The following is a 227403-nucleotide window of genomic DNA, read 5'->3' on the forward strand; positions in this document are numbered from 1 at the left end:
TCGGCACCTTGAACGTCTGCGAAGCGATGCGTCAGGCGGGGGTCAAGCGCGTGCTGTTCGCTTCAAGCGCAGCGGTATACGGCAATAACGGTGAAGGCGAGTCGATCGACGAAGAGACCGCCAAGGCACCGCTCACGCCGTACGCTTCGGACAAGCTGGCGGGCGAATATTACTTCGATTTCTACCGTCGTCAGCATGGTCTGGAACCAGCGATTTTCCGTTTCTTCAACATCTTCGGCCCGCGCCAGGATCCGTCATCGCCGTACTCCGGGGTGATCAGCATTTTCAGCGAGCGTGCGCAGAAAGGCCTGCCAATCACCGTGTTCGGTGACGGCGAGCAGACCCGCGATTTCGTTTACGTCGAAGACCTGGTCGACCTGCTGGTGCAAGCCATCGAAGTGCCGGCGCTTGAAGTGGGCGCGGTCAATGTCGGCTGGAACCAGGCGACGACCCTCAAGCAAATGCTCCAGGCTTTGGGCGAGGTAGTGGGTGAGTTGCCACCAATTACCTACGCCCCGGCACGCTCCGGCGATATTCGCCATTCACGGGCAAACAACCAGCGTCTGTTGCAGCGCTTCACCTTTCCCGAGCAGACACCGATGAGTGTCGGACTGGCGCGGCTGTTGGGGCGCTGAGTTTTTCGCAGCCATGAAAACCTGGCTAAACCCATGTGGGAGCGAGCTTGCTCGCGATGGCGGTGTGTCAGTCAACATCGATGTTGAATGTCACTCCGTCATCGTCGGAACGCCGCCCGGAGCAAGCTCGCTCCCACAGGTTCTGGTATTGGCCTCAAGAAGCCTTTCGCGTGTACTCAGGTTTAGAACTTGTAACCCAGACCCACCATGTACACGAACGGGTCCACATCCACGTTGACCCTGGCCCGAGTGCCCGGCGCCACGGCGTCGTTTTCCACGGTCGCACGGGTGTTGATGTCGATGTAGCGCATCTGGGCGTTGAGCATGATGTTGTCGGTGATCATGTAGTCGGCACCGACCTGAAATGCCATGCCCCAGGAGTTTTTCGCCTTGAAGTTGCTGAAGCCGTTGGCTTGCGCTTCGTTACTGAGCTTTTCGTCGTAGATCCAGGTGTAGTTGATACCGGCGCCAACGTAGGGTTGGAAGGCTGACTTGTGATCAAGCGGGTAGTAAACCACGCTCAGAGTCGGCGGCAGGTGTTTGAGGGTGCCGAGCTTGCCGTTGGCCGCGCCCAAGGAGGTACCTTTGAGGTTCACGTCATGCTCGAACGGTGAGGCGGCGAGCAACTCGATACCGATATTGTTGCTGAGCATGTATGCGAAGTTCAGGCCCAACTGCGTGTTGCTGTTCATGGTGGCCTTGCCACCCAGGTTGGTGCCGGCCAATGGGCCTTGATCGACCTTGACGCTGGAGCTGTCGGCTTTCGGGTTGACGGTGATCGCACCGGCCCGAACGATGATGTCACCGGCTTCATGGGCCTGGGCGAACGGGGCTGCAAGCGCGAATGCAATGAGGGAAGCGCTAAGCAATGACTTGTGCATGGGGGCTCCAAAGGACGATTCAAATTCTCTATGTCCAATGGTACGAAGCGTCAGTAACGGCGCTTTTGACTCAGCTCAATGAAAGGGTGATGGCCCTGATTTTGTTGGCGACTTCGAGGGCCTCATCGCGAGCAAGCTCGCTCCCACGGTGGATTGTGTTGATGCGCAAATCAAATGTGGGAGCGAGCCTGCTCGCGATGGCTATCTACCAGATTACACATGACAACCGGATTCACTCCGGCAATTCGTACACGTAGATCTTGTCCGCATCCATCTGATAACCGGCATCCGCCAATTCGCTGGTCGACGCTTTGACCTGCAATGCACCTTCGATCCAGTACGGCTGATACAGCTCGTCGAGCTTCACCCCAACCGCGCTTTTGACGTGGACGATCTGGTTCGACGGCGGTGGTGGAACGTGGATGCATGCGCCGAAATACGGCACCAGCAGAAAGTCGGTGGTGCGACCTTCCTCGCTGACTTCCAGCGGCACGATGTAACCCGGCAAGCGAATATTCTTGCCGTCGAGGCTCTTCACCACCGGCGCATTGGGCATGTCTTGCTTGGCCGCCGGAGCAGACTCGGCGGACAGCGCGCTGCTCATCTGCGACAGGTCGTGCAGCGGTTTCATGTTCGGCACTTCTGCCGGAGCGTCCGGCGGGATCATCTCCGACCAGGTCAGGTCTTTCGGCGCGGCCGCCCACAGGGGCAGGGCGACCAGCATCAACAGCGCAGGCAGAGCGCGGAGCATCTTCAATGTCCTCATAAACGGATCGACAGACCATCGGCCAACGATTGGCGATAGGCGCGCCAGGCCGGCACGCTGCCCATCAGCAGCGCGGCGATCAGGATGCCACCGAGCAGCGTCCATTCATACTCGCTTGGCCAGGCCAGCGGCAGGTACAAGCCGTAGGACGATTGCACGTACCCCTGGGCCGCGGCGATGCAGACATACAGCAGCGCCACGCCCGCAATCACCCCGGACAGCGCCAACGCAAAGGCTTCCAGCACCAGCAGCGTTGCGATGTGCCACGGCCTTGCGCCGACCGAACGCAGGATCGCCATCTCGCGGCGGCGTTCGTTGAGGCTGGTGAGAATCGCCGTGAGCATGCCGATCAACCCCGTCAGCACGACGAACAGCGAGACCACGAACAAGGCTTTTTCAGCAGTGCCCATCAGGCTCCAGAGTTCCTGCAAGGCCACGCCCGGCAGGATCGCCAGCATCGGCTCGCCACGGAATTCATTGATCTCGCGTTGCACGGCGAAGGTCGAAATCTTGTTGTTGAGACCGAGCATGAACGCGGTGATGGCTTGCGGCGTGAGGTCCATGTTGCGCGCCTGATCGGCACTGATCCGGCCGCTGCCCTGAGCCGGCACACCGTTGTGCCAGTCGATGTGAATCGCTTCCATGCCGCCGAGGCTGATGTGCAACGTGCGGTCGACCGGGGTGCCGGTGCGTTTCAGGATGCCGACCACGGTGAACGGTTTGTCGTCGTGCTTGACCAGGCTGATCACCGCTACGCCGTGAGCCAGCACCAGTTTGTCGCCGAGTTTGTAATGCAGTGCATCGGCCACTTCGGCACCCAGCACCACTTCGAACGGGTCGGTAGCAAACGCCCGGCCGCTGGCCAGTTGCAGGCTTTGCTGATGACCGTATTGGTAATGCTGGAAGTAGGCATCGGTGGTGCCCATGACCCGATAACCGCGATGAGAGTCGCCGAGGGAAATCGGGATCGCCCATTTCACTTTCGGGTTGTTGGCGAAATGCTCGAAGCTGTCCCAGCGGATGTTGTTGGTGGCGTTGCCGATGCGAAACACCGAGTACAGCAGCAGGTTCACCGAGCCGGAGCGTGCGCCGACGATCAGGTCGGTGCCGCTGATAGTGCTGGCGAAACTGCTCTTGGCTTCGGTGCGCACGCGCTCCACCGCCAGCAACAGGCAGACCGACAGGGCGATGGCGAACGCGGTGAGGATCGCGGTGAAACGGCGGTTAGCCAGGCTGGCCATGGCTAGACGAAACAAATACATTTCAGACCTCGAGCGGCGTGGCGGCGCGATTGAGTTCGGCCAGCGACAGGTGACGATCGAACAGCGGCGCCAGGCTCTGGTCGTGACTGACGAACAGCAGGCTGGAACCGGCTTCGCGACACTCGGCGAACAGCAAACGGATAAACGCCTCACGGGCGTCGTAGTCGAGCGCCGAGGTCGGTTCGTCGGCGATCACCAACTCTGGCTGACCGATCAGCGCGCGGGCGGCGGCGACCCGTTGCTGTTGGCCGATGGACAGCGAGTCGGCGCGGCGGCTCAGCATGTTTTCATCCGTGAGCCCCAGGTGCGCGAGTAAGGTCGCGGCGGCTTGATCGACACTGCCGTGGCGCTGAATCGCGCGGCTGGCGCGCAGTTTGGAGAAGTGACACGGCAGTTCGACGTTCTCGCGAACCGAGAGAAACGGCAGCAGGTTGAACTGCTGGAAAATGTAGCCGGTGTGGTCGACCCGAAAGCGATCGCGGGCGCCGGCCGAGAGCTCGGTCAACTCCTGGCCGAGCAGCCGAATGCTCCCGCGATTGGGTTTCTGCACACCACCGAGCAGGCCGAGCAGGGTGGTCTTGCCACTGCCGCTGGGGCCTTTGAGAAACAGCGTTTCACCGGGTTCCAGGCGAAACGCCGGGATATCCAGTAATGGCGGATGACCGGGCCAGTTGAAGCCCAGGTCTGACAGTTCGATGAGTGCTTGGGTCATGTGAAACCGGTCGGATTGATGGTGAACCCTGTGGGAGCGAGCTTGCTCGCGATAGCGGTCTTACAATCACATCAATGTTGAATGTGCTGGCCTCATCGCGAGCAAGCTCGCTCCCACATTGGATTTGGGTTGGATCAAAATTTCAGCGCAGGCGCTTTGGAGGTCACTTCAACCCCTTGCTGGCCGCTTGGGCTGATGAGTTGTACCTGAATTTTCTGAGTGGCGGGGAAGGTTGTGAACACCTGCGACAAATCCAGGGTTTTCAACGCGCCAGGGGCGGCGCAGGTGAATTGGTAGTGCGCGTGGATTTCACTGTGATCGTGATGATGCTCTTCGGCGGCGGCGCCTTTCCCGTCGGTGGCATGGTCGTCATCGTCGTCATGATCATCGGCGTCCGGTTTGTCACCAAACAGCGGGCTGTTCAGTTCTTGCTGGCTGACTACGCAGTTGGCCGCTTTTGGCAGGCTGAACAGCACCAGCGGTTTCTCCAGCTGCGCACGGGCGGCGGCAACTTTGGCCTTGTCTGCATCGCTGCTGGCAACGTGTTCAAAGCCCACCAGATTCATCGCCGGGCTTTCCAGTTCCAACTCCAGCGTCTGACCATCGAGCGCCGCGTTCAAACGCCCGACGCCGTGTTCGTGGGCGCCCAGGCTGCCGTGTTCATGCTCGTGATCATGAACTTCCGCGGCTTGAGCGATAGCCAGCGGCAACAGGGCAAACGGCAAAGCGAGAAGCAGACGGCGCATTGGAGAGTCTCCGGGGAGGAACATGAAAAGTTTGTTATGTAATCTTATAACAGGAGTGGTGAGAGTTTGACTGTCCGCTTGGCGTTGCGCAAGACGCGTGGGAGCATGTTCGTCATAAACCTGAGGAAACCCCAATGTTGCGCATTCGTGGAAGCATCGGCGACTGGCCGGTGGATTTGACCCTTGAACTGGACGATGGGGATTGGGCGCGGCTCGGCGCGCAGTTGCAGGTAAGCCAATCAGAAAACAGCGCAGCGGTGGCCGATCCGGTGGTCAAACCGGTGAATCAGGATGAAATGCTGTGGCAGCTTGCCAAGGATCTGCTGCGCCAGTCGGGGCAACTGACAGGGCCGGATTTGCTGGAGCGGCTGGAGGGTTTGACCGGCAACACTGTCGCCGGCAAACGCTTGCTGGTGCGCTTGCGCCACAGCGCCGAGGTCAAGGTCGTGAGCGGCGGGGATACGCCGCTCTACAGCTGGCGCGAGCAGGCGTAAACATCAAAATGAAAAGATCGCAGGCTGCGCCAGCTCCTACAAAGGCTCGGCGTACAACACCCTGTAGGAGCTGCCGAAGGCTGCGATCTTTTGATCTTCTAATACAACGCAGCAAACAGCTTGCGGCGATAAACGGTCACCAACGGGTGATCGTTGCCCAACAGTTCGAACACTTGCAGCAGGGTCTTGTGCGGCAACCCTTCGCTGTAACTGCGATTGCGGATGAACAGCTTGAGCAGGGAGTCCAGCGCCGGCTCGTACTGCTGGCGGGCCAGTTGCTGGATCGCCAGTTGATAGACCGCTTCATCGTCCTGCGGGTTTTGCGCCAGGCGCGATTTCAGGTCGGCGACATCCGGCAAGTCAGCGGCTTGACCGAGAAACTTGATCTGCGCCTTGGCGCCCGCCAGTGCCGCTTTGTGCTCATCGCTTTTCACCGCATCGAGCACGATCTGGGCTTCACCCAGTTCGCCGCGTTCGGTCAGGCAGCGGGCATAGAGGATCAGCGCACGAGCGTTGGTGTTGTCCTCACCCAGCAGCACTTTCAGCGTGGCCTCGGCGTCAGCGAATCGGCCTTCGTCGAACAGCGCCTGAGCCTGCTCGAACGGGTCGGCAGCGGCCGGCGGTGGCATCTGCACATGCGGCTCAAGCAGCGCGCGGACGGCAGACTCAGGCTGCGCGCCGGCAAAACCGTCCACCGGCTGACCGTCCTTGAACAGCACCACGGTCGGCAGGCTGCGAATACCGAAACGCGAAACGATGTCCGGCTCGGCGTCGCAGTTGACCTTGGCCAGCAGCAGTTCGCCCTGATAGCTCTCGGCGATGGTTTGCAGCATCGGCATCAGCGCCTTGCACGGCGCACACCATTCAGCCCAAAAATCCACCAGCACCGGCTTGTGGAACGAGTTCTCGATCACCGACTGGTCGAAATCGGCAGTAGTGGCGTCGAAGATATACGGCGTGTCTTGACTCATGGGGCATCTCGAAGAAACGTGAATGGGGCAACTATAAGGCTTGGTGGGGGCGGCAGTAAGTCCTCAGGTGTCTGATACGCCGCCATCGCGAGCAAGCTCGCTCCCACAGGGATCAATGCCTGCCACAAAATCTGTGTGCAATACAAAACCACTGTGGGAGCGAGCTTGCTCGCGATGCTTTTCAGCCGCGTCGCGCGTGGTACAGGCTCACATGCCGAAACTCTTCCGGCTCCGCCAGGTCCGGCAGTGTCATCGCCTCAAGCATTTCCAGCCGCTGATACAACGGATGACGGAAATCCCGAACTCGCGAATCTGCCACCAACGCCTCGCGGCCACGGCTGAGAAATTCATCGAGAAGCGGCAGGTTGGCCCGGTCGTACAACACGTCGGCCACCAGAATCAGATCAAAGCGATCGGCTTCGGCAAAAAAGTCCGTTGAGTAGCTGAGTTCGACGTCATTGAGTTCGGCATTCGCCCGGCAGGCCGCAATTGCCAACGGATCGAGATCACAGGCCACCACTTCCAGCGCCCCGGCCTTGACCGCCGCAATCCCCGCCACCCCGGAACCGGCGCCGAAGTCCAGCACTCGCTTGCCGGCAACCCACTGCGGATGCTCCGCCAGGTAACGCGCCATCGCCAGGCCGCTGGCCCAGCAAAAGCTCCAGTACGGCGGCTCGTGCAGAATGCGTCGGGTTTCTTCCGGGCTGAAGGCACGGTCCATGTTGTCGCCATCGATCAGCCAGAGTTTCAGTGCGGTCTCGGGCAGCGGGCAGGGCACAAGCTGTGCGTCGCCGAGCAGTTCACTTAACGCCTGTTGCAGGTCGAGCGGTGCATTCATGGCGCTTTGAGGAACTGCAACTGGCCCAGGGCCTGGGTCTTCGGCTCAAAGATGCGTTGCGCCGGCAGGTGCAGGATCAACTGCCCGGACTGGCTGGCGCGACCCCGCAGTTCGACGCGTGCACCGACCGGGAACGAGTCGGGATTGAACCGCAGATGGAATGGCAGAGCCTTGTTGTTGCCGATCAGGTTGGCGCTGGCGAGCAACTGTTGCGGCCGCGAGCGTTCGTCGATCACCAGCAGCGCCAATTCAACCTCGGCGCCGGCCGGTACGCCCTGCAAGGTGCCGCTCAATTCCCGTTGATACGCCGGCAGCGGGCCGAGGGTGGCCGAGGCCTGGGCTTTCTTCTGAGCCATCTCGGGCGCAGGGCCTGGGGTCGGTGCCGCCGGTTTGGGATGACTGCTACACGCGACCAACAGGCCGACGAGACTGAGTAAAACAAGCGGTCGTAGCGGCATTTGCGGCTCCAGCAAAGTGAAATCCATGGATCAGGCAGTGTAGCCCGTCTGTATACCGTAAACCCTATGGCTTGTCTTGCCAGTGGGATGCGCTACCATGGCCCTCCCTTTTTTTGTTGCCTGCCACCATGCACTGTCCCTTCTGCGGTGCCAACGACACCAAGGTCATCGACTCGCGTCTGGTCGCCGAGGGCGAACAGGTGCGCCGTCGGCGCGAATGCCTGGCCTGCGGCGAACGTTTCACCACGTTCGAAACCGCCGAACTGGTGTTGCCGCGCCTGATCAAAACCGACGGCAGCCGTCAGCCGTTCGACGAAGAAAAACTTCGCGCCGGCATGCAGCGTGCGCTGGAAAAGCGCCCGGTGAGCGTCGAGCGCCTGGAATCGTCGCTGGTACACATCAAACACAAACTGCGCGCCACCGGCGAGCGCGAGGTCAAATCCCTCGTGGTCGGTGAACTGGTGATGGCCGAGCTGCAAAAGCTCGATGAAGTCGCCTACATTCGTTTCGCTTCGGTGTATCGCCGCTTCCAGGACCTCAACGAGTTCCGCGAAGAGATCGATCGCCTGGCCCGTGAGCCGGTAAAAGAATGAGCCTCTCCCCGGAACAACAGGTCCTCGACGCCCATTACATGGCGCGTGCGCTGGAGCTGGCGCGCAAAGGTCACTACACCACCCATCCCAACCCTCGGGTGGGCTGCGTGATTGTGCGTGACGGGCAGATTGTCGGCGAAGGCTGGCATGTGCGTACCGGCGAACCGCATGCTGAAGTTCACGCCCTGCGCGCCGCCGGTGAAAACGCCCGGGGCGCCACCGCCTACGTGACCCTCGAACCGTGCAGCCATCACGGCCGCACGCCGCCGTGCGCCGATGCGCTGGTGAATGCCGGCCTGGCGCGAGTCGTTGCGGCGATGCAGGACCCGAATCCGGAAGTTGCCGGTCGCGGTCTGCAGCGTCTGGAGCAGGCGGGCATCGAGACCCGCAGCGGCGTGCTCGAAGGTGAGGCGCGCAAGCTCAATGAAGGTTTTCTCAAGCGCATGGAGCAGGGCTTGCCGTTCGTGCGGGTGAAGTTGGCGATGAGCCTCGACGGTCGTACCGCCATGGCCAGCGGCGAAAGCCAATGGATCACCGGTCCCGCCGCCCGCTCGGCGGTGCAGCGTCTGCGGGCTCAGGCCAGCGTCGTGTTGACCGGTGCCGACACGGTGCTGGCCGATGACGCGCGCTTGACCGTGCGCGCCGATGAGTTGGGGCTGGATGCCGAGCAAACCGCGCTCGCCATGAGCCGTCCGCCACTTCGCGTGCTGATCGACGGCCGCCTGCGGGTGCCGCTTGATGCGCCGTTCTTCAAGGCTGGCCCGGCGTTGGTTGCCACCTGTGTCGCGGTGGAAGAGCAATACGCCAACGGTCCCGAGTGCCTGATCGTGCCCGGCGCCGATGGCCAGGTCGACCTGCGCAAGCTGTTGGTCGAACTGGCTGCCCGTGGTGTCAATGAAGTGCTGGTGGAAGCCGGCCCGCGTCTGGCCGGGGCTTTTGCCCAGCAAGGGCTGGTGGACGAGTTCCAGATCTTCATCGCGGGCAAGTTCCTCGGCTCCACGGCACGGCCGTTGCTGGACTGGCCACTCGCGCAAATGAAGGATGCGCCGGAGCTCAAAATCACAGAAATTCGCGCGGTGGGCGATGATTGGCGAGTCACCGCCATCCCTATGCCCCAGCCTGTGTGAGAACTACTGCGCTCGGCAATACTGCGTTAAAAACAGGCTCGGAATGCTCATTTACAACCCGTAAACTCCGCTTCCTCGCCTGTTTTTGCCTTGTCTTGCCTTCGCTCGTTACGTTCTCACACAGGCTGATCGGCAAGCGTATAATTCTCGGCCATCGCTACAGCGCTGGCCCTGTTCTCGAGGAGGACTCCATGTTTACCGGCATCATCGAATCCATCGGCAGCATCCGTGCATTAACCCCCAAAGGTGGTGATGTGCGGGTTCACGTAGAAACCGGCAAGCTCGACCTGAGCGACGTCAAACTCGGCGACAGCATCGCGGTCAACGGCGTCTGCCTGACGGCGGTTGAACTGCCGGGTAATGGCTTTGCGGCGGACGTCAGTCGCGAAACCCTCGACTGCACCGCCATGAATGACCTGAAAAGCGGCAGCCCGGTCAATCTGGAAAAAGCCCTGACCCCGACCACCCGCCTTGGCGGACATTTGGTCAGCGGTCATGTCGACGGTGTCGGCGAAGTGGTTGCCCGGACCGAAAATGCCCGCGCCGTGGAATTCCGCATTCGTGCGCCGAAAGACCTGGCCAAGTACATCGCCCATAAAGGCTCGATCACCGTCGACGGCACCAGCCTGACGGTGAACGCGGTCGATGGCGCCGAGTTCTTGCTGACGATCATTCCGCACACCCTGAGCGAAACCATCATGGCGTCTTACCAGCCAGGTCGCCGGGTGAACCTTGAGGTGGACTTGCTGGCCCGTTACCTGGAGCGTCTGTTGCTGGGTGACAAGGCCGCAGAATCCTCGAAGGGCAACATTACCGAAAGCTTTCTGGCCGAGAACGGCTACCTCAATTCCTGAAACTCAATTTTTGAAAGAAGGGGGGTGCCGCGTGGCGCTCAATAGCATCGAAGAACTGGTTGAAGACATCCGCCAAGGCAAGATGGTCATCCTCATGGATGACGAAGACCGCGAGAACGAAGGCGACCTGATCATGGCCGCCGAGTGCTGCCAGCCTGAACACATCAACTTCATGGCCAAGCACGCCCGTGGCCTGATCTGCATGCCGATGAGCCGCGAGCGCTGCGAGCTGCTCAAGCTGCCCTTGATGGCGCCGCGTAACGGTTCCGGTTTCGGCACCAAGTTCACCGTGTCCATCGAAGCCGCCGTCGGTGTCACCACCGGTATTTCCGCGGCCGACCGTGCGCGCACCGTGCAAGCGGCTGCAGCCAAAGACGCCAAGGCCGAAGACATCGTCAGCCCCGGCCACATCTTCCCGCTGATGGCCCAGGCCGGCGGCACCCTGGCCCGCGCCGGCCACACCGAAGCGGCTTGCGACCTGGCGCGCATGGCCGGTTTCGAGCCGAGCGGGGTGATCTGCGAAGTGATGAACGACGACGGCACCATGTCCCGTCGCGCCGAGCTGGAAACTTTCGCCGCTGAACACAACATCAAGATCGGCACCATCGCCGACCTGATTCACTACCGGATGATCCACGAACGTACCGTTCAGCGGATTGCCGAGCAGCCGCTGGACAGCGAACTGGGCCAGTTCAATCTGGTGACCTATCGTGATTCAGTCGAAGGCGACGTGCACATGGCACTGACCCTGGGCACCATTTGCGCCGAAGAACCGACCCTGGTTCGCGTGCACAACATGGACCCGCTGCGCGACCTGTTGATGGTCAAGCAGCCCGGCCGCTGGAGCCTGCGAGCCGCCATGGCCGCGGTTGCCGAGGCTGGCAGTGGCGTGGTGCTGTTGCTCGGTCACCCGCTCGATGGCGACGTGTTGCTGGCGCATATCCGCGAAACCGCCGATCACGCACAGCCGAAAAAACCGACCACCTACAGCATTGTCGGTGCCGGTTCGCAGATCCTGCGTGACCTGGGTGTACGCAAAATGCGCCTGATGAGTGCGCCAATGAAATTTAATGCGATATCCGGTTTCGATCTGGAAGTTGTAGAATACGTGCCCTCCAAATAAAGGCCGGTGTTTTTCACCCCTTTGTTTGCGGTTCAAATATCACTGAGGGACGCGTACTGAACGCGTCCCGGCTCTTTAAGAGATTTGTCGAATGACCCTGAAGACCATCGAAGGTACCTTCATCGCCCCCAAAGGCCGCTACGCTTTGGTTGTTGGCCGTTTCAACAGCTTCGTTGTCGAAAGCCTGGTAAGCGGTGCTGTTGATGCCCTGGTTCGCCATGGCGTGAGCGAAAGCGACATCACCATCATCCGTGCCCCTGGCGCCTTCGAAATCCCGCTGGTTGCGCAGAAAGTCGCTCAGAAGGGCGAGTTCGCGGCAATCATCGCGCTGGGCGCGGTCATTCGTGGCGGTACTCCGCACTTCGAATACGTGGCTGGCGAGTGCACCAAGGGTCTGGCCCAGGTGTCCATGGAGTTCGGCGTTCCAGTTGCTTTCGGCGTACTGACTGTCGACTCGATCGAGCAAGCCATCGAACGTTCCGGCACCAAGGCCGGCAACAAAGGTGCTGAAGCTGCCTTGTCCGCTCTGGAAATGGTCAGCCTGCTGGCGCAGTTGGAGGCCAAGTGATTAGCGACGAAAGCGATCGTTTCAACCCGCGCGATCCGAAACCTGCGGACGCTGGCAAGCCATCCAAGAGCGTCAAGCGTCGCGAAGCCCGTCAGCTCGCGACTCAGGCTCTGTACCAATGGCACATGGCCAAAACTTCGCTGAACGAGATTGAAGCGCAGTTCCGGGTCGATAACGATTTCAGCGATGTCGATGCCGCCTACTTCCACGACATCCTGCACGGTGTGCCGGCGCACAAGACCGAGATCGACTCTGCGCTCGCTCCGTGCCTGGACATCACCATTGATGAGCTCGATCCGGTTGAACTGGCGGTTCTGCGCCTGTCGACCTGGGAACTGATCAAACGCGTCGACGTGCCGTACCGTGTGGTGATCAACGAAGGCATCGAACTGGCCAAGGTCTACGGCTCCACCGACGGTCACAAGTTCGTCAACGGTGTACTCGACAAGCTGGCCCCGCGTTTGCGTGAAGCTGAAGTGAAGGCGTTCAAGCGCTGATTGCGGCTATGGGCGAGTTTGAGCTGATCCGCAATTACTTCGCCGCCGCGCCTTGTGCGCAGGGCGGTGAAGGCGTTGCCTTGGGCATCGGCGACGACTGCGCCTTGCTCGCTGTTCCCGCAGGGGAGCAGCTGGCGATTTCCACCGACACGCTCGTGGCCGGTGTGCATTTCGCAGACCCTTGCGACCCGTTTCTGCTCGGTCAGCGTTCGCTGGCTGTAGCGGTCAGCGACCTGGCTGCGATGGGCGCCACCCCGATTGCTTTTACCCTTGCCCTGACTCTGCCGACGGTAACCGACGATTGGCTGGACGCCTTCGCCCGTGGTTTGAATGCGATGGCGCAACACTGCGGTGTACGGCTGGTGGGTGGCGACACTACACGCGGCCCGCTGAGCCTGACCATGACCGTGTTCGGCCGCGTCCCGGCGGGCCTTGCCCTGACACGCAGCGGTGCGCAACCCGGTGACCTGGTGTGTGTGGGCGGTGAATTGGGCAATGCGGCTGGCGCGCTGTCGTTGGTGCTGGGTGAGCGCGTCGCGCCAGCCGATGTTGCCGGGCCGTTGTTGGCGCATTATTGGTCACCGCAGCCGCAGCTTGATCTGGGGATGGCGTTGCGTGGCAAGGCCACCTCGGCACTGGATATCTCCGACGGTTTGCTCGCCGATTGCGGGCATATCGCCAAGGCTTCAGCTGTCGGCTTGCTGATCGAAAGCGAAAAACTGCCACTGTCGACGGCACTGGTGAGCTTTCTCGGTGAGAATGCGGCCCGCATGGCGGCCTTGAGTGGTGGCGACGACTACGTGCTGGCCTTCACTTTGCCGCCCGCGCAATTGCCGGCATTGCTCGCCGACGGCTGGCCGATCCATGTTATCGGCCAGGTCGTGGCCGGGCAGGGCGTGACGCTGCTGGACGCGAACGGGCAGGACATCACCCCGCAAACCCGGGGCTATCAACATTTTCGGGAGACACCGTGACAGATCATCCCAAACAGGTCCCGGCAGAACACGTGCCGCCATCGGTCTGGCGTAATCCCTGGCATTTCCTGGCCTTCGGCTTCGGCTCGGGTACCTTGCCCAAAGCGCCGGGCACGTGGGGCTCGCTGGTTGCGCTACCCTTTATCCCGTTATGGCAGATGTTGCCCGACTGGGGTTACTGGCTGATGCTCGGCATCACGATGCTGTTCGGCTTCTGGCTGTGCGGCAAGGTCGCCGACGATCTGCGGGTACACGACCACGAAGGTATCGTCTGGGACGAAATGGTCGGGATGTGGATCACCTTGTGGTTGGTGCCGGCGGGTTGGTACTGGTTGTTGGCGGGATTCCTGCTGTTCCGCTTCTTCGACATTCTCAAGCCATGGCCGATTCGCTGGATCGACCGGCATGTGCATGGCGGTGTCGGGATCATGCTCGATGACGTGCTCGCCGGGGTGTTTGCCTGGTTGGTGCTGCAGGGACTGGTCCGGTATTTCGCCTGATGGGCAGATTGAGAGGCTTAGGGATGGTGGGGCGCTGGTTGTGGGTTCTGGTTTTTGCCGTGTTCTGTTCGGTCGCCCGTGCGGCGGATGTGCCGACGACACCGGCGGTGATTCATCTGGCCAGCGAGGACTGGGATGACTACACCGCCGCCGATGGTCATGGGCTGGCCTGGGACATTTTGCGCGCAGTATTCGAGCCGGCCGGGGTGAAGCTGGATATTCGCACCGTGCCTTACACCCGTTCGGTGGGGCTGGTGCAGCGTCGTGAAGTGGATGCGTTGGTCGGTTCCTATGCCAACGAGATCGATCAGGTGCTGTACCCCCACTGGAATTTCGATACCGATCATATTTATGCCCTGGGCCTTGCGAGCGACCCGGAACCGACGCTGACGACGCTGGGCAAGTATCGACTGGTTTGGGTCCGTGGCTACCGCTACGAGAGTTACCTGCCGAACATTCACCGCTATAACCAGATCGAGCGCCGCACCGGGATCTTGCCGATGCTCAAGCAGGCTCGGGCGGATTTCTACATTGACGCGCAGACGGAAATCAATGAGGTGCTCGCAGAAGCCGAGGATCCGTCCCAGTACCGGCGAACTCACTTGACCGAACTGCCGTTGTTCCTCGGTTTCGCCGATACACCACAGGCCCGCGCCTTGATGGCGCTGTACGACAAACGCATGGAGTTGCTGGTGAAAAGCGGCCAGTTGAAACCGATTTTCGAGCATTGGAAACAACCCTACCCATTCGACACCCCGTAGCAGCTGGCGCAGCCTGCGTTCGGTGCGGGCCGCGTTCGGACGGAGCCGTCGCAAAACCATGCTCTGCGGTGCATCATGCTGATCGAGTCGTCAGGATTTACGTGCGCTGCGCACACGAACGCAGGCTGCGCCAGCTGCTACGGGGCCGCGTGTTTGCTTGGTCTCGTAGGGCAGTGATCAAACTTTTTGATCGTTATGGCCGATAATTCAGCCTAAGCGTCTGTAGGAACCTGCTGTTACAATGCCGCCTCTGCGAATCTCCAGTACATACAGATCAGGAGCACACCGGTGCCTGTCGTTTTTGTCGCCGCTTCCAAGCTGCCAACGCCTTTTGCGCAATTCACCATGCACGGCTTTCTCGATGAGGCCACTGGTCGCGAGCACGTCGTACTGAGTCTGGGTGATGTTGCCGACGGTGCCCCGGTACTCGGCCGGTTGCACTCCGAATGCCTGACCGGCGATGCCTTGTTCAGCCAGCGTTGCGACTGCGGTTCGCAACTCGAGGCGGCGTTGCAGGCGATCGCCCGCGAAGGTCGTGGCGTGTTGCTTTACCTGCGTCAGGAAGGCCGTGGCATTGGCCTGCTGAACAAGATCCGCGCCTATGAACTGCAAGACGGCGGTGCCGACACCGTTGAAGCCAACGAGCGTCTGGGCTTTGCCGCGGACCAGCGCGACTACGCCATGTGCCTGCCGATGCTTGAGCACCTGGGCGTGAAATCCCTGCGCCTGATGACCAACAACCCACGCAAGGTCAACGCCTTGACCGACATGGGCATCGTGGTCGCCGAGCGCGTGCCGCTGCACACTGGCCATAATCCGCACAACAAACTCTACCTGGCGACCAAGGCCAGCAAGCTCGACCACATGATGGGCAACGAGCATCAGGGCGAGGCAGACCGGGCGTGACTCGCGGCCAGGTCCGGCGGCGACTGTCCGTCAACTGGTGGCAATACCTGGCGTTGGCCTTGCTGCCGCTGCTGGTGATTAACGGGGTGTTCGGTCAGAGCGAGGCGTTTTTGCCGGTGCTGGCGATGCCGTTTTTCATTGCCGGCGTGGCCTCGATGTTTGTCAGTTTGCGATTTTTCGGCGGCTTCAAACACGCCTTGATCGCCACCCAGAAAGCCCTCGACACCCCGCAAGAGCCCGCAGCCTGGGTTGCCCTGGCGGCTAAGCGCCGTATGGCATTCCTCGTCGCGGCCCTGCCGGCCTGGATCGGCGCACTGGCGGTATTCGTCGGCCTTGAAGCGGTGCCTTTGGTGCTGCTGGCGCTGTCGACCACGGTGCTGTTCTACCTCTACCGTATTCCGCGTCAACTCGGCTGATGCGCCGCTGGCTGGCGGTTCTGCTGCTGGCCATCAGTGGCTCGGCGGCAGCGGTCGAACGAGTCATCAGCCTCGCACCCTCACTCTCGGAAATCGTCGTTGAGCTGGGCTCGGCCGACTTGTTGGTGGGCGTGCTCGATGCTGGCGAGCGTCCTGCAGAACTCAAGTCCATCCCTTCCGTTGGCCGTTACGGTCAGCTGGATATGGAGCGCCTGCTCAGTCTCAAACCGGATTTGCTGTTGCTCTGGCCCGGCAGCATCGGCCCGGCGCAGCGTGAGCAACTAAGTCGATTGGGAATCCCGACCTACGTCGCCGAACCGCATAACCTCAAACAACTGACCCGCCAAATCGAAGCGATAGCCAAGCAGCTAGGCCGGCCGGAGCGTGGGCGCACACTTGCGGCTGATCTACGCAAACAACTCGACGATTTACGCCAACGCTATCAACGAGCAGAACCGCTTCGGGTGTTTTATCAGGTCTGGGATCAACCGCTCTACACCGTGGGCGGCGGGCAGATCATCAGCGATGCGCTTGAGGTGTGCGGTGCGCGCAACGTGTTTGCCGACATGACCTTGCCGGCGCCGCAGGTCAGTGTGGAGTCAGTGCTTTCGCGTAATCCCCAGGCGATTCTGGCCAGCAGCCAAGCACAGCTCGACGCCTGGAAAGCCTGGCCGCAGGTGACGGCGGTAGCCCAGGGGCAATTGCTGTTGGTGACGGATAAAGGCCTGGAGCGGCCGAGTGGGCAGATGATCGCGGCGACCGCCAAGTTGTGTCGGTTAATCGCGCCGGACCACTGAGACCGAGGCGTGACCATCGCGAGCAAGCTCGCTCCCACAGGAGATCTATGTGCGACATAGATCCAGTGTGGGAGCGAGCTTGCTCGCGATGGGGTCAGTCCAAACACCGCCAATCTCAGGTTAGATCTGAGGCATCCACGTCACCCCAAACATCAACGCCCGGCCTTCTTCGCGATACCCGTACTGGCTACCGTCATGCTCGTAAAGTGCGCGGCTGTAATCCTTGTTCAGCAGGTTATCGACTTTCATCTCCAGTGTGACCTGGTGATTCAGCGCCCAACTGCTGCGTAACCCGAGCAGGGCGTAACCACCCAGCGGCTGACGGTTGTCCTTGTCGTCATAGCTGCTGCTCACCGCCTGCCAACTGGCGCCGAGCCCAAGCCGATCAAACTGACGGTCCAGATCCAGGCTCAAGGTCCGTCGTGCGCGGCGGGCCAGGGTGTGGCCGCTGTCGCGATCTCGCGGGTCGATGATCGCAACACCGAGGTTGCTCTGCCAGCCGAACAACTCCTGCTTGAGGGCTGCTTCGAAACCATTGATCCGCGCCGACGCGATGTTTTCCGGACGTGAGTGGCTGCCAAAGATGATCGCGTCTTCAAGGTCGGTGCGGTACAGCGAGGCTTCCAGACGACTGGTTTCGCTTAGCTGACTGCGCCACTGCACTTCGTAGCTTTTCGAGGTTTCGGGTTTCAGGTTCGGGTTGCTGAAATCCGGGTAGTAGAGGTCGTTGAAGGTCGGTGCGCGGAAGCCTTCGCTGTAGCTCAGCAACACGTTGTTGTCCGGGTTCAGCGGCAGGGTGAAGGTACCGCTCCAGCTGTTCTGGCCGCCGAACTGCTGATTCTGGTCACGACGCAGACCCAGTTCGGTGGAGAAGCTTTCAGCCTGGAAACGATGCTGGATAAACACCGCACGGTTCCATCGGCTGTCTTCATTGAATGGCGTGCTGCTGTTGACCCGATCTTCATACCAGTCGCCGCCAAGAATCAGGCTGTTCTGCGGGTTCAGCGTCAGGTCGTTCTGCCAGTTCAGCGAGTTGCGGTAAGTGTTGAACACACTGTGATCGTCGCTGAGCTTGTCGAAGGTTTCTTCGCGGTTTTCGCTATGGCCCAGCTCTACGCGGGATTTCCACGCATCGTTGATGCGTGCGTCGACATAGCTGCTGACGCTGCTTACGGTGAAGTTGTTGTAGGGCTTTTGCTGGACGCTGTTGCCGGTGCTCATGTCGTAGCGGCCGAACGGGTTGTCGAACTCATTTTTGCCACGGTTATCGAGGATGTTCAGGCCGGCCTCGATATCGTCATTGAACGCGTGGCTCAGGCTCAGGCTGACGGAGTTGTTGCGATAGGCATCGTGGTCGTCATCGCTGGGGTATGACTGGTGAGTGCGATTGATCCCTGCCGTGTCATCGAGGCTGGCACCGAGGTTGAAACGGGTTTGCGCATCACCCCCGGACAAGCCCAGGCTGCGTTCCCAGGTCTGGTTGCTGCCAAACCCCATGTGCAAGCGTGGTTGCAAACCTGACTCGGCGCCGCGACGGGTAAAGATCTGAATCACTCCGCCAATCGCGTCGCTGCCGTAAATCACCGAGCGCGAACCACGCAGCACTTCCACGCGCTCGATCTGCTGGATATTCAGGTGTTGCAGGTTGCTGTCGCCGGACGTCGAGTTGCCGATGCGCTGACCGTCCACCAACACCAGAGTCTGCGCTGAGTGGGTGCCGCGAATGTAAATCCCCGGCAGGCTGCCGCGTCCGCCGCTTTGCGCAACCTGTACACCCGGCACCCGGCTCAGCAGGTCTGTCACGCTGCTCGGTTGCAGGCGGTCGATGTCTTCACGGGTGAACACGGTGTTGGCGGCGCTGCTGTCGTTGCGTGCTTCGACCTGGCGGTTGGCGCTGATCAGCACGTCGGGCAGTTTCAGGGCTTGCTCGCGTTCGAAGGTGTCGGCCAAAAGCTGTCCAGCAGGCAAAAGGCTCAACGTCAGGGCGAGGCGAGGGAGCTTCATGGGCAGTCCATTGGCATTTTGGGCGAACACAAATCAAATGTGGGAGCGAGCTTGCTCGCGATGACGGTGTGTCAGGCAACATCCAAGTTGACTGACAGTCCGCTATCGCGAGCAAGCTCGCTCCCACAGGGGGTTGTGCAGGTTTGGAGTTTAGAGGTTCAGCAGTTGCAGGCGCTTACGTACGGCCGCTTCGATACCTGCTTCGTCCAGGCCGCATTCGGCGAGCATTTGCGCCGGTTTGGCGTGCTCGACGTAAACGTCCGGGAGGCCTAGATGCAGCATCGACTTGAGGATGTTCTCGCGGGCGAGGAACTCGCTGACCGCACCACCGGCACCGCCCATAATGGCGTTTTCTTCGATGGTCACCAGCAACTCGTGGCTGCCAGCAATCTCGCGTACCAATGCTTCATCCAGCGGTTTGACGAAGCGCATATCGACCACGGTCGCATCGATTTTTTCCGCGACTTTCAGTGCTTCGGCCAATTGCACGCCGAACACCAGCAGGGCGACTGTGCTGCCCTGACGACGAATCACGCCTTTGCCGATTTCAATCGGTTCGAGGTTTTTCTCGATGGTCGCGTTCGGCCCCGTACCCCGTGGGTAACGCACTGCCGCCGGGCCGTTGTACAGATGGCCGGTGCTGAGCATTTTACGCAGCTCGTTTTCGTCGCTCGGGGTCATCACCACCATGCCGGGGATGCACCGCAGGAACGACAGGTCGAAACTGCCTGCGTGGGTCGGGCCGTCTTCGCCCACCAGACCAGCACGGTCGATGGCGAACAGCACGTCGAGGTTCTGTACTGCCACATCGTGAACCAGCTGGTCGTAGCCGCGCTGCAGGAACGTCGAATAGATCGCCACCACCGGTTTGGCGCCTTCGCAGGCCATGCCGGCCGCGAGGGTGACGGCGTGTTGCTCGGCAATCGCCACGTCGAAATAGCGCAGCGGGAAACGCTCGCTGAAGGCCACCAGGTCGGAGCCTTCTTTCATCGCCGGGGTGATGCCGACCAGACGCGGGTCGGCGGCGGCCATGTCGCACAGCCACTCGCCAAACACGCCGGAGTACTTCGGCCCGCCGGCTTTTTTCGGCGCGGCGGCCGGAGCATCCAGCGGCTCGAGCTTGGTGATCGCGTGGTAACCGATCGGGTCGACTTCCGCCGGGGCGAAGCCTTTGCCTTTTTTGGTCACGACGTGCAGGAACTGCGGGCCCTTGAGGTCACGCATGTTGCGCAGGGTGGCGATCAGGGTGGGCAGGTCATGGCCGTCGATCGGGCCGATGTAGTTCCAGCCCAGCTCTTCGAACAGGGTGCCGGGAACCAGCATGCCTTTGGCGTACTCTTCGGTACGACGGGCGATTTCCCAGGCGCCGGGAAGGCGCGACAGGACCTTTTTGCTGCCTTCACGCATGCTCGCGTAAGTGCGGCTGGAAAGGATCTTCGCCAGATAATTCGACAGCCCGCCAACGTTGCGCGAGATCGACATGTCGTTGTCGTTGAGGATCACCAGCATGTTGGCGTCGACTTCCGGCGCGTGGTTCAGCGCTTCGAACGCCATGCCCGCGGTCAGTGCGCCGTCGCCGATTACTGCGATCGCCTTGCGATCACTGTTTTGCAGGCGGGCGGCAATCGCCATGCCCAGCGCTGCGCTGATCGAGGTGCTGGAGTGGCCGACACCAAAGGTGTCGTACTCGCTCTCGGAACGACGCGGGAAAGCCGCAAGGCCGTCCTTCTGGCGCAGGGTGCCCATGCGCTCGCGGCGACCGGTGAGGATCTTGTGCGGATAGGCCTGATGACCTACGTCCCACACCAGCCGGTCGTCCGGGGTGTCGAAAACGTAATGCAACGCGATAGTCAGCTCGATAACACCCAGGCCGGCACCGAAATGCCCACCGGTCTGACCGACCGTATAGAGCAATTCCAGGCGCAACTCATTCGCCAGGGTTTCCAGCTCGGCTTCGCCTAACCGGCGCAGGCCGTCCGGCGTGTTGGCACGGTCGAGCAGGGGCGTGGTCGGGCGCTTGCGGGGAATCTCATGAAACGTCGTGGGCATCAGGCGAATCGTTATAGGTATAAAAGAGGCGGCAGTTTACCTGATGCATCGCACGCTGCCCACGCAGAGCTCGGAACTTGGCCGAAATGCGGTGGGCAGCGAGCCTGCGATCAGCTGCGGCGTTCGACGATATAGCGCGCCAGGTCACGCAACGGCTCGGCCGACGCGTCAAACGGTCGCAGCGCGTGCAGGGCCTGATCGCGCAGTTCCAGGGCATAGGCCTTGGCCGCATCGAGGCCGAGCAGCGCCGGGTAAGTCGGTTTATCCCGGGCAATATCGGCGCCCTGGCGCTTGCCGAGGGTTTCGGTATCGCTTTCGACGTCGAGAATGTCGTCTTGCACCTGAAACGCCAGGCCGATGGCCTGTGCATACGTCTGCAAGGATTTGAGTTGGTCTTTCTCGGCACGACCACTGGCCAAGGCACCGAGCTTGACGCTGGCTTCGATCAACGCGCCGGTCTTGTGCCGGTGCATGTATTCGAGGGCTTTTTGATCGAGCTTCAAACCGACCGAACCCAAGTCGATGGCTTGACCGCCGACCATCCCGGCCGGGCCCGCCGCCAACGCCAGGGCGCTGACCATTTGCAGGCGAATCTCGGCGTCGGCGCCATTCAGGCGTGGGTCGAGCAGGGCGCTGAACGCCAGGCTTTGCAGACCGTCACCGGCGAGAATCGCGCAGGCTTCGTCGAATTTTTTATGCGTGGTCGGCTGGCCGCGACGCAGATCGTCATCGTCCATCGCCGGCAAGTCGTCGTGCACCAACGAGTACGCATGGATCAACTCCACCGCACAGGCCGCGCCGTTGGCTTGCTCGGCATCACCGCCCAGCGCTTCACACGCAGCGTAAGCCAGCAACGGACGAACGCGTTTGCCGCCATTCATCACGCTGTAGCGCATGGCTTCATATAAGCGTGCGAGTTCAGGACTCGGCGCGTTGAACAGGGTTTCGAGTGCCGCGTTGACCCGGGCCTGACTGCTGGCCGAATACGCCGCGATCATTCTGGCTGTTCCGCGTCAAAGGGAGCCTCGGTCAGCTCGCCATCACGCTCAAGCAGCACCTGAACCTTCTGCTCGGCCTGCGCCAGCGCAGCCTGGCAATCACGGGTCAGCCCGATGCCTTGCTCGAAAGCGGTCAACGAGTCTTCCAGCGACAGCTCGCCGTTCTCCAGGCGCTCGACCAGCGTTTGCAGGTCAGCGAGGGATTGTTCGAAATCCAGTGCAGCTTTTTTGCGGGCCATGGCGGCGATTTCCGGTAGACGTTAAACCGGCGCGACACTAGCAGATAGGGGGGAGAGGGGCAAATGGAGGGGGGCTGTTCCCGTCGCGTCAGGCCCCGGTGCTGTCCGAATAATTGACCTGATATCGGGTGCTGCGGCCTGCTCCGGGCAGACTGGGGTTATTCGGCTCATCTTGTGAGCCGATTGTGTGAGCTATTCGGCTCACCGTCCAGTAGCTCGTCAGCGCGCCTGGCGATTCAGAAGAAACGGTCGGCCATCGATCAGTCACTCTGATCCGCTGTGGACAGCACGTCATTAATTTTCCAGCAGCCATTGTTCTTGACCAGCAGCACATCAACGATTTGCGTCGTATCGGGCGTATTGCCCAACGTGACCTGCTCCCTGGCTGAGGCTCCCTGCACGTTTGGTTCACCTACCTTGATTTGGGTGAGCCATTCTTCCATGTAGTCTTGAGCCTTGATGAAATAGTCCTCTTCCAGCCCGTCCGGGCTGGCTATCTGCTTTTTGATCTTGTCGATCAGCTCGTCCGAAACGTACTGCTTCATCTGCGCAATATCATCGGTCAGCGGGTCTTTTCCAGCGCTGAAACTTTGCAGGTACCCGTTATAGAAAGCTTCGGTCACGGGCTTGGGGGAGCTGGCGCAGTCGGCGAAGGCAGCGGGGGGATGAAAAACCGCGGCGGCGAACAGCAGGGAAAGCCACTTTCTCATGGTTGTGCCCTTACAGAGGCGATGGGATTGGGAAAGGCGTGGGGTATTCGCCGAGCCCGTTCAGGCGCGGGATAGGTTGAGCGCTTTGGGGATGGGCAGTCAATGGACCGTATATGGGCTGATGGGGTGGAGTTCGGCTTCATTTCCGGCGGCGGAGGACCCGAAAATGCCATAGCGTACCGGCGTGACCAGAAGGTTAATCACCCCGAGAGCGCTCACATGCACGATAATCAGCGTTCTTTCATTCGCACAGCCTAGGGATGCGAATAGCCCCATGAGTCGCTACCAGCCCCCGTTGACCCTGACACCCTCCATGCTCGCTTTGGTTGCCGAGATCAGCGAGCAGGTTGGACGACTGTCGGCACGGCATGAGGCGACACTGACGCCACAGTTGCGTCGGGGCAATCGCATTCGCACTATCCAGGCCTCGCTGGCCATTGAGAACAACACCCTGAGTGTCGAACAGGTCACTGCGGTGCTGGACGGCAGACGGGTATTAGGTCTGCCGCGTGAGATTCAGGAAGTGCGTAATGCTTTTGCGGCCTATGAGGCGATGCCCGGTTGGCAGCCTGCGTCCCGGGAGCATCTGCTGGAAGCCCATGACCTGCTGATGCACGGATTGATTGACGACGCCGGGCAGTTCCGCCGTGGTGGGGTAGGCATCTACCGGGGGGAGACGCTGGTGCATATGGCTCCGCCGCCCAGTCGTGTGCCAACGCTGGTGGATGATCTGCTCGGCTGGCTGTCCGGTACCAACCTGCATCCACTGATTGCCAGCTGTGTATTCCACTATGAATTCGAGTTCATCCATCCGTTCGCCGATGGCAATGGGCGCATGGGGCGCTTATGGCAAACGTTGATACTCAGCCAATGGCGTCCCGTACTGGCCTGGCTACCGGTGGAGACAGTGATTCGCGAGCAACAGGACACCTATTACGCCGCCCTGGCCGCAGCCGATCAACAGGCCGAGGCCTCGCCATTTGTGGAGTTTATGTTGCAGGCGTTGCAACAGGCCTTGCTGGATACATCGCAGGCCGACCCGGCAAGCGATCAAGTAAGCGATCAAGCTAGCGACCAAGTAGTCCGACTGCTTCAAGTCTTGAGCGGTAGCGTTGCCCTCAAAGCCGGGGAGCTGATGCAGCGTTTGCGCCTGGCGCATCGCCCTACCTTCCGCAACAACTACCTGAACCCCGCACTGGCCGCCGGACTGATCGAAATGACTCATCCCGACTCTCCGCGCAGTCCGGCACAGAAGTACCGATTGACTGCACGAGGTACGCAGTGGGTGGCCAAGGAAAACAAGTAGACGCCCCCGAGCGATAAGACCGAGTGAAATGCTTGATTGGGCGGCCATCTCCCATTTTCGAGCGGGTCTATGCAAACCGTCTGCAAGCCCAAACCCTAACCCACCTCCGCGACACCCTGCTCCCCCGCCTGATCTCTGGCCAAATCCGCCTACCCGAAGCCGAGGAACTGGTCGAGGAGGCGTGTGCATGACCAAAATCTCGCCCCCCGCACTACCCGAGGGCTATGCCGTTTGGCTAGCCCAACTGAAAGGTGACATCACCCATGCCCGGCAACGGGCAGCACTGGAGGTCAATGCCGAGCTGGTTCAGCTCTATCACCGCATCGGGGGCGAGATTCGGCAGCGGCAGGAGTCCCAAGGTTGGGGCGCTAAAGTCATCGAGCGCCTGGCCTGCGATCTAACGGATGCTTTCCCTGAGGTTCGTGGCTTCTCCAGTCGTAACCTCAAGTACATGGCCTTCTTCGCCCAGCATTGCCCGGATGGTCAATTTGGGCAGCAGCCTGCTGCCCAATTGCCCTGGTTCCATGTAGTGAAACACCTCTAATGGCTACTTTCCTGCAGACATTAAAAAGCCGGCTTGTGGCCGGCTACTCGGGGACTGGCTTGGTTTATTTTTGGTAAACCGTACCAGCCTTCAAAACGTACACCCGGATCTTGCGTCCGGCTGTGGGACTTGGCGAGAAAGTCATCTGCCTCGTCGGTGCGATCGGACCGGCGTTGGCGGGTCGATACAAATGTGGGGCGCAGCATACTGATTTTTTTGGGGAATTCCCAGCTTGAAGTGCTATCCAGAGCGATTACGGGGCTGATCGGTGAATGGGGAGCGATCAGTTTTCTTCATTACCCAAGTACTCTGTTGGGCAGAGATAGCCAGGATCGCAGCCTTCGTCAGCTCCTACGATTGATCAGGTGTGCGCCGGATCTGTAGGAGCTGCCGAAGGCTGCGATCTTTTCGGGCTTGTCCGGTGGTCAACAGAACGGCACCGGTGGCCGTCGCTTGTTCAGCGTGGACCACCAGAAGACCCAGCCGAGGATTTCGATGTTCTGTGCTTCGATCTCTTTGGCGCTGAAGATCTCGTCGGGGTAGCCGCTGCTGTTGTGGCTGCGCAGTCGCAGGGCGCCGGAGGGGAGGCGGTGCAGGTATTTGATGCGTAGCATGCCGGCGTGTTCGAGGGCGTAGATCTGGCCGTCGACGACCTGGGTCAGGCTGCGGTCGATGGCCAGGGTTGAGCCGTCTTCGATTTTCTCCGACATGCTGTCGCCGACCATCGGCACGCAGATGGCTTGGGCCGGTTCGACTTCCAGGCTTTCGAGGTAGTGTCGCGGCAGGCGGATGGATTCGCCGGGTATTTCGGCGACCTGGGTGTCGCTGGCGCCGGGGGCGGTGGGGACTTCTTTATACAGCGGGATTTCTATATCGGCCGAGTCGATGTTCACGATGTACACGCCGCGTGTTTCTTGTGCGTCGAAAACATTGCCGGTCTGATCGGCAAGTTGGTTCTGACCCGGGTGCATGGGGCCTTCGCCGTTGAGCAACCATAGGCTGTTGACGCTCAACAGGCGGGCGATTTCGTCCATCCTCGGGTAGGGAACGCCGCGGATGTACCAGTTGTTTACGTGCTGGGGCTCGACGTTGCAGAAAGCCGCGAATGCCGTCGGGGTGATGTTCACCGCTTTCAGGAGCGCTTTGAAGCGTGGGCCGCATTTGTGCTTTTTCATAAACGGAGTTTACGGGCCGGAGGCACGGGATTAAATAAACAACCGGATCAATCTTCGCGGGAATATTCTGCTGTAGTGCAGGATATTGTTAGTTCATATTAAACATGTATAAACGTTAGACTTTGTTTCATTAAACGCTCTGTTTATCCTGGTGTTTTAACACTCATAAAAAAACCCCGGATAACCGGGGTTTCTCTTGAAGCTTGCCGCTAGAAGCTTACCGCTGCTTCTCAGCCTTTATAGGCAGCAACCGACTTCATGATCGCGGCGCGAGCGGCATCTGCGCCGTCCCAGCCTTCGATCTTCACCCATTTGCCTTTTTCGAGATCTTTGTAGTTCGCAAAGAAGTGCTCGATCTGCTGAATCAGCAGCGGTGGCAGGTCGGTGTATTCCTTCACGTCGACGTACAGCTGGGACAGTTTGTCGTGTGGAACTGCGATGACTTTAGCGTCGCCGCCGCCGTCGTCGGTCATGTTCAGGATGCCGACTGGACGCGCGCGGATCACCGAACCTGGAGCAACCGGGTAAGGGGTCACGACCAGCACGTCGAGGGGATCACCGTCGTCCGCCAGGGTGTTCGGGATGTAACCGTAGTTGGCCGGGTAGAACATTGGGGTGGCCATGAAACGGTCAACGAACAGGCAATCGCTGTCTTTGTCGATTTCGTATTTGATCGGCGCGTGGTTGGCCGGAATCTCGATCGCGACGTAGATGTCGTTCGGCAGGTCTTTGCCAGCCGGAATCTTGCTGTAGCTCATTGGGCGGTGCCCCCGTAAGTGGCCAAATGACTTGGCCGGATTGACCAAAAAGTGGCGGCGATTATAGGCATATTCCGCCGCCAGTGCCACGTATCGGCGGTCGCCTAGACCTTAGTCGTGTGCCTGATAGCCCGGATGTGTGGCTTGCAGTTGCTGAAGCCTCGCCAGTGGGTCCTGGCGGTAAAACAGCTGCAGTTGCTGATAGACCTGTGGATAAGTCTGGTGCAGTAAATCCGGGGCGCTGAAGAAATATTCGCTGGTGACGGCGAAGAATTCGGCCGGATTTTCCGCTGCGTAAGGGTCGATCGAAGTGTCGGCGTGCGGGTGGCGATCCAGTTGGCGATTGAGGTCGTCGTAGGCATGTTGCATGACCTTCGCCCAGTCGCTGACGCGCATGTCACTGTGCAGCGGCGGCAAACCGTTGGCGTTGCCGTTGAGCATGTCGAGTTTGTGCGCCAGTTCGTGGATCACCAGGTTGTAGCCTTCCCAGCCACCGCTGGCCATCACGCCCGGCCAGGCCAGAATGATCGGGCCCTGTTGCCAGGCTTCGCCGCTGTGCTCGCCGTTCCACTCATGCTCGACGCCGCTGGCATCGCGATGGCGCTGCGGGCTGAGAAAGTCGTCGGGGTAGAGCACGATTTCGTGGAAACCCTGATACCAGTTCAGGTCGCCCAGGTGCAACAGCGGCAACTGCGCCTGCGCGGCAAGCAGCAGGCGTTGTTCCTGGTGCAGTTCAACGCCGGGCAGGCAGGTCAGGTGTTTGTCTTGCAGGAAGAGCACGGCGGCCTCGCGCAGCCACTGATCTTCGGCCTCGCTGAGGCCGTCGAGAAAACTCAGGTGTTGGCGCACCCGCTGCCAGGTTTCATCGGCAACGGGGTGTTTGGCCAGCGTGCGCTGGCGGCGCCAGGCATTCAGGAACCACATGGACGCTCAGCGCGACTCGGCTTTGGAGCTCGCGTTGGCCAGGCGATTGCGGATCAGGCTAATGATCATCGGCAGCAGCGACAGCAGGATGATGCCCACCACCAGCAGCGACAGGTTCTTCTTGATGAACGGCACGTTACCGAAGAAATAACCCAGGGTAACCAGGCCACCGACCCAGAGGATGGTGCCGAACACGCTGAAGGCGAAGAAGCGCGGGTAAGGCATTTTGCCGACGCCGGCGACGAACGGTGCGAAGGTCCGGATGATCGGCAGGAAACGCGCCAGGGTCACGGTCTTGCCGCCATGCTTGTCATAGAAGTCATGGGTTTGTTGCAGGTAGTCGCGACGGAAGATCTTCGAGTTCGGATTGCTGAACAACTTTTCGCCGGCTGTTCGCCCGACGAGGTAGTTGGTACTGTCACCGAGAATCGCCGCCAGCATCAGCAAACCGCCCAGCAGCACCGGGTCCATGCCGCCACCGGCCGCTACTGCGCCTGCGATGAAGAGCAACGAATCACCCGGCAGGAAAGGCATTACTACCAGGCCGGTTTCGCAGAAAATCACCATGAACAGGATGGCGTAAATCCATGGCCCGTAGTTGTTCACCAGCATGTCGAGGTAAACGTCGAGATGCAGGATTAGGTCGATCGGGTTGAAATCCATGGTGGGCACCTGTGGTAACGGCCCGACTCAGCAGGCCTGTGCGAATGTTTTCGAAAATTAGGCTACAGGACCGTGGAGCTATTCTTACAGCCTGTGAGGCTCCGGATTATACGGACTGAAAGGTGAAAAGCGTGTCGAGTTTGTAGCGAGGGATTTCCAAGGGACGGGAGAAGCCCCCGTAGGAGCTGCCGCAGGCTGCGATCTTTTGATTTTTAGCGAATGTCGGGACGCTAAAGATCAAAAGAAAGATCAAAAGATCGCAGCCTGCGGCAGCTCCTACGAGCTTACAGCCCTTCGCTGATCGGCAAAATGTAGTTCTTGAACTCGGTGTCTTCGCGAAAACCGATGGACTCGTAGGTTTTTTGCGCTATTTCGTTGTCGCTGCTGGTGGACACGCGCATGCGGACCGCCTGGGTTTCCTTGGCCATTTTCTTTGCGGTGCGCATCAGGTTGTCGGCGACCAATTGGCGGCGGGCGTCTTCGGCGACGTAGATATCGTTGAGGATCCACACGCGCTTGAGCGACAGGGATGAAAAGCTTGGGTACAGCTGACAAAAACCCAGCAATTTGCTGTCGTCATCATCGGGCAGGGCCAGATAGATCACCGACTCCTTGCGCCGCAGGCGTTTTTCCAGAAAGGCCCGGGACGAGTCCGGGTAAGGCAGCGAGCCATAAAACTCGCGGTACTTGACGAACAAGGGCGTCAGAAGGTCCAGGTGCTCGAGGGTTGCTTGAGTAATCCGCATGCTAGGCCTCAACTTCAAGTAGATAGGGCGGCAGTTTCCAGTGGATACGACGGCAATCGGTTCACTACTCGGGCGGCCGTTCGTCGATGCTGCCTGAAAACAGAGCAAAAACGCAATGCGAATACAGGTCAGGCATCCGGCAGGCTGAGTAGGAAATTTCCTTTCATATCAGCGTCATCTTTCGACCCAATAGTCTGGACCTGGGCTTCGTCCTTCAGGTTGACCCCTGACAGCTGCCGTCGACAGGCTTCGCGCATCAAGTACAGCAAACGGTGTGCCGCCATGCCATAGCTCAGACCTTCGAGCCGGACATTGGAAATACAGTTGCGATAGGCGTCCGTCAGGCCGACCTTTGGATTATAGGTGAAATACAAGCCGAGACTGTCTGGCGAGCTTAGGCCAGGGCGTTCGCCGATCAGGATCACGACCATTTTAGCGCCGAGCAATTCGCCGATTTCGTCGGCCACGGCGACGCGCCCCTGTTCCACCAGAATCACTGGCGACAACGACCAGCCTTCGGCGTGGGTCTGTTCTTCCATGCGCGCCAGAAACGGCAAGGTGTGCCGATGCACCGCCAGCGCCGACAGGCCGTCGGCCACGACTATCGCCAAATCAACGCCACCCGGGTTGGCCAACGCGTGTTCGCGCAGTTTTTGCGCGGACGGGTCACTCAGCTTGCGACCCAGGTCTGGCCGTTGCAGATAGCTGTGTCGATCGCTGGCGGCGCTGTGCAGCAGCAGACTGTCGCGCCCGCGTTCGGCCAGTTGCTGGCTGAGCCCGGCATGGTCGAAGGGCAGGTGCACGGCATCGCGGGCCTCGGCGTGGGCGTACTGGAAATCCAGTTGCGCGCCGGTCGGCATACTGGTGCCGGTACGACCCAGCGCGATGCGTGCCGGGGTCAGGCGGCGCAGTCCCAGCCAGGGGTTTTGCGGGTCGACGGTTGGTTTATCCATCAGCAGATTACTCATCCCAGTTGCGCCATGGCCTGGCGAAAGGCCGGCGGCAGGTTGTTGCCGAAGTGAATCTTGCCGTCACCTTGGGTGAAGATACCCATTTTCGCCAGCCACCTCTCGAACTCCGGCGCCGGCTTCAGGCCCAGGGTCTGGCGCGCGTAGAGTGCGTCGTGGAACGACGTGGTCTGGTAATTGAGCATGATGTCGTCGGAACCCGGAATACCCATGATGAAGTTGATCCCGGCCACGCCCAGCAGCGTCAGCAGGGTGTCCATGTCGTCCTGGTCGGCTTCGGCGTGGTTGGTGTAGCAGATGTCGCAGCCCATCGGCACGCCGAGCAACTTGCCGCAGAAGTGGTCTTCGAGGCCGGCGCGGATGATTTGTTTGCCGTTGTAGAGGTATTCCGGGCCGATGAAGCCGACCACGGTGTTCACCAAAAACGGCTTGAAGTGCCGCGCCACCGCATAGGCGCGGGTTTCGCAGGTTTGTTGGTCGATACCGTGATGGGCGTTGGCCGACAGCGCGCTACCCTGGCCGGTTTCGAAGTACATCAGGTTTTGCCCCAGCGTGCCGCGATTGAGGCTCAAACCGGCTTCATAACCTTCCTGCAGCACGCTCAGGCTGATACCGAAACTGGCGTTGGCCGCTTCGGTTCCGGCGATCGACTGGAACACCAGGTCCAACGGCACGCCACGGTTGATCGCCTCGATTGAGGTGGTGACGTGGGTCAGTACGCAGGCCTGGGTCGGGATTTCGTAGCGCTGGATCACTGCGTCGAGCATTTCCAGCATGGCGCAGATCGAGGCGATGCTGTCGGTGGCCGGGTTGATACCAATCATCGCGTCGCCGTTACCGTAGAGCAGACCGTCGAGGATGCTCGCGGCGATGCCGGCTGGTTCGTCGGTAGGGTGGTTGGGTTGCAGACGGGTCGACAGGCGACCGCGCAGGCCCATGGTGCCGCGAAATTGGGTCACCACGCGGATTTTCTGTGCCACCAGCACCAGGTCCTGCACGCGCATGATCTTCGACACGGCAGCGGCCATTTCCGGGGTCAGGCCGGGGGCGAGGGCGCGCAGGCTGTGCTCGTCGGCCGCATCGCTGAGCAGCCAGTCGCGAAAACCGCCGACGGTCAGGTGGCTGACGGCCGCAAAGGCGCTGGCGTCGTGGGTGTCGATGATCAGTCGGGTGACTTCGTCGGATTCGTAAGGGATCAGCACTTCTTGCAGGAAATGCTTGAGCGGGATGTCAGCCAGGGTCATTTGCGCGGCAACCCGTTCGCCATCGTTCAGGGCGGCGACGCCGGCCAGAAAATCCCCGGAGCGCGCGGGGCTGGCCTTGGCCATGACTTCCTTGAGACCGTCGAAACGGTAGGTCCGGGCGCCGACGGTATGGGCAAATGCAGCCATGAGCGGTGTCCTCTTGATTCTATAAGTGACTCAAATACACCGCTGACCCCCTGTGGGAGCGAGCTTGCTCGCGATAGCGGTGTGTCATTCAGCACATATGCCGGATGTCAGACCGCTATCGCGAGCAAGCTCGCTCCCACACTGGATCTCAGTGCACTTCAATAATGCATGCGCCGGGAAAACGGCCCGGCGCAGGTGCACGTTATATACCGGTGAGCATCGCATCCGCTGGTGCGTCGAAGCGCTGTTTGGCGGTCAACTGGAAGTAGATGAAGCCTGCCACCATGAAGCCGAGGAAAATCATCCCGATCAAGGTATTGAACCAGGCCATCGCCACCAGGCAGACCACCGCCAGGAACAGCGCAATGCCTGGCACGATCGGATAGCCCGGGGCGCGGAAGGTGCGTTCCAGCAGCGGCTCGGTTTTGCGCAGTTTGAACAGGCTGAGCATGCTGATGATGTACATCACGATAGCGCCAAACACCGACATGGTGATCATTGCAGCAGTCAGGGTCATGCCTTGCAGGTTGACCAGACCATCGCTGTAGATCGCCGCGATGCCGATCACGCCGCCGGCCAGAATCGCCCGGTGCGGGGTCTGGAAGCGCGAGAGCTTGGCCAGGCCACGAGGCAGGTAACCGGCGCGAGCCAGGGCGAAGAACTGGCGCGAGTAGCCGAGGATGATCCCGTGGAAGCTGGCCACCAGACCGAACAGACCGATCCACACCAGCATGTGCATCCAGCTGGAGTTGTTGCCCACTACGGCTTTCATCGCCTGTGGCAGCGGGTCGTTGATGTTCGCCAGGGTCCGCCAGTCACCCACGCCGCCAGCCATGACCATCACGCCAATCGCCAGGAACACCAGGGTCAGAATGCCGCTGACGTAAGCCTTGGGAATCGTCCGTTTCGGGTCCTTGGCTTCTTCGGCAGCCATGGCCGCGCCTTCGATCGCGAGGAAGAACCAGATAGCAAACGGTATCGCCGCAAACATCCCGGGGATCGAGGCGACGGTGAATTCATTGGAGCCGGACCAGCCGTTGAGCACGAAGTTGCTGAAGCTGAAGCCCGGTGCAACCACGCCCATGAACACCAGCAATTCGGCCACCGCCAGCACAGTCACCACCAGTTCAAAGGTCGCGGCAATGCTGACGCCAAGGATGTTCAGGCCCATGAACACGAAATAGGCGCCGACTGCGGCGATTTTCGGGTCCAGATCCGGGTATTGCACGTTCAGGTAGGCGCCGATGGCCATCGCAATGGCCGGTGGTGCAAAGACGAACTCGATCAGCGTGGCGATCCCGGCGATCAAACCGCCTTTTTCACCAAAGGCCCGTCGGCTGTAGGCAAAAGGCCCGCCAGCGTGGGGAATGGCGGTGGTCAGTTCGGTAAAACTGAAGATGAAGCAGGTGTACATCGTCGCCACCATCAATGCGGTGACGAGAAAACCCAGAGTGCCTGCGGTGCCCCAGCCGTAACTCCAGCCGAAGTATTCGCCGGAAATCACCAGGCCGACGGCAATGCCCCACAGGTGCAGGGTACCGAGTGTGGGTTTGAGCGTTGTTGAAGAAGTCATAAGTCCTCTCTGTCTTTTTTATTGTTTGATCTGTTGGACTTTCGGGTACAGCGGTTTGAGTGGATAGACGCTGTTCACGCAGCGGTTAATCTGTCGAGCGGGCACGCAAAGCCCGTGCCAGAGCGGCAGGGCGATGTTCGGTGTGTCAGTTAGGACGCCATCGCGAGCAAGCTCGCTCCCACAGTGGTTCCCCAGAGTTCACAGAACCAATGTGGGAGCGAGCTTGCTCGCGATAGCCATTTGAAGGGCGACGCCGAAACATCAGCGTCGCCCCCGGTTTCTAGAAGAAGCCCAGTGGATTGATGTCGTAGCTCACCAGCAGGTTTTTGGTTTGCTGGTAGTGGTCGAGCATCATTTTGTGGGTTTCACGACCGACGCCGGACTTCTTGTAGCCACCGAACGCGGCGTGAGCCGGGTACAGGTGGTAGCAGTTGGTCCAGACGCGACCGGCCTTGATCGCGCGGCCCATGCGGTAGGCGCGGTTGATGTCGCGGGTCCAGAGGCCGGCGCCGAGGCCGAACTCGGTGTCGTTGGCAATCGCCAGGGCTTCGGCTTCGTCCTTGAAGGTGGTGATGCTCACCACCGGGCCAAAGATTTCTTCCTGGAATACACGCATTTTGTTGGTGCCCTTGAGCAGGGTCGGCTGGATGTAATAGCCGGTCGCCAGGTTGCCCTCGAGTTTTTCCACCTTGCCGCCAGTCAGCAGCTCCGCGCCTTCGCCTTTGGCGATTTCCAGGTAGGAGAGGATCTTGTCGAATTGCTGCTCGGACGCCTGGGCGCCGACCATGGTCTCGGTGTCCAGCGGGTCGCCACGTTTGATTTGCAGGACTTTCTTCATCACCACTTTCATGAAGTCGTCGTAGATCGATTCTTGCACCAGTGCGCGGGATGGGCAGGTGCAGACTTCGCCCTGGTTGAAGAACGCCAGCACCAGGCCTTCGGCGGCTTTCTCGATGAAGGTCGGTTCGGCTTGCATGATGTCGGCGAAGAAGATGTTCGGCGATTTGCCGCCCAGTTCCACGGTGGACGGGATGATGTTTTCGGCAGCGCATTTCATGATGTGCGAGCCGACCGGAGTCGAGCCGGTAAAGGCGATTTTGGCGATGCGTTTGCTGGTGGCCAGGGCTTCACCGGCTTCTTTGCCGAAACCTTGCACCACGTTCAGTACGCCGGGCGGCAGCAGGTCGCCGATCAGTTCAAGCAGCACGGTAATGCCCAGCGGGGTTTGCTCGGCGGGTTTGAGCACCACGCAGTTACCGGCGGCCAGGGCTGGAGCGAGTTTCCAGGCAGCCATCAGGATCGGGAAGTTCCACGGGATGATCTGCCCGACCACGCCCAGTGGTTCGTGAATGTGATAAGCCACAGTGTTGCCGTCGATTTCCGCGGCGCTGCCTTCCTGGGCGCGCAGGCAGCCAGCGAAGTAGCGGAAATGGTCAGCGGCCAGCGGAATATCGGCGTTGAGGGTTTCACGCACGGCTTTGCCGTTGTCCCAGCTTTCGGTGATCGCCAGGACTTCGAGGTTTTGTTCGATGCGGTCGGCTATTTTCAGCAGCACCAGCGAGCGTGCCTGAGCAGACGTGCTGCCCCAGGCATCGGCGGCTGCATGAGCAGCGTCCAGGGCTTTTTCGATGTCTTCGGCCGTGGAACGGGGGAATTCGGCAATCGGTTGGCCGTTGACCGGTGAGGTGTTGGTGAAGTACTGACCTTTGACAGGCGCGACGAACTCGCCGCCGATGTAGTTGCCGTATTTACTCTTGAACGAAACGATAGCGCCTTCAGTACCAGGGTGAGCGTAACGCATGGTGAGTATCTCCTTGGCTTTTGTGCTTATAAGGGAGTACGCGCTTTGAGCGCTTGATAAGCGTAGAGCAAAGGTCGGGCCAGTGCTTTGCAGGTCAGGTAAATCAAGGGCTTACGGTTTTTTTGAGTGTGACCGGAACAGGGCGTGTGACAGATGCGGTACAGGCCATGTGACAGTTTGTACCGCTTGTGGCACAGCCTGTGACCTGGTGGTCAGGCCAGCATTGCAATACTCGCGGAGCTGGAGGATGCTCGGCCTCACGCGATTGCTTTGCTTCGCTTTTGTAGCAGCTGCCGAAGGATGCGTTCGAGGGCGAAGCGCTCGCAATCTGGTTGGTCGCGGTTGTTCAGTGAGAGGCGGGATTCAGATTTACGACCGCTTCGCGGCCGGACGCAGCCTGCGGCAGCTGCTACGGGAACGAGCCAGGCCCTACGGGGAGAATAATAAGAAATGCACAGCAACCATTTGAGTCGCCATGCCCAGCAAGTCTTGACCGTGACCCAAGGCAAATCCCATTTGCAGGGGCCGGGCAGCGATCCGTCCATCGCCCGTTCCTGGCTGCGTTGTCTTGAGGACTATCACCTCGATCCGGCCCTGACCATGGCGCCGACGGTGCTTGAGCACGGTCGTGTGCTGGAGAGTCGCGAACGCTTGCAGCAAGTCCTGCAAATTGCCGGCGGTGAAATGACCAGCCTGCATCAACAACTCTCCGGTGCCGGCCACGCGGTGCTGTTGACTGACGCCCGTGGGGTGATCCTCAACTGTGTCACCGCGCCTGCCGAGCGGAAGATTTTCGAGCGCGCGGGTCTCTGGCTCGGTGCCGACTGGAGTGAAGCCTGCGAAGGCACCAACGGCATCGGCACCTGCCTGGTGGAGCGGCAGTCGCTGACCATCCACCAGGATGAGCATTTTCGGGGCCGTCATACCGGGCTGACCTGTTCGGCGAGCCCGGTGTTCGATCCGCACGGCGAGCTGCTGGCGGTGCTCGACGTCTCGTCAGCGCGCCACGATGTCTCGCGTCAGAGTCAGTTTCACACCATGGCGCTGGTCAATCTCTCGGCGAAGATGATCGAGAGCTGCTACTTCCTGCGTTACTTCGACAATCAATGGCTGCTGCGCTTTCACTTGCAGGCCGAGTCGGTCGGGCTGTTCAGCGAAGGGCTGTTGGCGTTCGACGGAGAAGGGCGCATCAGTGCGGTCAATCAGAGTGCGTTGAACCTGCTGGGGCATATTCGCGGCGGGTTGCTGGGCAAACCGGTCGAGGCGTTTTTCGATTGCTCGCTGGACGAACTGCTGGGGCGGGCGAGCGTCAATGCCAGCGCCAGTTGGCCACTGCGCACCCGTGACGGGCGGGTGTTGTTTGCGTTGTTGCGCGGCCAGCCGCGCAGCGTGCCAACCCCGGTGCTGCAAAAGCCGGTCATTGCCGAGCGCCCGGCTCTTTCAGGCATTTGTCTTGGGGATGAAGGGCTGCAGAATGACTTCCGCAAAGCCTTGCGGGTCTTCGAACGCGATGTGCCGCTGCTGATCAACGGTGAAACCGGCTCGGGTAAAGAGGCTTTCGCCAAAGCTGTGCATCAGGCCAGTCAGCGTGCAGAAAAAGCCTTCGTTGCGCTCAATTGCGCGGCGATCCCGGAAAGCCTGATCGAGAGTGAACTGTTCGGTTATCGCGGTGGCAGTTTCACCGGTGCGCGCAAAGAGGGCATGCGCGGCAAGTTGCAGCAGGCTGATGGCGGTACGCTGTTCCTCGACGAAATCGGTGACATGCCGTTGGCGTTGCAAACCCGACTATTAAGAGTGCTGGAAGATCGGCAGGTGGTACCCATCGGTGGCGAGCCGCTGTCGGTCAATGTAAGGATCATCAGCGCCACTCACCGTAATTTGCTTGAGCGGGTGCAGGACGGCAGCTTCCGCGAGGATTTGTACTACCGCCTCAATGGTCTGGAAATCGCCTTGCCGGCGTTGCGCGAACGCAGCGACAAATCCCAGTTGCTCGACTTTTTACTGGCTGAAGAGGCGGGCGGGGAGGCGGTGCTGATTGATGCTGCGGCTAGGCAGGCGCTGCTCGACTTCGCTTGGCCGGGCAACGTGCGGCAGTTGCGCAACGTGTTGCGGACTTTGGCGGCGTTGTGTGAAGACGGGCGGATCGGGGTTGAGGATTTGCCGGTGATGATTCGCCAGGGGCGGCCGGTACTTGCGCTGGTGCAGGCGGACGAGGTGTCAGAGTATCCGCTGGACGATGCCGAACGCCTGGCCTTGCTCAATGCCCTGGAGCAACAGCGTTGGCACATGACCCATACCGCTGAGCAGTTGGGTGTCAGCCGTAATACGCTTTATAGAAAGCTGCGCAAACACGGCATCGCCCGCTAAACCGCGTCGTGGCCAATCGCGAGCAAGCTCGCTCCCACATTTGATCAGGTGTGTTCACATATTTTGTGTACACAGACGAGCCGGTGTGGGAGCGAGCTTGCTCGCGATGGCGTTTGCAAGTCCGAAACACAAGGTGCGATTTTTCCCACCCTACGCTAACCTGCCTCGATGTTTTACGAGGTTGACTATGCACATTCATATTCTGGGTATTTGCGGCACTTTCATGGGTTCGATGGCGGTTCTGGCCAAAGAGCTGGGCCATCACGTGACCGGCTCCGATGCCAACGTCTACCCGCCGATGAGTACGCAGTTACAGGCGCAGGGCATCGAGTTGACGCAAGGCTATGATCCAGCCCAACTCGATCCAGCCCCGGATCTGGTGGTGATCGGCAATGCCATGTCGCGCGGCAACCCGGCGGTCGAATACGTATTGAACAAAGGCCTGCCGTACGTCTCCGGCCCGCAATGGCTGGCCGACCACGTGTTGCAAGGTCGCTGGGTGTTGGCGGTTGCCGGCACCCATGGCAAAACCACCACCAGCAGCATGCTCGCCTGGGTGCTGGAGCACGCGGGCATGAGCCCGGGCTTTTTGATTGGTGGTGTGCCGCAGAACTTCTCGGTGTCGGCGCGTCTGGGCGACACGCCGTTCTTCGTGATCGAAGCCGATGAATATGACAGCGCCTTCTTCGACAAGCGTTCGAAATTCGTTCACTACCGTCCGCGTACCGCGATCCTCAATAACCTTGAGTTCGATCACGCCGACATCTTCCCCGATCTGCCGGCCATCGAGCGACAGTTCCACCACTTGGTGCGGACCATCCCGAGTGAAGGCCTGGTGATCCACCCGACTACCGAACCGGCATTGCAGCGCGTTATCGACATGGGCTGCTGGACCCCGGTGCAAACCACCGGTGCGGGCGGGCAGTGGCAGGTCAAGTTGCTCAGCGAAGACGGCTCGAAGTTCGAAGTGATGTTCGAAGGCGTCGCCCAAGGTGTGGTCGAGTGGGACATGACCGGCCAGCATAACGTCGCCAACGCCTTGGCCACTCTGGCGGCCGCGCGTCATGTGGGCGTGGTTCCGAGTATGGGCATCGCTGCGTTAAGCGCGTTCAAGAGCGTCAAGCGGCGCATGGAAAAAGTCGCTGAAGTTCACGGCGTCACGATCTATGACGACTTCGCTCACCACCCGACCGCCATCGCGACCACCCTCGACGGTCTGCGCAAACGCATCGGCGACGCACCGTTGATCGCGATTATCGAGCCGCGTTCCAACTCGATGAAGCTCGGCGCGCACCGTGACGGTTTGCCACAAAGCGTGGTCGATGCCGATCAGGTTGTCTGGTATGCACCGGCCAACCTCGGCTGGGACTTGCCCGCCGTTGCTGCGCTGTGCACCGTGCCGTCGATGGTCTGCGACTCGCTGGACGGCATTATCGAGCACGTGAAGCACCAGGCCAAACCGGGCACCCACGTGGTGATCATGAGCAACGGTGGCTTCGGCGGCCTGCACGGCAAATTGGCCGAGGCGCTTAAATGAGCAACGGTCCGGATCGCATCACGCTGGCCATGACCGGCGCTTCCGGCGCCCAGTACGGTTTGCGCCTGCTCGATTGTCTGGTGCGCGAAGACCGCGAGGTGCACTTCCTGATTTCCAAGGCAGCGCAGTTGGTGATGGCCACCGAGACCGACGTCACGCTGCCGTCGAAGCCGCAGACGATGCAGGCCTTTCTCACCGAATACACCGGCGCGGCTGCCGGGCAGATTCGGGTGTATGGCAAGGAAGACTGGATGTCGCCAGTGGCCTCGGGCTCCGGCTCGCCGGCCGCGATGGTGGTGGTGCCGTGCTCGACCGGGACCTTGTCGGCAATCGCCACAGGCGCCTGCAACAACTTGATCGAACGCGCCGCCGACGTGACGTTGAAAGAGCGTCGGCAATTGATCCTGGTGCCACGCGAGGCGCCCTATTCAAGCATTCACCTGGAAAACATGCTCAAGCTGTCGAACATGGGCGTGACGATTCTGCCGGCCTCGCCGGGCTTCTATCACCAGCCGCAGACCATCGATGATCTGGTGGATTTTGTCGTGGCGCGGATTCTCAATCTGTTGAACATCCCGCAAGACATGCTGCCGCGTTGGGGCGAGCACCATTTGAGCAGCGATGAATAAGTTATTGAGTCTGCTGCTCGCCCTGCAATTGGGCGGCTGTGCCACCGCACGCACATTGGATGCGGCCAAACCCGGTGCACCGGTGGTGTACTCGGGCATGCGTCTTGATCTGTATGCGCTGGACGGTGGTTGCTGTGCCAAGGACCGCTTTGGCGCCGAAGCACCGAGTTACCCCGGTGTCGACCTGCCGGCCAGCGCACTGCTCGACACGCTGCTGTTGCCGCTGTCGGTGTTGACGGTGCTGGGGGTAGGTTTTCAGGCAACGGGCGGGTTGTAGCAGAGCGCTGCCGCGCTCTATCGCGAGCAAGCTCGCTCCCACACTGGATCGGCGACGTTCACATAATTTGCATTCGCTGAAGATCTAATGTGGGAGCGAGCTTGCTCGCGATGACGGACGACCTGTCACCGCCGATCTATTTGCCCAGCTTGCGCAACTCGTCGGACTCGACAATCCGCAAGCCATCCTGTTCTTCCAGCGCCAGGCGCCACATGGCGCGGGCCAGTTGGCAGGCTTCGATACCACGGTATTTGCCGGGAATCAGTTTGGACAGTGGTCCGGCCAGTTGTTCGGCGAGTCGCGGCTCAAGCCGATCGCCCAGCAGCAGGGAAGGCCGGCAAATGGTCAGTTGCGGCCAGTTCTGTGCGCGCAACGCGTATTCCATCTCGCCCTTCACCCGGTTGTAGAAAATCGAGGATCTCCGATCGGCCCCCAGGGCGCTGATCACGATCAAGTGCCGTGCGCCCATTTCCCGTGCACGTTTGGCGAACGCCACGACCATGTCCAGATCGACTGCGCGAAAGGCTTGTTCGGAGCCGGCCTGTTTGATCGTCGTGCCCAGGCAGCAGTAGGCAATGTCGACGCGGCCGCTGAGTTGTGGGATAAACACCGCCGGATCGCCGACCGGGTTTTCCAGATGCGGATGTTCAGCCAGTGGTCGGCGTGACGGTGCCAGTACGCGGCTGATGGTCGGCTCGTTGAGCAGCCGATCGAGTAAGTGTTCACCGGTCAGGCCGGTGGCTCCAGCGAGCAATACATGCTGAGGCGTCAAGTACATAATGTTTCCCCCTTGATACTGTTCAGCTTAGTTGCTCTTTGCTTCCTTGCTGTTTAAAGCAGCACTTTGTAGTGCTTTGCGTGCTTGCTGCTTGCGCAGTAATTGCCAGTGCGCCAAAACCCCTTTTGGCGCCCAGATCTGTGGCTCCGAGGCCTCGAAGTTGTCCGCCAGTTCGCGCTCGGCAACCGTGGCCTTAGCCAGTTTGAACGCCTGCTCCAGATCGTCGGTCTGATTTAGTGCCTGGACGAACAACGCGTCGCCGAAATAGGTGAAGTCGGCCTCTTCCGAGCAACCGAACGACACTCGGTCGGCGCGCGAGGCGGTCATGATCAGCGTGCGTTCGTCTTTGAGTGCCGGGATGAAGCCGCCGGAGTAACACGCGGAAATCACGATGATCTTGTCGCGGTTTTTCAGCGGTGCGAGCACTGCGGCCAATTCGTCGGCCGGCAAGTCGGCCAGCTCCAGACGCGGTTGGTCGAGCACCAGTTCATGTTCGTGAGTGCCGTGGCTGGTCAGGTAGATGAACACCAGATCTTCCGGCCCACTGCGTTCGGCCAGAGTCAGCGCGGCGCGGCGCAGGTTCTCGCGGGTGGCCATTGGCCGGTCGCCGAGATGATCGCGATGGTTGACCAGGCGGATCTGGCCATAAGCGCCGAAGCGGCTGGCGAGCATGTTGCTGACGTAGTCGGATTCGCGCAGAAACACACTCTGCTTGCCGTCGCCGCCCAGGGTCAGGGTGTACAGCTCGATTGCCGGGGTCGAGGCGGGCACATTGGCCAGCGCTTCTTCGAGCAGGCGCCCTTGCGCCAGCAAACCCAATTCGAGGGTGTCCGGCAGCAACTTGCCATTGGCATCGCGCACGCGTTGGCCGTTGATCCAGTCGCCGCTTTGCACCGTGCCATCAGTCAGCACCAGCGTGCCGTGACCCTGATAGCTGTCGCTGTCGAACTCACCGATGTAAAAGCTGCCGTCAGCCAGGTTCAAACGGCCCTGACCGGTGAAACGCCAATCACTGAATTGGCCGATGTAGTGGCTGTTATCGGCACCAATCAATTCGCCCTTACCGTTCAGCGCGCCTTCCTTGAACTGGCCGACCCACACGTCGCCGTCGGCGTTCTCGTAGCGGCCTTTACCGTTCAGCTGATTCTGTTTGAAACCACCGACGTAGCTGTCGCCCTCGGCACTGCTGAAAGTGCCGTTGCCTTCCAGCTGGCCGTCGACGAAATTACCGGTGAACTGATTGCCGCTGGCATCGCCGCGCTGTCCTTCACCGTTGGGTTTGCCATTGGCAAACTGGCCCTGATACTGGCTGCCGTCCTCAAGTTCGAGACGACCGAGGCCAGAATATTGATCGGCCTTGAACTCGCCGCGGTAGGTCATGCCGTCTTCTTTGAGGGTGCCTTCACCGTCGCGCCGACCGAGTTTGAAACCGCCGGTGTAACTGCTGCCGCTGGTCGTCAGCGTGCCCTGGCCATGGAACAGCCCCTGCTGGAACTCTCCACGGTAGACCTCGCCGTTGCTGCCGTGCCATTCGCCCTGACCGTGCCACTGGCCCTTGTCGAACTGACCGGCGTACCAACTGCCGTTGGGGTAGTCGATCCGGCCCTGGCCTTGCAGCAACCCGTTGACCAGATCTCCCCGATAGCGGCCACCATCCGGCAGGCGTGCGTCAGGCGGCAACAGCGATTCGCCATCACCACACGCGGTGAGCAACAGGGTCAGAGCAAGGGGTACAAGTGAGCGCATAGCGGGATCCGGGCAATTAGGCGAGGGAGTATGCCGCAGCTATGTGTCTGATATATAGAGCTGTGCGAAACAGCAGATAGCTGTTTCGCATCGAGCGAGGGGTTACACGAACGCTAGCGACAGCGGTTCAGCGATGTACGCCGGTTTTTCCTGACCTTCGATTTCCAGGGTGGCGGTGGCCTTGAGCAGCCATTGGCCGGGTTTTTTCTCGGTGACTTCAGACAGTTCGACCTTGAGCCGGACTCTGGAGTCGACCTTCACCGGTTGAATGAAACGCACACTGTCCAGGCCGTAGTTGACCACCATCTTCAAACCCTGCGGCATGACCAGGATGTCCTCCATCAGTTTCGGGATCAGCGACAGCGACAGGAAACCGTGGGCGATCGTGCTGCCAAACGGGGTTTGTGCGGCTTTTACCGGGTCAACGTGGATGAACTGATAATCGCCTGTGGCTTCAGCGAACAGGTTGATGCGGTCCTGATCGATCGTGAGCCACTCGGAACGTCCAAGTTCCTTGCCGACATAATCTTTGAGCTCTGCAACGGGAACATAGGGCATTGAGACTCTCCTTGGGTTCATCGGTTTTTTAGTTTTTTAGGCTGGGAATTTGGTCCCTGAACAACCACCTTAGATCATCATGGTGATTTGTTCCGGTCAAGCATCCATACCTTTGGCGAATACCCATGCATAGCAAGTGCCATGCTTATAATGTCCGGCCCGCTTGTGGGGGGACGAGTTTTGCTGGAGATCACGGATGTTGTTACGCGGCCTGACCTGGCTGGTGCTGTTTCAATTGCTTGGCACGGCCCTCAACCATTTGTTTTTGCCGGTGCTGCCGGGACCGATTATCGGCCTGCTGTTGCTGCTGGGATTTTTGGTCGTTCGCGGCGAAGTGGCTGAGCCACTGAACCTGGCCGCAGGCAGCCTGCTGCGTTATTTGCCGTTGCTGCTGGTGCCGCCGGCGGTGGGCGTGATGGTTTACGCCGCCGATATTGCCGCGGACTTCTGGGCCATCGTGGGTGCACTGGTGTTGTCGCTGCTGTTGTCCATGGCCTTCGCCGGCGTGCTGATGCAACGGCTGATCAAGCGCCACGCTGCTCGCTCGGAGGAATCGTAATGGTCTTCGATTGGCACGGCGCTTTGACGGCAGTGATTCACCACCCGCTATTCGGTATCGGTATTACTTTGGGCGCGTATCAATTGGTACTGGCAGCGTTCGAGAAAACCCGCTGGATCTTCCTGCAACCGGTACTGGTGTCGATGCTATTGGTGATTGGTGTGTTGCTCGCGTGTGGGCTGACGTACGCCGAGTACCGCAAAAGCACCGAGATCCTCAGTATCCTGCTGGGACCGGCAACCGTTGCGCTGGCGGTGCCGCTGTACCTGAACTTGCGACGGATTCGGCAGCTGTTCTGGCCGATTTTTACTACGCTGGTGATAGGGGGAGTGGTTGCCACCGGCATGGGCGTGTTGCTGGGTTGGTGGTTTGGCGCCGAGCACATGATTCTGATGACCATGGCACCCAAATCGGTGACCTCGCCGATTGCCATGCTGGTGGCCGAACAGATCGGCGGAGTGGCGGCGCTGGCGGCGGTGTTCGTGTTGATCACCGGGGTGATTGGAGCGATTTTCGGCCCGAGTCTTTTGACGCGCCTGGGGGTCCATAGTCCTGAAGCTCGGGGCATGGCGCTAGGCATGACGGCTCACGCCGTCGGCACGGCGGTGGCGATGCAGGAAAATGAAGAGTGCGGTGCATTTGCCGCGTTGGCGATGAGCTTGATGGGTGTGGCCACGGCGGTATTCCTGCCGTTGGCGGTGTCGATGGTGGTTTAAGGAAATCTCTATGAGCCTGGCGCTTTTCCCGCTGAACACAGTGTTGTTTCCCGGTTGCATCCTCGATTTGCAGATCTTCGAGGCGCGCTACCTGGACATGATCGGCCGCTGCATGAAACAGGGCGCAGGCTTTGGCGTGGTGTGCATTCTGGATGGCGATGAAGTGGGTGTCGCGCCCGAGGGGTATGCACTGGTCGGCTGCGAAGCATTGATCACCGATTTCAAACAGCAGGACAACGGCCTGCTGGGCATTCGGGTTCAGGGTGGGCGACGCTTTCATGTGCTGCGCACCGAGGTCCAGCGCGACCAGCTGACCGTCGCCGATGTCGAGTGGCTGGATGATCTGCCTGAGCAACCCTTGCAGGATGACGACGCCGACCTGATTGCCTTGCTCAAGGCGCTGGCCGAACACCCGATGGTCGAGGCACTGAACATGGGCACCGAAGCCACGGGCCAGCAATCGCTGGCGAATCAGTTGGCGTATCTGCTGCCATTTTCCGAGTTGGACAAGATTGATCTGCTGCAACTCGACGACCCGCAACAACGCCTGGATGCGATTCAGGCGTTGCTGGATGAGTTGCAGGGTGAGTTGTTTGCCTAGGGTCTGTCGACAGTGATCAGGCGGTTGTTGGCGTTGTTAAGTCAGGCGTAAAGACAACGTCGTTGGAGAACACCTCTTTGCCGGCGGGAAAGTTAAGCACCGGTTTATTTGCAGCCGCGACCTGATCAATCAGGGCGTCGTAGTTCCTCATGTTGTTTGCGCCTGCCCACGTCATCTCTTCGATAACGTCGGCATCGCTACTGGTTGAGTGTCCGGCGTGATCATAGGATTGTGAGTAGATGTCATTGACCCGCGCGGCACGGGTAAAGGTCGAGTTCACCAGCCAGATCCGGTCGGCGCTGAAGCCGCGACTGGACACTGAAATATGCCCTTCCAGATCATCATCGGGAAACCAGGTTTTGTCGCCGGGTTGTCTCGAATCGAGTGCATGCCTGTTGAAGTGATAGTTTTCACGAGCCGGGACAATCTCGATGTTCCGGGTGTCGAACAGGTAACAAAACGCAATGTTCTGGTTCTGTCTTTTCGGGTAATAGTCCTTCTCCTTCATTCGCCCCGATTCATTGTCCGAGCCACTGCCACTGCCACTGCCACCGTCGTCGGAGTCGCCGTCAATGTCTGAAGCACTGTCACCGTCACTTGAATCCATATCGCGCGATGGGGTTTGGTTCAAGTCGCCGGGGTACTTGTGGTACTGAGTGTTATACAAAAGCTCTTCAATCCCGGATTGTTTGCCGAAATGGCTGATGTACTTTTTTGCGTCGTGCAGGCTGAAGGTTGCGCTCACAGCCTTTTGTGTCGTTGATCCCTCACCGAGATCCTTGCGCGGGAGCATGTGGCCGTCCCGGGCAAATTCGAAAGGCGTGCGGTCATCGCCCCTGAACATGGCGGGAATATCTGTTCGGTACAAACAGTTGTGTTTATTGCGTTTGTACCCGGCGTAGGTCAGTAAGCCATCGAGATAGGGCCGGGTGTAATTGGCGTTGAAATCCGTAAAGCCCTGCCCGTTGTTTCGCAGGCTCAGAATTTCAGGCAGCAACTCTTCGTAGGTGTCGTCGAACCGGTTCAGGTTTGTCTCATCCATGGACGAAAGTTTATGGTTCTGCGCCCACTGCGGGACGCTGCCATTGGCCGGTATCTCAGTGAGCATTTGCGTGAGCTGCCGGTTTGACAAATTGTAAGGCTTCATCGCAGTCGCCACCTCTGCCAGGGTTTTGTGGGCACCGCGTGAGTTCATCCGGACTTGAAGTTGCTCAAGAAGCTGCTCCCTCAGTAGTGCATTCTGACGAGACATCTCGACGTAGAGAGGCGCTATCCCTGTTTCGTCGGTCGGCTGCGTATCCGTCTGGCGCGGACGTTTCGCCGAGGCGCTTGGCCCTGGTTGTTCATCGATCAACGGGCGCTTCGGCGCGCGCACCGATTGGAGATGGGATGGCTTGAGCTGCACATTGTCGAGCATCACCGACAATTGCTCGTACGAATGCGGGGCCATCAGCCTGGCAAATTCATCCTGAGTTTTTTCGGGTGAAATCCAGCGTCGAAGTTCGTTGATCAGATAATGTTTGCGGCGTCGGTTTGTTTGAGGTAAAGCCCATTGCGGTTTTGTGCCGGTACTGGCGACTTCGGCGCGGAATCGGTCGACTTGTGCACCGTGCAGGCCGTAAAAATCCCAGATGTCGCGGTCCGTCCAGGCGGGTATTTGCTGTGCTGGCTGATTAATCGGAGCGCCTGGCGGATCGACACTGACAAACAGTCCGTTGGTATCTATAAACGCATATTGAATCTCGGGGCCGGCGAGCGGATCCACACCCTGTTTTCTATGCATCACCACATACCCATGAAAATTGGTTGCCTGTTGGTCCCAGGTGTAGTGGGCAATGTTGGTGTAGCGAATTGGCTGGGTGCTTTGCACTGGCTCTGGTTGAGGTTGAGGTTGAGGTTGAGGTTGTGATTCCGGTGGCTTCACCGAGGAGCCACCGGGCAGCGGCTCGGCACTCGTGGTGACTCTCGATGATGCCAGGCGCCAGGTCTTGCGGTCGGCATTGAGCTGCAGCGCCGGCCCTGAGGCTGTCAGTTCGGTACGCAGTTTCGCGCGGTACAGCCCCGCCGTGGCGTCGAACTCCACAAGAACTGTTTCGCCCGACTGAATGTCGGCGTATTGGCGTTGCGCCTGGACTCTGAGCCCGTCAGCACCGGGTGCAGGCAGGAGCCTGGAAGAGAATCTGGACAGGCGGAATATGTACAGTGGATCAGCCCTTGTAGCAGGTGCTGGCGGCCGGGCCGTGGCAATGTCCTGAACGTTTAACGTGGGCAATGCCGAGGGTGCCGGTTGAACATGGGACGGACCTGCTCCCGGTAACAGGGGGGCGGGTGTCGTAGAGTCCGTTGACATGTCACCCGGTACGCCGGGGCGAACGATGGCTGCTTGTCCAGCGGTATGCAGTGGCGGCAAATTCAATGCGGGCAGTTCAGGCAGGTTTATTTTGGGTATCGAAGATACTGGTGGTTTTGGTGTCATGCTGGATTCCTTTCCAATGGTTGACTGAAAGTTGACCGGCCTCCCCTGAAATCGAAAGGCTGGTCTTGTTCGATGGTGCTCGGTAGAGACCTTACGGAAACACGATATCGTTGGAATAAATGCTCTTGTCCGGGAAGTCGATGACAGGCTTGTTGGCGTTCGCCACCTGATCTATCAAGTTATCGTATTCATATCTATTTTCATTGCCCGTCCATGTTCTTTGTTCGATCGGTCGTCCCGCACCAGGTTTGTATCGATCCCCGGAGGATCCAGGCCGAAGCAAATACATCGAACAGATGTCATTGACCTTCGCTGCACGGGTCCAATCCGAGTTGATCAGCCAGATCCTGTCCGCACTTAGACCTCGTGGAGACATTGAAATATGTCCTTCAAATGAATCGTCTGGAAACTTGACATTTTCTCCGGGTTTTTTCTCGGTTTGTGCGTAGGCATTGAAGACAAGGTTTTCTTCGCCTGGAACGACTTCAATACCCCGGGTGTCGAGCAAATAATCAAATCCGATGTTCTGATTTTGTCTTCTTGCAATGTAGTTTTTTTCATGATCCCAAAACAACGAGTTGTCAGAGCGGTTATCGGAATCACTAGGGGAGTGGCTGTCGCTATCCTCGGCACTGCTTGATGAACTCTCGCTACTTTCATCGCTTTCGCGATTTGAAAAGATATTGACCTTCTTTCCCGGGTGTCGGTGATATTGCGTGTCATACAAAAGCGCTTCCACCTCCGATGTCACTCGTGTGTGAGTGCCTGCCTCTGAGAGCCTAAAGCTTGCACTCACGGCTTTTTGCGTTGTGGAGCCAGTGCCGTGGTCCTGGCGAGGACGCATGTGTCCGTTGAAAAACTCGAAGGGACTGCGGTCGTCACCCCTGAACATGGCGGGAATATCGGTTCGGTACAAACAGTTGTATTTGTTGCGTTGGTAGCCGGCTTTAATGAGCAGGGCATTGAGGAAGGGGCGGGTGAAGTGGGTGGAAAAGTCGATGTGATGAGTCGTATGGTTTCGGATATTCATGATTTCTGGCAGTAACTCCTCATACACTTCATCGAAACGCTGAAGGTTCGTTTCGTCCATCGATGAGTGTTTGAGATTCTCGGCCCATTGCGGGAAACGTCCGTCGGCCTGTAAGTCGCTGATCAGAAGTGAGAGCTGTCGCGTCGACAGGTTGTAGGGTTGAATCTGGCGGGCAATCTCCTCCGGCGATTTCCGGGTTGTGCCTGTGCTCATCCGGTATTGAAGAAGTTCGATCAGCTGCTTTCTCTGCGTTCCGTTCTCGAGAGACTTTGTAACGTAGCCGGGTACTGCGGGAGTCTCCGCTGTGGAGGACTGTTCATCCGCCAGACGTGGGCGTTTTGGCTCGGCGCTGGTTTGCGCCTGGAGGGTGTCCAGCCTGCGCGTGTTGACTTCAAGCTGGCGCCTGGCGACCGAGTCGATACTGACGTTGTCGAGTTGCGCCGCCCATTGCTCGACCGAGTAGTTCAGTGGCGCCATACGCCGGTGAAATTCATCCCGACTCATCTGTGGTGCCAGCCAGCGTCGAAGTTCATTGAGCAGATACGGTTTTTGAAGCCTCTCCTGGCGAATGGCGGCCCATTGCGGCTTCATGCCGGTGGCCGTGACTTCGTTGCGAAAACGCGTGATGTCATTGCCATACAGGCCATAAAAGTCCCACAGATCACGGTCTGTCCACGCTGACAACTTATTCGCGGGCTGGTCGAGCGCGCTTGAGCCCGGTTCGACTTTGACAAACGAGCCGTCATCGTCCTGAAAGGCCAGGTGCGTCTCGGGGCCAAAGCCTTCATCCAGGCCTTTTTTTCGGTGCAGTACGACGTAGCCGTGGTGGTTTCTCGCGTCCGGGTTCCAGACATAGTGGGTGGTGTCGATGGTAACGCGCGGCGCGGTGGCGCTCGTTCCGGGTTGCGCGGTGGTCGAAAGCACCATGCTCCAGGTTTTCCCGTCATCGTTCAGGCGCAGTACCGGTCCGCTGGGCGTCAGTTCGTTGCGACGTTTCGCCCGGTACGCCCTCGCAACTTCGTCATAGCCCACCGGCACCGTACCGTTATCACGGAGGTCGGCGTATCTGCGATTCGCGTGGATTCGCAAGCCGCTGCTGTCGGCTGCCGGCAGGGTGTTTGCCGAATGGGCGGACACTCGATAGCCGTCCAATGGATCGTTACTCATCGGGCGTGTCGATGGCATGGGCACAGTGGGGTCCTGCGCCCGTATCGGCGATATGGCGTCGGGTAATAGGTCTCGTATTGCACCCATCTCGAGAGCCGGGCCGTGCGGTAACCCGGCGAGGGGCTGCGATGAGTCTTGCGCCATGTGCGGGCGGGTGCCCGATGGGTATCCATCGGGCGGCAATCGCGATGGCGTGATCGTTGGCAATTCAGGCAGATTGATTTTCGGTGGCGAATTCACCGGTGGTTTTGGCGCCATGCTGGATTCCTTTCCAGTGACGAAGCGAGGGTGCCGCTTGGGGCCGTCGCTTCAAGATTTGAATGATAAGAAGGCCCGGGTATTGATCAGTGATCAACCGCGGCCTCGACAACGGGAGTCGGTGCGATAGACATGTCTTCGTTGTGCAACTTGCGCGACCAGTCACCTTCGAGGGTCCAGTCCTGGGCGACACTGTCGTAATAAACGGTTTTTGTTGTGTCGGCACTGAAGTGCAAGTGCCGGATGAGCACCAGTTCGGCCATCGGCTGATTGCCTTGGTGATGCTGCCTGATGTCCTCCTCGATGGCTTCGACACTGGCATAGGCCTGAGCATTGAGCTGCGCCAGATGCACCAGCGCAAATTCCTGCTCGACGTCGTAGCGGTGGCCGGAGGACGTGAAGACGCGCACCGTTTCCATCGGGGCGTCAGCGGCTTCATCATTATTGGGCAGCAGAATGATGATGTGGCCGATCCATAGCTGCGTGTCGCTCAGCCTGATGTGCTCGCGGCCGATCGGATCACTCAAGTGTTGCGTATGGATGTTCCAGGTAGAGGTTCCCTGTGAGTTGGCAATCGCTGCGGACGTGGTCAGCCTGAGAATCGTGTCTGCGGCAGGATAGAGCTCGTAGGCCGCCGCTTGACCCTCCAGCACATGCACACCGGACTGAATCACGGGGTCGATGTCCACCCGCTGCGCTTGCGGTTTGAGCACGATGGCGGGGTGAGAGGACGGTTGTTTCATCAGGTAGCGACCCGAACGGTAAACCAGCGACCGGCTCGACTGCACCGTTTTACGACCCGGGTTACGGTGATCGTCGATATATGAATACTGCGGTGGCTGGACCCGGCAGGAAATTCCGTCACGCATAACCAGGACAAAGTTATGCCTGAGCATGAGTCCCGACGCGATCAGGCTTGCGCCGACATTGCTTCCGACGGTCGGGCGATTTCGGGCCATGTTTTTCAAGGTCAGGCACTTTTGGTCCGTGAAGCGCAGCGTCAGGTCGATATCCTTGTAACGCAGGTAGTCGAAATTTCCGGTTCGCGTCGAACTGACCGTGTAGGAGGCTTCGATGGCTTCTATTTGCTGGCTGTCGTAGTCCAGATAAAGTGTGCTGACTGTTGAGTCGTTTTCATGCTGGACGTCCAATACGCTTGAAGCCAAATGCCGATAGACGAAGTAACCGGAGTGCGGTTCGCTGGATACCGCGTAGTCCCCACCTTTCAGCAGTTGTGGTGACGCCGTGCGCTGGCCCACCGCCAGGATGATTGCGTTGACGGTGATAGTGTCGTGACCATCGAGCTGTTGCGGCAAGTCAGGTTTGAGCGAGTAAAGGTCTTTGGTGCGAAACACCAGTTTGTCGTTCTGCACGTAGCGTTTGTCGGCTGTCTGTCGATAGACGCCGATGACGGTGACAGTGGTTTCCGGCAGTTCGCCATCGATGCCACGCAATGTCTCCAGCACCAGTGAGGTCCCTTCGATCCGCCAGCTCTGAATACGTTCGAACGCCCAATCCAGGTCTATCAGACTTGGGTCCTGGCCATCTTCGATCAGCGTGGTCGCGCCGGTCTCGTCGGCAATGATGTAGTGATCTTCGCCGGGGCCACCATCGACCCGGCAATTGAAACCCCGTATCGCAATCGTGTCGGCGCCCGCGGCTGCGTCGGCACTGTCTGCGCTCCCGCGCAGCACGATCCGGTCCGACTGCGAGCTGCCTGTGACCAGGTTCGCGGTGCCGGCCAGGGTTTCGACCGTCTCGATGGACTCAAGTAGCAGTGGAGCACTGTCGGGACTGGCGCGCAGGCTCAACTGTCCTGTTTGCAGATCGATGCGCGCACCTTGATGGGGCTTGTCGCGAGAGACGTTTCCTTCCAGTTGCAATGTGTCATTGCCGTCGCCACCGCGCAGAAGGCTGCCCGACAGATCGGTTGGCTGGAGAGTGTCGGCGGTTATCCGAAAGCTGAAGTGATCGTCCTTGTCGCCTCCCGTGAGGTTTTTTTTGCCTGCGCCGTAGCTGAACTGGTTGGGCTTGTCCCTGACCCCCACAACCGTGTCATCGCCGCCTCCCAGTTGCCAGAGAATGGCCTTGTTCTCACCCGAGTTCCCGAGGATGACCCCTGGAATACGGCTGATGCCTTCACTCGCGTCGAACGCGTCGTCGGTTTCTCTGATCCCGGGTTCTTTTGCCTCGGTGTAGGGGCTTTCGCCAGCGGCAGTGTCCCACTGATGTTTCCAGTGCTTAGCCGGTTGCAACTCAATACGATAGTTGCCCAAAACGACCGCTTCGACGCTGTCCTTGAGTTCGTTGTCCAGCCAGCCGCGGGCGGTCTTTTTCAGTAGCTCGCCATAATGGGTGTCGGTTTTGGCGACCAGGAAGCGGTCGAGGATGTCTTGATCCAGTGCTTGCCCGGTGAAAGCGAACCAGCCTGAACGCCAGCGTTCGTGGGTGCTCAGGGTGATGTAATCGTCGATGTCATCGACCTGACGGGCGGCGCTGTAGATTCTTGCGCCGAGTATTAACACCGCGGCGGCTGCGATGCCGATTGGGCCGGCGGCGCTGAAGCCGGCCAGCGCCGCTACTCCCAGGGCCAGGCTCAGTCCCGCGCTGGTCAGGCTTAGCCCAGCGCTGAAGTAGTGATCCTGAGCTTGTTTCCCTGTTGCGTTGGCAGCATCCGTGAACGATTTGATGGCAGTGTAGATATCAAACGGAAGCGTGAGGACGCTGGCAAGCAGCCCGGCACCTCGTGCCAGCAGCTTGCCGGCGCTGGTCGCGCTGAAACCCGCAAACACCTTGCCGCCATTGAGAATCATGTTTCTGCCGATACTCTCCAGACCTTTCTCGGCGAACAGTGAGGTCACTTCGGCACCGATACCGCCCACATTGATGGCGGCCTCAGCCAGATCTCCCTTCTTCAGGGCCTCGGCGGTTCCCATGATGCCGCTGTAGATACCATAGCCTTGCAGCCCGACGCCCATGCTGGTCATGCCCCGACTTTTTATTCTGTCGACCCAGCTCGGCAAATTGTCAGGCAGAGGGTTGGCGCTCAGTGACAGCTGTTGGGCGGAGTCCAGCAGTTTGCCAAGGCTTTGCATGGAAACCGACAGGTCGGATGACGATGCGGTGAGCAAGGATTGGGCGCTGGCCGAGCGCAGCACGCCCAGTTCAAACAGTAACCCTGCGCAGGCGTCGCTATGTTGAGGGGATTGCAGCCGGCCCTCGACCTTGGCCGGATCAAATTGCAGGGCGTCTACGAATGTCTGGTCGGGCGCAAGTGTGATTGGGTCGCCGGCACTGATTACCCTGCCATTGAGCCGGGCCCCCATTTCATACAAGTCCTGACGACTGATGGTGAATTCGCCAATGCGCACCGGGCCATGTTGTTGATCCTGGACCGTCAGTCTTGACTGACGCCGCGAACCTTCGGTGTTGGATAAGTCCGGTTGTGTAGAGGGAGAGGGGGCGATGTCAGTGAGACGGATGTTTTTCAGCGGTGTTATAGGTTGTCGGGTGGATGTGAACGGTGTGGGCATGATTTAAAGATCTCTTTCTCAATGTATATGTGAATCGGTTTTTTGGTTGTCATGTTGGCGTTCAATGAGTGTTATTGAGAGGGCTGCCGGGGCAGAGGTATATATGTATGGTTTTCGTTATTTCATGTGTTCGGTCGGGCTTTTTCTTGGGGTTGATATGTGTAAGTTGGTAGGGCCGAGGTCAGGCTTTTATGAAGTATCATTGTTTGTCTAGTACGTTGGACAATGCCATGTATCACCCCGTCGTGATCGTAGGTCTTGATTGTTTTTGTTGGCGTTGTAGTCACTGGGCGAGCTCTTCGCCATCAGTACGAGTAACGCAACATGGCGTGAGGTAAATGCCACAAAGCAAAGAACCCGAACAACGCCACCACCGTCGGTAGTACCAGCCACCAGACTTTGGGTGGCATTGCGTTCAAGGGTACCTGGCGCTGACTTACCCACAGGCTGGCCGCACACACGCAGGCGGCCAGCATGGCGCCGGCCAGTACATCGGTTGGCCAGTGCGCGCCGAGATAAACCCGCGACATGGCGATGGACGCAGCCGGCAAGCAACCGAGCAATAGCCAGGTCAGGCGCATGCGCGTTGGCTGGCCTCGGCCGGCCAGTACCGCCAGGGTCAGGAACAACACAAACGAACCTGACGAATGACCACTGGGCATGCTGTAGCTGGTCAGTGGGTCGGTCAGTACTTCCGGGCGCATCCGGGCGAACAGGTTCTTGGTTCCGGTGTTCGCCAGCGCGGTGATCAGCAGCGTGCTGCCGGCGAAGATCATGTGCCGCCATTGCCGCGTGACCAGCAGCAGGATCGTCAGCGCGGCGCTGATCACCAACATGTTTTTGAACTCGCCGACCAGGGTGAACATCACCGCGACTTCATCCAGCAGCGGGCTGCGGTGCTCCTGTACCAGCGTCATTAAGCCCTGATCGAAGGCGTTCAGATGTGGGTAGCCAATAAACAGCCCACCGAGTATCACCAGGCTAAGGCCGGCGATCAGTGCGGTGGCCTGGCGATGAGCGCGCACGCTGCTGTTGATGCTCAGGCCTACCAGCACCGCAATGCTACCGACCACCAGCCCGGCCTGTGGCCAGAATCCTTCGGGCAGCGGCAAGCGAATCGCCGCCCCCGTGGCCCAGCCCGGCAGCAGATAGGCCACCGACCAGCCGGCACCCGCCAGCAAGCTGACGGCAAAGAAACGTGGGAACGGCATGTCGAACATCCCGGCCACCATCGGCAACATCGGGCGCAACGGGCCGATAAAGCGCCCGACCAGCAAGCTCGCGATGCCATAGCGCTGGAAATAGCTTTCGGCGCCGTTGATCCATTCCGGATGGTGGCGCAGCCCCGGCAACCGCCGAATGTTCTGGTGGAAGTGTCGGCCCAGGAAATACGACAGCAAATCGCCGAACACGCCGCCGAGGAAGCCCAGCAGCAGCGTTTCACCCAGCGACAGCGCGCCGCTGCCGGCCAACGCGGTGATGGCAAACAGCAACACTATGCCGGGCACGATCAACCCGACAATTGCCAGGCATTCAACGCAGGCCACTATGAATATCGCCACCGCCAGCCATTGCGGATTTGCCGTCAACCAGACGGTCAGACTATCGAGCCATGGGCCCATACATACAACTCCATCAGATCATCAAATGAACTGTGGGAGCGAGCTTGCTCGCGATGACGGATTAACATTCAGCGTTGATGCTGGCTGTTACACCGCTATCGCGAGCAAGCTCGCTCCCACAGTGGGTGTTTTTACTGCTGGCCGCAGCGCCATTCAGGGAAGCAGAAAATAGTCGCGGTCTTCGACCTGGCCGCGTCGCAGAGGGTTCCGGGTGCAGTAGGGCGCGTAGGCGCTGTCGACGAAGCGGTACATCAGGTGTCCGTCGCGGCCGTGGGGAATGCCCAGGCGTGTGGTCTGGATGACATGCGCGGGTGGTGTGCCAACGTCTTCGACAAGCAGCACTTCATGATCGAAGCGCTTGGCATCCCAGGTCGGCACTTTCAGCCCCAGCGCCTTGCACAGCAAGGTCTGTCCAGCGCAGAGCTTCTGCGAGGGGCGCGGTCGACCGCTGGCGTCGGGATTGTTCAGCAGCATCTGCGCCAGGCTCGCCGGGCCGGAGATTTCATCGACCCAGGGGTAGGCCGATTTGATCAGCACCGCATTACCCGGCCCATGGGCACTGAAGTTCAGCGAATCACCGCCGCGGGCGTAATACATATAGATGTGGCCGCCATCCAGAAACAAAGCCTTACGTTTTTCTGTGTAGCCGAGGGAGGCGTGGCTGCCTTTTTCTTCGCAGTAATAGGCTTCGGTCTCGATAATCCGCGCCGAAAGCCACAGATCACCGACCCGATGGCGGATCACTTTGCCCAGCAATTCACACGCAAGCAGCTGAGCATCACGGTTGAAAAAGCTGTCGGGCAGGGCTTTTGGCAGTTTCGCTGCGGTCAAAATAGACATGGCGGCCGAAGAGATCAGGTAAATATGACGGAATGATAACAACTGCGGACTTAATCGAGGCTGAACACTGCCCATTTCGACCATCCGCCCGTCACTGCTGTTAGTAGGAGCGCGCGACAGCTATAATCTGCCGCTTTCCTCTTTGCCAAGACCACAGAGACCATGACTGAGTCCGTTCTTGACTACATGACCCGTTTGGGTCGCGCTGCCCGCGACGCTTCCCGCGTGATCGGCCGTGCCAGTACCGGGCAGAAAAACCGCGCCCTGCTGGCTGCCGCCAACGCTTTGGATAACGCTCGCGCCGAGTTGACCGCCGCCAATGAACTTGACCTGGCCGCTGGCCGGGCCAATGGGCTTGAGCCGGCCATGCTCGAACGTCTGGCCCTGACCCCCGCACGCATCGACGGCATGATCGTCGGTTTGCGTCAGGTAGCAGCGCTGCCCGACCCGGTCGGCGCGATCCGCGACATGAGTTACCGGCCGTCGGGTATTCAGGTCGGCAAGATGCGCGTGCCTCTGGGCGTGGTCGGGATCATCTATGAGTCGCGGCCGAACGTGACCATCGATGCCGCGAGCCTGTGCCTGAAGTCGGGCAACGCAACCATCCTGCGCGGTGGTTCCGAGGCCATTCATTCCAACCGTGCCATTGCCGCCTGCATTCAGCGCGGCCTGGCTGAAGCCGGTTTGCCGGCTGCGGTGGTGCAAGTGGTCGAAACCACCGACCGCGCCGCTGTTGGCGCACTGATCACCATGCCCGAGTACGTCGACGTGATCGTACCGCGCGGTGGCAAGGGCCTGATCGAACGGGTCAGCCGCGACGCTCGCGTGCCGGTGATCAAACACCTGGACGGCATCTGCCACGTCTATGTCAGTGCCCACGCCGAGTTGCCGAAAGCCCAGCGCATTGCGTTCAACGCCAAGACTTACCGTTACGGCATCTGCGGCGCCATGGAAACCCTGTTGGTCGATCAAGCGGTCGCCAGGGAATTCCTGCCGGCGATGGCTGAACAGTTCCGCGAAAAAGGCGTCGAACTGCGCGGTTGCGAACGCACCCAGGCGATCATCGACGTCGTGGCCGCGACTGAAGAAGACTGGAGCACCGAATACCTGGCGCCGATTCTGTCGATCCTGGTGGTCGACGGCCTGGACCAGGCGATCGAGCACATCAACCATTACGGCTCGCACCACACTGACTCGATCGTCAGCGAACACCAGGGTGAAACCCGGCGTTTCGTGGCTGAAGTCGATTCGGCTTCGGTGATGATCAACACGCCGACGTGCTTCGCCGATGGCTTCGAATACGGATTGGGTGCCGAGATTGGCATTTCTACTGATAAGCTGCACGCCCGCGGCCCGGTGGGCCTCGAAGGTCTGACCTGCGAGAAGTACATCGTGGTTGGTGATGGCCAGTTGCGCGGCCAGGAGCCGGTCTGACTTGGGCGATCTCGGCCAGAGCGCCGCAGTGACTGCCAGCGAACCCGGCCCTCGGCGCATTGGCGTCCTGGGCGGGACCTTCGATCCGGTGCACGTCGGCCATTTGCGCGGCGCACTGGAAGTGGCTGAGGAACTGACCCTCGACGAGTTGCGCCTGACGCCTAGCGCCAGGCCGCCGCATCGGGACACGCCGCAGGTCTCGGCGCAGGACCGTCTGGCGATGGTCGAATGCGCGGTGGCCGGTGTGGCCCCATTGGTGGTGGACGACCGCGAGCTCAAGCGCGACAAGCCGTCCTACACCATCGATACCCTGGAGCTGATGCGCGCGGAACTCGCCGCTGACGACCAGTTGTTTCTACTTTTGGGCTGGGACGCATTTTGCGGCCTGCCCACTTGGCACCGCTGGGAAGAGTTGCTCCAGCATTGCCACATCCTGGTGCTGCAACGCCCGGATGCCGACAGCGAACCGCCGGATGCCTTGCGCAACCTGCTGGCAGCGCGCTCGGTGAGCGACCCGTTGGCCCTCAAAGGGCCGAGCGGACAGATTGCATTCGTCTGGCAGACGCCGCTCGCGGTATCCGCCACCCAGATCCGTCAACTGCTGGCCAGCGGTAAGTCGGTACGTTTCCTGGTGCCCGACGCGGTCCTGGCCTACATCGATGCGCACGGACTTTACCGTGCGTCGAACTGAAAAAGGCGCGCTTCAAAGCACGTGAACGCGTGTACCGAAGCGCCCGAACATACGAGCAAAACGAGTTTTATATGACGAACAAAGACGTAACTAAAGTAAAGCGCAAAGGCACATTCAAAAGCGCCCCGCTGCCAGAAACGGCTGTAACCGGCTTGCCTCTCCTTGGCGAAGAGCTGGTCAAGGTCGCCGTAGCGGCCCTGGAAGACGTCAAGGCCCAGGACATTCTGGTGATCGACGTTCGTGAAAAGCAGAGCATCACTGACTTCATGATCATCGCGACAGGTACTTCCAACCGCCAGATCGGCGCGATGCTGGATAAGGTCCGCGAGGCGGTCAAGGCCCAAGGCGTCAAGCCACTGGGTGAAGAAGGCAAGGGCGACAGTGACTGGGTGCTGCTGGACATGGACGATGTCATCGTACACATGATGACCGCCTCGGCCCGCCAGTTCTACGACCTGGAGCGTCTGTGGGAAGGTGCCGAACTGAGCCGTGCCACCGATGGCAAGCACCACAGCCCTGAAGTCGGTCACGAGCATTTCACCAAGCTCAACAAAGACCAGCAATAAGGGTTCGCTGTGCGACTGCGTCTGATCGCCGTCGGTTCACGCATGCCCAAATGGGTGGAAGAAGGCTGGCATGAATATGCCAAGCGTCTTCCTTCCGAGCTGGCGCTGGAACTGGTGGAAATACCGCTCAACACCCGTGGCAAGAACGCTGACGTGGCGCGCTTCATCCGCCAGGAAGGCGAAGCCATGCTGGCCAAGGTCGGCCCGAACGAGCGCATCGTTACCCTCGAAGTTCATGGCAAGCCCTGGAGCACCGAGCAACTGGCGGTCGAACTGGATCGCTGGCGACTGGACTCGCGCACGGTGAATTTCATGGTCGGCGGCCCCGAAGGGCTGGCGCCGGAAGTCTGTGCACGGGCTGATCAGCGCTGGTCGCTGTCGCCACTGACCTTGCCGCACCCGCTGGTGCGGATTCTGATTGGTGAACAGCTGTATCGCGCCTGGACAGTGCTGTCCGGGCACCCTTACCACAAGTAGTTCAGCGCCCTCATGTCTCAGCCGATCCGCATCAAGGACCACGAGAAAGACGCCCGTCTGGTGCGCGGCCGGGTCGTGTTCGGGGCAATTGCGGTGGTCACGCTGATCGGCGTGCTGATCGCGCGGTTGTATTTCCTGCAAGTGATTCAGTACGAGTACCACTCGACGCTGTCGGAAAACAACCGGGTCCATGTTCAGCCGATTCCGCCGACTCGCGGCTTGATCTACGACCGTAATGGTGTGGTGGTGGCCGATAACCGGCCCAGCTTCAGCCTGAGCATGACCCGCGAGCGTTCGGGTGACTGGAAGCAAGTGCTCGATGTGATCGTTGAAGTGCTGCAACTGACGCCTGAAGACCGGGCGGTCTTCGAAAAGCGCATGAAGCAGGGGCGCCGACCGTTTGAGCCAGTGCCGATCCTGTTCGAGCTGACGGAAGAGCAGATCGCCCGGATCGCGGTGAATCAGTTCCGCCTGCCGGGCGTCGAAGTGGTTGCGCAACTGGTGCGTCACTATCCGCAGGGCGCGCATTTTGCGCACTCGGTCGGTTATATGGGGCGGATCAACGAAAAAGAGCTCAAGAGTCTGGATCCGGTGGCTTACAGCGGCACCCATCAAATTGGCAAAACCGGCATCGAGCGCTTCTACGAGCCTGAATTGCACGGTCAGGTCGGTTACGAAGAAGTCGAGACCAACGCCCGTGGCCGCGTGCTGCGGGTGCTCAAGCGTACCGATCCGATTCCTGGCAAGGACATCGTCCTGAGCCTGGACATCAAATTGCAGGAAGCCGCCGAAACCGCATTGGGCGGGCGCCGAGGGGCGGTGGTGGCGCTGGACCCGAACACCGGCGAAGTGCTGGCGATGGTCAGTCAGCCGAGTTTCGACCCTAACCTGTTCGTGACCGGCATCAGCTTCAAGGCCTATGCCGAATTGCGTGACTCGATCGACCGGCCACTGTTCAACCGCGTGCTGCGCGGTCTGTATCCACCGGGTTCGACCATCAAGCCGGCCGTGGCGATTGCCGGGCTGGACTCTGGCGTGGTGACCGCTTCGACCCGGGTTTTCGACCCCGGTTACTACATGCTGCCCAACTACGATCACAAATACCGTAACTGGAACCGCACCGGCGACGGCTATGTGGATCTGGACACGGCGATCATGCGTTCCAACGACACCTACTTCTATGACCTGGCGCACAAGCTGGGGATTGATCGGTTGTCGGCGTACATGGGCAAGTTCGGCATCGGCCAGAAGGTCTCGCTGGACATGTTCGAAGAATCGCCGGGACTGATGCCGTCCCGCGAGTGGAAACGCGCAACCCGTCGTCAGGCTTGGTTCCCGGGTGAAACGCTGATTCTGGGGATTGGCCAGGGCTACATGCAGTCCACCCCGTTGCAGTTGGCCCAGGCCACCGCGCTGGTCGCCAACAAGGGCAAGTGGAACCGTCCGCACCTGGCGAAAACCATCGAAGGCGAGAAACCGTTGGACCCGAACCCGATGCCAGACATCGTTCTGCGTGATGCGTCGGACTGGACCAAGGTCAACCACGGCATGCAGCAAGTGATGCACGGTGCCCGCGGCACCGCGCGTAAGGCGGCGATCGGCTCGCAATACCGGATTGCCGGTAAGTCGGGTACCGCCCAGGTGGTCGCGATCAAGCAGGGCGAGAAGTACGACCGCTCCAAGGTTCAGGAGCGCCACCGCGACCACGCCTTGTTCGTCGGCTTTGCGCCGGCCGACAACCCGAAAATCACCGTGGCGGTGATGGTCGAGAACGGTGAGTCCGGTTCCGGTGTCGCGGCGCCAGTGGTGCGGCAAGTCATGGATGCCTGGCTCCTGGGCCCGGACGGCCGACTCAAGGCCGAGTTCGACAGCCCTATCAGCGCGGAGGCTACGGCCCGTGAAGAGTAATTTTGATCGCATCCTCTCCAGTGAGGATGTGATGCGTCGCCGCGCGACGCTGTTGCAACGCATGCACATCGACGGTCCCTTGCTGATCCTGCTGCTGATCCTCGCGGCCGGCAGCCTGTTCGTGCTGTATTCGGCCAGTGGCAAGAGCTGGGACCTGCTGGCCAAACAAGCGACGTCGTTCGGTATCGGCCTGGTGTCGATGATCGTCATCGCCCAGTTCGAGCCGCGTTTCATGGCGCGTTGGGTGCCGCTGGGTTATGTGCTCGGGGTGATCTTGCTGGTGGTGGTGGACGTGATGGGCCACAACGCCATGGGCGCCACGCGCTGGATCAACATTCCCGGGGTGATTCGCTTCCAGCCCTCGGAATTCATGAAGATCCTGATGCCGGCAACCATTGCCTGGTACCTGTCCAAGCGCACGTTGCCGCCGCAACTCAAGCACGTCGGGGTCAGTCTGTTCCTGATTGGGTTGCCGTTCATATTGATCGTCCGTCAGCCGGACCTCGGCACTTCGCTGCTGATTCTGGCCGGCGGTGCGTTCGTGCTGTTCATGGGTGGCCTGCGCTGGCGCTGGATCCTCAGCGTGGTCGCTGCGGCCGTGCCGGTGGCCGTCGCCATGTGGTTCTTCATCATGCATGACTACCAGAAGCAGCGGATCCTGACCTTCCTCGACCCGGAGAGCGATCCGCTTGGCACTGGCTGGAACATCATTCAGTCCAAGGCCGCCATCGGTTCCGGCGGCGTATTTGGCAAGGGCTGGTTGCTGGGCACCCAGTCGCACCTGGACTTCCTGCCGGAAAGCCACACCGACTTCATCATTGCGGTGATGGGCGAAGAGTTCGGTCTGGTGGGCATTTGCGCCTTGCTGCTGATCTACCTGCTGTTGATTGGCCGTGGGCTGGTGATTACCGCTCAGGCGCAGACATTGTTCGGCAAATTGCTGGCCGGCAGCCTGACCATGACGTTTTTTGTTTACGTTTTCGTCAACATCGGTATGGTCAGTGGCCTGTTGCCGGTGGTGGGGGTGCCGTTGCCGTTCATTAGCTACGGCGGAACTTCGCTGGTGACGCTGCTGTCAGCGTTTGGGGTTTTGATGTCGATCCATACCCATCGTAAGTGGATCGCACAGGTTTGAATAAGGTGAAGATTTCAATGCAAGTAATGCGTGGCTGGGCGACTCGATACGCTCCGTGGGTCAGCCTGGTAAGCATCCTTGGTGCAGCGCAGGAAGCGCTGGCCGGCGATTATGAAGGCTCGCCCCAAGTGGCTGAATTCGTCGGTGAAATGACCCGCGACTATGGTTTCGCTGGCGAACAGCTGATGGGCGTGTTCCGCGAAGCCGAGCGCAAACAATCGATTCTCGACGCGATCTCCAAACCTGCCGAGCGGGTCAAGCAATGGAAGGAATATCGCCCGATGTTCCTGACCGATGCGCGGATCGCCCGGGGCGTGGACTTCTGGCGTCAACACGAAGCGGCGCTGGCCCGCGCCGAGCAGGAGTACGGTGTTCCGGCTCAGGTAATCGTCTCGATCATCGGCGTTGAAACCTTTTTCGGCCGAAATACCGGCAATTATCGGGTGATCGACGCCTTGTCGACCCTCAGTTTCGACTACCCTCCACGTGCTGAGTTTTTCCGTAAGGAATTGCGCGAGTTCCTGCTGCTGGCCCGCGAAGAGCAGCTCGACCCGCTGACGCTCAAGGGCTCGTACGCCGGCGCGATGGGCTTGCCGCAGTTCATGCCGAGCAGTTTTCGTGCCTATGCGGTGGATTTCGACGGTAATGGCCACATCAACATCTGGACCAATCCGGACGATGCCATCGGCAGCGTTGCCAGCTATTTCAAGCGTCACGGCTGGGAGGCCGGTCAACCGGTGGTCAGCCGGGCCGATGTGCGCGGCGATCAGGTCGACGACGGTTTGACCACCGGTATCGAGCCGACGAAAACCGTCGGGGAGTTGCGGGCGTTGGGCTGGTCGAGTCATGATGCGCTGCGCGATGATATGCCGGTCACCGCTTTCCGCCTGGAAGGTGACAATGGTCCAGAATACTGGATGGGTCTGAAGAATTTTTACGCGATTACGCGTTATAACCGCAGCGTGATGTACGCCATGGCGGTACATCAGTTGTCTGAAATGCTGGTCCAAGCACGGGGCGTCAAGTAATGCTGGCATCGCCAATCCGCAAACCCCTGAAGCTGCTGGCTTTCGCCGCTTTGACGTTGCTCGTGGTCAGTTGTTCGACCAGCCGTGCGCCGCAACAGAAATACACGACCGCGGTACGCGCTACGCCGGGCCTGGATATCAACCGTGCCCATAAAGACGGTGCGCCGTGGTGGGATGTGGACATCTCGCGCATTCCCGACGCCACGCCGACCCTGCACACCGGCCCGTACAAGGCCAACCCGTATACCGTGCTGGGCAAGACCTACTTTCCGCTGGCCGAATCCAAGCGCTATGTCGCTTCGGGCACGGCGTCCTGGTACGGCACCAAGTTTCATGGTCAGAACACCGCCAACGGTGAAGTGTATGACCTGTACGGCATGAGTGCCGCACACAAGACCCTGCCGTTACCGAGTTACGTTCGGGTGACCAACCTGGACAACAACAAGAGCGTGATCCTGCGGGTCAACGACCGTGGGCCGTTCTATTCGGATCGCATCATCGACTTGTCCTATGCGGCAGCCAAGAAACTCGGCTATGCCGAGATTGGTACTGCACGGGTCAAGGTTGAAGGCATCGACCCGCAAGAGTGGTGGGCGGCAAAAGGCCGGCCAGCACCGTTGATGCTCAACGAGCCACAAGTCGCGCAAAATAGCGCACCGGTGATTACGGCTTCGGCCGGCACCGTCGAGCAATGGACGCCACCGCCGCAGCAACACGCCGCGGCCGTTGTGCCGGTGCAGATTGATACAAAAAAAAACGCTTCTGTACCAGCCTCTGGCCAGTATCTGCAGGTGGGCGCGTTCGCCAACCCGGACGCTGCAGAACTCCTGAGATCGAAGCTGAGCGGGATGGTGAGCGCTCCGGTGTTCATCAGCTCGATCGTGCGCAATCAACAGACGCTGCATCGGGTTCGCCTGGGACCAATCGGTTCGCAGGGTGAAATCACCCAAGTGCAAAACAGCGTGCGTCTGGCCAATCTCGGTTCGCCGAGCCTGGTGACTGCCGAATAAGTAATTCCTGATTCAAGGTTCGCTTGCGGTTTGGGGGGCGAACCTGAGTTGTTGGCTCGTCGAACAACAAAAGCCCGGCAAGGGTTAGAGAGTGAACAACTGAACACGCGACAATCGTCAGGTTCTGCCTGAATGATTGTCTGATTAGTTTTGCCCTCAGGGCAGTTTCCATTAGCGATTTCGAGAGACGGATGAACATCACCACCTTTGCCAAACGCCTGTGCCTGCTAGTCCCGCTGCTCCTCTCGCCCGCCGCTTTTGCGGCCGAGATGATGCCGTCGCCACCGCAACTGGCCGCTAAAGCCTACGTGCTCATGGACGCCAGCAGCGGCAACGTGCTGGTCGAGAACAACGGTGACCAGCGTCTGCCACCCGCCAGCCTGACCAAGCTGATGACGGCGTACATTGCGACCCTGGAAATCCGTCGCGGCCAGATCGGTGAAAACGATCCGGTGACCGTCAGCGAAAACGCCTGGCGTACCGGCGGTTCGCGGATGTTCATCAAGGTGGGTTCGCAGGTAACGGTCAGCGACCTGCTGCACGGCATCATCATCCAGTCGGGCAACGACGCCAGTGTCGCGCTCTCCGAGCACATCGCCGGCAGCGAAGACGCGTTCGCCGATCTCATGAACAAGACCGTTGCCGATCTGGGCATGGCCAATAGTCACTTCATGAACCCGACCGGTCTGCCAAACCCTGAGCACTATTCCACGGCTCACGACATGGCCGTTCTGGCGCGCGCGATCATCCACGAAGACCCGGCTCACTATGCGATCTACTCGCAGAAAGAGTTCTTCTGGAACGGCATCAAGCAACCGAACCGCAACCTGCTGCTGTGGCGTGACAAGACCGTTGACGGTCTGAAAACCGGTCACACCGAAGAAGCCGGCTACTGCATGGTGTCCTCGGCGGTACGTGACGGCATGCGCCTGATCGCCGTGGTGTTCGGCACCAACAGCGAAAGCGCTCGCGCCGCTGAAACCCAGAAGCTGCTGACCTACGGTTTCCGCTTCTTCGAAACCCAGACCTTCTATCAGAAAGGCGCCGAGCTGGCTCAGGCTCCAGTCTGGAAGGGCACCACCCATCAGGTCAAAGCCGGTCTGGCTGAAGACCTGACCATGACCTTGCCAAAAGGCCAGCTGAAAAAGCTCGCTGCCAGCATGACCATGAACCCGCAACTGGTCGCACCGATCGCCAAGGGCGACGTGATTGGTAAAGTCGAAGTGAAGCTGGACGACAAGGTGGTGCACAGCGCCAATCTGATCGCTCTGGACGCGGTCGACGAAGGTGGTATCTTCCGCCGCATGTGGGATAGCATCCGTCTATTCTTCTACGGCTTGTTCAACTGAATTTAGTGTGGACCTGCATGGCCCCGTCCCGATCCGGAGCGGGGCCATGTCCGTTGCCACGGCTTACGAGGCCGTTACGCCATGACAGACACAGAAGTAAAGGCGCCAAAGATCGAATTCCCCTGCGCGGATTACCCGATCAAGGTAATTGGCGACACCGGTGTGGGCTTCAAGGACAAGATCATCGCGATCCTTGAGAAGCACGCCACCGTAGACCACAAGACCCTGGCCGAGCGCCAGAGTACCAATGGCAAGTACACGACCATCCAGTTGCACATCATCGCTACCGGTCAAGAACAGCTGTACGACATCAACAGCGAGTTGCGGGCTACCGGTTTCGTGCACATGGTGTTGTGATGTCCGAACCGCTTGGCTTTCGCGAGCTCGGCCAGCTGGCTTACGAGCCGGTCTGGCATGCCATGCAACGGTTCACCAACGAGCGTGGCAGCGACCGCGCCGATGAGATCTGGCTGGTCGAGCACCCGCCGGTTTTCACCCAGGGCCAGGCCGGCAAGGCTGAGCATCTACTGCTTCCCGGCGATATTCCGGTGGTGCAGGTCGACCGTGGTGGTCAAGTGACTTACCACGGCCCGGGTCAGTTGGTGGCTTATCTGCTGCTGGACGTGCGCAAGCTGGGTTTCGGCGTGCGCGACCTGGTCAGCCGGATGGAGCAGTGCCTGATCGAGCTGCTGGCCAGCTACGGCGTCACCGCTGTGGCCAAGCCCGATGCGCCGGGCGTCTACGTCAACGGTGCAAAAATCGCTTCACTGGGTCTGCGGATCCGCCACGGTTGCTCCTTTCACGGCCTGGCCTTGAACGTGGATATGGACCTGGAGCCGTTTCGCCGGATTAACCCCTGTGGATACGCCGGGCTGGCCATGACCCAGCTGCGCGATCACACCGGGCCGATTGAATTTGCCGAGGTAAGTGCCCGGCTGCGTGCGCAGCTCGTCAAACACCTCGACTATGCTGAGCAGACGACCCTAACGGGCGGAATCGACTGATATGACTACTGCGCAAGACGCTGTGCAAACCATGATCCCGACGCTGGATGTTACCGAGCGCCCGGCCCCGCGTGCCAAAGTGGAAGCTGGCGTAAAGCTGCGCGGCGCCGAAAAGGTTGCGCGTATCCCGGTGAAGATCATTCCGACCACCGAATTGCCGAAAAAGCCTGACTGGATCCGCGTGCGCATCCCGGTTTCCCCGGAAGTCGACCGCATCAAGGCCCTGCTGCGCAAACACAAGCTGCACAGCGTCTGCGAAGAAGCCTCCTGCCCGAACCTGGGCGAATGCTTCTCCGGTGGCACCGCGACCTTCATGATCATGGGCGACATCTGCACCCGTCGCTGCCCGTTCTGCGACGTTGGCCACGGTCGTCCGAAGCCACTGGACGTCAACGAGCCGGAAAGCCTGGCCATCGCCATTGCCGACCTGAAACTGAAGTACGTGGTGATCACCTCGGTAGACCGCGATGACCTGCGTGACGGCGGTGCCCAGCACTTCGCTGACTGCATCCGCGAAATCCGCAAGCTGTCGCCGAACGTGCAACTCGAGACCCTGGTCCCGGACTACCGTGGCCGGATGGATGTGGCGCTGGCCATCACCGCCGCCGAGCCGCCGGATGTGTTCAACCACAACCTGGAAACCGTGCCGCGCCTGTACAAGGCTGCGCGTCCGGGTTCGGACTACCAGTGGTCGCTGACCCTGCTGCAGAAATTCAAGCAGATGATGCCGCACATTCCGACCAAGTCCGGTTTGATGCTGGGGCTGGGCGAAACCGACGAAGAAGTCATCGAAGTCATGAAGCGCATGCGCGAACACGACATCGACATGCTGACCCTGGGCCAGTACCTGCAACCGTCCCGCAGTCACTTGCCGGTGCAGCGTTTCGTGCACCCGGACACCTTCGCCTGGTTCGCCGAGGAAGGTTACAAGATGGGCTTCAAGAACGTCGCCTCCGGCCCGCTGGTACGTTCCTCGTATCACGCCGACGAGCAGGCGAAACTGGTCAAGGCCGAGTTGATGTCGTCCTGACCCACAATGCCCGCAAGGCTTACGCCTTGCGGGCATTTTAGTTTCCAGGCGTTGGCCACAGTGCCACGTCACGTTCAGTTTTTTCCTGCACTCTGCGGGGCAACTGATCCTCTTCTGTTTATCCCCGTTCCTGACTACTGTGTGTTGAAGCATTCACACAGGGAGAATCACGGATGACCACTCGCTCGACCCCTCTTGTTTCTGAACACGCTCAGGTTCCGGCATTACCCGCCGAAGGGCTGATCGGCGTGATTGCGCCGGCAGGACCGGCGGCACTGGATACCGAAAAGGCTTTTCAATGGATGCGTTCGCGGGGGTATTCACTGCGGATCTTCCCGGGCGTCCTTGAGAGCGACGGCTACCTTGCCGGCAGTGATGACGTTCGCCTGGCGGATCTGCATGATGCGTTTAGCGATCCGGCCATCGATGCAATTCTCTGCCTGCGCGGCGGTTACGGCAGCCCGCGCTTGCTGGACCGGATCGACTTCGAACTGCTGCGGCGCAATGCCAAGCCGTTTGTCGGCTACAGCGATATTACTGCACTGCACCTGGCCATCAGCCGTTATGCGGGGTTCGTGACCTTTCACGGGCCGATGCTCAACGCTGACCTGCTGGGGAACAAGCAACAACCTACCGAGTCTTCGTTGTTCGGCCTGCTCAGGGGCCAGTTGAGCGCTGGAAGCCTGTTGGCGCACCCGGTGGCGTACCCTTTGGTCACGATCGAGCCAGGCATCGCTCATGGGCGTTTGCTGGGCGGTAATCTGTCGATGATTGCCGCGACCCTGGGCACGCCTTTCGAAATCGATGCCGACGGGATCATTCTGTTCATCGAGGATATCAACGAGCCGTTGTATCGCATCGACCGGTTGCTGACCCATCTGCGCCTGGCCGGCAAGCTGAACATGCTGCGTGGGGTTCTGGTGGGGGATGTGGCGGGAGTGGACAGCGATGCATTGGCGACGTTGCTCAAGCAAACCTTCGAGCCGTTGCGCATTCCTGTGCTCGCTGGCTGGCGCAGTGGTCATTGCGACCCGAACCTGACGCTGCCCATGGGGGCGTTGGTAAGGCTGGATGCGGGGAGCAAGGAGTTGGTGCTGGAGCAGGATGTGGTGTTCAGGCATTAGATCCTGGTTGCCTGATAGTCAGTCTTCGCGAGCAAGCTCGCTCCCACAGGTGACCGAGTTCCTTCATGGAAATACGGTCGAGTGTGGGAGCGAGCTTGCTCGCGAAGGCGGCATCCGCCATACGGCTGACTAGCGGTTACGCAAACCTTCCAGCAACTTGTGCGTCGGGTAGCCATCTGCTGGCCAGCCAAACGACTGCTGGGCGCTGCGAATAGCCTTGCGGGTGTTGGCACCGATGATCCCGTCGGCATTACCTGCGTCGTAGTTGTTGGTACTCAGCAAACTCTGTAGTTCGATTCGCTCGGAACGGCTCAACGGAAGGTCATCCTTTGGCCATTCGCCGCTGATCAGACCCGCTCCGGTGAAGCGCTCGGACAACAGATTTACCGCCAATGCATAGGACGACGAATTGTTGTACTTGAGGACCGCGCGGAAGTTGTCGAAGATCAGAAAGGCCGGGCCGCGATAACCGGCTGGCAGCAGCAGGGCGGCTGACAGTTGCTCTGAGCCGGGCGCAACCCTGGCGCCGTTCGGCAGCTTCAAGCCCAATTGCATCCACTCGGAAACACTTTTGCGAATCGAGCCGTCAGCCAGCGAGTAGTCGAAACCGCTCGCCAGTTGCACTTCGAAGCCCCAGGGCTGGCCTTTTTGCCAGCCGGAGCTTTGCAGGTAATGGGCGGTGGAGGCCAATGCGTCAGTCGGGCTGCCCCAGATATCGCGGCGACCGTCGCCGTCAAAATCTACCGCGTGGGTGAGGTAAGTGGTCGGAATGAACTGGGTCTGGCCCATGGCGCCGGCCCAGGAACCGAGCATCTTCTCGGGCGTGATATCACCCTGTTGCAGAATTTGCAGCGCGGCCAGCAGTTGCGCTTGGGCAAAGCCCGGGCGCCGGCCTTCGTAGGCCAGGGTCGCCAACGAGCGGATCACCGATTTGTCACCCTGGAAACTACCGAAGTTACTCTCCATGCCCCAGACCGCAACGAGTGCCTGGCGATCAACGCCATAGCGCTGCTCGATGGCAGTCAAGGTGTCGGCGTATTGGCTCAGCAGCGCCTGACCCTTGCGAACGCGCGCGGCAGAGAGGGCGCCGTCGAGGTATTCCCATACCGGACGGGTGAATTCCGGCTGGCTACGGTCGGCGCGGATGACGCTCATGTCTGGTGTTACGCCGGCAAAGGTGCGGTCGAACAACGCTGGGCTGATGCCTGCGGCGAGGGCGTCTTTACGGAAACCGGCTTCCCATTCTTCAAAGGTCTGGGTCGGCTGAATATCGAGGTTGTCGCCGTCGGGCACTACCGGAGGCGTGATGGCCGGGGCGATTGCTACGGGGGCGGTCTGAAGCGGTTGCGCGTCGGCAGCGGTGGGTTTTTCCGCGCAGGCGACAAGCAGAACAAGGCTGGAAGCAGCAATCAGTTGGCGCAGGTGCCAACGACGGGAAAGACAAAGGGGCATGCACAGGTCCAGAGAATACAAATCAGGTGCAGACCTTATCATGCCAAGGGGGAGCGGGGTTATGTTGAAGCTTTATGCCGCCAGAAAGTAAGAAGCCTCCCAGCTTTTAGACTGGAAGGCTTCGCGGCGGTAGCTGCCTTTGCCCTTGCCGGGTTGTTCCTGACGGCTGCGGAACAGTGGCTGGGCGACGATGGATTTGGCCTTGTTGGGCCGCTTGTGTTTGCTCATGGGCGGTTTTCTCGTTGAGTGGTTTATGCGGGGGCAAATCATCGGCCGAAGTCGGGATTCTGTCCAGCCCCCGCGATGTGTAGGACCTTTCAGCCGTCATCGCGAGCAAGCTCGCTCCCACAGGAATAGCGTCAACTTTGTGGGAGCGAGCTTACTCGCGATGGCCGTTATGCGGCCCGAAGACTTACTCGGCAGGCAAGGCCAGGCGCTGGCCAGCCATCAACAGCGACAAGCGGCTCAGGCTCATCCACGGCGAACCTGCGGCCTGACCCTTGATTTGTGCGTCGATCCGCTGGGCATCGAGCAGCAATTGCGCCCAGCGCTGCGCCGAGTGGCGTTGCAGGGCTTTGCTCATCAGGGGTTTGCGCTTGTCCCAGACGGGCGGTCGGGCCTGGCTGAAGGCCTTGTCCAGCGGCACGCCCTGGCTGTATTGCAGCGACAGGTTGGCCAGCAGCCGAAGCTCCCGGGCCAGTGCCCAAAGAATCACCGGTGGTTCGACGCCTTCGCCGCGCAAGCCTTCGAGCATGCGCAAGGCGTGGGCGGCTTCGCCGTTAAGAATGGCATCGGTCAGCCCGAAAACATCGAAGCGCGCACTGTCGGCGACCGCCGCTTGTACGGTTTCGACCGTTATTTGGCCACCTTCGGCCATCAGCTTGAGCTTTTCGATTTCCTGGGCGGCCGCCAGCAGGTTGCCTTCCACGCGTGCGGCGATCAGTTCGACGGCGTCCTGGCTGGCGGCGAGGCCGGCCTGGGACAGACGCTGACGAATCCATTGCGGCAGCTGGTTGGCATCCACCGGCCAGATTTGCACGAACTGGGTCTGAGGGCCTTCGACCAGCGCCTTGCCCCACTTGGTTTTTTGCGCGCTGCCGTCAAGCTTTGGCAGGCTGATCAGCAGCAAGGTGTCTTCGGCCGGACGCGAGCAATACTCCATCAGCGCAGCAGCGCCCTTGTCGCCGGGTTTACCGGATGGCAAACGCAACTCCAGCACGCGTTTTTCAGCGAACAACGACATGCTGGCGCCGGCTTGCAGCAGCGTACCCCAGTCGAAACTGGCATCTGCGCTGAACACCTGACGCTCGTCAAAACCTTGCTGGCGGGCAGCAGAGCGGATGGCGTCGGCAGCTTCCTGACACAACAGCGGGTCATCGCCACTGATGATGTAAACGGGCGCGAGGGCGCCTTGCAGGTGTTTGCCGAGCTGGGCGGGGGCTAGTTTCATAAGGCGGGGCGAACGGGGCACCGGAGCGCCCCGTACGACTTACTCGGTCGGCACTTGCATTGGTGACTGACGCGGAGTGTTCGCTTCAGCCTTGCGTGCTGCTTCCAGCGCGTCGGCTTCCGCTTTGGCACGGGCATCAGCAGTCTGTTGCAACTGATCAAGCTGAGCCGGGGAAAGCTGCTGCAGACGCAGCATCATGCGTTGCACCAGGTCACGACGCATGTCTTTGCGCACTTCGACGGCTTCCTGGTCGGAGCCAGTGATGTTGCTACCGTCGTGCATGTAGACCTTCTGCACCTGCAGTTTGTCTTCGAGCAGGGACAGGTTGTTGTGGCCAACGATTTGATAGTTCAGCACGCTGGTCAGCTCATACTCGGCCGAATGGCCGCCGCCGGAGTAGCTGAGGCTGCGCTGGTTGTCCTGTTCGTCAGTAAATACCAGCTTGTAAGGTGCACCGGCATAGACTTTGACGCCGCTGCTTTCCAGCACCTGGCGCATCAACGTCACGGTTTCGCCGTAGGCGTTACGTGCGCTCAGGTCGAGTTCCTTGATCGCCAGTTCGGCGGTACCGGTACCGCGCAGCTGGAAGCCGCAGGCGCTCAACAGTACAGCGAGGCCCATCACCAGCAAATTGCGTTTGATCATCTTGTTGTTCCCCTTGAAACCATGTGGGCCGACGGTGCGACCCGAAAGGTTCTATTCGGCGCCAGGTATGCGACCTGGCGCCTGATCCAATTAGCTAGCGACGATATTGACCAGTTTTCCGGGCACTACGATCACTTTACGAATAGTCAGGCCGTCGACGAAGCGCAGCACGTTTTCATTGGCCCGTGCGGCGGCTTCAACTTCTTCACGGCTGGCACTGGCCGGCATTTCGATCTGGCCACGCAGCTTGCCGTTGACCTGAATAACCAGTTGCAGGCTGTCCTGAACCAGAGCGCTGTCGTCCAGAACCGGCCAGCCGGCATCGATCACCGGATCGGTGTGACCCAGTTGATGCCACAGTTCATGGCTGATGTGCGGCGTAATGGGCGCCAGCAACAGGGTAATGGTTTCCAGGCCTTCGTGAATCAGCGCGCGATCCTGTTCGGTGCCTTGCGGGGCTTTTTCCAGCACGTTCATCAGCGTCATCACCTGGGCGATGGCGGTGTTGAATTTGTGGTACTGGCCGACGTCCTGGCTGGCTTGCTTGATCGCCAGGTGAATCGAGCGACGAATGGTTTTCTGCTCATCGTTCAGTGTGCCGATGTCCAGCTTGCCCGGCAGGCCCTGACCAACGTGGGCCTGAGCCAGGCGCCAGACGCGCTTGAGGAAACGGTGCGAACCTTCGACGCCGGAGTCGGACCATTCCAGGCTCATATCCGGTGGCGAGGCAAACATCATGAACAGGCGGCAGGTGTCGGCACCGTACTGGTCGATCATCGACTGCGGGTCAACGCCGTTGTTCTTCGACTTGGCCATCTTCTCGGTGCCGCCGATTTCGACGGGCAGGCCATCGCTGATCAGCTTGGCGCCAATGATCTTGGCCTTGCTGTCGCGCTCCAGTTCAACGTCCGCCGGGTTGTACCAGGTGAAGCCGCCATTGGCTTCGCGACGGTAGTAAGTCTCGGCGATCACCATGCCCTGGGTCAGGAGGTTCTTGAACGGCTCGTTGGAGCTGACCAGACCTTCGTCGCGCATCAGTTTGTGGAAGAAGCGCGCATAAAGCAGGTGCAGGATCGCGTGTTCGATACCGCCGATGTACTGATCGACCGGCAACCAGTGGTTGGCCGCGGCCGGGTCTACCAGGCCGCCTTCGTAATGCGGCGAGGCATAACGGGCGTAATACCAGGAGGACTCGACAAAGGTGTCCATGGTGTCGGTTTCACGCTTGGCAGGCGCACCGCATTTCGGGCAGCTGCATTCGTAGAACTCGGGCATGCGCGCCAATGGCGAACCGGCGCCATCGGGCACGACGTCTTCCGGCAGCACGACAGGCAGTTGATCTTCCGGCACCGGCACGTCACCGCAGGTATCGCAGTGGATGATCGGGATCGGGCAGCCCCAGTAGCGCTGACGGCTGATACCCCAGTCGCGCAGGCGGAACTGGGTGCGCGAGGCGCCGAGATTCTTCTTGATCAGGGCGACTTCCATGGCGTCGAACGCGCCAGCGAAGTCCAGACCGTCGAATTCACCGGAATTGATCAGCGTGCCGTATTCGCCGTAGGCGTCTTGCCACGGGGCCGGGTTCTCGTCGCCTGCGCTGGTGCGTACCACGGACTTGATCGGCAGGCCGTACTTGGTGGCGAACTCGAAATCACGCTCGTCGTGCGCCGGTACCGCCATGACCGCGCCATCGCCGTAGTGCATCAGCACGTAGTTGGCGACCCATACCGGCAATTTTTCGCCGGTCAGCGGGTGCTCGACGAACAGCGAGGTCGGCAGGCCTTTTTTCTCCTGGGTGGCAACGTCGGCTTCGGCCACGCTGCCGCCTTTGCATTGCGCGATAAACGCTTGCAGCTCAGGGTTGTTCTGAGCTGCCAGGGTCGCCAGATGGTGCTCGGCCGCGACGGCAACGTAGGTCGCGCCCATCAGGGTATCCGGACGGGTAGTGAAGACTTTCAGTGTGCCCGCTTCGCCGATCGAGTCGACGTTGTACGGGAACTGCACTTCCATGCCGCGGGATTTGCCAATCCAGTTGCGCTGCATGGTTTTGACTTGCTCTGGCCAGCCCGGCAGGTCGTCGAGACTCTCCAGCAGTTCATCCGCGTAGGCGGTGATCTTGAAGTAGTACATCGGGATTTCGCGTTTTTCGATCAGCGCGCCGGAGCGCCAGCCGCGACCGTCGATCACCTGCTCGTTGGCCAGGACGGTCTGGTCGACCGGGTCCCAGTTCACGGTGCCGTTTTTACGGTAGATCACGCCTTTTTCGAACAGGCGAGTGAACAGCCATTGTTCCCAGCGGTAGTAATCAGGCTTGCAGGTGGTGACTTCGCGCGACCAGTCGACCGCCAGACCCAGGCTGCGCAGCTGGGTTTTCATGTAGGCGATGTTTTCGTAGGTCCATTTGGCCGGCGCGACGTTGTTCTTCATCGCGGCGTTTTCCGCTGGCATGCCGAAAGCGTCCCAACCCATGGGTTGCAGGACGTTTTTGCCTTGCATGCGCTGATAGCGGGAGATCACGTCGCCGATGGTGTAGTTGCGCACGTGCCCCATGTGTAGCTTGCCGCTGGGGTAAGGGAACATCGACAGGCAGTAGAAAGTCTCCTTGCCTGGCTGTTCACTGACTTCAAAGGACTTTTGCTCGTCCCAGAACGACTGGGCGGCGGCTTCGATTTCACGGGGCTGATATTGTTCGTGCATGGCTACTTTTGAACTGAATAGGGGTGGCCTAATCCTCTTCAATGCAACGCTGGACGCTGATGACGCCAGAAGTGGCGTTTTCGATGCCCAGCCGAGCTGGAAGTGGAGTTACAGGAAGCGCCGTAGCATACATGACCGCGCTCTACCGAGGGAAACCCTGATTGCGCGCACAGGGTCTGTTGACGTTGGGTGGCGGTCGCGACGGATGCCCGCGTGGCGCAAGGCCACGCCGCTCGCCACCCAATGTCAACAGGCCCGAGGGCCGTTGGTCGCGGCACCAGAACGGTTTGCACAGCGAAGCTAAGCTCTAGTTGGGGAGTGAGTCTTATCTTCAATGAGGTGAGGGATGGTTGAGTCACAACGAAAAGTAACTAAGCCAGAGTTGTACGAGAAGCTGATAGAGCGCCTGGGGCTAGCCCTGGATGCCGTAAAGACAGCGGGCCGGTTGCGCGATGAGCGTCCGGTTGAGCTGGAACTTCGCGGATTGAGCCGTGCAGAGTTCGAACTGATCAAGGCTTATCTGGACCGTAGTGAATGCGAGGCGCAAGGATGCTTGTCAGAAGCAGTGAAGCACAAGGACGCCCCTCGTTCGGCCAAAATTATCTGGTTGAAAGACAAGCTACCCGGCAGAGACGCGGTAAAGGTCCGGTCCCTGCGGGTCAAGTAAGTGATCAGGCAAGTGTTTGTTGCCCTGTGCGGGCGCATGAAGTCACCGATGATGGCTTTTTGAATAAAAGGTCTTCCATCTTAGTTGTCGCTTTGCTTCAACCCACTTAGGCTTCGGGCATCTTTGGAGATGCCCGATGCCTTTTCGTTATTTCGTTAAACAACTTCTGCTGCCGCCTGGCATTTTCTTGCTGTTGCTTGCGCTCGCCTGGTGGTTGCGCCGCTCAAGACCGCGCCTTGCAGGGCTGTGTTTTGCCTTGGGTCTGGGTGGATTCTGGTTGATGAGTTTGCCGGTCGTCGTTCAGTGGGGCGCCAAGGCTCTTGAACGTGAACCAGCGTTGGTCCGTAGCGAATGGGCGACCCTGGCCGAGCGCGCGGATGTGATCGTGGTGCTGGGGGCGGGACGCGAACGTGGTGACCTTGCCTGGGGCGCCGATCAACCGACCGGCGTGGCGCTGGAGCGTGAGCGTTATGCGGCACGGCTGGCCAAGGCGTCGGGTTTGCCCGTGCTGACCAGCGGTGGTCTGCATTACGGCACGCCACCGACCGAAGCAAAGATGATGGCCGATTCGTTGCAGGATGATTTTGGTGTCACGGTTCGTTGGCAGGAAGGGCGCAGTCTCACCACGTGGGAAAACGCCCAATTCACCGCCGAAATGCTGGAGCCTTTGGGGTTGAAGCGGGTCGTGGTGGTGACGCAAGCCTGGCATATGCCGCGCAGCGTCTGGAGTTTCGAGCGGTCGGGTTTCACCGTGGTGCCGGCACCGGTGGGCTTTTTAGGCACCGATAATGCCGAACCGTTGGGCGGCTGGATGCCGACGTTCAAATCGATCTGGCGATCGGGTCAGTTGCTGAACGAGGCGGTGGGGCAGATCGGGTATTCGATCTTTTACCGCTGAGAGTCAAAAGATCGCAGCTCCAGGGTAATTGCAATCCACCGTAGGAGCTGCCGCAGGCTGCGATCTTTTAACAGACGGTGCTTAAACCGTCTTGGCGATCCGGCTTGCCAGCAATGCCCAGCCAAACAGCAGCAGGCAAAGGATGACCAGCGGCCACGAACGCCATTGCAGGTAGGGCGTCAGGTTGTGCATCGGCACCACTTCGCCGTAGAGAATGCCGCGTTCGAATTGCGGGATCTGCACGGTGATCTTGCCGAAGGGGTCGATCAACCCGGTGACGCCGTTGTTGGTCGCGCGAATCATCCAGCGACCGGCCTCCAGCGCGCGCATCTGTGCCATCTGCAAGTGTTGCAACGGGCCGATGGAGGTGCCGAACCAGGTGTCGTTGCTGATGGTCAGCAGCAAATCGCTGCGTGCCGAAAGGCCGGCGGCAAATTCCGGGTAAACCACTTCGTAGCAGATGAAGGGAGCAATCTGGTAACCCTTGGCTTGCAGCAGCGTTTGATCGGACGAGCCGCGAGCGAAGTCCGACATCGGCAGGTCAAAGAACGCGATCAGCCCTCGCAGCAGATCTTGCAGCGGCACGTATTCGCCAAATGGCACCAGTTTTTGCTTGAGGTAGGTGCCTTCGCCTTGGCCTACCACCGTGATGCCGTTATAGAAACGCTTCTCGTGATGCACTTCCTCACGAATAGGCACCCCGGTAATCAGCGCCGAATTACGTTCGGCGGCAAAGCTGCCCATCATGTTCAGGTAGCCCTCGGCGGACTCCTTGAGCACCGGGACCGCGGTTTCCGGCCAGATCAGCAGGTCGACGCGCCTGGAACTGAAGCTCATGTCACGGTACAACGCCAGCTGCGCATTGAGCTGCGCCGGGTCCCACTTCATGCTTTGTTCGACATTGCCCTGAATCGCCGCCACGCTGAGTGGATTACCGGATGGGCTGGTCCAGGCGTGGCCCTTGAGCGACAGGCCGATGACCCACGGCGCGGCCAGCAACAGCAGGCCTGCGACGATAAAGGCTTTGCGTCCGGTCTTGATCAGGCGCGGCAGGTTGTACAGCAGCGCGGCGGTAAGGGCGAGCGAGAAGGAAATCAGCCACATGCCGCCCAATGGCGCCAATCCGGCGAGCGGGCCGTCGAGCTGGCTGTAACCGGAATAGAGCCATGGGAAACCCGTGAGGAACCAGCCTCGGAAGGCTTCCTGCGCCAGCCATAACGCGGCGAAAGCCAAGGCGTCGGCCAATGGCGCTTCGTTACGGCGCAACCAGCGCGCCCAGAGCCAGGCCGGCAGGGCGAAGAACCAGGCAATCGCAGCGGTGAACGCCAGCATCAGCAACCCGGCCAGCAGCACCGAAGCACCGCCAAAGTTGTGAATGCTGTAGTAGATCCAGCTGGTGCCGGCGCCAAACAGACCGAAACCGAAGCACCAGCCACGGCCCAAGGCCTGACGAGGCGTCAGTTCGCGAAGACCTGCGTAGAAAAAACCGACCGCGAGCAATGCCAGCGGCCAGATATCGAACGGCGCCAGCGCCAGGGTCGTGAGTGCACCGGCCGCCACGGCCAGCAGGTTACCGGGCCAGCCGGGGCGGGTGATCCAACGCATGTCAGTCCTTAACGGGCTATAGGGGTCAAGCGCAGCAAGTGAATGCGCCGGCTGTCGGCGTTCAGAATGCGGAAGCGATAGGCGCCGATTTCAGTGATTTCGTTGCGTTTTGGCAAGTGTCCGAACGCGCTCATCACCAGACCGCCAACGGTGTCGAACTCATCGTCGGAGAACTCGCTGTCGAAGAACTCGTTGAAGTTCTCGATCGGCGTCAGGGCCTTGATCAGGAAGTCGCCGCTGGGCAGTGGCTTGATGTAGCTGTCTTCTTCGACGTCGTGCTCGTCTTCGATGTCGCCGACGATTTGTTCCAGCACGTCTTCGATGGTGACCAGACCCGCCACACCGCCGTATTCGTCGATGACGATGGCCATGTGGTTATGGTTGGCGCGGAACTCGCGCAGCAACACGTTCAGGCGCTTGGATTCGGGCACGAAAGTGGCCGGACGCAGCAGATCCTTGATGTTGAAGCTGTCGCCGTTCTCCCTGAGGATCAGCGGCAGCAAGTCCTTGGCCAGCAACACGCCCATGACGTCGTCGTGGCTCTCGCCGATCACCGGATAACGCGAGTGCGCGGAATCAACGACGGCCGGGAGGAACTCGCGGGGTGTCTGGGTCGCCTTGATGCTGACCATTTGCGAGCGCGGGACCATGATGTCGCGTACTTGCAGGTCAGCCACCTGGATGGCGCCTTCGACGATGGCCAGCGCTTCGCTGTCCAGCAATTTGTTTTGATGGGCATCACGCAGAAGCTCCAGCAGCTCCTGACGGTTTTTCGGCTCGTGGGCAAAAGCCTGGGTGAGTTTACCCAGCCAGGACTTTTGCCCGTTGCTCGATCGATCTTCGCTCATAGCGATTACTCTGAATCCTTTGTTGTAACGATAGGGGATGTTTCGGTTTCGTCGTCCGCATAAGGGTCAGGATGACCCAACTCTGCAAGCAACGTTCGTTCCAGTGCTTCCATTTCTTCGGCTTCGTCGTCATCTATATGGTCGTAACCAAGCAGATGCAAGCAGCCGTGAATGACCAGATGCGCCCAATGGGCCTTCAATTCCTTGCCTTGTTCGGCAGCCTCGCGCTCGACCACGGCCACGCAAATCACCAGATCGCCCAGTAAAGGGATGTCCAGCAATTCATCGGGCACGTCGGCAGGGAACGACAGGACGTTAGTCGCGTAATCCTTTTGACGCCAAGTGTAGTTCAGCTCGCGAGCTTCTTCCTCGTCGACCAGGCGAATGGTCAATTCGGAGTCGGCAGTGCGCTGGCGCAGGGCCAGTTCGCACCATTGACGGAATTCGGCTTCACAGGGAGCAGGCGCTTCGGTCGCCAGTTGCAGATCAAGCTCAAGCATCGTGGCGGTTGCCCTTTTCAGCGGAAAGCGTCGCAGGTTCGTCGATCAGGCGATTTTCGAAGCGCTCGTAGGCTTCGACAATGCGCTGTACCAGCGGGTGGCGCACGACGTCTTTGGGCTTGAAGTGGGTAAAACTGATGCCCGGTACTTCCTTGAGCACGTCGATCACATGAATCAACCCGGACTTGGTGCCCTTCGGCAGGTCGATCTGGGTGATGTCACCGGTAATGACTGCCGTCGAGCCGAAACCAATCCGCGTCAGGAACATTTTCATCTGTTCAACGGTGGTGTTCTGGCTTTCGTCGAGGATGATGAAGCTGTTGTTCAGCGTACGGCCGCGCATGTAGGCCAGTGGCGCGACTTCGATGACCTGACGCTCGATCAGCTTGGCGACGTGTTCAAAGCCGAGCATTTCGTACAGCGCGTCATACAGCGGGCGCAGGTACGGGTCGATTTTTTGAGACAGATCACCGGGCAGGAAGCCGAGTTTCTCGCCGGCCTCGACCGCTGGACGCACCAGCAGGATGCGGCGGATCTGCTCGCGCTCCAGCGCATCGACTGCGCAGGCAACGGCCAGATAGGTCTTGCCGGTACCGGCCGGGCCAATGCCGAAATTGATGTCGTTGGCCAGTATTTCCTTCACGTAGCGCAGCTGATTCAAGCCGCGAGGGCGAATCATGCCTTTTTTGGTGCGCAGGGCGACGGAGTGTTCGGCGGGCGAATGGTTGTCCATTTCTTCCACGGCCGATTCCTGCAGGAACAGGTGGACCGTGTCTGGCGACAGCTCGTTACCCTTGGTTTCGCGGTAGAGGCGGCGCAGAAGGTTTTCCGCGGAGGTGGTGTGCTTGGGTTCGCCGATCAATTCGAACTGATTGCCGCGATTGCGGATCACGATCGCCAGGCGCTGTTCGATCAAGCGCAAATGCTCGTCGAATTGCCCGCACAGATTGGCGAAGCGGTGAGCCTCAAAGGGCTCGAGGATGAAGCGATGTGGTTCTATGGGTGCGTTCAAGGTTGTTTTTAGCCGCCCTGGGGCAATGAAGATAAATCAAGGATAACGCCAGAGGCCTGGGTGCGAAAGCTCTTAAACAGGCCAATCTTTTTCGTGCGCCTGACGCGGTCTCTGTGGGAGCGAGCTTGCTCGCGATGGGGGCATGCCAGGCCACGCATATGTTGAATGCCGGATCGCAATCGCGAGCAAGCTCGCTCCCACAGGTTCTCGTTGCTCCGCGCAGGTGTTATTGAATCAACGAGCCACGCAGCGAGTGCGGCTGTGCGGCGTCGATGTGCACGTCTGCGAACTGGCCGATCAAGGTTGGATTGTCGCAGCGGAAGTTTACGATTCGATTATTCTCGGTCCGGCCTTGCAGTTCGCCCGGGTCTTTTTTCGAGTAATCGGTCACCAGGATCCGCTGGGTCGAACCGACCATTTGTCGGCTGATCTCGAAACCCTGCTGATTGAGGCGATGTTGCAGGGCGTTCAGGCGCTCTTTTTTCAGCTCTTCCGGGGTTTCGTCGGCCAGGTCGGCAGCCGGGGTGCCCGGGCGCTGGCTGTAGACGAACGAGTAGGAGAAGTCGAAACCGACGTCTTCAATCAGCTTCATGGTTTGTTCGAAGTCTTTTTCGGTCTCGCCGGGGAAGCCGACGATGAAGTCCGAGCTGATGCAGATACCCGGCACGGCAGCCCGCAGCTTGCGCAGCTTCGACTTGTACTCAAGCGCCGTGTGGTTGCGCTTCATGGCTGCAAGAATTCGGTCAGAGCCCGACTGCACCGGCAAATGCAGGTGTTTGACCAGTTCCGGCACATCGGCGTGGGCCTGAATCAGGCTGTCGGAGAACTCCAGCGGGTGCGATGTGGTGTAGCGAATACGGTCGATGCCATCGACGGCCGCCACCACGCGGATCAGCTCGGCCAGATCGGCCAGGCGCCCATCGTGGGTCAGGCCACGGTAGCCGTTGACGTTCTGCCCCAGCAGGGTGACCTCACGCACGCCGTTCTCGGCCAGGTGAATGATCTCGGCGATCACGTCGTCGAACGGTCGGCTGACTTCTTCACCGCGGGTATACGGCACTACGCAGAACGTGCAGTACTTGCTGCAACCTTCCATCACCGACACATAGGCGCTTGGACCGTCGACGCGCGGTTCGGGCAGGTGGTCGAATTTTTCGATTTCCGGGAACGAGACGTCGACTTGCGGCAGCTTGGTCAGGCGCGCGGCGTCGATCATTTCCGGCAAGCGGTGCAGGGTCTGCGGGCCGAAAACCACGTCGACATACGGGGCCCGGTCGCGAATTGCCGCGCCTTCCTGGCTGGCCACGCAACCGCCGACGGCGATGACCATGTCCGGGTTGGCGAGTTTTAGTTCGCGCCAGCGGCCAAGCTGGGAGTACACCCGGTCCTGGGCGCGTTCGCGAATCGAGCAGGTGTTGAGCAGGATGACATCCGCATCTTCGGCGCGCGCCGTCACTTCCAGGGCCTGATGTTCGCCCAGCAGATCGACCATGCGCGAGCTGTCGTACTCGTTCATCTGGCAACCGTGGGTTTCGATGTAAAGCTTCTTGGCCATGGACGGGATCATCACGTGATTCAAAGAACCGCGCATTATAGGGAACAAGTCCCCCGGTTCCTACCATCGTGCGTCCAGCGGCTATGCTATAGTTCGCGCCCTCATTTTTATCCCTCGACGTGTTACCCGCCCACCATGACCAAACGTGAAGCTCCAATCTACAAGGTGATTTTCCTCAACCAGGGCCAGGTGTTCGAAATGTACGCCAAGCAGATCTATCAAAGCGATCTGTGGGGCTTTCTGGAAGTGGAAGAGTTCGTCTTTGGCGAGCGCACACAAGTGGTCGTCGATCCGAGCGAAGAGAAGCTAAAGGCTCAGTTCGAAGGCGTGGTGCGCAGTTTTGTACCGATGCATTCGATTGTGCGCATCGACGAAGTCGAGCGCATGGGCACCCCGAAAATCAGCGAAGCCCGTGGCGCGGTCGGCAATGTCATGCCGTTTCCGATGCCGATGCCTGAGAAGTAAGCTCTAGACCGAGTTGTCCCCATCGCGAGCAAGCTCGCTCCCACAGTAGACCGAGTCTCTAAACAAGAACGCGTTCAATTGTGGGAGCGAGCTTGCTCGCGATGGGGCCAGTCAAGTCAGTGCAGAACTTAGGGTAATGGCGAAAACGGCGTACGCCCGTCCGCGCTTTGCAGTTCCATCAGGTATTTACGGAAAATTTGCCCCAGTACCTGGGTGGCGACTTCCAGTTCATCGCGTTGCATGTGCTCGGCGACTTCGTCGGCGGTGTCCAGCGCATCTTCTGCGCCGTTGACCGCGGCCATTTTCAGCACGATATACGCCTGAACGTTATTGGCCGGCACGCCTTCGCCGTGGAAGAACATGGTGCCAAGTTTGAATTGCGCCTGAGCGTGGCCTTGCAGAGAGGCTTTTTCGAAGTAGCTCAGGGCTTGTTTGAGGTCGCGCGGCGTGTTTTTGCCCTCGTAGTAGAACTCGCCCAACTCGTATTGCGCTTCCGCATCCCCGGCGTCCGACGCTTTCTGGCAGGCGGCGAGCGCCTCCTTCAGGTCTTCAGGCTGGGTATTGAGGGTGCAACGACCCATCGCTGGGATCAACAACGAGTTGCCGCCTGCTTGTGCATGCGCGAGCAGGGGCTGAAGGAGCAACAGGCAGCCCAGTGCAAGGGCGCGGCCGGTGCGGTTCATGGGAATCGACTTACCTCTGAAGGGCGCGCGGACCCGTCGAGGGATCCAATAAGCGCGCATTATGAAATAAGCAGGACCCACCTTACAAAGTCTTTACTCGTTTTTCTGCCGCGCGGGGATTATATCTGCCGCTTTTGGAAGGATTTACCGGTGTCGCGTAAGAAATAAGGCAGGCATGTGGGATAAAGCTGACGTCGACAATCGTCGACGTCAGCGTCTATCGCGGCTTACTTCAATGCGGCGAACGCGTGTTCAGCGGCGTCCAGCGTCAGTTTCAGCTCGGCTTCGCCGTGAGCGATCGAGGTAAAACCGGCTTCGAAGGCACTCGGTGCCAGATATACGCCACCTTCGAGCATCAGGTGGAAGAAGCGCTTGAACAGGTTGGCATCACTGGCCATCACGTCATCGAAGGTCACGATGTCGTCGGCGCCGCTGAAGTACAGGCCAAACATGCCGCCGGCCTGGGTGGTCACGAACGGGATGCCGGCAGCGTCGGCGCGTTGTTGCAGGCCATTGAGCAGGCGGCTGGTGTACTCGCTGAGTTCGGCGTGGAAGCCTGGGCGGCTGATCAGGCGCAGGGTGGTCAGGCCGGCGGCCATGGCCAGCGGGTTACCCGACAGAGTGCCAGCCTGGTAAACCGGGCCCAGCGGTGCGATGTGCGACATGATTTCGCGTTTGCCGCCGAAGCAGCCGACGGGCATGCCGCCACCGATGATCTTGCCGAAGGTGCTCAGGTCCGGGGTCACGCCGTAGTACGCCTGGGCGCCACCGAGGGCAACACGGAAACCGGTCATCACTTCGTCGAAAATCAGCACCACGCCGTGTTTGTCACACAGGGTGCGCAGGCCTTCGAGGAAACCTGGCGCCGGTGGCACGCAGTTCATGTTGCCTGCCACTGGCTCGACGATGATGCACGCCACTTCCTGGCCAACTTCGGCGAGCATTTTTTCAACGGCGTCGATGTCGTTGAAGGGCAGCGTCAGCGTGTGTTTGGCGAAGGCGGCAGGAACCCCGGCGGAGCTCGGCACGCCTTGGGTCAGCAGGCCGGAACCGGCTTTCACCAGCAGGCTGTCGGAGTGACCGTGGTAGCAACCTTCGAACTTGATGATGCTGTCGCGGCCGGTGAAGCCACGGGCCAGACGAATCGCGCTCATGGTCGCTTCGGTGCCGGAGCTGACCATACGGACCATTTCCATCGACGGCACGATCGAGCAGACCAGGTCGGCCATCTCGGTTTCCATCGCGGTCGGCGCGCCGTAGGACAGGCCGTGTTCAAGCTGCTTGCGCACCGCGTCCAGCACGTCCGGGTGGCTGTGGCCGAGAATCATCGGGCCCCAGGAACCGACGTAGTCGACATAACGCTTGTCGTCTTCGTCCGTGACATAGGCGCCTTCGGCGTGCTTGAAGAACAACGGCGTGCCGCCGACGCTCTTGAAGGCACGTACAGGCGAGTTCACGCCGCCGGGAATGTGTTTCTGGGCATTGGCAAACAGGGTTTCGGAACGAGACATGATCGGGCTCTTTAAGAAGTCAGAAATTGAACAGGTCATTGAAGGCGCGAGCACGGCGCGTCACTTCTTGAGTGTTTTCGGCACTAAATAGCCCGTGAACCACGGCCAGCAGATCGACCCCGTGGGCCACCAGCGGGGCGGCGTTGTCCAGGGTAATGCCACCGATCGCGCAAATCGGCAGCTGCAGTTTGCTGCGGGCCTGGTCGAGCAGTTCGAGACTGCATGCAGGTGCGCCGGGCTTGGTGTTGGAGTTGAAGAAGCGGCCGAAGGCGACGTAGCTGGCGCCTTCTTTTGCCGCTTGTTCGGCGAGTTCGAGTTGCGCGTGGCAGGTCGAACCGATGATCGCCTGGCGACCCAGCAGCGCGCGGGCCGGGGTCAACGGGCCATCGGTCTGCCCCAGGTGTACGCCGACGCCCAGGCGCGCAGCCAGTTCGGCGTCGTCATTGATGATCAGCTGGGTCTTGTAGCGTCCGCACAGGTCATGCAGGGCCTCGGCCTCACGCAGTCGGCGGGCCTCGTCGCTGCTTTTGTCGCGGTACTGCAGCAGCGTGACGCCGCCATCCAGCGCGGCCTCCACGTAAGGCAGGAACTTGCCGGCCAGCAGCTGGCTGTCGGTAATGGCGTACAGGCCACGTAATTTCATCGGGCAAGCCTCATGGCGTTACGAGCAAAAGTCCAGCGGCAGACGGCGCGGCACGAACTGGCCTTTGCCCAGTTGTTCGGCGTCTCGCAGGGTGCGCCAAGTGTAATTGAGCGCCGACTGCACCGCGCTGGCGAGGTGTTCGCCCTGGGCCAGACGTCCGGCCAGAGCGCTGGCCAAGGTGCAGCCTGAACCGTGATAACTGCCGGGCAGACGCTGGCAAGTGTAGGTCTGGCGGCTACCGTCGCGGCTGTACAGGCGATTATGGACTTCGTGTTCGTCGCCATGACCGCCGGTGATCAGCAGGTGTTTGACGTAAGGCAGGAGCTTTTCTGCGCATTCATCGGCCGTGCCTTCGGGCAGTTCGGCGAGGATGCGCGCTTCAGGGAGGTTAGGGGTGGCGATGATCGCCAGTGGCAGCAGGCGCTCGCGCATGGCGTAGCCCACTTCATCCTTGCCCAGACGTCCGCCACCGCCGGCGCGCAGCACCGGGTCACAGACCACCGGTAAATGCGGGTGCGCCTGAAGCAGTTCGACCACGGTGTCGACCATTTCCAGTGAGCCGAGCATGCCCAGCTTGACCGCCGCGACCGTCGAGTCGTTGAGCACGGCATTGGCTTGTGCCAACACCCACTCACGGTCGAGAACGCGGAAGTCGCTGACGTTGACCGTGTCTTGCACGGTCAGCGCGGTAACTGCAGGGGCTGCATGACAACCCTGAGCGAGCAGGGCTTCGATATCTGCCTGCAAGCCGGCGCCACCACTTGGGTCGTGGCCGGAGAGACAGAGGACAACGGGGCGAGAGCTGTAGATATTCATGGTGCGCGAGCTTACCACCAAACATCTTTTTTCGGTTGTCGACCATCGAGTCATGACTCGGTCCGTGTAGCAGCTGCCGAAGGCTGCGTTCGGCTGCGCAGCAGTCGTGAAATCAGGCACTGCGGTGTATCAGGTAAATCGTGGACGCAGGTTTACGACCGCTTCGCGGCCGAACGCAGCCTTCGGCAGCTGCTACGGGGAGCGGGGCATTGTCACAATCTGACCGACTCAATGGATCTGGTTCTGCGAACTGCGCTGAAATGCCCGTTCTAGAGCCTTTAGACTAAATTTTTCAATGGTGTTCAATGGCCATCAGCGGCTATGCTAGAGTGGATCCAAACCAATAACAGGTAATGCCGGTTTTACGTCTACTCAAAGGGAATGGGGGGCTTCCTGACACAACCGGACTGGCCACGCTGGGGCTTTATGCGCTATTTGCTGATGTTGCTGTTGAGCTTGCCGATGTTGGCGGCCGCAGCCGATTTTGATGAGCTCACCCAAAGCCTCCCCTTGGGACGAGCCATGCAGGTGTACGAAGATGTCGCCGGCACTGCATCCATCGCCGATGTCCGCGCGCAAGCCGCGGCCGGTCACTTCAAGACCCACGACAAAGACACGCTGAACGCCGGTTATTCGCATTCGGCGTTCTGGCTGAAAGTCGATCTGCACTACCGCCCGAGCAATCCCGATGCTCAACGCACCTGGCTGCTGGAGTTGGCCTATCCGCCCATGGATCATATCGATCTCTATCTGCCGGACAGTGCCGGCGGTTATCGATTGGCCATTCGTACCGGCGATACCTTGCCCTTCGCCAGTCGGCAGATCCGGCAAAACAACTACCTGTTCAATCTGGATTTCGCGCCGAATGAGCAGAAGACTGTCTACCTGCGGCTGCAAAGTCAGGGCTCGATCCAGGCCCCGCTGACACTCTGGTCGAGTACCGCTTATCTGGAAGACCAGCCCTTGCGCCTCTACGTGCTCGGTCTGATTTACGGCGTACTGCTGGGGATGGTGGTCTACAACCTGTTCATCTACCTGAGTGTGCGTGACACCAGTTACCTCTATTACATCGTTTATATCGCCTCGTTCGGTCTCTATCAGTTGTCGGTCAACGGTGCCGCGGACGAGTACTTCTGGCCGAACAGTCCGTGGTGGGCCAACGCCGCGACACCATTTTTCATCGGTTTGGCGGCGCTGTTTGGCAGCCAGTTCGCCCGCAGCTTCCTGCAAACCGCCAGCCACACGCGCTGGCTCGATCGTTTGCTGTTGGTGCTGATTGCTTGCAGCGCGGTGGTGGTCGGCCTGTCGTTGATGACCAGCTATGCTCTGGCCTTGCGCCTGGCAACGGCATTGGCACTGGTCTTTATCGTGGTGATTTTCGCCGCCGGGATCTTCGCCTGGTGGCGTGGCCTGCGTGTGGCGCGCTACTTCATCATTGCCTGGACGGCTTTTTTGTTGGGCGGCATCGTCAACACGCTGATGGTGCTCGGCTATCTGCCCAACGTGTTCCTGACCATGTACGCCAGTCAGATCGGTTCGGCGATTGAAGTCGCGTTGCTGTCGCTGGCCCTGGCCGACCGGATCAACGCCATGCGCGAGCATCAGGCGCAGACGCTGTTCGACGCCGGGCAGAAGCTCGAAGTGTTGAACCAGCAACTGGCCCGCAGTAACCGGCTCAAGGATGAATTCCTCGCGACGCTGACCCACGAACTGCGTACGCCGATGAATGGCGTGATCGGTTCGCTGGAGTTGATGCAGACCGTCGAACTCGACCCGGAGCTTGAGCAGTATCAACAGACTGCCGCCGGTTCGGCGCGGGACATGATGCGCATGGTCAACGGCATTCTGACCCTGACCGAATTGCAGGCCGGTCGACTCAAGGTGTATCCCGAGGCATTCAGCTTGCGCTCGGTGGTCGAAACCTTGCAGCAGCAGTTCACCGCCAATGCCGCGAGCAAGGCGCTGGACTTCAAGGTTGATCTGGCACCCGGGCTACCTGACCGTCTGTACGGTGACAGCGCCAAGCTGGCGCAAAGTCTGGAGTGCTTGCTGGATAACGCGATCAAGTTCACCCGGGTTGGCGGGTTGGCCTTTCGGGTGAGTGGCAAGTTTGCCGAAGAGGGGCGTCTGGCGCTGTCTTTCGCGGTGATCGACACCGGCATCGGTTTCACTGATTTGGGTGAAGCCACGCTGTATCAACGCTTCTTCCAGCTCGACGGTTCGATGACTCGCGAATACGGCGGGTTGGGTGTCGGCCTGGCGATTTGTCGGCAATTGGTCGAGCTGCTTGGCGGGCGTTTGACCCATCGTTCCGAGCCCGGACGCGGCAGCCGTTTTCAGCTCGATGTCGAGTTCGACGTGGTGAATGTGCAACCGGTCGCCAGCCAATCGCAGCAGGCTGACGCTAGCGTCCGCTTGCGCGCGCCGCAGGACTGCACAGTGCTGCTGGTCGACGACAACAGCATCAATCAGTTGGTGGTGCGTGGCATGTTGCTCAAACTCGGTTACCGGGTTCGCAGCGCCGACAGCGGTCAGGCGGCGCTGGAGTTTCTGCGTCGTGAGCCGTTCGATGCGGTGTTGATCGACTGTCCGTTGCCGCTGCTCGACGGACTGTCGGTCGACAGCCAGATCCGCGCACTGCCAGGTTATGCCGGGTTGCCGGTGCTGGCTGCGATGGTCTCGGCACAGGGCCTGAATCTTGAGCAGGGATTGACCGATTACCTCAGTAAACCGGTGAAATTCGAAGAGTTGCAAGCAGCGCTTTATCGTCGGGTGCTTTGCCCTAAACAAGGTGAAAGCGCCGATATTTAGGCGGATATGCCACTTTGTTCGCTGGGGAGGCGGTGCTTAACTGGAGGTCTTAGCTGACCCGAGGAGGCCCCGTCATGAACCTGCACCAGTTCGCCGAAACCCACGAAGTCACCAATCAGCCGCCGTCGCTGGACGGGACCAACCTCTATCGCATCGACCTGCCGTTGCAAGAGTGGGCGCGGCGTTTCGGGGCGGGTTGGGCTGATGCGCGGATCGACGCGTATGGCGCTTTGGCCGGTGGTCCGTTGATGGAAGCCGGGTTCCTGGCCAACCAGAACAAGCCGGTGTTCGCCAGCCATGATCGCTACGGTCACCGCATCGATCTGGTGGAATTTCACCCGGCCTACCATGAACTGATGCGCACGGCGGTCGAGCATGGTTTGACCTCTTTGCCCTGGACCGATCCGCAGTCCGGCGCCCATGTTGCCCGCGCGGCCATGAGCTACCTGCACAGCCAGGCCGAAGCCGGCAGTGGTTGCCCGCTGACCATGACCTTCGCCAGCGTCCCGGCATTGCGCCTGCAACCGGACATCGCCAAGCAGTGGCTGCCGAAAATCCTTGCTACCGACTATGACCCGCGCAATGTCGGCATGGCCCATAAGGCAGGTGTCACCATCGGCATGGCGATGACCGAGAAACAGGGCGGCACCGACGTTCGGGCCAACACCACCAAGGCTTACCCGGTTGGCGCTGCGGGGCCGGGCCAGGCGTATGAACTGGTGGGGCACAAATGGTTCTGCTCGGCGCCGATGTGCGACGCCTTCCTGACCCTGGCGCAAACCGACAAGGGCCTGACCTGTTTCCTGCTGCCGCGCCATCGTCCGGATGACACGCGCAATCAGTTCTACATTCAGCGGCTGAAAGACAAACTCGGCAATTGCTCCAATGCGTCCAGCGAAGTCGAGTTCCGTGGCGCGTTGGCGTGGATGATCGGCGAAGAGGGGCGCGGAGTACCGACCATTATCGAGATGGTGGCCATGACCCGTTTTGATTGCATGGTCGGCTCCAGCGCCCTGATGCGTCAGGCATTGACCCAGGCCAGCCATCACTGTGCCCACCGGATGGTTGGCGGCAAATTGCTCAGTGAACAACCGTTGATGCAAAACGTGCTCGCCGACCTGGCGCTTGAAAGCGAAGCCGCGCTGGCGTTGAGCCTGCGCATGGGCCGGGCGCTGGATCACCTTGATGACACTCAGGAAGCCAAATTCGCCCGACTGGTGACGGCGGTGGGCAAATACTGGATCTGCAAACGTGCGCCGGCCATGATCAACGAAGCCGCCGAATGCATGGGCGGTGCGGGTTACGTCGAAGACAGCATCTTGCCGCGCCTGTACCGTGAAGCTCCGGTGAACTCGACGTGGGAAGGTTCCGGCAACGTTCAGTGCCTTGACGTGTTGCGAGCGCTGTCGAAAGAACCGGGCGTGCTCGATGCACTGTTCAGCGAACTGGGCGATGGTCATGGCGATAAACGCCTGGCCGCACACATCAACCAGTTGCACGCGGCGTTCAAGGATACCGATGACATTCAGTATCGCGCTCGACAACTGACCGAAGACATCGCCTTGGGCCTGCAAGCCAGGTTGTTGCTCGAAGCCGGCAACGCCAGCGTTAGCGATGCCTTCATTGCCAGTCGGTTGGGAACGGCCGGTCGGGTCTATGGCACCTTGCCGCGCGGGCTGGATGTGGAAGCGATTGTCGCGCGGTCGACCCCGCAGGGCTTCTGATCACCGGTTAATGAACACGACCGAACCAGTGTGGGAGCGAGCTTGCTCGCGATAGCGGCGTGACAGTCGACATCAATGTTGAATGTTGCTCAGTCATCGTCGGATCGCCGCCCGGAGCAAGCTCGCTCCCACACTGGACCTCAGTGCATCGCCGATTGTGGTCTCCCAGCACTCCGGTGTTCCCGTCGGACTGCGATGCAGGCAAGATGAAGGCCTGCAAGCCAGAACACAGGAAGCTGATCGTGACCGAAGCCTTTATTGTCGTTCAAACCGCCGAACAAGCCGTGGATCGGCTTGCCGCTCTGCACGAGCGGGCTACCACTGCGTTGAGTCAGGCGCTCAAGCGTTATCTGAAAGACCGCGTCGAGCCCGACGCTGAACAACGTGCGATGTTCCGTTATCCAGAATTACGCCTGACTTACCTTTGCCAAGGCGAAGTCCCGCAAACCACCCGCGCTTATGCCAAGGTCCAGTTGCCGGGGACCTACAGCGTCACCGTCACCCATCCGGCGGCTTTCCGTAAGTATTTGCTGGAGCAGTTGGTGCCGCTGATGCACGACTTCACCGTGACGGTGGAAGTGGGCGTCAGTGAGCAGAATATTCCGTACCCGTACGTGGTCGAGCAGGGCGATGAACTGGCTGGCTCCGGCGTCACCGCTGCGGTGCTGGCGCGGGTATTCCCGAGTACCGATTTGTCGGCCGCCACCGATGGCATTGCCGATGGTTTGTACGATTGGGAAAACACCGATCCTCTGCCGTTGGCGTTGTTCGACGCCGCACGGGTGGATTTCTCCCTGCGCCGTCTGGTGCACTACACCGGTAGTGACTGGCGCCATGTGCAGCCGTGGATCCTGCTGACCAACTACCACCGTTATGTCGACCAGTTCATCACCCATGGTCTGGAGCAACTGCGTACCGATCCGCGTTTTGTGCGCATGGTCTTGCCGGGCAACGTGATCATTGAAAAGAGCATGGATCACGGCGAAGCGTCGGCCATTGCCGCAGGCGTGGTCTGGCACCGTTATCAGATGCCGGCCTATCACCTGCAGGCGTCTGACGGCCACGGCGTAACCCTGGTCAACATTGGCGTCGGCCCGTCCAACGCGAAGAACATCACTGACCACTTGGCCGTATTGCGTCCGCATTGCTGGTTGATGATCGGTCACTGTGGTGGCCTGCGGCAGTCGCAGACCATCGGCGACTACGTGCTGGCTCACGCTTACATGCGCCGCGACGGGATTCTCGACCGGGTGGTGCCACCGAACATTCCGATTCCGGCTCTGGCCGAAGTGCAGATGGCCTTGCAGCAAGCGGCAGCCAACGTCACCGGCGAAAAGGGCGATGACCTGAAAAAGCGCCTGCGCACCGGCACCGTATTGACCTACGACGACCGTAACTGGGAGCTGCGCTGGGCTCAGGAGCGACCGTTGATCAACTTGTCTCGTGCGGTTGCCGTGGACATGGAAAGCGGCACCATCGCTGCGCAAGGCTACCGTTTGCGCGTGCCATACGGCACCTTGCTGTGTGTTTCGGACAAACCGCTGCACAGTGAAATCAAGTTGCCAGGTTCGGCCAACGCCTTCTATGAGCGTGCGGTCAGCCAGCACTTGAAGATCGGCATCGCTGCGGTAGATCTGTTGCGTACCGAGCTCAATTCGTTGCACTCGCGCAAACTGCGCAGCTTCGACGAACCACCGTTCCGCTGATTGTTGTCATGGTCATTTGACGGTTGGGGCACTAGCATTGGCAGCCCTGACCGTTAGATGTTGTTTTTGCCATGCCGCGTCCTCCTCGTCCCGCTTCCCGCCGCCCCGGCGTTGCGCCCGCGCAATCCTCTTCAGCCCCGCGACGTGTTGCCAAAGCACCGCCCGCCGAGCCGAAACTGATTCTGTTCAACAAACCCTTCGATGTGCTGACGCAGTTCAGCGACGGTGAAGGGCGGGCGACGCTCAAGGACTTTATCGAGATTCCCGGAATCTACCCGGCAGGACGGCTGGACCGTGACAGCGAAGGCTTGCTGTTGCTGACCAACGACGGTCAGCTTCAGGCACGTATCGCCGATCCGAAACACAAGTTGGCCAAGACCTATTGGGTGCAAGTGGAAGGTGAGCCGAGCGCCGAGCAATTGCAGCGTTTGCGCGAGGGCGTCGAGTTGAACGACGGCATGACCTTGCCGGCGCAGGCGCGGCAGCTGGAAGAGCCTGCGCTATGGCCGCGTAACCCGCCCGTGCGCTTTCGCAAAAGCGTGCCGACCAGTTGGCTGGAATTGGTGATTCGTGAAGGACGTAATCGTCAGGTGCGGCGCATGACTGCTGCGGTAGGCTTGCCGACACTGCGTCTGGTGCGGGTGCGAATCGGTGACTGGACGATTGAAGGTCTCGATCAGGGCCAGTGGAAAGAAGTGCCGGCGCGCTTATAGAGCGCCGGATTCGATCAGGCCGATCACCACGCTTTTGATGATGAACGCGGCCACGCCCAAGCCCAGCACAAAGAACAGGATGAACGAGCCGAAGCGCCCGGCTTTGGATTTTTTCGCCAGATCCCAGACGATGAAACCCATGAAAATGATCAGGATGCTCACCAGACCGGTCATCATCCACTCTTCAAATACTGCAGGATCCATCGACTATCTCCAGCGCGTGCGGGGCAAAAAAGGCCGGTGAAGTATACGCCAATGGATATTGGCGGCGCATTGACGTGCGTCGGTCTGCCGCAGTTGTTCGTCGCCTGTGCCGGCCCCATCGCGAGCAAGCTCGCTCCCACATTGGATCTTCAGTGAACACATTATTTGTGAGCGTCCAAGATCAACTGTGGGAGCGAGCTTGCTCGCGATGGCGTACTTAGCTGCGCAAATGAGTCAACGGCAATTCGGTGCTGTTGAGTACCTGATTGAGCACAAAGCTTGAGCGCACGCTGGTCACGCCTTCGATGCGGGTCAGGTGGCCGAGCAGCAGTTTCTGGTAATGGTCCATGTCCGGCACCACCACCTTGAGCTGATAGTCGGCGTCCATTCCGGTCACCAGGCTGCATTCGAGCACTTGCGGCAAGGTGCGGATGGCCGCTTCGAAGTTTTCGAAACGCTCGGGCGTGTGGCGGTCCATGCCGATCAATACGTAGGCGGTCAGGCTCAGGCCGAGCATCTTGCGGTCGAGCAGGGCCACCTGACGGGTGATGTAGCCGTCGTCTTCGAGCTGCTTGACCCGCCGCGAACAAGGCGATGGCGACAGGCCGATGCGTTCGGCCAGCTCCTGATTGGAGATGCGCGCATCGCGCTGCAATTCCGCCAAAATGCTCAAGTCGTATCGGTCGAGTTTGCTCATGAATCAGGCCTTTGTCTTAACTATTGCGGTAGATTATCTATCCGTGATTAAAAATTGCGCAAGTCATGTTTATTTGAGCAATCTTCGCAATCCTCTGTCGCCACCTCAAGCCTATTCTTATCACCAGAATCACTGCCCGGACAAACAGTCCACAGCGGCCCGCCGAATCAGGCCAGCCGCGGCCACCACCCCCAACAGGGGTTGAGTTGGCCCCCGGGCTACACACTGTCCAGAAGACGGAGTGAGGTGAGCCGACGTCAAAAGCGTCGAGCACGGACGAAGTTCTCAAGGGGAGGCCGACGGGTCTCCCTTTTTTATTGCGCGTAAATCAAGAAATAAGTCTGGCGACTGATAACCTGTTGCAGAACCGGCCTGTACTTTTTCAGTCTTATGTATAGGTCACCACCGCAGTGAGGAATAGCATGAAGTCGCGCATCTGGCGTATGGCAGGTGTTGGTGTGTTGTGTGTCAGTGTCAGCGCGCCATTGCTGGCAGAAGGTCAGGGTGGGGAGGAGCTCCTTCGTAGACAGCAACAGCAACAGCAACAGCAACAGCAACACAATAATGGTGGTGCTCAGCACGAGCGTGGCGGTGAAGGTCGTCAGGGGAACAATCAACCGCGTCCCGAAAATAATCCGCCTCGCGTGGAAAACAACCAGCCACGTCCCCAAAATAACCAGCCACGTCCGCAGACTGAAATCATTCGCGGCAACAACAGCCGGCAGTTCGAACACAACGGCCAGAATCAGGGAGGCGACTGGCAGAACCGTCAGCGACACGACGCAAATGACCAGATTCAAGGCCGACCTGCGCCGGCGAACAACCTGCCGATCCAGGGCCGTCCGGACACTGTTCGCCAGACCCAGGAGCCACAGCGTGGCTACTATCAGGACATTCCGCGGCGCAACGATTACAACCAGCGTTGGCAGGCCGGCGGTCACGATGACCATCGGGATGACCGTCGCTGGGCAGGACGTCCGGAAGGGCATGGCAATGGCTGGGGTGATGGTCCGCGGTATCGGCCAGGTCAAATGATCGACCGCTTCCCTGAGCGCCACGACCGTGTGCCGTACCGTGGGCAGGATTATTTCTACTCCGGTGGTTATTGGTATCGCCCACAAGGACCGCGTTATGTGGTGGTCGAACCGCCTCGCGGGATCCGTGTGAGGTATCTGCCCGATTACGCTCGCGAAGTGTGGATCGGTGGCGCGCTGATGTTTCTGGCGGCAGGTGCGTATTACACCTACGAGGAGAGCACTCAGGAGTACGTCGTGGTTGAGCCGCCGGTAGGCAACCCGCAGCCGCAACCGACCAGCAATGACTATGACGTGGTGGCTTATCCGGCCAACGGGCAGCCGCCCGAGCAGGTCACTCAGGACGGCTACGATTGCTATCGTTGGGCGGTCCAGCAGAGTGGCTTTGATCCACGGACCGTGACCTATCAGCCGGCACCCCAAGTGGTACAGACTTACCGCCAGGCCGAGGGTAATTGCCTGGTCTCACGCGGTTATCAGGTCACTTACTGAACCTGGGCGGCCTTCACCACTTCCTGCGGGTCGGCGTGCACCAGCACTTCGGCTCGCGGGTAAACGGCGTGAATGGCGTCCGCCGCTTGATCGCTGATGCCGTGCGCGACTGACAGCGTCAGCTCTCCCGGCAACTCCAGGTGCAATTGCACGAACCAGTGACTGCCGGAGATCCGTGTGCGCAAGTCGTGGGCACCGAGTACGCCGGGCACGCCGCAGGCCAGTTCGAGCATGTGCTGGCTGACGTCTGGCGGCAGTTCTTCATCCATCAACACCGCAAAACTTTCCCGGGCGATTTGAATCGCGCTCCACAGAATGTAGACGGCGATCCCCAGACCGAACCAGGGATCGACTTGATGCCAGCCAAAACCGGCCAGTACCAACGCCACCAGGATGCTGCCGTTGAGCATCATGTCGGAACGGTAATGCAGCGAGTCGGCGCGCACCGCGTTGGAGCCGGTTTCGCGGATTACCCGGTGTTGCAGCATCAGCAGCGCCAGGGTCAGGACGAGGGAAAAGATAATCACGCCAATGCTGATCCACGGCGCGCCCACCGGTTCCGGGTGTTTCAGGCGCTCAAAGGCCTGATACGCGATCAACACCGCGCTGCCACCGATGAACAGTGCCTGGGCCATGCCCGACAAGGATTCCGCCTTGCCGTGCCCGTAGCGGTGATCGTCATCGGCCGGGCGCAATGCGTAATGCACCGCCAACAGATTGAGCAGCGACGTCACGCCGTCGAGTGCCGAGTCTGTCAGCCCGGCGAGCATGCTCACCGATCCGCTCAGCCACCAGGCAATGGCCTTGGCGACAATCAGGGTACTTGCCACCGCCACCGAGGCGCGGGTGGCGAGACGTAACAGGCGAGCGTGTTCCGGGCTGCTGGTCATAGGTGGAACGTTTCCTCGGTGTTGAGCATCAAGCAGCGGGTTGCAGACCGAACATCGCCAGTTGCTGAGCACTGCCCTTGTGCTGGATCAGACGCGGGTCATCCAGTGGAAGGTTGCGGCCCAGCTCGCTTTCGAGAATAGCCTGCAACTTGTGGTTATCGACCTTGCCGTCGGCATCGATGGCTTGTTTGAGTTTCTCCGGTGCCACTTGCGCGGTCTTGCCGGGTTCGAAGTAAATCGCGCCGGTGGTGAAGTCCACGGCGAACGCGACCAGTCCGGGGATGATGTAGAACAGCAGGCCCACGGCGTCGAGCGCGGCAATCGCCGGGTCGATCTTGCCGTCGATCTGGCCACGGCGATCCGGGTAGAAAATCGAACCGCAAGCGGTCACTTGGGTCAGCAGGGTTGCAACCAATACACCGCCAATCAGGCGAAACGGAGCACGCATGGTAAATCTCCTGAGCAAACATTAAACGAAACGTCGTCGGTATGAATTAGGACCGTGATTAACGCCAGGCAGTTCGCCGTTATACTCGTGCCTCTGTTTTGGAGCCAGCATGATTTCTTTGCCAATTGATGAAGTTTTACCCGCGCTGCGTGAAGCCTTGGCGACACGCCACGAAGCCGTGCTCGAAGCACCACCCGGCGCCGGTAAAACCACCCGCGTGCCATTGGCGATGTTGAATGAACCATGGCTGGCCGGGCAAACCATCCTCATGCTTGAACCGCGTCGGCTGGCGGCGCGGGCGGCGGCCGAACGGTTGGCCAGTGAGCTCGGCGAGAAAGTCGGTGAAACGGTCGGCTACCGGATTCGCCTCGACAGTAAAGTCGGGCCGAATACGCGCATTGAAGTGGTCACCGAAGGCATCCTCACGCGTCGCTTGCAGGAGGACCCGGCGCTTGAAGGCGTGGGCCTGCTGATCTTCGACGAATACCACGAGCGTAGTCTCGATGCCGACCTCGCGCTGGCCCTGAGCCTGAATGGCCGTGAGCTGTTTCGTGATGAGCAGCCGCTGAAGATTCTGTTGATGTCGGCAACCCTCGAAGGCGAGCGTCTGGCCGGCCTGCTGAATGACGCGCCGATCCTGCGCAGCGAAGGCCGCATGTACCCGGTGACGATGCACTGGGGCCGGCCGTTTCAGCCGGGCGAATTCATCGAGCCGCGACTGGTGCAGACCATTCTCGACGCCTTGAACGATGAAACCGGCAGTCTGCTGGTATTCCTTCCCGGGCAAGCGGAAATCCGCCGCGTGCATCAGCAGTTGGCCGATGCATTGGGCGAGCGTACTGAGGTGCTGCTCTGCCCGTTGCATGGCGAACTCGATCTGGCGGCGCAACGTGCGGCCATCGATCCAGCGCCACCCGGCCAGCGCAAAGTGGTGCTGGCCACCAACATCGCCGAGACCAGTTTGACCATCAATGGCGTGCGCGTGGTCATCGACGCCGGGTTGGCGCGAGTGCCGCGCTTCGACCCTGGCAGCGGCATGACCCGCCTCGATACCCAGCGCATCTCCCGCGCCAGCGCCACTCAGCGTGCCGGCCGGGCAGGAAGGCTGGAACCGGGTGTGTGTTATCGGCTGTGGTCGCAGGATCAGCATGAACAACTGGCGGCCTATGCCAGCCCGGAAATTCTCTCGGCGGACCTTGCCGGGCTGGCCTTGCAGCTCGGACGTTGGGGCGTTCTGCCTGGGCAGCTGGTCTGGCTCGATGTACCTCCGGCGGCGGCTTATGCACAGGCGCAGGACTTGCTCGAACGCCTTGGTGCGTTGGAAGGTTCGTCCGCTGAAGACTGGAAGCTCACTCGCCACGGTCAGGCCATGGCCGAACTCCCGGCCCATCCGCGCATCGCGCATCTGTTACTGCGTGGGCAAGCGTTGGGGCTGGCAAACATGGCCTGCGACGTCGCTGCCTTGCTCGGTGAGCGGGATATTTTGCGCGGTGCCGGCGCGGATTTGCACAGTCGTCTGGTGCTTTTATCTGGCGAAGAACGGGCGGCGCGTGGTGCTCAAGGTGGCGTGCAGCGGGCGCGGCAATTGGCGCGGCAATATCGCGGTTATCTGCGCGGCAAAGCCGAGTCGCCGGTCATCGATCCAGAGCATCCACGTTGGCTCGGCGCGTTGCTGGCGCTGGCCTATCCGGATCGTGTCGCCCAGCAACGCCGCGCCGGTGGTGCTGAATACCGGCTGGCCAACGGTCGCGCAGCGTTGTTTGCCGAGGCCGACAGCCTGATGAAGCAGCCCTGGCTGGTGATCGCCGATCTGGGCAGCCGTCAGGGGCAGCGCGAAGAGCGGATTTATCTGGCGGCGGATTTTGATCCGGCGCTGTTCGATTCGGTGTTGGCAGAGCAGGTGCGTTGCGTCGATCAGCTCGATTGGGACGAACGTGAAGGCGTGCTGCGGGCCGAGCGTCAGCGCAAGGTCGGCGAGTTGGTGCTCAGCCGCGAGCCGCTGACCGGCCTCGATGAAACGGCACGCAGCCAGGCGTTGGTCAATCTGGTCCGCCGTAAAGGACTGGAGCTGTTGCCATGGACCCCGGAGTTGCGTCAGTGGCAGGCGCGAGTGGCATTGCTGCGTCAGCTGGATCTGAGCAAGCAGGGCGAAAGCGAGTGGCCGGATGTCAGCGATGCGGCGTTGCTGGCCAGCCTGGAGCACTGGTTGATGCCGTACCTGGGGCGGGTTTCGCGACTCAGTCATTTCGCCAACCTTGATGTGTCGAGCTTTGTGCATAACCTGCTGCCGTGGCCCTTGCCGCAACGCCTCGATGAACAGGCGCCGCATCATCTGAGCGTGCCTTCCGGTTCATCGATTCGTCTGGATTACAGCGAGCAGCCACCGATTCTCGCGGTGCGTTTGCAGGAGTTGTTCGGCTTGGCCGAAACCCCGCGCATTGCCGGTGGCCGGCAGGTGGTCAAGCTGCATTTGCTGTCACCCGCGCGGCGGCCGGTGCAGGTCACCCAGGATCTGGCGAACTTCTGGCGTAGTACTTATGCCGAGGTGAAGAAGGACCTCAAGGGGCGCTACCCGAAACACTACTGGCCGGATGACCCGCTGGTGGCCGAGGCCACGGCGCGGGCCAAACCTCGCAAAGGCTGAAGATCAAAAGATCGTCCGAACGCGGCCCGAACCTTCGGCAGCTCCTACAGATGTCCGTGATCCCTGTAGGAGCTGCCGAAGGCTGCGATCTCTTTCCGGGCACCGCAGAATTACGGGGCAGCCGGAAGCAGAAACCGTGCAATCACCGGCAACCGCTCCTTAGTTCTTCACGGTCTCCTCGAGCGAGAAACGTCCCAGTGGATTTTGCTGGAAGTTTTCGATGTTCTTGCGCGAAATGTTGATGTACGGGCTGTAGTAAAGGTCGATCCAGTTGACGTCATTCTTGGCGATCTTCTGCAAGTTGACGTACATCTGTTCACGTTTGATCGGGTCTGCTTCAACCCTGCCAGCTGCCACCAGATTTTTGACCTTGTCGTTCTTGTAGCGGGTCATGTAGTTCATGTTGGTGTCGTGGCCCAGAACGAACGTGGTCTTCTGGTCCGGGTCGAGGATGTCGTTGGTCCAGTACATCACGGACAGGTCGTAATCACCGTCGACCAGCATCTGCCAGCTCTGGGTCGGGTCGACTTTTTGCAGGGTGGCGGTAACACCGACTGCCGCCAGTTGTTGCTGAACCAGCACGGCAATCTGTTCGTCGGCTTCGTTACCGGCATTGACCACGTAGTTCAGCTTCATGCCTGCGGCGCCGGCATCAGTCAGCATCTGCTTGGCTTTCACCGGGTCAAATGGGCGCTTCAGGTTGTCGGCGTAGTGGTAAAGCGCGCCCTTGGGTATGTAGGAGTAAGCCTCCTGACCATGGCCGAAGGTGACGGTATCAACCAGCGATTTCTTGTTGATTGCCATGTCCAGCGCCTGACGCACTTCCGGTTTGGCCAGCAGCCCGTGCTCATGGTTGATCAGCAGGTGATCTTCGCGCGTGGAAGGGTCGGCATGGATAGTCACGCCTGGGTCCTTGCGCAATGCATCGACTCGCGAAAACGGTACGAAAATCGCCGAGTCGAGTTCACCTGCCTGCACCTTGAGCATCCGGGTATTGTCGTCCGGAATGGAAATCCACTCCACGCCGTCCAGGCTGACCTTGTCGGCCTGCCAGAAGTGCGGGTTCTTCTCCAGCTTCACGCGATCGCCGCGTAGCCACTCCTTGACAAAAAATGCCCCTGACACCACCGGCTCCTGAGCGTAGGCATCCTCGCCCATGCGGGTCATGGCCTGTTGCGAGAGAATCGACACGGTCGGCGAGGCCAGTTGTGAGAGGAACGGTACCGACGGGGTTGTCAGAGTGACCACCAGCGTGTGCGGATCGGCCGCTTTCGCCGTGTCGATCAGCTTGTAGGCGTCGCTCCACAGCGAGGCCTTGTTATCGCGAATACGCAGCAGGCTGAATGCCGCATCATCGGCCGTAATCGGCGAGCCGTCGGAGAATTTCGCCGAGCGCAGCTTGAACGTGTAGGTCAGGCCATCGTCGGAGACCTTCCAGCTTTCAGCCAGGCCGGGCTCCATTTTGCTGCCGGCCTTGTTGACCCGGATCAGTGTGTCGTAGACATTGGAAAACACCCAGGTATCACGGTTTTGCGCGCTCTTGATCGGGTCGAACGTGGTGCTTTCTTCACGGCAACCGATGGTCAGTACACCCGCCGCCTGAGCAATACCGCTGGCAAGGGTGCAAGCGGTCAAGGTGGCTGCGGCAAGCAATGTCAAATGCCTGGATCTCATGGTCAAACTCCTTCTTGATGAGTGTTTCGGTTTTTTAAAGCAGCGGTTCCTCGAGCACACAGTCGTAACGGCGTCCTTCGAGTTGACGTGTAGGGGGCGCCGCCTGGCTACAGCTGGGGCGAACGTAGCGACAGCGCGGGTGAAAGGCGCATCCGGATGGCAGTTGCAAAGGGCTGGGCGGTTCACCGGGCAAAGGGTCGCCGGGCAGCGCGCGGGTCGGGTCGATTTCCGGAATCGACTGGATCAGTGCGGCGGTATAGGGATGTCGCGGGGAGCGGAACACCGCTTCCACCGGTCCTTCTTCGACGATCTTGCCCAGGTACATCACCGCCACTCGATCACAGAGCCGGCGAACGATCGCCAGATCATGGGCGATGAACACAATCGCCAGGTTCATGCGCTGGCGCAGCTCCAGCAGCAGATTGATGATTTGCCCCTGGATGGACACGTCCAGCGCGGCCACGCACTCATCGGCGACAATCAAGCGCGGCTCCACGGCCAGCGCCCGGGCGATTCCGACACGCTGGCATTGGCCGCCACTCAAGGTGCGTGGTTTGCGGGTGGCCAACTCCGGGCGCAGACCGACCAGGGTCAGTAGTTCATCGACGCGGGCGGCAATCAGCGGTTCCGGCACCTTGCGTTGGACCCGGAGCACTTCCGCGAGGGTCTGGCCGATACTCAGGCGTGGGTTGAGGGCCGCATAAGGATCCTGGAAAACCATCGCCGTCTCATGGCGCAGCCTCTGGATGTCGATCTTCCCGGCGTGGGCCATGTCGACACCATCGAACAGCACCTGCCCGGCGAAAATCTCATTGAGGTGCAGGATCGCCCGTCCCAGGCTGCTTTTACCGCTGCCCGATTCGCCGACCAGCCCGAGTGTTTCACCGGCCGAGAGCGTCAGCGAAACGCCGTTGACCGCTGTCAGCCATTGCCGGTTCATGCCCAGCAGACCGGTGCCCGCAGCGGCGAAGCGCACCTGCAGATCCTTGACGTTGAGCAACGTCATGAGCGGCCTCCGGCGACCAAGGGGTAATGGCAAGCGATGCGGTGTCCATGGGTGACCGGCTGCAACCCTGGCATCAATGTTGTGCATTGGCTGCCAGTTTGCTGGCAGCGCGGATTGAAGCGACACCCATGAGGCAGGGCGTCGAGCAGGGGCGGTTGCCCGGCAATGGTTTTGAGCAATGCGTGACCGTGACTGGTGGCCGGCTGACAGTCGATCAATCCAGCGGTGTAAGGGTGACGTGGATGGGCCAGCACCTCGTGTTTGTTACCGTGCTCGCACAAGCGTCCGGCGTACATCACTGCAATCGAGTCGCAGGTCTGGGCAACGACCCCCAGGTCATGGGTGATCATGATGATCGACAAGCCCCGCTGGTCGCGCAGATCAAGCAGCAGGCGCAGGATCTGCGCTTGCACCGTGACGTCGAGGGCGGTGGTCGGTTCGTCGGCGATCAGGACTTTCGGGTTGCAGCCCAGGGCCACGGCGATCATCGCTCGCTGGCGCATGCCGCCGGAAAATTCGTGAGGGTAACTGTCGACCCGGCGCTGCGGATCGGGAATGCCCACCTGACGCAGCACCTCGATGGCCTGAGCACGGGCTTCACGCTTGCTGGCGCCCTGATGCAGACGAATACCTTCGCCAATCTGCTCGCCGATGCGCATCAACGGGTCGAGATGGCTGCTGGGGTTCTGAAAAATCATTCCCAGCTGACGCCCGCGCATACGACGCATGCCAGCCTCATCCAGGCGCAGCAGGTTTTCCCCGGCCAACTGCACCGTTACGCCTTCGACTCGCAGGTTCGGCGACGGCAGCAGCCGCATCAAACCGCGGCAGGCCATGGTTTTGCCGGAGCCGCTTTCACCCACCAGCCCAAGGACTTCACCTTCAGCCAGGTCGAACGACAGGCGATCCACCAGCGTCACCTCGTGCTCGCCGTTGCGGGCAATGACGCTCAGCTCCTCGACCTTCAACACGGGCGTACTCATGAGCGCTCACCCAGATGTTCGGCGACAGCGTCGGCCAGCAGGCTGAAGCCCATGGCCAGAGTGACGATCGCCAGCCCCGGGAAGGTGCAGATCCACCAGGCGGAAGTGATGAAGCTCTGGCCTTCGGCGACCATCGTGCCCCACTCGGCGGTCGGCGGTTGAACCCCCAGGCCGAGGTAGCTGACCGCTGCTCCGTTGAGCAGCACCAGCACCGCATCGGACATGGAAAACACGATTGAACCGAACATTGCGTTCGGCAGCAGATGACGAAATAGAATGCGCCCATGGCCGAAGCCCAGACTTTTGGCGGCCAGGGCAAAATCGCTTTCCTTGAGGATCAGGATCTGCGAGCGGATCAACCGTGCATAGGACACCCAGCCCACCAGTGCCATGGCGATATAGAAACTCATCAGGCCGGGGCCGAGGATCGCCATGATCGCCAGCATCAACACCAGGAACGGGAAGGCCAGGATGATATCGATCAGGCGCATGCAGACGGTGTCGAAACGCCCGCCGATGTAGCCGGACAAGGCCCCGACACCGGTGCCGATCAAAAACGGGAAGATCACCCCGATGACCGCCAGCTGCAAGTCGACGCGGGCTGCCCAGATCACTCGAGACAATACGTCACGGCCAAAATTGTCGGTACCGAACGGGTGGGCCAGGCTGGGCCCCAGCAGGCGGATATCAGTGTTCTGGGCGATTGGATCGAAGGGCGCGACCCAGGGCGCGAAGATTGCCAGCAGCAGCCAGCCGAGCAGGATTGCCAACCCCAGGCCCATTGCCAAACGACGGTTGCGTAAACCGAAGCCGAGGTTCAGGCGGGGGGTAATCGCAGCTTGACTGCTCATCGGATTTTCACCCGGGGATCGATCGCTACCGTGACCACATCGGCGAGAAAATTCACTGCGACGGTGGCGCAGGCCAGCACCATCGCCACGCCCTGGACCACCATGTAGTCTCGGGTGAAGATGCCACGGACCAGCAACTGGCCGATTCCGGGAATGGCGAACAAGCTCTCGATGACCACCGTGCCGCTGATCAGCCAGCCGATGTTCACCGCCAGCAAGTTGACCGCGGGTACCAGCGAGTTGGGTAGCACGTGTCGACGAAACACCGCGTCTTCAGACAGGCCGCGAGCTCGGGCGGCCGTGACGTGGTCGGCTTGCAGTTCCATCAGCATGCTCGCCCGCAGATTGCGCACCAGCACCGCCGATAACGCCAGGGCAATGGTCAGGCAGGGCAGGACCATGTGGTGCAGTTTGTCCAGCCAGTTGCGGCCGTAGCCGGAAACCGGGAACCAGCCCAACTGCACGCTGAACAGCAGGATCAGCATGATCCCCAGCCAGAACGCCGGCATGCCGAGGCCGGCGGTGGTGAACAGGCGGATCAGATTGTCGCCCCAGCCACCCTTGTTGCGGGCCGCAACGGTGGCCAGGGGCACAGCGATCAACAACGCCAGCAGCACGCTGCCAAGCACCAGAAACAGCGTGGGTTCGATTCGCGTACTGATCAGCTTCAAGGCGTCGACTTTGTAGAGCAGCGACTGGCCCAGGTCGCCGTTGAAGAGGTTTTTCAGGAAGTAGAAATACTGCATCCACAGCGGCTGATCGAGGCCGAACTGAGCGCGAATCCTGATCAGCCCCTCCGGCGTACTGCGTGAGCCGAGCAGCGCGCGCGCCGGATCGCCGGGAATCGAGCGCACCAGCACAAACGTGATGAGGCTGATGCCGAACAGCACCGGCAATAGTTGCAGGGGCCGTGACAGGATGAATCGGTAACGCGACAGATTCATCGACTAACCTCGGTGCCGCTGGAGGAAATCCAGCAGCACCGGAAAGTAGGCCTGGGGTTCTTCGTAGAACGGCATATGGCTGCTGTTGGGGAACACATGCAATTGGGCATCCTTGAGCGCCAATTTCATGCGCATTGCACAGGCCGGTGTCAGTTCGTCGTGCTGGCCGGTGGTGATCAGCACCGGCATCGTGAAATCGCTCATTTCCTGGAGACGGTTCCAGTTTTTCAGGTTGCCGATGTAGAGAAACTCGTTTGGCCCCTGCATGGTCGTGTATGGCCCCATGTTCCAGTCGCCCAGAGAGCGCGTAACCGGTGCCGGCCACTCGTCGAGGCGGCAGACGTGACGGTAGTTGAGGAGAGTGATGGCGGCCTGGTATTGCGGGTGATCGAGCGTGCCCAGGGCTTCATGGCGTTGCATCATGGCCACGGTTTCGCTGCCCAGGGCGCCACGCAGACGCTCCAGTTCCTGAGACAGGTGCGGGATATCGCCTACCGTGTTTTCCAGAATCAGGGTTTTCAGCGCATGCGGATGTTGAATGGCATATTCAATCCCCAGCCAGCCGCCCCAAGAGTGCCCCATCAAGTGCACCCGGCCCAGGTCGAGGGCCTGACGGACGGTTTCCACTTCAGCGACATAACGGCTGATGTTCCACAGGGACGGGTCTTCGGGTCTGTCCGAGGCACCGGTGCCAAGCTGGTCGAAGGCGACAACCCGCAGCCCCTTGTCCTTGAGCCAGCCATGGGCGTCACGCAGATAATCGCAGGGAAGCCCCGGGCCGCCATTGAGGCACAGCAGGACTTCATCGCCCTCGCCAAAGCTGTAAACCACCAGATTGTGGCCATCGACCTCGACGTTATACCGCTGGTCCGGTTCGATTTCATGCCACATCGCAACTCTCCCTTTATGTTGCTGGCCGGCTCGGGTGCTGGCCAAATGACTCAACCTTACTGAGTAAGTCACGCGCCCAAAAGCTAGTATTTGTTATAGGTTTGATCTGGCAGTCCCTCGCCGAGGCGTGGCATTCTACGTGCTGAATTTCAGGATTGAAATTACTTAAGGAGCGCAATGGATGCAGACCAAGCTGTCTGACCTCAATCCCCGCCTGTTGTCGGGCAAGAGCCTGGATGAGCAGATGGACAACGCCCTGCTACTGGCCGAGGAGCTGGGTTTTGATGCCCTGGTGTACGACTACAGCCCGGTGCCGCTGGACCATGAAGGCAAGTTGATCACGCCCTCGGTGCTCAAACTGCGTAACACTCCAGCCGATTGGCAGACGCGTTGGTGTACAGAGGGTTACTACCAGATCGACCCTGTTCAGCAGGTGGCACTCAATTGTGTTTCACCCTTTGTCTGGTCCTACAAACCCGGGACTGACACCCTGCTGGAGCCGGTCATCAGTCAGTGTCATGCCCCCGTGGTGAATTATCTGGAAGACTCGCAGATGACCTGCGGGGTGTCGGTGCCGATTCATCTGCCCAGAGGCGGTTTTGCCGTTTTGACGGGGCTGCGTACCGGTAGCAGCACCAGCGTCCTGCGCGATGCCCGGCAGACCCTGGCGGATTTCAGCCTGATTTCCCATGCCTTGCAGGAAGCGGCCTATCCGTTGCTTGGCAAGGAGGCTCACACGCCACCGGTCCACCTGACCAAACGTGAACGCGAGTGCCTTAAATGGGCGGCTGAAGGGCTGACGGCTACCGAAATTGCCACGCAACTGAATCGCTCGATGGCCACGGTCACGCTGCACTTGACCACGGCGATGCATAAGCTCGGCGCCAAGAATCGGGTTCAGGCCGTGGTTCGGGCGGTGCACTATCGGTTGCTCGATAACTGAGGCAGAGCAAAACCTATCTATTTAGCTAGTTATTCGAAAGGCCGAGTCCCGATATGGTGGTCGTACTGTTTTCGGGGAGGCGGCACACAATGGAATTGACTGGAACACGCGAAGGCTTTGCACCCTTTGGCGCTTATCGGACCTGGTATCGCATCACCGGTGATCTGTCCTGTGGTCGAACGCCACTGGTGATTTTGCACGGCGGCCCGGGCTGCACCTACGATTATGTAGATGCCTACAAGGACGTTGCTGCCGGTGGCTATCCGGTGATCCATTACGATCAGTTGGGGAATGGTCACTCGACCCATCTGCCGGACAAGGATCCTTCGTTCTGGAACGTCCAGCTCTTTCTCGATGAACTGGACAATCTGCTGGATCATCTGCAAATCAGCGACAATTACGCGCTTCTTGGGCAATCCTGGGGCGGCATGCTCGCCAGCGAACACGCCGTCATGCAACCTGCGGGTTTACGAGCCCTGATCGTCGCCAACTCTCCTTCGGATATGCGCGTCTGGGTTCAGGAGGCCAACCGTTTACGTAAACTGCTGCCCGACGGTGTGCATGAAACACTGCTTGAGCACGAACAAGCAGGAACCTTTCAAGCGGCCGCCTATCAGGAAGCTTCGAGGGTCTTTTACGATAACCATGTGTGTCGCGTCATTCCCTGGCCCGAGGAAGTCGCGCGTACGTTTGCCCAGGTCGATGCCGACCCCACCGTTTACCATGCCATGAGCGGGCCGACGGAATTTCATGTCATCGGCAGTCTGAAAGACTGGACCATTGTCGACCGCTTGCGCCACATCAACGTGCCAACGCTGGTGATTTCGGGTCGCTACGATGAAGCAACACCGACGGTGGTCAAACCCTACCTGGAGCAGATCCCGAATGTTCGCTGGGCGTTGTTCGAGAACTCCAGCCATATGCCGCATGTCGAAGAGCGGGTCGGCTGCATGGGGACGGTGGTGAAGTTCCTGGATAAGTGCTTGTAGGGGCCGATATCGGCAGCCGATCAGGTTACGGGGCGGCCGGGAGCAGAAACCGTGCAATCACCGGCAAGTGATCGGAGATGCGCAGCGTATCGTCCTGCCGCACCTCGGCTTCCAGCCGTTTGATCCGTGGGCTGTAGAACAGGTAGTCGACGGTGCGATCCGGGCCGTTGAGGCCGGGGTCGTTGGGGTAATGGGTCAACCACTGGTCCCGATCGACACCGCTGGCCTCGTTGTTGGTCGGGATCATCGGGTATTTGTCCCACAGCACATGCAGTGCGCTGTCGGCGGAGTAGGGCGTGCGCTGCTCGGGCGCGAGGCGTTGATACTGGCCCAGCGGCAACAGGTTGAAGTCGCCGCCGATCAGCCACGGCGTGCCGCGACCTTCATACGTGTCGAGCACCTTGGCAACGGCCGTCACCTTCGTCTGCTGGGTCTCGTCAGGCTGCACCGCCCGATCGAGGTGAGTATTGAGCACCGCCACTTGCCCGCCGTCGCGCAGCGGCAGGTAACTTATCAGCAGGGCATTTTTCGGCTGGAACTGGCGGCTGATGAAGTTGACCGGTGCTTCGGGCAGTTGCAGGCGTTCGGCATGTTCGATCTGGAAGCGGCTCAAGGTCGCCAATTGTCGGCCAACGCTACCGAAAATGTGCACGTCGGGAACGAAGTCGGCCTTCCAGTCGAAGGCGTGTGTGCTGCAGGGGTAGAGGTCGGCCAGGCGTTCCTGGAGCAGTTTGAGCTGGTTTTGGTAGTCACTGGCCTTGGCGCCGTCATCCAGTTCTTGCAGCAGGACCAGGTCCGGCTGCTCATCGCGGATCACCCGTGCCACTTCGTCGAGGCTGAAGGCCATGTCTTCCGCGGTCGGGCTTTCGTCGGGGCCTTGGGCCAGGTCATTCCAGAACACATAGCGTTTGCCCGCCAGGTACTGGACGTTCCAGGTCATCACCTTCAACGCCTGTCCCGGCACCAGCGTCGGCGCGCGGGTGCTGCAACTGACCGGCAATGTCTCCTTGGCGTCGGGGCGCCAGGTCAGACTGTAGAGAAAGGAAAACAGCAGGCCGATGAGTATCAACAGGCCCAGCAGGGTGTAGCGCAGTAGACGGGTCATGGCTCGGCTTATGGCGTTACAAAGTTGAGCCCGAGCATAACCGAGGTGGGCCCGGACCCCAAGGGTAGAGCTGTCAGGCGCTTCCTTCAGATTTATCAGGTGCGTCGCTGATCAACATGAACAGGCGAAACAGCACCACACTGGTGAACAGTTGCAGAAAGCTATGGGTGCTTTCGATGATCAGCAAAATTGCCGGATTCTGCGGCTCCGGGTAGATGGCCATGCTCGCGCCCTTGAGCACCCATAACGGGCCCATCACGCAGAGAATGCACAGCAGGATGCGCAGGAAATTGCCACGGGCCAGGCGCATGCTTTCCCTGATGGCTTCCAGTGGTTGCATGTTGCGCAGCACCAGCAGGTATTCAGCAAAGGCGAGCATCACCATCAGCCATATGCCCGGCAGGAAATACAGCGACAAACCCACCAGAATCAGCAGGGTATTGACCGCCGTCAGCAGTGCGAAGCGCGGCCACAGGCTGAGCGAAGCCGAGAGCAGGTCCAGGGTGCGCGGCGATTCGCCACGGCTGCGGGCATCGAGAAACAGGATCAGCGCGGCGGTGTACAAGGGGTAGACCAGTAGCCCGATGATCACGCTATAGCCGGGAAACGCCTCCGGCCCCTGGGAGTGGTCGACCAGTTGCTGAAGCAACGCTTCGAGCACGACCAATGGCAGACACAGCGGCACGATTCGGCCCAGGTTGCGCTGGAAGAAATACAGGGAGTCGCGGAGTACGTCTAACGGATTCATCGGTCGCTATCGCAGGTTACGAGATATGTCGACACTGTAACCGATGCAACCGGCAGTCGAGCAAACGTAAACGTTCGGTAAAGGCTATTGAAACAATCGGTAACAGCCCCATAACTAGTGGGCACCTTCTCCATAAGGGAAAAGGGCGATGATTTTCCGGCAATCTATGAGGTCGCCATGAACAGCGAAGAACAAACCCTGATCGATGGACTGTTTTCCCGGCTGCAACAGGCCGAGACGGATTCAGCCCCGCGCGATGCCTTGGCCGAAGCGCGGATCAAGGAACATTTGAGCCGCCAGCCTGCGGCGGGCTATTTCATGACTCAGGCGATTCTGGTGCAAGAGGCGGCGATCAAGAGCCTCGACGAGCAAAACAAACAGCTCACCCAGCAAATCCAGCAACTGCAAGCCGAACTGCAACAAGCCCAGGCCGCCGCACCGGCGCCGAGCAACAGCGGCGGTGGTTTCCTGTCGAGCATCTTCGGTGGCTCCCGTGATCCGCAGCCCGCACCGACCCAAAGCGCTCCAGCGTCGAGTGGCGGCTGGCGTGAACCGGCGCGACCTTCTGCGCCACCGCCACAAAATTATGCTGCCCCGCAACAGAGCTTTGGTGCCCCGCAACAGAATTACGCCGCCCCACAGCAACAGGCTCCGGCAGCCGGCAGCAGTTTCCTCGGTGGCGCCTTGAAAACCGCAGCCGGCGTGGCCGGTGGCGTGATGCTGGCAGAGGGCATCAGCAGCTTGTTCCACAGCAACCAGCAGCCGCAGCAAATTGTTGAAGTCATCAAGGAAGAACCGGCCCAAGTGAATGACCGCGGCAATGACGACCAGCGTCTGGCCAACAACGATTCCTGGAGCAACAACGATCAGGGCGGGTTTGCAGACGCCGACGACAGCGATGACGGCTCATCGTTGTTTGGCGATGACGACGATTCCTTCGTCTGATATGCCATTCGTCCGGGGCCTTGTTGCGCCCCGGACTGATTATTCGCGGAAAAATCCTTCTGACTGGCATACTGGGCGACTTTTCGGACCTTGGGTCTGATCAATCGCCTGCGCTTGTGCGCGCCATGAGGATTTGCGGTGAAGAAGATCGCGGTGTTCGCCGATGTCCAAAACCTCTATTACACCGTGCGCCAGGCCTACGGTTGTCACTTCAACTACGCCGCCCTGTGGGCTGACATCAGCCAGCGCGGGCAGATCGTCGAGGCCTATGCCTACGCCATCGATCGCGGCGACAGCAAGCAGCAGCAATTCCAGCAGATCCTGCGCAACCTCGGTTTCATCGTGAAGCTCAAACCCTACATCCAGCGCAGTGACGGCTCGGCCAAGGGCGACTGGGACGTGGGCATCACCCTCGACATCATGGACGCCGCCGATCACGTCGACGAAGTGGTGCTGGCCTCGGGTGACGGTGATTTCGACATGTTGCTGGAGCGGATCATCGCCAAGCACGGGGTTGAAGCGGTTGCCTATGGCGTGCCGGGGCTCACCGCCAATTCGCTGATTCGCGCGGCTACGCGCTACGTGCCGATCGAAGGCGCATTGCTGCTTAAAAACTGATTATTGAACGCAAGGAACAGGTTTGGAACGCATAGCCGTCATCGACTTTGAAACCACCGGGATCTCCCCGAGCAGCAGCTGCCGGGCCACGGAAATCGCCGTGGTGATTCTTGAACAGGGACGCATCGTCGAGCGTTACCAAAGCCTGATGAATGCGGGTGTACGAGTGCCGGCCTTCATCGAACAGCTGACCGGGATCAGCAACGCCATGCTGCGCACCGCGCCTTCGGCCGAGCAGGTGATGAACGAGGTCAACGAATTTGTCGGCATCACCCCACTGCTGGCCCACAACGCCGCCTTCGACCAGAAGTTCTGGGACTTTGAGCTTGGGCGGATCAAACGCACTCGCTTGCAGAACTTTGCCTGCTCGCTGTTACTCGCCCGCCGCCTGATGCCGGCTGCGCCGAACCATAAACTCGGCACCCTCACCACCTTCGCCCAATTGCCCCACACAGGCACTGCTCACCGGGCCATGGCCGATGCGGAAATGGCTGCCAACCTCACCGCGCATCTGGCGCAGGAACTGCGGCGCAAACACGGCTTGCGCGAGTTGTCGCATGACTTGCTGTGCAGTTTGCAGAAAGTGCCGGCGGCGAAGATCAATGAACACCTCAAGCGCCATCGCGGATTCTGACCGCACTACCACTCCACTGTGGGAGCGAGCTTGCTCGCGATAGCGGACTGTCAGTCACTTGTGTGGTGAGTGTGCCGGCGTCATCGTCGGATCGCCGCCCGGAGCAAGCTCGCTCCCACAGTGGCGCTCTTGATGCTCCCCTCGGCATGCGTTTCTCGATAGCGTTGGAGAGCACACGATGTGAAGCGTCACCAGGTGACGCAATGGTGCTTTGAAAAGTGTACTGGCCTTATAAACCGGTTTTGTAACTTAAGTTCCGTCCGTCGGCTTTCTAAAATAACGCTCTTCTTGTCCTGCCTTCGAGCGTCCCCATGCCTGGTCTACGCCGTTTCCCGTTACCGCTGATAGGTGCCTTTTTCGCGCTGTACGTGATCTGGGGGTCGACCTACCTGGTGATTCGCATCGGTGTGCAGTACTGGCCGCCGCTAATGCTTGGCGGCATTCGTTTTATTGTCGGCGGTACGCTGATGTACGCCTTCCTGCGCTGGCGCGGTGTGCCAGCGCCGACCTGGCCGCAGTGGAAGGCGGCGGGGATAATCGGGATTTTGCTGCTCAGTTTTGGCAACGGCGCGGTCAGCATGGCCGAGCACACGGGCGTGGCCTCTGGCGTTGCGGCATTGGCGGTGGCGACGGTGCCGTTGTTTACCTTGCTCTGCGGGTATTTCTGGGGCGCGCGTAATACCCGTCTGGAATGGGCGGGGATTGTGCTGGGGCTGATCGGTATCGCCATGCTCAATCTGGGCTCCAATCTGCAATCGAGCCCTTTGGGGGCTGTACTGCTGATTGGTGCGGCGGCAGCCTGGGCCTTTGGTTCGGTTTGGAGCAAACATTTGCCATTGCCTCAGGGCGCTATGTCCAGCGCGGCGCAAATGCTTGTCGGCGGCGTGGTGTTGTTGATCGGCAGCGCGCTGACTGGCGAACAGCTGCAAAGCTTGCCGCCGCTTGAGGGGTGGGTCGCAATGATGTACCTGGTGGTGTTCGGCTCGATCGTCGCCTTCAACGCCTATATGTACCTGCTGAAAAACGTCCGCCCGGCGGCGGCCACCAGTTATGCCTACGTCAACCCGGCAGTGGCGGTATTGTTGGGGATCGTTTTTGCCGGTGAAAGCATCGGTATCGAAGAGGCTTTGGCGATGGCGGTGATCATCAGTGCCGTGCTGTTGATCAGTCTGCCGCAGTGGCGACGTGCTCCTGAGCGGCCTGCCGTCCTGGTGCCGACAGAATCCCGAGTGAATTAGGGTAAACTGCGCGCCATTGCACACTCGCGCTGATTTTTCCTACGGTATCCCCATGACTTTCGCCACTCTTGGCCTGATCGAACCCTTGCTGCGCGCCCTTGAGACGCTCGGTTACCAGACCCCGACCCCGGTGCAGACGCAAGCTATTCCGGCGGTATTGGCCGGTCGCGACCTGATGGCTGCGGCCCAGACCGGCACCGGCAAGACCGCCGGTTTCGCTGTGCCGCTGTTGCAGTTGCTGGCCATGGAAGGGCCGAAAGTCACCAGTAACTCGGTACGTGCGCTGATTCTGGTGCCAACCCGCGAGCTGGCCGAACAGGTGCATGAAAGCGTGCGTCAGTACGCTGAAAACCTGCCGCTAAGCACCTACGCGGTGTACGGCGGCGTCAGCATCAACCCGCAAATGATGAAGCTGCGCAAAGGCGTCGATCTGCTGGTGGCCACGCCTGGCCGTCTGCTGGATCTATTCCGCCAGAACGCGCTGAAGTTCAACCAGTTGCAAACCCTGGTGCTGGACGAAGCCGACCGCATGCTCGATCTGGGCTTCTCCGAAGAGCTGGCGAACATTTACAAGGCACTGCCGAAAAAGCGTCAGACGCTGCTGTTCTCCGCAACCTTCTCCGATGCGATTCGCGAGTTGGCCGGGAAAATGCTCAATGATCCGCTGAGCATCGAAGTCAGCCCGCGTAACGTTGCCGCCAACACCGTCAAGCAGTGGGTGGTCACGGTCGACAAGAAGCGCAAGGCCGAGCTGTTCATTCACTTGCTGCGCAAAAATCGCTGGAAACAGGTGCTGGTGTTCGCCAAGACCCGCAACGGCGTTGATCAACTGGTGGAAAAACTCCAGGGCCTGAGCGTGAATGCCGACGGCATCCACGGCGACAAACCACAAGCCACGCGCCAGCGCGCACTGGACCGTTTCAAGGCCAGCGAAGTGCAGATTCTGGTCGCCACCGATGTTGCCGCCCGTGGTCTGGATATCGAAGACTTGCCGTTGGTGGTGAACTTCGACCTGCCGATCGTCGCCGAGGATTACATCCACCGTATCGGTCGTACCGGCCGTGCGGGCGCGACCGGTGAGGCAATTTCATTGGTGTGTGCCGATGAGGTGAATCAGCTGTCGGCCATCGAGATGCTGACGCGTCAGACCTTGACCCGTCACATGGAGCAGGACTTCGAACCGGAACACCGCGTGCCGGACACCGATGCCAGCGGCCAAGTGGTCAAGAAACCGAAAAAGCCGAAGAAGCCAAAAGTCTCCGGTGGCGGCAAACGCAATCTGGGCAAGTGGGTGGAAAGCGGTGATGCTTCGGCGCCGGAGCCTTCGATCAAGCCTGTGCGAAAAGTACCGGTGTTCAATACCGGGCCGCGTAAGCGTAAGCCTTGATTAGACGCTGCGCCTGTTAGACCGCTTTCGCGAGCAATCGAGCGTCGACCGGCTGCTCCCACATTTGATCTGAGTTGTACGCAAAATTTGCGTCAAATGAAAATCCAGTGTGGGAGCGAGCTTGCTCGCGAAGGGCGCGACCCGGTCTTCAGGCCTAGCGCTGCAGCCACTCCGCCACCCCCAACCCCGCCGCTCGCCCACTGGCAAAACACGCGGTCAGCAGATAGCCACCCGTTGGCGCTTCCCAGTCGAGCATTTCGCCTGCGCAGAACACGCCAGGCAATTGCTTGAGCATCAGGTTTTCATTCATCGCTTCGAACGTCACGCCACCGGCGCTGCTGATGGCTTCGTCCAATGGGCGGGTGTTGACCAGCGTCAGGGGCAAGGCCTTGATCGCGTTGGCCAGCAAAAGCGGGTCAGTGAAGCATTCGGCGGGTGTCAGTTCGCGCAGCAATGCAGCCTTGACGCCGTCGAGGCCGAGTTGGCTGTGCAGGTGTTTGGCCATGGAGCGTGAACCACGGGGTTTGCTCAGCGCTGTCTGGATTTTATCCACAGGCCTGCCGGGCAGCAGGTCGAGGTGAATGGTTGCCGAGCCGGTCTGATTGATGGCCTCACGGATCGGCGCCGACAACGCGTAAATCAAACTGCCTTCGATGCCTGTGGCAGTGATCACGCATTCACCGAGTCGCGGCACATCGTCGTTCAAACCGATGGCGATATTTTTCAGCGGGGCCCCGGCGAATTTTCTGACCATCAGCTCGCTCCAGGCCTTCACCTCGAAACCACAATTGCTCGGTTGCAGCGGCGCCAGGGCAACCTCTCGTTGCGCAAGCGGCAGCATCCAGGCGCCATCCGAGCCCAAACGCGACCAGCTGCCGCCACCCAGCGCCAATAACAGTGCATCGGCGCTGATCGCCTTTTCACCGTCAGGGCTATCGATACGCAGGCGGCCATCAGCGTTCCAGCCCAGCCAACGGTGGCGGGTGTGGATAACTACGCCGGCATCGCGCAGGCGTTTGAGCCAGGCGCGGAGCAAGGGGGCGGCCTTCATGTCGGTAGGGAATACACGGCCAGAGCTGCCGACGAAGGTTTCGATGCCCAATCCATGAATCCACTGGCACAAGGCTTCGGCACCGAATTCGCGTAGCAACGGGGCGATCTGTGGGGCGCGCTCGGCATAACGTGCCAGAAACGTCGGGTAGGCTTCGGAGTGGGTAATGTTCATGCCGCCGACGCCGGCCAGCAGGAATTTTCGCCCCACCGAGGGCATGCCGTCGTACAGATCGACCTTGACCCCGGCCTGGCTCAGCACCTCGGCGGCCATCAGGCCGGCGGGGCCGCCGCCGATGATGGCGACGTGGTGAGGGCGGTTGGCGGAGGGCTGGGTCATGGCGTGAGCTGCGGTTCGGCGGAATAGGGCGGGCATTCTATCAGCAGCAAACAGTGTGGGAGCGAGCTTGCTCGCGATAGCGGTCTGTCAGTTACATCATTGTTGGAGGTGCCGCCGTCATCGCGAGCAAGCTCGCTCCCACATTTTATCTGGGTGTATCCAATAACCTGATCAAAAAATAACCATAGCTTTGCAGGCTGTATGCAGCATGGGCTGTAGGTCCTTTCACTCAGGTTATCCACAGGCCGTTCCACAGGCATTGTGGGTAAAGCATCCACAGCTCAGTGACAACCTGATGACTGCCAGACCCGTTGCGCGCTGTGATGGAGGATGCCATGACGTCGCGCCAGGGCCTGGCGGTCCTTGCTGTAGCCGCCGCCGATCACCCCAACCACCGGAATGTCGCGCCCCAGGCAATGGCGTAATACGCTTTCATCGCGGGCGGCGACGCCTTCGTCGGTCAGTTTCAGGTAGCCCAGCGCGTCGTCTTTATGCACATCGACACCTGCGTCATACAGCACCAGATCGGGCTGATAGAGCGGCAGCAGGTAATTCAGCGCGTCATCGACCACTTTCAAGTAGTCCTGATCGCCCATGCCCATGGGCAGCGGGATGTCCCAATCGCTTTTGGCCTTGCGTGCGGGAAAGTTCTTTTCGCAGTGCAGGGAAACCGTCACCGCATCCGGGGTATGTTCCAGTATTCGTGCCGTTCCATCGCCTTGGTGCACGTCGCAGTCGAAGATCAATACCCGACCGACGCGGCCGCTTTCCAGCAAGTAATGGCTGATCACCGCCAGGTCATTGAAGATGCAGAAACCCGCCGGGTGATCGTAATGAGCGTGATGGGTGCCGCCGGCCAGATGACAGGCCATGCCGTGCTCCAGTGCCTGCTCGGCGGCCAGCAATGAGCCGCCGACCGCGCGCACCGTGCGTCGGGCCAGCGCTTCGTTCCACGGCAGACCGAGACGCCGTTGGTCTTCGCGGGACAACTCGCCGCTCATGTAACGCTCGATGTACGCAGGGTCATGGGCGAGGGCGAGAATCTCGTTCGGGCAGATTTCCGGGCGCAGCAAGTGCTGATCAACGGTCAGGCCGCTGTCCACCAGGTGATCACGCAGCAGTCGGAATTTGTCCATGGGAAAGCGATGTTCCGCCGGGAACTCGGGGCTGTAGTCTTCGTGGTAAATCAGCGGCAGCGACATGGCGATTTCATGGAGTGAATGAGTGAAGGATCCTACCAGCGATGTAGACTTGTTTGCAGGGGAACGGAGGGGGAATGATGGAGCCGATACTGGAACTTGAGAGTGCGCGGCTGCTGATGCGCCAATGGCGTGATGAAGATTTGCCGGCGTTTGCGGCGATGTGCGCCGACCCGCAGGTCATGCGCTACTTTCCGGCACCCTTGAGTCGTCTGGAAAGCGCTGCATTGATCGGGCGAATCCGTGGCCATTTCGCTGAGCATGGTTACGGCTTCTGGGCGCTGGAGCGCAAGGACACTGGCGCATTCATCGGTTTTACCGGATTGGCGGTGGTCGGGTTCGAGGCTTCTTTCACGCCGGCCACCGAAATCGGCTGGCGCCTGGCTCGCGAGCATTGGGGGCTGGGTTACGCCAGTGAAGCGGCCTGGACCGCTCTGCGTTGCGGCTTTGACCGTTTGGCGCTGGACGAAGTCGTGGCGTTTACCACCGCGGCTAACCTGCCGTCGCAGAAGGTGATGCAGGCCATCGGTATGCATCACGACCCGGCGGGGGATTTCGAGCACCCCAAACTCGAGGCCGATCATCCGTTGCGTCACCATGTGCTGTACCGCATTACCCGTGAACAATGGTTGGAAACCTTGCATGGCTAAATGTTTACAATGGGCTCATGGTTGGCCCGGGCCACTATTTGAATCGACCGCCGCAGCCAAGACTGCGCGGCATTGCTCTGTGTGAGGAGAGTCTGAATGAGCCATGTGTTGGATGATCTGGTCGACTTGCTGACCTTGGAACCGATCGAAGAAAACCTGTTTCGCGGTCGCAGCCAGGACCTGGGTTTTCGTCAGCTGTTCGGCGGCCAGGTGTTGGGCCAGTCCCTTTCCGCGGCCAGCCAGACGGTTGAAGAAGCGCGCCATGTGCATTCGATGCATGGTTATTTCCTGCGTCCGGGCGACGCCGGTTTGCCGGTGGTCTACCAGGTGGATCGGGTTCGCGATGGCGGTAGCTTCAGCACCCGCCGCGTGACGGCGATCCAGAAGGGCAACCCGATCTTCACGTGCAGCGCGTCCTTCCAGTACGACGAAGAAGGCTTCGAACACCAGACCCCGATGCCGCAAGTGGTCGGCCCGGAAAACCTGCCGTCGGAGCTGGAACTCACCCAGCAACGCGCGCATTTGATTCCGGAGCACATGCGCGAAAAACTGCTGTGCCCCAAGCCGATCGAATTCCGCCCGGTGACGGAAGCAGACCCGTACAACCCGCAACCGGCCGACCCGATCAAGTACGTCTGGTTTCGCGCCGACGGTGCATTGGCCGACTCACCAGCGCTGCACAAATACCTGCTGGCCTATGCTTCTGACTTTGGTTTGCTGACCAGCTCCTTGCTGCCCCACGGCAAGTCGGTCTGGCAGAAAGACATGCAAGTCGCCAGCCTCGATCACGCGCTGTGGTTCCATGCTGATCTGCGTGCCGATGACTGGCTGCTGTACGCCATGGACAGCCCATGGGCCGGTAACTCCCGTGGCTTTTCCCGTGGCAGTGTGTTTAACCGCGCAGGCAAACTGGTGGCGTCGGTCACTCAGGAAGGCCTGATCCGTCATCGCAAGGATTGGGCATGAGTCTCTCCGAGGTGCGGCATTGGGTGTTTGACATGGACGGCACGCTGACCATTGCCGTGCATGATTTCGTGGCGATTCGTCAGGCGCTGGCGATTCCCGCTGAACACGACATCCTCACCCACCTCGCGGCATTACCGGCCGATGAAGCTGCGGCTAAACACGCCTGGTTGCTGGAACATGAACGGGACCTGGCGCTGGGCTCCAAACCGGCACCCGGCGCGGTGGAACTGGTGCGTGAGCTGGCCGGGCGCGGCTATCGCCTCGGCATTCTCACGCGCAATGCTCGCGAGCTGGCCCATGTCACGCTTGAGGCGATCGGTCTGGCTGACTGCTTTGCGGTAGAGGATGTGCTGGGCCGTGATGAAGCGCCGCCCAAACCTCATCCGGGTGGTCTGTTGAAACTGGCCGAGGCTTGGGATGTGGCACCGAGCGAACTGGTGATGGTCGGTGATTATCGCTTCGACCTGGATTGCGGTCGTGCGGCGGGCGCACGGACGGTGCTGGTGAATCTGCCGGATAACCCGTGGCCCGAGTTGGCCGACTGGCATGCGCAGGATTGTTTGGAATTGCGGCAGATGTTGTCGGCTTAAGGGATTTGTTGTCTGGTTAACCGCTATCGCGAGCAAGCTCGCTCCCACAGGTGTTATGTGATCAATGTGGGAGCGAGCTTGCTCGCGATAGGGCCCTGCCAGGCGACATATTTCTAACTACTGGAACAACGCCTTCTGCCCCTCGGGCGAGGTGAACATCTTGTCCCCGTTGTGCCCGACCCCAGGCACTTCGATCAGCCGCTGATTCAGCCCTTCGGGATGGCGCTGCTGTAAATAGTCGAAATAGTTGTGCCCACGAATCAGCCGATACGCGCCTTGTGTTTCGGCGGCGCAACTTCTATCCAGTGCCGGATGATGCGGGTTGGTGTCTCGCTGACCCAGCAAATAAGTGATGTTGCGCTGGACGTAGCCTTGCTCAAGTTGCTGTGCCGTTTGCCCGTTGGCGTAGTCCGGCAGTTTCAGCAGTCCGTACTTCCAGTCATTGAAACCGGGGCAATGCGCGGCATTGAACGGCCCCGGTCGTTGCTCATCGAAATACGCATACGAAGACGGGTTGGCGATCACGTAGCGCACACTGATTCCCGCCGCTTGCAGTGCTGGCTGATCGTGCCCGAGCAACGCATACCGTTGCACCACTTGTGCACCACCGGAGTGGCCGGCGATGACGATTTCCTTCAGGGTTGGGAACTGCTGGCGATCGCTCAGGCGCTCCAGAATCTTGTCGAGCACCGTAAAGGAACTCAGCGGGTTCGGCCCGGTGGACAGTTCGCCGGCCATCCAGTCATTACCGTGCCAGCGCAGCAGGCTGTCGGGCAGTTGATGGCGAGCGATGTCAGTCTCATTGAGAAACTGCGGTGCGATCACCAGGGTAGTAGTGCTTTGTCCGGCCTGCTCAGCGGCTCTTTCCGCGCTCTGGCGATAGGTTTCAGCGTTGCGCAAGCGCCCATGAATCACGATCAGTACGCGCTGAATCTGCGGTGATGACTGGCTCACGCCAACCGCCAACTCAGAGTCGCCCATGTTCAGGCGACCAGGGCTGATGACCTTGACCCCATGCTCGGCAGCCAGGAGGTTGGCGCTGCAGAATAACAGAGCGAATACCAGCAGCCAGCGCGTGTGCATTTAGAGACTCTTCGTCGCGAAGGTGTCGCATTGACTGACCTGGCCCTGGGCGAAGCCGGTCTTGAACCAGCGAACCCGTTGCGCCGAGGTGCCGTGAGTAAATGAGTCCGGGACCACGCGGCCCTGACCCTGTTGCTGCAAGCGGTCGTCGCCGATGGCATTGGCGGCGTTCAGGGCTTCTTCGACGTCGCCCGGCTCCAGCCAGTTCAGGCGCTTTTGCGCGTTGTTGGCCCAGACACCGGCCAGGCAATCGGCCTGCAACTCCTGACGCACCAGCAGACCGCCGTCACCTTCCATGCGCTGACCTCGTTGACGTGCGGCCTGGATCTTGGCGGATACGCCGAGCAAGGTTTGCACGTGATGACCGACTTCGTGAGCGATTACGTAAGCCTGGGCAAAGTCGCCGGCCGCACCGAAGCGCTGGGACATTTCCTGGAAGAAACTCATGTCCAGATACACCCGTTGATCCGCCGGGCAGTAGAACGGACCGGTCGCCGAGGTGGCGCCACCGCAGGCCGAATTGACCCGGCCGTTGAACAGCAGCAGCTTGGGCGTCGAGTACTGGCGACCGGCTTGCTGGAATATCTGGCCCCAGGTGTCTTCGGTGTCGCCGAGGATCCGCGCGACAAACTCGGCCTGCTGATCATTGGCCGGCGGCGCCTTGCGGGTTTGTATGGTTTGCGTGGTTGCGGGGGCTGACTGTTGGTTCATCTGTCCGGCCAACTGCCCGAGAATCTGCATCGGGTCTTGCCCGGTGATCCAGCCAATACCGACGATCAGCACAATGGCCGTCAGGCTCAGCCCCTTGCCACCACCAAAACGCATCCCACCGCCGCCACCGCCAACATCCTCATCGCGTGCATCCACCACGTTGTCGCTGCGGCGGCCTTTTTTCCATAGCATGTGGGAATCCTCTGTTTGCGCGTGGTGGTGAGTGTCGCTGGTGAGTGGGATAGTCGCCAGTCCGGTCGTCAGACTACGTCAGACTACGTCAGGCGAAAGGCCGTATGGTATTCCGACCTGCGAGACCGGAGGGTTACAGGTGCTCAGCGACGAAGGTGTCGCACTGCTCGAACCGGCCGTCATTGAAGCCAGTCTTGAACCAGTGAGCACGCTGCGCCGAGGTGCCGTGAGTGAAGGTCTCTGGCATCACGCTGGCTGTTTGGTTCCCTTGTCGGTAGTCGTCACCGAACACTGCGGCAGCCTGCAACGCCTCTTCGAGATCGCCCGGTTCCAGCCAGTTCAGACGCTGTTGCGCGTGATACGCCCAGACACCTGCCAGGCAATCGGCTTGCAGCTCCGAGCGCACTTCGAGCCCGTCTTCGCCGGCGACCGTTTGACCGGCGCTCAGTGCGTCCTCGAACGGCCGCGACAAGCCCAGTTGCGTTTGCACGTGATGACCGACTTCGTGGGCGATCACATACGCTTGGGCGAAGTCACCGACCACCGAAAAACGCTGTGACATTTCACGAAAAAACGTCAGGTCCAGATACACCTGCTGGTTCTCCGGGCAATAAAACGGCCCGCTGGCAGAGGAGGCAAAACCACAGGCTGATACCACGCCGTGGTCAAAGAGGGTCAGGGTCGGTTCTGGGTATGGGCGATTGAGTGGCTGGAAAATCTGCTTCCAGGTGTCCTCGGTATCCCCGAGTACGGCGCGGACAAATGCCAGTTCCGGGTCTTCGACAGGCGTCGAGATGACGCTGATCGGCGAGGGATTGGTTGAACGAGGACTTTCGAAAAACGGCGTCAGGCTGGTCAGCGTGCCGATACCCATTACCGTGGCGGTGCCGAGCATTACCCCGAGTTTTTTACCAGGCGTGAACCGGGTTGCCGTGTCCTCTCGGGTGTCCTTTACGTTGTCGCTGGGGCGGGCTTTGTTCCATAACATGTTGACGTTCCTTGTAGGTTGAGCGGCATTCATTGCCTCCCCAATGGATAACAGTTATGGCGTGCAGCGGGCGCAGAAAAGTGTAAAGGCGCGTAAGGCATGACTGATTGCCGCCTTCACTTGTTCACACAGGGCCATTTCCTGTTCATACACGGCGGCGATCGAACGCGGCAGTTCCACATTTTGCATTCATTCGGTTGTCTTTTAGAATCGGCTAAATTTCGTCTGGAATCCCACCATGGCCGGCAGTCAAATCGAACGTGTCTTCAGTGTGCTCGAAAGTCTTACCAGCGATCCGCGAGGTCTGCCGATGCAGGTGTTGGCCGAGCAGCTGGAGATCCCGAAAAGTGCGACGCACCGTTTGCTCGCCGAGTTGATCCGGCTGGGTTATGTGCGACAGAACCCGGACAACTTGCGTTATCACCTGTCGACCAAACTGGTTGCCATGGGCTTTCGTTACCTGTCGAGTAGCGGCGCGGATATCGTCCAGCCGGTGCTGGATCGGTTGGCCCAGGAAACCGGAGAGCTGGTGCGATTGGGCGTGATTGAAGGCGAGCGTCAGACCTGGATTGCCAAGTCTCAGGGCGCGCGTTCAGGTTTGCGCTATGACCCGGACATGGGCCGCGATGCGCCGTTGTTCTACACCGCGTCCGGGCACGCGTGGCTGGCCTGCCTCAGTGATGCCGAGGCCTTGTCGCTGGTGGAGCGGCAGGCGGCGGATGTACCGCTGGAGCTTGGACCGAATGCGCCACGTTCCAATATCGAACTGCTCGAACGCCTGCGGCTGGCTCGCGAACACGGTTATGCCTGGGTTCTAGAGAGCTCGGCGGTCGGCACCTCGGCAATCGCCGCCGTGGTGCGCCATCCGGTGGATGGGCGGGTGGTGGGCGTACTCAGTATCGCCGGGCCGAGTGCGCGGTTGCCCGAATCACGACTGCATGAGCTGGCGCCGTTGTTGTTGCAGTTTGCTCAGGAATTGTCGTCGGCGAGTCAGGCCTCGGAGCTGTTCAACTGATCGTCATTCCCCTGTAGAAGCTGTGCGATGATCGAACACTTTTTGTTTTTTACTGTTCAGAAAACTGGAATCAAGTTCTAGATTGTTGGAGCTCCATAGTGCCTTGCGCGCGATGCTTTTTGACCTTTGATGCAAGACACAAGGGATACCCCATGACGCTCAGCACGCCGCTCTCCGGTATCAATCAACCCTTCAAAGGCATCCTGCTGATCGTTGTCGCGACCTTCCTGTTTTCCACTCACGACGCCTTGTCGAAATACCTGTCGGGCTTCTATCCGGTGATCATGGTGGTGTGGGCGCGTTATCTGGTTCACACGCTACTGATGGCCGGGATTTTTCTGCCGCAATCCGGGTTGCGTGTCCTGCGCACGAAACGCCCGTTGCTGCAGTTGCTGCGGGCGTTGTGCTTGCTTGGCACCAGTCTGTTGTTCACCACGGGCCTATTGTTCATCCCGTTGGCGGAAGCCACGGCGGTCAACTTTCTTGCGCCGGTGTTGGTGACCGCATTGTCGGTGCCATTGCTCGGTGAGCGGGTGACGCGCGGGCAATGGCTGGCGGTGATTTGCGGGTTTATCGGCGTGTTGATCATCGTCCACCCCGGCGGCGAGTTGTTCACTCCGGCGGTATTGCTGCCGTTCTGCTCGGCGTTGTTCTTCTGCTTTTACCAACTGCTGACGCGCAAACTCAGCGAGATCGACAGCCCGACCACCAGTAACTTCTTGGCTGGTTTGTGCAACACCCTGGTCATGAGTGCGCTGGTGCCGATGTTCTGGCAAGTGCCGAGTTTGACTCATGGCCTGTTGATGGTGGCGTTGGGTAGCTGCGGGATGACGGCGCATTTGCTGCTGACTCAGGCGTTTCGGCATGCCGCACCGGCATTGCTGGCACCCTTTGGTTACTGTCAGATCGTGTTTGCCGGACTGCTCGGCTGGCTGCTGTTTTCCCACACGCCGAGCCTGACCACGGTGATTGGTATCGCGATCATTTGCGTCAGTGGTCTGGCGGCGGCCTGGCAACAGCGGCGTCGTTGAGCAGGGGGAGGGAATGCAGGCCCGGGATCAGGCCTGCGAGAAGGCTGGATCAGTCTTCGAGGTTCGGAATCTTGCGCGGTGCCATGAAGTACAGCCAGATCAGTGCGATGAAGTACATCGCCGGAATCATGGTGAACAGCACGGTGTAGTTGTTGTTGGTGATGGTCAGAATGTGCCCGACCAGTTGGGTCATGAACATCCCGCCAATGGCTGCGCACATCCCGCCGAAACCGAACACCGTGCTCATCATGTGCTTGGGCGTGTAGTCCATCACCAGGCTCCAGATGTTTGCGGTCCAGGCCTGGTGTGCACCGATGGCCAGCGAGATGGCAAACACCGCGACCCACAGGTTGCTGGAACCGGCGGCCATGATCACGCCGATGATGCAGCAGGCGAACAGCAGCATCGACATCAGTCGCGCCTTGATCGGGTTGATCCCGCGACCGATCAGGAACGAGGACAGAATGCCGCCGCCGACGCTGCCGAAGTCGGCGGTCAGGTAGATGATGATCAGCGGGATACCCATCTGCGTGACGTTGATCCCCAGGTTGTATTGCTGGTTGAGGAACGGTGGTAGCCAGTACAGGTAGAACCAGAACACCGGCGCGGTCATCGAATACGCGAGGGCGAAGGCCCAAGTGCCACGCATCCGCAGGATCCGAGAGAACGGCACGCGGGTTTGTTCCGGTTCGACTTCCTTCTGGATGTAGTCCAGTTCCGATTGTTTCACCGACGGGTGATCTTCCGGGTTGAAGTACTTCAGGCCCCAGAACAGCAACCAGATCCCGCCCAGCGCCGACATGCACAGGAACGCGGCTTGCCAGCCCCAGACGTGGAGGATCAGCGGCAGCAGCATCGGCGTGAACATCGCGCCGACGTTGGTCCCGGCGTTGAAGATGCCAGTGGCCACGGCGCGCTCACCGGCAGGGAACCACAGCCGGGTGGTTTTCACGCAGGCCGGGTAGTTGGCGGCTTCGGTCAGCCCGAGGATAAAGCGGCAAACCATAAAGCCTGCGGCCGAGGTTGCCAGACCATGGGCACCGGTGGCCAGGCTCCAGAGCAAGACCGAGCAGAAGAACACGCGCTTCACGCCGACCCGGTCGATCAGTCGGCCTTGCAGCACGAAGCCGACGGCATAGCCGACCTGAAACCAGAAGTTGATGTTGGCGTAGTCCATCGCCGTCCAGCTCATTTCCTTGGCCAGAATCGGCTGCATGACACCCAGTGCGGCGCGGTCGATGTAGTTCAGGGTGGTGGCGAAAAACACCAGCGCCAGCATGCCCCAACGGGTTTTGCCGACCGCCATGGCGCCGCGGATTTTGTCGCCGATACCGCCGGTTGAGACGCCCAGGCCTGCGGCCATGCGTGAACTTTGAGAAGGAATCATGTGTGCCATCCGTTCAATGACTGACAAGCAAGGCTTGTCGGGACTTCATGGGCGCGAGATCAATCGTCGGGATGCACAAGTGCACAGGGCGAAATCAATGATTGATCGGCTGAGTGTTTGTGTTGGCTCAGTGTTGGCTGAGTCAACCAAAGCGCTTGTTCAGCGTGCGGGCCGGGTTCGGTCGCAGGCGCCAGAAAGGCTTGAAGGTGATTGGCGGTCGGGCGCCAGACACGGGGAATGAAGGAGAGAGCAACGGAGCGAGGCGTTGAATGCAAGCATGAGCGTGTACCCGATTTTTGAAATTTTTATGGTGTGTTCTGGGTCTTTGGTCACTTCGACCGGTGATTCATGACCGGACTCAATGTGCTGTCGATGGTGCGCAGCGAGCGAAAAATCGTCAATTCGCCAACAACCATTGTGTTCGATAATCGCACAGTAAACTAACCGGTTGGTACACTTTGAATTGCTCTGATCATTCATGCAGCCAATAATTTGCCTCAAGTTAAACGCGATCCCTCGTAGCAGCTGGCGAAGCCTGCGTTCGGCTGCGCAGCAGTCGTGAAATCAGATGATGCGATGAGTCAGGAGGACCGCGCACTCAGGATTTACGACTGCTTTGCAGCCGAACGCAGGCTTCGCCAGCTGCTACGAAAAGCCGTGTTGTGCCTCTAACACGATCAGCCCATCCCACCGGGAGTCGAAACATGCAGCGTTCCATTGCCACCGTTTCCTTGAGCGGTACCTTGCCGGAAAAACTCGAAGCCATCGCCGCCGCGGGTTTCGATGGGGTGGAAATCTTCGAAAACGACCTTCTGTACTACGACGGCAGCCCGCGTGAAATCAAACAGATGTGCGCTGACCTGGGCATCGCCATCACCCTGTTTCAACCGTTTCGCGATTTCGAAGGCTGTCGCCGCGACCGCCTGCCGCGCAACCTCGAACGTGCCGAGCGCAAGTTCGACCTGATGCAGGAACTGGGCACCGACCTGGTGCTGGTGTGCAGTAATGCCTCGGCCGACAGCATTGGCGATGAGCAGATTCTGGTCGACGACCTGCGCCAGCTGGCCGAGCGCGCCGGGGCTCGTGGCTTGCGGATCGGTTATGAAGCGCTGGCCTGGGGCCGGCATGTGAACACTTATCAACAGGTCTGGAATATCGTCCGCCAGGCGGACCATCCGAGTCTGGGCGTGTTGCTGGACAGCTTTCATACCTTGTCGCTCAAGGGCGATCCACGGGCTATCGCGGACATTCCCGGCGAGAAGATTTTCTTTGTGCAAATGGCCGATGCGCCGATCCTGGCGATGGACGTGCTGGAGTGGAGCCGACATTTTCGTTGCTTCCCCGGACAGGGCGAATTCGACTTGCCGGGTTTCCTCGCGCCGATTATCCAGAGCGGCTACACCGGGCCGTTGTCGCTGGAGATCTTCAACGATGGATTCCGCGCCGCGCCGCCACGCGCCAACGCCGCAGATGGCCTGCGTTCCTTGCTGTATCTGGAAGAGAAGACCCGAGCGCGTTTGCAGCAGCAACACGCTACGCCGGCGCCGAATTTCGATATTCTTTTCGCCACGCCGCCGGCCAGTGAATACGACGGCATCGAATTTCTTGAGTTCGCGGTGGACGAAAGTCTCGGCGCCAAGCTGTCCCACTGGCTGGAGCGACTGGGTTTCGTCAAGGCCGGTGAGCACCGCTCCAAGAACGTCACGCTGCTGCGTCAGGGCGATATCAATCTGATTCTCAACTCTGAACCTTATTCGTTTGCTCACAGCTTTTTCGAAGCGCACGGGCCGTCATTGTGCGCGACTGCGGTGCGGGTCAAAGACAGCGCCAGCGCGCTGGCCCGAGCGGTGGCCTACAAGGGGCAACCCTATCGCGGGCTGGTCGGCCCCAATGAGCTGGAACTGGCGGCGGTCCGTGCGCCGGATGGCAGCCTGATTTATCTGGTGGATGAACACGCCGATGTCTATGGCACCGACTTCCGGTTGCTACCGACAGCAGCCTCCGCTGGCGGGCTCAAAAGAATCGACCACATGGCGATGGCGCTGCCGGCGGACAGCCTCGACAGTTGGGTGCTGTTCTACAAAAGCCTGCTGGATTTCGAGGCCGACGATGAAGTGGTGTTGCCGGATCCTTACGGCCTGGTGAAAAGTCGCGCGCTGCGCAGTCGTTGCAGCTCGATCCGCTTGCCGCTGAACATTTCCGAGAACCGCAATACTGCGATCTCTCACGCCTTGTCCAGTTATCGCGGTTCCGGTGTGCACCACATTGCCTTCGACTGCGACGATATTTTTGCTGAAGTCAGTCGCGCCAAAGCGGCCGGCGTACCGCTGCTGGACATCCCGCTCAACTATTACGATGACCTCGCCGCACGCTTTGATTTCGATGACGAGTTCCTCAGCGAGCTCGCCTATTACAACGTGCTGTATGACCGCGATGCCCAGGGTGGTGAGTTGTTTCATGTGTACACCGAACCCTTTGAAGGGCGCTTTTTCTTCGAAATCATCCAGCGCAAGAACGGCTACATGGGGTACGGCGCGGCCAACGTTGCGGTGCGTCTGGCGGCAATGGCGAAATCACGCAGCGGTGGCTTGCGTCACGCCAAGTTGTAGGAGAATCGTAAACACAGGGGTAAACGGCCGTGGCGAAGCTTCCTTCACTGCATCGTGCGGCCCATAATCGCCAGCTGTGCAGTGATGGCCTTGAGCCCGGAATGAGAATGACCACAGAACTCACCGTCGCGCCCGACGAACCCTTGATCGAGCCGCGCAAGAGTCGCAAGAACAACCCGGAAAAGACCCGCGAGAACATTCTTCAAGAAGCCATTGTCGAGTTCGTCCAGCAGGGTCTGTCCGGCGCTCGTGTTGATGCGATCGCCGAGCGTATCCACACCTCGAAGCGGATGATCTATTACTACTTCGGTAGCAAGGAACAGCTCTACGTCGAGGTGCTGGAGAAGCTTTACGGCGACATCCGTAGCACTGAAAGTCGCTTGCACCTGGCTGAGCTGGAACCGCGTGAGGCGATCCGGCGGCTGGTGGAGTTCACCTTCGATCACCATGACCGCAACGTCGATTTTGTGCGCATCGTCAGTATCGAGAACATCCACAATGCCGAGTACGTGAAGCACTCAGAAGCGATCAAGGCGATGAACAATACGATCCTCGATTCGCTGGGCGTGATTCTGCGTCGCGGTGCCGAGGAGGGCGTGTTCCGCAGCGGGCTGGATCCGCTGGACGTGCATTTGCTGATCAGTTCGTTCTGTTTTTACCGGGTGTCGAACCGTCATACCTTCGGTGAGATTTTTCAGATCGACTTGCCGGACGAAACGATCAAGCAACGTCATCGCCAGATGATCTGCGACTCGGTGTTGCGTTATTTACAGGCGTAATTCAGTCGTTAAAAGATCGCAGCCCGTAGGAGCTGCCGCAGGCTGCGATCTTTTGATCTTCAACCATTCATGCTTTGAAAGTGCGCGAGCATCCGCCGCGCATCCGGCACCACGCCGCTGAACAGTTCGAAGGCCTTCACCGCCTGGAACACTGCCATGTTGCCGCCATCCAGAGTACGGCAACCCAAGGCTTTGGCATTGCGCAGCAATTCGGTTTCCAGTGGAAAGTAAACAATCTCCGCGACCCACAACTCGGCCCGCAGCAACTCTACTGGCACTGGCATGCCGGGCAGTTTGGCCATGCCCATCGGCGTGGTGTTGACCAGTCCATCCGCTTGCGCCAGCGCACTTGGCAGATCGCTGCCGGCACAAGCCCGACCGCTGCCAAAATGCTGGTTGAGGTTGTTCGCAAGGCTTTGCGCGCGGCTGCTGTCCACGTCGAAAATACTCAGCTGCTGCACGCCTTCGCTCAATAGCGCGTGGGCGACTGCGGCACCGGCACCGCCAGCACCCATTTGGACGACACGCTCGCGGGCGGTGCCGTTCAAGCCACGCCGAAAGCCTTCGGCAAAACCCAGGCAGTCGGTGTTGTGCCCAATGCGTTTTCCATCCTTGAGCACCACGGTGTTGACTGCGCCAATGCCTCGGGCTTCAGGCGAGAGTTCATCGAGTAGCGGGATGATCGCCTGTTTGCACGGAAAGGTGACGTTCAGGCCGGTGAAGTTCATCCGCTCGGCTGCCATCAGCAAGTCGGGGAGGGCGCCGCTGTCGAGTTTCAGCTGATCGAGGTCGATCAACCGATAGAGGTAGCGCAGGCCTTGGGCATCGCCCTCGTGCTCATGCAACGCAGGGGTTCGGGACGCCTGGATGCCGGCGCCGATCAATCCTGCGAGTACAGCGTTGTTCTGCGACATGTGGCTCATCCCTTCAAGCGATGGCTGAAATGCTCCAGCGCCAGGCGATAGCCGTGGCTGCCAAAACCGCACAACACTGCGGTGGCAATGGCCGAAACGAACGAGTGATGACGGAACGGCTCGCGCGCATGCACGTTGGACAGGTGCACTTCGATTACCGGTAACTCGCTGGCGATCAGCGCGTCTCGAATCGCTACCGAGGTGTGCGTCCAGGCCGCCGGGTTGATCACGATCCCGGCGCAACGACCGCGTGCCGAATGAATCCAGTCGAGCAATTCGCCTTCGTGGTTGGTCTGGCGAAACTCCACCACCAGACCGAACTCTTCGGCGGCGCGACCGCACAAGGCCGAAATGTCGGCCAGGGTTTCGTGACCATAAGTCGCCGGCTCACGAGTGCCGAGCAGGTTCAGGTTCGGGCCGTTGAGCACCAGAACGATAGGGGCCATCAGGGGGATCTCCATTGTTATTGTGGGCGTAGGTCGAGGAAGACCCGCCTGTGGAGATAAATTGTACTAGCTGGTTAACTTGGTCAATTGAAGCTGAGCGCCAAGGCTCAAAGGATTGAAATAAGTGTTCGATGATCGGACGGTCGCTGTCGTTACCCTGCCCAGTGCGGCTGATGTTCAAGCAGAAAATCAATAAACGCCCGTAACCGAAGCGGCACATGACGACTCTGCGGATACAGCAACGTGAAAGGCCGCGAACGCCCGCCAAAAGGCTGAAGCACTTCAATCAGTGAACCCTCGGCCAGCTCTTTCTCGACGATGAAGCGATAGGTCTGAAACAGCCCGGCGCCATGCCTGGCCAGTGTCACGCCGCCCAATACGTCGTCGGAGCAACTGAAGCCGCTCTCGGCGAGTACCTCCAGTTGCTTGCGATTGTCGTTGAACAACCAGGAAATGCGCCGACCGCTGCTGGGCAATTCGAACTGGATGCATTCGTGCCGGTGCAGATCGTCGAGGGTTTGCGGGGTGCCTGCGCGTTGCAGGTAATCGGGGCTGGCGATCACCACGAGTGCGGCGTCTTCAAGGTGTCGGGCGATCAACCCGGAGTCGGGGATGGCACGCACGCGAATCGCCAGGTCATAGCCTTCGTCGACGAAATCAATGTTGCGATTGCTGATATGTGCTTCGACCTGCACGTCAGGGAAGCGCACTCGAAACGCCGGTAGCAACGGCAGGATGCGGTGATGAGCGTAAGTGGTGGGAATACTGATACGCAATTTGCCGGACGGCGCTTGCTGCTGGCCCATCACTTCGCGTTGGGCCTCGACCAGTTGCGCCACCGCCTGACGGCATTGCTCGAAATAACGGCGTCCGCTGTCGGTCAACTTCACACTGCGCGTCGTACGGGCGAACAGCCGCACCCCCAGGCGCTCCTCCATGCGCGACACCGAACGGCTGACGGCTGCTGGGGTCACACCGGCCACCAACGCCGCAGCGGTAAAACTGCCGGCTTCGGCCGCCAGACAAAACAGCTCGATGCTGCCCAGCTGAAGATCGTCGAACTGTCGCTGCATGATTGATTACACCGGGGATCAAATGAAGTGTCTGAATCTGTATTTATCAAATGCTGTCGGATAAATACAGCGAGTGCCCTCTAACACTCATTTTGAAGGTGCCACCCTTGTTCAGCACCGGCAGCACCACCGGTCAGGTATTGGCGGTCAATGGCGGAATGAGCGCTGGCAAGTGGTAAACATTGGGCTGCATTTTCCTGATCACATCACTGGAGAAACATCATGCCTTTCGTAAGCGTGCGTATTACCCGCGACGGTGCCACCAAGGAACAGAAAGCCCAGGTCATCGCCGAAATCACCGACACCTTGCACCGGGTTCTCGGCAAACGGCCAGACTTGACCCACATTGTGATCGAAGAAATCGACACCGATAACTGGGGCTATGCCGGCATGACCACCACCGAGTATCGACAGCAACAGGGATGAGTAGGTGCCTCGCACAAAAAAGCCGTCATCAAGACGGCTGTTTTGTATTGAACGTGTGCGATCAACGCCGGGTCAGCAAGACCCCGGATTCCATGTGGTGCGTCCACGGGAACTGATCGAACATCGCGCAGCGGGTGATGCGGTGGGTGTCGTGCAATTGGGCGATGTTGGCCGCCAGCGTCTCCGGGTTGCACGAGATGTACAGAATGTTCTCGAAGCGTCGGGTCAGCTCGCACGTGTCCGGGTCCATGCCGGCGCGCGGCGGGTCGACGAATACGCTACCGAACTCGTAGCTCTTCAGATCAATGCCGTGCAAACGGCGGAACGGGCGAACTTCATTCAACGCTTCGGTCAGCTCTTCGGCAGACAACCGCACCAGAGTGACGTTATCCACAGCGTTTTCACTGAGGTTGCTCAGCGCCGCATTCACCGAGGTCTTGCTGATTTCGGTAGCCAGCACTTTGCGCACGCGGGTCGCCAGCGGCAGGGTGAAGTTGCCGTTGCCGCAATACAGCTCCAGCAAATCGTCGGAACGATCACCCAGGGCGTCGTACGCCCAGTTGAGCATCTTCTGGTTCACTGTGCCGTTCGGCTGAGTGAATGCGCCTTCAGGTTGGCGATAGCTGAAGGTGCGACCACCGACTTCAAGTTTCTCGACCACATAATCATGGCCGATCACTTCGCGTTTGCCCTTGGAACGACCGATCACGCTGACATTCAGGTCTGCGGCCAGTTTTGAAGCCGCCGTGTGCCAGTGTTCGTCCAGCGGACGGTGATAACACAAGGTGATCATCGCATCACCGGCCAGGGTGGTCAGGAACTCCACCTGAAACAGCTTGTGGCTCAAGGCGGCGCTGGCTTGCCAGGCGGCCTTGAGCTGCGGCATCAACTGGTTGATGCGCAGGCTTGCGATCGGGAATTCTTCGATCAGGATCGGCGTGCGTTTGTCTTCCTGGGAGAACATCGCGTAGTGACGCTCGCCGGCTTCGCGCCACAGACGGAATTCGGCGCGCAGGCGAAAGTTCTTCAATGGCGAGTTGAACACCGCAGGTTCAGGTGCATCGAACGGCGCCAGCAGGTCACGCAGGCGCGTGGCCTTTTCTTCGAGCTGAGCAGTGTAAGCCTGGGAATCGAAAGTCATGCGTTGAACCAACCCAACTTGATCACGAACAGAATCGACAGAATCACCAACGCCGAGTTCAGTTCACGGCCACGGCCGGACAGCAACTTGATCGCGGTCCAGGAAATGAAACCGAACGCGATACCGTTGGCGATGGAGTAAGTGAACGGCATGGCCAGCGCGGTGACCACCACAGGCGCGGCGACGGTGATGTCGTCCCAGTCTATTTCCGCCAGGCCCGAGGTCATCAATACGGCGACGAACAGCAGGGCGGGTGCGGTGGCGAACGCCGGTACGCTGCTGGCCAGCGGTGCGAAGAACAGCGCCAGCAGGAACAGGATCGCCACGACTACCGCCGTCAGACCGGTACGACCGCCGGCGCTGACGCCCGCCGCCGATTCGATGTAACTGGTGGTGGTCGAAGTGCCCAGCAGGGAACCGGCCATGGCCGCGGTGCTGTCGGCGATCAGCGCACGACCCATTTTTGGCATGTGACCGTCCTTGCCCATCAGGCCGGCGCGCTTGGCGACGCCGATCAGGGTGCCGGAGTTGTCGAACAGATCGACGAACAGGAAAGCGAAAATCACGCTGACCAGACCGATGTCCAACGCGCCCTTGATGTCCAGTTGCAGGAAGGTCGGCGCCAGCGAAGGTGGCATCGCCATCACGCCGCCGAACGGTGTGAAGCCCAGGGCGATGGAAACGATGGTCACGGCCAGGATGCCGATCAGTACCGCACCGCGCACTTTCAGGGCTTCAAGGGCAACGATCAACGCAAAACCCAGGGTCGCGAGGATCGGTGCCGGTTGTTTCAGGTCGCCGAGGCCAACCATGGTCGCAGGGTTGCTGACCACGATACCGGCGTTGTGCAGGGCGATCAGCGCCAGGAACAGGCCGATACCGGCGGCAATCGCCGAGCGCAACGCCAATGGGATGCTGTTGATGATCCATTCGCGGATGCGAAAGATCGACAACAGGAAAAACATGACCGCCGAGATGAACACCGCACCCAGCGCCACTTGCCAGGTGTGGCCCATGTGCAGAACCACGGTGTAGGTGAAGAAGGCATTCAGGCCCATGCCCGGTGCCAGCGCGATCGGGTAGTTGGCGATCAGGCCCATGGTCGTCGAGCCGATGGCCGCAGCCAGGCACGTTGCGACAAACACCGCGCCCTTGTCCATGCCGGTCTCGCCGAGGATGCTCGGGTTGACGAACAGAATGTAGGCCATGGCCAAAAAGGTCGTGATACCGGCAAGAATCTCGGTACGCACGTTGGTGTTGTGTGCCTTGAGTTGAAACAGCCTTTCCAGCATGTCTGCTCCCCGTGGCGCGCCTGGCGCCGTGAATGTATCGACTTCAACAGCAAAGCACAGGCCGTGCCAGGCGCCTGAGTATTTTCTGTCGGTCGGAAAAAGCCGCGCATCATACCAGCAGCGTGCGGCTATGGCTGCGATCGTCGCCGATGTTTTGTCGTCTGGGGGAGTGGGGCATACTGCGCGCTGGTTTCAGGAGGGAATATGTCTTCTATAAAGAGCAGGATGATTCTGGCATTTAGCCTGTTTGGCACCTTGTTGGTCGGCGCGCAAAGCGCAATGGCGGCGTCCGCACCACCGTTGAGTGAAGTCAAGGTCCTCAAGGTCCAGTCGCCGTCCTGCGGCATTGAAAATATTGCGCCAGGGCAGGAGAAGACGCAGTGCGATCACGCAGGACCGAACATCAAGATCTATGTGCTGGAGATCGGCTACGGCCGCCTGCCGAATGCAACGCTGGACGGCTTTGAAGTCGATGGCGTACGGACCCCTGTCTGCGCCTATGGCAACGGCAATCTGACGGAATGCTCCGGCATGGCCAGCAAGATCGTCGGCAATCTCTACGTCTTTGATCTGGCGGGTAAGCAGGAAGGTACGTTCACCTTCAGCAATACCTCGATCAATGCCCCCGGCAATACGATGTCGACGCAGCTGTACATCAAGTAGCTTTCATTGGGTAACAGCACCGCTCGAACATCTGTCAGCAAAGCTGACTACGCTTTAAAGATCACCCTGTGGACGCAGACCATGACCTTTAGAGCCCTGATTACCCTTGCCGAAGGTATCGACGACCTGCAAGGCGTGACACTGATCGACGTGTTACGCCGTGCGAAAGTCGAAGTGGTGGTGGCGAGCATCGAATCGCGGCGCATGCTCACCTGCGCCCGTGGCACCCGACTGACCGCCGACGCGATGCTGGTCGATGTGCTGGCGCAACCGTTCGATCTGGTCGTTTTACCCGGCGGCGCCGTGGGCGCTCAGCGCCTGGCAGCTCATCAACCCTTGTTACAGCTGGTCAAGGATCAATCCGCCGCCGGGCGCCTGTTCGCCGCTATCGCCGAGTCACCGGCGCTGGCGCTGCAAGCCTTTGGCGTATTGCGTCAGCGGCGCATGACCTGCCTGCCTGCGGCCAGCCATCATTTGCTCGGCTGTACGTTCGTCGATCAACCCGTGGTCATCGACGGCAATTGCATCACCGCTCAAGGTTCGAGCGCTGCCCTGGCGTTTGCGTTGGTGCTGGTTGAACGACTGTGTGGCAAGGCCGTCAGGGCTGCGGTGGCGGGGGAGTTGCTGGTGTAGCGGATACCGCTGAGGCTTTCGGCTCATCCACCGGCACATGCATGCGGTCGCGCTGGGCCAGGGTCGGGAACAGTTTGATCCAGGTCCCGGTGACCAGCAGCGTACCGATCCCGCCCATGACCACCGCCGGTACGGTGCCGAACCAGTGGGCGGTGAGGCCGGACTCGAACTCGCCCAACTGGTTCGAGGCGCCGATGAACAAACCGTTCACCGCGCTGACCCGGCCGCGCATTTCGTCCGGGGTTTCCAGTTGCACGAAGGACGCGCGGATCACCATGCTGATCATGTCTGCCGCGCCGAGCACCACCAGCACCGCCAACGAGAACCAGAACGAGGTCGACAGGCCGAAGGCGATGGTCGCGACGCCGAACACCCCGACGGCCGTGAACATGACGCGTCCAACGTTGCGCTCCACGGCAAACCGCGCCAGCCATAACGACATCAACAAGGCTCCGACCGCTGGCGCCGAGCGCAGCAGGCCCAGCCCCCAGGGACCTGTCAGCAGGATGTCCTTGGCAAATACCGGCAGCAGCGCCGTGGCACCACCGAGCAATACCGCGAACAAGTCCAGTGAGATCGCGCCAAGAATGTCCGGGCGACTGCGAATGAAGCGAATCCCGGCGAGCAACGAATCCAGGGTCGCCTTGCCCTTGTTCAGCGGGGTTTGTCGTGCGGGCAGGTTGAGCATCAGGGTGCAGGCGATGAGGTACAGAATCACCGTCGGGCCATACACCCAGACGCTGCCGAAGGCATACAGCAAACCGCCTAGCGCTGGCGCGACGATGGTGGCCGATTGTTGCGCCGATTGCGCAGCCGCGACGGCGCGGGGGAACAGCGCGCTGGGCACGATGCTGGGCAGCAACGCCTGGGTGGTCGGCATTTCGAACGAGCGGGCGGCGCCGAGCAGGAACGCGAGGATGAAGATCATCTCGCGGGTGACATGCTCGGTAGCACTGCCGATGGCCAGGACGAGGGCGATCATCGCCTGCAACGATTGGCAGATGGCCGCGACCTTGCGCCGGTCATAGCGGTCCGCCACATGCCCGGTGTGGAGCATGAACAACACCCGTGGCGCGAACTCCACCAGCCCGACCAGCCCCAGGTCCAGCACATTGCCGGTCAGTTGGTAGAGGTTCCAGCCGATCGCCACGGTGAGCATCTGGAAACCACTGGCGGTGAATATCCGTGCCAGCCAGAACGCAATGAACGGGCGGTGATGGCGCAATAACAACGGAGCTTGGGTTGGCATCGGCAGGCAGGTCTGGGCGGGGAAAAATCGAGATTATCACCAAGTTGTAACTAAAGGTGCGCAGGTCGGAGGGTAGGAGGGGCTGAGGCAACCTGTCACGCGGCAAAAGACCACACAGTCCGGCGGCGAAAATGGGACTACTCTTTCATCGTTACTTGATCCAGATCAAAACCCTTGGTGGATTTGCTCTGACGGCCAGATGGCCAGACTCCCTGCGTTGCGATGGTTGTAAAAAACAACGAATTTGAATTCGCCACACTCCATAACCGTGGGGGCGGTGGGTGCAGGCTTCCAGCCAGCAGCCGTATTACCAGACAGAGGAAGACTTATGTTCGGTTTGGAGGCACTTGATCTCGCCCGAATTCAGTTCGCGTTCACCATCTCATTCCACATCCTGTTCCCGGCGATCACCATCGGCCTGGCGAGTTACCTGGCGGTGCTCGAAGGCTTGTGGCTGAAGACCCACAACGACACTTACCGTGATCTGTACCACTTCTGGTCGAAGATCTTTGCCGTCAACTTCGGCATGGGCGTGGTCTCCGGATTGGTCATGGCCTATCAGTTTGGCACCAACTGGAGCCGCTTCTCGGACTTTGCCGGTTCCGTCACCGGGCCGTTGCTGACCTATGAAGTGCTCACGGCGTTCTTCCTCGAAGCCGGTTTCCTCGGCGTCATGTTGTTCGGCTGGAACAAGGTCGGGCGCAAGCTGCACTTTTTCGCCACGGTCATGGTGGCCATCGGCACGCTGATCTCGACGTTCTGGATTCTTGCCTCCAACAGCTGGATGCAAACCCCGCAGGGCTACGAAATCGTTAACGGCCAGGTGATTCCGGTGGACTGGCTGGCGGTGATTTTCAACCCCTCGTTCCCGTACCGCTTGATGCACATGGCCACGGCAGCCTTTGTGGCCACTGCATTCTTTGTCGGCTCGTCGGCCGCCTGGCACCTGTTGCGGGGCCGTGATAACCCGGCGATTCGCACCATGCTGTCGATGGCCATGTGGATGGCCCTGATCGTTGCACCCATTCAGGCGGTGATCGGTGACTTCCACGGCCTCAACACGCTCGAGCATCAACCGGCAAAAATCGCTGCGATCGAAGGTCACTGGGAAAACGTCGGCAATGAACCGACCCCGCTGATCCTGTTCGGCTGGCCGGACATGAAAGCCGAGAAGACCAGATTCGCGGTAGAGATTCCCTACCTGGGCAGCCTGATCCTGACTCACTCGCTGGACAAACAGGTTCCGGCGCTCAAGGAGTTCGCCCCTGAAGACCGGCCGAATTCGACCATCGTGTTCTGGTCGTTCCGGATCATGGTCGGGCTGGGCTTCCTGATGATCTTCACCGGGCTGTGGAGCCTGTGGCTGCGCAAGCGTGACAGGCTGTATTCGAACCGTGCGTTCCTCTACCTGGCCTTGTGGATGGGGCCATCGGGCCTGATTGCGATTCTCGCCGGTTGGTTCACCACTGAAATCGGCCGTCAGCCGTGGGTGGTGTACGGGCTGATGCGCACTGCCGACGCTTCATCCATGCACAGTTTCTTGCAGATGAGCATTACGCTGGCGCTGTTCGTCGTGGTCTATTTCTCGCTGTTTGGTGTCGGTTTGGGCTACATGATGCGCCTGGTGCGCAAAGGGCCGAAAATCAACGAAGGTGCTGAAACGAGCCACGGTGGCCCTGGTCAGCAACGCACGCCGGCCCGTCCGCTTTCCGCGGCCGACGATAACGGTGATCACAGCCACAGTCTGAACAAGGGGAATTGAGTCATGGGTATTGATCTTCCGCTGATCTGGGCCGTGATCATCATCTTCGGCATCATGATGTACGTGGTCATGGATGGCTTTGACCTGGGGATCGGCATTCTCTTCCCCTTCATCAAGGGCGACCGTGACCGCGACGTGATGATGAACACCGTCGCCCCGGTCTGGGACGGTAACGAAACCTGGCTGGTATTGGGTGGCGCGGCATTGTTCGGCGCCTTCCCGCTGGCGTATTCGGTGGTGCTGTCGGCGTTGTACCTGCCGCTGATCCTGATGCTGATCGGCTTGATCTTCCGCGGTGTGGCCTTCGAGTTCCGCTTCAAGGCCAAGGACGACAAGCGGCACATCTGGGACAAGTGCTTCATCGGCGGTTCGCTGACGGCGACGTTCTTTCAGGGCGTCGCGCTCGGGGCGTTTATCGACGGCATACCGGTGGTCAATCGACAGTTCGCTGGCGGCACGCTGGACTGGCTGACACCGTTCTCGCTGTTCTGTGGCGTGGCGCTGATCGTCGCTTATGCGCTGCTCGGCTGCACTTGGCTGATCATGAAAACCGAAGGCAAGTTGCAGGAGCAGATGCACAACCTGGCGCGACCGCTGGCGTTCGTGGTGTTGGCGGTGACCGGAATCGTCAGCATCTGGACCCCGCTGGCGCATGCCGAGATTGCTGCGCGCTGGTTCACCCTGCCGAACCTGTTCTGGTTCCTGCCGGTGCCAATCCTGGTGCTGGTGACGATGTACGGTTTACTGCGCGCTGTGGCCCGTAACGCTCACTACACGCCGTTCCTGTTGACCCTGGTGCTGATCTTCCTCGGTTACAGCGGTCTGGGAATCAGCCTGTGGCCGAACATCGTGCCGCCGTCGATCTCGATCTGGGACGCCGCCGCACCGCCGCAAAGCCAGGGCTTCATGCTGGTTGGCACCTTGTTCATCATCCCGTTCATTCTGGGCTACACCTTCTGGAGCTACTACGTGTTCCGCGGCAAGGTGACCCACGAAGACGGTTACCACTAGCAGGAGCAGAGCTTGCTCGCGATGGCGTCTTGACCGGCGCCATCAAAACCAGACCGAGGACTCGGGCAATGGCTAATAAACACTCTTTGCAGGAAATCGAGCAGGCTGAAAAGAAGCCGCTCTGGCAACGTCTTGGCTGGTTGGCAATGATCTGGACCGGCAGCGTACTGGCGCTGTTTGTCGTGGCCAGCCTGATGCGCATGTTCATGAATGCTGCAGGCCTGACCACTCACTGATCGACCCGAACATCCCATCCCGTGCTTTGCGGCACGGATTTATAACCCTCCGCTGGAGGGTTTTTTTGCCTGGGCGTTGGCCGTTACTTACGGGCCTTGAGGATCACGAATTTGGGCGTTGCCGCAACCTGTTCGACACCCCGGAACAGGCGCGCCAGTTTGCTGTGATAACCCAGATGACGGTTACCGACGATGTACAGCGCGCCGCCCACCACCAGCGCTTCGCGAGCTTGCTGGAACATCCGCCAGGCGAGGAAGTCACCGACCACCTGTTGCTGATGGAAGGGTGGATTGCACAGCACCACGTCCAGCGATTGCGGTTCCTGCCCGGCCAGACCATCGCCCGCGCGCACGATGACATCGCGCTCACCGAGGGCGGCCTGCCAGTTCTCGGCAGCGGACTGCACGGCCATGAACGACTCGTCCACCAGCGTGTAATGGGCTTGCGGGTTTTGCAGGGCACTGGCGATTGCCAACACACCGTTGCCGCAACCCAGATCGGCGACCCGCGCGTTACCGAGGTTTTTCGGAAGATGAGGGAGAAATGCCCGGGTGCCGATGTCCAGACCTTCGCGACAGAACACGTTGGCGTGGTTGAGTAGCTCGATTGCCGGCTCGTCGAGTTTGTAGCGAGTCGGGTAGGGCGACTGCGCGGGTTGTCTGGCGTCGGGTGTGGCAATCAGCAAGCGGGCTTTCTTGACCGCAAGCGAAGCTTGCACCGGGCCGATATAGCGCTCCAGCAGATCACCGGCAGCCCGTGGCAGGTGTTTGACCATGGCCGCGGCAACCACTTGTGCGCCGGGTGCCAGTTGCGTTTGCAGGCGGATCAATTGCTCTTCCAGCAACGCCAGGGTTTTGGGTACGCGGATCAGTACCCGATCGAATGGACCGACCAGTGGCGCATTGGCGGGCACTGTTGGCACTGCATCAAATGCCTGGCCATTGCGTACCAGGTTCTTTTCGAGGGCCTGGATCGCGAGGAAGGAGTCGCTGCTGCTCGTGACCTGAACCTTGCCGGCGAGGCTCGCCGCCAGCGCACCAAAACTGTCATTGAGCACCAGAACCCGGGTATCGGCGTTGGGCTGCTGTTCGGCCAGATGATCGAGCAGATACTCGTCGGCCGCATCGAAAGCTTGCAGCGGTTCGTTCTGCTGTTCGGGTTGGCGGATCAGGTCAAGTTGGGCGAAGGGACTTTCGAGCAGGGGCATGAGGCGGGGACTCTGGATAATCAACGGGTGTCCCGCGGTTCTGCACGTATTGAATGCTGGCGGGACCGCCTGAGCGGAATTCGTCGCGAGGTCTCTCGCGTCATCACTCAGAGGGACGTAAATGGTACGTTTTTTTCCGCTGGATTACTCGTTGGTTTTCCTTCGTGTTCAGCGCTGACACGCCGTGGTATTAGTTGAGGTTCAGATCAAATGACTCTTTGCCGCATGCACGACGGCAGAAATCTTGTTGGTGACGCCCAGTTTCCTGATCGCGCTGCCAATGTGGAAATTCACCGTACGCGGGCTGAGATTGAGGATGATCCCGATGTCCAGGGCGGTCTTGCCTTCCGCAGACCACTTCAGCACCTCCGTTTCTCGTGGCGATAAATGAGTCACGCTCACGCAGCCCGAATTCTTGCTGGTCAGCTTTTGCGTGGCGAGGGTGTGCAGCTTATGGCTGATGAACGTCGCGTAACCGAGGTTTTCATAGAGTTCATAAGCGCTGATCCGACAATGACTTCGGGCCACGCTGAGCATGCTGCTGCTGTGGTTGTTAACGTCATGTACCGGCTGTGACCAGCCGTACTGCAAGCCTTGTTCCGCGAGCGATCGCCAGAGCTCGGGGGCCTTGGCGAAGGTGTCTCTGTCCCAGAGAATGGGCAGCATTGATTGGCAGCAATGCGCCACTATTGGATCTATCGTGGAGTACTTGTTTTGCTCATAGTGAGTGTTCCAGCTATGTGAGTAATTATTAAGGTTTATGTCATTAAAACAATGGCTTGTCGTATGAGAAATCATCGAAAATGCGCAGTATTCATAACCAAGGTTGTTAAAGAAACCGAGTGCGATCTTGTAAGCATTTTCAATACTTGACTCATAAATCAGCTGTTTTAGCTGGGTTTCCTTCCAGATATCCATAGAGCCCTCTCCCTTTATGGTGCTTGGTGGATGCCGATCGGATCCAAAGCTCACGCGTCACGATTGTAGGATAAGTCTTACGCGCATGAAGTGATTTTTTTGCTCTTGAGTGGCCCGTTAAATGAATAACCGGTTCTTAGGGTGGCAGTCTCTGTAGAGAGCGTGAGGGGTAGACTGTCATTTATAGACATTAAATTTTTTTTATGTTCGGGCAGCGGCCCGAGCGTTTAACTTTTGGTTAATGAATTTCCATTCATTAATACCACTACAAACCGGCGGTGTTTCTTCGCGCAGCTTTGCGGGACACTGGGGCGATCAGACCTATGGAGCGCCCCATGACCGTCAGCGCAGAGAAGTTCACCCGCCAAACCTTGCTTGATGTCCAGCCGTTAACACCCAATCTGTTCACGCTACGCACCACGCGAGATCCTGGCTTTCGTTTTCGGGCCGGGCAATTTGCCCGGTTAGGGGTGACCAAGCCCGATGGCAGCACGATATGGCGTGCCTATTCCATGGTCTCTTCACCCCATGACGAGTTTCTTGAGTTCTTTTCCATCGTTGTACCGGAGGGTGAATTCACCAGCGAGCTGAGTCGTCTGAAGGTGGGCGATACCTTGATGGTCGACCGTCAGGCCTTTGGCTTTCTGACCCTTGATCGCTTTGTCGATGGACGTGATCTCTGGTTGTTGTCCACAGGTACCGGCATCGCACCGTTTCTCTCGATTCTGCAGGACTTTGAGGTCTGGGAGAAATTCGAGCGAATCATTCTGGTGTATAGCGTACGCGAAGTGCGGGAACTGGCTTATCAGGCGCTGATTGCCGAGTTGGCAGCGCGTGACTATCTGGCGGAGCACCACCATAAACTGCAATTCATCGCCACTGTTACCCGCGAGCAGCATCCGCACGCATTGAGCGGGCGCATCACCCAGTTGATCAAGAATGGTGAGCTGGAGCGGGTGGCTGGCGTCGCCATAACGGCCGAGCATTCGCGAGTAATGCTCTGCGGCAACCCGCAGATGATCGATGACACACGCAATTTGCTGAAAGAGCGCGACATGCAACTGAGCCTGAGTCGTCGACCTGGCCAAGTCGCCGTCGAGAACTACTGGTAATGAAAAACGGCGCCATCAGTTAAGCCAGTATGCAATCCGTAGCAGCTGGCGAAGCCTGCGTTCGGCGGCGTAGCCGTCGCAAATTCGGCATCCACGGATTACTGGAAGACCTCAATGCATGATTTTACGACCGCTTCGTCCGGATGCGGCCCAGACCGAACGCAGGCTTCGCCAGCTGCTACGGGATATGCGTCGCCCCGGAATCTCTACTGACTGGCATTACGCCGTCAGGCGCCGTTTTTTATCGCAGTACAGCTTTCAGGGCTGTTTGTTCTGCGCTTTGAGCAGGTCGCGAATCTCGCTCAACAGTTCTTCTTCCTTGGTCGGAACCGGCGGCAGGCTTGGCGCCACAGCTTCTTCACGCTTCAGGCGGTTGATGGCTTTCACGCCCGCGAAGATCGCGAACGCGACGATCAGGAAGTCGATAATGCTCTGGATGAATTTACCGTAGGCCAGCACCACGGCCGGGACAGTGCCCTGCGCCGCTTTCAGCGTGACCGCCAGGTCCGCGAAGTCCACCCCACCGATCAGCAAGCCGATTGGCGGCATGACGACGTCACCGACAAACGACGAAACGATCTTGCCGAACGCGGCGCCGATGATAATACCGACCGCCATGTCGACCACATTACCTTTGACCGCGAAGGCCTTGAACTCACTTATCACGCCCATAGGTTATTCCTTGTTACAGATGAGGTTGGTGAGCGCAGTGTAAATCAGCAAGTCGGGTCTTGCTCGACACAACTGCTTACAGCGCTCGCAGCTATCGACCCGCTTACTGGCAAATAGTTTACAAAGTGCCATCAATCGCGCGTGAATACGCGCCAACCCACTGACAGACCAGAAAAAACTCTCAATCGACGCATTGCGTTCTTTCTATTTATGTTTTGACTGCCCGGTCACTAGCCTCTGTTCAGCGCACCTGGATGCGCTACACAAAATCAGAGGAATTGACATGACCACCGCCATTATCCGAGAGGCTTTTCCCCATCGCCGTACACTCGGCGTCTTGACCGCCAGCCTGCTGTCGTTCTCCGTTCACGCGACGACCTTGACCCGCGATAACGGCGCTGCCGTAGGCGACAACCAGAACTCACAGACCGCAGGGGCCACTGGCCCGGTGCTATTGCAGGACGTGCAACTGATCCAGAAGCTCCAGCGCTTCGACCGCGAACGCATCCCGGAGCGGGTTGTACACGCCCGCGGTACGGGTGCCCACGGCAGTTTCACCGTGACCGACGACCTCAGCGACCTGACCAAGGCCAAAGTCTTTGCCGCTGGCCAGACGACGCCAGTGTTTGTGCGTTTTTCCGCGGTGGTACACGGCAACCACTCCCCGGAAACCCTGCGCGACCCACGAGGCTTTGCCACCAAGTTCTACACTGCAGACGGCAACTGGGACCTGGTCGGCAATAATTTCCCGACCTTTTTCATCCGCGATGCAATCAAATTCCCGGACATGGTCCACGCCTTCAAGCCGGATCCGCGCACCAATCTGGATGATGACTCACGCCGGTTCGACTTCTTTTCCCATGTCCCGGAAGCCACTCGGACACTGACCGAGTTGTATTCCAACTCCGGTACGCCGGCGAGTTACCGGGAAATGGACGGTAATGGAGTTCACGCCTATAAACTGGTGAATGCCAAAGGCGAAGTCAGTTATGTAAAGTTTCATTGGAAAAGTTTGCAGGGTATTAATAATCTCGACCCGCAAGCCGTTACCAAGGTTCAGGGTCAAGACTACAGTCATATGACCAATGATCTGGTCGCTCATATTAACAAGGGCGATTTTCCAAAGTGGGATTTGTACATTCAGGTTCTAAAACCGCAAGATGTGTACAAGTTTGATTTTGATCCATTGGATGCTACCAAGATCTGGCCGGGTATCCCTGAGCGAAAAGTTGGACAAATGGTGCTCAATCGTAATCCTGCGAATGTCTTTCAGGAAACCGAACAAGTTGCCATGGCACCGGCCAATCTAGTTCCGGGAATCGAACCTTCGGAAGATCGTTTGTTGCAAGGTCGAGTGTTCTCTTATGCCGATACGCAACTCTATCGCCTAGGCGCCAATGCGTTGCAGTTACCGATCAATGCGCCAAAAACAACGGTGAACAACGGTAATCAGGACGGTGCGATGAACGCCGGTCACAGCAGCGGTGGTGTGAACTATCAGCCGAGTCGTCTGGAGTCGCGTGAGGAACCTCAAACAGCACGCTACAGCCAGTCGGCGCTGTCGGGTACGACCCAGCAGGCGAAGATCCAGCGCGAGCAAAACTTCAAGCAGGCCGGCGATCTGTATCGCTCGTTCAGCAAGAAGGAACGCAGCGACCTGATCGAAAGCTTTGGTGGCTCGCTGGCCACCACGGATGACGAAAGCAAGCACATCATTCTGTCCTTCCTTTATAAGGCTGACCCTGAATACGGCACTGGCGTGACCAAGGTCGCCAAGGGGGATCTGAGTCGCGTCAAGACGCTCGCGGACAAACTGGTCGACTGATCGTCATTGTCTCAACCGGTTCTCGCACGACTCAGTGTTGTGCGAGAACCCAGGAGCTGTGCCATGCGAATCTATCTTTACCTGTTTATGGCCAGCCTGGCGTTCAGCGTTTACGCAGAGCCGGGTGCCGACCTCACCAAGGATCCGGCAGTGCTCAAGGCGCAATTGCAGGATTACTACTTCGACGCCGCTCGTCGCGGCGATGTGCCGATGCTCGAGACGTTCATCGAGGCGGGCTATTCCCTCGATACTCGCGACAGCAAGGGTTACACCGCTTTGATCCTGGCGGCTTACCACGGTCAGTCTGCGGCGGTAGAGCGGTTGCTCGGCGCCGGGGCTAATGCCTGTTCCCAGGACCTGCGTGGCAACACGGCGCTGATGGGGGCGATCTTCAAGGGCGAAGTGCAAATCGCCCGACGTCTGTTGGCGACCGATTGCAGCCCGGACCAACGTAATGGCGTGGGCCAGACAGCGGCGATGTATGCGGGCCTGTTCAAACGAGTCGAGTTGCTCGACGCGTTGGCAGCCAAGGGCGCCGACCTGAAGGCCGAGGATCCGTTGGGCAACAGCGCCGCGCGTCTGGCCGAGGGCGAAATCCGTACCGCGGCGCCGCGCTGATTGTGTCCAGCTGAGCTATCATCGCGGTTTTTTCCGGGAGTTCAGATGGCCAAGGCAAAGCGCATGTACGGCTGCACCGAGTGCGGCTCGACCTTCCCCAAGTGGGCCGGCCAATGCGGTGAATGCGGGGCCTGGAACACCCTGACCGAAACCCTGGTGGAAAGTGGCGGTGCCGCAGCCCCCAGCGGTCGCACTGGCTGGGCCGGGCAGCAGGCGCAGATCAAGACGCTGGCCGAAGTCAGCGTCGAAGAGATTCCACGTTTCTCCACCGCGTCCGGTGAGCTGGACCGCGTGCTCGGTGGCGGTCTGGTCGACGGCTCGGTGGTGCTGATCGGCGGTGATCCGGGTATCGGCAAGTCGACCATCCTCCTGCAAACCCTCTGCAACCTCGCGACCCGCATGCCGGCGCTCTACGTCACGGGGGAGGAATCCCAGCAGCAAGTGGCCATGCGCGCTCGACGTCTGGGCTTGCCGCAAGATCAACTGCGGGTCATGACCGAAACCTGCATCGAAACCATCATTGCCACGGCCCGGGTGGAGAAACCCAAGGTCATGGTGATCGACTCGATCCAGACGATTTTCACCGAGCAACTGCAATCGGCGCCGGGCGGCGTGTCGCAGGTTCGCGAAAGCGCGGCGTTGCTGGTGCGTTACGCAAAGCAGAGCGGCACGGCGATTTTCCTCGTCGGCCACGTGACTAAAGAAGGTGCATTGGCTGGGCCAAGAGTGCTGGAGCACATGGTCGATACGGTGCTGTATTTCGAAGGCGAGTCTGATGGACGCTTGCGTCTGCTGCGGGCGGTGAAAAACCGTTTTGGTGCCGTCAACGAATTGGGCGTGTTCGGTATGACCGACAAGGGCCTGAAGGAAGTCTCAAACCCTTCGGCGATTTTCCTCACGCGTGCGCAGGAAGAAGTACCGGGCAGCGTGGTGATGGCGACGTGGGAAGGCACGCGACCAATGCTGGTGGAAGTTCAGGCACTGGTGGACGACAGCCACCTGGCCAACCCGCGCCGGGTGACCCTGGGGCTGGATCAGAATCGTCTGGCCATGCTGTTGGCGGTGTTGCACCGCCACGGCGGTATTCCGACCCACGACCAGGACGTGTTTCTCAACGTGGTCGGTGGGGTCAAGGTGCTGGAAACGGCGTCCGACCTGGCGTTGATGGCGGCCGTGATGTCCAGCCTGCGCAATCGGCCATTGCCTCACGATCTGCTGGTGTTTGGTGAGGTCGGCTTGTCCGGTGAGGTGCGGCCGGTGCCAAGTGGTCAGGAACGCTTGAAGGAAGCCGCCAAGCACGGCTTCAAACGCGCGATCGTGCCCAAGGGCAATGCGCCGAAAGAAGCGCCTGCCGGTTTGCGGATCATCGCGGTGACCCGACTGGAACAGGCACTCGACGCGCTATTTGAATAAGCACAATCCCTGGACACCCTAATCGAATAAACACAGCCCCCGTAGGAGCTGCCGCAGGCTGCGATCTTTTGATGTGTGGCATCAGTCGAATCGCTGAAGATCAAAAGATCGCAGCCTGCGGCAGCTCCTACGAGAGCGGTCAGAGGTCGATCAGCGCGCCCAGCTCCCGTTCAAGTTCGGCGTGATCACCCGTATTGAGTTCGACCAGCCGTCGCAGGCTGCTGACGGACTCCAGGCCTATGTACCGACAGACGAAGCCCAACTGGTGGTTATTGTCATGGGACAGTTGCACGTCCATGCGGATCTCGGTGTCCTTGCTCAAGTGAATGTCGACCGAAAACATCTTCTCCTTGTCCCCAAGCCACGGCTCGGGACGTTCGATCAACAAGCCCTTGAGTGACAGGTCGAGCAGTTTCACCGGCCAGCGATGCTCGCCTTGGCTGAGCTCGGTGCTGGCATCGAATGCAATGCGTTTGAAGCGGCGGCGATTGGCGGGGTGGTCCCTCATGGCGCAATCCTCTGGGTGTTCGCTGACTATAGACCCGCATCTGCACCGGCTGCCACTGTCGGTACGACGCTAGACCTAGGTCGGGGTATGGTCTTTGGCGCCAGTAGCGCTAAACTCGGGTTGGCTGTCTTTTTTGTCCACTCTGGCTGGAATCAAAAATGAAAAATAATAATAGCCTGCTACGCCACTTACCTTGGCTGGTGCTGGCAGTTGTAGGCGCGTGCGCCTTGGGAGTTGTGGCCTTGCGCCGCGGCGAGGCGATCAACGCCTTGTGGATTGTGGTCGCGGCAGTCGCCATTTATCTGGTTGCGTACCGTTACTACAGTCTGTTTATTGCTAACAATGTGATGCAGCTCGATCCACTGCGAGCTACCCCCGCAGTGCTCAACAACGATGGTCTGGACTATGTGCCGACCAACAAACACATCCTTTTCGGTCACCACTTCGCCGCCATCGCGGGCGCCGGGCCACTGGTCGGCCCAGTACTGGCGGCGCAGATGGGCTATTTGCCCGGTACGCTCTGGCTGATCGCCGGCGTGGTGCTGGCCGGTGCCGTTCAGGATTTCATGGTCCTGTTCATGTCGACCCGCCGCAACGGTCGCTCCCTGGGCGACATGGTCCGTGAGGAAATGGGCCGCATCCCCGGGACCATCGCGCTGTTTGGCTGCTTCCTGATCATGATCATCATCCTCGCGGTGCTGGCGCTGATCGTGGTCAAGGCCCTGGCCGAAAGCCCGTGGGGCATTTTCACGGTGATGGCGACCATCCCGATCGCGATGTTCATGGGCGTGTACATGCGCTACATCCGCCCGGGCCGCATCGGTGAAATCTCCATCGTCGGTGTGCTGCTGTTGCTCGGTTCGATCTGGCTCGGTGGGCAGATTGCCGCTGATCCGGTCTGGGCCAAGGCGTTCAGCTTCACCGGGATCCAGATCACCTGGATGCTGATCGGCTACGGTTTCGTTGCCGCGGTACTGCCGGTCTGGCTGATCCTGGCGCCACGTGACTACCTGTCGACCTTCCTCAAAATCGGCACCATCGTTGCCTTGGCAATCGGCATCCTGATCACCATGCCCGAGCTGAAAATGCCGGCACTGACCCAGTTCATCGATGGCACCGGACCGGTGTGGAAGGGCGGGCTGTTCCCGTTCCTGTTCATCACCATCGCCTGTGGCGCGGTCTCCGGTTTCCACGCGCTGATCGCTTCGGGGACAACGCCCAAGCTGCTGGCCAGCGAAAGTCATGCCCGTTACATCGGTTATGGCGGCATGCTGATGGAGTCCTTCGTGGCCATCATGGCAATGGTGGCCGCTTCGGTGATCGAACCTGGCGTGTACTTCGCGATGAACAGCCCGGCGGCGATCGTCGGCGGTGATGTGATGCAAGTCGCGCAAACCGTCAGCAGCTGGGGCTTTGCGATCACCCCGGAAGCCCTGCAAGCGGTGGCCAGGGACATTGGTGAAACCACCGTTCTGGCTCGCGCCGGCGGTGCGCCGACCCTGGCGGTCGGTATCGCGCAGATCCTGCACAGTGTTCTGCCGGGTGAAAACACCATGGCGTTCTGGTACCACTTCGCGATCCTGTTCGAAGCGCTGTTCATCCTGACCGCGGTCGACGCCGGGACGCGTGCCGGGCGTTTCATGCTGCAGGACTTGCTTGGCTCCTTTGTGCCAGCGCTCAGACGCACGGAATCCTGGACTGCGAACCTGATCGCGACCGGTGGTTGCGTGGCGATGTGGGGTTACCTGCTGTACCAAGGCGTGATCGACCCGCTGGGTGGCATCAACACCTTGTGGCCGCTGTTCGGTATCTCCAACCAGATGCTGGCCGGTATCGCGCTGATGCTCGGCACCGTTGTGCTGATCAAAATGAAACGCCAACGCTACATCTGGGTGACCTTGCTGCCAGCGGCCTGGCTGTTGATCTGCACCACCACCGCCGGTTTCATCAAGTTGTTCGACGCCAACCCGGCGATCGGCTTCCTGTCGCTGGCGAAGAAATACAGCGATGCCCTGGCCAACGGTCAGATCCTCGCACCGGCCAAGGACATCACGCAGATGCAGCACGTGATCTACAACGCCTACACCAACGCAACGCTGACGGCGCTGTTCCTGTTCGTGGTCTTCAGCATCCTGTTCTATGCGCTCAAGGTCGGTATTTCCGCCTGGGGCAGTAAGGAACGCACGGATAAAGAATCGCCATTCCAGACTGTTCCGGACGCGTAATCGAGGATTGCAACTATGTTCAATGACCTGAGTCGCCTCGGTAAATACCTCGGTCAGGCCGCGCGCCTGATGGTCGGCATGCCCGACTACGACACCTACGTCGAGCATATGCAAACCAAACACCCGGACAAACCGGTGATGAGCTACGAGGCGTTCTTTCGGGAACGCCAGGAGGCTCGTTACGGTGGCAAGGGTGGGCCGAAGTGCTGTTGACTCGCTGACGGCGGGTTAACAGCTGTGATGTGGGAGCAGGCTTTTTGTGGGAGCGAGCTTGCTCGCGATGCAGGCAACTCGGTTTATCGACAAAACCGAGGTGATGCCATCGCGAGCAAGCTCGCTCCCACACAAGTCCGCTTCCACTTTTTTATTTGTGCAGTTGAAGGAGATCGAGTTTGTCCTCTCCCATTCCGGTAACAGTCCTCAGTGGCTTTCTCGGTGCCGGCAAAACCACGTTGCTGCGCCACCTGCTCAAAGCCGAGCACGGCCTGAAAATCGCCGTGATCGAGAACGAATTCAGCGACGCCGGCATCGACACCCAGCTACTGGGTGATGAGCCGGTGCAAGTCATGACGTTGTCCAACGGCTGCGTCTGCTGCACTATTCACACCGACCTGACCAAGGCCCTGTACCTGTTACTCGAACGCCTGGACAGCGGTGAAATCGCCTTCGACCGTCTGGTGATCGAATGCACCGGCCTGGCTGATCCGGCGCCGGTAGCGCAAACCTTTTTTATCGATGAAGAGCTGCGCGAGCGCTACATCCTCGACGGCATCATCACCCTGGTCGATGCGGCTCACGCCGAGCAGCACCTGACCCAGACCATCGCTCAGGCGCAGATCGGTTTTGCCGACCGCTTGCTGGTGAGCAAGCGCGATCTGGTCGACGAGGCGACGTTTAACGCTCTGAGCGAACGTCTGACCCGGATCAATCGTCGCGCGCCGATCCGCGTGGTCGAACACGGCAAGATCGATCTGGCCGAGTTGCTCGATGTGCGTGGCTTCAATCTCAACGCCGACCTCGGCGGCGGTGTAAGCCTGCGTCCGCTGAGCAAGGCGCCTTCCATCGATCGTATCTCCAGCCTGGTGCTGCGTACCGACAAAGCGCTGGATATCGACAAGCTCAGCGAGTTCATGAACGAACTGCTGGAAGACCACGGCAAGCAACTGCTGCGCTACAAAGGTGTGCTGAACATCATCAGCGAACCACGACGCATGGTGTTTCAGGGCGTGCTGAAGTTGTACGGTTTTGACTGGGATACTGAGTGGGCCGAGGATGAAGCGCGCGAGAGCGTGATCGTGTTTATCGCCGATGAATTGCCGGAAGAGAAAATCCGCGCAGGGTTTGCGCGGGTGTCTGCGGAGTAAGGTCGGGCATTTTTAGCGTGTTTGAGGCCGCTATCGCGAGCAAGCTCGCTCCCACACTTGATCTGTATTGCCCACTCTATGTGGTTCGACACAAATCCAATGTGGGAGCGAGCTTGCTCGCGAAGGCGATCTAACCGGCAACACGATTTCAACTAGACGCTAGCCCTGAGTTCAGCAGTTTCTCCTCAATATGATCCAGATGCAGGGTCATCAGCCCCTCGGCAGCCTTGGCATCCCCTCGCTCCACCGCCTCGACAATCGCCGCATGCTCTTGCCACGCACAATGACTGCACGACTGTTCTTCGTAGCAGGCGATAGCCAGTGAAGTCAGCGGCACCAGGCTTCCGAGAAATTGGGCCAGCGGTGCATTGCCGGCGACTTGCGCCAGTTGCAGATGGAACTCACCCGACAGGCGAATCGCCGACCCGCGTTGGTTTTGTTCGATGCAGCGGCGTTCGCGGTCGATCAGTTCGCGTAACTGCGGCAGGTGCCGGGAAGTTGGTTGTTGGCAGGCCAGTCGCACCAGGGTGGTTTCTGTCAGCCTTCGGGCGTGGAGTATCTGGCGAGTTTGTTCGGCATCGGGGGCCGCGACTTGCGGGCGATGATTGGGCCGCAGAATGACCACCTGCTGATGGGACAACCGCGCCAGTACCTCGCGGATGATACTGCGGCTGACGCCAAATGCCTGGCCAAGGCTTTCTTCGGTGAATCGGCTGGCCGGGGCAATGCGTTGTTCAAGAATGGCGTCGAAAATCTGCGGATAGATGTCGTCGACGCAACGCTTTTTTTCGCTCTGGCGGCGCAGGGGCAGGGCGGCGGAAATCGAGAAAACGGGATTCTTCAAGGCGTAGGAACTCATGGCCTGTCTCCAGTCCGGTTGCCGATAGGGTTTTTTCTACTACAGCTATTAGCCCAGATTGTCGTCCGGGATGTTCAGTTCAATGCCCATGCGTTTCCCTTCCTGAAGGATGTGCCGGCGCATTTCGGCGCTGGCCAGGGCGCTGTTTTTGCTGCGGATCGCACGCACCACGGTTTCGTTTTCTTCCAGGCGCTCGGCCAAATGCTCCGGCGAATTGCGCAGCATCTCGGCGCTCTGTTTGAGCGCGTTGCTGGTTTGCTGCACGACGTTCTGGAAGATCGGGTTCGAGGTCAGGGTGAACAGCTCTTCGTGGAAGTCGATGTAGGCGTTCATCCCGGCTTCGCTGTCATTGGCTTCGAGGGCTTCGCGCATGTCCATCAGCGTCAGGCGCAGTTGGCCGATTTCCTTGCTGCTGATGGATTGGGCAACCAGCCCGACAATGAACGGTTCGAGGGTGTAACGCAGTTGCAGTACATCCTCCAGGCTGGCGCCGGCCACGCCACTGTCAGTGGTTGGCGCATCATCGAGGCTGGCTTCCAGTACCACCACGCCCTTGCCGGGCATGGAACGCACCAGGCCGAGGGTCTCCAGCACAATTACCGCTTCACGCAGGCTCGGCCGACTGATGCCCAGTTGTTCAGCCAGTTCGCGTTGCCCCGGCAACATATCGCCAGAGCGCCACTGCCCACGCGCCAACGCGGCGCGAAGCTTTTGAACCACTGAATTTACAACTGTTGACGAGGTGATCACTGTTCGCTCCATGAGAGTCGGTAAGGCGTTGGTTATTGTGCCTGCCAATGACAGGCGCAAGGTTGGGTCAAAACTCTTGCTGATGTGCCGGTGGTGGAGCTTTACGCGGCTGGAAGGTGTAACCCTGCTCGCCGGACAGTACCTTGTTGGCACGCTGGACATCGATGTCTTTTTCCCAGCGGGCGATGGCCACGGTGGCGACACAGTTACCGATCAGGTTGGTCAGTGCCCGGCCGATGCCCATGAACCAGTCCACCGCGAGTACCAGCACCAGACCTACCACCGGAATCGCCGGGATCGCAGTCAGGGTCGCCGCCAGAATCACCAGTGCCGAGCCGGGAATGCCGTGGGCGCCTTTGGAGGTGATCAGCGAGACCAGCAGGATCGTCAGCAAATCGGTCATGGCCAGCGGCGTACCGGTGGCATTGGCGATGAACACGATGGCCAGGGTCAGGTAGATCGAAAAACCATCGAGGTTGAATGAGTATCCGGTGGGAATCACCAGGCCCACCGTCGAACTGCCGATGCCCAGGTGCTCAAGTTTGCGCATGATTTGCGGCAGCACGGCGTCGGAGGAGGCGGTGCCCAGAACGATCAGCAACTCTTCGCGCAGGTACTTGAGAAACGGCAGCATCCGCAGGCCGGACAGACGCATCACCAAGCCGAGGACCAGTGACACGAACACCGCACACGTCAGGTAGAACAGACCGATCAGACTGCCCAGGTGTTGCAGTGAATCCAGGCCATATTTGCTGGTGGTAAAGGCAATCGCACCAAACACACCAATCGGTGCCAGACGCACGATCATGCCCATGATGCGGAAGATCACATGGCTGAGCTCGTTGATCAGTCGCGAGATTCCCGACGCCGCTTCACCCACCAGGTTCAGCGCGCTGCCGAACAACACCGAAAACAGCAGCACTTGCAGGATGTTGTTGTCGGCGAATGCACCCATCACCGAGGTCGGAATCAGATCCATCAGGAACTGGGTGGTAGTGTGCATGTGCTGGCCACGCTGGGCGATGTCACCCATGTCGGCGGTGGAAAGTTGATCCAGATGAATATTCGCACCACTGCCGATGCCGGTGCTGAACGCGAACACCAGACCGATCACCAAGGCGATGGTGGTCAGCACTTCGAAGTAAATCACCGATTTGAGGCCGATGCGCCCGACCTTTTTCAGATCGCCAGCGCCGGAAATGCCGCTGACTACCACGCAGAACACGATCAGGCCGATGAGCATTTTGATCAGTTTGATGAAGCCGTCGCCGAGAGGTTTTAGCTGGGCGGAGTATTCGGGAAGGACCAGTCCGCAGATGATGCCAAGCACCAGTCCAAGGACAACCTGAAGGAAAATTGAGCGCGAGCACCATCTGAGCATGGGAGGAATCCTGGTGAGTGTCCTGGGTGCTGTGCGCTGTGCGCATCAGATTCAGGACTTAATTATTGTGGTCTTACCGGTATGTCCAGTGCAGGCGCAGTTTAGGCTCGAATTTGGCAGAGTTACAAGAGGGTAGGTGAATATTGGCATGACCGGTCTGACCAGTGGTGCTGGTCCCGTAGGAGCTGCCGAAGGCTGCGATCTTTTGATTTTGGCGTCCGCGATACCGATGAAGAGCAAGATCAAAAGATCGCAGCCTGCGGCAGCTCCTACGCCGGGTAGTGAGGATCTGAGGACGAAAAAAAGCCCGGCCATTACTGGCCGGGCTTTACGTGCTGCTGTCTGCGGGCTGATTAAGCGCCGTATACCGGCAGCTTTTTGCAGATAGCCTTGACCTTCTCGCGAACGGCGTCGATGACGGCGTCATTGTTCAGGTCTGCCAGGATGTCGCAGATCCAGCCGGCCAGCTCTTTGCACTCAGCCTCTTTGAAGCCGCGAGTGGTCACGGCCGGAGTACCGAAGCGCAGACCGGAGGTGACGAACGGGGAGCGTGGATCGTTCGGTACCGAGTTCTTGTTCACGGTGATGAACGCTTTGCCCAGAGCTGCGTCAGCGTCTTTACCGGAGATTTCCTGCTTGATCAGCGACAGCAGGAACAGGTGGTTTTCAGTACCACCGGAGACCACGTCAAAACCGCGCTCGATGAATACACCGGCCATGGCCTGGGCGTTTTTGACCACTTGTTGCTGGTAGGTCTTGAACTCAGGCTGCAGTGCTTCCTTGAAGCAGATCGCTTTAGCGGCGATCACGTGTTCCAGCGGGCCGCCCTGGGCACCCGGGAATACCGCGGAGTTCAGCTTCTTCTCGATGTCGGCGTTGGCGCGAGCCAGGATCAGGCCGCCACGTGGACCGCGCAGGGTCTTGTGGGTGGTGGTGGTGACCACGTCAGCGAATGGAACCGGGTTCGGGTAGACGCCAGCAGCGACCAGCCCCGCAACGTGTGCCATATCAACAAAGAGATAGGCGCCGACCTTGTCAGCGATCTCGCGAAAGCGCGGGAAGTCCAGAATCTGCGAGTAGGCAGAGAAACCGGCCACGATCATTTTTGGCTTGTGTTCTACCGCCAGACGCTCGACTTCGTCGTAGTCGATCAGGCCGTTGCTGTCGATACCGTACTGCACGGCGTTGTACAGCTTGCCGGAGGAGGAAACGCTGGCGCCGTGGGTCAGGTGACCGCCGTGGGCCAGGCTCATGCCCAGAATGGTGTCGCCAGCTTGCAGCAGGGCCAGGTAAACGGCGCTGTTGGCTTGCGAACCTGCGTGTGGCTGAACGTTGGCGTAATCGGCGCCGAACAGTTCCTTGGCTCGATCAATTGCAAGCTGCTCAACAATGTCGACGTACTCGCAACCACCGTAGTAGCGCTTGCCTGGGTAGCCTTCGGCGTACTTGTTGGTCAGAACCGAGCCTTGAGCTTCCATCACCGCTGGGCTGGTGTAGTTTTCCGAAGCGATCAGCTCGATGTGTTCTTCCTGGCGCTGAGCTTCTTGCTCCATGGCGGCAAAAAGGTCGGCGTCGTACTTGGCAATAGTCAAATCACGGCTGAACATGGCGGTCCTCAAGGATCGGGGGCAGAAAAGGAAGGCATTCTAACCCAATGGGTTTTGTCTGGCATATGAAAGGACATCATGTCGCAGACAAGTGGTGTTCATGACGGGATATGCGGCGATTGTGCAGGCCTCATCGCGAGCAAGCTCGCTCCCACATCTATTTGAAATGCGTTCCCTGTGGGAGCGAGCTTGCTCGCGATGGCGTCATACGCCGCACCGCAAATCTCAGTCGAACATGAACAACGCATCATTGCTGAACTGCGCTTCGAAGCGGTTGGCCGGCATCGGGCGCCCGAACAGATAACCCTGCACCTCGTCGCAACCGTGTTCGCGCAGGAACTCAAGCTGTTCGTGGGTTTCCACGCCCTCGGCGATTACCGCCAGGTTGAGGCTGTGGGCCATGGCGATGATCGCCCGGGCAATCTGCGCGTCCTGTTCACCGGACGGCAGGCCGTCGACGAAGGTCCGGTCGATTTTCAGCACATCGATCGGGAACTGCTTCAAGTAGTTCAGCGAAGAATAACCGGTGCCGAAGTCGTCGACCGCGATGCTCAGGCCAAGGTTTTTCAGCCCGGCGAGAATCTGCATGGCTTCGCTGACTTCGCGCATCAGGATACTTTCGGTCAGTTCCAGCTCCAGGCAGGCCGGTGGCAGGCCCGTTTCCTTGAGGATGGTGGCGATGCGCGTGCCAAGTTGGCCGTCGGAGAACTGCCGGGCGGAGATGTTCACCGAGACTTTCGGTACGCGGACCTTGCTCTGGTGCCAGCTTTTGAGTTGACGGCATGCCTCGCTGATCACCCAGTCGCCGACATCCACTACCAGCCCGAGCTCTTCGAGCACCGGAATGAAGTCTCCCGGCGGTACCAGGCCGCGACGCGGATGACGCCAGCGCAGCAAGGCTTCAGCACCGGTCAGGCGTTTACCGTCGCCGCTGAATTGCGGTTGGTAGTAAAGAACGAATTCGTTTTGCTCAAGGGCGTGGCGCAGGTCGCTTTCCAGCTCCAGACGCTCCAGGGCGCTGGCGTTCATGTCGGCCTGATAGAACTGGAAGTTGTTCTTGCCGCGCTCCTTGGCGTGGTACATCGCGGTGTCGGCGTTCTTCATCAGCTGGCTCAGCTCGTTGCCGTCCTGCGGGCTCAAGGCGATGCCGATACTGGCGGTGACAAAGAACTCGCGGCTTTCGAGGACAAATGGCTTCACCAGGCTGGCAAGGATCTGCTCGGCGACATGAATCGCCCGGTTCAGCGCGATCTCACGGCTGGCACGCGGTTGCAGGAGCAAGGTGAACTCGTCGCCGCCCATGCGCGCTACCGTGTCGTCATCATCGACGCAACCGAGCAGGCGGGTCGCCATTTCCTTGAGCATGCGGTCGCCGGCGGCGTGGCCGAGGGAGTCGTTGATCGGTTTGAAACGGTCGAGGTCGAGGAACATCAACACCACCCATGACCGCTGCCGCTCCGCCGATTGCAGCGCGGTGTGCAGCCGGTCCTGGAACAAGGTGCGGTTGGGCAGGTGGGTCAGGGCATCGTAGTAGGCGAGGCGGTGAATCCGCTGTTCACTGGCCTTGCGCTCACTGATGTCACTGAAGAAACACACGTAGCTGGCGAGGTCGCCTTCGTCATCGAGTACTGCCGTAATACCGACCCACGCCGGGTAGTGTTCACCGTTGCGGCGCTTGAGCCAGACTTCACCTTCCCAGGTGCTGTGCTGATGCAGTTGCTTGAGCACATAGCGCAGGTGGGCTTCCTGCTGATCATCGACGGTCAGCATGTTCGGCAACTGGTCGAGGACCTGCGCCACTTCATAACCGCTGACGCGGCTGAAGGCTTCGTTGGCCTGCACGATGTAGCCGGCCGGGTCGGTGATCAGAATCGCCGACGTCGAATGCTCGAATACCGTGGCCGCCATGCGCAGGTCCTTCTCGGCGCGACGCTGTTGGCTGATATCGCGACCGACCCCGAGCACGCCTTCGAACGCGCCATGTTCATCCCAGACCAATACCAGGCGCAGCTCGATCGGGATTTTGCGTCCGTCGGCGCGCAAGCAGTCGAACAGGAACAACTGGGTTTGCACCTGACTGCGCAATTGCGCCAGTTGTTCGGGTTTATCCAGGGCTTTGCTGACCCGGTCCATCAGGCTGTAGATGCCGGTCAATTGTTGCGGGTTGGCGATGGTTGATTGCCAGCCGTTCTGGAAGATCCAGTCAACGTCATAGCCGAGCACGGCGTTCACCGACGGGCTGACGTAATTGAGCGAGAGTTTGCTGTCGGTGGAGAAAATCACGTCGCTGATGCTTTCGGCGAGCATCCGGTAGCGCTGTTCACTGTCGCGCAAGGACTCGCTGGCTTCGATCTGATCGGTGATGTCTTTGGCCACGCCAATGATGCGGGTAACCTGGTCGTGCTTGTCCCGCGCCAGCGCTTGCTCGCGGATTTCGAAACGCCGCCATTTGCCGTCGCGGTGGCGAAAGCGCAACTGACACTGCATCAGTTGGGTATAACCGGCCTGGCGCTGTTCCTGACGCAAACGGTGGTAGTGATCGGCGTCTTCGGGGTGCAGCAGAATTTCCCAGAAGTACTCGCCCATCTGGTGCAGTTCGGTTTTGCTGTAACCCAGGGTCTGGCCCAGGTGATGGTTGCTGAAAATCATCCGCTGGCTGATCACGTCCTGCACGTAAAGGTGATCCGGGACGGTGCGCACGACATCCGACCAGAAACCTTCACGTTCCAGCAGCGACAGCTCGACAATTTTGCGGCTGGTGATGTCGGTGATGCTGAGGATTACCGCCTTGGCGTCCTGCTGTTCTTCCGGCAAGCGCAGCACCAGCCACAGATGCTGGTCGCGGCCCTGTGTGTCCGTGAGCTTGATTTCCAGTTCCAGCTGTTTCTGCTGGTTGATCACCGCGTCGAGCAACTGGTTGCCGATGGCATTGCCATCCAGTGGCCCGCCTTCGATCAACAGCTTCCAGGCTTGTTCGCTGGATTGGACGTTGAGCAGGTGCAAGGCGATCTGATTGACTTCAGTGATGCGCAACTCTTGCAGCAGCTGCCGGCGTTGCTCGGCGTTCTCCAGCCACAGCCGCAGTTGCTCGCTGGTTTGCAGTTGCGCCTTGTCGAGGCAGGCTTTGAGCCCCGAGAGATCCAGTACGCAGAGCGCAACACCGGTGCCGTCGAAGATGTCCCGATAGCGCCGACGCCCGTCGTGTACCTGACGCTGGCGTCGGCGCATATTCAACAATGCGATGAGCGGTAGCAGCGAGAAGGCCAAACCCAGCAGGCATTTACCGATAAACGCCGGCAGCAGTTGCTCGAATACCCGTTGCCGGTCAAACAGCCCGCGTAACTGCCAGTCGCTGCTGCTCAGAGGAACGATCAGCACGCTGTCGGCCAGGTCATCGGCGGTGAGCACGCCCGGATTATTCGAGGGTAGCCCGTCGTCACGGCTGACGATCTGATGATTGACGCGGTTTTCCACCACCCACAGCGGACGGATTCCTGTGTCACTCTGTTTGGTCAGTGAAGAGAAAAACGTCGGCCGCAGACGCAAGATCCAATAACCGCGAGTGCTGCCGCTGGCCTGGTGCAGCAATAGATGCACCACCGATCCGTCGTTCGCGTTGCTGAAGTAATGTGCCTGGGCGTGACTGCGCCGGACCAGATCGCCCAGGTAATCGGCATCCTGGCTGTCGCTGGCGCTGTCACTGAGGATTTTCCCCGAGGGGCTGAGCAGTGCGAGGCTGAGCAAGTCAGGCAAGGACTGCTGCAGTTTGCGCAACAACGCCTGTTGCTGATCAGCGGTTTGCGGTTGTTCTACGATCGGTAGCAGATTCAGCGCGATCTGCGCGTTAAGCGCCATGTTCAGGCTGACTTGCGCGGCCAGATCGGCGGTGTAGTCGATGGTGTATTGGCGCTGGTTTTTCTGGGTTTCGCTCAGTTGATCGAACAACTGCCAGAGCAGCAATCCGATCAACAGCAGGACGAGCGTCGCCAATGCACCTTTCAAGGTGCCGCGCAGGGGCGATCCGGTCGCAGGGTGCAGTGCGCTCACGGACGAAGGCGGAGTGACATTGGACAAACTGTGATCCTGCGGTTTGGCTGGATTGGCGCGACGTGCACTATAAGCCGGACGCCCGGAGGGCGGCTAGCATGCCTTGAGTTGTGGCAAAGTGCCAGCCCCTCTCGGCTGGACTGCCTTTCATCATTAAGGTAGCTTTGCCGGTTACGCGGGAGCGTTCCAGCTCTTAGACTCAGGCTTTTTTCGCGCGCACGTATTGATAACAATCAATCGCTGGCGGCGTGTATGGCCTGGCCCGGGCTTCGCCCGTGCTTATATTCATCAGTCACTGACCCTAGGTTCTCCATGGCTCAATACGTCTTCACCATGCATCGGCTGGGCAAAGTTGTTCCGCCGAAGCGGGAAATCCTGAAAAACATTTCGCTGTCATTCTTCCCAGGCGCCAAGATCGGCGTACTCGGCCTCAACGGTTCGGGTAAGTCCACTCTGCTGAAAATCATGGCTGGCGTCGACACCGAGTTCGACGGCGAAGCCCGTCCGATGCCGGAGCTGAACATCGGCTACCTGCCGCAAGAACCGTTGCTGGATCCGACCAAGACCGTGCGTGAAGTGGTCGAGGAAGCGGTCAGCGTGATCAAGGACGCCCAGGCGCGACTGGATCAGGTCTACGCCGAATACGCCGACCCGGATGCCGACTTCGACAAGCTGGCCGCTGAACAGGCCAAACTCGAAGCCATCCTGCAGGCGGGCGACGGTCACAATCTGGATCGCCAACTGGAAGTCGCCGCCGATGCGCTGCGTCTGCCGGCCTGGGACGCTAAGATCGAATTCCTGTCCGGTGGTGAAAAACGTCGTGTGGCCCTGTGCCGTCTGCTGCTGTCCGCGCCGGACATGCTGCTGCTCGACGAACCGACCAACCACCTGGACGCCGACTCCGTGGCCTGGCTGGAGCATTTCCTCCACGACTTCCCGGGTACCGTGGTTGCGATCACGCACGACCGTTACTTCCTGGACAACGTTGCAGGCTGGATCCTGGAACTCGACCGCGGCGCCGGTATTCCGTACGAGGGCAACTATTCGGGTTGGCTGGAAGCCAAGTCCGATCGTCTGGCCGCCGAATCCAAACAGCAGTCGGCCCATGAAAAGGCCATGAAGGAAGAGCTGGAGTGGGTGCGCAAAGGCGCCAAGGCTCGTCAGTCGAAATCCAAGGCTCGTCTGCAACGCTTCGAAGAAATGCAATCGCAGGAATTCCAGAAGCGCAGCGAAACCAACGAGATCTACATCCCGGCCGGTCCACGCCTGGGCGACAAGGTCATCGAATTCAAGAACGTCACCAAGGGCTATGGCGATCGCGTTCTGATCGACAACCTGTCGTTCTCCATGCCGAAAGGCGCCATCGTCGGCGTGATCGGCGGTAACGGTGCGGGTAAATCCACGCTGTTCCGTATGCTGATGGGCAAGGAAACACCGGATTCGGGCAGCATCGAAGTCGGTGAAACCGTGCAACTGGCCTGTGTCGACCAGAGCCGCGAAGACCTGGACGGCAGCAAGACCGTGTTCCAGCAGATCTCCGACGGTTCCGACCAGATCCGCATCGGCAACTACGAGATCCCGTCGCGCACGTATGTCGGTCGCTTCAACTTCAAGGGCGGCGATCAGCAGAAGTTCGTCAAGGACCTGTCCGGTGGTGAGCGTGGTCGCTTGCACCTGGCGCTGACCCTGAAAGAGGGCGGCAACGTCCTGCTGCTCGACGAACCGTCCAACGACCTCGACGTTGAAACCCTGCGTTCGCTGGAAGAAGCCCTGCTGGACTTCCCGGGCGCCGCCATTGTGATCTCTCACGATCGGTGGTTCCTTGACCGCGTCGCGACTCACATCCTGGCGTACGAAGACGACTCGCAAGCCGTGTTCTTCGAAGGTAACTACACCGAGTACGAAGCCGACCGCAAAAAGCGTCTCGGCGATGCCGCTTCCCAGCCGCACCGGGTGCGTCACAAGAAACTGGCCTGATCAGGCTGGTTGCATAAAAAAACGGGGCCTTCGGGCTCCGTTTTTTTTTGCGCGTCATTCCCAGGCTATGGGTGCGGTTCAGCTCGGTTCGATGCGGATGATTTCGATCAACTGATCACCGGCCGGTCGCCGCCAGAGCACTTCGTCGTTCAGCTGTGCGCCGAGCAGCGCTCGCCCCAGCGGTGAGCTCCAGTTGATCAGGCCTTTGGCGGCAGCGGCCTGATCTTCGCCGACCAGTTGCACGCGTCGTTCGGTCCCCAGCTCATCGGCGTACGTCACCCAACTGCCAATCTGCACTTTTTTGGTGGAAGTGGCCGGTGTCACCACTTGAGCGCTTTGCAGGCGTTGATTGAAGTAACGCAAATCGCGCTCGAGATCGGCCAGCCACTGTGGGTCAGCTTCCTCGCGGGCTGACTGTTCGCCGTGCAGGGTTTGCAACTCGGCGACTTTGGCCTGCAGCAGGGCCAGCCCTTCGGGCGTGACGTAGTTGGGCTGCGTGCTGACCTGGCGTTCTACCGGCTGGTCGGCTTGTGGGGTGGCGTTATCTTCATTGACGAAAGCGCGGCTCATGGCGGTTCTCCCTGAATGGGGTTTCGGCCATCGTCGCAGTCTTTTGGTTTCGAAGGTTGTCCGAAAACGACCTGCTGCGAGCGATAAGGAATGGCCTATGGAGCAAATCGGGAAGTGGTGAAAAGCAAGATCAAAAGATCGCAGGCTTCGCCAGCTCCTACGAGTGAATCGAGAACCCTGTAGGAGCTGCCGAAGGCTGCGATCTTCACTGCTCGAGTCAATAGTGATACCACTTCACCTCAAGCATAACTTCATTTTCGGGGGACGCGAGGTGGCTGAACTCACGCTGGGCACTCAAGCGCAGGCCAAGGTTGCGCGACAGTTCCCACTGCTGGTTCAGGCTCAGGCTGCGTCGTACTTCGCCGTTGGTGAAGTAATCACCTTTGGTTTCCAGGCTCAGATTGCCCAGCGGGTTCTTCCACAGTACACCGCTGTTGAAACCGGCAGCCGGGGCGATGAAGCCGGCAAAGTCATTGTTGTGTTCGATACGTACCGTGCCGAGGGCGAAGCCGAGCACGTCATCGGCCAATTGCCAGGTGCCGCCGGCGCCGCCGTTGACGTGGCTGACCAGGGTTTCGTCGTCATGTTTGCCCGGTACCCGTTCCAGGCCTCCGGTCACCTGCCAGGACCAGGGTTGCAGCAACTCGTTGCGCGGGGTCAGTGAGCGGATGGTCGCCAGGTCCAGTTGCTGCAACTGCCAGTGATTGCCTTCGTATTGGCGCAGTTTCATCTGGAGGATTTCAATCTGTGCGCCGAGGGGAAAGCTTTCGGCGTTGTCGTTGAGGTCGTGATAGGCCATGCGCAGGCCATATTCACCAAAAGCTTTGTCGCCACGGGTGCCGACACCGGCCTGCCAGGTTCGCGATTCGTGACCGTCTTCCGGTAGGCCGGGGCGTTCGATGGACAGCTCCGGTGGCGGGTTTTGATTGATTGCCCGCAACAGTTCGAAACTGCGTTGTGCACGCTGTGGGTCGCGTTCCTGGCCATTGGCGCGGTAGCGTTCAAGACGATAGGCCGCGTCGATGATCAGCGCCTGACGATCCCGTGGCAGGGCCTTGAAGGTTGGCGCCTGCAGTTGCTGCTGGTCGGCGCTGACCTTCAGCACCCATTGTTGCTCGTCGTCTGTGAGCGCTTTGGCGCGGCTCAGCAGTTCACGTTCGCGGGACGGACGATAATCGATTTTTTCCACCAGTCCTGCGTCTTTCACGGCTTTGACGGTGTCGGTGGGAATCGCGGTCAGCGGGAATTGTTCGGTAAGCCTGAGGCTCGGTCGTGCCACTTGCAGCAACTCCAGCAAGCGGTAGGAGCAGTTCTCATCGAAGAAGAAGTAATCGAACTGAATCTGCTTGAGCTCCCAGATGTGCTCGACCATGCGTTCGGTTTCTGCCTGCGTCAGGTTCAGCCGGTATTCCCACAGATCGCGGTTCTCCAGGCTGCGGTATTCCGAGAGTTTTTCCTGGTAGGGCACCAGCGCGAACAACCCCGGATAGCCGCCCATCAGGCCTTTCCAGGCATACAGAATGCTGTTGTCCGAGCCTTCGATGTAGGCGCCGAAATTGATCGCGTAGCTGAGCAGGGCGGTGTGGTCGCTTTGCACGTCCGCCTGATCGATGCGCAACAAGGTGTGGCCGAACATCGACGACGGACTGTTCAGGTACGCCGCCGGAAAGATCATCACCGCGCTGTGGGGCGACACGTCCTTGAACCATTGTTTGAATTCGCTGCAGTCCACCGTCGGCAAATCGTTCAGGTTCAGTTGCGCTTTCAACCAGCGGGTACGCGCGGGGTAAACACATTGCGCGTGTTGCTGGCCTTTGCTGGCCGGGGCGTAGAGCGCTTGTACGGTGGCCGCCAGTTCTGCGTCGGGATGCTCGGCGCCATTGGCCGCCAGGAAGAACTTCTTGTCGCTGACATAGCTGCGCCAGCCGCCGAGTTTTGCGGTTTCGTAGTGGCCCAGGGAAATCCAGAACGGGTCGTTGGCCAGTTGCTGCAAACGTTGGTTGTCGATACGAGGCGCGGCGGACAGCGGGGCGCAGACAAACAGCGCCAGACAGGCAAGGCGTTTGAGCATGGTGAGCTACTTAATTCAAAAAAAGACCCAAAGCAGGTCGGGTCCAAAAAAACAAAACCTGCCCCCGGTAAAGGGGCAGGTGAGGCCGAGCTTAAGCCGGGGTGGCATATTTGGCCAGGCGAGCATCGCCTTTGAGCACGGCCAGGGTATTGGTATGCACGTCGTCAGCGGTCACGTCAGCCTTGCTGAAGATCTGCTGGAAGTGCTCGTGGGTGACGGTGGCGAAATAAGCACGGTCTTGCGGTGCGACGCCCAGTACCACGGCATAGGTGGTCAGCGCTTCGCCCTGACCTTTGGCCATGTCTTCGGACAGTTCGTTCATCATGCCGTTCATGGCAATCCAGGACTTGCCGCCATAAGTCAGCGCGGCGTTGGTTGCGCAACCGTTGGTCCCGGACGTCATGCCGAAGGTGGCGTTGCCGGAGGTGCCGTTGGTGGTGGATGCCAGGAAGTGCGCCGGGGTGCCACGCTGACCGTTGAACAGCATGTTGCCCCAACCGCAATCCGGTCCGCCTGGCGCCTGAGCCATGGCGTTGAGGGATGCAACGGTGAAGAGAGTACCAAGAAGAATCCGTTTCATAGCTGTGTTCTCTTTTGTGTGCGTACCAATGGACAGGGGGTTCTGGCGCCTTCTGACGCCATAGGGCCGGTTATTTAGTCCAGCCGCGCAGTTTGGAGTTTAGGCACGATCCTGCGGTTCCGTGATTTTTTGCAAAACATTCCCCAATACCATTGATTCACACCTGGCCCGCCCGGGGTTTGAGCCTTGACTATGCTTTTACCCAAGGCGCGCCTTGCCAGTCGGTATGGGCAGCGCCAGAATGCCTTCAACTGCCCCGCCTGATGTAAGGAAGCCCGATGCCTGATCCTGTTGCTGCCAGCTTGCGTCTAGCGCCTGAAGCGCTGACCCGTCCGTTTTCCGCTGAACAGTTCAGCTTCTCTACCACCAATGAACTGGAGCCTTTTCGCGGTGTGCTCGGCCAGGAACGTGCGGTTGAAGCCTTGCAGTTCGGTGTGGCCATGCCACGCCCCGGTTACAACGTGTTTGTCATGGGTGAGCCCGGCACTGGCCGGTTTTCGTTCGTAAAACGCTACCTGAAAGCCGAAGGCAAACGCCTGCAGACCCCGGCGGACTGGGTCTACGTCAACAATTTCGATGAGCCGCGCGAACCTCGCGCATTGGAGTTGCCGTCCGGGACGGCCGGTGCGTTCATCGCCGACATCAATGACCTGATCGACAACCTGCTGGCGACGTTTCCAGCGGTCTTCGAGCATCCGTCCTACCAGCAAAAGAAAAGTGCCATCGACCGCGCCTTCAACCAGCGCTACGACCGCGCACTGGACGTGATCGAGCGCCTGGCGCTGGAGAAAGAAGTCGCGCTGTACCGTGACAGCACCAACATCGCCTTTACCCCGATGAGTGAAGGCAAGGCGCTGGACGAGGCTGAATTCGCCCAACTGCCGGAGGCCGTCCGCGAGCGTTTCCACGAAGACATTTCCGGGCTGGAAGAACGGCTGAACGAAGAGTTGGCCAGCCTGCCGCAGTGGAAGCGCGAATCCAGCAATCAACTGCGTCAGCTCAACGAAGAAACCATCACCCTGGCCTTGCAGCCATTACTTTCACCGCTGTCGGAAAAATACGCAGAAAACGCTGCGGTGTGCGGTTACCTGCAAGCGATGCAGGTGTATCTGCTCAAGACCGTGGTCGAGCAACTGGTCGATGACAGCAAGACCGACGCGGTCGCCCGTAAATTGCTCGAAGAACAATACGGCCCGAGCCTGGTGGTCGGCCATCCGTTCAGCGGCGGTGCGCCAGTGGTGTTCGAACCGCATCCGACCTACGACAACCTGTTCGGCCGTATCGAGTACAGCACCGATCAAGGCGCGCTCTACACCACCTATCGGCAGTTGCGTCCGGGTGCGCTGCACCGGGCCAACGGCGGCTTCCTGATTCTGGAAGCCGAAAAAATGCTCAGTGAACCGTTTGTCTGGGATGCGCTGAAGCGGGCCTTGCAGTCACGCAAACTGAAAATGGAATCGCCGCTGGGCGAGCTGGGCCGGTTGGCCACCGTGACCCTGACACCGCAACATATTCCGTTGCAGGTCAAAGTCGTCATCATCGGTGCACGCCAGCTGTATTACACGCTGCAAGACCTCGATCCGGACTTCCAGGAGATGTTCCGGGTGCTGGTGGACTTCGATGAAGACATCCCGATGGTCGATGAGAGCCTGGAGCAGTTTGCCCAGTTGCTCAAAACCCGTACCTCGGAAGAAGGCATGGCGCCGCTGACCGCCGATGCGGTGGCGCGTCTGGCAACTTACAGTGCGCGACTGGCCGAGCACCAAGGCCGTTTGTCGGCGCGCATTGGCGATCTGTTCCAATTGGTCAGCGAGGCGGACTTCATTCGTGATCTGGCCGGCGACGAGATGACCGATGCCGGGCACATCGAGCGTGCGCTCAAGGCCAAGGCCACGCGTACCGGGCGTGTGTCGGCGCGAATTCTCGATGACATGCTGGCAGGGATCATCCTGATCGACACCGCGGGCGCGGCGGTCGGCAAGTGCAACGGGCTGACAGTGCTGGAGGTCGGTGACTCGGCCTTCGGGATACCGGCGCGGATCTCCGCCACGGTCTACCCCGGCGGCAGCGGCATCGTCGACATCGAGCGTGAGGTCAACCTCGGGCAGCCGATCCACTCCAAGGGCGTGATGATCCTCACCGGGTATCTGGGCAGCCGTTACGCCCAGGAATTCCCGTTGGCGATCTCGGCGAGTATCGCGCTGGAGCAGTCCTACGGTTACGTCGATGGTGACAGTGCATCGTTGGGCGAGGCCTGCACGTTGATTTCGGCGTTGTCGAAAACCCCGCTCAAGCAGTGCTTCGCGATTACCGGCTCGATCAATCAGTTCGGTGAAGTGCAGGCGGTGGGCGGGGTCAACGAGAAGATCGAGGGCTTCTTCCGTCTCTGCGAGGCGCGCGGTTTGACCGGTGAGCAGGGCGCGATCATTCCTCAGGCCAACGTCGCCACGCTGATGCTCGATGAGCGGGTGCTGGCGGCCGTGCGTGCCGGGCAGTTCCATGTCTACGCGGTGCGTCAGGCCGATGAGGCATTGAGCCTGCTGGTGGGCGAGCCTGCCGGCGAGCCGGACGAAGAGGGTCAGTTCCCGGAGGGCAGCGTCAACGCGCGCGTGGTCGAGCGTTTGCGGGTGATCGCGGAAATGATCAGCGAAGATGACCTGAAAGAGGCCGAGAAGGAGCAGGCCCAGGCGCAGGCCCTGGAAGCATTGGCCGCGGCCAAGCCCGCCTGATTACACTGCGTAGGAGCTGCCGCAGGCTGCGATCTTTTGATCTTGATGTTCAAACGTCAAAAGATCGCAGGCTCCTGCGGGGGCATGTGCATGCAATAAATGGTGGCCATTTTTGTTGGGTGGATGACGTCAAAAATCCAACAACGACCATTCGGCGCCTTCTAGCCCCCCGTCAACTTGCTGACTCGACTTTTCTTCTATGCTCAGGTCAAGGACATCGACAGTCATCACTGGATCGAGACAGCCTTCGCGTGGAGGCTGAATACCCGATTTACCGAGGGTCGCCGCCATGCCGCGCAACCTCTGCCTCACCCGCCAATGCCTGGGCCTGGTTACTCGTATCGAATGCAGTATTCGCCCGCTAGCGGGGGACACCGGTATGTGGACTTTGTTGTTTGCCGCCGGAATGGCCGGCGAGCAACCTTCCGCCATCAAAGCCCAGGGCCCGTTTCATGGTCCTTTCGTGGCTGAATCGATACTTGAAACCATCGTTGAAAGCCTGACCCTGCACGGTTATCAACTGGCCGATGACCCGCAAATCTGGTGTTTGCACCTGCAAGCCCAGCTGCGGGAAATCAATGGTGGACGCTGCCGCAATCCGAGTGGTTTTGAGTTCAACCCCGAGCATTAGCGGCTATTCGACAGGGTTCGGGTTTTCGGCCTTGTCGAGTTTGACCTCGAATCCATATTCGACGGTATTGAGGTTGGTGCGCTGGTAGGTTTCCAGGCTGCTCGGCTGGCCGTAGAAATAATGCACCTCAAACACCGCCGGGCCGTCTGTGCGGGCGTCATGGCTGACAGCAAGAATCTCCTTCAGGTAGTTACCGCTCGCGTCCTTGGCAAAGAAACGCCAGTCCTGGGCGGGGAATACTTTCTGGTCAACCACCAAGGCATTGCCCCTGAGCTCCAGACCTCTGGGCAGCTTCTGGGTGTCGAGGCTGCCTTTTGCAATATTGGCCAAAAACAGCGGCATCGAGCCAACCGCATACGCTGGTGTTTCGGGGAACAGGGTCAGGTCATAGGTGATGGTGGCGTGCAGCGGGTCGATTTCGAAAGCCTCGGCTGGCAACTCGATAGGCTCGCCGCGTTTGCCCTTGTCGTCCTGGGTGAAGAAGGTCACGGGAGTGTCACCTGGGCTGAATGAGGAACCGAGCAGTTCGTCGTTGAAGCTTTTCGGGTGATCGAATTCGATGCGTGCCGCACTGGAGTCCTCGACTGACTGGCTGACATGGACGTTCTTTTTCAGTTGTTCCTCATCCAGTGTGGCGCCTTTAAGCCAGGTCGCGGCCTGATCGTCATACACCACCACCGGTATGCTCAGGGTCTGGATGGTTTTATCGGTGGTATTGCGGTCGAAGCGGCGTACCGGCAGGTCCAGTTCCTTGCGGGTGAGGGTGACAGCCGAGAAGTCGAGGACATTGACTTCGAGGCTGTCGATGGGGCCGTTGAAGTACACCTTGGTGTAATGATGAGTCTGCTTGCGCTCGAACGCTTGCTGCTCGTCGTCGAGCTGTTTTTCGAACTCATCGCTCCAGGCGGTCTGCTTCTGCATCTCGGCCAGTTGTTTTTGATAGAACCCGATTTGCGTGGCGTCTTCGTTGATCGAACCCGAGCGTGAGAGAAGCTGCCCGGTCGTGTCCCTGGCCTGGACGATCAGCGGATTGAGCGGGGTATCGCTGACGTCTGGCGCCAGTGCCGCGCTGTTGTTGACTTCAACCTCGGCATAGTTCTTTTCCAGGGCCCGCAGGGTGACGCTGATGTTGTCGTCGGTGCGCGTTTGGCCCACGTCCTTTTTCGCCAGATTGAAGGTGAATACCTTGCGCGGTGCGATGACTTCGATTTTGCCTTGCAGGGTCGCTGGTTGCGGCTGGTTTTTGTTGTCGACTTCAACGCCCTCGACAAAAGGGTAGGCCACGGTCAGGTCATCCGGATTGCTCATGTTGGAGCTTGAAGGACTCAACTGAATGCCGGGATCGGTTTCCGACCATTCGGGCTGGAAAGCGATGACCTTTTTGTTGCTCAGCGTGACCGACTGCCATTCCAGCCCATGGGGAAATGGGAACTCGGAGGGCATGTTGAAGTTGAAGGGGAACACCGGTTGCAAGTCGGTCAGGTAGTCGGAGCTGGAGTCCTTGCGCAGTACGAACAGACCGTTGATGTAAGTGTCGACCAGGGCCTGCGGGGTTGGGTAGTGCTTGAGCAGGGCCATGGCGTCTTCGCCGTATTCGGTGGCGATCGGCTTGATGGCAAGCTTTTGCTGTGCGCGTTCAAGCAGCAGCAGCGAACCGCCGAGGTTGGCCACGGCATCCTTGAGCCTGGGATCCTGAATCGCGTCCAGCGACTTCTCGAACTGTGCGGTCTTCTCCTCGAGGCTCTGCGGGCGCTTCTCATCGCTGGGTGAGCAGCCGCCGATCAGTACCGCGAGGCAAAGTCCGACAGTCGTTAAAGGCAATCGCAAATCCATTTTCCGGTTTTCCTCTACAACGCAAGTGAACGATGCGAATGCTTTGGACACTAGCAGAAAAACGCTTCGACGGACTCGCAGGTTGTGGATTTGTCTGCGGTTTATGGGGTTTTGAGCGGCTGATATACTCGCCGCCGTTTAAAACCCTTGTGTGAGATTCAATGGAACGTTTTGTCGAAAATGCAATGTACGCGTCGCGCTGGCTGCTGGCGCCGATCTACTTTGGTTTGTCCCTGGGCCTGCTGGCTTTAGCCCTGAAGTTCTTTCAGGAAGTCTTTCACGTTATCCCCAACGTGTTCTCGATGGCCGAGTCCGATCTGATTCTGGTGCTGTTGTCGCTGATCGACATGGCGCTGGTGGGCGGCTTGCTGGTGATGGTGATGATTTCCGGCTACGAAAACTTCGTGTCCGAACTCGACATCGATGACGGCAAGGAAAAGCTCAACTGGCTGGGTACGATGGATTCTTCTTCCCTGAAGATGAAAGTCGCGGCCTCGATCGTGGCCATTTCCTCGATCCACCTGCTGCGCATCTTCATGGATGCCAGGAACGTCGATCCAGAGCACCTGAAGTGGTACGTGATCATTCACATGACCTTCGTGATCTCGGCGTTTGCCATGGGTTACCTGGACAAGCTGACCAAGCACTGATAGTCGCTCCAGTACGCAATCATGCCGCCCGGCCGTTGTGAAACGGACGGGCGGCGGCGTTTCTGGCTTGTGCTTTTGTGCGCCGAGGCATATCCCTGTAAGTGTCTTGGCTCGCCATCGTGCGGGGTGCGCTCATGAACCTGCAAGAATTGAACGCCTATGCCATCGCCGGGAAGGTCGATGAGCTGAACCTGATCTCGATGGAGGGCGGAATTTATCTGTTGGAGGCACGGATACATGGCGCCGCTCATCCGCTTGACGACGCCCATGGGCAAACACTGCGCCTGCGTTCGGTGGAGCATGCTCGTGAAGTGCTTCATGCCTTCCCCAAGCTGACATTCAACCTGATTCACACCTCGGTGCACGACGAGATGTGCGGTCTGGGCGTCAGTGTGGAAGAGAGTCTGAAGGTGCCCATCTCCTGATAGCACCGACACCCCTGATCACCGCAATGGCATCTGTGCTAGTCTGCTCGCCCTTTTGGTTCCGGGCGCTCCGGGATGCGCTGTGTACGCACGGCAACCTCCCGAGCCGTCCATACAGCGGAGCAGTGTCATGTCCGAAGTAAATCTGTCCACCGACGAAACCCGCGTCAGCTACGGTATCGGCCGTCAGCTGGGCGACCAACTGCGCGACAACCCGCCGCCGGGCGTTAGCCTGGACGCGATCCTGGCGGGTCTTACCGACGCATTCGCCGGTAAGGAAAGCCGTGTTGGCCAGGAAGCAATGTCTGCCAGCTTCAAGGTTATCCGCGAAATCATGCAAGCCGAAGCAGCTGCCAAGGCTGAAGCGGCGGCTGGCGAAGGCCTGGCATTCCTGGCTGAAAACGCCAAGCGTGACGGCATCACCACTCTGGCTTCCGGCCTGCAGTTCGAAGTACTGACTCAAGGTGAAGGCGCCAAGCCGACCCGTGAAGATCAAGTGCGTACTCACTACCACGGCACTCTGATCGACGGCACTGTGTTCGACAGCTCCTACGATCGTGGCCAGCCTGCAGAATTCCCGGTTGGCGGCGTGATCGCTGGCTGGACTGAAGCTCTGCAACTGATGAACGCCGGTAGCAAATGGCGCCTGTACGTGCCGAGCGAACTGGCTTACGGCGCACAAGGCGTTGGCAGCATTCCGCCGCACAGCGTTCTGGTGTTCGACGTCGAGCTGCTCGACGTTCTGTAAGCCCTGTTCGGCTGTACTGACAGGCTAATGTGGGAGCGAGCTTGCTCGCGATTGCATCACCTCGGTTTCACAGACAAACCGGGTTGGCCGCATCGCGAGCAAGCTCGCTCCCACAGTTTTTTGCGGTGTCTCATAGTTCGATCTTGTGGTGCAGTTCATTCACCGGGCGCAATGCCCGGGCGTAGCAGAACAGAAACAGGTTGCGCACCAGTTCCTTGAGCACTACCGGCTCGCTGGAGCTCAGGCCATTGAGGTCAAGGTCGCCCTGGTCTTGCAGCTCATTCAAGGCTTCTTCTTCCAATACCGCACAAACTTCCCCGGTTTCCCGATGCAGGATCCTGAGGTAAGGGTGTGGGCGGTCCAGCCATGCATCGATCAAGTAAGTCATGATGCTCATCTCCTTTTGAATGGTTTGATGAGAATAATTCTTATTTAATTAATAGCAAGTGCCTATTGGCGGTTTCTGCTGCTTTCTGTATGGGAATTGCTGAAGATCAAAACGGCTGGCGTTTTGCTATTGGGCGGGATTGTTGGGGGAGTCAGCTGAGGGTAAAGCTCCATCCCACGCAGGGCGCGGGATGGAATACAGCAGGTTCAGACTTTTCTGACGAACTCGGATTTGAGCTTCATCGGGCCGATACCGTCGATCTTGCAGTCGATGTCATGGTCGCCATCGCACAGGCGGATGTTCTTGACCTTGGTGCCGACTTTTACCACCAGCGAAGTGCCCTTGACCTTGAGGTCCTTGATCACGGTGATGGTGTCGCCATCTTGCAGGACATTGCCGACCGAATCCTTTTTCACGGTGTCATCGGACGCGGCTTCGGCTTCACCGCTAGCGGACCACTCGTGGGCGCACTCTGGGCAGATCAGCTGGGCGCCGTCTTCATAGGTGTATTCGCAATTGCATTTCGGGCAGGGTGGCAACGTGCTCACTAAGGCTCCTTGGATTCAGGATGGCTAAAAAGCGCACATTATATAGGGTTTTGTTGGAGGATGTGCGTGGGCGAAAACCTGTGGGAGCGAGCTTGCTCGCGATGACGACTTAACATTCAACACAAGTGTCGATTGTCAGTCCGCTATCGCGAGCAAGCTCGCTCCCACACGGGGCACTATCAGTGCGTGCGGGCTACCGCAAACTCGCTCAGTTCGACCAATGCATCCCGGTATTCGCTGGCGGGCAGCATTTCGAGGCATTTGATCGCGCGGGCCACGTAATCGCGGGCCAGTTGTGCGGTGTAATCCAGCGAACCCGAGGCTTCCACGGCAGCGCGGATGCTTTCCAGGTCTTCGATGCCGCCTTTCTGGATCGCTTGGCGCACCAGGGCAGCTTGCTCCGGCGTGCCTTCGCGCATGGTGTAGATCAGCGGCAGGGTCGGTTTACCTTCAGCCAGGTCGTCGCCGACGTTCTTGCCCAGGGTTTCAGCATCGCCACGGTAGTCGAGCAGGTCGTCGACCAATTGGAAGGCCACACCGAGGTGGTCGCCAAAGGTGCGCAAGGCTTCGCTTTGTTCTGGCGTGGCGCCAGCCAAGGCCGCGGCACTGTGGGTCGAAGCCTCGAAAAGCATCGCGGTTTTGCCGCGGATGACTTCCATGTAGGTTTCTTCGGTGGTGCTGGCGTCGCGCACCTTGGAAAGCTGCAGGACTTCGCCTTCAGCAATGATCCGTGTGGCTTGCGAGAGAATCTTCATCACCGGCATCGAGCCCAGTTCGACCATCATCTCGAACGAACGGGAGTACAGGAAGTCGCCCACCAGCACGCTCGGGGCGTTGCCCCACATGGCGTTGGCGGTCGAGCGGCCACGGCGCATGCCGGACATGTCGACCACGTCGTCATGCAGCAGGGTCGCGGTGTGCAGGAACTCGATGGTGGCGGCCAGCAGGCGCATGTCGTCGCCTTCGCGACCCAGGGCCTTGCCACACAGCAACACCAACAAAGGGCGCAGGCGTTTACCGCCGGCCGAAGTAATGTAGTCGCCGATTTTCGATACCAGCGGCACTCGGGAAGTCAGCTGCTTCTTGATGATGCCGTCGACGGCGCTAAAATCGTCCGCCACCGCGCGGTAGAAAGCTTGGGGTTGCATCAGCGACAGTCGCTCCAGAAGGGTTGCGCGGCATGCTAGGACCCGCGTCCGGGCCTGTCAAGGCGCGATGGACGGCCACTTGCAACGTGCTCGTGCCTTGCGTACAATCGCGCACCCTGAACTTCCTGGGCAGCACCTGCCTTACGCAATTGCATTTGGGTCGTTCCATCCCATGCAGCCATGCCAGCCAATACCTCTTCTTATAAAGAGCTGGGTGAGCAGGATTATCGGAGAAATACCATGTCGTACGCAGTAATCGTTACTGGTGGCAAGCAATACAAGGTCGCCCCAGGTGAATACCTGAAGATCGAGAAACTGGAAATCGCTACCGGCGAATCCGTAACTTTTGATCGCGTTCTGTTGGTCGCCAATGGCGATGACGTGAATATCGGTGCTCCAGTTGTTGCTGGCGCTACCGTTGTGGCTGAAGTGATCTCCCAAGGTCGTCACGATAAAGTCCGCATCATCAAGTTCCGTCGTCGTAAGCACCACATGAAGCGTATGGGCCACCGCCAGTGGTACACCGAGATCAAAATCACCGGTATTCAGGCTTAATTTCAGCCTAATTCCTCACTAGGAGAATTGAACTCATGGCACACAAAAAAGCTGGTGGTAGTACCCGTAACGGTCGCGACTCAGAAGCCAAACGCCTTGGCGTGAAGATGTATGGCGGCCAGAAAATCATTCCGGGCAACATCATCGTGCGTCAGCGCGGTACCCAATTCCACGCCGGTTACGGTGTTGGCATGGGTAAAGATCACACCCTCTTCGCGAAAATCGAAGGCGTGATCAAGTTTGAAGTAAAAGGCGCGTTCAACCGCCGTTACGTGAGCGTTGTCGCGGCTTAATTGCGCGATCGCTGGAAAAGCCCTGTCTTGCGACGGGGCTTTTTCGTTTGTGGGGTGAGTCTCTTGCAAAACTGTTTGTATGGGCTGCCGGCGCTGGATTGTGCGGTCGTTGATTGAGGTCGCTGCGCTCATTTTTGCAAGAGTCTTATGTCTTAGTGTTTTTCGGCTCGTCCGTATGGCGAGAGGCGTTTTGTTATGAAGTTTGTTGATGAAGTATCGATTCGAGTAAAAGCTGGCGACGGCGGCAATGGCTGCATGAGTTTCCGTCGGGAAAAATTTATCGAAAACGGCGGTCCTAACGGCGGTGATGGTGGTGACGGCGGCTCGGTCTACATGATCGCCGACGAAAACCTCAACACCCTGGTCGACTACCGTTACACCCGGCACTTCGATGCCGAGCGCGGCGCCAACGGCGGCAGCACTGACTGCACCGGCAAGAAAGGTGAAGAGCTGGTCCTGCGGGTTCCGGTCGGCACCACCGTCATCGACTCTGCTACGCAAGAAGTCATTGGTGACCTGACCAAGGCTGGTCAGCGTCTGCTGGTGGCTCATGGCGGCTGGCACGGTCTGGGTAACACCCGTTTCAAATCCAGTACCAACCGCGCGCCACGCCAGACTACGCCGGGCAAGCCGGGCGAGCAGCGTGACCTCAAGCTGGAAATGAAGGTGTTGGCCGACGTCGGTCTGCTGGGCTTGCCGAACGCTGGCAAAAGTACCTTTATTCGTTCGGTTTCGGCGGCCAAGCCGAAAGTTGCCGATTATCCGTTCACCACGCTGGTGCCAAACCTCGGTGTGGTCAGCGTCGATCGCTGGAAGAGCTTTGTCATCGCTGACATTCCGGGTCTGATCGAAGGCGCTTCCGACGGCGCGGGCCTGGGGATTCGCTTCCTCAAGCACTTGTCGCGTACTCGTCTGCTGCTGCACCTCGTCGACATGGCGCCGCTGGATGACACCAGTGCTCCGGATGCAGCCGAAGTGATCGTCAGCGAGCTGACCAAGTTCAGCCCGTCGTTGGCTGAGCGTGATCGCTGGCTGGTGCTGAACAAGTGCGACCAGATCCTTGAAGAAGAGCACGAAGAGCGAGTCAAGGAAATCGTTGATCGTCTGGAGTGGACTGGTCCGGTCTACGTGATCTCGGCTATCGCCAAAGACGGCACCGAGCGCCTGACGCGTGACATCATGCGTTACCTGGAAGATCGTGCCGATCGTCTGGCTAACGACCCTGTCTACAAGGAAGAGCTGGCCGATCTCGATCAGCGCATCGAAGACGAAGCGCGTGCCCAGTTGCAGGCTCTGGATGACCAGCGTGCGCTGCGCCGCAGCGGCGTGAAGTCGGTCCATGACATCGGTGACGATGACTGGGACGAAGAAGATGTGGATGACGAAGACGGTCCGGAAATCATTTACGTCCGCGACTGATTCATCTGCGGCAACCTCGTTCCTGTAGGAGCAAGGCTTGCCCGCGATGACGGTTTATCTGGTCGGGCGCAGTGGTATCATCGCTCGCAAGCCAGTTTCCAAGGCGCCGCTCTTTAGAGCGGCGTTTTGGTATCTGCAAAACGCAGTAATACGAATAATCGCATGGGTGGCGCTGGGTCGCGCCGCTCGCCGGCATAGGTTGAAGATGATGCGGAGCAAGGTGACAGGTGCGCAGCGTTGGGTCGTGAAGATCGGCAGCGCTTTGCTGACGGCTGACGGCAAGGGTCTGGATCGCGCGGCAATGGGCGTCTGGGTTGAGCAGATGGTCGCGCTGCATGAGGCGGGTGTCGAGCTGGTGCTGGTGTCCTCGGGGGCGGTGGCGGCAGGTATGAGTCGCCTTGGCTGGACCGCACGACCCAGTGCGATGCACGAGTTGCAGGCGGCTGCCGCCATCGGTCAGATGGGGTTGGTGCAGGCCTGGGAATCGAGCTTTGCCGAGCATGGCCGGCACACGGCGCAGATTCTCCTGACTCACGATGACTTGTCCGACCGCAAGCGTTACCTCAATGCGCGCAGCACCTTGCGTGCGCTGGTCGAGCTCAAGGTCATTCCGGTGATCAACGAGAACGATACGGTGGTCACCGATGAAATCCGTTTCGGTGACAACGACACGCTGGCAGCGCTGGTGGCCAATCTGGTCGAAGCTGATCTGTTGGTGATCCTTACCGATCGTGACGGCATGTTCGATGCCGATCCGCGCAACAACCCTGACGCCAAGCTGATTTACGAGGCGCGCGCTGACGATCCTGCATTGGATGCGGTGGCGGGCGGCACCGGCGGTGCATTGGGTCGTGGCGGTATGCAGACCAAATTGCGTGCGGCGCGCCTGGCGGCGCGTTCGGGGGCTCACACGATCATTGTGGGTGGGCGTCTGGAGCGTGTGCTGGATCGTTTGAAGGCAGGCGAGCGCATCGGCACCTTGCTGTCGCCTGAGCGCGGCCTGCTGGCGGCGCGCAAGCAGTGGCTGGCCGGGCACTTACAGACCCGCGGCACGCTGGTGCTGGATGAGGGCGCGGTCACGGCGTTGTCGCAGGGCAATAAAAGTCTGCTGCCGGTTGGTGTGAAGCTGGTTCAAGGTAGCTTCCGTCGCGGCGAAATGGTGGTGTGCGTGGCGCCGGACGGTCGTGAGATTGCCCGTGGGCTGGCTAACTACAGCGCACTTGAAGCGCAAAAAATCATCGGTCAATCGTCTGAGGCGATTGTCGGTCTGTTGGGTTACATGGCGGAGCCGGAGCTGGTTCACCGCGATAACCTGATCCTGGTTTAAGGAAAACGCGAATGCGCATGGCAAAAGGATTGTTGGGGTTGCTGTTGGCGATGCCGCTGCTGGTTTCGGCGGAAGAAATCGGTCAGGTATCGACTGTATTTAAATTCGTCGGGCCGAATGACCGCATTGTCGTCGAGGCCTTCGACGATCCCAAGGTCGATGGCGTGACCTGCTACCTGTCGCGAGCCAAGACGGGCGGCGTGAAGGGCGGTCTGGGGTTGGCCGAGGATCGGGCGGAAGCGTCCCTCGCTTGTCGCCAGGTCGGGCCGATCAGCTTCAAGGGCGAGCTCAAGGATGGCGAGGAGGTGTTCAAGGAGCGCACGTCCCTGGTGTTCAAGACCATGCAGGTGGTGCGTTTCCTCGACAAGAAGCGCAATACCCTGGTGTACCTGGTCTACAGCGACCGCCTGATCGAAGGCAGCCCGCAGAATGCGGTGACCGCGATTCCGATTTTGCCGTGGACGCACAATCAGTAATCTAACGAAGATTGAAATGTGGGAGCGAGCTTGCTCGCGATAGCGGTGTAGCAGTCAGCAATGATGTTGAATGTTATGGCCTCATCACGAGCAAGCTCGCTCCCACATTGGTTTTGGGTATGCGCTCGCCAAATCGCAGGCAATAAAAAACCGACCCTAGGGTCGGTTTTTTAATGAGCGTGTCGCTTAGGCAGCAGCGGCAACGTTCAGAGCCTTTACGTGGCCATTCAGGCGGCTCTTATGGCGAGCAGCTTTGTTCTTGTGGATGATGCCTTTATCGGCCATACGGTCGATAACTGGCACGGCCAGAACGTAAGCAGCTTGCGCTTTTTCAGCGTCTTTTGCGTCGATGGCTTTAACTACATTCTTGATGTAGGTACGAACCATGGAACGCAGGCTGGCGTTGTGGCTGCGACGCTTCTCAGCCTGTTTTGCACGTTTTTTGGCGGAAGGTGTGTTGGCCACCGTCGAGCTCCTCGAAAGACTTTTTAGGAAATAGCAAACAAAATAGGCCGCGAATCATGCCGATGAGTTGAAGTCTTGTCAAGGGCGGTTGAGACGTTCCGCTAAGTGGTAGGTGAGAGCGACGGGATATTTCTTTCCGGCGTGCGACCTGTAAACTCGCGAGCTTTGGCTCTGTGCTGTTGCGGCGCGGAGTATCGCATAAGTGGGCGGTTTGTTCGCCTGCTGTTTATCGACAGGCAAAAACTCTTCAATGAACCTGCTTAAATCGTTGGCCGCCGTCAGCTCTATCACGATGCTTTCCCGGGTTCTGGGGTTCGTCCGTGACACGCTCATCGCACGCATATTTGGCGCCGGGATGGCCACAGATGCCTTTTTTATTGCCTTCAAACTGCCCAACCTGTTGCGGCGAATCTTCGCCGAAGGGGCGTTTTCCCAGGCCTTCGTACCGATTCTGGCGGAATACAAAAGTCAGCAGGGCGAGGAGGCGACACGAACCTTCATTGCTTATGTTTCGGGCTTGCTGACGCTGGTACTGGCGCTGGTGACGATTCTCGGAATGATCGCGGCGCCCTGGGTGATCTGGGTCACGGCCCCGGGCTTTACCAATACGCCGGAAAAATTCCAGCTGACCTCCAGCCTGTTGCGAGTGACCTTTCCTTATATATTACTGATCTCGCTGTCCTCGCTCGCCGGGGCAATCCTCAATACCTGGAACCGTTTTTCGGTGCCGGCCTTCGTGCCGACCCTGCTCAACGTCAGCATGATCATCTTCGCGGTGTTCCTGACGCCGTACTTCGATCCGCCCGTAATGGCTCTGGGCTGGGCGGTGCTGGCCGGTGGCCTGGCGCAATTGCTCTATCAGCTGCCGCACCTGAAAAAAATCGGCATGTTGGTGTTGCCGCGCCTGAATCTGCGCGATACCGGTGTCTGGCGTGTGATGACACAGATGCTGCCGGCGATCCTCGGGGTCTCGGTCAGCCAGATTTCGCTGATCATCAACACCATTTTTGCTTCGTTCCTGGTGGCAGGTTCAGTGTCCTGGATGTATTACGCCGACCGCCTGATGGAGTTGCCATCCGGTGTTCTAGGTGTGGCGCTGGGGACGATTCTGCTGCCGACACTGGCCAAGACCTACGCCAGCAAGGATCGTCACGAGTACTCGCGAATTCTCGATTGGGGCCTGCGCCTGTGCTTTGTGCTGGTGCTGCCGTGTTCGCTGGCGCTGGGGATTCTGGCGGAGCCGCTGACCGTTTCGCTGTTCCAGTATGGTCAGTTCAGCGCGTTTGATGCTTCGATGACTCAGCGCGCACTGGTTGCCTACTCGGTCGGTCTTCTCGGGATTATCGTGATTAAAGTGCTGGCGCCGGGCTTTTATGCGCAACAAAACATTCGCACGCCGGTAAAAATCGCGATTTTCACGCTGGTCGTCACTCAGCTCTTCAACCTGGCCTTGATCGGCCCGTTGAAACACGCCGGTCTGGCTCTGGCTATCAGCGCTGGTGCGTGCCTCAATGCCGGTCTGTTGTTCTATCAGTTGCGCAAGCAGAAGATGTATCAGCCGCAGCCAGGCTGGGGCCGGTTCGGGCTCAAGCTGGTGGTCGCGGTGACGGTGATGTCCGCGGTGTTGCTGGGGTTGATGCATTTCATGCCGGCCTGGGGCGAAGGGCACATGCTGGAACGCTTCCTGCGTCTGGGGGCTTTGGTAGGCGCCGGTGTGGTGGCATATTTCGGTATGCTGGCGTTGATGGGCTTCCGTCTGCGGGACTTCAATCGCAAGGCGCTGGACTGACAATAATCACGGGTCGGGCGTCGGTTTTGTCGGCTCGATCACTTTGGGTTACGGTGTTGCCTGTCGTCGGCCGCCGGGTGTGGTTATAATCGACCACTTTATGAGCAAGAAGCGCGTTATGCAGCTGGTTCGAGGCCTCCACAATCTGCGCCCCCAGCATCGGGGCTGTGTCGCCACTATTGGCAACTTTGACGGTGTTCACCGTGGTCACCAGGCTATCCTGGCCCGGCTGCGTGAGCGTGCGATCGAGTTGGGTGTACCCAGCTGCGTGGTGATTTTCGAGCCACAGCCGCGTGAATTTTTCGCCCCGGACACGGCTCCGGCCCGTCTGGCGCGCTTGCGCGACAAGCTGCAACTGCTGGCCGACGAAGGTGTCGACCGGGTTCTGTGCCTGGCCTTCAATCAGCGCTTGAGCAAGCTCAGCGCCGCCGAGTTCGTCGACACCATTCTGGTCGATGGCCTGGGCGTGCAGCATCTGGAGGTCGGTGACGACTTCCGTTTCGGCTGCGATCGGGTCGGGGATTTCGATTTCCTGCAACAGGCCGGAACAGTTCAGGGGTTCACCGTCGAAGCGGCCCAGACCGTTGAACTGGACGGGTTGCGTGTCAGCAGCACCCAGGTGCGTAACGCCCTGGCCGCGGCTGATTTTGCCATGGCTGAGCGATTGCTCGGTCATCCGTTCCGGATTGCCGGACGGGTCCTGCACGGGCAGAAGCTGGCGCGCCAATTGGGTACGCCAACAGCCAACGTGCAACTCAAGCGTCGTCGTGTACCGCTGACCGGGGTTTACCTGGTGAGCGTCGAAGTCGACGGCAAGACCTGGCCAGGCGTCGCCAATATTGGCGTGCGGCCAACGGTTGAAGGTGATGGCAAAGCCCACCTTGAAGTCCATATTCTAGATTTTGCCGGCGATCTGTATGACCGGCGTTTGACGGTGGTTTTCCACCATAAGCTGCGCGAAGAGCAGCGTTTCGCCTCTCTGGAGGCGCTTAAGACGGCGATCAATGCGGATGTCGCCGCCGCCCGTGCCCTAGCCGCACCTAGCGCCAATCGCTAATGAAGAGCCTTAAATGACCGACTATAAAGCCACGCTAAACCTTCCGGACACCGCCTTCCCAATGAAGGCCGGCCTGCCTCAGCGCGAACCGCAGATTCTGCAGCGCTGGGACAGCATTGGCCTGTACCAGAAGTTGCGTGAGATTGGTAAGGATCGTCCGAAGTTCGTTCTGCACGACGGTCCTCCGTACGCCAACGGCACTATTCATATCGGTCATGCGCTCAACAAGATTCTCAAGGACATGATCATCCGTTCGAAAACCCTTTCGGGTTTCGACGCGCCTTATGTTCCGGGCTGGGACTGCCACGGTCTGCCGATCGAGCACAAAGTCGAAGTGACCCACGGCAAGAACCTCACCGCGGATAAAACCCGCGAACTGTGCCGTGCCTACGCCACCGAGCAGATCGAAGGCCAGAAGTCCGAGTTCGTCCGTCTGGGCGTGCTGGGCGACTTCGCCAACCCGTACAAGACCATGGATTTCAAGAACGAGGCCGGTGAAATCCGTGCCTTGGCCGAAATCGTCAAGGGTGGTTTCGTGTTCAAAGGCCTCAAGCCTGTGAACTGGTGCTTCGACTGCGGTTCGGCCCTGGCTGAAGCTGAAGTCGAGTACGAGAACAAAAAGTCCTCGACCATCGATGTGGCGTTCCCGATCGCCGACGAAGCCAAGCTGGCTACCGCTTTTGGTCTGCCATCGTTGGGCAAACCGGCTTCGATCGTGATCTGGACCACCACCCCGTGGACCATCCCGGCCAACCAGGCGCTGAACGTTCACCCGGAGTTCAACTACGCCCTGGTCGATGTCGGCGACAAACTGCTGGTACTGGCTGAAGAGCTGGTCGAGTCGTGCCTGGCTCGCTACAACCTTGAAGGTTCGGTCATCGCCACCGCCACTGGCGCGGCGCTGGAACTGATCAATTTCCGTCACCCGTTCTACGATCGCTTGTCGCCGGTTTACCTGGCCGAGTACGTCGAGCTGGGCGCAGGCACCGGCGTGGTTCACTCCTCGCCAGCCTACGGCGTAGACGACTTCGTGACCTGCAAAGCTTACGGTATGGTCAACGACGACATCCTCAATCCGGTGCAAAGCAACGGCGTTTACGTGCCGTCGCTGGAGTTCTTCGGCGGCCAGTTCATCTGGAAGGCAAATCCGGCCATCGTCGACAAGCTGACGGAAGTCGGTGCGCTGCTGCACACCACCGTCATCGAACACAGCTACATGCACTGCTGGCGTCACAAGACCCCGCTGATCTACCGCGCTACCGCGCAGTGGTTCATTGGCATGGACAAGCAGCCGACGACTGGCGACACCTTGCGCAAACGCGCGATCAAAGCCATCGAAGACACCAAATTCGTACCGGCCTGGGGCCAGGCGCGTCTGCACTCGATGATCGCCAACCGTCCGGACTGGTGCATCTCCCGTCAGCGCAACTGGGGCGTGCCAATCCCGTTCTTCCTGCACAAGGAAAGCGGCGAGCTGCATCCACGCACCGTTGAGCTGATGGAAGAGGTCGCCAAGCGCGTCGAAGTCGAAGGCATCGAAGCCTGGTTCAAGATGGACGCGGCCGAGCTGCTCGGTGACGAAGCGCCGCAGTACGACAAGATCAGCGACACCCTTGACGTCTGGTTCGATTCGGGCACCACGCACTGGCACGTCCTGCGCGGTTCGCATCCGATGGGCCACGACAACGGTCCGCGTGCCGACCTGTACCTGGAAGGTTCCGACCAACACCGCGGCTGGTTCCACTCGTCGCTGTTGACCGGTTGCGCCATCGACAACCATGCGCCGTACCGCGAGCTGCTGACCCATGGTTTCACCGTCGACGAAGCCGGCCGCAAAATGTCCAAGTCGTTGGGCAACGTGATCGCGCCGCAGAAAGTCAACGACACCCTGGGCGCCGACATCATGCGTCTGTGGGTGGCTTCGACCGATTACTCGGGTGAAATGGCAGTTTCCGATCAGATCCTGCAACGCAGTGCGGACGCCTACCGGCGGATCCGTAACACCGCGCGCTTCCTGCTTTCCAACCTGACCGGTTTCAACCCGGCCACCGACATCCTGCCGGCAGAAGAAATGCTCGCGCTGGACCGTTGGGCCGTGGACCGTACCTTGCTGTTGCAACGCGAGCTGCAAGAGCACTACGGCGAATACCGTTTCTGGAACGTCTACTCCAAGATCCACAACTTCTGCGTGCAGGAGCTGGGTGGTTTCTACCTCGACATCATCAAGGACCGTCAGTACACCACTGGCGCCAACAGCAAGGCCCGCCGTTCGGCGCAAACCGCGCTGTTCCACATCTCCGAAGCGCTGGTGCGCTGGATCGCGCCGATCCTCGCCTTCACCGCTGATGAGCTGTGGCAGTACCTGCCAGGCGAGCGCAACGAATCGGTCATGCTCAACACCTGGTACGAAGGCCTCAGCGAGTTGCCGGAAGGCTTCGAACTGGACCGCGCCTACTGGGAGCGGATCATGGCGGTCAAGGTCGCGGTCAACAAGGAAATGGAAATCCAGCGCGCGGCCAAGGCCGTGGGCGGTAACCTGCAAGCCGAAGTGACGCTGTTTGCCGAAGAGGCGCTGAGCGCCGACCTGGCCAAGCTGAGCAACGAACTGCGCTTCGTGTTGATCACCTCGACAGCGAGCATTGCACCGTTCGTGCAAGCGCCAGCCGACGCAGTGGAAACCGAAGTCAGCGGTCTGAAACTCAAAGTGGTCAAGTCGAGCTTCGCCAAGTGCGCCCGTTGCTGGCACTGCCGTGAAGACGTCGGGGTGAACCCGGAGCATCCGGAAATCTGCGGTCGTTGCGTCGACAACATCAGCGGTGCCGGCGAGGTTCGTCACTATGCCTAATGCTGCTAGCCGTTTCGGACGGCTGAGCTGGCTCTGGTTGAGCGTGCTGGTTCTGGTCATCGACCAGGCCAGCAAGTTCCACTTCGAAAGCTCGCTGACGATGTACCAGCAAATCGTGGTGATCCCCGATTACTTCAGCTGGACCCTGGCCTACAACACGGGCGCGGCCTTCAGCTTCCTGGCTGACAGCTCCGGCTGGCAACGCTGGTTGTTTGCCCTGATCGCGGTCGTGGTCAGTGCCGTGCTGGTGGTCTGGCTCAAGCGTCTGGGGCGCAACGACACCTGGCTGGCGATTGCGCTGGCACTGGTGCTCGGCGGCGCGCTGGGCAACCTGTACGACCGCATTGCCCTGGGCCATGTGATCGATTTCATTCTGGTGCATTGGCAGAACCGCTGGTATTTCCCGGCGTTCAACTTTGCCGACAGCGCCATCAGCGTCGGGGCTGTGATGCTCGCGCTGGATATGTTCAAAAGTAAGAAGACCGGAGAAGCCGTTCATGACTGAACAGGTATTGGCTGAGCAACGCATCGGCCAGAACACGGAAGTCACCTTGCACTTTGCATTGCGCCTGGAGAACGGCGACACCGTCGACAGCACCTTCGACAAAGCCCCGGCGACCTTCAAGGTCGGCGACGGTAACCTGCTGCCAGGTTTCGAAGCCGCGCTGTTTGGCTTCAAGGCGGGCGACAAGCGTAATCTGAGCATCGCGCCAGAAAACGCTTTCGGCCAGCCCAACCCGCAAAACGTGCAGATCATCCCGCGTTCGCAGTTCCAGGATATGGAACTGTCCGAAGGCCTGCTGGTGATCTTCAACGATGCGGCGAATACTGAGCTGCCCGGTGTGGTCAAAGCTTTTGATGATGCTCAGGTGACCATCGATTTCAACCACCCGCTGGCTGGCAAGACATTGACCTTTGACGTAGAAATCATCAACGTCAAAGCGCTGTAACTGACTGAGTAGGGTCAAATGTGGGAGCGAGCTTGCTCGCGATGGCTGAGTACCATTCAACATCAATGTTGGATGTGAGGCCCTCATCGCGAGCAAGCTCGCTCCCACAGTAAGGTTTTTCACTGTTTTCGCTATTTCTTGCGCGCAAGACACGAGGCACAGCATGCAAATCAAACTCGCCAACCCCCGTGGCTTCTGCGCCGGTGTGGACCGGGCGATCGAAATCGTCAACCGCGCCCTGGAAGTCTTCGGGCCGCCGATCTATGTGCGCCACGAAGTGGTCCACAACAAATTCGTCGTAGAAGACCTGCGCGCACGCGGGGCGATCTTCGTCGAAGAGCTGGATCAGGTGCCGGACGACGTCATCGTGATATTCAGTGCCCACGGGGTTTCCCAGGCCGTTCGTACTGAAGCCGCAGGCCGTGGCCTGAAGGTATTCGATGCGACCTGCCCGTTGGTGACCAAGGTGCACATCGAGGTGGCGCGCTACAGTCGCGACGGTCGTGAATGCATTCTGATCGGCCACGCCGGTCACCCGGAAGTCGAAGGCACGATGGGGCAGTACGACGCCAGCAATGGTGGAGCAATTTACCTCGTCGAAGACGAAAAAGATGTTGCCGCGCTGAACGTACGCGACCCTGAAAAACTCGCCTTTGTCACTCAGACCACCTTGTCGATGGACGACACCAGCCGTGTGATCGATGCCTTGCGCACGCGTTTCCCGGCCATTGGCGGCCCGCGCAAGGACGACATCTGCTACGCCACGCAGAACCGTCAGGACGCGGTCAAGCAACTGGCTGACGAATGCGACGTGGTGCTGGTGGTCGGCAGCCCGAATAGCTCCAACTCCAACCGCTTGCGTGAGTTGGCCGAGCGCATGTCCACCCCGGCGTACCTGATCGACGGCGCCGAAGATATGCAACGCAGCTGGTTCGAGGGTGTCGAGCGTATCGGCATCACCGCCGGGGCTTCGGCACCGGAAGTGCTGGTTCGTGGCGTGATCGAGCAACTGCAGGCCTGGGGCGCTACCGGTGCCGATGAACTGGCCGGTCGCGAGGAGAACGTCACCTTCTCCATGCCCAAAGAGCTACGCGTTCGCTCCCTGCTCTGATTCTTCACCTCCCGCGCACAAGGCCTGCTCGGCCTTGTCGCTGCGCAGGCTGACGCGGCCGCTTCGGGACAGCACCACCTGGTGATGGCTGACCGGCTCGCGGCCCGCGCAGACGTGCAACGTCCCGGCCTGAAACGCCCCGCTGGGTAACTGCGGCTCGCCGAGGCTGCTGAACCGTACAAAATTCCTTACCGGCCGATTACCCACGATCGGCACCCGCGCGTCTGCCTGACGCTCGATCAGCAGCGGGTTGCTGCTGTCCTGATGACCCTCGCCACTGATGTCCAGAATGATTCGCCAGCCCTGACCCCAATCGTCATTCAACGCGTGGATGACGATGGTCTGATTACGCAGGATGGCCTCGGTGCGGGCATTGCGCATGCCACTGGCGAGCGTTTGCGCTGCGTTCTCGCGGTGCACCGAGTGTGTGTACTCGCTGAGCAGCGGACTCGCCAGTTGCAGAACGATCGCCGCAATTGCCAGTCCGATAAGCAGTTCGATCAGACCGAAACCCTTCTGATGCATGACGTCTCCTTCCCTGGAGAGGGTGCTGGCTTGTGCAATGAGTGTCAAAACAACCCGACGGCCCCCGGTTGAATGTTCTAGCTTGATACAGCTAGGTGTAGTCGTTGGCAGCGGAGGGCAGCGATGAATCATCGTACAAAAGGTTTCACGTTGATCGAGTTGCTGGTGACCCTCGCGGTGCTGGTAATCCTGATCACCCTGGCGGTGCCGGCGTTTACCCGCTCAGTGCAAAACGCCAAGGCCGACACCGAGATCAGTGACTTGCAGCGAGGACTCAATTACGCCCGGCTGGAGGCGATCGACCGTGGCATCACCACGAGGATCCGGCCAACTGCCGGCGGTAGCGTCTGGACCGGGGAGTTGACGGTGTACGACAGCACCGGCACACCGGCGAATGTATTGCGGGTTGTTCCGGCGATGAGCAGCGGCGCCACTCTGACGCTAACCTCTGGAGTGACCAGCATCGATTTCAACAACCTCGGCGGGTTGTCGGCGCCGGCCACGGCGGTGCTAATCAATTACGTATTAGGGGCGCAGAGCCGGACGCTCAGCGTGTGTTTAAACGGACGGATTGTCTTGGGTGGAAGCTGCGGATGACGGGATCGGGATCGCGTGCACAGGACGGCATGACACTGATCGAAGTGTTGGTTGCGCTGTTGATTCTAAGTGTAGGGCTGCTGGGGGCGGCGGCGATTCAGCTCAATGCGCTGAAATATACCGACAGCTCGCTGATGACCAGCCAGGCGAGCTTTATCGCCTACGACATGATGGACCGGATTCGCGCCAATTCCGCAGCCGACTACACCGTCACGCCGCCGACCTCGGGTAATTTGAATGTCACTCGGGATCAGGATCTGTATGACTTCACCACCAATATCGTAAGCTTCGGCGGCCCGACCGCCACGGGCAGCATTACCCTGAATCAGCGGGTGTATACCATCACCATCACCTGGGATGACTCGCGTGCCGCCGCTGCTACTTCGACTCGCAGTTTTGTCCTGAGCAGTCGCGCCACCGTTGATCCGGTGACGCCATGAACCGTTCATCCCGAGGTTTTGGCCTGATCGAACTGATGATCGCCCTGGCGATCAGCCTGATCGTGGTGCTCGGCGTCGCGCAAATTTTCATTTCGGCGAAAAGCACTTACGTCAGCCAGAACACCTCTGCCGGGATGCAGGAGGATGCGCGTTTTGTCCTGAGCAAGATGATTCAGGAAATCCGCATGGTCGGCATGTTCGGTTGCCTGGGGACGATTACCGATGCGAGCTCGGCCGGTGACTTCAACGCCAACCAGATCACCCCGATCAGCTGGGATAACACCGCGCTCAAATTGACCCTGGTGACTTCGGATGTCGGCGGCAACGGCGGCGGGCCCACCTGGACCGTGGTGTCTGACTGCCGAACCAGCGCAACGGCCTACACCGGGGCGCGCACACCGACAGCCGGGCAATTGGCGTTTCCGATCCGGCGGCTGGCCTACAGCTTTAGCAACGGCCAGATCCTGATGACCACGGGCGGTATCTCGGCGGCGCTGGTGAACAACGTCAGTGCCTTCAACGTGACCTTCGGCATGGCCACCAGCGCCACCGACGTTGCCGCGTCGAGTTACAGCAGCAACCCGACCGACCCGACGCGAATCCGCAGTGTGCGCTTGACCCTGACCCTGACGGATCCCAACAACCGCGTGCGCAATCAGACCTTCAACGTGGTTGCCGCCTTGCGCAACCGGTTGATGTAGAGGCGATGCCGATGATTCGTTCTCCTCTCAAGGCACACGCTCAGCGCGGCATGGCGCTGCTGATGAGCCTGGTGTTTCTGCTGTTGTTGACGCTGATCGGCATTTCTTCGATGCAGAACGCCACGCTCCAGGAAAAAATGGCCGGCAGCGTGACGCTGCGCAATCAATCCTTCCAGGGCGCAGAAGCGGCGTTGCGTATCGGTGAAAGCGCCGTGCAGTTGAGTGCATACACCCTGGCGGCGTGCGCCAATACCACTCAGTGTGCACCGCCGGCGGAGTCTTCGGTGATCACGGCTGCCGGGTTCAACTCGACCTCCGGGGTGACCTGGATCGCTGCCGGCAGCGGCTTTTATGGTGTACAGAACATCGGCACCACACTGAGCGCCGTGAATGTCCCGAGCAACACCTCGGCGACGCTCTATCGAGTCACCGCCGTCGGGGTGGCGGGTACCTCGCGCAGTGTGGTGGAGAGCATCTATGCGAAATACTGAGGCCCGTCGTCGGGAGCTATGCCGTTGGTTGACGCAGTTAGTCTGCGGCTGGCTGCTGGGTCTTTATCTGGCCGTTCCGGCGTATGCCTTCACGCCATCGGATTCACCGCTGCTCGGCGCATCGGCAGTCGCGCCGAACGTGTTGCTGCTGATCGATGACTCGGGGAGCATGAACAGCATCATCTATGCTTCGGGGTTTGACCCGACCGTTTCACGAACTCCGGCCCAGCAATGTAACGCGCTCTTGGGCTTGTGTTTGAGTGGCTCTGCAATCGTCGGCGATCCGATCCTGCTGTCCAGTTTGCCCCAGTCGGGATGTTCCAGCGGTTACTACGCGTTCTACAAAAACAGCCTGACGCCGTTGTGCCTCAAGCTCCCTGACCCGGTGGGCAGCGGCAACACCCGTTATTCCGATAACTACATCTCCTACCTGGTGAGCCTGGCCAATGGCAGCAATCGCGACTTCACCGATGGCTCGATACCCAATGACTACCGAATCAACGTGGCGCGCAACGTAGCCACCGCGCTGATCACCGGTAATCGCGGGCTGCGTTTCGGTCTGGCGACCTTTAATTCGCCGAACACCCACGGCAACAGCGATGGCAACAATGGCAACGGCAATGGCAATGGAATCGGCAACAACAATGCCGGTAATGGCGGTTACATCGTCAACGCGATCAGTGATCTGACGGTGGTCAGTGGCAACGTGACCCAAGCCCAGGCGGACGCCAACTACAACGCGCTGATCTCTGCTATCAGCGGCTTGAGCGCGATATCCAATACACCGCTGGCGGAAACCTACTACGAAATCACCCGCTATTTTCGCGGCATGACGCCGTACTACAACTCAGGGCCAGCCACCTACACCAGCCCGATCCAGTACCGCTGCCAGAAAAACTACGGGGTGGTCATCACCGATGGCCTGCCGACCTACGACCATACTTTCCCGAACGACGATCCACTCGGTGGCACCCGACTGCCCAACTGGGACGGGATCAACAATGACGGCAACGACCTGCACGGTGATGACGAGGGTGACACCCTGTACCTGGACGATATCGCCAAATTCGCCTTCGACATCGACATGCGCTCCACTGGCACGGATCTGGCGGGCAAAAGCTGGAGTTCACCAGACTTCCCCAAGCAGAACCTGAACACCTACACCGTGGGTTTTACCACCGCCAATCAGATGTTGGCGGATGCCGCCCGTTACGGGCAGGGCAAGTACTATCAGGCAACCGACAGCGCCAGCCTCAACACTGCGTTATCGGCAGCCTTGAGCGACATCTCCACCAAGGCCGGCTCGGGTGGCAGCGGCGTCGCCAGCAGCAACACGGTGACCAGTGGCTCCAGTTATTTTCAGACCAGCTACGACCCCAAGGACTGGCGCGGCACGATCAAAGCCTATGGCTTCACCTCAAGCGGAGCCGTGGACACCACCTCGGTGCTGTGGACCACCGACACAGCCATCGTCCCCGGTGCGACGGCACCGACCTATCAGTCCTGGAACACTGCAACCAACGCCGCAGTCACCCTGGCCTATGGCAACTTCTCCAGCACCCAGCAAACCAGTCTCAACCAGAGCCTGCCGACCGGCATCAGCGGCAGCGATCTGGTGGAATGGAGCAAGGGCACCAACAAAACCGGCTTAAAGACCCGCAGCGTGCTGCTAGGGGACATCATCAACTCGCCATTGGCGCTGGCATCGCCCACCGACAAAACTGCTTCTGACCTGGCCGGCAGCACCAGTTACAGCACGTTCCTGACCAGCAAGGCCGCGAACATGAACACCAGCCTGGTGGTGAATGCCAACGACGGCTTCGTGAATGTCATCAACGCCGGCAACGGCGCGCGGCGTTACGCCTACATGCCCTCCAGCGTACTGCCGTCGCTGCACTTCATCGCCGACACCGGTTATATCAATGGCTCCAGCCACAAGTTTCTCAACGATGGTCAGGTCGGTGTGTTCGATGCACAGCTCAACAGCGCCTGGAAAACCCTGGCCTTGGGCGGGGTGGGGGCGGGCGGCAAGACTTTTTACGCCGTGCAGCTTTTCGATGCGTCGGCGGGAAACGTGACCAATGCCTTGTGGGAAATCAACGCGCCTGCCACCGCCAACACCGCGAACGCTTTCAATGATCTGGGTTATGCCTATGCGCGGCCGGAAGTGGCACGCTTGGCCGATGGTCGTTGGGCGGCCTTCATCTCCAACGGCTATGGCAGCAACTCGGGTGTTGCCGCGCTGTACGTGGTGGATATTCGTGACGGTTCGCTGATCAGGAAAATCGTCATCGACAGCACCGAAACCACCAATGGTCTGTCTTCGGTCAAGCTCAAGGTCGACTCGCAAAGTATTGTTCAGGCGGCCTATGGCGGCGATTTGAAAGGGCGATTGTGGAAGTTCGATTTGAGCAGTTCGAATCCCACCAGCTGGGGCGTGGCCTTTTCCGGCAAGCCACTGTTTACCACGCCGGGTGGTGCGACTCAGCCGATCACTGCACAGCCGTTGCTGGCGGACCACCCCATTAATGGCAAAGAAGTGTTTTTCGGCACAGGGAAATTCGACGAGACCGCTGACAAGCTCAGTAAGGATCTGCAAGCGTTCTATGGGGTGTGGGATGCCGATGGCGGCTCGGGGCAGATCACCGTGTCGAGCTTGCAGGCGCAGGCCGTCACGGGTGTGTTCACGGGAACCGCAGGGGGGCAGTTCATCACCACCTCGCAGAACCCCGTGACCTATCCTGCGCAGAACGGTTGGTACTTGCCGCTGGTGTACAACAATGTCCTGACCGGTGAGCGGGTGATCAACCAGGCCGCTCTGGTGCTCGGACGGATTGTGTTTACCACGGCCGGCGTTGATACCACGGACCCGTGTTCAAGTTTTGGCACCGGCAAACTGGTCGAACTCGATGCGTTCAGCGGTAAGATGCTCAACTATGCGGTGCTCGACACCAATGGCGATGCCCTGGTCGACAGTAACGACACGATCTCCAGCGGGGTGATTTTTACCGGTGGTATCCCGACATTGAACGCGATCGTCAACAGTGCAGCCCGCAAAATCGTGAACGACTCCAGTGGCGGCATCACCACCCTGGTTGAAAAATCCGGCGGCGGCAGTCGTCGAATCATGTGGCGACAAATACAGTAAGTGAGAGTTGAGGCAATGCGCAGATCCAACCAAGGTTTTACCCTGATCGAAATCATGATCGTGATCGCGATCATCGGGATTTTGGTGACTATATCCGCTCCGCTCCTGACCGAGTACGTGAAGAAAAGCCATCGCACCGAAATCGCCGGGCTGCTGTCCGAGCAGGCGCAAAACCTTGAGCGGTTCTATTCGAAGAACAATGTGTACACCAACGCTACGGGGCTGAGTGCCGGCAACGACTACTACACCCTCACCCCGACGCTGACTGATCAGACCTTCCTGCTGACCGCCACGCGTAAAGCCGGGTCAACCATGGCCAGTGACAAATGCGGGGATTTCACCCTCACCAACACCGGCGTCAGAGGCATGAACAATGCGACGACCGGGTTGACCACCAAAGATTGCTGGGGTCGCTGAGTAACTTTCTTCGGGCGCAATTTGCGCCCTCTGTCTTTTTTATTGTTGGATCAGATGATGGCCAAACAACAGCAAGTGGTGATTGTCGGCGGCGGGGTGATCGGCCTGCTGACCGCGTTTAATCTGGCGTCGCACGTGCGGAGCGTGGTTCTGCTGGATCGCTCGAACGTTGGCCAGGAATCGTCCTGGGCTGGCGGCGGCATTGTTTCGCCACTGTACCCGTGGCGCTACAGCCCGGCGGTCACCGCATTGGCTCACTGGTCCCAGGACTTTTATCCACAACTGGCCGAACGTTTGTTCGCGGCCACCGGAGTCGATCCCGAGGTTCATACCACGGGCCTGTATTGGCTGGATCTGGATGACGAGGCCGAGGCGTTGGCCTGGGCCAAGCGGGAAAACCGTCCGCTGAGCCAAGTGGATATCTCGACCGTTCACGATGCCGTGCCGGTGTTGGGGCCGGGGTTTTCGCGGGCGATCTACATGGCCGATGTGGCTAATGTGCGCAACCCGCGACTGGTGAAATCCCTCAAGGCGGCATTGCTGGCGCTGCCCAACGTGACTATTCATGAACAATGCGAGGTTAGCGCGTTCATTCGTGAAGGCGATGCGGTGGTGGGTGTGGAAACTTCAAAAGGCCCGATCCATGGCGATCAGGTGGTGTTGACGGCCGGTGCCTGGAGCGGTGACTTGCTGAAAACCCTGGGCCTGACGTTGCCGGTGGAGCCGGTCAAGGGGCAGATGATCCTCTACAAATGCGCATCGGACTTCCTGCCGAGCATGGTTCTGGCCAAGGGCCGTTACGCCATTCCGCGCCGCGACGGGCACATCCTGATCGGTAGCACGCTGGAGCACGAAGGGTTCGACAAAACGCCGACTGAGTCGGCGCTGGAAAGCCTCAAGGCTTCGGCGGTCGAACTGATTCCGGCGCTGGCGCAGGCCGAGGTGGTGGGGCATTGGGCGGGGCTACGGCCGGGTTCGCCGGAAGGCATTCCGTATATTGGCGCGGTGCCCGGATTTGCCGGGTTGTGGCTCAATTGCGGGCATTACCGCAATGGCCTGGTGTTGGCGCCAGCCTCCTGCCAACTGTTCGCCGACGTGATGCTCGGCCGTGAACCGGTTATCGATCCGGCGCCTTATGCGCCAGTGGGCCGAATTTAGGTCGAAGATCAAAAGATCGCAGCTTGCGGCAGCTCCTACGCCGACCGGGTACACCCACAATGGTGCGGATGGACCCCAATCCCATAGGGGCTGCCGCAGGCTGCGATCTTTTAAGGCCTCAATCCAGCCCTAATTTCTTCAGCCTGTAACGCATCGACCGAAACGACAGATTCAGCCGCTGGGCCGCTGCTGTGCGGTTCCAGCGGGTTTCTTCCAGGGCCTGGAGAATCAGTTTGCGTTCGACGTTTTCCAGATACTGCTCAAGATTGTCGATTTTCGTCAGGTCCGGCAATCCGGTTTCGGCACTGCAATTACCGTCTGTCAGACGCAGGTCGCTGGCTTCGATCTGCTTGTTTTCACAAAGGGTGTACGCGCGTTCGAGCATGTTCTCCAGCTCACGGACGTTGCCCGGAAAACGGTAGTGCTTGAGTGCATCGAGGGCTTGCGGATGGAGCTGGGCGGCCGGCAAGCCGCTGCCTGCCGCGAGACGCTTGAGTACATGACTGGCCAGCAGCTCGATGTCGTCACGGCGCTCGCGCAACGGCGGGACGCGCAGTTCGATCACATTCAGCCGATAATACAAATCCTGTCGAAAGCGCCCGGCGGCCACTTCGGCGTCCAGATCCCTGTGGGTGGCGCAGAGTATTCGCACATCGATGATGGCTTCCTGCTGTCCGCCGATGCTGCGTACGGCCTTCTCCTGTATCACTCGCAGCAGTTTGACCTGCATCGCCAACGGCAAGTCGGCCACTTCATCGAGAAACAGGGTGCCGCCGTTGGCCGCCTGGAACAGCCCGGGCTTGTCTTCGATGGCGCCGCTGAAACTGCCTTTGCGATGGCCGAAAAACTCGCTTTCCATCAATTCCGACGGAATCGCCCCGCAGTTGACCGGCACAAACGGCTGGCTGCTGCGAGGGCCTTGTTCATGAATCAGCCGGGCAACCAGTTCCTTGCCGCTGCCGGACTCGCCGCTGATGTACACCGGCGCCTGGCTGCGCGCCAGTTTGTCTATCTGTTTGCGCAGGTTGCGCATGGGCAGTGAGTCGCCGAGCAGGCGGCGCTCGATGGCGCTGGTAGCGCCGCTGGCGACCGGCAGGCGCAGGGCGCTGGCCACCAGCTCCCGCAGCCGGGTCAGGTCCACTGGTTTGGTCAGGAAATCGAAGGCCCCGGCTTTCAGCGCGTTGATGGCGGTATCGAGGCTGCCATAAGCGGTGATCATCGCCACGGGGACTTGTGGATAGCTCAGCTGAATGTGCTGCACCAACTCCAGGCCGTTGCCGTCGGGCAGGCGCATGTCGGTCAGGCACAGGTCGAACCGTTCATTGGCCAGTAGGCTCCGCGCTTCGTCGACATTGCGCGCGCTCAGCGTGTCGAGCTTCATTCGGCCGAGGGTGATTTCCAGTAGTTCGCGAATATCCGGTTCGTCATCGACGATCAGGACTTTTTGCCGTGGGCTTGTCTTCAACTTTGTTTCCGTCCGTGAGCAAAGGTGATGCGAAAGCAGCCGCCGCCTTGGCGTGGTTTGAAGTCTAGGCGGGCCTGGTTGCTTTCGCACAGCTCACGGGACAGATAGAGGCCCAGGCCAGTGCCCTGGCTACTGGTGGTGAAGAAAGGTTCGAACAGATGCGCTTGCTGCTCCGCTGAAACGCCGGGGCCGTTGTCCAGCACATCAAGGGAGGGAAGCTGGCTGTCAGGGTCAACAAAAAGCCTGAGCCAGACCTCGGCCTGCTCGTGCGCAAGGGCGCTGTGACGCCAGGCATTGCGCAGCAGGTTGTCGAGCACCTGAGTCAGTTGGTCAGGGTCCATCAATGTGGTGAACGGCCCTGCGCCGGTACTCAGATGAATGTGCTGCCGATCTGTCGCACCCTCGCGCACTGTGCGCACGAATTGCTCCAGCCACGATTTCAAGTCGAGCCGTTGCGCTACGGTTTGCTGGCGGCGTGAAAGCTGCAGGACGTTTTCTATCACTCGGTTCATGCGTTGAGAGTGGTCTTGAATAATCTGCGTCAGACGCCGATCCGCGCCCATCAGTTCCTCAGACTCGTTCAGCAACTGCGCCGCATGGCTGATGGCGCCCAATGGATTGCGGATTTCATGGGCAATCCCGGCGGTCAGTCGGCCCAGTGCTGCGAGCTTGAGTTGCTGGGCTTGTTGCGCGACCTGGGCAAGGTCTTCGAGAAATATCAGGGTCTGACGTTGTTCGTTCAGGCCCAGTGCAATAAAACTCGGTTGCAGCTCCAGGCCTGTACGGGCGACTTTCAGGCTTTGTGGGCGCAAGGTCGGGTTGTTGAACCAGAGTTGCAGGCGCTCGACCAGAGCTGTCGAGTAATCGTCGATGAGCTGGCCGTCGAGGCGTTCCTGACCAAACAGGCTCAAGGCGCTGTGATTGGCCAACTGAACCCGGCGCTCGCTGTCGAGCACCAGGATGCCGGTGCGCATGCGTTGCAGGATCAGCGCATTGAGCGCTTCCAGGCCCATCACTTCGCTGGCGCGTTGCTCGGCCAGGCTCTCGCTGATCTCCACTCGTCGGGTCAGACCCTGCACCAGCAACGCTGCGGCAAAGCACAGTGCGCCGAGGGTGCCGGCTTGCAAGTAGTGATTGGCGCCGGTCGGATGGCTACCGCTCAGGTAGAAACTCACGGAGAGGATGCCGATACTGGCAACGGCCGCGAGCAGCAGGCCGATGCGCCCACGCAGCAGCGCATTGCTGATGGCCACCGACACAATCAGCAGATTGCCAATGGCGCTGGGCGCGCCACCGGCGGCATAGAACAACACCGACAGCAGAAGGATATCGGCCAGCGCGAGGCTGAAGATTTGTGCGGGTTGTTTGGGGTTCTGCAGAAACACCAGCAGCAGGATATTCAGAATCAAATACCCCCAGCTGCCAGTGCGCATCAGGTCGTCGTTGGCGAACTCCAGCAACTGGCTGTCCAGGTTGCTGGAGATCAACAGCACCAGAAGGATGCCGATGCTTAAACGGTAGAGATGATAGAGACGCAGCAGTCGCTGGGCCTGTTTGCCGCCGGGACTTGAGGTCTCAGCGATCACGTGAGCTCGGGCCTTGCTCAAGGTGAGCCTGGCTGCAATACCACTGTTGTTGAAGGCTCAGCGCGCGGTCGCGTGGCAGGTGAACACCGCAATGGGCGCAGCGAACCATGGGCGGCGCATCTTGTTCTCTGGGCGTACGGGGGGTGGTGTCGGCGGGGCGTTTGAACTTGCGCCAGAACCATACGGCAGCAGCAATCAGGGCAATCCAGAACAGTAAACGAAGCATGGTGAGGCCGCTTTGCGATGAGTAATCAGGCAGTTTAGCCAAGGACTACGGACGCGCACAGCGCAATAAAACGCGGAAATAAAAAAGGGAGACTCGAAAGTCTCCCTTTTTGGTACCTGGCGGGTGTCAGTCGAACACACCGAAGGTCAGGCGGCTGAACCACGAGCGGTCGCTGTGGGTACCTTCGGCCTCGTGCTGCGGTTCTTCAACTGCATCGCCTTCCTTAGGCTTGAGGTCGGAAGGGATCGCGTCCTTGGCATCCTGGAACTGCTTCATCACGTCCTGGTTGGCGCGGGTTTCGCCCGGCGGCAGCGGTGGACGGGATTCGATCAGGCCCAGGGTGGCCTTGCTCAACCACGAGCGGTTGTCGGCTTCGGCAACGCGTGGCACGAACTGGCCGTCGACCAGGGTCGGGTGGTTCGGGTAGTTGAGCTTCAGGGTTTCGAGGCTGGTGTTGGCCAGCTCGTCCAGGTGCAGGCGCTGGTAGGACTCGACCATCACCGCCAGGCCATCACCGACCGAAGGGGTTTCCTGGAAGTTTTCCACCACATAACGACCACGGTTGGCGGCTGCGACGTACGCCTGACGGGTCAGGTAGTAGTCGGCCACGTGGATTTCGTAGGACGCCAGCAGGTTACGCAGATAAATCATGCGTTGCTTGGCGTCAGGCGCGTAGCGGCTGTTCGGATAACGGCTGGTGAGCTGGGCGAACTCGTTGTAGGAGTCACGTGCGGCGCCCGGGTCACGCTTGGTCATGTCCAGCGGCAGGAAACGCGCCAGCAGGCCGACGTCCTGGTCAAAGGAGGTCAGACCCTTGAGGTAGTACGCGTAATCGACGTTCGGGTGCTGCGGGTGCAGACGGATAAAACGCTCGGCGGCAGACTTGGCAGCCTCAGGCTCGGCGTTCTTGTAGTTCGCATAAATCAGTTCGAGTTGAGCTTGATCCGCGTAGCGACCGAACGGATAACGCGATTCCAGAGCCTTCAGCTTGGCTGTGGCGCTGGTATAGCTATTGTTGTTCAGGTCGGTCTGAGCCTGCTGGTACAGCTCGACCTCGCTGAGGTTTTCGTCGACGACTTCCTTCGATGAGCAAGCAGCGGTCAATGCGAGGATGGCGATCAGCAGCAGGTGTTTCACTTGCATGGCGGCTTGCGTCCCTATGACGGCCGCTGTCTTGGGCGGGGCCGTCCTGTTATGATGAGTACCCCGTTGAATAGCCTCGGGGCAAAAGACGCCGTATTTAACCACAAGCGCGCAGCCGAAACCAAAGGCTGTGCCGACGCCTAGTCTGAGCATGTCCGATAAAATTGAACTTCGCGCAGAGGTGCCGTCCGAATTGGGCGGCCAACGCCTCGATCAAGTCGCCGCACAATTATTCGCTGAGCACTCGCGCTCGCGCCTTTCCGCCTGGATCAAAGACGGCCGCCTGACTGTGGATGGAGCGGTTATCCGCCCGCGAGACATCGTCCATGGCGGCGCCATCCTTGAGCTGACTGCCGAGCAGGAAGCTCAAGGAGAATGGATCGCTCAAGACATCGCCCTGGACATCGTCTATGAAGATGACGACATCCTGGTGATCAACAAGCCTGCGGGCCTGGTGGTGCATCCGGCTGCCGGTCACGCCGACGGCACCTTGCTCAACGCCTTGCTGCACCACGTGCCGGACATCATCAATGTGCCGCGCGCCGGTATCGTGCACCGTCTGGACAAGGACACCACCGGTCTGATGGTGGTGGCCAAGACCATTCAGGCGCAGACGCAGCTGGTCACACAGTTGCAGAGCCGCAGCGTCAGCCGGATCTACGAATGCATCGTGATTGGTGTGGTCACCGCCGGCGGCAAGATCAACGCGCCGATCGGTCGCCACGGCCAGCAGCGTCAGCGCATGGCGGTGATGGAAGGCGGCAAGCAGGCGGTCAGTCATTACCGCGTGCTCGAGCGTTTCCGCTCCCACACTCACGTGCGGGTCAAGCTGGAAACCGGTCGTACGCACCAGATTCGCGTACACATGGCCCACATCAACTTCCCGTTGGTCGGAGATCCTGCCTATGGCGGTCGTTTCCGTATCCCGCCGGCAGCCAGTGTAACGATGGTCGAATCCCTGAAACATTTCCCGCGTCAGGCGCTGCATGCGCGTTTCCTGGAACTGGATCATCCGACCACCGGTAAGCGCATGAGCTGGGAATCGCCATTGCCGGACGATTTCGTCTGGTTGCTGTCGCTGCTCAAGCAAGACCGTGAGGCGTTCATCGGATGATTGACTGGCTGATTCCTGACTGGCCCGCGCCGGCCAGGGTGAAAGCCTGCGTCACCACCCGAGCGGGCGGCGTCAGCCTGGCGCCGTTCGACAGTCTCAACCTGGGCGATCATGTCGAGGACAGCCCTGCGGCTGTCGCCGAGAATCGCCGACGTCTGACCGATCACTTTTCTATTCAACCGGCCTGGTTGCAACAGGTTCACGGCATTGCCGTGGCCCATGCTGACCCGGTTACCGTCGCGACGGCTGACGCGAGCTGGACTGCCACGCCGGGCATCGCCTGTGCGGCAATGACGGCCGACTGTTTGCCAGCATTGTTCTGTGATCGCGCCGGTACTCGCGTCGCCGCCGCTCACGCCGGCTGGCGCGGTCTGGCGGCGGGTGTGCTTGAGGCAACTGTCGAAAGCCTGGCCGTAGACCCTGCCGAGGTGCTCGTCTGGCTCGGCCCGGCCATCGGTCCGAAAGCCTTTGAAGTCGGCCCGGAAGTTCGCGAGGTCTTTGTCCAGCAACTTCCTGAAGCCGCTCAGGCTTTTGTCCCGAGCCACAATGCCGGCAAGTTCATGGCCGACATCTATCTGCTGGCGCGCCTGCGTCTGGCGCAATGCGGCGTTACCGCCGTTTATGGTGGCGGCTTCTGTACCGTGACCGATCCACGCTTCTTTTCTTACCGCCGCAGTCCTCGCACCGGTCGGTTTGCCTCCCTGGTCTGGCTCGAGCGCTAGACTTAGCTGACCTGCATCAACTGCACGACGCTTGAATCTTCCAGAATCGACCGCATCTAGTGGGGTATCTGGCAGGTTTCTCTATTTAGGTGTGTCCATCGCTCCGGCCTGCTCAAAGGAAGGTGACCAATGCGTATAGACCGTTTAACCAGCAAATTACAGTTAGCCTTATCCGATGCTCAATCGCTGGCTGTCGGCCTCGATCATCCGGGCATTGAGCCTGCGCACCTGATGCAAGCGCTGCTTGAACAGCAGGGCGGCTCGATCAAGCCGTTGCTGATGCAAGTCGGTTTTGACATCAACAGCCTGCGCAAAGAGTTGAGCAAAGAGCTCGACCATCTGCCAAAAATCCAGAATCCCACCGGCGACGTGAACATGTCGCAGGATTTGGCGCGTCTGCTCAACCAGGCCGATCGCCTGGCCCAGCAGAAGGGTGACCAGTTCATCTCCAGCGAGCTGGTACTGCTCGCCGCCATGGACGAGAACAGCAAACTCGGCAAGTTGTTGCTGGGTCAGGGCGTCAGCAAAAAAGCCCTGGAAAACGCGATCAACAACCTGCGTGGCGGCGAAGCGGTGAATGACGCCAATCACGAGGAGTCACGTCAGGCGCTGGACAAATACACCATTGACCTGACCAAGCGCGCCGAAGAAGGCAAGCTCGATCCGGTGATTGGCCGTGACGACGAAATTCGCCGGACCATTCAGGTTCTGCAACGCCGTACCAAAAACAACCCGGTGCTGATCGGTGAGCCTGGCGTGGGTAAAACCGCGATCGCCGAAGGCCTGGCCCAGCGCATCATCAATGGCGAAGTGCCGGACGGCCTGAAAGGCAAACGCTTGCTGTCGCTGGATATGGGCGCGCTGATTGCCGGTGCCAAGTACCGTGGCGAGTTCGAAGAACGCCTGAAATCCCTGCTCAACGAACTGTCGAAGCAGGAAGGTCAGATCATCCTGTTCATCGACGAACTGCACACCATGGTCGGCGCTGGTAAAGGCGAAGGCTCGATGGATGCTGGCAACATGCTCAAACCGGCTCTGGCCCGTGGCGAGTTGCATTGCGTCGGCGCGACCACGCTCAATGAGTATCGCCAATATATAGAGAAGGACGCGGCCCTTGAACGGCGCTTCCAGAAAGTCTTGGTGGATGAGCCGAGCGAAGAAGACACCATTGCGATTTTGCGTGGCCTGAAAGAGCGCTACGAGGTTCACCACAAGGTGGCGATCACCGACGGCGCAATCATTGCGGCCGCCAAGCTGAGCCATCGCTACATCACTGACCGTCAGTTGCCGGACAAGGCCATCGACCTGATCGACGAAGCGGCCAGCCGCATTCGCATGGAAATCGACTCCAAGCCGGAAGTGCTGGATCGTCTGGAACGGCGTTTGATTCAACTCAAGGTTGAATCTCAGGCGCTGAAGAAAGAAGACGACGAAGCGGCGAAGAAGCGTCTTGAAAAGCTCCAGGAAGAAATCGTTCGTCACGAGCGTGAGTACTCGGACCTCGAAGAAATCTGGAATTCGGAAAAAGCCGAAGTGCAGGGCTCTGCGCAGATCCAGCAGAAAATCGAGCAGTCCCGTCAGGAACTGGAAGCTGCTCGCCGCAAAGGCGACCTTAACCGCATGGCCGAATTGCAGTACGGGGTGATCCCGGATCTGGAGCGCAGCCTGCAAATGGTCGATCAGCACGGCAAGAGCGAAAACCAGTTGCTGCGCAGCAAGGTGACTGAAGAAGAGATCGCTGAAGTGGTGTCGAAATGGACCGGCATTCCAGTGTCGAAAATGCTCGAAGGCGAGCGCGACAAGCTGCTGAAAATGGAAAGCCTGTTGCATCAGCGCGTGATCGGCCAGAACGAAGCGGTGGTGGCGGTGGCCAACGCAGTGCGCCGTTCGCGTGCCGGGTTGTCCGACCCGAATCGCCCAAGCGGTTCGTTCATGTTCCTCGGCCCGACCGGTGTCGGTAAAACCGAGTTGTGCAAAGCCCTGGCCGAGTTCCTCTTTGATACCGAAGAGGCGATGGTGCGCATCGATATGTCCGAATTCATGGAGAAACATTCCGTGGCGCGGCTGATCGGGGCGCCACCGGGCTACGTAGGGTACGAGGAGGGCGGTTACCTGACCGAGGCGGTGCGTCGCAAGCCCTACTCGGTGATCCTCCTGGACGAGGTCGAGAAGGCCCACCCGGACGTATTCAACGTATTGCTGCAAGTGCTGGAAGACGGCCGTCTGACCGACAGTCACGGGCGTACCGTGGATTTCCGCAATACGGTGATCGTCATGACGTCCAACCTGGGCTCGGTGCAGATCCAGGAGCTGGTCGGTGATCGCGAGGCGCAACGTGCGGCGGTGATGGATGCAGTGTCGACGCACTTCCGTCCGGAGTTCATCAACCGGATCGACGAGGTGGTGATCTTCGAACCGTTGGCCCGTGATCAGATTGCCGGCATCACCGAGATCCAGTTGGGTCGTCTGCGCAGCCGTCTGGCCGAGCGTGAGCTGAAACTGAACTTGAGCAGTGAGGCGCTGGATAAGTTGATTGCAGTGGGTTACGACCCGGTCTATGGCGCACGGCCGCTCAAACGAGCGATCCAGCGCTGGATCGAAAACCCGCTGGCTCAGCTGATTCTGTCCGGCAGTTTCCTGCCAGGCGCCACCGTGACGGCCACCGTTGCGAACGACGAAATCGTTTTCAACTGAGCGTTCACGGCACGGTAATGGAGGAGGCCCCGCATCGCGGGGCCTTTTTTTTCTTAGGGTGTTGAACTGTAAGGAAAAGGCTTGTAAAGTGCGCCCCGCAGTAAGTCGCCCCAAGGGTTTCTACTCCCCAAGTAGAAATCTGAAATAAGTTGCAAATCATTGTCTTGAAAGCAATTTAGGGGGTTGACAGAGGTGTTTAAGATTGTAGAATAGCGCGCCTCAGACACACGAACGCAGCGATGCGAACGGGTCGAAGAGGTGAAGCAAGCTTCACAGTTGTAATTGAAATGTGTAGTTCCGTGATAGCTCAGTCGGTAGAGCAAATGACTGTTAATCATTGGGTCCCAGGTTCGAGTCCTGGTCACGGAGCCAATTTCAAACCGGGGTATAGCGCAGTCCGGTAGCGCGCCTGCTTTGGGAGCAGGATGTCAGGAGTTCGAATCCCCTTACCCCGACCATTTTTGGGTCGTTAGCTCAGTTGGTAGAGCAGTTGGCTTTTAACCAATTGGTCGTAGGTTCGAATCCCACACGACCCACCATTTTTGAAACCAGTTAGCGCTGGAATCGAATCTTAAGATCAGAGGCCAAAAGCGCTGATCGAAGAAGGCGCTCTTTTTAAAGGGTGCCTTTTTTTTACCGGGGTATAGCGCAGTCCGGTAGCGCGCCTGCTTTGGGAGCAGGATGTCAGGAGTTCGAATCCCCTTACCCCGACCATATTAAAAATCCTCGTATCGAAAGATACGGGGATTTTTTTTGTCTGTTGAAAAGTCCCCGTCATCTTCAAGTCATCGTACAACTTGCCGATAACGAGTTGACGGGGGACTGCCGCAGTAACGCCCCTTTACTCAAGCCACGACAAGAAAAAGGGCGCTCGTTATGTTGCTTCGTCAGTTGAATATCGCTCCTCGCGCAGCGTTGGGATTTGCCCTTATTGCGGTGCTGGTCGCCTTGCTCGGCGTGTTCGCGCTGGGGCAGATGTCGAGCATCCGCGACAGTGAGGTCGCGGTAGAGAACCAATGGCTGCCGAGCATTCGTGGTGGCGACGAGATCCGCGAGATCATGTTGCGCATCCGCACCATTTCCCTGCGCATGGCCCTGGATCCGGATCTGAAGAACATTGCGCAGTACCGCAGCCAGATGGACACCCGCGACAAGGAGCTGAGCGACAAGATCGCTGCCTACGACAAACTGGTCACCACCGCCGAAGGTAAAGGGTTGTATGACCAGTTCAAAAAATCCTTCGCGGCCTATCGTTCGGGCATCGCCCAGTCCTTCGTCCTGGCCGAGCAAGGTCGGCGTGACGAGCTGACCAAGTTGCTGCTGGTCGACATGAAAACCGTGGTCGATGGTTCCGGCAAGCAGCTTAATGACCTGGCGGAACTGTTCGCCAAACAGGTCGCCACTGAAAGCCAGAACTCCGCAGCGCATTACCAAACCTCGCGCCTGATTGTCAGCCTGTTCATCGGTCTGGCCGCTCTGGCCACCGTCGGACTCGCCATGTTGCTGACTCGCAGCATCGTGCGCCCGCTGACCGAAGCCCTGAATGCAGCCGAAAACGTGGCGCGGGGCGACCTGACCCAACCCATCGAAACTCATGGCAACGACGAAGTCAGCCGTTTGCTCAAGGCGCTGGCGACCATGCAGCAGAACCTGCGGGAAACCCTGCAAGGCATCAGCGGTTCGGCCACGCAATTGGCCACGGCGGCGGATGAGTTGAACGCGGTAACCCTCGACAGTACCCAGAACCTGCAGCAGCAGAACAACGAGATCGAACAAGCCGCCACCGCCGTCACGGAAATGACCACCGCGGTGGAAGAAGTCGCGCGCAATGCGGTGTCGACTTCCGATGCGACGCGCCAGTCCAGTGAGTCGGCGCATCTGGGTCAGGAGCGGGTCAGCGAAACCACCAGTGCCATCAGCGCCCTGGCCGGCGATGTGCAGCACACTGGTGAACTGGTGCAGTCGCTGGCCAACCAATCCCAGGACATCGGCAAGGTGCTGGATGTGATTCGCGCCATTGCCGAGCAAACCAACCTGTTGGCGCTAAATGCCGCGATCGAAGCCGCACGCGCGGGGGAGAGCGGGCGAGGTTTTGCGGTGGTGGCCGATGAAGTGCGCGCGCTGGCGCATCGCACGCAGCAGTCGACCCAGGAAATCGAGCAGATGGTGCAGGGCATGCGCAACGGCTCGAGCCTGGCGCTCGAATCCATGCAGGCCAGTGCCTCACGTGCCGCCAGTACGCGGGTACTGGCCGAGCGGGCGGGCGAAGCCCTGCAAACCATTACCACGTCGGTGCATGAAATTCACGAGCGCAATCTGGTGATCGCCAGTGCCGCCGAAGAACAGGCGCAAGTGGCGCGGGAAGTCGATCGCAATCTGGTGAACATCCGTGATTTGTCGGTGCGTTCTGCGGCGGGTGCGGATCAGACCAGCGCTTCCAGCCATGAACTGTCGAAACTGGCCAACGCGTTGCAGGGCATGGTTCGGCGCTTTCAGGTGTAAATTTGAGCGATAAAAAAATGTGGGAGCGAGCTTGCTCGCGATGACGGTAGGTCAGTCAACACTTGGGTTGACTGGCAGTCCGCTATCGCGAGCAGGCTCGCTCCCACCTTATTGGCTTTGTCAGTGCAGCTTCAGACGCGGTTCAGTGCCACGGCCAATCTTGCTGCCCAACATCAGCATCGCCGTGCGGAACGGGCCGTACAGCGCGACCTGGTGCATACGGTACAGCGACACGTAAAACATCCGCGCCAGCCAACCTTCGAGCATCACGCTGCCAGTCAGATTGCCCATCAAGTTACCCACAGCCGAAAAACGCGACAGCGAGATCAAGGAACCGTAATCGGTGTACTTGTACTCAGGCAGCGCCTTGCCTTCGATGCGCAGTTTCAAGGATTTGGCCAGCAGCGAGGCTTGTTGGTGTGCCGCCTGCGCACGTGGCGGCACGTTGCGATCGGTGCCGGGTTGCGGGCAGGCCGCGCAGTCACCGAAGGCGAAGATGTTTTCGTCGCGGGTGGTTTGCAGGGTCGGCAGCACTTGCAGCTGATTGATCCGGTTGGTTTCCAGGCCATCGATATCCTTGAGGAAACCCGGTGCACGAATCCCGGCGGCCCAGACTTTCAAACTGGCCTTGATCTCCTGGCCGCTGGCAGTGATCAGCGCGTCGGCGGTGACTTCGCTGACCGCCGCGTTGGTCAGCACCGTGACCCCGAGTTTTTCCAGGGTTTTATGCACAGGGCCGCCGATCCGCTCCGGCAGGGCAGGCAACACCCGTGGGCCAGCTTCGATCAGGGTGATGTGCATGTTTTCCGGAAGAATCCGGTCCAGGCCGTACGCCGCCAGTTCGTGGGCCGCGTTGTGCAGTTCCGCCGCCAGTTCGACGCCAGTGGCGCCAGCGCCGACGATGGCCACGCTGATCTGTTGCACCGCATCGGATTGCCCGGCGTGGGCGCGCAGGTAGTGGTTGAGCAATTGCTGATGGAAGCGCTCGGCCTGTTTACGGGTGTCGAGGAACAGGCAGTGCTGCGCCGCACCCTGAGTGCCGAAATCGTTGGTGGTACTGCCGACCGAAATCACCAGCGAGTCATAAGCCACCTCGCGTGCCGGCACCAGTTCCAGGCCATTTTCGTCGTAGGTGGCGGCCAGCTGGATTTTCTTCTGTGCGCGATCGAGCCCGCTCATGCGCCCCAGCTGGAACTCGAAGTGGTTCCATTTTGCCTGGGCGACATAGTTGAGTTCGTCTTCGGAAGAGTTCAAGGAACCTGCCGCCACTTCATGCAACAGCGGTTTCCAGATGTGGGTCAGGTTCGCGTCGACCAGCATCACACTGGCCGTGCCACGCTTGCCCAGAGTCTTACCCAGACGGGTAGCCAACTCCAGACCGCCGGCGCCGCCGCCAACGATGACAATACGATGAGTCATGGGGATATCTCGCAAGGCTAAAGGAAATCGGTGCAATTACCCGAGCGAGCGCGATGCAGCTCATAACGTCAGGTAACTGATAAGTCGGCTCAGCAGGCCCAGGCCAATCGTCACTGCCAATACCACCACGAGGAGCATCCACGGCCGGAAAGGCCGGCGCTCGACTCGGTTCTGGGACAGTTGCAGGTAGTCTTCGACATGCTGCTGGTCGTCGGGTTTCAGGCGGCTGGTCATCGTGGGCCTCGTCAGGGGTAGACGTTGCTGAATGTGTAGAAGCTACAGGGAATTTATCCCCCTGTGAACGGAGCATAGCCGCTGGCAGGGAAGGGCTCGACGCTCACAGGCTGATCCCGACGTCGAAGACGATGCTGCGTCCCAGGTTCCCGCGCAGAAAGTCCGGCGCCTCGGGGTGGGCGAACAGCACTCGGGCGAAGGTCGGGCCCACCAGTGACAGCGAGCGCCAGCCCTGGCGCAGGTATTCAGTGGGCGGCGGGAAGTGGCTGTTGAGGTCGAGTACTTCGCGCTTGAGGCTGGCGAAGGCGATGATGTCCAGTTCGCCCAGGTCCATGCCGCGTTCTTTGTAGTTGTGCGCTTTTTTGCGCAAGGTCGGCGCCAGTCTCAGCAAGAACTCGTTGGCGGGAATGCGCCTGGGTTTGGCTTCGCGGCGCACCAGTTGGCTCAGGGAGAAGGCACTGCGCCGGCGTTGTAGCTCGTCGCGCCACTCGTCATTGAGCCGTCGACCTTCGTCGAGCACGAAGAACACCTCGAAATTCGCCTCGCGAAACAGAACGTCCGGCGGCTCCCCGGCAGGGCTGAATTCGTCGACGCGGTAGGGAATGTTCAAGCCTTGCAGCAGGCGTTGGCAGACCCAACGCTCACGCTCCCATTTGCGGGCATTGGAGAGAAACGCGTTGGCTTGCTCGGCCGCGATGGTCAGCAGGCGCAAATAATCTGAGTCATCCATAGGCCAAGCTTAGCGTCCAAATGCGACAAGCTGAAGCTTTGCATCGAGTGGCACGACTTGGGGGCGGTGTAGACTGCTGCGTATGGGGCTGTTGCCAAGGAGTCAGCTGTGGAGTCGAAGGATTTACCCTCATGATCGGTGCCCGATTACTGTCACCCGAAACCCTCACGCTCGGCTGGTTGATCTACGTGCCTGTGCTGATCTGGGCCGTTGCGCGAGCACCATGGGTCGAGCTGTTCACCGACAGTCGACGTCAGCATTTGCTGTTTGGCACCGTGTTCTCGCTGTTCATACTCTGGCTGGTGCGACGGGATTTCGATACCGGCGTCTCCTACCACTTTATTGGCATGACGGCGGTGACGTTGCTGCTGGACTGGCCGCTGGCGATTGTCGGCGGGCTGGTTGCGCAGGTGGGGCTGGTGCTGCTCGGGCGTCAGGACCTGGCCGCAATGGGGGTCAATGGCACGTTGCTGATCCTGTTGCCGGTGCTGGTCACCGAATGTTGCGCGATTCTGGTGGAACGGGCGCAACCGCGTAATCCCTTTGTGTATATCTTCTGCTCAGGCTTTTTGGCCGCCGCGCTCTCGGCGTTGCTCTGTCTTTTAGTGGGGCTGGGTTTGCTGTGGTTCGACGAGCGTTTTGCGATGCCGGAATGGCTGGAGGATTTTGTCGGTTATCTGTGGTTGATCATCTTCCCCGAGGCGTTCATCAACGGAATGGTGATCAGTGCGCTGGTGGTGTTCTGTCCCGAGTGGCTGGAGACCTTCAATCGCACGCGTTACTTGTCGGCGCCTTGGAAGGACGACGACAAGCCTTGATAACGAACTGGATTATGGCTGCATGCGCCCCTGATGCCGGGGATCAGTGACGCGGGTCGAAATCTTCCGAGAACAACTCGTCTTCAGAGTCGGGGCTGACCGGAATCTTGTGTTCTTCCGACGCCCAGGCGCCCAGATCGATCAGTTTGCAACGGTCCGAGCAAAACGGCCGGAAGGTGCTGGCCTCGCTCCATTCAACAGGGGCGCCGCAGGTTGGACATTCGACGACAGGGGGTTGGCTCATGACTGGCCTCCACGCAAAGTAAGGTAAAAGTGATGCAGGCGTTCGACTTCGCTGTGCAGCCACGCGAGGTCGCGGTCGTTGACCACCACATCGTCGGCATGGCTGATGCGGTCCTGACGGCTGGACTGGGCCTTGAGGATCGCCTGAACCTGCTGTTCGCTGGTCTGGTCACGCTGCAAGGTGCGTTCGATCTGCAAGTGTTCTGGTGCATCGATCACCAGCACTCGTTGGGTCATTTTGTACTGCCCGGACTCGATCAGCAGCGGCGATACCAGAATCGCATAGGGTGATTGTGCGCGTGCCAGGTGCGCGGCGATTTCCTGAGCGATCAGTGGATGCAGCAACGCTTCGAGCCAGCGGCGTTCTTCGGGTACTTCGAAGATCAGTTTGCGCAGTGCGGCGCGATCCAGTTGACCGTCGGCTTGCAGCACGCCGGTACCGAAGTGCTCGGCAATTTGCGCCAGCGCCGGGCGACCGGGTTCAACCACCCAGCGTGCGGCATGATCGGCGTCCACTGCATGCACGCCCAGATCGATGAAATGCCGGGCCGCTGCGCTTTTGCCGCTGCCGATGCCACCGGTCAGGCCGAGAATCCAGGGTTTTTCCACAGGGGTATTCATTTGAAACCGACAAACTGCCAATAGAAGTCGGTTATTTGACCACCCCAGAGCAAGGCAATCCAGCCGGCAATTGCCAGATACGGTCCGAAGGGGATCGGCGTCGAGGTTTTAGCCTCTTTCAGGCGCAGTAAAATCACTCCCCCCACGGCGCCCACCAGTGATGAAAGCAGGACCGTCAGCGGCAGAATCTGCCAGCCGCCCCAGGCACCAAGCAGCGCCAGGAGCTTGAAGTCTCCGTGACCGATACCTTCCTTGCCGGTCATCAGTTTGAACAGCCAATACACCGACCACAGCAGCAGATAGCCGGCCACCGCGCCCCACATCGCCGCCTGCAAGGATACGAAGAGTTCGAAGCTGTTGACGATCAACCCCAGCCACAACAACGGCAACACCAGCACATCCGGCAGCAATTGGTGGTCGGCGTCGATCAGACACATCGCCAGCAACCCCCAACTCAAGACCAGCACCCACGCCGCCTGCCAACCAAAGCCGAAGTGCCAGGCGACAAACGCCGACAGCACGCCGCAGGCCAGTTCGGTCAAAGGGTAGCGTGTGCTGATCGGCGCTTTGCAATTTGAGCAGCGGCCGCGGAGTATCAGGTAACTGAGCAGCGGTATGTTTTCCCAGGCGCGGATTCGATGCGCGCAATGCGGGCACTGCGAGTGCGGCAGCATCAGGTTGTAGGCCGGGCCCGGTGCTTCGGGCGGTAAATCCAGTACGTCCAGAGCTTGTTGCCGCCAGTCGTACTCAAGCATTTTCGGCAGACGCCAGACCACCACGTTGAGAAAACTGCCGATCACCAGTCCGAGCACTAGTGTGATGACAACAAACGCCAGTGGGTAACCGGCCAGAAACTCACTCAAGGGCATGTTCAGATCGCTGTGCCGAGTTGGAAAATGGGCAGGTACATCGCAACCACCAGCCCGCCGACAATGACGCCGAGCACCACCATGATGAAGGGTTCCATCAGGCTGGTGAGGTTATCGACCATATTGTCGACTTCAGCTTCATAGTAGGTCGCAACCTTGTCGAGCATGTCGTCCAGTGCGCCGGATTCCTCACCAATGGCAGCCATTTGAATGGCCATGTTGGGGAAAACCCCGCTGGTGCGCATCGAGAAGTTCAACTGCATGCCGGTGGAGACATCTTGCTTGATGCGCAAAACCGCCCGTTTGAAGACGATATTGCCAGTGGCGCCAGCCACCGAATCCAGGGCTTCGACCAAGGGCACGCCCGCAGCGAAGGTGGTCGACAATGTGCGGGCATAACGGGCCACTGCCGATTTGTAGAGCAGCGTTCCGATGATCGGCAGTTTCAGCAGATGAGTGTCCAGCCAGTCGCGAAAGCGTTGTGAGCGTTTGAGCGCGTGGCGAAAGCCCAGAAACCCGACAATCAGGCCACCCAGCAATAGCCACCACCACGCCTGCATGAACTCGGAGAGACCGATCACCATCACGGTGAAGGCCGGGAGTTCTGCGCCGAATCCGGAAAACACCGACTGAAACTGCGGGACCACTTTGACCAGCAGAATGCCGGTGACGATGACTGCGACAATAACCACGGCCAGCGGATAGGTCATGGCTTTTTTGATCTTGGCCTTGAGGCTTTCGCTTTTTTCCTTGTAGGTCGCAACCCGCTCCAACAGCGTGTCGAGGGCGCCGGCCTGTTCGCCCGCATCGACCAGATTGCAGTAGAGCTCATCGAAGTACCGCGGCTTTTTCCGCAGTGCGGTGGCGAAGCTGTTGCCGGCGGCGACTTCCTGTTTCACCTCATCCACCAGTTTGCGCATATTCAGGTTGTCGAAGCCTTCGCCGATGATGTCGAACGACTGCAGCAAGGGCACGCCGGCTTTCATCATGGTCGCCATTTGCCGGGTGAAGAGGGCAATGTCCAATGCCGTGATACGTTTACCGGCACTGAACAGCGAGGCGGTTTTTTTCCGCACCTTGCCCGGGTTGATGCCTTGTTTGCGTAGCTGCGCCTTGATCACGGCCGGGTTATGACCGCTCAGCTCGCCGGCTATTTTGCTGCCTTTCTTGTCGGTGCCTTCCCAGGCGTACAAATTGACCTTGATTGCTTTGACCGCCATGACTCAATCCTTGGTGACCCGGTTGATTTCTTCAAGGCTGGTGACGCCCTGCATGGCCTTGAGCAGGCCCGAGGTGCGCAGGTCGTTGAAGCCGTCCTTGCGCATCTGGGTATCGATTTCCAGAGAATTGCCTTCAGCCATGATCAGCCGTTGCAGCTCCGGGGTGTTTTTCACGACTTCATAAATGCCGACTCGCCCTTTGTAACCGTTGTTGCAGTGTTCGCAACCGGCGGGTTCGTAGATCGTGAAGGAGCCGATGCGTTCCCGAGGGAAGCCTTCCTTGATCAGGGTTTCGTCGGGAATCGAGAGGGCTTTTTTGCAGTGGCTGCAAAGCTTGCGAGCCAGGCGCTGGGCAATGATCAGGTGCACGGCGGTGGCGATGTTGAACCCCGGGATGCCCATGTTGTGCAGGCGGGTCAGGGTTTCCGCCGCGCTGTTGGTGTGCAGGGTGGACAGCACCAGGTGTCCGGTTTGCGCAGCCTTGATCGCAATTTCGGCGGTTTCCAGGTCGCGGATCTCGCCGACCATGATGACGTCCGGGTCCTGGCGCAGAAATGAACGCAACGCCTGAGCGAAGTCCAGGCCCTGCCTGGGATTGACGTTGACCTGATTGATGCCTTCCATGTTGATCTCTACCGGGTCTTCGGCGGTGGAGATATTGATGTCGACGGTATTGAGGATATTCAGCCCGGTGTACAGCGATACGGTTTTCCCCGAACCGGTCGGCCCGGTGACCAGAATCAGCCCTTGAGGCTGTTTGAGCGCCGCCATGTACAGGTCTTTCTGATCGGGCTCGTAACCCAGCGCGTCAATGCCCATCTGTGCGCTGGACGGGTCGAGAATCCGGATCACGATTTTTTCGCCCCACAACGTTGGCAGGGTGTTGACCCGAAAATCGATGGATTTACTTTTCGACAGGCGCATCTTGAGCCGCCCGTCCTGGGGTTTTCGACGTTCCGAGATGTCCAGGCTGGCCATCACCTTGAGGCGTGCGGCGATGCGGTTGGCCAGTTGAATCGGCGGCCTGGCAACTTCGCGCAGCATGCCGTCGGTACGTACCCGCACCCGGTAGGATTTTTCGTAGGGTTCGAAATGCAGGTCCGAGGAACCGCCCTTGATCGCGTCCAGCATCATCTTGTTGACGAAGCGCACCACCGGGGCATCGTCGGAGTCCTGGCCGGTGATGGTGTCCTGGCGCTGGTCGTCGATGGCCTCGATGTCCAGGCCTTCGAGGTCGACGTCGTCCATGTCTTCCAGGCCGGAGCTGTGGGTATCAAAGAACTTTTCGATGGCGTCATTGAGTTTGTCGTCTTCGACCAGGATCGCTTCGGTGGTAAGCCCGGTGCTGAACTGGATGTCGTTGATCGCCTGGTGATTGCTCGGGTCGGAAATGCCCACGAACAGTTTGTTGCCGCGCCGCCAGAGCGGCAGGGCGTGGTGCTGGCGAATCAGTTTTTCGCTGACCAGCTCTTTGGGCAGGGTGTCCTTGTCGAGACAGTTGAGGTCGAGGAAGGCGACGCCGAAATGTTCGCAGGCAACTTCTGCAACCTGGCGACTGCTCACCAGTTTGTTTTGTACCAGATAGCTGACCAGGGAAATGCGATTGCGGTGGGCTTGCTGATCCGCCTGATGCGCGCTGTGGTCAGTGAGCAGTTCGGCCAGCACCAATTGCTTGGCCAGGCCGCTGAGGTTGATGTCGTTCATTCGAGTACCAGACTCAGACAGTTCAAGACTTATAGCCTAGTCAACGGATGGAGCCCCATCAGCGTTCTTGAGGTGACAAAAAGTGTCAGATAGTGCGGTTTCTCGGGGTGCGCGTCGGGCTAATGTCGGTCTGACACCCTGTAGGCAGGGGGCGAAAGGCTTGGCATGTGCTGTGCTTTGACTTGATCAGGACATGAGATTTCGCCTCATGCATGGAGCCTGTTCTATGAATAATCAAAAAGGTTTTACCCTCATCGAGCTGCTGATCGTGGTGGCAATCATCGGCATTCTGGCGACGTTCGCGTTGCCGATGTATTCCAAATATCAGGCTCGGGCCAAGGTGACGGCGGGGGTGGCGGAAATTTCGGCGCTGAAGGTGTCTTTTGAAGACATTATCAATCAGGGCACTGACCCGACTCTGGCGCTGATCAACGGCACGGCAACGACCGGTAACTGCACGATCACGGCATCGGGTACTGCCGCCACCGGTGTAGGCACTATTGCCTGCACGATTCTCAATGCACCAGGACCGGTGCTCGGCAAAACCATCACACTCTCGCGGTCAGCAACGACCGGCTGGAGCTGCGCGACCACGGTATTGCAGGACTACGCGCCCAAGGGTTGCACTGGCGTCTGATCTTGCATCGAAGCATCAATGCCTCGCCTCTGCGGACGCGAGGCATTTTATTGCCAGCACTTTGGTGGCCGCACGGTCATTCGAAAAAGTCCCGGCGATTCATGACCCTGAGCGTTCGATAAAAGCCGCAACTTGCATGTCAACAACGCTCGGGTCATGCATTTTGCATGATTCTGGGGGTTTGATTTTTTTATAATATGTTGATTTATAAGGTTTTAATTTGTGTGCGGGAGTTGGCACAGCCTTCGCACTGTCTCTGTTAACCCTGCTGAGAAGGCATGCAGCAGACTTTCCGGAAGAACAGGAGTTACTCGTATGAAGACGTTCGCTATCGCTGCCGCAACTGCTACCGCTCTGACCCTGACCATGGCCAACGCTGCATTTGCGCAGACCACGCAAACCACTCAGTCGCCGATGGTGGTCGCTGCCGGTGAAATGACCAAGGCCGAGGAAGCGACTTCCGATACCTGGATCACCACCAAAGTGAAAAGCGATCTGGTCACCGAGAAAGGTATTCCTGGCACCGACATCAAAGTCGAAACCAACAAAGGCGTAGTTTCTCTGTCGTCGAAAGTAGCCGTGACCCAATCCCAGAAAGATATGGCAGTCGCTATCACCCAGAAAATCAAAGGCGTCAAAGCCGTTTCGGCTGATGGCCTGATGACCAAGTAAGACTCAAGGCTTCTCGCCTGAATCGGGAGAAGGGAATCCAACGAACCCTGCAGAACCAATGTGGGAGCGAGCTTGCTCGCGATAGCAATTCATCATTCAACCTATATGTTGAATGTTAGTCAGCTATCGCGAGCAAGCTCGCTCCCACAATGGATAGTAGTAACTTCAGTTGCCGCGCTTGCTGGTGATCTGTACCAGGCGGTTGCCTTCAAAACGCAGGTATTGGTACATGCCGCTGTTTGGGCCGTAGGTCCATTCTTCAACCGGAAACTCTTCCCGGCGGTTGGGGCTACGTTTGTAACCCAAGGAGTCGCGTGCCACCGGTTCGCCGCATTTTTGCAGCACTTCACCGGCGCGATCACCGACGCTTATCAACTGACTGCCGCAGCGCAAGGTATCGGCCGCCGACGCCTGGCTGGCGGCAAGCGCCAGTATCAGGCCGATCAGCAATCGGTTGTTCATACTCACTCCGCGTCCAGATGCATTGGCGTGACGACCCGGCCATCGCTTTCGGCCTCACCCAGGTTAGCGTCGATGAAGTACACCCGGTCATCGGCCAGCTGGGCTTTATCGACCATGTAGTCCTTGATGCTGCTGGCGCGGTCCTGACCCAGTTGGCGCAGCAGCACGTTGTCTGAAGCCCAGAACTTGATCACACCTTCGCGCAGTTTGGCGGTGCGCTCTGCTTTGCCCAGTTGCGTCCATTCGGCCGGTGGCTGGGTTTTCAGGCGTGTGCGGTAAATGGCTTCGAGCAACGGGCCTTTTTCGCTGTCCGGGACTTCCAGCAACGAGGCTTGCGCAGGGACTTTGTCGCCGCGGCGCTGGAGCATTTTGTAGTAGTTGTACTGGTATTCACGTTCCAGTCGCTGTTCGGCAATCAAGGGGCCATCGCTCTTTTCGGCGGCGGTGCCTTCGATTTCCAGGCGCAGGGTCGGACGTTCCTTGAGCGCTTTGGCCAGGGTATCGAGCGCCGACTCGGCGTTCTTGCTCAGCTCGCTTGAACCGGGGGCGAACGACACGCTGCCCAGGTCCTCGGCCCCACTGCCGTTGATCAGCCCGCCAATGAACTTGAAGGGCGCCTCGGCCGCGCGCACGATCAGGTTGCGCAGGGTTTGCCAGATGATTGGCATCACGCTGAACTGCGGATTGTTCAGGTCACCGGTAATCGGCAACTCGATGGAGATCTTGCCATCGGAGTCCTTGAGCAGCGCGATCGCCAGTTTCAGCGGCAAGCTCACGGCGTCCGGGCTGTCGACTTTTTCGCCCAGTTGCAGTTGCTCCACAACCACTTTGTTTTCGGCTTTCAACTGGCCCTTGGTGATTTGGTAGTGCAGGTCGAGATTGAGCCGGCCCTTGCGGATCCGGTAACCGGCAAACTTGCCGGAGTAGGGTGTCAGGGTGGTCAGTTCGACCCGTTTGAAACTGGTGGCGATATCCAGCGAGGCCATCGGGTCGAACGGGGTGACGCTGCCCTTGATGGTCACCGGGGCGTAGCGATCGACCTTGCCCTTGATGTCGACGGCGGCGGGTTTGACCTGGCGGCTGTCGATGGTGCCGATCTGGCCGTTGAGTTGTTGAACGGCAGTGGCGAAGTTCGGTGTCAGGCTGAAGTCGGCGAAGTTCGCCGAGCCGTCGTTGATGGCAATACCACCGATGTGGATGCCCAGTGGCTTGTCTTTGCTCGCGGCAGGTTTTGCGGCGACGGTTTTGCTGCCGCTGTCGGCCGATTGCGGGATCAGCAGGTCATTGATGTTGGTGGTGCGGTCATCATTGATCATGAAGCGCACATACGGCTGAAACAGGTTGATCTTGTCGATCGACAGGCTGTCGCCATGTTGGTAGTTCAGGCCTTCGACCACCACTTGCTGCCACTTGAGGAAGTCGCGGGTTTTCAGGGTGTCGAGGGTGTGCAGTTGATCGACCTGGGCCCTGCCTGTGACACTGAACGCCAGTGGGTCAGTGCTTTTCAGGTCAACCGCCAGGTCGCTGCCGAGCATCCCGGAACGCAACTCCAGACGAATGAACGGGTTTATATAGGACTGGGCGACACGCAGGTCGATGTCCTTGGTCTGGACCTTGAGTTTGGCGCTGATCGGCGCGAGGTTGACCTCCCCGTCCGCGAGAATCTTGCCCTGCTTGCCCAGCCCGGTATCGAGTTTGAGGGAGAACGGCGAGCCATTGAGGCTATCGAAGTTCTTCACGTCGACGTTCAACGGGCCGAGTTCCAGTGCCACCGCCGGTTGCGCCTGACGGTCGGCCAGGTGCACTTGATAGTTACGCAGCTCTACATCCTTGAGCAGTACTTGCCAGGGTTTGCTCGGCGTAGCTGGGTCGGGTTTTGGTTGCGGCGAGTCTGCGGCAGCCGGGGCCTTGGTTGACTCGGGTTTTGTGGCGGGTTTGGCCGGTTGGCTGGCGAAGAGTTTCTGCCAGTCGAGTTGGCCATCGGCTTCGCGGGTGACCCAGGTTTCGAGTTTCTGGCTGCGGATCTTGCCGACGATCACTTGTTGCTTGGCCAGATCGACCGTGGTCTCGCTGACGTCCAGGCGCTCAAGGCGCACCAGTGGCCGGCCATCCGGGGCCTTGATGGCGAAGGGTGCGATGCTCACCGAAGTGTTGTTCAGCAGCAGTTCGGTTCCCTTGTCCAGGTTGAACGTGTAATCGGTGCTCAGGTTCAGGGTGCCGTCTTCAAGCACCAGCGGTAACGCATCACGCACGTAAGGCCACCAGGACTTCATCTTGCCGTCGGTCACTTTCAGCGTGCCTTCGGAAGTGATGGGCACCAGGCTGATGTGGCCGGTCCAGTCGATCTGACCTCCGGCCGGGCCAGCAGCGACCAGGGTCATGGCGGCGTTGTCGTCGGGCAGGGTACTGAGGTTTTTCAGTTCGAAGTCGAGCTTGTCGTACAGAAATTCGATCGGCTCGCTCGGGCGCAGATCCTGGAAGTGCACATAACCACCGGCCAGATTGATCCGGTCGATGCGCAGCGGGAAAGGTTTGGCATTCGGCTCGGCGGGCGTTGGTTCACTGGCCGGCAACTTGAACAGCTGCGTGAGGTTCAGGCTGCCGTCCTTGTTGAACAGTATCTCGGTTTTCGGCTTGTCCAGCTCTATGTCGGTCAGGTGCAGTGCACGGGTCCACAGGCTGTCGATTTGCAGGTTGGCGTACAGGCGCTCGAAGGCGATCTGTTCCTTGCCCGGCTCGCCGATGTTCAGGCCCCACACCGTCAGTTCAAGGCTGAAGGGATTGAGTTCGATCCGTTGAATGTGCGCCGGCACCGTCGCGTAGTTGGCCAATTGTTGATTGGCAATCCGCAAGGCGATGCCTGGCAAAATCAGAAACCCCAACAGGCTATAAAGGGCGACAGCGGTCAACAAGGCGCCGATGGCGCGAATCAATCCTTTGGGCATGTGTGGCTTCATCTATCTGGATCCGGAGTGCCTTGGAGTATGGCACGCGATTAAGGTTGCGAAGCAATCACCTTGAACAGCAAATTTCTGGTTTTTTTCGCGAGAGGTCAGAGTTGCAGGATCAGGGTTTTCAGTGGCGGCTGTTGATCCATCGACGGAAAGTCGCTGCCGGGTGTCAGCACTTTCCAGTCACGCACCGGGCGTCCGGCTTTTTCTGCGCAGCGCAGCACTTGCTCACGCCAGTCGTCCATGCTGACTTTTGCCAGGTTGTTGCAGCAGATCAGCACGCCATCGTCGGCGGTGGTCAGCAGTGCCGGTTTGAGCAGGCTCTGATAGTCGCGCAACAGATCGACAGTGCCGAATGCACTCTTGGCCCAGGCCGGAGGATCGAGCAGAACCAGGTCGTATTGACGTTGTTCCAGGCGCGGATAACCGGGCAGTTTCTGCCCCCGGCGCTGGCTGATCGGCAGGCCGGCGAGTTGGCGGATGGCCGGGAAGTAATCGGACTGTACGAACTGCATGGTTGGCAGTTGCGGGTTGAGCAGACCATTCTCGCGGCCGACGGCCAGGTTGCCCTCGGCGAAATCCAGATTGCACACCTCACGGGCTCCACCGGCCGCAGCGCTGAGGCCGACGCCGCAGGTATAGGCGAACAGGTTCAGCACGCTTTTGCCGGCGCTGTGGTCCTTGACCCAGCCGCGGGCATTGCGCAGGTCGAGAAACAGTAGAGGGTCCTGCCCGGCGTGGCGCCCACGGACCCGGTAGTTCAGTCCCCATTCGTGGCCGACCATGTCGGCCAGCGCGGCTTCTTCGGCGCGGTAAACCGTGTCTTCGCGATCAATACGCGAGTTGCCCCGTGAGCGGTCGTTGTAGACCAGCAGGGTGTTCAGGTTGAGGCGCTGATTGATGGTCGCGTGCAACGCGAGCAAGTCATCGAGTTCCAGCGACTGGTGAAAGCTCTGGACCAGCAGCTGTGGGCCGTAACGGTCGACGGTCAGGCCGCCGGCACCTTCCTGGCTGCCATGGAACAGCCGATAGCAGTCGGTGCCTTGCGAGTGCAGCTCGGCGAGCAAGTCTTGGCGATGATCGAGGGCGGCGCACAGCGCCTGATTCAAGGAAGACATGCAAAGCGCCTTGCTGGGGAATTTGGCGCGGGAGTTTAACAGCTTGGTGCGGGACCGAGGTGCTGCCATCGCGAGCAAGCTCGCTCCCACATTGGATTTGTGTCGTTCATCAATCTACTGTGGGAGCGAGCCTGCTCACGATGCTTTGAAGTTTTTTTCAAGTCGGCAGGCCCATACGCCGTTTGGCCCGCTGCACTGAACCATTGCGCACCGCCCAGCGCAGCATCGTGGCACTGCGATTGACGCTGGCGCGAATCAGTTTGCGTTGCAGCGGATTCTGGCGGACACCGAGCATGTCACTGGCCCAGTCGGGCAACAGGTCAATACCCGCTTGCATCATCAGCCCACCGAAGGGCCTGGCCAGACGGCTGGGTGACGGTGCAGCGAGGAGCAACCGCAACACTTCGCGGCTGCGTTCATCGCAGAGCAGCTGTGGGCGAATTCGCTCAAGGTACTCGGCGACTTCCCGGCGTGAGTGCGGAACATCGCGAGCGCCCAGACGCTCGGCGACCAAGGCGATCTCGTCGTAGTAACGGTCCTGATCAGCGGGTGAAAGATTCGGGTTGCGGTAGCGCAAATGGGCGACGAGGAAGTTGCTGACTTCGGCCACATGGACCCAGGTCAGCAGGTCCGGATCGCTGGCGGCGTAAGGCCGGCCATCGGGCGCGGTGCCGACCACTTGCAGGTGAATGGTGCGGACTTTTTCGATCAGCCAGTCGGCGTCCTGACGCGAGCCGAAGGTGGTGCCGGAAATGAATTGCCCGGTGCGGCGCAATCGACCGAGCATGTCTTCACGGAAGTTCGAGTGATCCCAGACCCCGGCCAGTGCCAGCGGATGCAAGGCTTGCAGCATCAGGGCGCTGATACCGCCGATGAGCATGCTGCTGAAGTCGCCATGCACTTGCCAGCTCACCGAGTCGGGGCCGAAGAGCCCGGGGTCGCCCTTGGGGTTTTCCAGGTCGAGCTTGCCCAGCGAAAGGCCGGACAGGCTCATGATCTGGGTTTCGATACGGCTACGGATGAATTCCATGACAACTCGGTGGCAGCAGCATTAAAAGATGCGCGGCCAGTGGCCGCGCCTGGGTTATTCAGTCATTGGTTCAAACGCTTGTCGATCAGCCCGGCGACCACGCTGGGATCGGCCAGGGTCGATGTGTCGCCGAGGCTGTCGAGCTCATTGCAGGCGATTTTGCGCAGGATCCGTCGCATGATCTTGCCCGAACGGGTTTTCGGCAAGGCCGGTGCCCACTGGATCAGATCGGGCTTGGCGAAACTGCCGATTTCCTTGCTGACGTGGGCCAGCAGTTCTTTCTTCAACGCGTCGCTGGGTTCGATGCCGTTCATCGGCGTGACAAAGGCGTAGATGCCCTGGCCCTTCAGGTCGTGTGGGTAACCGACCACCGCCGCCTCGGCGATGCTGTCATGCAGTACCAGTGCGCTTTCGACTTCGGCAGTGCCGATGCGGTGTCCGGAGACGTTGATCACATCATCGATGCGTCCGGTGATCCAGTAATCGCCATCTTCATCGCGCCGCGCGCCGTCACCGGTGAAGTAGTAGCCGGGATAGGGTTTGAAATAGGTGTCGAGCATGCGTTGTGGGTCGCCGTAGACGCTGCGGATCTGCCCCGGCCAGCTTGATTTTATGGCGAGCACGCCACTGCCGGCGCCGCTGATTTCCTTGCCGTGCTCATCGAGCAATACCGGTTGCACGCCGAACATGGGTTGGGTCGCGCAGCCGGGCTTGATCCGTTGCGCGCTGACCAGCGGGCTGAGCATGATGCCGCCCGTTTCAGTCTGCCACCAGGTGTCGACGATCGGGCAGCGCTGCTCGCCGACCGCGTTGAAATACCAGTCCCAGGCTTCCGGGTTGATCGGTTCGCCGACGCTGCCCAGCAGCCGCAAACTGGCGCGCGAGCTGTCTTTCAAGGGCTCCAGGCCTTCGCGCATCAAGGCCCGCAGGGCGGTTGGCGCAGTGTAGAAAATGTTCACCCGATGTTTGTCGATGACCTGCCAGAAGCGCGAGCTGTTCGGGTAGCTCGGCACGCCTTCGAAGATCAGCGTGGTCGCGCCGTTGGCCAGCGGCCCGTAGACGATGTAGCTGTGGCCGGTGACCCAGCCGACATCGGCGGTGCACCAGAACACTTCGCCGTCGCGGTAATCGAACACGTACTTGAAGGTCATCGCTGCTTGCAGCAGATAGCCGCCAGTGGTGTGCAGCACGCCCTTGGGTTTACCGGTGCTGCCGGAGGTGTAAAGGATGAACAGCGGGTCTTCGGCGTCCATCGGTTCTGGCGGGCAGTCGTCGCTGACGTCGCGCAGTGCCTGGTGATACCAGAGGTCGCGGCCCTCGACCCAATTGACGTCGCCCTGAGTGTGTTCGACCACTACAACAGTGCTGACGGCCGGGCAACTGAGCAGGGCGTTGTCGACGTTCTGTTTGAGCGGTACATATTTACCGCCACGTACCCCTTCATCGGCGGTAATCACGGTGCGGCAGTCCGCGTCGAGGATCCGGTCACGCAGGGAGTCGGGGGAAAACCCGCCAAAGACCACCGAGTGCACGGCGCCGATGCGCGAGCAGGCAAGCATCGCGTAGGCGGCTTCAGGGATCATTGGCATGTAGATGCACACCCGGTCGCCTTTTTTTACGCCACGGCTTTTTAGCACGTTGGCCAGGCGGCAGACGGAGTGATGGAGTTTCTGGTAGGTGATGTGCAGCGATTCGGCCGGGTCGTCGCCTTCCCAGATGATTGCGGTCTGCTCGCCGCGTTGGGCGAGGTGGCGATCGATACAGTTATAGCTGACATTGAGCTGGCCGCCGGCAAACCACTGTGCCGTGCCGGTTTTGATATTTGATTGCTGGACGCTTTGCCAGGGTGTCGACCAGTCGAGAAAGCGCTTGGCCTGTTCGGCCCAGAAGATGTCGGGTTGCTCGATGGATTGGCGGTACAGGCGCAGGTAGTCGTCCTGACTCAATTGTGCAGCCCGGCGGACGGCATCGGCTTTGGGGAACATGCTGATATCGAACATGACGGTTCCTTATTCTTGTATTGCGACAAGTGATAAAGATGCGCCGAGTAGGGGGAGGGTTCAAGTCGTACAGGGGACCAATGTGGGAGCGAGCTTGCTCGCGATAGCGGTCTGACAGCCGACATTTTCCTCGAATATCAAACCGTCATCGCGAGCAAGCTCGCTCCCACAAGGTCTGTGCAGACCTGTGGGAGCAGTGATCAGATCACCCGCGGTGACGACCGCGGAAGTAGTTGATCAGGCCCTGGGTCGAAGCGTCTTCGGCCGGGGTTTCTTCGCTGCCGACCAGGCGGCTGTAGACACCTTTGCCCAGTTCTTTGCCCAGTTCCACGCCCCATTGGTCGAAGGCGTTGATGCCCCAGATCACGCTCTGCACGAACACCTTGTGTTCGTACATCGCAACCAGCGCGCCCAGACGACGCGGGCTGATGCGCTCGACCACCAGGGTGTTGCTCGGGCGGTTGCCCGGGATCACCTTGTGCGGCGCAAGCTTCTGCACCTGGTCTTCGGCTATGCCTTTTTCACGCAGCTCGGCTTCCGCCTCGGCGCGGGTCTTGCCGAGCATCAGCGCCTGGCTTTGCGACAGGCAGTTGGCGTACAGCCACTGGTGGTGGTCGGCAACCGGGTTGAAGCTGACGATCGGCACAATGAAGTCAGCCGGAATCAACTGGGTGCCCTGGTGCAGCAACTGGTGATAGGCGTGTTGACCGTTGCAACCGACGCCGCCCCAGATGACCGGACCGGTATCGGTGGAAACCGGTGTGCCGTCCTGACGTACGCTCTTGCCGTTGGATTCCATGTCCAGTTGCTGCAAGTGCTTGGTGATGTTGCGCAGGTAGTGGTCGTACGGCAGGATCGCGTGGCTTTGCGCGCCCCAGAAGTTGCCGTACCAGACACCCAGCAGCGCCAGCAGCACCGGCATGTTCTGTTCGAATGGCGCGCTCTGGAAGTGCTGGTCCATGGTGTAGGCACCGGACAGCAGCTCCTTGAAGTTCGACATGCCGATGGCCAGGGCAATCGGCAAACCGATGGCCGACCACAGCGAATAGCGCCCGCCAACCCAGTCCCACATCGGGAAGATGTTCTCTTCGCGAATACCGAAAGCCACGGCCGCTGCGTTGTTGCTCGAAACGGCGATGAAGTGGCGATACAGCTCGGCTTCGGAGCCACCCTGGGCCAGGTACCAGGCGCGCGCGGCCTGGGCGTTTTTCAGGGTCTCGAGGGTGTTGAAGGATTTCGAGGAAACGATGAACAGTGTGGTTTCTGCACGAATCTTCGCCGACAGCTCGTGGAATTCGCTGCCGTCGATGTTCGCCAGGTAATGGCAGCGCACGCCTTTCTGGGCGTAGGACAACAGCGCTTCGGACACCAGCTCAGGGCCGAGGAATGAACCACCGATGCCGATGTTCACCACGTCGGTGATCGGCTTCTCGGTGTAACCACGCCACAGGCCGTCGTGAATGCGCCCGACCAGCTCGGTGATCTGGTTCAGTACTTTGTGTACATCCGGCATGACGTTGACGCCATTGACCGACAGCTTGTCGCCCACTGGGCGGCGCAGGGCCGTATGCAGTGCCGGGCGGCCTTCGGAGGCGTTGACGATTTCACCGCTGAACAACGCCTTGATCGCGTCCTGCAAGCCGACTTCGTTCGCCAGGCCCACCAGCAGATTGCGGGTTTCGGTGGTGATCAGGTTTTTCGAGTAATCCAGAAACAGCCCGCAGCTGCTCAGGGTGAATTGGCTGAAACGCTGCGGGTCGGCATTGAACGCTTCGCGCATGCTGAAATCCTGCATGGCTTGGCGGTGATCATTCAGCGCCTGCCAGGCTGGCAGAGCGGTAACGTCTTGAGGAGTGCGGTAGTACGCCATCGCTGCGGGTTTCCTTTTACTTGGACTGCCTTTAGGACACTGAAAAGCCCGGAATGTCCTGTTCGATGACAGACACTCTCCGGTCGAACTGCGAGTAAACGATTAAATAGCGCAGGGCGATTACAGTAAACCTCGCGGTGTGATCTGTCTTGGCTTTGTCTGACCTGCGGCCGGTACTTTTTTGTACCGGCGCATCAGGTAGCCAGGCAGGCGGGTTTTCAGTGCTCAGAGTACGGGGGAGGGCTCAGGCGACCTGAACCGGGATGGCATTGCTGGTGTGGCTCAGCTCGTTGCCGGGCGCCATGTAGAGCATGCGCGGTTTGAAATTGAGCAGTTCGGCTTCGCTGTAGTGAGCGTAAGCGCAGATGATCACCCGATCACCGACCTTGGCCTTGTGTGCGGCGGCGCCGTTGACCGAGATCATGCGCGAGCCTTCTTCGCCACGGATCGCATAGGTGGTGAAGCGTTCGCCGTTGTCGACGTTGTAGATCTGAATCTGTTCGTACTCGCGGATTCCGGACAGGTCCAGCCATTCGCCGTCGATGGCGCAAGAGCCTTCGTAGTCGAGCACTGCGTGGGTAACTTCGGCGCGATGCAGCTTGGCCTTGAGCATGATGGCGTGCATGAGTGTTTCCTTGGGCTGATCCGAACCGCGGCAGTTTGCCCGAAGCCTTTGAGGCCGGCAATACGACGTGAGAAACCGACTGCAATCTACAAAACAACACCGTTCTACTGTGGGAGCGAGCTTGCTCGCGATGGCGGTCTGGCAGCCAACATCTTTGTTGAATGTTAAGCCGTCATCGTCGGATCGCCGCCCGGAGCAAGCTCGCTCCCACAGGGGGATTGCGGTGGTTATGCGGGGGCGTCGAGGTTCAGGTGCAGGTTGTCGATCAACCGGGTCGTGCCCAGGAATGCGGCGACCAGGATCACCAGGTCACGGTCATCCGCGGTCGCTGGACGCAGGGTCAGCGCATGGCGGATTTCCAGATAGTCAGGACGCAAGCCGGCGGCCATGAGCTGGGTGATCTGCCGCGCCAGAAGTGCCGGGTAATCGCGTTCACCCTGTTTGATGGCCTCGGCAATTTCGCTCAGCGTGCGATACACCACGGGCGCGACGGCCCGCTGTTCTTCGCTGAGGAAACCATTGCGCGAGGACAGCGCCAGGCCGTCGGCGGCCCGCACGGTCGGCTCGCCAATGATCTGGATCGGCATGTTCAGGTCATGCACCAGCGCACGAATCACTGCCAGTTGCTGGAAGTCTTTCTGGCCGAAGATCGCCAGGTCCGGCTGGACCATGTTGAACAGCTTGCTGACCACCGTCGCCACGCCTTCGAAATGCCCAGGGCGGCTGGCGCCACACAGGCCTTCAGAAAGCTGCGGAACGCTGACGCGGGTTTGGCCGGCCATGCCGTCCGGGTACATTTCCTCGACCGTTGGTGCGAACAGCAGGTGACAGCCGGCTTGCAGCAGTTTCTCCTGGTCGGCGGCCAGGGTCCGCGGATACTTGTCGAGGTCTTCGCCGGCACCAAATTGCAGTGGGTTGACGAAAATGCTCGCGACCACAAAATCCACCCGTTGGGTAGCCTTGGTGATCAGTGCAATATGGCCGCTGTGCAGATTGCCCATGGTCGGCACGAAACCGATACGTTTGCCTTCGTTGCGGGCGCGGGCTACGGCGGCACGCAGTTCGCGTACGGTTTTGACAGTGTTCATGCAGAGAATCCGTGTTCGGCGCCAGGGAAGGTCGCGGCTTTGACTTCGCTGACGTAAGCGCTCAGGGCGGCGTGAATGCTGTCTTTGCCGGCCATGAAGTTCTTCACGAACTTCGGTGCGCGGCCGGAGAGGGACAGGCCGAGCATGTCGTGCAGTACCAGCACCTGACCGTCGGTGGCATTGCCGGCGCCGATGCCGATCACTGGAATCTTCACCGCTTGAGTGATTTCGTGGGCCAACTCGCTCGGTACGCACTCGAGCACCAGCATTGCCGCGCCGGCCTGTTCCAGGGCAATCGCGTCGGCACGCATCTGCCGGGCCTGGTTTTCATTGCGGCCCTGAACTTTATAACCGCCGAGAATGTTCACCGACTGCGGCGTCAGCCCCATGTGTGCACACACTGGGATACCGCGTTCGGCCAGCAGACGAATCGACTCGGCCAGCCACAGCGCGCCTTCGACCTTGACCATGTGCGCACCCGCCTGCATCAGCAGGGCACTGTTGGTCATCGTTTGCTCGAGGGTCGCATTCGCCATGAACGGCAGGTCAGCGAGGATCAAGGCGTCGGTGTTGCCACGCTTGACCGCGGCGACGTGGTAAGCCATTTCGGCGGTGGTCACCGGCAGGGTGCTGTCGTGTCCTTGCAACACCATGCCAAGGGAGTCGCCCACCAACAGCACTTCAACGCCCGCCTCATTGCAGGCGTGGGCAAATGTGGCGTCGTAGCAGGTCAGCATGGTGATTTTTTCACCCTTTTGCTTGAGGCTCTGCAAGGTGGTCAAGGTGATAGCTGGCATGAAAAAAATCCTCATTCAGGCGCTTGGAAAACTACTGCGAGTAACGCGCGTGATTCTTCATTTACTCAGGCGCACGGTCTTGTGTCGTGCTTGAAAAGCCTGGATTGCGCCCTGTAGTGCCGGGTTGGCGGCAGCGGGACGCCTATAGTCGTGAGGAGAACTCGGGAAGTCAATTGGATGTGTTACCGCAATGTTACGCCGTTGGTGTTACCGACGTTACTGATGCGATTCAGCAGATTTTTGTCGGAGTGGCATGCTGCACAGTTTGTGTGCGACACAAACCAATGTGGGAGCGAGCTTGCTCGCGAATAGGCCATCACGTTCAACATCAATGTTGAAGGTCATACCGCTATCGCGAGCAAGCTCGCTCCCACAGGGGATTAGCATCAAGTCTGAGCCAAGCGTTCCAGCCCGACGAACGGACAAGCAGCGAGCAGTTCGTGCAGGTGACGGCCGTCCGCCAGTTGCAGGTCAGCTGGCACCAGTTCGGCCAGCGGGTAGAGCACAAAGGCTCGGGCCTGCATGTGGTAGTGAGGGACTTTGAGGCGGGGCTCGTCGATCAGTCGATCGCCGAATAGCAGGATGTCCAGGTCCAGCGTACGCGGACCCCAGCGTTCATGGCGCTCGCGACCCTGGTCGATTTCGATGGCTTGCAGCGCATCGAGCAGCTCAAGCGGCGCAAGCGTGCTGTCGATCGCGGCCACCGCGTTGGTATAACGCGGCTGGCCCGGCAGCAAGGAATCGCTTTGATAGAAGCTCGAAACCCCGACCAGCTCTGTCCGGGGTAACTGCGCAAGTGCTGCAACGGCGCTGCGCAGTTGTTCCGCCGGGGCAGCGAGGTTGCTGCCCATGCCAATGTAGATGCGTTCCATCGACTTACTCGCCTGACACACT

At 59.6% G+C, this 227403-nt stretch carries 213 protein-coding genes and 4 tRNA genes (2 of these 217 running past the window's edge); 107 read left to right on the top strand and 110 right to left on the bottom strand.

Annotation, left to right across the window (positions count from 1 at the left end; all coding sequences use genetic code 11):
* Positions 1-635, top strand: partial view of an NAD-dependent epimerase/dehydratase family protein gene (locus BK659_RS01800; protein ID WP_123423448.1) — the 3' portion only. It extends 295 nt beyond the left edge of the window; the window shows 635 of its 930 coding nt (coding positions 296-930); its start codon lies off the left edge, out of view; the stop codon is at positions 633-635.
* A gap of 182 nt (positions 636-817) precedes the next feature.
* On the opposite strand, the gene BK659_RS01805 is transcribed toward BK659_RS01800, so the two are convergent.
* The 5 genes from BK659_RS01805 to BK659_RS01825 form a co-directional block, all read right to left on the bottom strand.
* Complete coding sequence (locus tag BK659_RS01805) at positions 818-1516, bottom strand: OmpW/AlkL family protein (protein WP_123423449.1); 699 nt, start codon at positions 1514-1516, stop codon at positions 818-820.
* A gap of 232 nt (positions 1517-1748) precedes the next feature.
* Positions 1749-2267, bottom strand: coding sequence for a DUF3299 domain-containing protein (locus tag BK659_RS01810; protein WP_123423450.1), 519 nt, complete (start codon positions 2265-2267; stop codon positions 1749-1751).
* Between the two features lie 11 nt (positions 2268-2278).
* A complete protein-coding gene (locus BK659_RS01815) occupies positions 2279-3544 on the bottom strand; it encodes an ABC transporter permease (protein WP_123423451.1) in 1266 nt (421 codons plus the stop codon).
* 1 nt (position 3545) lies between these two features.
* Positions 3546-4256, bottom strand: coding sequence for an ABC transporter ATP-binding protein (locus BK659_RS01820; protein WP_123423452.1), 711 nt, complete (start codon positions 4254-4256; stop codon positions 3546-3548).
* A 134-nt stretch (positions 4257-4390) separates the two neighbouring features.
* Entirely contained in the window at positions 4391-5002 is a 612-nt protein-coding gene (locus tag BK659_RS01825; RefSeq protein ID WP_123423453.1) for a DUF2796 domain-containing protein, read from the bottom strand.
* A gap of 134 nt (positions 5003-5136) precedes the next feature.
* Between BK659_RS01825 and BK659_RS01830 the strand changes: the two genes are divergently transcribed.
* Positions 5137-5496, top strand: a complete 360-nt coding sequence (locus BK659_RS01830) for a hypothetical protein (RefSeq protein WP_123423454.1) — start codon at positions 5137-5139, stop codon at positions 5494-5496.
* Positions 5497-5594: 98 nt separating this feature from the next.
* On the opposite strand, the gene trxA is transcribed toward BK659_RS01830, so the two are convergent.
* The 3 genes from trxA to BK659_RS01845 all read right to left on the bottom strand — a co-directional run bounded on the left by trxA (position 5595) and on the right by BK659_RS01845 (position 7763).
* Positions 5595-6467 carry a thioredoxin gene (gene trxA, locus BK659_RS01835; protein ID WP_123423455.1) on the bottom strand — a complete coding sequence of 291 codons (873 nt, stop codon included), beginning with the start codon at positions 6465-6467 and terminating at the stop codon, positions 5595-5597.
* 181 nt (positions 6468-6648) lie between these two features.
* Positions 6649-7305, bottom strand: coding sequence for a class I SAM-dependent methyltransferase (locus BK659_RS01840; protein WP_123423456.1), 657 nt, complete (start codon positions 7303-7305; stop codon positions 6649-6651).
* Positions 7302-7763, bottom strand: a complete 462-nt coding sequence (locus BK659_RS01845; protein ID WP_123423457.1) for a hypothetical protein — start codon at positions 7761-7763, stop codon at positions 7302-7304. Before BK659_RS01845 ends, BK659_RS01840 begins: the two co-directional genes overlap by 4 nt.
* Positions 7764-7891: 128 nt before the next feature.
* On the opposite strand from BK659_RS01845, the gene nrdR reads away from it, so the two are divergent.
* The 12 genes from nrdR to BK659_RS01905 all read left to right on the top strand — a co-directional run bounded on the left by nrdR (position 7892) and on the right by BK659_RS01905 (position 16879).
* Positions 7892-8356 (top strand): transcriptional regulator NrdR, encoded by a 465-nt coding sequence (nrdR, locus tag BK659_RS01850; RefSeq protein ID WP_003228656.1) that lies wholly within the window; start codon positions 7892-7894, stop codon positions 8354-8356.
* Positions 8353-9483 (top strand): bifunctional diaminohydroxyphosphoribosylaminopyrimidine deaminase/5-amino-6-(5-phosphoribosylamino)uracil reductase RibD, encoded by a 1131-nt coding sequence (ribD, locus tag BK659_RS01855; protein WP_123423459.1) that lies wholly within the window; start codon positions 8353-8355, stop codon positions 9481-9483. The genes nrdR and ribD overlap by 4 nt, the downstream gene beginning before the upstream one ends.
* Before the next feature lie 191 nt (positions 9484-9674).
* The gene (locus BK659_RS01860) at positions 9675-10337 is read left to right on the top strand and encodes a riboflavin synthase (RefSeq protein WP_054594247.1); all 663 of its coding nucleotides are present in this window, start codon (positions 9675-9677) and stop codon (positions 10335-10337) included.
* 31 nt (positions 10338-10368) lie between these two features.
* Positions 10369-11460 carry a bifunctional 3,4-dihydroxy-2-butanone-4-phosphate synthase/GTP cyclohydrolase II gene (gene ribBA / locus BK659_RS01865; protein ID WP_123423460.1) on the top strand — a complete coding sequence of 364 codons (1092 nt, stop codon included), beginning with the start codon at positions 10369-10371 and terminating at the stop codon, positions 11458-11460.
* A 91-nt stretch (positions 11461-11551) separates the two neighbouring features.
* Positions 11552-12028, top strand: a complete 477-nt coding sequence (gene ribH / locus BK659_RS01870) for a 6,7-dimethyl-8-ribityllumazine synthase (RefSeq protein WP_003228649.1) — start codon at positions 11552-11554, stop codon at positions 12026-12028.
* Positions 12025-12525 carry a transcription antitermination factor NusB gene (gene nusB, locus BK659_RS01875; RefSeq protein WP_123423461.1) on the top strand — a complete coding sequence of 167 codons (501 nt, stop codon included), beginning with the start codon at positions 12025-12027 and terminating at the stop codon, positions 12523-12525. The genes ribH and nusB overlap by 4 nt, the downstream gene beginning before the upstream one ends.
* A gap of 8 nt (positions 12526-12533) precedes the next feature.
* Positions 12534-13499, top strand: a complete 966-nt coding sequence (thiL, locus tag BK659_RS01880) for a thiamine-phosphate kinase (protein ID WP_123423462.1) — start codon at positions 12534-12536, stop codon at positions 13497-13499.
* Positions 13496-13999: a phosphatidylglycerophosphatase A family protein gene (locus BK659_RS01885; protein WP_123423463.1), complete on the top strand. Its 504-nt coding sequence runs from the start codon at positions 13496-13498 to the stop codon at positions 13997-13999. Before thiL ends, BK659_RS01885 begins: the two co-directional genes overlap by 4 nt.
* 23 nt (positions 14000-14022) lie before the next feature.
* Positions 14023-14760: a substrate-binding periplasmic protein gene (locus BK659_RS01890; RefSeq protein WP_123423464.1), complete on the top strand. Its 738-nt coding sequence runs from the start codon at positions 14023-14025 to the stop codon at positions 14758-14760.
* Positions 14761-15048: 288 nt separating this feature from the next.
* Positions 15049-15666 (top strand): GTP cyclohydrolase II, encoded by a 618-nt coding sequence (ribA, locus tag BK659_RS01895; protein ID WP_123423465.1) that lies wholly within the window; start codon positions 15049-15051, stop codon positions 15664-15666.
* On the top strand, positions 15663-16082 hold the full coding sequence (locus BK659_RS01900; RefSeq protein ID WP_123423466.1) for an MFS transporter: 420 nt from the start codon (positions 15663-15665) through the stop codon (positions 16080-16082). The genes ribA and BK659_RS01900 overlap by 4 nt, the downstream gene beginning before the upstream one ends.
* Positions 16082-16879 carry a cobalamin-binding protein gene (locus BK659_RS01905; RefSeq protein ID WP_123423467.1) on the top strand — a complete coding sequence of 266 codons (798 nt, stop codon included), beginning with the start codon at positions 16082-16084 and terminating at the stop codon, positions 16877-16879. The genes BK659_RS01900 and BK659_RS01905 overlap by 1 nt, the downstream gene beginning before the upstream one ends.
* A gap of 120 nt (positions 16880-16999) precedes the next feature.
* On the opposite strand, the gene BK659_RS01910 is transcribed toward BK659_RS01905, so the two are convergent.
* The 5 genes from BK659_RS01910 to BK659_RS01935 all read right to left on the bottom strand — a co-directional run bounded on the left by BK659_RS01910 (position 17000) and on the right by BK659_RS01935 (position 22879).
* The gene (locus BK659_RS01910; protein WP_123423468.1) at positions 17000-18883 is read right to left on the bottom strand and encodes a TonB-dependent receptor domain-containing protein; all 1884 of its coding nucleotides are present in this window, start codon (positions 18881-18883) and stop codon (positions 17000-17002) included.
* A gap of 150 nt (positions 18884-19033) precedes the next feature.
* Positions 19034-20932, bottom strand: coding sequence for a 1-deoxy-D-xylulose-5-phosphate synthase (dxs, locus tag BK659_RS01920; RefSeq protein WP_123423469.1), 1899 nt, complete (start codon positions 20930-20932; stop codon positions 19034-19036).
* A 110-nt stretch (positions 20933-21042) separates the two neighbouring features.
* The gene (ispA, locus tag BK659_RS01925; RefSeq protein ID WP_123423470.1) at positions 21043-21930 is read right to left on the bottom strand and encodes a (2E,6E)-farnesyl diphosphate synthase; all 888 of its coding nucleotides are present in this window, start codon (positions 21928-21930) and stop codon (positions 21043-21045) included.
* Positions 21927-22169 carry an exodeoxyribonuclease VII small subunit gene (locus BK659_RS01930; protein WP_019693836.1) on the bottom strand — a complete coding sequence of 81 codons (243 nt, stop codon included), beginning with the start codon at positions 22167-22169 and terminating at the stop codon, positions 21927-21929. Before BK659_RS01930 ends, ispA begins: the two co-directional genes overlap by 4 nt.
* Positions 22170-22429: 260 nt before the next feature.
* Entirely contained in the window at positions 22430-22879 is a 450-nt protein-coding gene (locus BK659_RS01935) for a DUF3828 domain-containing protein (RefSeq protein WP_123423471.1), read from the bottom strand.
* Positions 22880-23153: 274 nt separating this feature from the next.
* Between BK659_RS01935 and BK659_RS01940 the strand changes: the two genes are divergently transcribed.
* Both BK659_RS01940 and BK659_RS01950 read left to right on the top strand, forming a co-directional pair.
* Positions 23154-24185, top strand: coding sequence for a Fic family protein (locus tag BK659_RS01940; protein ID WP_123423472.1), 1032 nt, complete (start codon positions 23154-23156; stop codon positions 24183-24185).
* 187 nt (positions 24186-24372) lie between these two features.
* Entirely contained in the window at positions 24373-24729 is a 357-nt protein-coding gene (locus BK659_RS01950; protein ID WP_404942500.1) for a DUF1016 N-terminal domain-containing protein, read from the top strand.
* Positions 24730-25154: 425 nt separating this feature from the next.
* Here the strand turns inward: BK659_RS01950 and BK659_RS01960 are convergent, their stop codons facing one another.
* The 9 genes from BK659_RS01960 to exaC form a co-directional block, all read right to left on the bottom strand.
* Positions 25155-25904, bottom strand: coding sequence for a S24 family peptidase (locus tag BK659_RS01960; protein ID WP_123423474.1), 750 nt, complete (start codon positions 25902-25904; stop codon positions 25155-25157).
* A 230-nt stretch (positions 25905-26134) separates the two neighbouring features.
* Positions 26135-26662, bottom strand: a complete 528-nt coding sequence (ppa, locus tag BK659_RS01965; protein ID WP_123423475.1) for an inorganic diphosphatase — start codon at positions 26660-26662, stop codon at positions 26135-26137.
* 111 nt (positions 26663-26773) lie between these two features.
* Positions 26774-27586 carry a M90 family metallopeptidase gene (locus BK659_RS01970; protein WP_123423476.1) on the bottom strand — a complete coding sequence of 271 codons (813 nt, stop codon included), beginning with the start codon at positions 27584-27586 and terminating at the stop codon, positions 26774-26776.
* 6 nt (positions 27587-27592) lie between these two features.
* Positions 27593-28249, bottom strand: a complete 657-nt coding sequence (locus tag BK659_RS01975; protein ID WP_123423477.1) for a DedA family protein — start codon at positions 28247-28249, stop codon at positions 27593-27595.
* A gap of 284 nt (positions 28250-28533) precedes the next feature.
* Positions 28534-28995, bottom strand: a complete 462-nt coding sequence (locus BK659_RS01980; protein WP_123423478.1) for a GNAT family N-acetyltransferase — start codon at positions 28993-28995, stop codon at positions 28534-28536.
* Positions 28996-29123: 128 nt separating this feature from the next.
* Positions 29124-29948 (bottom strand): ethanolamine ammonia-lyase subunit EutC, encoded by an 825-nt coding sequence (eutC, locus tag BK659_RS01985; RefSeq protein ID WP_123423657.1) that lies wholly within the window; start codon positions 29946-29948, stop codon positions 29124-29126.
* A gap of 11 nt (positions 29949-29959) precedes the next feature.
* Positions 29960-31354: an ethanolamine ammonia-lyase subunit EutB gene (locus BK659_RS01990; RefSeq protein ID WP_123423479.1), complete on the bottom strand. Its 1395-nt coding sequence runs from the start codon at positions 31352-31354 to the stop codon at positions 29960-29962.
* A gap of 202 nt (positions 31355-31556) precedes the next feature.
* A complete protein-coding gene (gene eat / locus BK659_RS01995; RefSeq protein WP_123423480.1) occupies positions 31557-32927 on the bottom strand; it encodes an ethanolamine permease in 1371 nt (456 codons plus the stop codon).
* Between the two features lie 280 nt (positions 32928-33207).
* Complete coding sequence (exaC, locus tag BK659_RS02000) at positions 33208-34728, bottom strand: acetaldehyde dehydrogenase ExaC (protein WP_123423481.1); 1521 nt, start codon at positions 34726-34728, stop codon at positions 33208-33210.
* 450 nt (positions 34729-35178) lie between these two features.
* On the opposite strand from exaC, the gene BK659_RS02005 reads away from it, so the two are divergent.
* The 4 genes from BK659_RS02005 to BK659_RS02025 all read left to right on the top strand — a co-directional run bounded on the left by BK659_RS02005 (position 35179) and on the right by BK659_RS02025 (position 39538).
* Complete coding sequence (locus BK659_RS02005) at positions 35179-37095, top strand: sigma-54-dependent Fis family transcriptional regulator (protein WP_123423482.1); 1917 nt, start codon at positions 35179-35181, stop codon at positions 37093-37095.
* Positions 37096-37282: 187 nt separating this feature from the next.
* Positions 37283-38632 (top strand): UDP-N-acetylmuramate:L-alanyl-gamma-D-glutamyl-meso-diaminopimelate ligase, encoded by a 1350-nt coding sequence (gene mpl, locus BK659_RS02015; protein WP_123423484.1) that lies wholly within the window; start codon positions 37283-37285, stop codon positions 38630-38632.
* Complete coding sequence (gene ubiX / locus BK659_RS02020; RefSeq protein ID WP_123423485.1) at positions 38629-39261, top strand: flavin prenyltransferase UbiX; 633 nt, start codon at positions 38629-38631, stop codon at positions 39259-39261. Before mpl ends, ubiX begins: the two co-directional genes overlap by 4 nt.
* The gene (locus BK659_RS02025; protein WP_123423486.1) at positions 39254-39538 is read left to right on the top strand and encodes a YceK/YidQ family lipoprotein; all 285 of its coding nucleotides are present in this window, start codon (positions 39254-39256) and stop codon (positions 39536-39538) included. Before ubiX ends, BK659_RS02025 begins: the two co-directional genes overlap by 8 nt.
* Positions 39539-39674: 136 nt before the next feature.
* Here BK659_RS02025 and BK659_RS02030 read toward each other — a convergent pair whose 3' ends face one another.
* The 3 genes from BK659_RS02030 to BK659_RS02040 all read right to left on the bottom strand — a co-directional run bounded on the left by BK659_RS02030 (position 39675) and on the right by BK659_RS02040 (position 42620).
* The gene (locus tag BK659_RS02030; protein WP_123423487.1) at positions 39675-40316 is read right to left on the bottom strand and encodes an oxidoreductase; all 642 of its coding nucleotides are present in this window, start codon (positions 40314-40316) and stop codon (positions 39675-39677) included.
* 27 nt (positions 40317-40343) lie between these two features.
* Positions 40344-42062 carry a C13 family peptidase gene (locus tag BK659_RS02035; RefSeq protein WP_123423488.1) on the bottom strand — a complete coding sequence of 573 codons (1719 nt, stop codon included), beginning with the start codon at positions 42060-42062 and terminating at the stop codon, positions 40344-40346.
* A 102-nt stretch (positions 42063-42164) separates the two neighbouring features.
* Positions 42165-42620, bottom strand: coding sequence for a MaoC family dehydratase (locus tag BK659_RS02040; protein WP_123423489.1), 456 nt, complete (start codon positions 42618-42620; stop codon positions 42165-42167).
* Positions 42621-42816: 196 nt separating this feature from the next.
* On the opposite strand from BK659_RS02040, the gene BK659_RS02045 reads away from it, so the two are divergent.
* Genes BK659_RS02045 through BK659_RS02055 form a run of 3 tightly spaced genes read left to right on the top strand, consistent with a single transcriptional unit; the run spans position 42817 to position 44496 of the window.
* Positions 42817-43179 (top strand): CidA/LrgA family protein, encoded by a 363-nt coding sequence (locus tag BK659_RS02045; protein ID WP_123423490.1) that lies wholly within the window; start codon positions 42817-42819, stop codon positions 43177-43179.
* The gene (locus BK659_RS02050; protein WP_123423491.1) at positions 43179-43895 is read left to right on the top strand and encodes an LrgB family protein; all 717 of its coding nucleotides are present in this window, start codon (positions 43179-43181) and stop codon (positions 43893-43895) included. The genes BK659_RS02045 and BK659_RS02050 overlap by 1 nt, the downstream gene beginning before the upstream one ends.
* Positions 43896-43905: 10 nt before the next feature.
* Positions 43906-44496, top strand: coding sequence for an LON peptidase substrate-binding domain-containing protein (locus tag BK659_RS02055; protein ID WP_123423492.1), 591 nt, complete (start codon positions 43906-43908; stop codon positions 44494-44496).
* A gap of 16 nt (positions 44497-44512) precedes the next feature.
* Here BK659_RS02055 and BK659_RS02060 read toward each other — a convergent pair whose 3' ends face one another.
* From BK659_RS02060 to BK659_RS02085, 5 genes are all read right to left on the bottom strand, one after another.
* A complete protein-coding gene (locus BK659_RS02060; RefSeq protein ID WP_148050411.1) occupies positions 44513-46972 on the bottom strand; it encodes a hypothetical protein in 2460 nt (819 codons plus the stop codon).
* 91 nt (positions 46973-47063) lie between these two features.
* Positions 47064-49427: a hypothetical protein gene (locus tag BK659_RS02065; RefSeq protein WP_148050412.1), complete on the bottom strand. Its 2364-nt coding sequence runs from the start codon at positions 49425-49427 to the stop codon at positions 47064-47066.
* An 86-nt stretch (positions 49428-49513) separates the two neighbouring features.
* Positions 49514-52960: a calcium-binding protein gene (locus BK659_RS02070; protein WP_148050413.1), complete on the bottom strand. Its 3447-nt coding sequence runs from the start codon at positions 52958-52960 to the stop codon at positions 49514-49516.
* A 305-nt stretch (positions 52961-53265) separates the two neighbouring features.
* Positions 53266-54582 carry a bifunctional DedA family/phosphatase PAP2 family protein gene (locus BK659_RS02075; protein WP_123423496.1) on the bottom strand — a complete coding sequence of 439 codons (1317 nt, stop codon included), beginning with the start codon at positions 54580-54582 and terminating at the stop codon, positions 53266-53268.
* 153 nt (positions 54583-54735) lie between these two features.
* The gene (locus BK659_RS02085) at positions 54736-55422 is read right to left on the bottom strand and encodes a DNA-3-methyladenine glycosylase (RefSeq protein ID WP_123423658.1); all 687 of its coding nucleotides are present in this window, start codon (positions 55420-55422) and stop codon (positions 54736-54738) included.
* A gap of 162 nt (positions 55423-55584) precedes the next feature.
* Between BK659_RS02085 and BK659_RS02090 the strand changes: the two genes are divergently transcribed.
* From BK659_RS02090 to BK659_RS02150, 13 genes are all read left to right on the top strand, one after another.
* Positions 55585-56856, top strand: coding sequence for a glutamate-5-semialdehyde dehydrogenase (locus BK659_RS02090; protein WP_123423497.1), 1272 nt, complete (start codon positions 55585-55587; stop codon positions 56854-56856).
* Positions 56825-57547, top strand: a complete 723-nt coding sequence (gene nadD / locus BK659_RS02095) for a nicotinate-nucleotide adenylyltransferase (protein WP_259740203.1) — start codon at positions 56825-56827, stop codon at positions 57545-57547. Before BK659_RS02090 ends, nadD begins: the two co-directional genes overlap by 32 nt.
* Positions 57548-57618: 71 nt before the next feature.
* On the top strand, positions 57619-58113 hold the full coding sequence (rsfS, locus tag BK659_RS02100) for a ribosome silencing factor (protein ID WP_123423499.1): 495 nt from the start codon (positions 57619-57621) through the stop codon (positions 58111-58113).
* 9 nt (positions 58114-58122) lie between these two features.
* Positions 58123-58590, top strand: coding sequence for a 23S rRNA (pseudouridine(1915)-N(3))-methyltransferase RlmH (rlmH, locus tag BK659_RS02105; RefSeq protein ID WP_003185785.1), 468 nt, complete (start codon positions 58123-58125; stop codon positions 58588-58590).
* Positions 58591-58602: 12 nt separating this feature from the next.
* Positions 58603-60498: a penicillin-binding protein 2 gene (gene mrdA / locus BK659_RS02110; RefSeq protein ID WP_123423500.1), complete on the top strand. Its 1896-nt coding sequence runs from the start codon at positions 58603-58605 to the stop codon at positions 60496-60498.
* Positions 60499-60529: 31 nt separating this feature from the next.
* Complete coding sequence (gene rodA, locus BK659_RS02115) at positions 60530-61633, top strand: rod shape-determining protein RodA (protein WP_123423501.1); 1104 nt, start codon at positions 60530-60532, stop codon at positions 61631-61633.
* 17 nt (positions 61634-61650) lie between these two features.
* Positions 61651-62661: a lytic murein transglycosylase B gene (mltB, locus tag BK659_RS02120; RefSeq protein WP_123423502.1), complete on the top strand. Its 1011-nt coding sequence runs from the start codon at positions 61651-61653 to the stop codon at positions 62659-62661.
* Complete coding sequence (locus BK659_RS02125) at positions 62661-63671, top strand: septal ring lytic transglycosylase RlpA family protein (protein ID WP_123423503.1); 1011 nt, start codon at positions 62661-62663, stop codon at positions 63669-63671. The genes mltB and BK659_RS02125 overlap by 1 nt, the downstream gene beginning before the upstream one ends.
* Positions 63672-63862: 191 nt before the next feature.
* Positions 63863-65020 carry a D-alanyl-D-alanine carboxypeptidase family protein gene (locus BK659_RS02130; RefSeq protein WP_123423504.1) on the top strand — a complete coding sequence of 386 codons (1158 nt, stop codon included), beginning with the start codon at positions 63863-63865 and terminating at the stop codon, positions 65018-65020.
* A gap of 81 nt (positions 65021-65101) precedes the next feature.
* The gene (locus BK659_RS02135; protein ID WP_008152827.1) at positions 65102-65377 is read left to right on the top strand and encodes a DUF493 domain-containing protein; all 276 of its coding nucleotides are present in this window, start codon (positions 65102-65104) and stop codon (positions 65375-65377) included.
* On the top strand, positions 65377-66024 hold the full coding sequence (lipB, locus tag BK659_RS02140; RefSeq protein ID WP_123423505.1) for a lipoyl(octanoyl) transferase LipB: 648 nt from the start codon (positions 65377-65379) through the stop codon (positions 66022-66024). Before BK659_RS02135 ends, lipB begins: the two co-directional genes overlap by 1 nt.
* Positions 66025-66055: 31 nt before the next feature.
* Complete coding sequence (gene lipA / locus BK659_RS02145) at positions 66056-67054, top strand: lipoyl synthase (protein ID WP_162491279.1); 999 nt, start codon at positions 66056-66058, stop codon at positions 67052-67054.
* Positions 67055-67227: 173 nt separating this feature from the next.
* Positions 67228-68178, top strand: coding sequence for a S66 peptidase family protein (locus BK659_RS02150; protein ID WP_123423506.1), 951 nt, complete (start codon positions 67228-67230; stop codon positions 68176-68178).
* Between the two features lie 129 nt (positions 68179-68307).
* Here BK659_RS02150 and BK659_RS02155 read toward each other — a convergent pair whose 3' ends face one another.
* The 5 genes from BK659_RS02155 to leuS form a co-directional block, all read right to left on the bottom strand.
* A complete protein-coding gene (locus tag BK659_RS02155) occupies positions 68308-69630 on the bottom strand; it encodes a lytic murein transglycosylase (protein ID WP_123423507.1) in 1323 nt (440 codons plus the stop codon).
* Between the two features lie 72 nt (positions 69631-69702).
* Positions 69703-69858, bottom strand: a complete 156-nt coding sequence (arfA, locus tag BK659_RS02160; protein WP_019693801.1) for an alternative ribosome rescue factor ArfA — start codon at positions 69856-69858, stop codon at positions 69703-69705.
* Positions 69859-70042: 184 nt separating this feature from the next.
* Positions 70043-71080: a DNA polymerase III subunit delta gene (gene holA / locus BK659_RS02165; protein WP_123423508.1), complete on the bottom strand. Its 1038-nt coding sequence runs from the start codon at positions 71078-71080 to the stop codon at positions 70043-70045.
* Positions 71081-71119: 39 nt separating this feature from the next.
* On the bottom strand, positions 71120-71725 hold the full coding sequence (locus BK659_RS02170) for an LPS-assembly lipoprotein LptE (RefSeq protein WP_123423509.1): 606 nt from the start codon (positions 71723-71725) through the stop codon (positions 71120-71122).
* Between the two features lie 90 nt (positions 71726-71815).
* Positions 71816-74422: a leucine--tRNA ligase gene (gene leuS, locus BK659_RS02175; RefSeq protein WP_123423510.1), complete on the bottom strand. Its 2607-nt coding sequence runs from the start codon at positions 74420-74422 to the stop codon at positions 71816-71818.
* A gap of 346 nt (positions 74423-74768) precedes the next feature.
* Here leuS and BK659_RS02180 point away from each other — a divergent pair, with 346 nt between their 5' ends.
* Together BK659_RS02180 and BK659_RS02185 are read left to right on the top strand one after the other, a co-directional pair.
* The gene (locus tag BK659_RS02180; protein WP_123423511.1) at positions 74769-75089 is read left to right on the top strand and encodes a hypothetical protein; all 321 of its coding nucleotides are present in this window, start codon (positions 74769-74771) and stop codon (positions 75087-75089) included.
* A 136-nt stretch (positions 75090-75225) separates the two neighbouring features.
* A complete protein-coding gene (locus BK659_RS02185; protein WP_123423512.1) occupies positions 75226-75987 on the top strand; it encodes a YdcF family protein in 762 nt (253 codons plus the stop codon).
* An 81-nt stretch (positions 75988-76068) separates the two neighbouring features.
* Here the strand turns inward: BK659_RS02185 and lnt are convergent, their stop codons facing one another.
* The 5 genes from lnt to miaB all read right to left on the bottom strand — a co-directional run bounded on the left by lnt (position 76069) and on the right by miaB (position 81507).
* Positions 76069-77592: an apolipoprotein N-acyltransferase gene (lnt, locus tag BK659_RS02190; protein WP_123423513.1), complete on the bottom strand. Its 1524-nt coding sequence runs from the start codon at positions 77590-77592 to the stop codon at positions 76069-76071.
* An 8-nt stretch (positions 77593-77600) separates the two neighbouring features.
* A complete protein-coding gene (locus BK659_RS02195; protein WP_046815833.1) occupies positions 77601-78440 on the bottom strand; it encodes an HlyC/CorC family transporter in 840 nt (279 codons plus the stop codon).
* 5 nt (positions 78441-78445) lie between these two features.
* On the bottom strand, positions 78446-78940 hold the full coding sequence (gene ybeY / locus BK659_RS02200) for an rRNA maturation RNase YbeY (RefSeq protein WP_123423514.1): 495 nt from the start codon (positions 78938-78940) through the stop codon (positions 78446-78448).
* On the bottom strand, positions 78933-79952 hold the full coding sequence (locus BK659_RS02205; RefSeq protein WP_123423515.1) for a PhoH family protein: 1020 nt from the start codon (positions 79950-79952) through the stop codon (positions 78933-78935). Before BK659_RS02205 ends, ybeY begins: the two co-directional genes overlap by 8 nt.
* A 226-nt stretch (positions 79953-80178) precedes the next feature.
* Entirely contained in the window at positions 80179-81507 is a 1329-nt protein-coding gene (gene miaB / locus BK659_RS02215; protein ID WP_185015273.1) for a tRNA (N6-isopentenyl adenosine(37)-C2)-methylthiotransferase MiaB, read from the bottom strand.
* A gap of 135 nt (positions 81508-81642) precedes the next feature.
* Here miaB and BK659_RS02220 point away from each other — a divergent pair, with 135 nt between their 5' ends.
* On the top strand, positions 81643-81972 hold the full coding sequence (locus BK659_RS02220; protein WP_008052403.1) for a DUF1820 family protein: 330 nt from the start codon (positions 81643-81645) through the stop codon (positions 81970-81972).
* Positions 81973-82100: 128 nt separating this feature from the next.
* Here BK659_RS02220 and BK659_RS02225 read toward each other — a convergent pair whose 3' ends face one another.
* The 4 genes from BK659_RS02225 to BK659_RS02240 all read right to left on the bottom strand — a co-directional run bounded on the left by BK659_RS02225 (position 82101) and on the right by BK659_RS02240 (position 85625).
* Positions 82101-82655 (bottom strand): tetratricopeptide repeat protein, encoded by a 555-nt coding sequence (locus BK659_RS02225; protein WP_123423517.1) that lies wholly within the window; start codon positions 82653-82655, stop codon positions 82101-82103.
* Between the two features lie 227 nt (positions 82656-82882).
* A complete protein-coding gene (gene hemL, locus BK659_RS02230; RefSeq protein ID WP_123423518.1) occupies positions 82883-84166 on the bottom strand; it encodes a glutamate-1-semialdehyde 2,1-aminomutase in 1284 nt (427 codons plus the stop codon).
* A gap of 19 nt (positions 84167-84185) precedes the next feature.
* Complete coding sequence (gene thiE, locus BK659_RS02235; RefSeq protein WP_123423519.1) at positions 84186-84809, bottom strand: thiamine phosphate synthase; 624 nt, start codon at positions 84807-84809, stop codon at positions 84186-84188.
* A gap of 18 nt (positions 84810-84827) precedes the next feature.
* Positions 84828-85625 carry a hydroxymethylpyrimidine/phosphomethylpyrimidine kinase gene (locus BK659_RS02240; RefSeq protein WP_123423520.1) on the bottom strand — a complete coding sequence of 266 codons (798 nt, stop codon included), beginning with the start codon at positions 85623-85625 and terminating at the stop codon, positions 84828-84830.
* A 426-nt stretch (positions 85626-86051) separates the two neighbouring features.
* Here BK659_RS02240 and BK659_RS02245 point away from each other — a divergent pair, with 426 nt between their 5' ends.
* From BK659_RS02245 to BK659_RS02260, 4 genes are all read left to right on the top strand, one after another.
* Positions 86052-88436, top strand: coding sequence for a hybrid sensor histidine kinase/response regulator (locus BK659_RS02245; protein WP_123423659.1), 2385 nt, complete (start codon positions 86052-86054; stop codon positions 88434-88436).
* Between the two features lie 74 nt (positions 88437-88510).
* Entirely contained in the window at positions 88511-90160 is a 1650-nt protein-coding gene (locus tag BK659_RS02250) for an acyl-CoA dehydrogenase family protein (RefSeq protein ID WP_123423521.1), read from the top strand.
* 206 nt (positions 90161-90366) lie between these two features.
* Positions 90367-91866, top strand: coding sequence for an AMP nucleosidase (gene amn / locus BK659_RS02255; protein ID WP_185015274.1), 1500 nt, complete (start codon positions 90367-90369; stop codon positions 91864-91866).
* A 71-nt stretch (positions 91867-91937) separates the two neighbouring features.
* Positions 91938-92579, top strand: a complete 642-nt coding sequence (locus tag BK659_RS02260) for a pseudouridine synthase (protein WP_123423522.1) — start codon at positions 91938-91940, stop codon at positions 92577-92579.
* On the opposite strand, the gene BK659_RS02265 is transcribed toward BK659_RS02260, so the two are convergent.
* Both BK659_RS02265 and BK659_RS02270 read right to left on the bottom strand, forming a co-directional pair.
* Positions 92574-92783 (bottom strand): DUF2788 domain-containing protein, encoded by a 210-nt coding sequence (locus tag BK659_RS02265; protein WP_003228500.1) that lies wholly within the window; start codon positions 92781-92783, stop codon positions 92574-92576. The two genes, BK659_RS02260 and BK659_RS02265, sit on opposite strands and share 6 nt — an antisense overlap.
* A gap of 217 nt (positions 92784-93000) precedes the next feature.
* Positions 93001-93480, bottom strand: coding sequence for an Lrp/AsnC family transcriptional regulator (locus BK659_RS02270; RefSeq protein WP_007894448.1), 480 nt, complete (start codon positions 93478-93480; stop codon positions 93001-93003).
* Positions 93481-93902: 422 nt separating this feature from the next.
* Here BK659_RS02270 and BK659_RS02275 point away from each other — a divergent pair, with 422 nt between their 5' ends.
* On the top strand, positions 93903-95006 hold the full coding sequence (locus BK659_RS02275) for a DUF6515 family protein (RefSeq protein WP_123423523.1): 1104 nt from the start codon (positions 93903-93905) through the stop codon (positions 95004-95006).
* On the opposite strand, the gene BK659_RS02280 is transcribed toward BK659_RS02275, so the two are convergent.
* Together BK659_RS02280 and BK659_RS02285 are read right to left on the bottom strand one after the other, a co-directional pair.
* On the bottom strand, positions 95000-95896 hold the full coding sequence (locus BK659_RS02280; RefSeq protein ID WP_123423524.1) for a cation diffusion facilitator family transporter: 897 nt from the start codon (positions 95894-95896) through the stop codon (positions 95000-95002). The two genes, BK659_RS02275 and BK659_RS02280, sit on opposite strands and share 7 nt — an antisense overlap.
* Positions 95897-95924: 28 nt before the next feature.
* Positions 95925-96344 carry a polyribonucleotide nucleotidyltransferase gene (locus BK659_RS02285; protein ID WP_123423525.1) on the bottom strand — a complete coding sequence of 140 codons (420 nt, stop codon included), beginning with the start codon at positions 96342-96344 and terminating at the stop codon, positions 95925-95927.
* A 109-nt stretch (positions 96345-96453) separates the two neighbouring features.
* Between BK659_RS02285 and hrpB the strand changes: the two genes are divergently transcribed.
* The gene (gene hrpB, locus BK659_RS02290) at positions 96454-98988 is read left to right on the top strand and encodes an ATP-dependent helicase HrpB (RefSeq protein WP_123423526.1); all 2535 of its coding nucleotides are present in this window, start codon (positions 96454-96456) and stop codon (positions 98986-98988) included.
* Between the two features lie 159 nt (positions 98989-99147).
* Here the strand turns inward: hrpB and BK659_RS02295 are convergent, their stop codons facing one another.
* The 6 genes from BK659_RS02295 to BK659_RS02320 are packed head-to-tail and all read right to left on the bottom strand — an operon-like array spanning position 99148 to position 105337.
* On the bottom strand, positions 99148-100662 hold the full coding sequence (locus BK659_RS02295; RefSeq protein WP_123423527.1) for an ABC transporter substrate-binding protein: 1515 nt from the start codon (positions 100660-100662) through the stop codon (positions 99148-99150).
* A 34-nt stretch (positions 100663-100696) separates the two neighbouring features.
* The gene (locus BK659_RS02300) at positions 100697-101668 is read right to left on the bottom strand and encodes an ABC transporter ATP-binding protein (RefSeq protein WP_123423528.1); all 972 of its coding nucleotides are present in this window, start codon (positions 101666-101668) and stop codon (positions 100697-100699) included.
* A complete protein-coding gene (locus tag BK659_RS02305; protein WP_123423529.1) occupies positions 101665-102651 on the bottom strand; it encodes an ABC transporter ATP-binding protein in 987 nt (328 codons plus the stop codon). The genes BK659_RS02300 and BK659_RS02305 overlap by 4 nt, the downstream gene beginning before the upstream one ends.
* Positions 102648-103502 carry an ABC transporter permease gene (locus BK659_RS02310; protein ID WP_123423530.1) on the bottom strand — a complete coding sequence of 285 codons (855 nt, stop codon included), beginning with the start codon at positions 103500-103502 and terminating at the stop codon, positions 102648-102650. Before BK659_RS02310 ends, BK659_RS02305 begins: the two co-directional genes overlap by 4 nt.
* Positions 103499-104446, bottom strand: a complete 948-nt coding sequence (locus tag BK659_RS02315; RefSeq protein WP_123423531.1) for an ABC transporter permease — start codon at positions 104444-104446, stop codon at positions 103499-103501. The genes BK659_RS02310 and BK659_RS02315 overlap by 4 nt, the downstream gene beginning before the upstream one ends.
* Positions 104447-104449: 3 nt before the next feature.
* Positions 104450-105337 (bottom strand): proline iminopeptidase-family hydrolase, encoded by an 888-nt coding sequence (locus tag BK659_RS02320; RefSeq protein ID WP_123423532.1) that lies wholly within the window; start codon positions 105335-105337, stop codon positions 104450-104452.
* 181 nt (positions 105338-105518) lie between these two features.
* Here BK659_RS02320 and BK659_RS02325 point away from each other — a divergent pair, with 181 nt between their 5' ends.
* Together BK659_RS02325 and BK659_RS02330 are read left to right on the top strand one after the other, a co-directional pair.
* Entirely contained in the window at positions 105519-106280 is a 762-nt protein-coding gene (locus BK659_RS02325) for a LuxR family transcriptional regulator (protein WP_123423533.1), read from the top strand.
* A gap of 89 nt (positions 106281-106369) precedes the next feature.
* Entirely contained in the window at positions 106370-107269 is a 900-nt protein-coding gene (locus BK659_RS02330) for a proline iminopeptidase-family hydrolase (RefSeq protein ID WP_123423534.1), read from the top strand.
* Positions 107270-107294: 25 nt separating this feature from the next.
* Here the strand turns inward: BK659_RS02330 and BK659_RS02335 are convergent, their stop codons facing one another.
* Both BK659_RS02335 and BK659_RS02340 read right to left on the bottom strand, forming a co-directional pair.
* Complete coding sequence (locus BK659_RS02335) at positions 107295-108374, bottom strand: endonuclease/exonuclease/phosphatase family protein (RefSeq protein ID WP_123423535.1); 1080 nt, start codon at positions 108372-108374, stop codon at positions 107295-107297.
* Positions 108375-108447: 73 nt separating this feature from the next.
* Complete coding sequence (locus BK659_RS02340) at positions 108448-109122, bottom strand: YciC family protein (protein ID WP_123423536.1); 675 nt, start codon at positions 109120-109122, stop codon at positions 108448-108450.
* 177 nt (positions 109123-109299) lie between these two features.
* Between BK659_RS02340 and BK659_RS02345 the strand changes: the two genes are divergently transcribed.
* The 5 genes from BK659_RS02345 (at position 109300) to BK659_RS02365 (ending at position 113944) form a co-directional block, all read left to right on the top strand.
* Positions 109300-110067 (top strand): DUF2076 domain-containing protein, encoded by a 768-nt coding sequence (locus BK659_RS02345; protein ID WP_123423537.1) that lies wholly within the window; start codon positions 109300-109302, stop codon positions 110065-110067.
* A gap of 138 nt (positions 110068-110205) precedes the next feature.
* Positions 110206-110685 (top strand): LabA-like NYN domain-containing protein, encoded by a 480-nt coding sequence (locus BK659_RS02350; RefSeq protein WP_123423538.1) that lies wholly within the window; start codon positions 110206-110208, stop codon positions 110683-110685.
* Positions 110686-110707: 22 nt separating this feature from the next.
* Complete coding sequence (locus tag BK659_RS02355) at positions 110708-111319, top strand: 3'-5' exonuclease (protein ID WP_123423539.1); 612 nt, start codon at positions 110708-110710, stop codon at positions 111317-111319.
* Positions 111320-111630: 311 nt separating this feature from the next.
* Positions 111631-112557, top strand: a complete 927-nt coding sequence (gene yedA, locus BK659_RS02360; RefSeq protein ID WP_123423540.1) for a drug/metabolite exporter YedA — start codon at positions 111631-111633, stop codon at positions 112555-112557.
* Between the two features lie 52 nt (positions 112558-112609).
* A complete protein-coding gene (locus BK659_RS02365) occupies positions 112610-113944 on the top strand; it encodes an RNA helicase RhlE1 (protein WP_019691560.1) in 1335 nt (444 codons plus the stop codon).
* 154 nt (positions 113945-114098) lie between these two features.
* Here the strand turns inward: BK659_RS02365 and BK659_RS02370 are convergent, their stop codons facing one another.
* Together BK659_RS02370 and BK659_RS02375 are read right to left on the bottom strand one after the other, a co-directional pair.
* Positions 114099-115334 carry a TIGR03862 family flavoprotein gene (locus BK659_RS02370; protein WP_185015275.1) on the bottom strand — a complete coding sequence of 412 codons (1236 nt, stop codon included), beginning with the start codon at positions 115332-115334 and terminating at the stop codon, positions 114099-114101.
* A gap of 281 nt (positions 115335-115615) precedes the next feature.
* Positions 115616-116536 carry a histone deacetylase family protein gene (locus tag BK659_RS02375; RefSeq protein ID WP_123423542.1) on the bottom strand — a complete coding sequence of 307 codons (921 nt, stop codon included), beginning with the start codon at positions 116534-116536 and terminating at the stop codon, positions 115616-115618.
* A gap of 77 nt (positions 116537-116613) precedes the next feature.
* Here BK659_RS02375 and BK659_RS02380 point away from each other — a divergent pair, with 77 nt between their 5' ends.
* The 3 genes from BK659_RS02380 (at position 116614) to BK659_RS02390 (ending at position 118739) form a co-directional block, all read left to right on the top strand.
* Positions 116614-117183 carry a GNAT family N-acetyltransferase gene (locus tag BK659_RS02380; protein WP_123423661.1) on the top strand — a complete coding sequence of 190 codons (570 nt, stop codon included), beginning with the start codon at positions 116614-116616 and terminating at the stop codon, positions 117181-117183.
* A gap of 96 nt (positions 117184-117279) precedes the next feature.
* Positions 117280-118149, top strand: a complete 870-nt coding sequence (gene tesB / locus BK659_RS02385; RefSeq protein ID WP_123423543.1) for an acyl-CoA thioesterase II — start codon at positions 117280-117282, stop codon at positions 118147-118149.
* Positions 118146-118739, top strand: a complete 594-nt coding sequence (locus BK659_RS02390; protein WP_123423544.1) for an HAD family hydrolase — start codon at positions 118146-118148, stop codon at positions 118737-118739. Before tesB ends, BK659_RS02390 begins: the two co-directional genes overlap by 4 nt.
* A 117-nt stretch (positions 118740-118856) precedes the next feature.
* Here the strand turns inward: BK659_RS02390 and BK659_RS02395 are convergent, their stop codons facing one another.
* From BK659_RS02395 to ypfJ (BK659_RS02405), 3 genes are all read right to left on the bottom strand, one after another.
* Positions 118857-119822 carry an alpha/beta hydrolase gene (locus BK659_RS02395; protein ID WP_123423545.1) on the bottom strand — a complete coding sequence of 322 codons (966 nt, stop codon included), beginning with the start codon at positions 119820-119822 and terminating at the stop codon, positions 118857-118859.
* Positions 119823-120725, bottom strand: coding sequence for a KPN_02809 family neutral zinc metallopeptidase (gene ypfJ, locus BK659_RS02400; RefSeq protein WP_123423546.1), 903 nt, complete (start codon positions 120723-120725; stop codon positions 119823-119825).
* Between the two features lie 133 nt (positions 120726-120858).
* Positions 120859-121713, bottom strand: a complete 855-nt coding sequence (gene ypfJ / locus BK659_RS02405; RefSeq protein WP_123423547.1) for a KPN_02809 family neutral zinc metallopeptidase — start codon at positions 121711-121713, stop codon at positions 120859-120861.
* Between the two features lie 238 nt (positions 121714-121951).
* On the opposite strand from ypfJ (BK659_RS02405), the gene BK659_RS02410 reads away from it, so the two are divergent.
* Both BK659_RS02410 and BK659_RS02415 read left to right on the top strand, forming a co-directional pair.
* Positions 121952-122728, top strand: a complete 777-nt coding sequence (locus tag BK659_RS02410) for an IclR family transcriptional regulator (RefSeq protein ID WP_123423548.1) — start codon at positions 121952-121954, stop codon at positions 122726-122728.
* Between the two features lie 152 nt (positions 122729-122880).
* Positions 122881-123759 carry a DMT family transporter gene (locus BK659_RS02415; protein ID WP_123423549.1) on the top strand — a complete coding sequence of 293 codons (879 nt, stop codon included), beginning with the start codon at positions 122881-122883 and terminating at the stop codon, positions 123757-123759.
* A gap of 49 nt (positions 123760-123808) precedes the next feature.
* Here the strand turns inward: BK659_RS02415 and BK659_RS02420 are convergent, their stop codons facing one another.
* Complete coding sequence (locus BK659_RS02420; RefSeq protein WP_123423550.1) at positions 123809-125146, bottom strand: MFS transporter; 1338 nt, start codon at positions 125144-125146, stop codon at positions 123809-123811.
* Positions 125147-125850: 704 nt separating this feature from the next.
* On the opposite strand from BK659_RS02420, the gene quiC reads away from it, so the two are divergent.
* Both quiC and BK659_RS02430 read left to right on the top strand, forming a co-directional pair.
* Positions 125851-127755, top strand: coding sequence for a 3-dehydroshikimate dehydratase QuiC (gene quiC / locus BK659_RS02425; RefSeq protein WP_123423551.1), 1905 nt, complete (start codon positions 125851-125853; stop codon positions 127753-127755).
* Between the two features lie 101 nt (positions 127756-127856).
* Positions 127857-128534, top strand: coding sequence for a TetR/AcrR family transcriptional regulator (locus BK659_RS02430; RefSeq protein ID WP_123423552.1), 678 nt, complete (start codon positions 127857-127859; stop codon positions 128532-128534).
* A 59-nt stretch (positions 128535-128593) separates the two neighbouring features.
* On the opposite strand, the gene BK659_RS02435 is transcribed toward BK659_RS02430, so the two are convergent.
* The 3 genes from BK659_RS02435 to BK659_RS02445 form a co-directional block, all read right to left on the bottom strand.
* Complete coding sequence (locus BK659_RS02435; RefSeq protein ID WP_123423662.1) at positions 128594-129448, bottom strand: shikimate dehydrogenase; 855 nt, start codon at positions 129446-129448, stop codon at positions 128594-128596.
* 5 nt (positions 129449-129453) lie between these two features.
* On the bottom strand, positions 129454-129894 hold the full coding sequence (gene aroQ / locus BK659_RS02440; RefSeq protein ID WP_123423553.1) for a type II 3-dehydroquinate dehydratase: 441 nt from the start codon (positions 129892-129894) through the stop codon (positions 129454-129456).
* A 152-nt stretch (positions 129895-130046) separates the two neighbouring features.
* On the bottom strand, positions 130047-130967 hold the full coding sequence (locus tag BK659_RS02445; RefSeq protein WP_123423554.1) for a LysR family transcriptional regulator: 921 nt from the start codon (positions 130965-130967) through the stop codon (positions 130047-130049).
* A gap of 222 nt (positions 130968-131189) precedes the next feature.
* On the opposite strand from BK659_RS02445, the gene BK659_RS02450 reads away from it, so the two are divergent.
* Complete coding sequence (locus BK659_RS02450) at positions 131190-131393, top strand: tautomerase family protein (protein ID WP_123423555.1); 204 nt, start codon at positions 131190-131192, stop codon at positions 131391-131393.
* 61 nt (positions 131394-131454) lie between these two features.
* Here the strand turns inward: BK659_RS02450 and trmA are convergent, their stop codons facing one another.
* The gene (gene trmA / locus BK659_RS02455) at positions 131455-132534 is read right to left on the bottom strand and encodes a tRNA (uridine(54)-C5)-methyltransferase TrmA (RefSeq protein WP_123423556.1); all 1080 of its coding nucleotides are present in this window, start codon (positions 132532-132534) and stop codon (positions 131455-131457) included.
* Complete coding sequence (locus BK659_RS02460; protein WP_123423557.1) at positions 132531-133826, bottom strand: NCS2 family permease; 1296 nt, start codon at positions 133824-133826, stop codon at positions 132531-132533. Before BK659_RS02460 ends, trmA begins: the two co-directional genes overlap by 4 nt.
* 225 nt (positions 133827-134051) lie before the next feature.
* On the opposite strand from BK659_RS02460, the gene BK659_RS02465 reads away from it, so the two are divergent.
* Positions 134052-134489, top strand: a complete 438-nt coding sequence (locus BK659_RS02465) for a DUF4879 domain-containing protein (protein WP_123423558.1) — start codon at positions 134052-134054, stop codon at positions 134487-134489.
* A gap of 81 nt (positions 134490-134570) precedes the next feature.
* Complete coding sequence (locus BK659_RS02470; RefSeq protein WP_123423559.1) at positions 134571-135122, top strand: DJ-1 family glyoxalase III; 552 nt, start codon at positions 134571-134573, stop codon at positions 135120-135122.
* Here BK659_RS02470 and BK659_RS02475 read toward each other — a convergent pair.
* A complete protein-coding gene (locus tag BK659_RS02475; RefSeq protein ID WP_123423560.1) occupies positions 135088-136371 on the bottom strand; it encodes an MFS transporter in 1284 nt (427 codons plus the stop codon). The two genes, BK659_RS02470 and BK659_RS02475, sit on opposite strands and share 35 nt — an antisense overlap.
* Before the next feature lie 328 nt (positions 136372-136699).
* Between BK659_RS02475 and BK659_RS02480 the strand changes: the two genes are divergently transcribed.
* The 3 genes from BK659_RS02480 (at position 136700) to BK659_RS02490 (ending at position 139380) form a co-directional block, all read left to right on the top strand.
* Complete coding sequence (locus BK659_RS02480) at positions 136700-138133, top strand: cytochrome ubiquinol oxidase subunit I (protein WP_123423561.1); 1434 nt, start codon at positions 136700-136702, stop codon at positions 138131-138133.
* Between the two features lie 3 nt (positions 138134-138136).
* Positions 138137-139144 (top strand): cytochrome d ubiquinol oxidase subunit II, encoded by a 1008-nt coding sequence (gene cydB / locus BK659_RS02485; RefSeq protein WP_123423562.1) that lies wholly within the window; start codon positions 138137-138139, stop codon positions 139142-139144.
* A 68-nt stretch (positions 139145-139212) separates the two neighbouring features.
* Positions 139213-139380, top strand: coding sequence for a DUF2474 domain-containing protein (locus BK659_RS02490; protein ID WP_123423563.1), 168 nt, complete (start codon positions 139213-139215; stop codon positions 139378-139380).
* An 83-nt stretch (positions 139381-139463) separates the two neighbouring features.
* On the opposite strand, the gene BK659_RS02495 is transcribed toward BK659_RS02490, so the two are convergent.
* Both BK659_RS02495 and BK659_RS02500 read right to left on the bottom strand, forming a co-directional pair.
* Complete coding sequence (locus BK659_RS02495) at positions 139464-140588, bottom strand: methyltransferase (RefSeq protein ID WP_123423564.1); 1125 nt, start codon at positions 140586-140588, stop codon at positions 139464-139466.
* A 201-nt stretch (positions 140589-140789) separates the two neighbouring features.
* Entirely contained in the window at positions 140790-141506 is a 717-nt protein-coding gene (locus BK659_RS02500) for an autoinducer binding domain-containing protein (RefSeq protein ID WP_123423565.1), read from the bottom strand.
* A gap of 335 nt (positions 141507-141841) precedes the next feature.
* On the opposite strand from BK659_RS02500, the gene BK659_RS02505 reads away from it, so the two are divergent.
* Positions 141842-142618 (top strand): ferredoxin--NADP reductase, encoded by a 777-nt coding sequence (locus tag BK659_RS02505; protein WP_123423566.1) that lies wholly within the window; start codon positions 141842-141844, stop codon positions 142616-142618.
* A 258-nt stretch (positions 142619-142876) separates the two neighbouring features.
* Here the strand turns inward: BK659_RS02505 and mscL are convergent, their stop codons facing one another.
* Entirely contained in the window at positions 142877-143290 is a 414-nt protein-coding gene (gene mscL, locus BK659_RS02510; RefSeq protein WP_123423567.1) for a large-conductance mechanosensitive channel protein MscL, read from the bottom strand.
* A 283-nt stretch (positions 143291-143573) separates the two neighbouring features.
* On the opposite strand from mscL, the gene katB reads away from it, so the two are divergent.
* The 3 genes from katB (at position 143574) to radA (ending at position 147146) form a co-directional block, all read left to right on the top strand.
* The gene (katB, locus tag BK659_RS02515) at positions 143574-145115 is read left to right on the top strand and encodes a catalase KatB (RefSeq protein ID WP_123423568.1); all 1542 of its coding nucleotides are present in this window, start codon (positions 143574-143576) and stop codon (positions 145113-145115) included.
* A 63-nt stretch (positions 145116-145178) separates the two neighbouring features.
* Positions 145179-145733, top strand: a complete 555-nt coding sequence (locus tag BK659_RS02520) for an ankyrin repeat domain-containing protein (protein ID WP_123423569.1) — start codon at positions 145179-145181, stop codon at positions 145731-145733.
* Between the two features lie 45 nt (positions 145734-145778).
* The gene (gene radA, locus BK659_RS02525) at positions 145779-147146 is read left to right on the top strand and encodes a DNA repair protein RadA (RefSeq protein WP_019691594.1); all 1368 of its coding nucleotides are present in this window, start codon (positions 145779-145781) and stop codon (positions 147144-147146) included.
* Positions 147147-147285: 139 nt separating this feature from the next.
* Here radA and BK659_RS02530 read toward each other — a convergent pair whose 3' ends face one another.
* Complete coding sequence (locus BK659_RS02530) at positions 147286-147654, bottom strand: PilZ domain-containing protein (RefSeq protein ID WP_123423570.1); 369 nt, start codon at positions 147652-147654, stop codon at positions 147286-147288.
* 158 nt (positions 147655-147812) lie between these two features.
* On the opposite strand from BK659_RS02530, the gene BK659_RS02535 reads away from it, so the two are divergent.
* The 3 genes from BK659_RS02535 (at position 147813) to yjiA (ending at position 151243) form a co-directional block, all read left to right on the top strand.
* Complete coding sequence (locus BK659_RS02535; RefSeq protein ID WP_123423571.1) at positions 147813-149879, top strand: carbon starvation CstA family protein; 2067 nt, start codon at positions 147813-147815, stop codon at positions 149877-149879.
* A gap of 15 nt (positions 149880-149894) precedes the next feature.
* Entirely contained in the window at positions 149895-150092 is a 198-nt protein-coding gene (locus tag BK659_RS02540) for a YbdD/YjiX family protein (protein WP_010448516.1), read from the top strand.
* 179 nt (positions 150093-150271) lie between these two features.
* Entirely contained in the window at positions 150272-151243 is a 972-nt protein-coding gene (yjiA, locus tag BK659_RS02545; protein ID WP_123423572.1) for a GTPase, read from the top strand.
* Between the two features lie 148 nt (positions 151244-151391).
* Here yjiA and BK659_RS02550 read toward each other — a convergent pair whose 3' ends face one another.
* The 5 genes from BK659_RS02550 to BK659_RS02570 all read right to left on the bottom strand — a co-directional run bounded on the left by BK659_RS02550 (position 151392) and on the right by BK659_RS02570 (position 159914).
* On the bottom strand, positions 151392-152102 hold the full coding sequence (locus BK659_RS02550; protein WP_123423573.1) for a GntR family transcriptional regulator: 711 nt from the start codon (positions 152100-152102) through the stop codon (positions 151392-151394).
* Between the two features lie 48 nt (positions 152103-152150).
* A complete protein-coding gene (locus tag BK659_RS02555) occupies positions 152151-152852 on the bottom strand; it encodes a FadR/GntR family transcriptional regulator (RefSeq protein WP_123423574.1) in 702 nt (233 codons plus the stop codon).
* A gap of 67 nt (positions 152853-152919) precedes the next feature.
* Entirely contained in the window at positions 152920-154233 is a 1314-nt protein-coding gene (locus BK659_RS02560; protein ID WP_123423575.1) for a C4-dicarboxylate transporter DctA, read from the bottom strand.
* A 353-nt stretch (positions 154234-154586) separates the two neighbouring features.
* On the bottom strand, positions 154587-155840 hold the full coding sequence (glyA, locus tag BK659_RS02565; RefSeq protein ID WP_123423576.1) for a serine hydroxymethyltransferase: 1254 nt from the start codon (positions 155838-155840) through the stop codon (positions 154587-154589).
* Between the two features lie 225 nt (positions 155841-156065).
* Positions 156066-159914 (bottom strand): sensor domain-containing protein, encoded by a 3849-nt coding sequence (locus BK659_RS02570; RefSeq protein ID WP_123423577.1) that lies wholly within the window; start codon positions 159912-159914, stop codon positions 156066-156068.
* A gap of 285 nt (positions 159915-160199) precedes the next feature.
* Between BK659_RS02570 and ettA the strand changes: the two genes are divergently transcribed.
* Positions 160200-161864: an energy-dependent translational throttle protein EttA gene (ettA, locus tag BK659_RS02575; RefSeq protein WP_123423578.1), complete on the top strand. Its 1665-nt coding sequence runs from the start codon at positions 160200-160202 to the stop codon at positions 161862-161864.
* Positions 161865-161942: 78 nt separating this feature from the next.
* Here ettA and BK659_RS02580 read toward each other — a convergent pair whose 3' ends face one another.
* The 3 genes from BK659_RS02580 to BK659_RS02590 form a co-directional block, all read right to left on the bottom strand.
* Entirely contained in the window at positions 161943-162434 is a 492-nt protein-coding gene (locus tag BK659_RS02580) for a GreA/GreB family elongation factor (RefSeq protein ID WP_123423579.1), read from the bottom strand.
* Between the two features lie 217 nt (positions 162435-162651).
* Positions 162652-164505 (bottom strand): Lnb N-terminal periplasmic domain-containing protein, encoded by a 1854-nt coding sequence (locus BK659_RS02585; protein WP_123423580.1) that lies wholly within the window; start codon positions 164503-164505, stop codon positions 162652-162654.
* Between the two features lie 91 nt (positions 164506-164596).
* On the bottom strand, positions 164597-165085 hold the full coding sequence (locus tag BK659_RS02590; protein ID WP_123423581.1) for a DUF3015 domain-containing protein: 489 nt from the start codon (positions 165083-165085) through the stop codon (positions 164597-164599).
* Positions 165086-165363: 278 nt separating this feature from the next.
* Here BK659_RS02590 and BK659_RS02595 point away from each other — a divergent pair, with 278 nt between their 5' ends.
* Entirely contained in the window at positions 165364-167814 is a 2451-nt protein-coding gene (locus BK659_RS02595) for a Lon protease family protein (RefSeq protein WP_123423582.1), read from the top strand.
* Between the two features lie 129 nt (positions 167815-167943).
* Here BK659_RS02595 and BK659_RS27705 read toward each other — a convergent pair whose 3' ends face one another.
* Complete coding sequence (locus tag BK659_RS27705; RefSeq protein ID WP_185015276.1) at positions 167944-168105, bottom strand: hypothetical protein; 162 nt, start codon at positions 168103-168105, stop codon at positions 167944-167946.
* Between BK659_RS27705 and BK659_RS02605 the strand changes: the two genes are divergently transcribed.
* Positions 168104-168445 (top strand): PA4575 family protein, encoded by a 342-nt coding sequence (locus BK659_RS02605; RefSeq protein ID WP_123423583.1) that lies wholly within the window; start codon positions 168104-168106, stop codon positions 168443-168445. The genes BK659_RS27705 and BK659_RS02605 overlap by 2 nt on opposite strands.
* A gap of 3 nt (positions 168446-168448) precedes the next feature.
* On the opposite strand, the gene BK659_RS02610 is transcribed toward BK659_RS02605, so the two are convergent.
* Positions 168449-170278, bottom strand: a complete 1830-nt coding sequence (locus BK659_RS02610) for a hypothetical protein (RefSeq protein ID WP_123423584.1) — start codon at positions 170276-170278, stop codon at positions 168449-168451.
* Between the two features lie 161 nt (positions 170279-170439).
* On the opposite strand from BK659_RS02610, the gene BK659_RS02615 reads away from it, so the two are divergent.
* From BK659_RS02615 to BK659_RS02625, 3 genes are all read left to right on the top strand, one after another.
* Positions 170440-170928, top strand: coding sequence for a TIGR00645 family protein (locus BK659_RS02615; RefSeq protein WP_123423585.1), 489 nt, complete (start codon positions 170440-170442; stop codon positions 170926-170928).
* Between the two features lie 134 nt (positions 170929-171062).
* Positions 171063-171353: a DUF6482 family protein gene (locus BK659_RS02620; RefSeq protein WP_123423586.1), complete on the top strand. Its 291-nt coding sequence runs from the start codon at positions 171063-171065 to the stop codon at positions 171351-171353.
* Positions 171354-171483: 130 nt separating this feature from the next.
* On the top strand, positions 171484-172101 hold the full coding sequence (locus BK659_RS02625; RefSeq protein WP_054595509.1) for a BamJ family beta-barrel-assembly machinery protein: 618 nt from the start codon (positions 171484-171486) through the stop codon (positions 172099-172101).
* Between the two features lie 130 nt (positions 172102-172231).
* Here the strand turns inward: BK659_RS02625 and BK659_RS02630 are convergent, their stop codons facing one another.
* From BK659_RS02630 to BK659_RS02645, 3 genes are all read right to left on the bottom strand, one after another.
* A complete protein-coding gene (locus tag BK659_RS02630) occupies positions 172232-172489 on the bottom strand; it encodes a PA4570 family protein (RefSeq protein ID WP_123423587.1) in 258 nt (85 codons plus the stop codon).
* 206 nt (positions 172490-172695) lie between these two features.
* Positions 172696-173037, bottom strand: a complete 342-nt coding sequence (locus BK659_RS02635; RefSeq protein ID WP_123423588.1) for a zinc ribbon domain-containing protein YjdM — start codon at positions 173035-173037, stop codon at positions 172696-172698.
* A gap of 179 nt (positions 173038-173216) precedes the next feature.
* Positions 173217-174185 carry a polyprenyl synthetase family protein gene (locus tag BK659_RS02645; RefSeq protein WP_123423589.1) on the bottom strand — a complete coding sequence of 323 codons (969 nt, stop codon included), beginning with the start codon at positions 174183-174185 and terminating at the stop codon, positions 173217-173219.
* Between the two features lie 240 nt (positions 174186-174425).
* Between BK659_RS02645 and rplU the strand changes: the two genes are divergently transcribed.
* The 5 genes from rplU (at position 174426) to BK659_RS02670 (ending at position 178255) form a co-directional block, all read left to right on the top strand.
* Complete coding sequence (gene rplU, locus BK659_RS02650; protein ID WP_003176051.1) at positions 174426-174740, top strand: 50S ribosomal protein L21; 315 nt, start codon at positions 174426-174428, stop codon at positions 174738-174740.
* A gap of 35 nt (positions 174741-174775) precedes the next feature.
* A complete protein-coding gene (gene rpmA, locus BK659_RS02655; protein ID WP_003176049.1) occupies positions 174776-175033 on the top strand; it encodes a 50S ribosomal protein L27 in 258 nt (85 codons plus the stop codon).
* A gap of 195 nt (positions 175034-175228) precedes the next feature.
* On the top strand, positions 175229-176452 hold the full coding sequence (gene cgtA / locus BK659_RS02660; protein ID WP_123423590.1) for an Obg family GTPase CgtA: 1224 nt from the start codon (positions 175229-175231) through the stop codon (positions 176450-176452).
* A 208-nt stretch (positions 176453-176660) separates the two neighbouring features.
* Positions 176661-177779, top strand: a complete 1119-nt coding sequence (gene proB / locus BK659_RS02665; RefSeq protein WP_123423591.1) for a glutamate 5-kinase — start codon at positions 176661-176663, stop codon at positions 177777-177779.
* An 11-nt stretch (positions 177780-177790) separates the two neighbouring features.
* A complete protein-coding gene (locus BK659_RS02670) occupies positions 177791-178255 on the top strand; it encodes a CreA family protein (protein WP_123423592.1) in 465 nt (154 codons plus the stop codon).
* Positions 178256-178441: 186 nt separating this feature from the next.
* On the opposite strand, the gene rpsT is transcribed toward BK659_RS02670, so the two are convergent.
* Entirely contained in the window at positions 178442-178720 is a 279-nt protein-coding gene (gene rpsT, locus BK659_RS02680; protein WP_003185593.1) for a 30S ribosomal protein S20, read from the bottom strand.
* Between the two features lie 250 nt (positions 178721-178970).
* Between rpsT and murJ the strand changes: the two genes are divergently transcribed.
* The 6 genes from murJ (at position 178971) to ispH (ending at position 186472) form a co-directional block, all read left to right on the top strand.
* Positions 178971-180509, top strand: coding sequence for a murein biosynthesis integral membrane protein MurJ (murJ, locus tag BK659_RS02685; protein WP_123423593.1), 1539 nt, complete (start codon positions 178971-178973; stop codon positions 180507-180509).
* Between the two features lie 118 nt (positions 180510-180627).
* A complete protein-coding gene (gene ribF / locus BK659_RS02690) occupies positions 180628-181566 on the top strand; it encodes a bifunctional riboflavin kinase/FAD synthetase (RefSeq protein ID WP_123423594.1) in 939 nt (312 codons plus the stop codon).
* 13 nt (positions 181567-181579) lie between these two features.
* Positions 181580-184411 (top strand): isoleucine--tRNA ligase, encoded by a 2832-nt coding sequence (gene ileS / locus BK659_RS02695; RefSeq protein WP_123423595.1) that lies wholly within the window; start codon positions 181580-181582, stop codon positions 184409-184411.
* Positions 184404-184916 (top strand): signal peptidase II, encoded by a 513-nt coding sequence (gene lspA / locus BK659_RS02700; protein ID WP_019691622.1) that lies wholly within the window; start codon positions 184404-184406, stop codon positions 184914-184916. Before ileS ends, lspA begins: the two co-directional genes overlap by 8 nt.
* Before the next feature lie 7 nt (positions 184917-184923).
* Entirely contained in the window at positions 184924-185361 is a 438-nt protein-coding gene (gene fkpB / locus BK659_RS02705; protein WP_185015279.1) for an FKBP-type peptidyl-prolyl cis-trans isomerase, read from the top strand.
* Positions 185362-185524: 163 nt separating this feature from the next.
* Positions 185525-186472 (top strand): 4-hydroxy-3-methylbut-2-enyl diphosphate reductase, encoded by a 948-nt coding sequence (gene ispH, locus BK659_RS02715; protein WP_123423598.1) that lies wholly within the window; start codon positions 185525-185527, stop codon positions 186470-186472.
* Here the strand turns inward: ispH and BK659_RS02720 are convergent.
* A complete protein-coding gene (locus BK659_RS02720) occupies positions 186449-186997 on the bottom strand; it encodes a GspH/FimT family pseudopilin (RefSeq protein WP_123423599.1) in 549 nt (182 codons plus the stop codon). The two genes, ispH and BK659_RS02720, sit on opposite strands and share 24 nt — an antisense overlap.
* A gap of 123 nt (positions 186998-187120) precedes the next feature.
* Here BK659_RS02720 and BK659_RS02725 point away from each other — a divergent pair, with 123 nt between their 5' ends.
* The 7 genes from BK659_RS02725 to thiO are packed head-to-tail and all read left to right on the top strand — an operon-like array spanning position 187121 to position 193949.
* Entirely contained in the window at positions 187121-187594 is a 474-nt protein-coding gene (locus tag BK659_RS02725) for a GspH/FimT family pseudopilin (RefSeq protein WP_123423600.1), read from the top strand.
* Positions 187591-188034, top strand: a complete 444-nt coding sequence (pilV, locus tag BK659_RS02730) for a type IV pilus modification protein PilV (RefSeq protein WP_123423601.1) — start codon at positions 187591-187593, stop codon at positions 188032-188034. Before BK659_RS02725 ends, pilV begins: the two co-directional genes overlap by 4 nt.
* Positions 188031-188735 carry a PilW family protein gene (locus BK659_RS02735; RefSeq protein WP_123423602.1) on the top strand — a complete coding sequence of 235 codons (705 nt, stop codon included), beginning with the start codon at positions 188031-188033 and terminating at the stop codon, positions 188733-188735. Before pilV ends, BK659_RS02735 begins: the two co-directional genes overlap by 4 nt.
* Positions 188736-188740: 5 nt before the next feature.
* Positions 188741-189226: a pilus assembly PilX family protein gene (locus BK659_RS02740; protein ID WP_404942505.1), complete on the top strand. Its 486-nt coding sequence runs from the start codon at positions 188741-188743 to the stop codon at positions 189224-189226.
* Complete coding sequence (locus BK659_RS02745; RefSeq protein ID WP_123423604.1) at positions 189213-192374, top strand: pilus assembly protein; 3162 nt, start codon at positions 189213-189215, stop codon at positions 192372-192374. Before BK659_RS02740 ends, BK659_RS02745 begins: the two co-directional genes overlap by 14 nt.
* A 15-nt stretch (positions 192375-192389) precedes the next feature.
* A complete protein-coding gene (locus BK659_RS02750) occupies positions 192390-192791 on the top strand; it encodes a type IV pilin protein (RefSeq protein WP_123423605.1) in 402 nt (133 codons plus the stop codon).
* A gap of 57 nt (positions 192792-192848) precedes the next feature.
* Positions 192849-193949, top strand: coding sequence for a glycine oxidase ThiO (thiO, locus tag BK659_RS02755; RefSeq protein ID WP_123423606.1), 1101 nt, complete (start codon positions 192849-192851; stop codon positions 193947-193949).
* Between the two features lie 118 nt (positions 193950-194067).
* Here thiO and BK659_RS02760 read toward each other — a convergent pair whose 3' ends face one another.
* The 4 genes from BK659_RS02760 to BK659_RS02775 all read right to left on the bottom strand — a co-directional run bounded on the left by BK659_RS02760 (position 194068) and on the right by BK659_RS02775 (position 198369).
* Entirely contained in the window at positions 194068-195414 is a 1347-nt protein-coding gene (locus tag BK659_RS02760) for a sigma-54-dependent transcriptional regulator (protein ID WP_123423607.1), read from the bottom strand.
* Positions 195411-197000 carry a sensor histidine kinase gene (locus BK659_RS02765; protein WP_123423608.1) on the bottom strand — a complete coding sequence of 530 codons (1590 nt, stop codon included), beginning with the start codon at positions 196998-197000 and terminating at the stop codon, positions 195411-195413. The genes BK659_RS02760 and BK659_RS02765 overlap by 4 nt, the downstream gene beginning before the upstream one ends.
* Positions 196990-197226 carry a PP0621 family protein gene (locus tag BK659_RS02770; RefSeq protein WP_123423609.1) on the bottom strand — a complete coding sequence of 79 codons (237 nt, stop codon included), beginning with the start codon at positions 197224-197226 and terminating at the stop codon, positions 196990-196992. Before BK659_RS02770 ends, BK659_RS02765 begins: the two co-directional genes overlap by 11 nt.
* A 126-nt stretch (positions 197227-197352) precedes the next feature.
* Positions 197353-198369 (bottom strand): outer membrane protein assembly factor BamD, encoded by a 1017-nt coding sequence (locus BK659_RS02775; RefSeq protein WP_123423610.1) that lies wholly within the window; start codon positions 198367-198369, stop codon positions 197353-197355.
* Positions 198370-198520: 151 nt separating this feature from the next.
* Here BK659_RS02775 and rluD point away from each other — a divergent pair, with 151 nt between their 5' ends.
* From rluD to BK659_RS28425, 8 genes are all read left to right on the top strand, one after another.
* The gene (gene rluD / locus BK659_RS02780; RefSeq protein WP_123423611.1) at positions 198521-199483 is read left to right on the top strand and encodes a 23S rRNA pseudouridine(1911/1915/1917) synthase RluD; all 963 of its coding nucleotides are present in this window, start codon (positions 198521-198523) and stop codon (positions 199481-199483) included.
* On the top strand, positions 199480-200205 hold the full coding sequence (gene pgeF / locus BK659_RS02785) for a peptidoglycan editing factor PgeF (RefSeq protein WP_123423612.1): 726 nt from the start codon (positions 199480-199482) through the stop codon (positions 200203-200205). The genes rluD and pgeF overlap by 4 nt, the downstream gene beginning before the upstream one ends.
* 129 nt (positions 200206-200334) lie before the next feature.
* A complete protein-coding gene (clpB, locus tag BK659_RS02790; RefSeq protein ID WP_123423613.1) occupies positions 200335-202899 on the top strand; it encodes an ATP-dependent chaperone ClpB in 2565 nt (854 codons plus the stop codon).
* Between the two features lie 296 nt (positions 202900-203195).
* Positions 203196-203271 (top strand) — tRNA-Asn (locus BK659_RS02795).
* Positions 203272-203280: 9 nt separating this feature from the next.
* Positions 203281-203357, top strand: a tRNA-Pro gene (locus BK659_RS02800).
* Positions 203358-203362: 5 nt separating this feature from the next.
* A tRNA-Lys gene (locus BK659_RS02805) sits at positions 203363-203438 on the top strand.
* Positions 203439-203536: 98 nt separating this feature from the next.
* Positions 203537-203613, top strand: a tRNA-Pro gene (locus BK659_RS02810).
* 162 nt (positions 203614-203775) lie between these two features.
* On the top strand, positions 203776-205401 hold the full coding sequence (locus BK659_RS28425) for a methyl-accepting chemotaxis protein (protein WP_123423614.1): 1626 nt from the start codon (positions 203776-203778) through the stop codon (positions 205399-205401).
* Between the two features lie 120 nt (positions 205402-205521).
* Here BK659_RS28425 and BK659_RS02820 read toward each other — a convergent pair whose 3' ends face one another.
* The 3 genes from BK659_RS02820 to BK659_RS02830 all read right to left on the bottom strand — a co-directional run bounded on the left by BK659_RS02820 (position 205522) and on the right by BK659_RS02830 (position 207784).
* Positions 205522-206820 (bottom strand): NAD(P)/FAD-dependent oxidoreductase, encoded by a 1299-nt coding sequence (locus BK659_RS02820; RefSeq protein ID WP_123423615.1) that lies wholly within the window; start codon positions 206818-206820, stop codon positions 205522-205524.
* Positions 206821-206880: 60 nt separating this feature from the next.
* Positions 206881-207054 (bottom strand): DUF3094 family protein, encoded by a 174-nt coding sequence (locus tag BK659_RS02825; RefSeq protein WP_123423616.1) that lies wholly within the window; start codon positions 207052-207054, stop codon positions 206881-206883.
* Between the two features lie 103 nt (positions 207055-207157).
* The gene (locus BK659_RS02830; protein WP_123423617.1) at positions 207158-207784 is read right to left on the bottom strand and encodes a DUF1780 domain-containing protein; all 627 of its coding nucleotides are present in this window, start codon (positions 207782-207784) and stop codon (positions 207158-207160) included.
* A gap of 131 nt (positions 207785-207915) precedes the next feature.
* Here BK659_RS02830 and BK659_RS02835 point away from each other — a divergent pair, with 131 nt between their 5' ends.
* On the top strand, positions 207916-208602 hold the full coding sequence (locus BK659_RS02835; RefSeq protein ID WP_123423618.1) for an energy-coupling factor ABC transporter permease: 687 nt from the start codon (positions 207916-207918) through the stop codon (positions 208600-208602).
* 43 nt (positions 208603-208645) lie between these two features.
* On the opposite strand, the gene yacG is transcribed toward BK659_RS02835, so the two are convergent.
* Genes yacG through pilB form a run of 5 tightly spaced genes read right to left on the bottom strand, consistent with a single transcriptional unit; the run spans position 208646 to position 213259 of the window.
* Positions 208646-208846 (bottom strand): DNA gyrase inhibitor YacG, encoded by a 201-nt coding sequence (gene yacG / locus BK659_RS02840; protein ID WP_123423619.1) that lies wholly within the window; start codon positions 208844-208846, stop codon positions 208646-208648.
* On the bottom strand, positions 208843-209466 hold the full coding sequence (gene coaE / locus BK659_RS02845) for a dephospho-CoA kinase (protein WP_123423620.1): 624 nt from the start codon (positions 209464-209466) through the stop codon (positions 208843-208845). Before coaE ends, yacG begins: the two co-directional genes overlap by 4 nt.
* Positions 209463-210335 carry a prepilin peptidase gene (locus BK659_RS02850; protein WP_123423621.1) on the bottom strand — a complete coding sequence of 291 codons (873 nt, stop codon included), beginning with the start codon at positions 210333-210335 and terminating at the stop codon, positions 209463-209465. The genes coaE and BK659_RS02850 overlap by 4 nt, the downstream gene beginning before the upstream one ends.
* Before the next feature lie 2 nt (positions 210336-210337).
* Entirely contained in the window at positions 210338-211555 is a 1218-nt protein-coding gene (locus tag BK659_RS02855; protein ID WP_123423622.1) for a type II secretion system F family protein, read from the bottom strand.
* Between the two features lie 3 nt (positions 211556-211558).
* Positions 211559-213259, bottom strand: coding sequence for a type IV-A pilus assembly ATPase PilB (gene pilB / locus BK659_RS02860; RefSeq protein ID WP_123423623.1), 1701 nt, complete (start codon positions 213257-213259; stop codon positions 211559-211561).
* 226 nt (positions 213260-213485) lie between these two features.
* On the opposite strand from pilB, the gene BK659_RS02865 reads away from it, so the two are divergent.
* Positions 213486-213896, top strand: coding sequence for a pilin (locus BK659_RS02865; RefSeq protein WP_123423624.1), 411 nt, complete (start codon positions 213486-213488; stop codon positions 213894-213896).
* A gap of 315 nt (positions 213897-214211) precedes the next feature.
* A complete protein-coding gene (locus tag BK659_RS02870; protein WP_123423625.1) occupies positions 214212-214568 on the top strand; it encodes a BON domain-containing protein in 357 nt (118 codons plus the stop codon).
* 165 nt (positions 214569-214733) lie between these two features.
* Here the strand turns inward: BK659_RS02870 and BK659_RS02875 are convergent, their stop codons facing one another.
* From BK659_RS02875 to BK659_RS02935, 11 genes are all read right to left on the bottom strand, one after another.
* On the bottom strand, positions 214734-215030 hold the full coding sequence (locus BK659_RS02875; RefSeq protein ID WP_123423626.1) for a DUF2845 domain-containing protein: 297 nt from the start codon (positions 215028-215030) through the stop codon (positions 214734-214736).
* A 2-nt stretch (positions 215031-215032) separates the two neighbouring features.
* On the bottom strand, positions 215033-217975 hold the full coding sequence (locus BK659_RS02880; RefSeq protein ID WP_404942506.1) for a DUF748 domain-containing protein: 2943 nt from the start codon (positions 217973-217975) through the stop codon (positions 215033-215035).
* Positions 217976-218082: 107 nt separating this feature from the next.
* Entirely contained in the window at positions 218083-219099 is a 1017-nt protein-coding gene (locus tag BK659_RS02885; RefSeq protein ID WP_123423628.1) for a class I SAM-dependent rRNA methyltransferase, read from the bottom strand.
* 157 nt (positions 219100-219256) lie between these two features.
* A complete protein-coding gene (locus tag BK659_RS02890) occupies positions 219257-220129 on the bottom strand; it encodes an oxygenase MpaB family protein (protein WP_123423629.1) in 873 nt (290 codons plus the stop codon).
* A gap of 62 nt (positions 220130-220191) precedes the next feature.
* Positions 220192-222129: an acetate--CoA ligase gene (gene acs, locus BK659_RS02895; RefSeq protein ID WP_123423630.1), complete on the bottom strand. Its 1938-nt coding sequence runs from the start codon at positions 222127-222129 to the stop codon at positions 220192-220194.
* Positions 222130-222334: 205 nt separating this feature from the next.
* Positions 222335-223999, bottom strand: a complete 1665-nt coding sequence (gene pgi, locus BK659_RS02905) for a glucose-6-phosphate isomerase (RefSeq protein ID WP_123423631.1) — start codon at positions 223997-223999, stop codon at positions 222335-222337.
* Between the two features lie 244 nt (positions 224000-224243).
* A complete protein-coding gene (panD, locus tag BK659_RS02910; protein WP_003228271.1) occupies positions 224244-224624 on the bottom strand; it encodes an aspartate 1-decarboxylase in 381 nt (126 codons plus the stop codon).
* 227 nt (positions 224625-224851) lie between these two features.
* Positions 224852-225712, bottom strand: a complete 861-nt coding sequence (gene panC / locus BK659_RS02915) for a pantoate--beta-alanine ligase (protein WP_123423632.1) — start codon at positions 225710-225712, stop codon at positions 224852-224854.
* Positions 225709-226509, bottom strand: coding sequence for a 3-methyl-2-oxobutanoate hydroxymethyltransferase (gene panB, locus BK659_RS02920; RefSeq protein ID WP_123423633.1), 801 nt, complete (start codon positions 226507-226509; stop codon positions 225709-225711). Before panB ends, panC begins: the two co-directional genes overlap by 4 nt.
* 386 nt (positions 226510-226895) lie before the next feature.
* Positions 226896-227381, bottom strand: coding sequence for a 2-amino-4-hydroxy-6-hydroxymethyldihydropteridine diphosphokinase (gene folK, locus BK659_RS02930; RefSeq protein WP_123423634.1), 486 nt, complete (start codon positions 227379-227381; stop codon positions 226896-226898).
* 4 nt (positions 227382-227385) lie between these two features.
* On the bottom strand, positions 227386-227403 hold the 3' portion of the coding sequence (locus BK659_RS02935; RefSeq protein WP_123423635.1) for a polynucleotide adenylyltransferase PcnB. The gene runs 1386 nt beyond the window's last position; the window shows 18 of its 1404 coding nt (coding positions 1387-1404); its start codon lies beyond the right edge, outside the window — the gene reads right to left on this strand; its stop codon occupies positions 227386-227388.

The organism is Pseudomonas brassicacearum, assembly GCF_003732225.1.
Taxonomy (GTDB): domain Bacteria; phylum Pseudomonadota; class Gammaproteobacteria; order Pseudomonadales; family Pseudomonadaceae; genus Aquipseudomonas; species Aquipseudomonas brassicacearum_E.

Coding starts and splice junctions, on each gene's coding strand:
- BK659_RS02415 (WP_123423549.1), top strand. CDS start 122,881: ATGACGCTCAGCACGCCGCTCTCCGGTATCAATCAACCCTTCAAAGGC.
- BK659_RS02070 (WP_148050413.1), bottom strand. CDS start 52,960: ATGCCCACACCGTTCACATCCACCCGACAACCTATAACACCGCTGAAA.
- coaE (WP_123423620.1), bottom strand. CDS start 209,466: ATGAATACCCCTGTGGAAAAACCCTGGATTCTCGGCCTGACCGGTGGC.
- BK659_RS02500 (WP_123423565.1), bottom strand. CDS start 141,506: ATGGATATCTGGAAGGAAACCCAGCTAAAACAGCTGATTTATGAGTCA.
- BK659_RS01845 (WP_123423457.1), bottom strand. CDS start 7,763: ATGCCGCTACGACCGCTTGTTTTACTCAGTCTCGTCGGCCTGTTGGTC.
- BK659_RS01805 (WP_123423449.1), bottom strand. CDS start 1,516: ATGCACAAGTCATTGCTTAGCGCTTCCCTCATTGCATTCGCGCTTGCA.
- BK659_RS02540 (WP_010448516.1), top strand. CDS start 149,895: ATGTTCAATGACCTGAGTCGCCTCGGTAAATACCTCGGTCAGGCCGCG.
- BK659_RS02550 (WP_123423573.1), bottom strand. CDS start 152,102: ATGAGTTCCTACGCCTTGAAGAATCCCGTTTTCTCGATTTCCGCCGCC.
- BK659_RS02365 (WP_019691560.1), top strand. CDS start 112,610: ATGACTTTCGCCACTCTTGGCCTGATCGAACCCTTGCTGCGCGCCCTT.
- rluD (WP_123423611.1), top strand. CDS start 198,521: ATGTCCGATAAAATTGAACTTCGCGCAGAGGTGCCGTCCGAATTGGGC.
- BK659_RS02480 (WP_123423561.1), top strand. CDS start 136,700: ATGTTCGGTTTGGAGGCACTTGATCTCGCCCGAATTCAGTTCGCGTTC.
- BK659_RS02295 (WP_123423527.1), bottom strand. CDS start 100,662: ATGAGATCCAGGCATTTGACATTGCTTGCCGCAGCCACCTTGACCGCT.
- BK659_RS02170 (WP_123423509.1), bottom strand. CDS start 71,725: ATGATCAAACGCAATTTGCTGGTGATGGGCCTCGCTGTACTGTTGAGC.
- BK659_RS02535 (WP_123423571.1), top strand. CDS start 147,813: ATGAAAAATAATAATAGCCTGCTACGCCACTTACCTTGGCTGGTGCTG.
- BK659_RS02330 (WP_123423534.1), top strand. CDS start 106,370: ATGGAATTGACTGGAACACGCGAAGGCTTTGCACCCTTTGGCGCTTAT.
- cydB (WP_123423562.1), top strand. CDS start 138,137: ATGGGTATTGATCTTCCGCTGATCTGGGCCGTGATCATCATCTTCGGC.
- lipA (WP_162491279.1), top strand. CDS start 66,056: ATGATCCCGACGCTGGATGTTACCGAGCGCCCGGCCCCGCGTGCCAAA.
- BK659_RS02025 (WP_123423486.1), top strand. CDS start 39,254: ATGAATAAGTTATTGAGTCTGCTGCTCGCCCTGCAATTGGGCGGCTGT.
- rodA (WP_123423501.1), top strand. CDS start 60,530: ATGCGTCGCCGCGCGACGCTGTTGCAACGCATGCACATCGACGGTCCC.
- ribF (WP_123423594.1), top strand. CDS start 180,628: ATGCAGCTGGTTCGAGGCCTCCACAATCTGCGCCCCCAGCATCGGGGC.
- ribH (WP_003228649.1), top strand. CDS start 11,552: ATGACCCTGAAGACCATCGAAGGTACCTTCATCGCCCCCAAAGGCCGC.
- BK659_RS02285 (WP_123423525.1), bottom strand. CDS start 96,344: ATGCGTGCTCCGTTTCGCCTGATTGGCGGTGTATTGGTTGCAACCCTG.
- BK659_RS02430 (WP_123423552.1), top strand. CDS start 127,857: ATGAGAATGACCACAGAACTCACCGTCGCGCCCGACGAACCCTTGATC.
- ubiX (WP_123423485.1), top strand. CDS start 38,629: ATGAGCAACGGTCCGGATCGCATCACGCTGGCCATGACCGGCGCTTCC.
- mrdA (WP_123423500.1), top strand. CDS start 58,603: ATGTCTCAGCCGATCCGCATCAAGGACCACGAGAAAGACGCCCGTCTG.
- radA (WP_019691594.1), top strand. CDS start 145,779: ATGGCCAAGGCAAAGCGCATGTACGGCTGCACCGAGTGCGGCTCGACC.
- miaB (WP_185015273.1), bottom strand. CDS start 81,507: ATGGCCAAGAAGCTTTACATCGAAACCCACGGTTGCCAGATGAACGAG.
- lnt (WP_123423513.1), bottom strand. CDS start 77,592: ATGCGTTGGATCACCCGCCCCGGCTGGCCCGGTAACCTGCTGGCCGTG.
- BK659_RS02180 (WP_123423511.1), top strand. CDS start 74,769: ATGGTTGAGTCACAACGAAAAGTAACTAAGCCAGAGTTGTACGAGAAG.
- BK659_RS02345 (WP_123423537.1), top strand. CDS start 109,300: ATGAACAGCGAAGAACAAACCCTGATCGATGGACTGTTTTCCCGGCTG.
- rpmA (WP_003176049.1), top strand. CDS start 174,776: ATGGCACACAAAAAAGCTGGTGGTAGTACCCGTAACGGTCGCGACTCA.
- BK659_RS02585 (WP_123423580.1), bottom strand. CDS start 164,505: ATGCTCAAACGCCTTGCCTGTCTGGCGCTGTTTGTCTGCGCCCCGCTG.
- clpB (WP_123423613.1), top strand. CDS start 200,335: ATGCGTATAGACCGTTTAACCAGCAAATTACAGTTAGCCTTATCCGAT.
- BK659_RS02830 (WP_123423617.1), bottom strand. CDS start 207,784: ATGGATGACTCAGATTATTTGCGCCTGCTGACCATCGCGGCCGAGCAA.
- BK659_RS02745 (WP_123423604.1), top strand. CDS start 189,213: ATGCGAAATACTGAGGCCCGTCGTCGGGAGCTATGCCGTTGGTTGACG.
- arfA (WP_019693801.1), bottom strand. CDS start 69,858: ATGAGCAAACACAAGCGGCCCAACAAGGCCAAATCCATCGTCGCCCAG.
- BK659_RS02850 (WP_123423621.1), bottom strand. CDS start 210,335: ATGCCCTTGAGTGAGTTTCTGGCCGGTTACCCACTGGCGTTTGTTGTC.
- trmA (WP_123423556.1), bottom strand. CDS start 132,534: ATGACTTTCGATTCCCAGGCTTACACTGCTCAGCTCGAAGAAAAGGCC.
- ispA (WP_123423470.1), bottom strand. CDS start 21,930: ATGATCGCGGCGTATTCGGCCAGCAGTCAGGCCCGGGTCAACGCGGCA.
- BK659_RS02445 (WP_123423554.1), bottom strand. CDS start 130,967: ATGCAGCGACAGTTCGACGATCTTCAGCTGGGCAGCATCGAGCTGTTT.
- BK659_RS02090 (WP_123423497.1), top strand. CDS start 55,585: ATGACTGAGTCCGTTCTTGACTACATGACCCGTTTGGGTCGCGCTGCC.
- acs (WP_123423630.1), bottom strand. CDS start 222,129: ATGTTCGATATCAGCATGTTCCCCAAAGCCGATGCCGTCCGCCGGGCT.
- BK659_RS02725 (WP_123423600.1), top strand. CDS start 187,121: ATGAATCATCGTACAAAAGGTTTCACGTTGATCGAGTTGCTGGTGACC.
- hemL (WP_123423518.1), bottom strand. CDS start 84,166: ATGTCTCGTTCCGAAACCCTGTTTGCCAATGCCCAGAAACACATTCCC.
- hrpB (WP_123423526.1), top strand. CDS start 96,454: ATGATTTCTTTGCCAATTGATGAAGTTTTACCCGCGCTGCGTGAAGCC.
- ribD (WP_123423459.1), top strand. CDS start 8,353: ATGAGCCTCTCCCCGGAACAACAGGTCCTCGACGCCCATTACATGGCG.
- lspA (WP_019691622.1), top strand. CDS start 184,404: ATGCCTAATGCTGCTAGCCGTTTCGGACGGCTGAGCTGGCTCTGGTTG.
- BK659_RS02370 (WP_185015275.1), bottom strand. CDS start 115,334: ATGACCCAGCCCTCCGCCAACCGCCCTCACCACGTCGCCATCATCGGC.
- BK659_RS02030 (WP_123423487.1), bottom strand. CDS start 40,316: ATGTACTTGACGCCTCAGCATGTATTGCTCGCTGGAGCCACCGGCCTG.
- BK659_RS02750 (WP_123423605.1), top strand. CDS start 192,390: ATGCGCAGATCCAACCAAGGTTTTACCCTGATCGAAATCATGATCGTG.
- BK659_RS02325 (WP_123423533.1), top strand. CDS start 105,519: ATGCAGACCAAGCTGTCTGACCTCAATCCCCGCCTGTTGTCGGGCAAG.
- BK659_RS02435 (WP_123423662.1), bottom strand. CDS start 129,448: ATGTCGCAGAACAACGCTGTACTCGCAGGATTGATCGGCGCCGGCATC.
- mscL (WP_123423567.1), bottom strand. CDS start 143,290: ATGGGCGTGATAAGTGAGTTCAAGGCCTTCGCGGTCAAAGGTAATGTG.
- pilV (WP_123423601.1), top strand. CDS start 187,591: ATGACGGGATCGGGATCGCGTGCACAGGACGGCATGACACTGATCGAA.
- amn (WP_185015274.1), top strand. CDS start 90,367: ATGAAGGCCTGCAAGCCAGAACACAGGAAGCTGATCGTGACCGAAGCC.
- BK659_RS01830 (WP_123423454.1), top strand. CDS start 5,137: ATGTTGCGCATTCGTGGAAGCATCGGCGACTGGCCGGTGGATTTGACC.
- BK659_RS02245 (WP_123423659.1), top strand. CDS start 86,052: ATGCGCTATTTGCTGATGTTGCTGTTGAGCTTGCCGATGTTGGCGGCC.
- BK659_RS02775 (WP_123423610.1), bottom strand. CDS start 198,369: ATGCAAGTGAAACACCTGCTGCTGATCGCCATCCTCGCATTGACCGCT.
- nadD (WP_259740203.1), top strand. CDS start 56,825: ATGGCCAGTTGCGCGGCCAGGAGCCGGTCTGACTTGGGCGATCTCGGC.
- BK659_RS02825 (WP_123423616.1), bottom strand. CDS start 207,054: ATGACCAGCCGCCTGAAACCCGACGACCAGCAGCATGTCGAAGACTAC.
- BK659_RS02495 (WP_123423564.1), bottom strand. CDS start 140,588: ATGCCCCTGCTCGAAAGTCCCTTCGCCCAACTTGACCTGATCCGCCAA.
- BK659_RS02005 (WP_123423482.1), top strand. CDS start 35,179: ATGCACAGCAACCATTTGAGTCGCCATGCCCAGCAAGTCTTGACCGTG.
- BK659_RS02060 (WP_148050411.1), bottom strand. CDS start 46,972: ATGACACCAAAACCACCAGTATCTTCGATACCCAAAATAAACCTGCCT.
- BK659_RS02305 (WP_123423529.1), bottom strand. CDS start 102,651: ATGAGTACGCCCGTGTTGAAGGTCGAGGAGCTGAGCGTCATTGCCCGC.
- thiO (WP_123423606.1), top strand. CDS start 192,849: ATGGCCAAACAACAGCAAGTGGTGATTGTCGGCGGCGGGGTGATCGGC.
- BK659_RS02475 (WP_123423560.1), bottom strand. CDS start 136,371: ATGCCAACCCAAGCTCCGTTGTTATTGCGCCATCACCGCCCGTTCATT.
- BK659_RS02275 (WP_123423523.1), top strand. CDS start 93,903: ATGAAGTCGCGCATCTGGCGTATGGCAGGTGTTGGTGTGTTGTGTGTC.
- BK659_RS01840 (WP_123423456.1), bottom strand. CDS start 7,305: ATGAATGCACCGCTCGACCTGCAACAGGCGTTAAGTGAACTGCTCGGC.
- BK659_RS01810 (WP_123423450.1), bottom strand. CDS start 2,267: ATGCTCCGCGCTCTGCCTGCGCTGTTGATGCTGGTCGCCCTGCCCCTG.
- BK659_RS01815 (WP_123423451.1), bottom strand. CDS start 3,544: ATGTATTTGTTTCGTCTAGCCATGGCCAGCCTGGCTAACCGCCGTTTC.
- BK659_RS27705 (WP_185015276.1), bottom strand. CDS start 168,105: ATGGCGGCGACCCTCGGTAAATCGGGTATTCAGCCTCCACGCGAAGGC.
- BK659_RS02610 (WP_123423584.1), bottom strand. CDS start 170,278: ATGGATTTGCGATTGCCTTTAACGACTGTCGGACTTTGCCTCGCGGTA.
- BK659_RS02380 (WP_123423661.1), top strand. CDS start 116,614: ATGGAGCCGATACTGGAACTTGAGAGTGCGCGGCTGCTGATGCGCCAA.
- BK659_RS02260 (WP_123423522.1), top strand. CDS start 91,938: ATGCCGCGTCCTCCTCGTCCCGCTTCCCGCCGCCCCGGCGTTGCGCCC.
- BK659_RS02505 (WP_123423566.1), top strand. CDS start 141,842: ATGACCGTCAGCGCAGAGAAGTTCACCCGCCAAACCTTGCTTGATGTC.
- BK659_RS02300 (WP_123423528.1), bottom strand. CDS start 101,668: ATGACGTTGCTCAACGTCAAGGATCTGCAGGTGCGCTTCGCCGCTGCG.
- BK659_RS01820 (WP_123423452.1), bottom strand. CDS start 4,256: ATGACCCAAGCACTCATCGAACTGTCAGACCTGGGCTTCAACTGGCCC.
- BK659_RS02490 (WP_123423563.1), top strand. CDS start 139,213: ATGGCTAATAAACACTCTTTGCAGGAAATCGAGCAGGCTGAAAAGAAG.
- lipB (WP_123423505.1), top strand. CDS start 65,377: ATGTCCGAACCGCTTGGCTTTCGCGAGCTCGGCCAGCTGGCTTACGAG.
- BK659_RS02265 (WP_003228500.1), bottom strand. CDS start 92,783: ATGGATCCTGCAGTATTTGAAGAGTGGATGATGACCGGTCTGGTGAGC.
- BK659_RS02740 (WP_404942505.1), top strand. CDS start 188,741: ATGCCGATGATTCGTTCTCCTCTCAAGGCACACGCTCAGCGCGGCATG.
- ileS (WP_123423595.1), top strand. CDS start 181,580: ATGACCGACTATAAAGCCACGCTAAACCTTCCGGACACCGCCTTCCCA.
- BK659_RS01935 (WP_123423471.1), bottom strand. CDS start 22,879: ATGAGAAAGTGGCTTTCCCTGCTGTTCGCCGCCGCGGTTTTTCATCCC.
- panD (WP_003228271.1), bottom strand. CDS start 224,624: ATGCACGCCATCATGCTCAAGGCCAAGCTGCATCGCGCCGAAGTTACC.
- BK659_RS02390 (WP_123423544.1), top strand. CDS start 118,146: ATGAGTCTCTCCGAGGTGCGGCATTGGGTGTTTGACATGGACGGCACG.
- exaC (WP_123423481.1), bottom strand. CDS start 34,728: ATGCGTTACGCTCACCCTGGTACTGAAGGCGCTATCGTTTCGTTCAAG.
- BK659_RS02375 (WP_123423542.1), bottom strand. CDS start 116,536: ATGTCGCTGCCGCTGATTTACCACGAAGACTACAGCCCCGAGTTCCCG.
- BK659_RS02225 (WP_123423517.1), bottom strand. CDS start 82,655: ATGAACCGCACCGGCCGCGCCCTTGCACTGGGCTGCCTGTTGCTCCTT.
- BK659_RS01940 (WP_123423472.1), top strand. CDS start 23,154: ATGAGTCGCTACCAGCCCCCGTTGACCCTGACACCCTCCATGCTCGCT.
- BK659_RS01905 (WP_123423467.1), top strand. CDS start 16,082: ATGCGCCGCTGGCTGGCGGTTCTGCTGCTGGCCATCAGTGGCTCGGCG.
- BK659_RS02150 (WP_123423506.1), top strand. CDS start 67,228: ATGACCACTCGCTCGACCCCTCTTGTTTCTGAACACGCTCAGGTTCCG.
- BK659_RS02590 (WP_123423581.1), bottom strand. CDS start 165,085: ATGAAACGGATTCTTCTTGGTACTCTCTTCACCGTTGCATCCCTCAAC.
- BK659_RS02045 (WP_123423490.1), top strand. CDS start 42,817: ATGTTGTTACGCGGCCTGACCTGGCTGGTGCTGTTTCAATTGCTTGGC.
- BK659_RS02410 (WP_123423548.1), top strand. CDS start 121,952: ATGGCCGGCAGTCAAATCGAACGTGTCTTCAGTGTGCTCGAAAGTCTT.
- BK659_RS02130 (WP_123423504.1), top strand. CDS start 63,863: ATGAACATCACCACCTTTGCCAAACGCCTGTGCCTGCTAGTCCCGCTG.
- ybeY (WP_123423514.1), bottom strand. CDS start 78,940: ATGCTTGAGCTTGATCTGCAACTGGCGACCGAAGCGCCTGCTCCCTGT.
- BK659_RS02890 (WP_123423629.1), bottom strand. CDS start 220,129: ATGGAATTCATCCGTAGCCGTATCGAAACCCAGATCATGAGCCTGTCC.
- BK659_RS02320 (WP_123423532.1), bottom strand. CDS start 105,337: ATGTGGCATGAAATCGAACCGGACCAGCGGTATAACGTCGAGGTCGAT.
- BK659_RS02720 (WP_123423599.1), bottom strand. CDS start 186,997: ATGCATCAGAAGGGTTTCGGTCTGATCGAACTGCTTATCGGACTGGCA.
- BK659_RS01950 (WP_404942500.1), top strand. CDS start 24,373: ATGACCAAAATCTCGCCCCCCGCACTACCCGAGGGCTATGCCGTTTGG.
- BK659_RS02055 (WP_123423492.1), top strand. CDS start 43,906: ATGAGCCTGGCGCTTTTCCCGCTGAACACAGTGTTGTTTCCCGGTTGC.
- BK659_RS02185 (WP_123423512.1), top strand. CDS start 75,226: ATGCCTTTTCGTTATTTCGTTAAACAACTTCTGCTGCCGCCTGGCATT.
- BK659_RS02250 (WP_123423521.1), top strand. CDS start 88,511: ATGAACCTGCACCAGTTCGCCGAAACCCACGAAGTCACCAATCAGCCG.
- cgtA (WP_123423590.1), top strand. CDS start 175,229: ATGAAGTTTGTTGATGAAGTATCGATTCGAGTAAAAGCTGGCGACGGC.
- BK659_RS02870 (WP_123423625.1), top strand. CDS start 214,212: ATGAAGACGTTCGCTATCGCTGCCGCAACTGCTACCGCTCTGACCCTG.
- trxA (WP_123423455.1), bottom strand. CDS start 6,467: ATGAGTCAAGACACGCCGTATATCTTCGACGCCACTACTGCCGATTTC.
- BK659_RS02735 (WP_123423602.1), top strand. CDS start 188,031: ATGAACCGTTCATCCCGAGGTTTTGGCCTGATCGAACTGATGATCGCC.
- BK659_RS01990 (WP_123423479.1), bottom strand. CDS start 31,354: ATGGCTGCATTTGCCCATACCGTCGGCGCCCGGACCTACCGTTTCGAC.
- BK659_RS01980 (WP_123423478.1), bottom strand. CDS start 28,995: ATGCGGATTACTCAAGCAACCCTCGAGCACCTGGACCTTCTGACGCCC.
- ispH (WP_123423598.1), top strand. CDS start 185,525: ATGCAAATCAAACTCGCCAACCCCCGTGGCTTCTGCGCCGGTGTGGAC.
- pgi (WP_123423631.1), bottom strand. CDS start 223,999: ATGGCGTACTACCGCACTCCTCAAGACGTTACCGCTCTGCCAGCCTGG.
- pgeF (WP_123423612.1), top strand. CDS start 199,480: ATGATTGACTGGCTGATTCCTGACTGGCCCGCGCCGGCCAGGGTGAAA.
- BK659_RS02065 (WP_148050412.1), bottom strand. CDS start 49,427: ATGGCGCCAAAACCACCGGTGAATTCGCCACCGAAAATCAATCTGCCT.
- rsfS (WP_123423499.1), top strand. CDS start 57,619: ATGACGAACAAAGACGTAACTAAAGTAAAGCGCAAAGGCACATTCAAA.
- ypfJ (WP_123423546.1), bottom strand. CDS start 120,725: ATGCTATGGAAAAAAGGCCGCCGCAGCGACAACGTGGTGGATGCACGC.
- leuS (WP_123423510.1), bottom strand. CDS start 74,422: ATGCACGAACAATATCAGCCCCGTGAAATCGAAGCCGCCGCCCAGTCG.
- BK659_RS02395 (WP_123423545.1), bottom strand. CDS start 119,822: ATGCACACGCGCTGGCTGCTGGTATTCGCTCTGTTATTCTGCAGCGCC.
- BK659_RS02820 (WP_123423615.1), bottom strand. CDS start 206,820: ATGACTCATCGTATTGTCATCGTTGGCGGCGGCGCCGGCGGTCTGGAG.
- BK659_RS02630 (WP_123423587.1), bottom strand. CDS start 172,489: ATGACTTACTTGATCGATGCATGGCTGGACCGCCCACACCCTTACCTC.
- rplU (WP_003176051.1), top strand. CDS start 174,426: ATGTCGTACGCAGTAATCGTTACTGGTGGCAAGCAATACAAGGTCGCC.
- murJ (WP_123423593.1), top strand. CDS start 178,971: ATGAACCTGCTTAAATCGTTGGCCGCCGTCAGCTCTATCACGATGCTT.
- BK659_RS02670 (WP_123423592.1), top strand. CDS start 177,791: ATGCGCATGGCAAAAGGATTGTTGGGGTTGCTGTTGGCGATGCCGCTG.
- BK659_RS02520 (WP_123423569.1), top strand. CDS start 145,179: ATGCGAATCTATCTTTACCTGTTTATGGCCAGCCTGGCGTTCAGCGTT.
- proB (WP_123423591.1), top strand. CDS start 176,661: ATGCGGAGCAAGGTGACAGGTGCGCAGCGTTGGGTCGTGAAGATCGGC.
- pilB (WP_123423623.1), bottom strand. CDS start 213,259: ATGAACGACATCAACCTCAGCGGCCTGGCCAAGCAATTGGTGCTGGCC.
- BK659_RS02280 (WP_123423524.1), bottom strand. CDS start 95,896: ATGACCAGCAGCCCGGAACACGCTCGCCTGTTACGTCTCGCCACCCGC.
- ypfJ (WP_123423547.1), bottom strand. CDS start 121,713: ATGTTATGGAACAAAGCCCGCCCCAGCGACAACGTAAAGGACACCCGA.
- BK659_RS02880 (WP_404942506.1), bottom strand. CDS start 217,975: ATGCCCAAAGGATTGATTCGCGCCATCGGCGCCTTGTTGACCGCTGTC.
- BK659_RS02050 (WP_123423491.1), top strand. CDS start 43,179: ATGGTCTTCGATTGGCACGGCGCTTTGACGGCAGTGATTCACCACCCG.
- BK659_RS02470 (WP_123423559.1), top strand. CDS start 134,571: ATGACCTTTAGAGCCCTGATTACCCTTGCCGAAGGTATCGACGACCTG.
- ettA (WP_123423578.1), top strand. CDS start 160,200: ATGGCTCAATACGTCTTCACCATGCATCGGCTGGGCAAAGTTGTTCCG.
- BK659_RS02450 (WP_123423555.1), top strand. CDS start 131,190: ATGCCTTTCGTAAGCGTGCGTATTACCCGCGACGGTGCCACCAAGGAA.
- BK659_RS02040 (WP_123423489.1), bottom strand. CDS start 42,620: ATGCCCTATGTTCCCGTTGCAGAGCTCAAAGATTATGTCGGCAAGGAA.
- BK659_RS01860 (WP_054594247.1), top strand. CDS start 9,675: ATGTTTACCGGCATCATCGAATCCATCGGCAGCATCCGTGCATTAACC.
- mltB (WP_123423502.1), top strand. CDS start 61,651: ATGCAAGTAATGCGTGGCTGGGCGACTCGATACGCTCCGTGGGTCAGC.
- ppa (WP_123423475.1), bottom strand. CDS start 26,662: ATGAGCTACAGCAAGATTCCGGCTGGCAAAGACCTGCCGAACGACATC.
- eutC (WP_123423657.1), bottom strand. CDS start 29,948: ATGGATAAACCAACCGTCGACCCGCAAAACCCCTGGCTGGGACTGCGC.
- BK659_RS02835 (WP_123423618.1), top strand. CDS start 207,916: ATGATCGGTGCCCGATTACTGTCACCCGAAACCCTCACGCTCGGCTGG.
- eat (WP_123423480.1), bottom strand. CDS start 32,927: ATGACTTCTTCAACAACGCTCAAACCCACACTCGGTACCCTGCACCTG.
- BK659_RS02085 (WP_123423658.1), bottom strand. CDS start 55,422: ATGTCTATTTTGACCGCAGCGAAACTGCCAAAAGCCCTGCCCGACAGC.
- BK659_RS02220 (WP_008052403.1), top strand. CDS start 81,643: ATGACCAAACGTGAAGCTCCAATCTACAAGGTGATTTTCCTCAACCAG.
- BK659_RS02625 (WP_054595509.1), top strand. CDS start 171,484: ATGTCCGAAGTAAATCTGTCCACCGACGAAACCCGCGTCAGCTACGGT.
- aroQ (WP_123423553.1), bottom strand. CDS start 129,894: ATGGCCCCTATCGTTCTGGTGCTCAACGGCCCGAACCTGAACCTGCTC.
- BK659_RS01975 (WP_123423477.1), bottom strand. CDS start 28,249: ATGGATTTCAACCCGATCGACCTAATCCTGCATCTCGACGTTTACCTC.
- BK659_RS02075 (WP_123423496.1), bottom strand. CDS start 54,582: ATGGGCCCATGGCTCGATAGTCTGACCGTCTGGTTGACGGCAAATCCG.
- BK659_RS28425 (WP_123423614.1), top strand. CDS start 203,776: ATGTTGCTTCGTCAGTTGAATATCGCTCCTCGCGCAGCGTTGGGATTT.
- BK659_RS02155 (WP_123423507.1), bottom strand. CDS start 69,630: ATGCCCCTTTGTCTTTCCCGTCGTTGGCACCTGCGCCAACTGATTGCT.
- thiE (WP_123423519.1), bottom strand. CDS start 84,809: ATGAAATTACGTGGCCTGTACGCCATTACCGACAGCCAGCTGCTGGCC.
- BK659_RS01910 (WP_123423468.1), bottom strand. CDS start 18,883: ATGAAGCTCCCTCGCCTCGCCCTGACGTTGAGCCTTTTGCCTGCTGGA.
- BK659_RS02270 (WP_007894448.1), bottom strand. CDS start 93,480: ATGAGCAAACTCGACCGATACGACTTGAGCATTTTGGCGGAATTGCAG.
- BK659_RS02865 (WP_123423624.1), top strand. CDS start 213,486: ATGAATAATCAAAAAGGTTTTACCCTCATCGAGCTGCTGATCGTGGTG.
- BK659_RS02885 (WP_123423628.1), bottom strand. CDS start 219,099: ATGTCTTCCTTGAATCAGGCGCTGTGCGCCGCCCTCGATCATCGCCAA.
- BK659_RS02195 (WP_046815833.1), bottom strand. CDS start 78,440: ATGAGCGAAGATCGATCGAGCAACGGGCAAAAGTCCTGGCTGGGTAAA.
- panC (WP_123423632.1), bottom strand. CDS start 225,712: ATGAACACTGTCAAAACCGTACGCGAACTGCGTGCCGCCGTAGCCCGC.
- BK659_RS02615 (WP_123423585.1), top strand. CDS start 170,440: ATGGAACGTTTTGTCGAAAATGCAATGTACGCGTCGCGCTGGCTGCTG.
- BK659_RS02335 (WP_123423535.1), bottom strand. CDS start 108,374: ATGACCCGTCTACTGCGCTACACCCTGCTGGGCCTGTTGATACTCATC.
- BK659_RS02605 (WP_123423583.1), top strand. CDS start 168,104: ATGCCGCGCAACCTCTGCCTCACCCGCCAATGCCTGGGCCTGGTTACT.
- BK659_RS02560 (WP_123423575.1), bottom strand. CDS start 154,233: ATGCTCAGATGGTGCTCGCGCTCAATTTTCCTTCAGGTTGTCCTTGGA.
- katB (WP_123423568.1), top strand. CDS start 143,574: ATGACCACCGCCATTATCCGAGAGGCTTTTCCCCATCGCCGTACACTC.
- BK659_RS02420 (WP_123423550.1), bottom strand. CDS start 125,146: ATGATTCCTTCTCAAAGTTCACGCATGGCCGCAGGCCTGGGCGTCTCA.
- quiC (WP_123423551.1), top strand. CDS start 125,851: ATGCAGCGTTCCATTGCCACCGTTTCCTTGAGCGGTACCTTGCCGGAA.
- thiL (WP_123423462.1), top strand. CDS start 12,534: ATGGGCGAGTTTGAGCTGATCCGCAATTACTTCGCCGCCGCGCCTTGT.
- BK659_RS02240 (WP_123423520.1), bottom strand. CDS start 85,625: ATGAATATCTACAGCTCTCGCCCCGTTGTCCTCTGTCTCTCCGGCCAC.
- dxs (WP_123423469.1), bottom strand. CDS start 20,932: ATGCCCACGACGTTTCATGAGATTCCCCGCAAGCGCCCGACCACGCCC.
- tesB (WP_123423543.1), top strand. CDS start 117,280: ATGAGCCATGTGTTGGATGATCTGGTCGACTTGCTGACCTTGGAACCG.
- BK659_RS02580 (WP_123423579.1), bottom strand. CDS start 162,434: ATGAGCCGCGCTTTCGTCAATGAAGATAACGCCACCCCACAAGCCGAC.
- BK659_RS02135 (WP_008152827.1), top strand. CDS start 65,102: ATGACAGACACAGAAGTAAAGGCGCCAAAGATCGAATTCCCCTGCGCG.
- BK659_RS01930 (WP_019693836.1), bottom strand. CDS start 22,169: ATGGCCCGCAAAAAAGCTGCACTGGATTTCGAACAATCCCTCGCTGAC.
- BK659_RS02125 (WP_123423503.1), top strand. CDS start 62,661: ATGCTGGCATCGCCAATCCGCAAACCCCTGAAGCTGCTGGCTTTCGCC.
- mpl (WP_123423484.1), top strand. CDS start 37,283: ATGCACATTCATATTCTGGGTATTTGCGGCACTTTCATGGGTTCGATG.
- BK659_RS02620 (WP_123423586.1), top strand. CDS start 171,063: ATGAACCTGCAAGAATTGAACGCCTATGCCATCGCCGGGAAGGTCGAT.
- BK659_RS01890 (WP_123423464.1), top strand. CDS start 14,023: ATGGTGGGGCGCTGGTTGTGGGTTCTGGTTTTTGCCGTGTTCTGTTCG.
- BK659_RS02310 (WP_123423530.1), bottom strand. CDS start 103,502: ATGAGCAGTCAAGCTGCGATTACCCCCCGCCTGAACCTCGGCTTCGGT.
- BK659_RS02645 (WP_123423589.1), bottom strand. CDS start 174,185: ATGCAACCCCAAGCTTTCTACCGCGCGGTGGCGGACGATTTTAGCGCC.
- BK659_RS01960 (WP_123423474.1), bottom strand. CDS start 25,904: ATGAAAAAGCACAAATGCGGCCCACGCTTCAAAGCGCTCCTGAAAGCG.
- BK659_RS01825 (WP_123423453.1), bottom strand. CDS start 5,002: ATGCGCCGTCTGCTTCTCGCTTTGCCGTTTGCCCTGTTGCCGCTGGCT.
- BK659_RS02340 (WP_123423536.1), bottom strand. CDS start 109,122: ATGAATCCGTTAGACGTACTCCGCGACTCCCTGTATTTCTTCCAGCGC.
- BK659_RS01970 (WP_123423476.1), bottom strand. CDS start 27,586: ATGTGGTTCCTGAATGCCTGGCGCCGCCAGCGCACGCTGGCCAAACAC.
- folK (WP_123423634.1), bottom strand. CDS start 227,381: ATGGAACGCATCTACATTGGCATGGGCAGCAACCTCGCTGCCCCGGCG.
- BK659_RS02035 (WP_123423488.1), bottom strand. CDS start 42,062: ATGCGCTCACTTGTACCCCTTGCTCTGACCCTGTTGCTCACCGCGTGT.
- yacG (WP_123423619.1), bottom strand. CDS start 208,846: ATGAGCCAACCCCCTGTCGTCGAATGTCCAACCTGCGGCGCCCCTGTT.
- BK659_RS02315 (WP_123423531.1), bottom strand. CDS start 104,446: ATGAATCTGTCGCGTTACCGATTCATCCTGTCACGGCCCCTGCAACTA.
- nrdR (WP_003228656.1), top strand. CDS start 7,892: ATGCACTGTCCCTTCTGCGGTGCCAACGACACCAAGGTCATCGACTCG.
- BK659_RS02875 (WP_123423626.1), bottom strand. CDS start 215,030: ATGAACAACCGATTGCTGATCGGCCTGATACTGGCGCTTGCCGCCAGC.
- BK659_RS02770 (WP_123423609.1), bottom strand. CDS start 197,226: ATGCTTCGTTTACTGTTCTGGATTGCCCTGATTGCTGCTGCCGTATGG.
- BK659_RS02465 (WP_123423558.1), top strand. CDS start 134,052: ATGATTCTGGCATTTAGCCTGTTTGGCACCTTGTTGGTCGGCGCGCAA.
- BK659_RS02460 (WP_123423557.1), bottom strand. CDS start 133,826: ATGCTGGAAAGGCTGTTTCAACTCAAGGCACACAACACCAACGTGCGT.
- holA (WP_123423508.1), bottom strand. CDS start 71,080: ATGAAACTAGCCCCCGCCCAGCTCGGCAAACACCTGCAAGGCGCCCTC.
- panB (WP_123423633.1), bottom strand. CDS start 226,509: ATGCCAGCTATCACCTTGACCACCTTGCAGAGCCTCAAGCAAAAGGGT.
- BK659_RS02855 (WP_123423622.1), bottom strand. CDS start 211,555: ATGGCGGTCAAAGCAATCAAGGTCAATTTGTACGCCTGGGAAGGCACC.
- BK659_RS02595 (WP_123423582.1), top strand. CDS start 165,364: ATGCCTGATCCTGTTGCTGCCAGCTTGCGTCTAGCGCCTGAAGCGCTG.
- BK659_RS02530 (WP_123423570.1), bottom strand. CDS start 147,654: ATGAGGGACCACCCCGCCAATCGCCGCCGCTTCAAACGCATTGCATTC.
- yedA (WP_123423540.1), top strand. CDS start 111,631: ATGCCTGGTCTACGCCGTTTCCCGTTACCGCTGATAGGTGCCTTTTTC.
- glyA (WP_123423576.1), bottom strand. CDS start 155,840: ATGTTCAGCCGTGATTTGACTATTGCCAAGTACGACGCCGACCTTTTT.